Origin of the sequence: Streptosporangium sp. NPDC050284 (assembly GCF_044459525.1) — a bacterium.
GTDB lineage: Bacteria > Actinomycetota > Actinomycetes > Streptosporangiales > Streptosporangiaceae > Streptosporangium.
Genome location: NZ_JBITIZ010000003.1, coordinates 173,015 through 403,700 on the forward strand (window position 1 = coordinate 173,015; position 230,686 = coordinate 403,700).

201 protein-coding genes and 1 tRNA gene (1 of these 202 only partly in view) are annotated in these 230,686 nt (G+C 69.3%); 60 read left to right on the forward strand and 142 right to left on the reverse strand.

Annotated features, from left to right (window positions below):
• Positions 1-249, reverse strand: the beginning of a protein-coding gene (locus ACIBH4_RS08405; RefSeq protein WP_362502604.1) for a histidine phosphatase family protein. Its footprint begins 339 nt before the window's first position; the window shows 249 of its 588 coding nt (coding positions 1-249); its start codon is at positions 247-249; its stop codon lies beyond the left edge, outside the window.
• Positions 250-630: 381 nt separating this feature from the next.
• On the opposite strand from ACIBH4_RS08405, the gene ACIBH4_RS08410 reads away from it, so the two are divergent.
• Positions 631-1,827: a pentapeptide repeat-containing protein gene (locus ACIBH4_RS08410; RefSeq protein WP_362763091.1), complete on the forward strand. Its 1,197-nt coding sequence runs from the start codon at positions 631-633 to the stop codon at positions 1,825-1,827.
• Between the two features lie 195 nt (positions 1,828-2,022).
• On the opposite strand, the gene ACIBH4_RS08415 is transcribed toward ACIBH4_RS08410, so the two are convergent.
• Positions 2,023-2,424 (reverse strand): ATP-binding protein, encoded by a 402-nt coding sequence (locus tag ACIBH4_RS08415; protein WP_362763088.1) that lies wholly within the window; start codon positions 2,422-2,424, stop codon positions 2,023-2,025.
• Between the two features lie 211 nt (positions 2,425-2,635).
• Here ACIBH4_RS08415 and ACIBH4_RS08420 point away from each other — a divergent pair, with 211 nt between their 5' ends.
• On the forward strand, positions 2,636-3,499 hold the full coding sequence (locus ACIBH4_RS08420) for a helix-turn-helix transcriptional regulator (protein WP_362763085.1): 864 nt from the start codon (positions 2,636-2,638) through the stop codon (positions 3,497-3,499).
• A 17-nt stretch (positions 3,500-3,516) separates the two neighbouring features.
• Entirely contained in the window at positions 3,517-3,747 is a 231-nt protein-coding gene (locus ACIBH4_RS08425) for a DUF397 domain-containing protein (RefSeq protein WP_362502615.1), read from the forward strand.
• 52 nt (positions 3,748-3,799) lie between these two features.
• Here ACIBH4_RS08425 and ACIBH4_RS08430 read toward each other — a convergent pair whose 3' ends face one another.
• Complete coding sequence (locus ACIBH4_RS08430; RefSeq protein ID WP_350943476.1) at positions 3,800-5,194, reverse strand: NAD(P)H-quinone dehydrogenase; 1,395 nt, start codon at positions 5,192-5,194, stop codon at positions 3,800-3,802.
• 153 nt (positions 5,195-5,347) lie between these two features.
• On the opposite strand from ACIBH4_RS08430, the gene ACIBH4_RS08435 reads away from it, so the two are divergent.
• The 4 genes from ACIBH4_RS08435 to ACIBH4_RS08450 all read left to right on the forward strand — a co-directional run bounded on the left by ACIBH4_RS08435 (position 5,348) and on the right by ACIBH4_RS08450 (position 9,897).
• Positions 5,348-5,800 (forward strand): gamma-glutamylcyclotransferase, encoded by a 453-nt coding sequence (locus ACIBH4_RS08435; protein WP_350943474.1) that lies wholly within the window; start codon positions 5,348-5,350, stop codon positions 5,798-5,800.
• Positions 5,801-6,054: 254 nt separating this feature from the next.
• Entirely contained in the window at positions 6,055-7,263 is a 1,209-nt protein-coding gene (gene chrA, locus ACIBH4_RS08440) for a chromate efflux transporter (RefSeq protein ID WP_362763082.1), read from the forward strand.
• Between the two features lie 172 nt (positions 7,264-7,435).
• Positions 7,436-8,239: a purine-nucleoside phosphorylase gene (locus ACIBH4_RS08445; protein ID WP_362502622.1), complete on the forward strand. Its 804-nt coding sequence runs from the start codon at positions 7,436-7,438 to the stop codon at positions 8,237-8,239.
• Positions 8,240-8,253: 14 nt separating this feature from the next.
• A complete protein-coding gene (locus ACIBH4_RS08450) occupies positions 8,254-9,897 on the forward strand; it encodes a phospho-sugar mutase (RefSeq protein WP_362502625.1) in 1,644 nt (547 codons plus the stop codon).
• A 55-nt stretch (positions 9,898-9,952) separates the two neighbouring features.
• Here ACIBH4_RS08450 and ACIBH4_RS08455 read toward each other — a convergent pair whose 3' ends face one another.
• From ACIBH4_RS08455 to ACIBH4_RS08505, 11 genes are all read right to left on the reverse strand, one after another.
• A complete protein-coding gene (locus tag ACIBH4_RS08455) occupies positions 9,953-10,732 on the reverse strand; it encodes a hypothetical protein (protein ID WP_362763079.1) in 780 nt (259 codons plus the stop codon).
• Between the two features lie 34 nt (positions 10,733-10,766).
• Positions 10,767-11,846 (reverse strand): adenosine deaminase, encoded by a 1,080-nt coding sequence (locus ACIBH4_RS08460; RefSeq protein WP_362763076.1) that lies wholly within the window; start codon positions 11,844-11,846, stop codon positions 10,767-10,769.
• A 179-nt stretch (positions 11,847-12,025) separates the two neighbouring features.
• Positions 12,026-12,382 carry an AraC family ligand binding domain-containing protein gene (locus ACIBH4_RS08465; protein WP_362502633.1) on the reverse strand — a complete coding sequence of 119 codons (357 nt, stop codon included), beginning with the start codon at positions 12,380-12,382 and terminating at the stop codon, positions 12,026-12,028.
• Between the two features lie 56 nt (positions 12,383-12,438).
• The gene (locus ACIBH4_RS08470; RefSeq protein ID WP_362763073.1) at positions 12,439-13,059 is read right to left on the reverse strand and encodes a hypothetical protein; all 621 of its coding nucleotides are present in this window, start codon (positions 13,057-13,059) and stop codon (positions 12,439-12,441) included.
• Positions 13,060-13,224: 165 nt separating this feature from the next.
• Complete coding sequence (locus tag ACIBH4_RS08475) at positions 13,225-14,505, reverse strand: thymidine phosphorylase (RefSeq protein WP_362763070.1); 1,281 nt, start codon at positions 14,503-14,505, stop codon at positions 13,225-13,227.
• Between the two features lie 2 nt (positions 14,506-14,507).
• Entirely contained in the window at positions 14,508-14,975 is a 468-nt protein-coding gene (locus ACIBH4_RS08480) for a cytidine deaminase (RefSeq protein WP_362763068.1), read from the reverse strand.
• Between the two features lie 48 nt (positions 14,976-15,023).
• Positions 15,024-16,304, reverse strand: a complete 1,281-nt coding sequence (locus ACIBH4_RS08485) for an ABC transporter permease (RefSeq protein WP_362763065.1) — start codon at positions 16,302-16,304, stop codon at positions 15,024-15,026.
• The gene (locus ACIBH4_RS08490) at positions 16,301-17,449 is read right to left on the reverse strand and encodes an ABC transporter permease (RefSeq protein WP_362502648.1); all 1,149 of its coding nucleotides are present in this window, start codon (positions 17,447-17,449) and stop codon (positions 16,301-16,303) included. Before ACIBH4_RS08490 ends, ACIBH4_RS08485 begins: the two co-directional genes overlap by 4 nt.
• 118 nt (positions 17,450-17,567) lie before the next feature.
• Positions 17,568-19,088, reverse strand: a complete 1,521-nt coding sequence (locus ACIBH4_RS08495) for an ABC transporter ATP-binding protein (protein WP_362763232.1) — start codon at positions 19,086-19,088, stop codon at positions 17,568-17,570.
• Between the two features lie 122 nt (positions 19,089-19,210).
• Positions 19,211-20,290 (reverse strand): BMP family ABC transporter substrate-binding protein, encoded by a 1,080-nt coding sequence (locus ACIBH4_RS08500; RefSeq protein ID WP_362502651.1) that lies wholly within the window; start codon positions 20,288-20,290, stop codon positions 19,211-19,213.
• A gap of 300 nt (positions 20,291-20,590) precedes the next feature.
• A complete protein-coding gene (locus ACIBH4_RS08505; protein WP_362763062.1) occupies positions 20,591-21,832 on the reverse strand; it encodes a M20 family metallopeptidase in 1,242 nt (413 codons plus the stop codon).
• A gap of 536 nt (positions 21,833-22,368) precedes the next feature.
• Between ACIBH4_RS08505 and ACIBH4_RS08510 the strand changes: the two genes are divergently transcribed.
• The gene (locus ACIBH4_RS08510; protein WP_362502657.1) at positions 22,369-23,784 is read left to right on the forward strand and encodes a peptide ligase PGM1-related protein; all 1,416 of its coding nucleotides are present in this window, start codon (positions 22,369-22,371) and stop codon (positions 23,782-23,784) included.
• On the opposite strand, the gene ACIBH4_RS08515 is transcribed toward ACIBH4_RS08510, so the two are convergent.
• A complete protein-coding gene (locus tag ACIBH4_RS08515) occupies positions 23,743-23,961 on the reverse strand; it encodes an SCO4848 family membrane protein (protein WP_362502660.1) in 219 nt (72 codons plus the stop codon). The two genes, ACIBH4_RS08510 and ACIBH4_RS08515, sit on opposite strands and share 42 nt — an antisense overlap.
• A gap of 87 nt (positions 23,962-24,048) precedes the next feature.
• On the opposite strand from ACIBH4_RS08515, the gene ACIBH4_RS08520 reads away from it, so the two are divergent.
• Positions 24,049-25,242: a D-alanyl-D-alanine carboxypeptidase gene (locus tag ACIBH4_RS08520; protein WP_362763060.1), complete on the forward strand. Its 1,194-nt coding sequence runs from the start codon at positions 24,049-24,051 to the stop codon at positions 25,240-25,242.
• Positions 25,243-25,261: 19 nt separating this feature from the next.
• On the opposite strand, the gene ACIBH4_RS08525 is transcribed toward ACIBH4_RS08520, so the two are convergent.
• From ACIBH4_RS08525 to ACIBH4_RS08545, 5 genes are all read right to left on the reverse strand, one after another.
• Entirely contained in the window at positions 25,262-26,395 is a 1,134-nt protein-coding gene (locus ACIBH4_RS08525; RefSeq protein WP_362763058.1) for a hypothetical protein, read from the reverse strand.
• Positions 26,392-26,745: a PadR family transcriptional regulator gene (locus tag ACIBH4_RS08530; protein WP_362502669.1), complete on the reverse strand. Its 354-nt coding sequence runs from the start codon at positions 26,743-26,745 to the stop codon at positions 26,392-26,394. The genes ACIBH4_RS08525 and ACIBH4_RS08530 overlap by 4 nt, the downstream gene beginning before the upstream one ends.
• Before the next feature lie 64 nt (positions 26,746-26,809).
• On the reverse strand, positions 26,810-27,742 hold the full coding sequence (locus tag ACIBH4_RS08535; RefSeq protein WP_362763055.1) for a YihY/virulence factor BrkB family protein: 933 nt from the start codon (positions 27,740-27,742) through the stop codon (positions 26,810-26,812).
• Between the two features lie 183 nt (positions 27,743-27,925).
• Positions 27,926-28,930: a tryptophan--tRNA ligase gene (trpS, locus tag ACIBH4_RS08540; RefSeq protein WP_362502675.1), complete on the reverse strand. Its 1,005-nt coding sequence runs from the start codon at positions 28,928-28,930 to the stop codon at positions 27,926-27,928.
• Between the two features lie 45 nt (positions 28,931-28,975).
• Positions 28,976-30,289 (reverse strand): hemolysin family protein, encoded by a 1,314-nt coding sequence (locus ACIBH4_RS08545; RefSeq protein ID WP_362763052.1) that lies wholly within the window; start codon positions 30,287-30,289, stop codon positions 28,976-28,978.
• Between the two features lie 122 nt (positions 30,290-30,411).
• Here ACIBH4_RS08545 and galE point away from each other — a divergent pair, with 122 nt between their 5' ends.
• The gene (galE, locus tag ACIBH4_RS08550; RefSeq protein WP_362763049.1) at positions 30,412-31,371 is read left to right on the forward strand and encodes a UDP-glucose 4-epimerase GalE; all 960 of its coding nucleotides are present in this window, start codon (positions 30,412-30,414) and stop codon (positions 31,369-31,371) included.
• Between the two features lie 54 nt (positions 31,372-31,425).
• Here the strand turns inward: galE and ACIBH4_RS08555 are convergent, their stop codons facing one another.
• The 3 genes from ACIBH4_RS08555 to ACIBH4_RS08565 all read right to left on the reverse strand — a co-directional run bounded on the left by ACIBH4_RS08555 (position 31,426) and on the right by ACIBH4_RS08565 (position 36,167).
• A complete protein-coding gene (locus ACIBH4_RS08555; RefSeq protein WP_362763046.1) occupies positions 31,426-32,274 on the reverse strand; it encodes a hypothetical protein in 849 nt (282 codons plus the stop codon).
• Positions 32,275-32,528: 254 nt separating this feature from the next.
• Entirely contained in the window at positions 32,529-33,506 is a 978-nt protein-coding gene (locus ACIBH4_RS08560) for a malate dehydrogenase (RefSeq protein WP_362763043.1), read from the reverse strand.
• Positions 33,507-33,659: 153 nt separating this feature from the next.
• Entirely contained in the window at positions 33,660-36,167 is a 2,508-nt protein-coding gene (locus tag ACIBH4_RS08565; protein WP_362763040.1) for a protein kinase, read from the reverse strand.
• A 245-nt stretch (positions 36,168-36,412) separates the two neighbouring features.
• Here ACIBH4_RS08565 and ACIBH4_RS08570 point away from each other — a divergent pair, with 245 nt between their 5' ends.
• Positions 36,413-37,990: a hypothetical protein gene (locus tag ACIBH4_RS08570; RefSeq protein ID WP_362763037.1), complete on the forward strand. Its 1,578-nt coding sequence runs from the start codon at positions 36,413-36,415 to the stop codon at positions 37,988-37,990.
• A gap of 386 nt (positions 37,991-38,376) precedes the next feature.
• On the opposite strand, the gene ACIBH4_RS08575 is transcribed toward ACIBH4_RS08570, so the two are convergent.
• The 3 genes from ACIBH4_RS08575 to ACIBH4_RS08585 all read right to left on the reverse strand — a co-directional run bounded on the left by ACIBH4_RS08575 (position 38,377) and on the right by ACIBH4_RS08585 (position 41,264).
• Positions 38,377-39,591 (reverse strand): NADP-dependent isocitrate dehydrogenase, encoded by a 1,215-nt coding sequence (locus tag ACIBH4_RS08575; protein WP_362763034.1) that lies wholly within the window; start codon positions 39,589-39,591, stop codon positions 38,377-38,379.
• Positions 39,592-39,704: 113 nt separating this feature from the next.
• Positions 39,705-39,995, reverse strand: coding sequence for a DUF3017 domain-containing protein (locus tag ACIBH4_RS08580; RefSeq protein WP_362502703.1), 291 nt, complete (start codon positions 39,993-39,995; stop codon positions 39,705-39,707).
• Positions 39,996-40,142: 147 nt separating this feature from the next.
• Positions 40,143-41,264 carry a citrate/2-methylcitrate synthase gene (locus tag ACIBH4_RS08585; RefSeq protein WP_362502706.1) on the reverse strand — a complete coding sequence of 374 codons (1,122 nt, stop codon included), beginning with the start codon at positions 41,262-41,264 and terminating at the stop codon, positions 40,143-40,145.
• Between the two features lie 181 nt (positions 41,265-41,445).
• Here ACIBH4_RS08585 and ACIBH4_RS08590 point away from each other — a divergent pair, with 181 nt between their 5' ends.
• Positions 41,446-42,102 carry an FHA domain-containing protein gene (locus ACIBH4_RS08590; protein WP_350943436.1) on the forward strand — a complete coding sequence of 219 codons (657 nt, stop codon included), beginning with the start codon at positions 41,446-41,448 and terminating at the stop codon, positions 42,100-42,102.
• A 269-nt stretch (positions 42,103-42,371) separates the two neighbouring features.
• Here ACIBH4_RS08590 and ACIBH4_RS08595 read toward each other — a convergent pair whose 3' ends face one another.
• The 3 genes from ACIBH4_RS08595 to purN form a co-directional block, all read right to left on the reverse strand.
• On the reverse strand, positions 42,372-42,554 hold the full coding sequence (locus ACIBH4_RS08595) for a hypothetical protein (RefSeq protein ID WP_362502711.1): 183 nt from the start codon (positions 42,552-42,554) through the stop codon (positions 42,372-42,374).
• Between the two features lie 151 nt (positions 42,555-42,705).
• Positions 42,706-44,250 (reverse strand): bifunctional phosphoribosylaminoimidazolecarboxamide formyltransferase/IMP cyclohydrolase, encoded by a 1,545-nt coding sequence (gene purH / locus ACIBH4_RS08600; protein ID WP_362502713.1) that lies wholly within the window; start codon positions 44,248-44,250, stop codon positions 42,706-42,708.
• A 46-nt stretch (positions 44,251-44,296) separates the two neighbouring features.
• Entirely contained in the window at positions 44,297-44,917 is a 621-nt protein-coding gene (gene purN / locus ACIBH4_RS08605; protein WP_362763031.1) for a phosphoribosylglycinamide formyltransferase, read from the reverse strand.
• A 79-nt stretch (positions 44,918-44,996) separates the two neighbouring features.
• Here purN and ACIBH4_RS08610 point away from each other — a divergent pair, with 79 nt between their 5' ends.
• Positions 44,997-45,407 carry a hypothetical protein gene (locus ACIBH4_RS08610; RefSeq protein ID WP_362502719.1) on the forward strand — a complete coding sequence of 137 codons (411 nt, stop codon included), beginning with the start codon at positions 44,997-44,999 and terminating at the stop codon, positions 45,405-45,407.
• Between the two features lie 215 nt (positions 45,408-45,622).
• On the opposite strand, the gene ACIBH4_RS08615 is transcribed toward ACIBH4_RS08610, so the two are convergent.
• The 4 genes from ACIBH4_RS08615 to ACIBH4_RS08630 all read right to left on the reverse strand — a co-directional run bounded on the left by ACIBH4_RS08615 (position 45,623) and on the right by ACIBH4_RS08630 (position 50,200).
• On the reverse strand, positions 45,623-47,284 hold the full coding sequence (locus ACIBH4_RS08615) for a DUF6350 family protein (RefSeq protein ID WP_362502722.1): 1,662 nt from the start codon (positions 47,282-47,284) through the stop codon (positions 45,623-45,625).
• A 187-nt stretch (positions 47,285-47,471) separates the two neighbouring features.
• Complete coding sequence (gene sucD / locus ACIBH4_RS08620; RefSeq protein ID WP_350943426.1) at positions 47,472-48,347, reverse strand: succinate--CoA ligase subunit alpha; 876 nt, start codon at positions 48,345-48,347, stop codon at positions 47,472-47,474.
• Entirely contained in the window at positions 48,347-49,528 is a 1,182-nt protein-coding gene (sucC, locus tag ACIBH4_RS08625; protein ID WP_362502726.1) for an ADP-forming succinate--CoA ligase subunit beta, read from the reverse strand. The genes sucD and sucC overlap by 1 nt, the downstream gene beginning before the upstream one ends.
• Positions 49,529-49,792: 264 nt before the next feature.
• Positions 49,793-50,200, reverse strand: coding sequence for a cobalamin B12-binding domain-containing protein (locus tag ACIBH4_RS08630; protein ID WP_350943422.1), 408 nt, complete (start codon positions 50,198-50,200; stop codon positions 49,793-49,795).
• A 431-nt stretch (positions 50,201-50,631) separates the two neighbouring features.
• On the opposite strand from ACIBH4_RS08630, the gene ACIBH4_RS08635 reads away from it, so the two are divergent.
• Positions 50,632-51,513 carry a hypothetical protein gene (locus ACIBH4_RS08635; RefSeq protein WP_362763028.1) on the forward strand — a complete coding sequence of 294 codons (882 nt, stop codon included), beginning with the start codon at positions 50,632-50,634 and terminating at the stop codon, positions 51,511-51,513.
• A 295-nt stretch (positions 51,514-51,808) separates the two neighbouring features.
• Positions 51,809-52,717, forward strand: coding sequence for a hypothetical protein (locus ACIBH4_RS08640; RefSeq protein ID WP_362502735.1), 909 nt, complete (start codon positions 51,809-51,811; stop codon positions 52,715-52,717).
• 52 nt (positions 52,718-52,769) lie between these two features.
• Here the strand turns inward: ACIBH4_RS08640 and pcrA are convergent, their stop codons facing one another.
• A complete protein-coding gene (pcrA, locus tag ACIBH4_RS08645; protein WP_399171728.1) occupies positions 52,770-55,043 on the reverse strand; it encodes a DNA helicase PcrA in 2,274 nt (757 codons plus the stop codon).
• 119 nt (positions 55,044-55,162) lie between these two features.
• On the opposite strand from pcrA, the gene ACIBH4_RS08650 reads away from it, so the two are divergent.
• The gene (locus tag ACIBH4_RS08650; protein WP_362502738.1) at positions 55,163-55,882 is read left to right on the forward strand and encodes a PIG-L deacetylase family protein; all 720 of its coding nucleotides are present in this window, start codon (positions 55,163-55,165) and stop codon (positions 55,880-55,882) included.
• A 102-nt stretch (positions 55,883-55,984) separates the two neighbouring features.
• Here ACIBH4_RS08650 and ACIBH4_RS08655 read toward each other — a convergent pair whose 3' ends face one another.
• From ACIBH4_RS08655 to ACIBH4_RS08680, 6 genes are all read right to left on the reverse strand, one after another.
• A complete protein-coding gene (locus ACIBH4_RS08655; protein ID WP_362763025.1) occupies positions 55,985-56,971 on the reverse strand; it encodes a type II CAAX endopeptidase family protein in 987 nt (328 codons plus the stop codon).
• A 122-nt stretch (positions 56,972-57,093) separates the two neighbouring features.
• A complete protein-coding gene (locus ACIBH4_RS08660; protein WP_362502744.1) occupies positions 57,094-57,372 on the reverse strand; it encodes a WhiB family transcriptional regulator in 279 nt (92 codons plus the stop codon).
• A 283-nt stretch (positions 57,373-57,655) separates the two neighbouring features.
• Entirely contained in the window at positions 57,656-58,330 is a 675-nt protein-coding gene (locus ACIBH4_RS08665) for a neutral zinc metallopeptidase (protein WP_362502747.1), read from the reverse strand.
• Positions 58,331-58,385: 55 nt separating this feature from the next.
• On the reverse strand, positions 58,386-59,855 hold the full coding sequence (locus ACIBH4_RS08670; RefSeq protein WP_362763022.1) for a glutamate-cysteine ligase family protein: 1,470 nt from the start codon (positions 59,853-59,855) through the stop codon (positions 58,386-58,388).
• A gap of 51 nt (positions 59,856-59,906) precedes the next feature.
• Positions 59,907-60,545 (reverse strand): response regulator transcription factor, encoded by a 639-nt coding sequence (locus tag ACIBH4_RS08675; RefSeq protein WP_362502753.1) that lies wholly within the window; start codon positions 60,543-60,545, stop codon positions 59,907-59,909.
• Between the two features lie 67 nt (positions 60,546-60,612).
• Positions 60,613-61,827 carry a PspC domain-containing protein gene (locus ACIBH4_RS08680; protein WP_362502756.1) on the reverse strand — a complete coding sequence of 405 codons (1,215 nt, stop codon included), beginning with the start codon at positions 61,825-61,827 and terminating at the stop codon, positions 60,613-60,615.
• Between the two features lie 142 nt (positions 61,828-61,969).
• On the opposite strand from ACIBH4_RS08680, the gene ACIBH4_RS08685 reads away from it, so the two are divergent.
• From ACIBH4_RS08685 to ACIBH4_RS08710, 6 genes are all read left to right on the forward strand, one after another.
• Entirely contained in the window at positions 61,970-63,628 is a 1,659-nt protein-coding gene (locus ACIBH4_RS08685; RefSeq protein ID WP_362763019.1) for a PspC domain-containing protein, read from the forward strand.
• Entirely contained in the window at positions 63,618-63,824 is a 207-nt protein-coding gene (locus ACIBH4_RS08690; RefSeq protein ID WP_362502762.1) for a hypothetical protein, read from the forward strand. Before ACIBH4_RS08685 ends, ACIBH4_RS08690 begins: the two co-directional genes overlap by 11 nt.
• A gap of 157 nt (positions 63,825-63,981) precedes the next feature.
• Entirely contained in the window at positions 63,982-64,557 is a 576-nt protein-coding gene (locus tag ACIBH4_RS08695) for an ABATE domain-containing protein (RefSeq protein WP_362763016.1), read from the forward strand.
• Between the two features lie 328 nt (positions 64,558-64,885).
• Entirely contained in the window at positions 64,886-65,329 is a 444-nt protein-coding gene (locus ACIBH4_RS08700; RefSeq protein WP_362502767.1) for a VOC family protein, read from the forward strand.
• On the forward strand, positions 65,330-66,310 hold the full coding sequence (locus ACIBH4_RS08705) for a pyridoxamine 5'-phosphate oxidase family protein (RefSeq protein ID WP_362502770.1): 981 nt from the start codon (positions 65,330-65,332) through the stop codon (positions 66,308-66,310).
• Between the two features lie 179 nt (positions 66,311-66,489).
• Entirely contained in the window at positions 66,490-67,542 is a 1,053-nt protein-coding gene (locus tag ACIBH4_RS08710; RefSeq protein ID WP_362502773.1) for an SRPBCC domain-containing protein, read from the forward strand.
• Positions 67,543-67,570: 28 nt separating this feature from the next.
• Here the strand turns inward: ACIBH4_RS08710 and ACIBH4_RS08715 are convergent, their stop codons facing one another.
• The 4 genes from ACIBH4_RS08715 to ACIBH4_RS08730 all read right to left on the reverse strand — a co-directional run bounded on the left by ACIBH4_RS08715 (position 67,571) and on the right by ACIBH4_RS08730 (position 70,540).
• Positions 67,571-68,671, reverse strand: a complete 1,101-nt coding sequence (locus ACIBH4_RS08715) for a CU044_5270 family protein (RefSeq protein WP_362763013.1) — start codon at positions 68,669-68,671, stop codon at positions 67,571-67,573.
• Positions 68,668-69,207 (reverse strand): RNA polymerase sigma factor, encoded by a 540-nt coding sequence (locus ACIBH4_RS08720; RefSeq protein ID WP_362502779.1) that lies wholly within the window; start codon positions 69,205-69,207, stop codon positions 68,668-68,670. Before ACIBH4_RS08720 ends, ACIBH4_RS08715 begins: the two co-directional genes overlap by 4 nt.
• 236 nt (positions 69,208-69,443) lie before the next feature.
• Positions 69,444-69,650, reverse strand: coding sequence for a DUF397 domain-containing protein (locus ACIBH4_RS08725; protein ID WP_362502782.1), 207 nt, complete (start codon positions 69,648-69,650; stop codon positions 69,444-69,446).
• Between the two features lie 20 nt (positions 69,651-69,670).
• Complete coding sequence (locus ACIBH4_RS08730) at positions 69,671-70,540, reverse strand: helix-turn-helix transcriptional regulator (RefSeq protein WP_362502785.1); 870 nt, start codon at positions 70,538-70,540, stop codon at positions 69,671-69,673.
• 306 nt (positions 70,541-70,846) lie between these two features.
• On the opposite strand from ACIBH4_RS08730, the gene ACIBH4_RS08735 reads away from it, so the two are divergent.
• The 8 genes from ACIBH4_RS08735 (at position 70,847) to ACIBH4_RS08770 (ending at position 79,115) form a co-directional block, all read left to right on the forward strand.
• Entirely contained in the window at positions 70,847-71,461 is a 615-nt protein-coding gene (locus tag ACIBH4_RS08735) for an ATP-binding protein (RefSeq protein ID WP_362502788.1), read from the forward strand.
• 329 nt (positions 71,462-71,790) lie between these two features.
• Entirely contained in the window at positions 71,791-72,339 is a 549-nt protein-coding gene (locus tag ACIBH4_RS08740; protein WP_362502792.1) for a Panacea domain-containing protein, read from the forward strand.
• Positions 72,332-72,634, forward strand: a complete 303-nt coding sequence (locus ACIBH4_RS08745) for a hypothetical protein (RefSeq protein WP_362502795.1) — start codon at positions 72,332-72,334, stop codon at positions 72,632-72,634. Before ACIBH4_RS08740 ends, ACIBH4_RS08745 begins: the two co-directional genes overlap by 8 nt.
• A gap of 491 nt (positions 72,635-73,125) precedes the next feature.
• A complete protein-coding gene (locus ACIBH4_RS08750; protein WP_362763009.1) occupies positions 73,126-73,845 on the forward strand; it encodes a CPBP family intramembrane glutamic endopeptidase in 720 nt (239 codons plus the stop codon).
• Between the two features lie 14 nt (positions 73,846-73,859).
• The gene (locus tag ACIBH4_RS08755) at positions 73,860-74,225 is read left to right on the forward strand and encodes a PadR family transcriptional regulator (protein ID WP_362763006.1); all 366 of its coding nucleotides are present in this window, start codon (positions 73,860-73,862) and stop codon (positions 74,223-74,225) included.
• Positions 74,222-74,974 carry a hypothetical protein gene (locus ACIBH4_RS08760; RefSeq protein WP_362763003.1) on the forward strand — a complete coding sequence of 251 codons (753 nt, stop codon included), beginning with the start codon at positions 74,222-74,224 and terminating at the stop codon, positions 74,972-74,974. Before ACIBH4_RS08755 ends, ACIBH4_RS08760 begins: the two co-directional genes overlap by 4 nt.
• Positions 74,975-75,147: 173 nt before the next feature.
• Positions 75,148-77,943: a CDP-glycerol glycerophosphotransferase family protein gene (locus ACIBH4_RS08765; protein ID WP_362502807.1), complete on the forward strand. Its 2,796-nt coding sequence runs from the start codon at positions 75,148-75,150 to the stop codon at positions 77,941-77,943.
• Positions 77,940-79,115 (forward strand): glycosyltransferase, encoded by a 1,176-nt coding sequence (locus ACIBH4_RS08770; RefSeq protein WP_362763000.1) that lies wholly within the window; start codon positions 77,940-77,942, stop codon positions 79,113-79,115. The genes ACIBH4_RS08765 and ACIBH4_RS08770 overlap by 4 nt, the downstream gene beginning before the upstream one ends.
• 243 nt (positions 79,116-79,358) lie before the next feature.
• Here the strand turns inward: ACIBH4_RS08770 and ACIBH4_RS08775 are convergent, their stop codons facing one another.
• The 4 genes from ACIBH4_RS08775 to ACIBH4_RS08790 all read right to left on the reverse strand — a co-directional run bounded on the left by ACIBH4_RS08775 (position 79,359) and on the right by ACIBH4_RS08790 (position 86,061).
• Positions 79,359-80,402, reverse strand: a complete 1,044-nt coding sequence (locus ACIBH4_RS08775; protein ID WP_362762997.1) for a sulfotransferase — start codon at positions 80,400-80,402, stop codon at positions 79,359-79,361.
• Between the two features lies 1 nt (position 80,403).
• Entirely contained in the window at positions 80,404-81,414 is a 1,011-nt protein-coding gene (locus tag ACIBH4_RS08780; RefSeq protein ID WP_350943382.1) for a sulfotransferase, read from the reverse strand.
• Positions 81,415-81,439: 25 nt separating this feature from the next.
• Complete coding sequence (locus ACIBH4_RS08785) at positions 81,440-82,426, reverse strand: CDP-alcohol phosphatidyltransferase family protein (RefSeq protein WP_362502817.1); 987 nt, start codon at positions 82,424-82,426, stop codon at positions 81,440-81,442.
• A 164-nt stretch (positions 82,427-82,590) separates the two neighbouring features.
• Positions 82,591-86,061 (reverse strand): bifunctional glycosyltransferase family 2 protein/CDP-glycerol:glycerophosphate glycerophosphotransferase, encoded by a 3,471-nt coding sequence (locus tag ACIBH4_RS08790; protein WP_362762994.1) that lies wholly within the window; start codon positions 86,059-86,061, stop codon positions 82,591-82,593.
• Positions 86,062-86,551: 490 nt separating this feature from the next.
• Between ACIBH4_RS08790 and ACIBH4_RS08795 the strand changes: the two genes are divergently transcribed.
• From ACIBH4_RS08795 to ACIBH4_RS08805, 3 genes are all read left to right on the forward strand, one after another.
• Positions 86,552-88,165 carry an NAD(P)/FAD-dependent oxidoreductase gene (locus tag ACIBH4_RS08795; RefSeq protein ID WP_362762991.1) on the forward strand — a complete coding sequence of 538 codons (1,614 nt, stop codon included), beginning with the start codon at positions 86,552-86,554 and terminating at the stop codon, positions 88,163-88,165.
• Between the two features lie 122 nt (positions 88,166-88,287).
• Positions 88,288-91,170, forward strand: coding sequence for a bifunctional glycosyltransferase family 2 protein/CDP-glycerol:glycerophosphate glycerophosphotransferase (locus tag ACIBH4_RS08800; RefSeq protein WP_362762988.1), 2,883 nt, complete (start codon positions 88,288-88,290; stop codon positions 91,168-91,170).
• Positions 91,167-92,303 (forward strand): glycosyltransferase, encoded by a 1,137-nt coding sequence (locus ACIBH4_RS08805; RefSeq protein WP_362762985.1) that lies wholly within the window; start codon positions 91,167-91,169, stop codon positions 92,301-92,303. Before ACIBH4_RS08800 ends, ACIBH4_RS08805 begins: the two co-directional genes overlap by 4 nt.
• 182 nt (positions 92,304-92,485) lie before the next feature.
• On the opposite strand, the gene ACIBH4_RS08810 is transcribed toward ACIBH4_RS08805, so the two are convergent.
• Positions 92,486-94,072 carry a hypothetical protein gene (locus ACIBH4_RS08810; RefSeq protein WP_362502832.1) on the reverse strand — a complete coding sequence of 529 codons (1,587 nt, stop codon included), beginning with the start codon at positions 94,070-94,072 and terminating at the stop codon, positions 92,486-92,488.
• Positions 94,073-94,347: 275 nt separating this feature from the next.
• Between ACIBH4_RS08810 and ACIBH4_RS08815 the strand changes: the two genes are divergently transcribed.
• Positions 94,348-95,184: a polysaccharide deacetylase family protein gene (locus tag ACIBH4_RS08815; protein WP_362502835.1), complete on the forward strand. Its 837-nt coding sequence runs from the start codon at positions 94,348-94,350 to the stop codon at positions 95,182-95,184.
• Positions 95,185-95,195: 11 nt separating this feature from the next.
• Here the strand turns inward: ACIBH4_RS08815 and ACIBH4_RS08820 are convergent, their stop codons facing one another.
• The 4 genes from ACIBH4_RS08820 to ACIBH4_RS08835 form a co-directional block, all read right to left on the reverse strand.
• Entirely contained in the window at positions 95,196-96,401 is a 1,206-nt protein-coding gene (locus ACIBH4_RS08820) for an acyltransferase (protein ID WP_362502838.1), read from the reverse strand.
• A gap of 81 nt (positions 96,402-96,482) precedes the next feature.
• Positions 96,483-98,054: a glutamine-hydrolyzing GMP synthase gene (guaA, locus tag ACIBH4_RS08825; protein ID WP_399171871.1), complete on the reverse strand. Its 1,572-nt coding sequence runs from the start codon at positions 98,052-98,054 to the stop codon at positions 96,483-96,485.
• A 72-nt stretch (positions 98,055-98,126) separates the two neighbouring features.
• Positions 98,127-99,014, reverse strand: coding sequence for an SDR family NAD(P)-dependent oxidoreductase (locus ACIBH4_RS08830; protein WP_362502844.1), 888 nt, complete (start codon positions 99,012-99,014; stop codon positions 98,127-98,129).
• A 251-nt stretch (positions 99,015-99,265) separates the two neighbouring features.
• Positions 99,266-100,222, reverse strand: coding sequence for a hypothetical protein (locus ACIBH4_RS08835; RefSeq protein ID WP_362762980.1), 957 nt, complete (start codon positions 100,220-100,222; stop codon positions 99,266-99,268).
• A 779-nt stretch (positions 100,223-101,001) separates the two neighbouring features.
• On the opposite strand from ACIBH4_RS08835, the gene ACIBH4_RS08840 reads away from it, so the two are divergent.
• On the forward strand, positions 101,002-101,721 hold the full coding sequence (locus tag ACIBH4_RS08840) for a class I SAM-dependent methyltransferase (RefSeq protein WP_362502850.1): 720 nt from the start codon (positions 101,002-101,004) through the stop codon (positions 101,719-101,721).
• Positions 101,722-101,732: 11 nt separating this feature from the next.
• On the opposite strand, the gene ACIBH4_RS08845 is transcribed toward ACIBH4_RS08840, so the two are convergent.
• Complete coding sequence (locus ACIBH4_RS08845; protein ID WP_362502853.1) at positions 101,733-103,082, reverse strand: UDP-glucose/GDP-mannose dehydrogenase family protein; 1,350 nt, start codon at positions 103,080-103,082, stop codon at positions 101,733-101,735.
• Here ACIBH4_RS08845 and ACIBH4_RS08850 point away from each other — a divergent pair.
• Positions 103,081-104,400: a UDP-glucose/GDP-mannose dehydrogenase family protein gene (locus ACIBH4_RS08850; protein ID WP_362502856.1), complete on the forward strand. Its 1,320-nt coding sequence runs from the start codon at positions 103,081-103,083 to the stop codon at positions 104,398-104,400. The two genes, ACIBH4_RS08845 and ACIBH4_RS08850, sit on opposite strands and share 2 nt — an antisense overlap.
• Here the strand turns inward: ACIBH4_RS08850 and ACIBH4_RS08855 are convergent.
• Both ACIBH4_RS08855 and ACIBH4_RS08860 read right to left on the reverse strand, forming a co-directional pair.
• Positions 104,376-105,911, reverse strand: a complete 1,536-nt coding sequence (locus tag ACIBH4_RS08855) for a DUF885 family protein (RefSeq protein WP_362762977.1) — start codon at positions 105,909-105,911, stop codon at positions 104,376-104,378. The two genes, ACIBH4_RS08850 and ACIBH4_RS08855, sit on opposite strands and share 25 nt — an antisense overlap.
• Before the next feature lie 414 nt (positions 105,912-106,325).
• Positions 106,326-107,156 (reverse strand): NAD(P)H-binding protein, encoded by an 831-nt coding sequence (locus ACIBH4_RS08860; RefSeq protein ID WP_362502862.1) that lies wholly within the window; start codon positions 107,154-107,156, stop codon positions 106,326-106,328.
• Between the two features lie 84 nt (positions 107,157-107,240).
• On the opposite strand from ACIBH4_RS08860, the gene ACIBH4_RS08865 reads away from it, so the two are divergent.
• A complete protein-coding gene (locus ACIBH4_RS08865) occupies positions 107,241-107,648 on the forward strand; it encodes a helix-turn-helix domain-containing protein (RefSeq protein WP_362502865.1) in 408 nt (135 codons plus the stop codon).
• A gap of 181 nt (positions 107,649-107,829) precedes the next feature.
• Here the strand turns inward: ACIBH4_RS08865 and ACIBH4_RS08870 are convergent, their stop codons facing one another.
• Positions 107,830-109,227 (reverse strand): pyridoxal-dependent decarboxylase, encoded by a 1,398-nt coding sequence (locus tag ACIBH4_RS08870; RefSeq protein ID WP_362762974.1) that lies wholly within the window; start codon positions 109,225-109,227, stop codon positions 107,830-107,832.
• A 65-nt stretch (positions 109,228-109,292) separates the two neighbouring features.
• On the opposite strand from ACIBH4_RS08870, the gene ACIBH4_RS08875 reads away from it, so the two are divergent.
• Positions 109,293-109,760, forward strand: a complete 468-nt coding sequence (locus ACIBH4_RS08875) for an Lrp/AsnC family transcriptional regulator (protein WP_362502871.1) — start codon at positions 109,293-109,295, stop codon at positions 109,758-109,760.
• Positions 109,761-109,805: 45 nt separating this feature from the next.
• On the opposite strand, the gene ACIBH4_RS08880 is transcribed toward ACIBH4_RS08875, so the two are convergent.
• Together ACIBH4_RS08880 and ACIBH4_RS08885 are read right to left on the reverse strand one after the other, a co-directional pair.
• Complete coding sequence (locus ACIBH4_RS08880; protein ID WP_362762971.1) at positions 109,806-111,497, reverse strand: GMC family oxidoreductase; 1,692 nt, start codon at positions 111,495-111,497, stop codon at positions 109,806-109,808.
• Between the two features lie 53 nt (positions 111,498-111,550).
• Complete coding sequence (locus ACIBH4_RS08885; RefSeq protein ID WP_362762968.1) at positions 111,551-113,098, reverse strand: succinic semialdehyde dehydrogenase; 1,548 nt, start codon at positions 113,096-113,098, stop codon at positions 111,551-111,553.
• 122 nt (positions 113,099-113,220) lie between these two features.
• Here ACIBH4_RS08885 and ACIBH4_RS08890 point away from each other — a divergent pair, with 122 nt between their 5' ends.
• Positions 113,221-115,437 carry a beta-propeller domain-containing protein gene (locus ACIBH4_RS08890; protein WP_362762965.1) on the forward strand — a complete coding sequence of 739 codons (2,217 nt, stop codon included), beginning with the start codon at positions 113,221-113,223 and terminating at the stop codon, positions 115,435-115,437.
• A 204-nt stretch (positions 115,438-115,641) separates the two neighbouring features.
• Positions 115,642-118,551, forward strand: coding sequence for a M36 family metallopeptidase (locus ACIBH4_RS08895; RefSeq protein ID WP_362762962.1), 2,910 nt, complete (start codon positions 115,642-115,644; stop codon positions 118,549-118,551).
• A gap of 244 nt (positions 118,552-118,795) precedes the next feature.
• On the opposite strand, the gene ACIBH4_RS08900 is transcribed toward ACIBH4_RS08895, so the two are convergent.
• A complete protein-coding gene (locus tag ACIBH4_RS08900; RefSeq protein WP_362502883.1) occupies positions 118,796-120,526 on the reverse strand; it encodes a glycerol-3-phosphate dehydrogenase/oxidase in 1,731 nt (576 codons plus the stop codon).
• Positions 120,527-120,869: 343 nt separating this feature from the next.
• Between ACIBH4_RS08900 and nagA the strand changes: the two genes are divergently transcribed.
• Complete coding sequence (gene nagA / locus ACIBH4_RS08905) at positions 120,870-122,006, forward strand: N-acetylglucosamine-6-phosphate deacetylase (RefSeq protein ID WP_362762959.1); 1,137 nt, start codon at positions 120,870-120,872, stop codon at positions 122,004-122,006.
• Positions 122,007-122,054: 48 nt separating this feature from the next.
• On the opposite strand, the gene ACIBH4_RS08910 is transcribed toward nagA, so the two are convergent.
• The 3 genes from ACIBH4_RS08910 to guaB form a co-directional block, all read right to left on the reverse strand.
• Entirely contained in the window at positions 122,055-122,984 is a 930-nt protein-coding gene (locus ACIBH4_RS08910; protein ID WP_362762957.1) for a hypothetical protein, read from the reverse strand.
• 211 nt (positions 122,985-123,195) lie between these two features.
• Positions 123,196-124,311, reverse strand: coding sequence for a GuaB3 family IMP dehydrogenase-related protein (locus ACIBH4_RS08915; RefSeq protein WP_362502892.1), 1,116 nt, complete (start codon positions 124,309-124,311; stop codon positions 123,196-123,198).
• 234 nt (positions 124,312-124,545) lie between these two features.
• Positions 124,546-126,027 carry an IMP dehydrogenase gene (guaB, locus tag ACIBH4_RS08920; protein ID WP_362502895.1) on the reverse strand — a complete coding sequence of 494 codons (1,482 nt, stop codon included), beginning with the start codon at positions 126,025-126,027 and terminating at the stop codon, positions 124,546-124,548.
• 480 nt (positions 126,028-126,507) lie between these two features.
• Between guaB and ACIBH4_RS08925 the strand changes: the two genes are divergently transcribed.
• Complete coding sequence (locus ACIBH4_RS08925) at positions 126,508-127,518, forward strand: helix-turn-helix transcriptional regulator (protein WP_362502898.1); 1,011 nt, start codon at positions 126,508-126,510, stop codon at positions 127,516-127,518.
• Between the two features lie 202 nt (positions 127,519-127,720).
• A complete protein-coding gene (locus tag ACIBH4_RS08930; protein WP_362502901.1) occupies positions 127,721-128,098 on the forward strand; it encodes a DUF5319 family protein in 378 nt (125 codons plus the stop codon).
• Here ACIBH4_RS08930 and ACIBH4_RS08935 read toward each other — a convergent pair.
• From ACIBH4_RS08935 to groES, 4 genes are all read right to left on the reverse strand, one after another.
• Positions 128,059-128,262, reverse strand: coding sequence for a hypothetical protein (locus ACIBH4_RS08935; protein WP_362502904.1), 204 nt, complete (start codon positions 128,260-128,262; stop codon positions 128,059-128,061). The genes ACIBH4_RS08930 and ACIBH4_RS08935 overlap by 40 nt on opposite strands.
• 82 nt (positions 128,263-128,344) lie before the next feature.
• The gene (locus ACIBH4_RS08940; RefSeq protein ID WP_329090055.1) at positions 128,345-128,983 is read right to left on the reverse strand and encodes a sigma-70 family RNA polymerase sigma factor; all 639 of its coding nucleotides are present in this window, start codon (positions 128,981-128,983) and stop codon (positions 128,345-128,347) included.
• Between the two features lie 268 nt (positions 128,984-129,251).
• The gene (gene groL, locus ACIBH4_RS08945) at positions 129,252-130,871 is read right to left on the reverse strand and encodes a chaperonin GroEL (protein ID WP_350943337.1); all 1,620 of its coding nucleotides are present in this window, start codon (positions 130,869-130,871) and stop codon (positions 129,252-129,254) included.
• Positions 130,872-130,961: 90 nt separating this feature from the next.
• Positions 130,962-131,273, reverse strand: coding sequence for a co-chaperone GroES (gene groES / locus ACIBH4_RS08950; protein WP_030912806.1), 312 nt, complete (start codon positions 131,271-131,273; stop codon positions 130,962-130,964).
• 244 nt (positions 131,274-131,517) lie between these two features.
• Between groES and ACIBH4_RS08955 the strand changes: the two genes are divergently transcribed.
• Complete coding sequence (locus ACIBH4_RS08955) at positions 131,518-132,684, forward strand: class I SAM-dependent methyltransferase (protein ID WP_362502911.1); 1,167 nt, start codon at positions 131,518-131,520, stop codon at positions 132,682-132,684.
• A 214-nt stretch (positions 132,685-132,898) separates the two neighbouring features.
• A complete protein-coding gene (locus ACIBH4_RS08960) occupies positions 132,899-134,176 on the forward strand; it encodes a hypothetical protein (RefSeq protein WP_362762954.1) in 1,278 nt (425 codons plus the stop codon).
• 191 nt (positions 134,177-134,367) lie between these two features.
• Here ACIBH4_RS08960 and ACIBH4_RS08965 read toward each other — a convergent pair whose 3' ends face one another.
• Positions 134,368-134,970 carry a MarR family transcriptional regulator gene (locus tag ACIBH4_RS08965; protein WP_362762951.1) on the reverse strand — a complete coding sequence of 201 codons (603 nt, stop codon included), beginning with the start codon at positions 134,968-134,970 and terminating at the stop codon, positions 134,368-134,370.
• Between the two features lie 110 nt (positions 134,971-135,080).
• Between ACIBH4_RS08965 and ACIBH4_RS08970 the strand changes: the two genes are divergently transcribed.
• Positions 135,081-136,139: an alkene reductase gene (locus tag ACIBH4_RS08970; protein ID WP_362502919.1), complete on the forward strand. Its 1,059-nt coding sequence runs from the start codon at positions 135,081-135,083 to the stop codon at positions 136,137-136,139.
• Positions 136,140-136,444: 305 nt separating this feature from the next.
• On the opposite strand, the gene tsaD is transcribed toward ACIBH4_RS08970, so the two are convergent.
• From tsaD to ACIBH4_RS09020, 10 genes are all read right to left on the reverse strand, one after another.
• The gene (gene tsaD, locus ACIBH4_RS08975) at positions 136,445-137,476 is read right to left on the reverse strand and encodes a tRNA (adenosine(37)-N6)-threonylcarbamoyltransferase complex transferase subunit TsaD (RefSeq protein ID WP_362502922.1); all 1,032 of its coding nucleotides are present in this window, start codon (positions 137,474-137,476) and stop codon (positions 136,445-136,447) included.
• Entirely contained in the window at positions 137,469-137,900 is a 432-nt protein-coding gene (gene rimI, locus ACIBH4_RS08980; RefSeq protein ID WP_362503920.1) for a ribosomal protein S18-alanine N-acetyltransferase, read from the reverse strand. The genes tsaD and rimI overlap by 8 nt, the downstream gene beginning before the upstream one ends.
• Before the next feature lie 17 nt (positions 137,901-137,917).
• Complete coding sequence (gene tsaB, locus ACIBH4_RS08985; protein ID WP_362763227.1) at positions 137,918-138,601, reverse strand: tRNA (adenosine(37)-N6)-threonylcarbamoyltransferase complex dimerization subunit type 1 TsaB; 684 nt, start codon at positions 138,599-138,601, stop codon at positions 137,918-137,920.
• Between the two features lie 31 nt (positions 138,602-138,632).
• Positions 138,633-139,193: a class F sortase gene (locus ACIBH4_RS08990; protein ID WP_362502928.1), complete on the reverse strand. Its 561-nt coding sequence runs from the start codon at positions 139,191-139,193 to the stop codon at positions 138,633-138,635.
• 6 nt (positions 139,194-139,199) lie between these two features.
• A complete protein-coding gene (locus tag ACIBH4_RS08995; protein WP_362502931.1) occupies positions 139,200-139,868 on the reverse strand; it encodes a hypothetical protein in 669 nt (222 codons plus the stop codon).
• A gap of 169 nt (positions 139,869-140,037) precedes the next feature.
• Positions 140,038-140,490 (reverse strand): tRNA (adenosine(37)-N6)-threonylcarbamoyltransferase complex ATPase subunit type 1 TsaE, encoded by a 453-nt coding sequence (gene tsaE / locus ACIBH4_RS09000; RefSeq protein WP_362502934.1) that lies wholly within the window; start codon positions 140,488-140,490, stop codon positions 140,038-140,040.
• 122 nt (positions 140,491-140,612) lie between these two features.
• Positions 140,613-141,686, reverse strand: coding sequence for an alpha/beta hydrolase (locus ACIBH4_RS09005; RefSeq protein WP_362502937.1), 1,074 nt, complete (start codon positions 141,684-141,686; stop codon positions 140,613-140,615).
• 20 nt (positions 141,687-141,706) lie between these two features.
• The gene (gene alr / locus ACIBH4_RS09010; protein WP_362502940.1) at positions 141,707-142,834 is read right to left on the reverse strand and encodes an alanine racemase; all 1,128 of its coding nucleotides are present in this window, start codon (positions 142,832-142,834) and stop codon (positions 141,707-141,709) included.
• The gene (locus ACIBH4_RS09015) at positions 142,831-144,426 is read right to left on the reverse strand and encodes an NAD(P)H-hydrate dehydratase (protein WP_362502943.1); all 1,596 of its coding nucleotides are present in this window, start codon (positions 144,424-144,426) and stop codon (positions 142,831-142,833) included. Before ACIBH4_RS09015 ends, alr begins: the two co-directional genes overlap by 4 nt.
• Positions 144,427-144,436: 10 nt before the next feature.
• The gene (locus ACIBH4_RS09020) at positions 144,437-144,787 is read right to left on the reverse strand and encodes a holo-ACP synthase (protein ID WP_362502946.1); all 351 of its coding nucleotides are present in this window, start codon (positions 144,785-144,787) and stop codon (positions 144,437-144,439) included.
• Between the two features lie 181 nt (positions 144,788-144,968).
• On the opposite strand from ACIBH4_RS09020, the gene ACIBH4_RS09025 reads away from it, so the two are divergent.
• Complete coding sequence (locus ACIBH4_RS09025) at positions 144,969-145,658, forward strand: SDR family NAD(P)-dependent oxidoreductase (protein WP_362502949.1); 690 nt, start codon at positions 144,969-144,971, stop codon at positions 145,656-145,658.
• 56 nt (positions 145,659-145,714) lie between these two features.
• Here the strand turns inward: ACIBH4_RS09025 and ACIBH4_RS09030 are convergent, their stop codons facing one another.
• Positions 145,715-147,130, reverse strand: coding sequence for an alkaline phosphatase PhoX (locus ACIBH4_RS09030; RefSeq protein WP_362762948.1), 1,416 nt, complete (start codon positions 147,128-147,130; stop codon positions 145,715-145,717).
• Positions 147,131-147,306: 176 nt separating this feature from the next.
• A complete protein-coding gene (gene glmS / locus ACIBH4_RS09035) occupies positions 147,307-149,154 on the reverse strand; it encodes a glutamine--fructose-6-phosphate transaminase (isomerizing) (protein WP_362503923.1) in 1,848 nt (615 codons plus the stop codon).
• Between the two features lie 155 nt (positions 149,155-149,309).
• Between glmS and coaA the strand changes: the two genes are divergently transcribed.
• Positions 149,310-150,245: a type I pantothenate kinase gene (coaA, locus tag ACIBH4_RS09040; protein ID WP_362502954.1), complete on the forward strand. Its 936-nt coding sequence runs from the start codon at positions 149,310-149,312 to the stop codon at positions 150,243-150,245.
• A gap of 56 nt (positions 150,246-150,301) precedes the next feature.
• On the opposite strand, the gene ACIBH4_RS09045 is transcribed toward coaA, so the two are convergent.
• Entirely contained in the window at positions 150,302-151,081 is a 780-nt protein-coding gene (locus ACIBH4_RS09045; RefSeq protein ID WP_362762945.1) for a class I SAM-dependent methyltransferase, read from the reverse strand.
• Positions 151,082-151,261: 180 nt separating this feature from the next.
• Positions 151,262-152,440 carry a cytochrome P450 gene (locus ACIBH4_RS09050; RefSeq protein ID WP_362502960.1) on the reverse strand — a complete coding sequence of 393 codons (1,179 nt, stop codon included), beginning with the start codon at positions 152,438-152,440 and terminating at the stop codon, positions 151,262-151,264.
• A 551-nt stretch (positions 152,441-152,991) separates the two neighbouring features.
• Here ACIBH4_RS09050 and ACIBH4_RS09055 point away from each other — a divergent pair.
• From ACIBH4_RS09055 to ACIBH4_RS09085, 7 genes are all read left to right on the forward strand, one after another.
• A complete protein-coding gene (locus ACIBH4_RS09055; RefSeq protein WP_362502963.1) occupies positions 152,992-153,573 on the forward strand; it encodes a hypothetical protein in 582 nt (193 codons plus the stop codon).
• Between the two features lie 111 nt (positions 153,574-153,684).
• On the forward strand, positions 153,685-154,635 hold the full coding sequence (locus ACIBH4_RS09060; protein ID WP_362502966.1) for a DUF389 domain-containing protein: 951 nt from the start codon (positions 153,685-153,687) through the stop codon (positions 154,633-154,635).
• Between the two features lie 84 nt (positions 154,636-154,719).
• A complete protein-coding gene (locus ACIBH4_RS09065; RefSeq protein WP_362762943.1) occupies positions 154,720-155,625 on the forward strand; it encodes an ABC transporter ATP-binding protein in 906 nt (301 codons plus the stop codon).
• Positions 155,618-156,508: an ABC transporter permease gene (locus tag ACIBH4_RS09070; protein ID WP_362762940.1), complete on the forward strand. Its 891-nt coding sequence runs from the start codon at positions 155,618-155,620 to the stop codon at positions 156,506-156,508. Before ACIBH4_RS09065 ends, ACIBH4_RS09070 begins: the two co-directional genes overlap by 8 nt.
• The gene (locus tag ACIBH4_RS09075; RefSeq protein ID WP_362502975.1) at positions 156,505-157,419 is read left to right on the forward strand and encodes an ABC transporter ATP-binding protein; all 915 of its coding nucleotides are present in this window, start codon (positions 156,505-156,507) and stop codon (positions 157,417-157,419) included. Before ACIBH4_RS09070 ends, ACIBH4_RS09075 begins: the two co-directional genes overlap by 4 nt.
• A 2-nt stretch (positions 157,420-157,421) precedes the next feature.
• Positions 157,422-158,138: an ABC transporter permease subunit gene (locus tag ACIBH4_RS09080; protein ID WP_362502978.1), complete on the forward strand. Its 717-nt coding sequence runs from the start codon at positions 157,422-157,424 to the stop codon at positions 158,136-158,138.
• A gap of 46 nt (positions 158,139-158,184) precedes the next feature.
• Positions 158,185-159,798: an ATP-binding protein gene (locus ACIBH4_RS09085; RefSeq protein ID WP_362762938.1), complete on the forward strand. Its 1,614-nt coding sequence runs from the start codon at positions 158,185-158,187 to the stop codon at positions 159,796-159,798.
• A gap of 40 nt (positions 159,799-159,838) precedes the next feature.
• Here the strand turns inward: ACIBH4_RS09085 and ACIBH4_RS09090 are convergent, their stop codons facing one another.
• The 5 genes from ACIBH4_RS09090 to rplM all read right to left on the reverse strand — a co-directional run bounded on the left by ACIBH4_RS09090 (position 159,839) and on the right by rplM (position 175,167).
• On the reverse strand, positions 159,839-160,540 hold the full coding sequence (locus ACIBH4_RS09090; RefSeq protein ID WP_362762935.1) for a hypothetical protein: 702 nt from the start codon (positions 160,538-160,540) through the stop codon (positions 159,839-159,841).
• Positions 160,541-160,607: 67 nt separating this feature from the next.
• Positions 160,608-172,310 (reverse strand): fibronectin type III domain-containing protein, encoded by an 11,703-nt coding sequence (locus ACIBH4_RS09095; protein WP_362762932.1) that lies wholly within the window; start codon positions 172,308-172,310, stop codon positions 160,608-160,610.
• A gap of 462 nt (positions 172,311-172,772) precedes the next feature.
• Complete coding sequence (gene glmM / locus ACIBH4_RS09100) at positions 172,773-174,128, reverse strand: phosphoglucosamine mutase (protein ID WP_362502993.1); 1,356 nt, start codon at positions 174,126-174,128, stop codon at positions 172,773-172,775.
• A gap of 3 nt (positions 174,129-174,131) precedes the next feature.
• Positions 174,132-174,653, reverse strand: a complete 522-nt coding sequence (gene rpsI / locus ACIBH4_RS09105; RefSeq protein ID WP_350943295.1) for a 30S ribosomal protein S9 — start codon at positions 174,651-174,653, stop codon at positions 174,132-174,134.
• A gap of 70 nt (positions 174,654-174,723) precedes the next feature.
• The gene (gene rplM, locus ACIBH4_RS09110) at positions 174,724-175,167 is read right to left on the reverse strand and encodes a 50S ribosomal protein L13 (RefSeq protein WP_344746717.1); all 444 of its coding nucleotides are present in this window, start codon (positions 175,165-175,167) and stop codon (positions 174,724-174,726) included.
• Between the two features lie 558 nt (positions 175,168-175,725).
• Between rplM and ACIBH4_RS09115 the strand changes: the two genes are divergently transcribed.
• The 3 genes from ACIBH4_RS09115 (at position 175,726) to ACIBH4_RS09125 (ending at position 180,048) form a co-directional block, all read left to right on the forward strand.
• A complete protein-coding gene (locus tag ACIBH4_RS09115) occupies positions 175,726-176,472 on the forward strand; it encodes a CAP domain-containing protein (protein WP_362502998.1) in 747 nt (248 codons plus the stop codon).
• A gap of 35 nt (positions 176,473-176,507) precedes the next feature.
• The gene (locus ACIBH4_RS09120) at positions 176,508-177,446 is read left to right on the forward strand and encodes a hypothetical protein (RefSeq protein ID WP_362762930.1); all 939 of its coding nucleotides are present in this window, start codon (positions 176,508-176,510) and stop codon (positions 177,444-177,446) included.
• Between the two features lie 94 nt (positions 177,447-177,540).
• Entirely contained in the window at positions 177,541-180,048 is a 2,508-nt protein-coding gene (locus tag ACIBH4_RS09125) for a hypothetical protein (RefSeq protein WP_362762927.1), read from the forward strand.
• Here ACIBH4_RS09125 and truA read toward each other — a convergent pair.
• From truA to ACIBH4_RS09375, 50 genes are all read right to left on the reverse strand, one after another.
• Complete coding sequence (gene truA / locus ACIBH4_RS09130; protein ID WP_399171759.1) at positions 180,038-180,958, reverse strand: tRNA pseudouridine(38-40) synthase TruA; 921 nt, start codon at positions 180,956-180,958, stop codon at positions 180,038-180,040. The genes ACIBH4_RS09125 and truA overlap by 11 nt on opposite strands.
• A 300-nt stretch (positions 180,959-181,258) precedes the next feature.
• Complete coding sequence (rplQ, locus tag ACIBH4_RS09135) at positions 181,259-181,798, reverse strand: 50S ribosomal protein L17 (RefSeq protein ID WP_362762924.1); 540 nt, start codon at positions 181,796-181,798, stop codon at positions 181,259-181,261.
• Between the two features lie 152 nt (positions 181,799-181,950).
• The gene (locus tag ACIBH4_RS09140; protein WP_089210160.1) at positions 181,951-182,967 is read right to left on the reverse strand and encodes a DNA-directed RNA polymerase subunit alpha; all 1,017 of its coding nucleotides are present in this window, start codon (positions 182,965-182,967) and stop codon (positions 181,951-181,953) included.
• 100 nt (positions 182,968-183,067) lie between these two features.
• On the reverse strand, positions 183,068-183,694 hold the full coding sequence (rpsD, locus tag ACIBH4_RS09145; protein WP_350943285.1) for a 30S ribosomal protein S4: 627 nt from the start codon (positions 183,692-183,694) through the stop codon (positions 183,068-183,070).
• 20 nt (positions 183,695-183,714) lie between these two features.
• Positions 183,715-184,119, reverse strand: coding sequence for a 30S ribosomal protein S11 (gene rpsK / locus ACIBH4_RS09150; RefSeq protein ID WP_012887860.1), 405 nt, complete (start codon positions 184,117-184,119; stop codon positions 183,715-183,717).
• A gap of 45 nt (positions 184,120-184,164) precedes the next feature.
• Positions 184,165-184,545, reverse strand: a complete 381-nt coding sequence (gene rpsM / locus ACIBH4_RS09155; protein ID WP_306859572.1) for a 30S ribosomal protein S13 — start codon at positions 184,543-184,545, stop codon at positions 184,165-184,167.
• A 210-nt stretch (positions 184,546-184,755) separates the two neighbouring features.
• Positions 184,756-184,869 carry a 50S ribosomal protein L36 gene (rpmJ, locus tag ACIBH4_RS09160; RefSeq protein WP_003956441.1) on the reverse strand — a complete coding sequence of 38 codons (114 nt, stop codon included), beginning with the start codon at positions 184,867-184,869 and terminating at the stop codon, positions 184,756-184,758.
• 25 nt (positions 184,870-184,894) lie between these two features.
• Positions 184,895-185,116, reverse strand: coding sequence for a translation initiation factor IF-1 (gene infA / locus ACIBH4_RS09165; protein WP_012887858.1), 222 nt, complete (start codon positions 185,114-185,116; stop codon positions 184,895-184,897).
• Between the two features lie 596 nt (positions 185,117-185,712).
• Positions 185,713-186,192, reverse strand: coding sequence for a hypothetical protein (locus ACIBH4_RS09170; protein WP_362762922.1), 480 nt, complete (start codon positions 186,190-186,192; stop codon positions 185,713-185,715).
• Between the two features lie 111 nt (positions 186,193-186,303).
• Positions 186,304-186,750, reverse strand: a complete 447-nt coding sequence (locus tag ACIBH4_RS09175) for a DUF1707 domain-containing protein (protein WP_362503020.1) — start codon at positions 186,748-186,750, stop codon at positions 186,304-186,306.
• Positions 186,751-186,782: 32 nt separating this feature from the next.
• Positions 186,783-187,601, reverse strand: coding sequence for a type I methionyl aminopeptidase (map, locus tag ACIBH4_RS09180; RefSeq protein WP_362503023.1), 819 nt, complete (start codon positions 187,599-187,601; stop codon positions 186,783-186,785).
• Between the two features lie 142 nt (positions 187,602-187,743).
• A complete protein-coding gene (locus ACIBH4_RS09185) occupies positions 187,744-188,394 on the reverse strand; it encodes an adenylate kinase (protein WP_362503026.1) in 651 nt (216 codons plus the stop codon).
• Entirely contained in the window at positions 188,394-189,713 is a 1,320-nt protein-coding gene (gene secY, locus ACIBH4_RS09190; protein ID WP_350943279.1) for a preprotein translocase subunit SecY, read from the reverse strand. The genes ACIBH4_RS09185 and secY overlap by 1 nt, the downstream gene beginning before the upstream one ends.
• A gap of 179 nt (positions 189,714-189,892) precedes the next feature.
• A complete protein-coding gene (gene rplO, locus ACIBH4_RS09195) occupies positions 189,893-190,348 on the reverse strand; it encodes a 50S ribosomal protein L15 (protein WP_362503029.1) in 456 nt (151 codons plus the stop codon).
• Between the two features lie 2 nt (positions 190,349-190,350).
• Positions 190,351-190,533: a 50S ribosomal protein L30 gene (gene rpmD / locus ACIBH4_RS09200; RefSeq protein WP_012887849.1), complete on the reverse strand. Its 183-nt coding sequence runs from the start codon at positions 190,531-190,533 to the stop codon at positions 190,351-190,353.
• Between the two features lie 3 nt (positions 190,534-190,536).
• Complete coding sequence (rpsE, locus tag ACIBH4_RS09205; protein WP_329089955.1) at positions 190,537-191,169, reverse strand: 30S ribosomal protein S5; 633 nt, start codon at positions 191,167-191,169, stop codon at positions 190,537-190,539.
• A gap of 73 nt (positions 191,170-191,242) precedes the next feature.
• Complete coding sequence (gene rplR, locus ACIBH4_RS09210) at positions 191,243-191,626, reverse strand: 50S ribosomal protein L18 (RefSeq protein ID WP_344913778.1); 384 nt, start codon at positions 191,624-191,626, stop codon at positions 191,243-191,245.
• A 2-nt stretch (positions 191,627-191,628) separates the two neighbouring features.
• A complete protein-coding gene (rplF, locus tag ACIBH4_RS09215; protein WP_362503034.1) occupies positions 191,629-192,171 on the reverse strand; it encodes a 50S ribosomal protein L6 in 543 nt (180 codons plus the stop codon).
• 17 nt (positions 192,172-192,188) lie between these two features.
• Positions 192,189-192,587 (reverse strand): 30S ribosomal protein S8, encoded by a 399-nt coding sequence (rpsH, locus tag ACIBH4_RS09220; RefSeq protein ID WP_329089949.1) that lies wholly within the window; start codon positions 192,585-192,587, stop codon positions 192,189-192,191.
• A 146-nt stretch (positions 192,588-192,733) separates the two neighbouring features.
• Complete coding sequence (locus ACIBH4_RS09225; protein WP_012887844.1) at positions 192,734-192,919, reverse strand: type Z 30S ribosomal protein S14; 186 nt, start codon at positions 192,917-192,919, stop codon at positions 192,734-192,736.
• A 2-nt stretch (positions 192,920-192,921) separates the two neighbouring features.
• Complete coding sequence (rplE, locus tag ACIBH4_RS09230) at positions 192,922-193,500, reverse strand: 50S ribosomal protein L5 (RefSeq protein WP_350943275.1); 579 nt, start codon at positions 193,498-193,500, stop codon at positions 192,922-192,924.
• Entirely contained in the window at positions 193,500-193,820 is a 321-nt protein-coding gene (rplX, locus tag ACIBH4_RS09235; RefSeq protein ID WP_362503039.1) for a 50S ribosomal protein L24, read from the reverse strand. The genes rplE and rplX overlap by 1 nt, the downstream gene beginning before the upstream one ends.
• Positions 193,820-194,188: a 50S ribosomal protein L14 gene (gene rplN / locus ACIBH4_RS09240; RefSeq protein WP_012887841.1), complete on the reverse strand. Its 369-nt coding sequence runs from the start codon at positions 194,186-194,188 to the stop codon at positions 193,820-193,822. Before rplN ends, rplX begins: the two co-directional genes overlap by 1 nt.
• A gap of 184 nt (positions 194,189-194,372) precedes the next feature.
• Complete coding sequence (gene rpsQ / locus ACIBH4_RS09245) at positions 194,373-194,654, reverse strand: 30S ribosomal protein S17 (protein ID WP_326635528.1); 282 nt, start codon at positions 194,652-194,654, stop codon at positions 194,373-194,375.
• A complete protein-coding gene (gene rpmC / locus ACIBH4_RS09250; protein WP_362503044.1) occupies positions 194,647-194,886 on the reverse strand; it encodes a 50S ribosomal protein L29 in 240 nt (79 codons plus the stop codon). The genes rpsQ and rpmC overlap by 8 nt, the downstream gene beginning before the upstream one ends.
• Complete coding sequence (gene rplP / locus ACIBH4_RS09255) at positions 194,886-195,305, reverse strand: 50S ribosomal protein L16 (RefSeq protein WP_350943270.1); 420 nt, start codon at positions 195,303-195,305, stop codon at positions 194,886-194,888. The genes rpmC and rplP overlap by 1 nt, the downstream gene beginning before the upstream one ends.
• 2 nt (positions 195,306-195,307) lie before the next feature.
• Entirely contained in the window at positions 195,308-196,183 is an 876-nt protein-coding gene (gene rpsC, locus ACIBH4_RS09260) for a 30S ribosomal protein S3 (RefSeq protein WP_350943269.1), read from the reverse strand.
• Positions 196,183-196,536 carry a 50S ribosomal protein L22 gene (gene rplV / locus ACIBH4_RS09265; protein WP_030912916.1) on the reverse strand — a complete coding sequence of 118 codons (354 nt, stop codon included), beginning with the start codon at positions 196,534-196,536 and terminating at the stop codon, positions 196,183-196,185. The genes rpsC and rplV overlap by 1 nt, the downstream gene beginning before the upstream one ends.
• A 96-nt stretch (positions 196,537-196,632) precedes the next feature.
• Entirely contained in the window at positions 196,633-196,911 is a 279-nt protein-coding gene (gene rpsS / locus ACIBH4_RS09270; RefSeq protein ID WP_012887835.1) for a 30S ribosomal protein S19, read from the reverse strand.
• 11 nt (positions 196,912-196,922) lie between these two features.
• The gene (gene rplB, locus ACIBH4_RS09275) at positions 196,923-197,759 is read right to left on the reverse strand and encodes a 50S ribosomal protein L2 (RefSeq protein ID WP_350943268.1); all 837 of its coding nucleotides are present in this window, start codon (positions 197,757-197,759) and stop codon (positions 196,923-196,925) included.
• A 91-nt stretch (positions 197,760-197,850) separates the two neighbouring features.
• Positions 197,851-198,153, reverse strand: coding sequence for a 50S ribosomal protein L23 (gene rplW, locus ACIBH4_RS09280; protein WP_030912923.1), 303 nt, complete (start codon positions 198,151-198,153; stop codon positions 197,851-197,853).
• Complete coding sequence (rplD, locus tag ACIBH4_RS09285) at positions 198,153-198,800, reverse strand: 50S ribosomal protein L4 (RefSeq protein ID WP_362503051.1); 648 nt, start codon at positions 198,798-198,800, stop codon at positions 198,153-198,155. Before rplD ends, rplW begins: the two co-directional genes overlap by 1 nt.
• Positions 198,797-199,450 carry a 50S ribosomal protein L3 gene (gene rplC, locus ACIBH4_RS09290; protein WP_329089937.1) on the reverse strand — a complete coding sequence of 218 codons (654 nt, stop codon included), beginning with the start codon at positions 199,448-199,450 and terminating at the stop codon, positions 198,797-198,799. The genes rplD and rplC overlap by 4 nt, the downstream gene beginning before the upstream one ends.
• A gap of 14 nt (positions 199,451-199,464) precedes the next feature.
• Positions 199,465-199,773: a 30S ribosomal protein S10 gene (gene rpsJ / locus ACIBH4_RS09295; protein WP_030912931.1), complete on the reverse strand. Its 309-nt coding sequence runs from the start codon at positions 199,771-199,773 to the stop codon at positions 199,465-199,467.
• Positions 199,774-200,104: 331 nt separating this feature from the next.
• Positions 200,105-201,298, reverse strand: a complete 1,194-nt coding sequence (tuf, locus tag ACIBH4_RS09300) for an elongation factor Tu (RefSeq protein WP_362503054.1) — start codon at positions 201,296-201,298, stop codon at positions 200,105-200,107.
• Positions 201,299-201,532: 234 nt separating this feature from the next.
• On the reverse strand, positions 201,533-203,581 hold the full coding sequence (gene fusA / locus ACIBH4_RS09305) for an elongation factor G (protein WP_399171874.1): 2,049 nt from the start codon (positions 203,579-203,581) through the stop codon (positions 201,533-201,535).
• Between the two features lie 87 nt (positions 203,582-203,668).
• Positions 203,669-204,139, reverse strand: coding sequence for a 30S ribosomal protein S7 (gene rpsG / locus ACIBH4_RS09310; protein ID WP_350943262.1), 471 nt, complete (start codon positions 204,137-204,139; stop codon positions 203,669-203,671).
• Positions 204,140-204,141: 2 nt separating this feature from the next.
• On the reverse strand, positions 204,142-204,513 hold the full coding sequence (gene rpsL, locus ACIBH4_RS09315) for a 30S ribosomal protein S12 (RefSeq protein WP_012887826.1): 372 nt from the start codon (positions 204,511-204,513) through the stop codon (positions 204,142-204,144).
• Positions 204,514-205,094: 581 nt separating this feature from the next.
• Positions 205,095-208,982 carry a DNA-directed RNA polymerase subunit beta' gene (locus ACIBH4_RS09320; protein WP_362503061.1) on the reverse strand — a complete coding sequence of 1,296 codons (3,888 nt, stop codon included), beginning with the start codon at positions 208,980-208,982 and terminating at the stop codon, positions 205,095-205,097.
• Positions 208,983-209,009: 27 nt separating this feature from the next.
• Positions 209,010-212,477 carry a DNA-directed RNA polymerase subunit beta gene (rpoB, locus tag ACIBH4_RS09325; protein ID WP_362503064.1) on the reverse strand — a complete coding sequence of 1,156 codons (3,468 nt, stop codon included), beginning with the start codon at positions 212,475-212,477 and terminating at the stop codon, positions 209,010-209,012.
• A gap of 443 nt (positions 212,478-212,920) precedes the next feature.
• Positions 212,921-213,445, reverse strand: coding sequence for a hypothetical protein (locus ACIBH4_RS09330; RefSeq protein ID WP_362503067.1), 525 nt, complete (start codon positions 213,443-213,445; stop codon positions 212,921-212,923).
• Positions 213,442-213,900 carry a hypothetical protein gene (locus ACIBH4_RS09335; RefSeq protein WP_362503070.1) on the reverse strand — a complete coding sequence of 153 codons (459 nt, stop codon included), beginning with the start codon at positions 213,898-213,900 and terminating at the stop codon, positions 213,442-213,444. The genes ACIBH4_RS09330 and ACIBH4_RS09335 overlap by 4 nt, the downstream gene beginning before the upstream one ends.
• Before the next feature lie 427 nt (positions 213,901-214,327).
• Positions 214,328-214,714, reverse strand: coding sequence for a 50S ribosomal protein L7/L12 (gene rplL / locus ACIBH4_RS09340; protein ID WP_350943257.1), 387 nt, complete (start codon positions 214,712-214,714; stop codon positions 214,328-214,330).
• 84 nt (positions 214,715-214,798) lie between these two features.
• On the reverse strand, positions 214,799-215,323 hold the full coding sequence (gene rplJ, locus ACIBH4_RS09345) for a 50S ribosomal protein L10 (RefSeq protein ID WP_350943256.1): 525 nt from the start codon (positions 215,321-215,323) through the stop codon (positions 214,799-214,801).
• Positions 215,324-215,632: 309 nt separating this feature from the next.
• Positions 215,633-216,463 carry an LppX_LprAFG lipoprotein gene (locus tag ACIBH4_RS09350; protein WP_350943255.1) on the reverse strand — a complete coding sequence of 277 codons (831 nt, stop codon included), beginning with the start codon at positions 216,461-216,463 and terminating at the stop codon, positions 215,633-215,635.
• Positions 216,464-216,608: 145 nt separating this feature from the next.
• The gene (rplA, locus tag ACIBH4_RS09355; RefSeq protein WP_362503077.1) at positions 216,609-217,322 is read right to left on the reverse strand and encodes a 50S ribosomal protein L1; all 714 of its coding nucleotides are present in this window, start codon (positions 217,320-217,322) and stop codon (positions 216,609-216,611) included.
• A gap of 176 nt (positions 217,323-217,498) precedes the next feature.
• A complete protein-coding gene (gene rplK / locus ACIBH4_RS09360; RefSeq protein WP_326819881.1) occupies positions 217,499-217,930 on the reverse strand; it encodes a 50S ribosomal protein L11 in 432 nt (143 codons plus the stop codon).
• A 148-nt stretch (positions 217,931-218,078) separates the two neighbouring features.
• Positions 218,079-218,867: a transcription termination/antitermination protein NusG gene (nusG, locus tag ACIBH4_RS09365; protein WP_362503082.1), complete on the reverse strand. Its 789-nt coding sequence runs from the start codon at positions 218,865-218,867 to the stop codon at positions 218,079-218,081.
• A 72-nt stretch (positions 218,868-218,939) separates the two neighbouring features.
• Complete coding sequence (secE, locus tag ACIBH4_RS09370) at positions 218,940-219,188, reverse strand: preprotein translocase subunit SecE (protein WP_362503085.1); 249 nt, start codon at positions 219,186-219,188, stop codon at positions 218,940-218,942.
• Between the two features lie 75 nt (positions 219,189-219,263).
• Positions 219,264-219,336: transfer RNA gene (locus ACIBH4_RS09375), tRNA-Trp, on the reverse strand.
• A gap of 243 nt (positions 219,337-219,579) precedes the next feature.
• On the opposite strand from ACIBH4_RS09375, the gene ACIBH4_RS09380 reads away from it, so the two are divergent.
• Positions 219,580-220,785 carry a pyridoxal phosphate-dependent aminotransferase gene (locus ACIBH4_RS09380; protein ID WP_362503088.1) on the forward strand — a complete coding sequence of 402 codons (1,206 nt, stop codon included), beginning with the start codon at positions 219,580-219,582 and terminating at the stop codon, positions 220,783-220,785.
• A gap of 220 nt (positions 220,786-221,005) precedes the next feature.
• Here the strand turns inward: ACIBH4_RS09380 and ACIBH4_RS09385 are convergent, their stop codons facing one another.
• Positions 221,006-223,045 carry an NB-ARC domain-containing protein gene (locus ACIBH4_RS09385; RefSeq protein ID WP_362762915.1) on the reverse strand — a complete coding sequence of 680 codons (2,040 nt, stop codon included), beginning with the start codon at positions 223,043-223,045 and terminating at the stop codon, positions 221,006-221,008.
• Positions 223,042-225,159: an AAA family ATPase gene (locus tag ACIBH4_RS09390; protein WP_362503094.1), complete on the reverse strand. Its 2,118-nt coding sequence runs from the start codon at positions 225,157-225,159 to the stop codon at positions 223,042-223,044. The genes ACIBH4_RS09385 and ACIBH4_RS09390 overlap by 4 nt, the downstream gene beginning before the upstream one ends.
• Positions 225,160-225,687: 528 nt before the next feature.
• Here ACIBH4_RS09390 and ACIBH4_RS09395 point away from each other — a divergent pair.
• Positions 225,688-226,707: an adenosine deaminase gene (locus tag ACIBH4_RS09395; protein ID WP_362503097.1), complete on the forward strand. Its 1,020-nt coding sequence runs from the start codon at positions 225,688-225,690 to the stop codon at positions 226,705-226,707.
• Here ACIBH4_RS09395 and ACIBH4_RS09400 read toward each other — a convergent pair.
• From ACIBH4_RS09400 to ACIBH4_RS09410, 3 genes are all read right to left on the reverse strand, one after another.
• Positions 226,696-227,604, reverse strand: a complete 909-nt coding sequence (locus tag ACIBH4_RS09400) for a hypothetical protein (protein ID WP_362503100.1) — start codon at positions 227,602-227,604, stop codon at positions 226,696-226,698. The genes ACIBH4_RS09395 and ACIBH4_RS09400 overlap by 12 nt on opposite strands.
• Entirely contained in the window at positions 227,591-228,169 is a 579-nt protein-coding gene (locus ACIBH4_RS09405; protein ID WP_362503103.1) for a sigma-70 family RNA polymerase sigma factor, read from the reverse strand. The genes ACIBH4_RS09400 and ACIBH4_RS09405 overlap by 14 nt, the downstream gene beginning before the upstream one ends.
• Before the next feature lie 199 nt (positions 228,170-228,368).
• Positions 228,369-230,456, reverse strand: a complete 2,088-nt coding sequence (locus tag ACIBH4_RS09410) for an NB-ARC domain-containing protein (RefSeq protein ID WP_362503106.1) — start codon at positions 230,454-230,456, stop codon at positions 228,369-228,371.
• Between the last annotated feature and the right edge of the window lie 230 nt (positions 230,457-230,686).

Consider the following 230,686-nt stretch of genomic DNA (forward strand, 5'->3'; position numbering starts at 1 on the left):
CTCGTCCGGCACGTACGGCACGTGGTCGATCAGCTCGGCCGCTTCGCGCACGGCGACGCCCGGCAGCTGCTCGCCGACGATCTGGGCGGAGCGCACCGCCCGGGGAAGGGGCGAATGCCACACGACGTCGACGGGCAGGGCGGCCAGGCGCTTCCCGACCAGCTCGGACTGCCGCTGCCCGACGTCGGTCAACGTGCCGAACGCGTCCGCCGCGCCGTGCCGCATCACGTACAGGTGCCGAGTCGCCATCGTCAGCTCCCAGGTCTCGGGGTGTGGTGACCGGATCCTCGTACGGCTCCAACACGCCGCACGGCGAGAGCCGACGCTCGTCCTCGCAGCCCGGTGCGGACCTGCTCGGAGAGGTCCGAGCACACCGCATCTCGAATCAGCCGGACCATCGCGGCCCCCTTTCCCAGACAACGGAAATCAGGATACTGGTAAAATCCAAATGTCTTCAACATTTGAAAAACGGGAGGCGAAGGGCCCCGGAAGCGCGGGCCCCGCCGTCACGCGACGGAAGTGGATCCACCGGGGGTTGTCCACGAACCCCGGTGCGAAAGGTGCAAGTGGGTGTCTAGCGTGATGCAATGGTCCGCTGACACGATCGGGGCTGCTTTGAAGGAGGCTCCCGTGCGTCGTCCCATCCCCCTGGCTCTCATCGTCGCGATCTTCGCGCTCTCGGGGACAGTCATCTCTCCCGCCCAGGCCGCGGCCGGGCCGTGCAAGCCCGGTCAGGGCGTCAACCTGCGCGGCAAGGACTTCACCAGGGGCGCCCAGCTTCCCGCCACCCTGCGCTGCGCCGACCTCACCGGGGCGAAACTGAACGGCGTGGAGCTCATCCAGAAGGACCTCACCGGAGCGATCCTGCGCGGCGCCTCACTCAGGCAGGCCAACCTCACCCAGGCCACGCTGAAGTACGCCGACCTGCGGGGCGCCAACCTCACCGAGGCCGACCTGGGGCAGATGCACGCCGACCACGCCGACCTGCGCAAGGCGATCCTGGTCGACGCCGAGGCCGGGCAGGCGGAGTTCCCGCACGCGGACCTGACCGGGGCGAAGCTGACCAGGGCCGAGCTGACCCAGGTCAACTTCACCAACGCCAAGCTGGTCGACGCCGACCTGGAGGAGAGCACCCCCGGCCAGCTCAAGGCCCGCAAGGCCGATTTCACCAGGGCCAGGCTCCGCGAGGCCAAGATGAGCCAGGCGAACCTGCGCAACGCGACGTTCAAGGACGCCGACGTGAGTGAGGTCGAGTTCACCCAGGCCGAGCTTGACGGCGCCGACTTCACCGGCGCGCTGGTCGAGGCCGCGTCCTTCATCCAGGCCGACGACGTCGACCTCACCGGCGCCAAGGGCACCCCCACGGGCATCAGCGTCGCGGTGCCGACCTCGCTGCCCGACCTCGACATCTTCGGGGCCAGGGAGACGAACGCCCCGCAGGACGAACCCGCCCAGGGCGACGGCCCGTCCGTGGGACTCGTCATGGTCGTGCTCAGCGCGGTGGGCCTGGCGCTGACCGTGGTGGCCTGGGGTGTCAGCGCCCAGCGGCGGAGCCGGCGCAACGCCCGGTTCGCCCTGATGCGGAACGGCGCGGAGGAGGACATCACCCGGCTGGGCGAGGAGATCGACCAGCTCGACTACGAGTTCCAGGTGAGCGGACGCGGCGGCATGACCGCCGACCGCGACTGGCGCCTCGCCCTCGACGCCTACGAGGCGGCCAAGCAGGCCCTTCTCGTCGCCCGCCGCGAGGAGGAACTGCACTTCGTGGCCCGCGCCGTCCAGGACGGCAGAGCCGCCCTCGCCCGCCTCCGCCCCCGCGTCCACTGACACCGTTCGACGGGACAGTGGCAATCAGGCAGGTGTGCGTAAGGTGCTCGAACCGATGCTCTGCGAAGGGGACGAGGAAGCGGTGGACGACGCTCTGCGAGGCGCCACCAGCCACCTCGGCCCTCGTTCGTCTCGGGGTCGGCGGTGCGGAAGCACCCCGGTAGGCGGAAGCGACAGGGGCCTCTCCCCCGCCCCTCAGCGCCCGTCTTGAACAGCCCACCTGAGTTCCGCCCACACAGTGCGGCCTTCCTCGTCGCCCTCGGCGCCCATGTACGTGCTTAACGCGGCGACGATGGCCAGCCCTCGCCCGCTTTCGAGCACCTCTCCCCGAACGTGAGGAGGAAGGGGCGGCGTCGTAGGCCCGCCGGTGTCGGTTACGGCGATCCGGACGGAACCATCCATCAGCCGGATCTCGACCGTGAACACGTCGCCGCGGGACTTGGTGTGGACTACCGCGTTCGAAGCCAGCTCGGCAAGGCAGGCGATCGCGTCATCCAGGACGGGGCATCCGGTCAGGAGTGCTCCAACGAGTCGGCGGACATCATGGAGCTGGCTCGGATCGCCGGAGAAAGACCTACGCCACGTTACGCCGATCATGATGTGGCCCCCTCGCTACGAGGAGCGCGGCTAACGCACGCCAACGTTCTCATGTCGTTCACAACCTCTCGAACACAGAGAGTAATGGGTTGAACACGATGAACCATGGCATGCGCCTTGCAAATCTGCACAGCGGAATCGTGAACTCCTCCCATATGCGTGACAGAGGTGTAACCTTCGACCACTGTCCGTACATGAAAGGGGAGCGTCCGTGAACGCCAAGCGCGGAGTGACTCTGCGGTCCCAGTGGCTGGGCAAGCAGCTCCGTGAACTACGGGAGGCAGCCAACCTCACCCTCAAAGAAACCGGCGATTTCCTGCAACGCGACGGTTCCACGGTCAGCCGCTTCGAAGCCGGCCTGTACCCTGCCCGGACACCGGATGTCATCGCGCTGCTCGATCTGTACGGCGTCGCAGGGGAGCAGCGGCGAGACGGGCTCATCCGGTTGAGCCGCGACGTCTGGCAGAGCGGCTGGTGGGACAACTACTCCGAGGACCTGTCCCTGAACATCGTCGACTACGCCTGGCTGGAGTCACGTGCTCACAGGATCAGGTCGTTCGACGCGTTCGTCATCCCGGGACTGCTCCAGACCAGGGAATACATGGACGCCATGATCCGAGCCGAGGAACCCACCGCAGATCCAGAACAGGTTGACCGTTGGATCAGGTTCCGGCAGACCCGCCAGCAGGTCTTGGAGACGGACAACGCGCCAAACCTCATCGCGGTTCTCGACGAGGCCACACTGCGCCGCAGGGTAGGCGGATTCGAAATCATGCATGATCAGCTCGATCGACTCATCGCCTCCGCGAACCAGACGAACCTCGAGCTCCGAGTGTTGCCCCTGAGCGCAGGCGCCCACGCCAGCCCCGACGGCGCCTTTCGAATCTTCGAACTCCCCGGCCCCTACCCCGCGGTCGCCTATGTCCCGAGCCCTGCTGGTGCGATATACGTAGAAACCGAAGCCGCCGACAGGCTTGCGTCTAAGTTCGACCGCATTTGCCATGATTCGCTCGACCCCAAGAAGTCCATCGAGTTGATCACAGCGATCGCGGAAAAGTTCCATCAGCCCACATGAATGGAGCCGCACCGCTCATGTCCGCTCCCGAGCACACTCCGATTTCCTGGCATATCAGCAGCTTCAGTGCCGACGGCGGCGGCAACTGCGTCGAGGCGGGGGCGGTGAACGACGGCACTGGACGTATCGCCGTACGGCACAGCAAAGATCCCGATGGACCGATGATCCACTACACCCGCGCGGAATGGGACGCCTTCATCTCCGGTGTCCGTGCCGGAGAGTTCGACTTCGGTCCGAGGTCTGCCTGAAAGTCGAGCGGACCTTGTTGACCGGGTCCCGGTCCCCTCTCCAGCCGGACGGTCAGATGCCGCTGGGGGTCATGGGCTGCATGAGGCGGCGGGCGGCCTCGGTGACGGAGCCGGACAGGGAGGGGTAGACCGCGAAGGTGTGGGCGATCTGGTCGACGGTCAGCCTCTGCTGCACGGCGACCGAGACACCCAGGATCAGCTCAGACGCGCGGGGGGCGACCACGACGCCGCCGAGGATGATGCCGGTGTTGGGACGGCAGAAGAGCTTCACGAAGCCGTCGTTGAAACCCTGCATCTTGGCGCGGGCGTTGGTGGCGAGGGGCAGCTTGACGATGTTGGCCTCGATCTCACCGTTCTCGATCGCCCGCTCGGCGATGCCCACGGCGGCGATCTCGGGGTCGGTGAAGATGGCGGAGGCCACGGTCGCGAGACGGAGCGGGTGCACGGCCTCGCCAAGGGCGTGCCAGACGGCGATTCGGCCCTGCATGGCGGCGACCGAGGCGAGCATCAGGACACCGGTGCAGTCTCCGGCCGCGTAGACGCCGGGCGCGGAGGTGCGGGAGACCTTGTCGACCTGGATGAAGCCGCCCCGGTCAAGGGTGACCCCGGCCTCCTCAAGGCCGATCCCCGCGGTGTTGGGGACCATGCCGACCGTCATCAGGCAGTGGCTGCCCTCGGCGGTCCGGCCGTCCTCCAGGGTGACGACCACGCCGTCCGGAGTGCGCTTGACGGACTCGGCGCGGGAGCGGCCCATGACGTTCATGCCACGGCGCCGGTATACCTCTTCGAGGACCTCGGCGGCGTCGGCGTCCTCGTTGGGCATCATGCGGTCGCGGGAGGAGACGAGCGTGACCTCCGAGCCCAGCGAGCGGTAGGCGCCCGCGAACTCCGCGCCGGTGACGCCGGAGCCGACCACGATGAGGTGCTCGGGCAGCTCCTCCAGGTCGTACAGCTGGCGCCAGGTGAGGATGCGCTCGCCGTCGGGCTCGGCGCCGGTGAGGATGCGCGGGGTCGCGCCGGTCGCCACGATGACGACGTCCGCGCGGATCGTCCGGTCTCCGGCCCTGACCACCTGCGGGTCGACGAGCCGCCCGGGGGCCTTGATCACCTCGACGCCCTCCGCCGCCAGCCGGGCGGCGATGTCCGCGGACTGGGCGCGGGCGAGCTCCTTGACGCGCCTGTTCACCAGCGGCATGTCGGCGATGACACCGCCGACGTCGCCGTCGGGGCCACCGGTGTAGTGGACTCCCAGCATGCTGGCGTCGAGGAGCGCCTGCTTGCGCACCGAGGTGGCGATCAGCGTCTTGGACGGTACGCAGTCGGTGAGGACGCAGGCCCCGCCGGGGCCGTCCTGTTCGACCACGGTGACCTGCGCTCCCAGCTGGGCGGCGACCAGCGCCGCCTCGTATCCGCCGGGACCGCCACCGATGATCACTATCCTCGTCACATGGCCCATTCTCCCGCATGACGGGACCGGGCATCGCTGGACACCCCTCCCAAACCACGGAACCACCACAAAACCATCGAGATTCCACCAGTCATCGGCGTGGCCTCGAAGCCTGGTGAGCGTCTCGCGGATCTTGGATTAGTGTTTGTCTCCGTGCCTGTCTACGCCGCTTACGGCAGCAACATGGACCCGAAGCAGATGGCCCAGCGGGCCCCTCACTCCCCGATCAGGGGGACGGGCTGGCTCCAGGGCTGGCGTCTGACCTTCGGCGGGAACGATCTCGGCTGGGAGGGCGCGCTCGCCTCCATCGTCGAGGACCCTGACGACCAGGTCTTCGTCGTCCTCTACGACGTGCCCGAGTGGGACGAGAGCTCCCTCGACCAGTGGGAGGGCGCGGCGCGCGGCCTCTATCACAAGGTCAAGCTCCGGGTGCAGACCATGGAGGGTGAGGTCGTGGCGTGGTTCTACGTGCTCGACGGATACGAGGGCGGGCTGCCCTCGGCCCGCTACCTCGGCATCCTGGCCGAGGCCGCCGAGCGTGCGGGTGCCCCCGACGACTACGTCAGGGAGCTGCGCGGGCGTCCCTGCACCTCGCTGGGAAGCTGACCTCCCTGTAGAGACCCCGGGTTCTCTGCGAGCCTGAGGCTCTCCCGAGAGCACTCCCGGCGCCGCATACGGCGGATTCTCCCGAGGGAACTCCCCCGGGAGCCTGAGGGCGCTCGTCACCTCCCGCACGCGGACACGCGGATCGCCGTCACGCGGAAGGCCGGCGCGAGCGGACCGCACGCGGACACGCACGGGAGGTGGAGTTAACCTGGAGGCCACCCCGCCTTCACCCGGAAAAATGTCATGATTCCCTGGTGAATGACGTACCTCCCGAAGATGGCGAACCCGGGCGCGGATCATCTCTGCGCGAGGTGACCTGGCTGTTCCTGCGGCTGGGCGTCATCGCCTTCGGAGGACCCGCGGCGCACATCGCGATGATGCACGACGAGGTGGTGCGGCGGCGCGGCTGGTTGACCGAGCAGCGTTTCCTCGATCTGGTCGGCGCGACCAACCTCATCCCCGGCCCCAACTCCACGGAACTGGCCATCCACATCGGCCACGACCGCGCCGGGTGGCGCGGCCTGGTGTCCGCCGGGGTCTGTTTCATCCTGCCCGCCGCGCTCATGGTCGGCACGCTCGCGGCCCTGTACGTCCACTACGGCCACACCCCGGCGGTGAGCGGGATCCTGTACGGCATCAGGCCCGTCGTCATCGCGATCATCATCTGGGCCCTGCTCTCCCTGGTCCGTACCGCCCTGGGGACCGTGTATCTGTGGATCCTGGCCGTGGGTGTCCTGACGGCCTACCTGCTCGGTGTGAACGAGCTGCTCCTGCTCGCCGCCGGGGCCCTGTTGACCGTGGCGGTGCGGACGGCCTCCGCCCGGCGCTCCCGCCCGCGCGGGCCGGGAGCGGAACCGCCGCAGGACGGCTCGCGGAGCGCGCGGGCGCTGCTGGCCGCCCCCCTGGTCCTCACCGGTGGCCAGGACCCCGACCAGTTGCTCCGGCTCTTCCTCACCATGCTCAAGATCGGGGCCGTCCTGTACGGGAGCGGCTACGTCCTGCTCGCCTTCCTGGAGGGCGACTTCGTCCATCGGCTCGGCTGGCTCACCGGCACCCAGCTCACCGACGCCGTCTCGATCGGCCAGTTCACCCCCGGTCCGGTGTTCACCACGGCCACCTTCGTCGGCTACCTGGTCGCCGGGGTTCCGGGCGCGATCGTCGCCACGGTCGCGATCTTCCTGCCGAGCTTCCTGCTGGTCGGGCTGCTCACGAAGATCACCGACCGGATCAGGTCGAGGGCCTGGTCGAGCGCGCTGCTCGACGGGGTGAACGCCGCCGCGTTGGCGCTGATGGCCGGAGTCGCGTTCCAGCTCGGCCGTATCTCCCTGGTCGATCCGCTCACCTGGGCGCTCACGGCCGGAACGCTGCTCGTACTGTGGAGGACGAGGCTGAACTCGGCGTGGCTGATCGCGGCCGGAGCCGCGGTCGGCCTGGTCTCGGTGGCCGTCACGGGGCTCGGCTGAACGTCCCGGACACGTCGCGTCCTTCGCTGAGCGTCCCGGACGCGTCATCCCCTCCGCCGGGCGGGGACGGGCCCGAGCGGGAAACGGACCTGAGCAGGGGAGGGACCGCGCACTCCCCCTGAGCAGCGGACACAACGCTGTGTGAAGGCGAACGACCGGTACGCTCACTGACGTGACCAATGACCCGTATGCACTCGCCACCGACGCCGCGAACACGCTGAGAAGCGCCGTCGGCGTGGACTCCTTCGATGTCGCGCTGGTGATGGGCTCCGGCTGGGTCCCGGCCGCCGACGTGATCGGCGAGACGGTCGCCGAGATCCCGGTGACCGATCTGCCCGGCTTCGCGCCGCCCGCCGTGGAGGGCCACGCGGGCCGGATCCGCGCCGTACGAACCGAGTCGGGAAAGAACGCACTGATCTTCCTGGGCCGCACCCACCTCTACGAGGGCCGCGGCGTGGACCCGGTCGTGCACGGCGTACGGACCGCGATCAAGGCCGGGGTGGGCACGGTCGTGCTGACCAACGCCGCCGGAGGCCTGCGCCCCGAGACCCAGGAGGTCGGCGAGGCGGTGCTGATCAGTGACCACATCAACCTGACCGGCGCCAGCCCGATCACCGGCGCCACCTTCGTCGACCTCACCGACGTCTACACCCCACGCCTGCGCGAGCTGGCCCGCGAGGCCGACCCGTCGCTGACCGAGGGCGTCTACGTGGCCTTCCGCGGCCCGACGTACGAGACTCCGGCCGAGGTGCGCATGTGCCGCATCCTCGGCGGCGACATGGTGGGCATGTCCACCGTGCTTGAGGCGATCGCGGCCCGCGAGGGCGGCGCCGAGGTGCTGGGCATCTCCCTGGTCACGAACCCGGGCGCCGGACTGGTGGGCGAGCCGCTCAACCACGAGGAGGTGCTGCAGGTCGGTCGCGCCACCGCCACGCGCATGGGCGGCCTGCTGGCCGGCATCGTCGGCAAGCTGTAGCCGGAGAGGTGACGATGAGCAGCGATCTCGCGGGGCTCGCCCGTTCCTGGCTCGCCCAGGACCCCGACCCCGACACGCGCGCGGAGCTGAAGGAACTGCTGGAGAGCGGTGACGGCGACGCGCTGCGCGAGCGGTTCGGCTCCCGGCTGGAGTTCGGCACCGCCGGGCTCCGGGGCGAGCTGGGCGCCGGTCCCAACCGGATGAACCGGGTGACGGTCATGCGCGCCGCGGCCGGGCTCGCCCGCGTACTCGGTCCCGGCAAACACGTCGTGATCGGCTACGACGCCCGGCACAAGTCGGACGCCTTCGCCCACGACACCGCGGCCGTACTCACCGGGGCCGGGCTGCGCGCCTCGGTTCTCCCCCGGCCGCTGCCCACCCCCGTGCTCGCCTTCGCCGTCCGCCACCTCGGCGCCGACGCGGGCGTGACCGTCACCGCCAGCCACAATCCGCCCCGCGACAACGGCTACAAGGTCTACTGGGGCGACGGCTCCCAGATCGTGCCGCCGGTCGACGCCGAGATCTCCGCCGCCATCGACGCCACGGGGCCCGTCTCCGAACTGCCCCTCGGCTCCCCCGGCGACCCGGCGTGGAACGAGCTGGACGACGGCGTCGTGGACGCCTATCTGGAGGCGGTGACCGCACTCCCGATCGGCGACGCCCGCGAGCTGCGGGTGGCGTACACCCCGCTGCACGGCGTGGGCGGCGACACCCTGGCCAGGGCCTTCGCCGCCGCGGGGTTCGACGCGCCCGCGACCGTCGAGGCGCAGGCCGCGCCCGATCCCGACTTCCCCACCGTCGCCTTCCCCAACCCGGAGGAGCCGGGCGCGATGGACCTCGCCCTGGAGCTCGCCGAACGCGTGGGCGCGGATCTGGTGCTGGCCAACGATCCCGACGCGGACCGCTGCGCGGTGGGCGTGCCGCTCCCCGGCGGCGGCTACCGGATGCTGACCGGTGACGAGGTGGGCGCCCTGCTGGGCGAACACGTGATCCGGCGGACCTCGGGTGACGGCCGCCTGGTGGCGACCACCATCGTGTCGTCGTCCCTGCTCGGCAAGATCGCCGCCGAGTACGGGGTGCGCTGCGCCGAGACCCTCACCGGCTTCAAGTGGATCATGAAGGCCGGTGAGGGCCTGCTGTTCGGGTACGAGGAGGCGCTGGGATACAGCGTCGGCTCCGGCCTCGGACTGCCCGTGCACGACAAGGACGGCATCGGCGCGGCGCTGACCGTGGCCGGGATCGCCGCGCAGGCGAAGCTGGAGGGTCGCGGCCTGCTCGGTCTCCTGGACGACCTGGCCCGCCGTCACGGTCTGCACGCCACCTCCCAGCTGTCCTTCCGGGTGGCCGACCTGTCGCTGATCACCGGGGCCATGTCCCGCCTGCGAGACGCGCCGCCCGCGCGGCTCGGCGGTCGCGAGGTCGAGACGGCCGACGACCTGAGCCTCGGCACGGGCGGGCTGCCGCCCACCGACGGTCTGCGCTACCACCTGGCGGGAGGAGCCCGGGTCGTCGTCCGTCCCTCGGGGACCGAGCCCAAGCTCAAGTGCTACCTGGAGGTCGTGGTCCCGGTGACCGGCGAGGTCTCCGAGGCCCGCGCGCTGGCCGTACGGGATCTCGACACGCTGAAGGCCGACCTCACCGAGGCCCTCGGCCTCTGACCGCGTCAGGACTCCCTGCCGCTGCCCCCCTCACGGCTCCCGGCCTCCGACCCCGTCAGGCGAGGAAGGCGGCGATCACCAGCAGGGCGGCGGCGGCCAGCGCGGCCAGTGCGCCCGGCGACCAGGTGATCGTGAGCCCGCCGGTTCCGGGCGCGGCACCCGCTTCGGACGCGGCACCGGCTTCAGGTATGACGCCCTCCTCAGACACGGCTCCGGCCTCGGACACGACGCCCGCTCCGGGCTCGGCTCCGGTTCCGCCGCTCCCCTCGGTCGCCGCCCCCGGCCCGGTCGCGTCGTCCTTCGTGGTCTCGGCGAGCGAGGCCGCGCGCCTGGCGGATTCCGCGCGTTCGGTGATCTGCTCGGCCACCCAGTCGGCGTGGGTCCTGCCCGCCAGCGCCTCGGCGGCGGCCTGCTCGGCCTTCGAGCGGACCGGCTCGGTCCTGAAGCGACCCCGGGCGGGCGCGGAGGCGGCCCTCCCCCTGCGCGCGGCCGCCGCCCGCTCGCGGGCGGAGGTCTGCGGCACCCAGCAGCGGATGCTCTCATCGCCGGAGGTGATCGTGATCGAGTGGGAGACCGTGACCTCGTCCACGCCCAGCCAGGGCACGAAGGCGTTTCTCAGCGGGTTGCGGACGTGGACGCCCTCCTCGGTGAGGAGGATCGCCGGGCGCAGGCAGCCGACGAAGACCAGCGCGGTCAGCACCGCCAGCACCGCCGCGGCGATCATCGACATCCGCCCGCTGTAACGGACGACCAGATCGACCGCGTTGACCGCGGCGAAGGCCATCCAGACCCAGCCGACGATCATCGCGAGGTTGGAGCGGAACACCTGCTTCATCGGAAAAAAGCTCACTTCACTCGGGCGAGCCCGTTCACACCTGCCACTTGAGGCGGGCGAACCCGGGCTTGATGACGCCGTTGATGAGCGACAGGCGCTCGTCGAACGGCAGGAACGCCGACTTCATGGCGTTGACGGTGAACCACTGCATGTCGTCCCAGCCGTAGCCGAACGCCTCCGACAGCTTGGCGAACTCCTCGGAGACGGACGTACCGCTCATCAGCCGGTTGTCGGTGTTGACCGTGACCCGGAAGTTCAGGCGGCGCAGCAGGCCGATCGGGTGCTCGGCGATTGAGGCCGCCGCACCGGTCTGCAGATTGGACGTCGGGCACATCTCCAGGGGGATGCGCTTGTCACGGACGTAGGCCGCCAGGCGGCCCAGCTTGGGCTCGGCGTCGCCGGAGACGGAGATGTCGTCGATGATCCGGACACCGTGACCGAGCCGGTCGGCGCCGCACCACTGGATCGCCTGCCAGATCGACGGCAGGCCGAACGCCTCGCCCGCGTGGATGGTGAAGTGGGCGTTCTCCCTCTGGAGGTATTCGAAGGCGTCGAGGTGACGGGTGGGGGGGTAGCCCGCCTCCGCTCCGGCGATGTCGAACCCCGCCACCCCGGCGTCGCGGTAGCGGACCGCGAGTTCGGCGATCTCCATGGACCTGGCCTGGTGGCGCATCGCGGTGAGCAGCGTGCCCACCCGGATGCCACGGCCCGCCGAACCGGTCTCGAAGCCCTCCTGCACGGCCTCGATGACCTCTTCGAGGCTCAGGCCCGCGGAGGTGTGCTGCTCGGGCGCGTAACGCACCTCGGCGTAGACGACGCCGTCGTTCGCCAGGTCCTCGGCGCATTCGGCGGCGACCCTCACCAGCGCCTCGCGCGTCTGCATGACGCCGACCGTGTGGTCGAAGGTCTCCAGGTAGCGCTCCAGCGAGCCGGAGTCGGCGGCCTCCCTGAACCAGGCGCGCAGGCTCTCCGTCTCGGTCGCGGGCAACCTGTCGTAGCCCGACTCGCGGGCCAGATCGATGATGGTCTCCGGCCGCAGGCCACCGTCGAGGTGATCGTGGAGCAACACCTTCGGAGCCAGGCGGATCTGCTCGAAAGTGGGTAGCTGACTCATTCGGCAACCTTACCGTCAGGGGCCTGACCGGTCGGCCTGCGCGAAGACGCCGTCACGGCCCGGCCTGGGAATGTTCATACGGGTGTCCCGCGCGAGGGACCACGAGGGGACGCGGCGCCGATCCCGGTACGGAGACACCGGGATCGACGCGCGACGAACCGTCACCGGGTGCCGCCCCTTCACTCACCCTCGCGGTTGACGGTCTCCGGGGAGAAGGCCGGCAGGCAGACGGCGACGTACTCGGCGCCGTCGGGACCTGCGCTGTAGCGGATCCGCTCCCCCGGCTCGCACAGGAACGCCTGCCCCACGCCGACCTCGGTCGTGCCCTCGTCGTGCTCCACGACGACGACGCCCTTGAGCACCAGCGTGTATTCGGCGAACTCCGGCGTCTGGGCGGGTTCGTCCCACCCGGCCGGGGCCTTCATGTACGCGATCGAGATTCGAGGGTCGCCGCTGTTGGCCAGACCGACGTATTCGTCGATCGTCTTGCCACCGGGGACGGGAATCCGTGTCGCGCTGTCGATTTTGCGTACCATCAGGCCAGTCTGTCACCCGGTCTCGGGGCCCGGCGCCACCCGGTTCCCCGACGCTCTCAGTGCGAGATGTCGACGACCAGCCGGTTCGGGCTCTTCTGCTCCAGAACCCGGAACGGCGCCTTGCGGTCGAGGACGACGCCCACGCTCACCACGCCCTCGAAATCGCCGACCTTGACCACGTTCTGGACGTTGCCCAACTGGGCCTGGAAGATCGGGCCGCCCTTCCAGGTGGACTGGCCCGCCTCGGTGTGCGCGACGGCCGGGGTGATCGTCAGTTGCAGGTAGGCACCGCCCTTGACGTCGACCTTGTCTCCCGAGCCGTCCTGGACGAGTTCGGAGACCCACCGTGCCCGGTAGCCCGGCAGCTCGCCCTTGAGGTCGATCACCACCCGGTCGAACCCCTGGTGCTCGGCGAACCGGGCCCCGGTGACGATCGGCTGGGTGGAGACGGCGCGGTCGACCTCGATCTCCTTGGTGCTCGTCGGAGGAAGGAGGGCCGCCGTGGCGGCGGAGGGCGTGGGGGACGTGGTCGACGTGGAGGACGGATCCGCCGGAGCCGTGGTCGCCGTGGTCGGCGTGTCCGCCGGGGAGGGGGTCGCGGTCTGCGTGGCCGAGCCGCAGCCGGCCGCGAACAGGAGCACGGGGACGAGCGCGAGAGGAACGAGGGTGCGGTTCATGATGAGCCTCCTGCCCCGTTAGATGCTCAGATCCCCGGAGAGGTTCACCCTCCGGCCGACCACATGCGCCCTGGCCGGATCGTGACACCTTGTCGAGGGGGGAGTCAAGCACCCCGACGTCCCCCTGACGGCGGAGGCGCTCCGGACGCGAGGACGCACCGGGCGTCAGGCGGTGACGCGGTCGATCACCAGCGGCAGCAGGTCGGGGTCGGCGGTCTCGCCGACGGTGTAGGCGCCTTCGAGGGCGGCGAGCGCCCGCTCGAAGCGCGAGGTCTCGTCGGCGTGCAGCGTCATCAGCGGCTGCCCCTCGCGGACCGGGTCCCCGGGCTTGGCGTGCAGCACGATGCCCGCGCCGAACGACACCGGGTCCTCCTTGCGCTCCCTGCCCGCGCCGAGCCGCCAGGCCGCCAGGCCCACGCCGTACGCGTCGAGCCGGGACAGCACGCCCGAGGAGGGAACGGTGATCTCCATGGTCTCGGCGGCCCTGGGCAGCGGGGCGTCGGGGTCGCCGCCCTGGGCGGTGATCATCCGGCGCCAGACGTCCATCGCCGAACCGTCCGCGAGGGCGCGCTCGGGGTCCTTGCCGCCGGAGATGCCCGCCGCCTGGAGCATCTCCCGCGCCAGCCGTACGGTCAGCTCGACCACGTCGGCGGGCCCGCCTCCGGCGAGCACCTCCACCGACTCGACGACCTCCAGGGCGTTGCCCACCGCCCGGCCCAGCGGCCGGTCCATCGCGGTCAGCAGCGCGACCGTCTCGACCCCGGCGTCAGTGCCGAGCTCGACCATGGTCGTGGCCAGCTCGCGGGCCTGCTCCACGTTCTTCATGAAGGCCCCTGAGCCGACCTTCACGTCCAGTACGAGCGCGCCGGTGCCCTCCGCGATCTTCTTCGACATGATCGAGGAGGCGATCAGCGGGATCGCCTCGACGGTGCCCGTGACGTCGCGGAGGGCGTAGAGCTTCTTGTCTGCGGGGGCGAGACCGTCGCCCGCCGCGCAGATGACCGCTCCGGCCTTGCCGAGTACGTCGAGCATCCCATCGTTGGACAGCGACGCCCGCCAGCCGGGGATCGACTCCAGTTTGTCCAGGGTGCCGCCGGTGTGACCGAGTCCCCTGCCGGACAGCTGGGGCACGTATCCCCCGCACGCGGCGACGAGCGGCGCCAGCGGCAGCGTGATCTTGTCACCGACGCCGCCGGTGGAGTGCTTGTCGGTGGTGGGTCCCGGCAGCGACGACCAGTCCATCCTCGCCCCGGAGCGGATCATGGCCTGGGTCCACTCGGCGATCTCCCGCCGGTTCATGCCGTTGAGCAGGATCGCCATCGCGAGCGCGGACATCTGCTCGTCGGCGACGACGCCCTTGGTGTAGGCGTCGATCACCCAGTCGATCTGCTCGGCCGACAGCTCCCTGCCGTCCCGCTTGGTGACGATGACGTCGATGGCGTCCATGCTCAGGCTCCCCGGCTCAGGTCGTGGGGCCCGAAGGCGTAGGGCAGGATCTCCGCCATCGGCTTCGGGCCGTCAATGGTCTCCAGCAGCAGTTCGGGGCCGCCGAACTCGTACAGGAGCTGGCGGCACCTGCCGCACGGCATGAGCAGCTCCTCGTGCCCGTCGACGCAGGTGAACGCGACGAGACGGCCGCCGCCCGTGGCCTGGAGCGCGGACACCAGCCCGCACTCGGCGCACAGCCCGATGCCGTAGGAGGCGTTCTCGACGTTGCAGCCGGACACGATCCGCCCGTCGTCCACCAGCGCGGCGGCGCCGACGGGGAACTTGGAGTAGGGGGCGTAGGCGTGCCCCATCGCCCGTACGGCCTCGGCCTTCAGCGCCGCCCAGTCGATGCCCTGCCCGCTGCCCGGTTCGGTACTCGGTTCGGTGCCCTGCTCGCCGGTCGGGCCGGTGCTCGGTTCGCTGCTCATCTCGGTGCCCATTGAATCAGATCCGCTCGTGAGGTGCGCGTGTCACGGTCACTTACCCTGTCCCCTGCGGTACGCCAGCCCGATCGCGGCGGGCGCGCGGAGCCGCTGCGCCGCCAGCGAGAGCACCAGCAGCGTGGTGATGTGCGGGGTGACGGAGGTGAACTCCGAGGGAACGGTGTCGGTCAGCGCGAACACGACGAACACGGCGACCGCCGCGACCCCGGTGATCAGCGCGGCCCGCGTCCGGTTCTGCCGTACGAGCTGGTAGACGGCGACCCCGACGAGCAGGATCGTCACCACGAGCAGCAGCGCGTGCACCGACTCGCCGCCCCTGCGCAGCTGGAGCGCGTCGGTGTAGCCGAACAGCACGGCGCCGCCGGCGAGCCCTCCCGGCCGCCAGTTACCGAAGATCATGGCGGCGAGGCCGATGAAGCCGCGCCCGCCGGTCTGCCCCTCGCGGTAGGCGCTCGCGGCCACCTGCGACAGGAACGCGCCGCCCAGGCCCGCCAGGGCGCCGGAGACGAGCACCGCGATGTACTTGTAGGTGTAGACGTTCACGCCCAGCGACTCGGCGGCCACCGGGCTCTCCCCGCAGGAGCGCAGGCGCAGGCCGAACGCGGTGCGCCAGAGCAGGTAGTACGAGAGCGGAACGAGCAGGATCGCCAGGATCGTGAGCAGCGAGACGTTCGTGGTCAGGCCGCGCAGGATGCCCGCCACGTCCGACAGCAGGAACCACTGTTTGGCCTCCAGCGCCCGCAGCGGGTCCCCGATCCCCGGCACGCTCACCACGCCCGGCTTGGGGACGGGAGGCGACTGGGAGTCGCCGCCGCCCGGCATCTCGGCGAAGGTGACCTTGGACAGGAACTGGGTGACGCCCAGGCCCAGGATGTTGATCGCGACACCGGAGATGATGTGGTCGACGCCGAACGTCACGGTGGCGATCGCGTGCAGCAGGCCGCCCAGGGCCCCGCCGATCGCGCCCGCGACGACCCCCGCCCACGGGTTGCCGAACTGGAGCGCGCCCCAGGCGCCGCACCAGGTGCCCATGATCATCATGCCTTCGAGGCCGATGTTGACCACTCCGGCCCGCTCGGCCCACAGGCCGCCCAGACCGGCCAGGCCGATGGGGATGGCGAGCGCGACGGAGGCGTTGATCGCGCCTGCGGAGGTGAGGTCGACGGCGCCGGTGACGGCCCGCGCGAACGAGAGCAGCAGGACGAGCGCGCCCAGGGCGAGCAGCAGGACCCGCCAGGTGACCCTGAAGCGGCGAGCGGGGGCCTTCGGCTCCAGGAAGGGAGCCTCCGGCGTGGTGAGGGCGCCCTGGCTCATGCCGGTGTTCCTTCCCTGGTCGGGGTGGTGTCCGCCAGCTGGCGGCTCACCCGGCGCTGCTCGGCGGAGATCTGGTAGCGGTGGACCAGCTCGTAGGCGATGATCACCGAGAGCACGATCGTGCCCTGCATGATGGTGACGATGTCCGGGGAGATCTTCTGGATCTGCAGGATGCTCGCCGAGGTGTCGAGGAAGGCCCACAGCAGGGCGCCGAACGCGATGCCGACCGGGTGGTTGCGGCCGAGCAGCGCGATCGCGATGCCGGTGAAGCCGAGCCCGGTCGGGAAGTCCAGGCTGTAGCTGTAGGAGGCCCCGAGCAGCTGCGGCATGCCGACCAGGCCCGCCATCGCGCCGGACAGGATCATCGAGATGAGGATCATCCGCTTGACGTTCACGCCGCTCGCCACCGCCGCCGACTCCGAGCGGCCGGTGGCGCGCAGGTCGAAGCCGAAGCGGGTCCGGTTGATCACCACGTGGTAGAGGACGCCCATCACGACCGCGAGGAGGATCAGTCCGAACACCTTCGTCTGGGTGCCGGGGATGATCTCCATTCCGGGCACCTGGCCAGAGGGGCCGATCGGGCTGGTCCCGATGTTGTTGCTGCCCGCGACCTCGACCGCGAGGCGCTCCTTGTTGAGCAGCCAGGAGCCGAGCGCGGTGGCGATCGCGTTCAGCATGATCGTGGAGATGACCTCGCTCACCCCGCGCCGCACCTTGAGCAGCCCGGCGATCGCGGCCCATCCGGCGCCGACCAGCATGGCGACGAAGATGATCAGCGCGACGTGCAGCGGGGCGGGCAGGACGACCGCGCCGCCGACGGCCGCGGCGGTGAGCGCCGCCAGACGGTACTGGCCGTCGACGCCGATGTTGAAGAGGTTCATCCTGAACCCGATCGCCACCGCGAGCGCGGACAGGTAGTAGGTCGTCGCATAGTTCAGGGTCAGCACGATCGAGCGCGGCCGGATGCCGTACTCGCCCATGATGACCAGCGTGTCGAGCGGCGGGGCACCGGTGATCGAGAGGATGACCATGGTGATCGCCGCGGCGAACGCGATGGCGACGAGCGGAGCGGCGAGCGAGAGCAACCCCGCCGGGGAGACTCTGCCGAGCAACCGGTCGGCGAAGGTGGACTTTTCCCGGCTCATCCGCGCGTCCCGTGGTGCGTGTGCGCCGTCTGGGTGTTCATGCCGCGCATCCTGGGGGGCGTGTGCGTCTGGGGGTTCATGCCGCGCGTTTCCGGGGGCGTGTGCGCTACGTGGGTGTTCATGCCGCCTCTCCAGCACCCGTCATGGCCGAACCGAGCCGCTCGGGTGTCACATCCTTGGGATCCACCTCGGCGACGATCCGGCCGCGCAGGATCACCTTCAGGGTGTCCGACAGGCCGATGAGCTCGTCGAGGTCGGCCGAGATCAGCAGGACCGCGAGGCCCGCGGCGCGCGCCGCGCGCAGGTGGTCCCAGATCGCGGCCTGCGCGCCCACGTCGACGCCGCGCGTCGGGTGGGAGGCGATCAGGAAGACGGGCTCCCCGCTCATCTCCCGGCCGACGATCAGTTTCTGCTGGTTGCCGCCGGACAGGGCCGAGGCGTCCACGTCGATGCCCGGGGTGCGGACGTCGTACGCCTCGACGATGCGCCGGGTGTCCTCGCGCGCTCCCGCGCGGTCGATCCAGGGGCCCTTCACGTTGGGTCGCCGCGTCTGGTGTCCGAGGATCCGGTTCTCCCAGAGCGGGGCCTCGAGCAGCAGGCCGTGCCGGTGGCGGTCCTCGGGGATGTAGCCGATGCCGGCCTCGCGGCGGCGCAGCGTCGCCCAGCCCGAGATGTCGTGCTCGCCGAGGCGGATCTCGCCGTCGGCCGGGCGCATGCCCATGATCGCCTCGACCAGCTCGGCCTGGCCGTTGCCCTCGACCCCGGCGATGCCGAGCACCTCGCCCCTGCGGATCTCGAAGCCGACGTCGTCCACGACGCGGCGGCCGTCGGACAGGACGGTGAGGTCGCGCACCGACAGCGCCACCACGTCGGTGACGGTGGACTCGCGGGTCTCCGGGCTGGGCAGCTCGCTGCCGACCATCAGCTCGGCGAGCTGCCTCGCGGTCACGTCCTTGGGGTCCACGCTGGCCACGGTCGTGCCGCGCCGGATGACGGTGATGGCGTCGGCGACCGAGAGCACCTCGTCCAGCTTGTGGGAGATGAAGATGATCGTCAGCCCCTCGCGGACCAGCTCGCGCAGGTTGGCGAAGAGCTCCTTCACCTCCTGCGGCACGAGCACGGCGGTCGGCTCGTCCAGGATGAGGATCCGGGCGCCCCGGTAGAGGACCTTCAGGATCTCCACCCGCTGGCGGGCCCCGACGCCCAGGTCCTCGACGGTGACGTCGGGGTCGACGCCGAGGCCGTACGAGTCGGAGATCTCCTTGATCCTTCTTCGCGCGGTGCCGAAGTCGAGGGCGATCCCGCCCTTTCTGGGCTCGCTGCCGAGGACCACGTTCTCCAGGACGGTGAGGTTGTCGGCCAGCATGAAGTGCTGGTGGACCATGCCGATGCCCACGGCGATCGCCTCGCCCGGGGAGCGGAAGCTCACGTCCTCGCCGTTGACGCGGATCTTCCCCTCGTCCGGGCGCTGCATGCCGTACAGGATCTTCATGAGGGTGGACTTGCCCGCGCCGTTCTCGCCGACGACGGCGTGCACGTGGCCCTGTCGCACGGAAAGGGAGATGTCGCGGTTGGCGACGACGCCGGGGAATCGTTTGGTGATGCCCGAGAGTTCGACGGCCGGTGCCGAGGTGCTGATGACGGCCTCCTCCGTACGGATGCCCCGATACGGAACGTGGTGGTAAGGGTGGAACAAATTTCGATCAATGTAGGACAAAGGGCCCGGGGGAAATGTCCGCCGGGCCCCTCATTAGTACCAGGTCAGGAGGTCTTGTCCGGAACGGTGATCTCGCCGGAGATGATCTTCTGCTTGTACTCGTCGAGCTGAGCCTTGATGTCGTCGACCTGGCCACCGGTGGTGGAGTAGTCGACGCCGTCGGCCTTGAGGTCGTAGATCGTGCTGCCGGCCTTCACCTGGTTGGTGGTGAAGCTCTTCAGGAAGTCGAAGACGGCGACGTCGACCTTCTTCACCATGGAGGTCATGATGACGCTCTGCAGGTCGGCGGCGGCGGTCTTCGCCTGGTCGGAGTCGACGCCGATGGCGAGACCCTTGGCGGCCTTCGCCGCCTCGAACACGCCGCCACCGGAGCCGCCCGCGGCCTGGTAGACCACGTCGGCGCCCGCGTCGAACATGCCCTCGGCCGCGGTCTTGCCCTTGGCCGGGTCACTGAAGCCGGTGAAGTCCGGCGGCTGGGTGAGGTACTTGACCTCGATCTTCACGTCCGACTTGACGGCCTTGGCGCCCGCGGCGAACCCGGCCTCGAACTTGTTGATCAGCGGCACCTGCACGCCGCCGACGAAGCCCACGTGGTTCTTCTTGCTCTTCAGCGCCGCCGCGGCACCGACCAGGAAGGAGCCCTCGTGCTCGGCGAACAGCAGGTTCGAGATGTTGGGAGCCTCGGCCGCCGCGTCGTCGACGATCGCGAACTTGACGTCGGGGAACTCGGTCGCGACCTTCTTCACCGGGTTGGAGTACGCGAACCCCACCGCGATGATCGGGTTGAAGCCGCCGTCGGCGAGCAGGCGGAGCCGCTCCTCCTTGGCCGCCTCGGTCTCGCCGTTACCGGCCTCCAGCTCGCTGACCTCGGCCAGGTTCAGCTCGGCCTTGGCCTTGTCGATGCCCGCCGCCGCGGAGTCGTTGAACGACTGGTCGCCACGCCCGCCGATGTCGTACGCGAGACCGACCTTCGGTCCCGCCGCGGCCGACGCCTCACTGCTGGCGGCCCCGCTCGGCTGCGCCGACGTAGCCGGTTCCTCGCTTCCACCACACGCGGCAGCTCCCATGAGCATGCTGCCCGCCAGTGCGGTCGCGGCCAGCTTGCCGAATCGGTTCTGAAGCAAGATGGACTCCCTTCGCGTTTCAGTGCACGCGCGAAGAGACGCACGGCAACCCTGCACGGAAGATAGTTGGTCCATCAGGGTTGACCAAACCAACGCATGAGTCCGCAACAGGTCCGTTATCCAGCTCAGGCCACCTTGTGACCCAAAAACCGGACAGGGTTACCTGTCGGTAGCTCCGAACGTCCGCCACGGCCCGGTATCGGCCCGTCCGCCCGGGAGCCGATGATCTTCTTCGGGGACCATCGGCTGGTTCCTCAGGATATGTCCGGACTTTTCGTCTGACTAGATGTCAGGAACGCGCTACTTGTCGGCGTTCACGGCCATGAGCGTGTCGCCCGCGACGGGGCGCTGCCCCTCCCACAGGGCGGTGAGCGCGGTCGCCGCGAGGAAACGTACCCCGGTGCCGATCGCGCTCTCGTCCACGTCGAAGGTGCCCTGGTGGATGTCCGCCAGGTGCGCCGACCCCGGCTTGCGGGTGCCGAGCCTGGCGAACGCGCCGGGGATGGACTCCAGATACCAGCCGAAGTCCTCGCCGCCCAGACTCTGCTCCGTCGGCACGGGGGCACCCTCGCCGAGCACGCCTTCGGCGGCCTCGGCGAGCATATGCACGCTCACCTTGTCGTTGACCACCGGCGGCACGCCGCGCACGTACTCCATCTCGGCCTCGACGCCGTACGCGCCGGCGACCGACTCGAGCAGCGACTTGATCATGTCGGGAGCCGCGTGCCAGGCCGCCTCGTCCAGGCAGCGCACGGTGCCCTCGGCGACGCCGTCGTCCGGGATGGCGTTGGCCACCGAGCCCGCCTCGACCCGGCCCCAGACCAGGCTGAGCGAGGAACGGGGGTCGATCCGGCGCGAGAGCGCGGCGGGGAGCTCGGTGAGGATCTTGGCGAGCGCGAAGACGAGGTCCGCGGTGAGGTGCGGCCTGGCGGTGTGCCCGCCGGGACCGCTCACCCGGATCGTGACCCTGTCGCAGGCCGAGGTGATCGGACCGGCCTTGAGGCCGACCTTGCCGACGTCCAGCCGGGGGTCGCAGTGCAGGCCGAAGATGCGGTCCACGCCGCTGATGCCGCCCGAGGCCATCACCTCCAGCGCGCCGCCGGGAAGCTCCTCGGCGGGCTGGAAGATCAGCCGGACCCTGCCGGGCAGCAGACCGGCCTCGGCCTGCTGGGCGAGGAAGAGCGAGGTGCCGAGCAGGATCGTGGTGTGCACGTCGTGCCCGCAGGCGTGACACACGCCGGGGACCGTCGAGCTGTACGGGACGTCCTTCTCGTCGGGCACGGGCAGCGCGTCGAGGTCGGCCCGCAGCGCCACGGTCGGGCCGTCGCCGCTGCCGACGTCACAGAGCAGGCCGGTGCCGCGCGGCAGCACCGAGGGGACCAGCCCGGCGGCGGTCAGGCGCTCGGCGACGCGCTGCGTCGTGCGGTATTCGGCGAACGCGAGCTCGGGATGCATGTGCAGGTCCCGGCGGAAAGCGATGAGCTCCTGCTCGCGACCGGCGAGGAACGTGTCGAGTTCTCCTCGCAAATTACGCCCCCGCATTGCTCACCGTCCCATCCGCGCCGGCGGGCTCTGGATCCTCGACGCACCGTGCAACTGCCCAGGATCTCGAAACCCATGAGGCAGTCTCGAAAAAAGCGATCGCCGCACCGCCGGACCGGAGTGGGGTCTCACGGGCCGCGTCAGCACGGGCTGGTCGGTCACCGACGCGGGAACGGCAGGCCGGTGCCCCGGGGAAGCCGTCGCGTTGGCGATGACAACGACTTTATCCCTCCTCCCGAGCAGCTCGCCGACATCCAGGCCAAATGTTTTGGCACCCCATGCCCCACTCGTACACCTTCCGACCCGGGATGACCAGGAAAGATGGCCCAAATTGACTATGAGACGATGGTCGTACCGGGGGAGGGCGGGTCCGAGGGGACGTCACCACCGGGCCATTCCCAAACATCGCCGACCTGGCAATTTACGTGACCTCAGGTGCCGGTCATCGAACCCGGCGGAGTGATGTAAACGGGAGGAATGCGTGTTTCACTCCTCACATGATCGCTAACATCCCATTCGGGGAGAGGCAGTCGCGTTTGAGCATATTCGAACCGGACGAGGGCACCCTGGTGGTCCTCCCCTCGTTGTCGCTTCCCCAGGATGAGCTGCGCAGGATCACCGGAGCCCTCTCCTACGAGGAGCGGCTGCTGTTTCTCCTCCTCACCCTGAGGAAGCCGAAGGTCGAGGTCGTCTACCTGACCTCGACGGCGGTGGACAGCGCGGTCGTGGACTACTACCTGGGCTTCCTCGACGATCCCGACGAGGCCCGCACGCGCCTGCGAATGATCAGTTTGGATGATCCTGACACGCATCCGCTCACCGAGGCGCTGCTGCGCCGCCCGGACGTGATCGCGCGCATCCGTGCCGCCCTCGGCGACCCCCCACAGGGCGACGCCCCCTGGCACGCGAACAGGAACGACAGACCCGCCTGGATGGTGCCGTTCGTGGTGAGCGAGTACGAGGAGCGCCTCGCGGGGATCCTCTCCCTGCCGATCTACGGCCCCGCCACCTCCCTCGCCCACCTGGGTTCCAAGAGCGGCGGGCGTGTGGTCGGCGACGAGGCCGGGGTGCCGCTGGTCAGAGGCTTCGGCGACCTGCGCTCGCTGACCGAGGTGGAACGCGCCGCCCACGCGATGAAGCCCGCGGGCAGGCTCATGGTCAAGCTCAACAACAGCTACTCGGGGCTCGGCAACGCCATCGTGACCAAGGACGACCGGCCGCTCGCCTCCTGCCCCACGAGCTTCTCCGCCTCCGACGAGAACTGGACGACGTTCGCCGAGAAGGTCGCCGAGCGGGGAGCGGTGATCGAGGAGTTCATCGAGGACCGGCCCCTGCGCTCCCCCAGCGCGCTGGCCCGGATCACCCCCGGTGGCTCGTACGACGTGGTCGCCACCCACGAGCAGGTCCTCGGCGGTCCCAACTGCGACGTCTACCAGGGCTGCAGCTTCCCCGCCCGCCAGGAGTACCGGGCCGAGCTGGGCGAGTACGCCGAGCGGATCGCCAGGATCCTCGCGGGCCGCGGGGTGGTGGGGCTGTTCGGCATCGACTTCTTCGCCGTCAAGACCGACGGCGGCTACCGGACACTGATGTGCGAGATCAACCTGCGCATCGGCGGCACCACCCACCCGTTCGGCGCCGCCCTCCTGACCACCGGCGCGTCGTACGATCCGGAAAGCCACACGCTCGTGCACGCGGGCCGGCCGAAGCACTACGTGGCGACGGACAACTGCGCCTCGCCCTCCCTTCGTGGCCGTCTGCCCGGCGAGGTGGTCAAGCTGATCCACGACGAGGGCCTCGGCTTCGACCGCGAGCGCCGCACCGGGAACGTGCTGCACATGCTGGGCGGGGTCACGAAGTACGGCAAGCTCGGGTTCACCAGCATCGGCGACTCCGCCGAGGAGGCCGCCGAGCTACACGGAAGGACGCTCGTCACGCTTCGCCAGAGCGCGTAGGCCGATCGCACCGAGCACGATCGCCAGCACGATGTTGACGGCGATCAGGATTCCGTGGACCACGTAGAAGGCCGTCGGATGACCATCCGTGAGGTTGAAGCCAAGGGTGATCCATTCGAAGATCATGAAAGCGGCAAGGCCGATCAGGAAAGCGGCTGTCTTTCGCGTTATTCGCATGGTGTCAGTATTCCGCCGAGTGGCTCCTCGCTGGTCAGGGCACCTGTAACTCCATGCGAACCGGTACGAAGCTACCCTGAGCTCATCATGGGGATCAAACATGTCGCACCCGTCGGGGTGCTGCTCGCGGCGACCGCCCTCCTCGGCGCGCCCGCACAGGCCCGGGTCGCGGACGCGCCCGCGGCGGCCGGTTCGCCGGACCTGCGCACGGGTGCCGTTCCAGTGGCCGCGCGCCACGAGAAGGAGCCGGTCGGCGGCTCCCGGCTCGGGGGGCGAGGTCTCATCCTCCCCGGGGGTGTGAAGGCCCCTCCCAAGACGGCCGCGAAGTCGTACGTGATCGCCGACGCCGAGACCGGTGAGGTGCTGGCCGCCAAGGACGCCCACGGGCGCTACCTTCCCGCGAGCACGCTGAAGGCGCTCACCGCCCTCACCCTCATCCCCAAGCTGGACAAGAAGCTGAAGATCACGCCGAGCAGGCGTGCGGTGAACGAGGAGGGCAGCGCGGTCGGCCTGGTCCCCAAGCCTCTCTACACCGTCGAGGACCTGTTCAAGGCACTGATGCTGGTCTCGGGCAACGACTGCGCGATGGCCCTGGCCGAGGCCAACGGCGGCCTCGCCACGACCCTGGCGGACATGAACGCCGAGGCCAGGCGTCTGCAGGCGTTCGACACGGTGGCCAAGACCCCGAGCGGGCTGGACAAGCCCGGCCAGAGCAGTTCGGCCTATGACCTGGCGCTGATCGCCCGCGCCGGCCTGGCCAACGCCGATTTTCGGCGATATATCAGCACAAAGACTGACAAGTTCCCGGCGCCCAAGGGCTACTACGAGATCGGCAACCACAACAAGCTGCTCTGGCGCTACAAGGGCATGATCGGCGTCAAGAACGGCTGGACCTCCAAGGCCCTGGGCAGCTTCGTCGGCGCGGCGAAGCGCGACGGCCACACCGTCATCGTGTCGATCATGCGGCATGACGGCTACTTCTGGGAGGAGGTCGCCGACCTGCTCGACTGGGGGTTCGCCAATCGCGGCAAGGTCGTCCCGGTCGGCCAACTGGTCGACCCGGTCCCCGAGCCCGCCCCGCTGCCCACCGGGCCCGCCGTCTCGGCGCCCCCCGCCGCCCCCGCACTCCCCGCTCCGGTCTCCGCGCAGGACCCGGCCGCGGCCACGAGACCGGCCGACGAGGGCGTCCCCGTCGTCTACTACGCCCTCGGCGTCGTCCTGCTCGGCGGCCTGACCTGGCTGATGTACGGCCTGCGCGGACGCTCCCGCCGGGCGCGCTGACCAGAGCCCTCCTCGCCCTTCACCCCTCGACCGGCCCCCGGCCGCTCCTGGCCGGTGCGGCCGGAAGGATCCTGATCCCCAGGACGACACCCCCGACGACGAGGGCGAGGAGCAGCACCGCCTGGCCGACCATGCCGAGGGTGATGGTCCGGCTTATCCCGTCGGCGAAGCCGAAGTGGTGGCTCAGCCCGATCAGGCGAGCACACAGCGTCGGCAGCGCCAGGATCGCGAGAGCCAGCGGCCACGACGGGGTGCGCCGCGCGGGTGCGTACGCGTGCACGCAGGCGTACGCGACGCCGGCCCCCAGGACGAACGCGCTCCTGAGGCCGGGCTCGTCCAGCCACGGCCATATCCAGGCGACGCTCGCGGCGGGAGACGCGATCGCCTCGTACAGCGCGGCGACGGCGACACCGGCGGCGAGAGGAGGGAGCAGAAGCCACGGCGACCGCCGCGCGGGGCGCGAGTCCCGCTGGAAACCGGTCCACAGGGCCGACACGGTGACCAGGGGGGCCAGAAGACCGGCGAGCGCGAGCCCGGGGAAGCCGTCCAGGGACATCTGGACCAGGACCGGCAGTCCCACCGCGAGCGCGACGAGCGCCAGCGCCCTGGCGGCGCGCGGATGTCCGAGGAGGAGCGCCGCGAACGGGGCGAACCACAGGGGGCCGGCGAGGCCCTCCAGGATGTTCGCGAGCCGCTCAGGCGACCCCGCCGGACCCGCCGCCTGGGCGAGCAGGGGGTCGACCGCGCCGATCACCCCGTACGCGCGCAGCGCGATCGCGGCGGTCAGGGCGCCGAGGAACGCCTGGAGGCCCAGTCCCAGCAGGGCCGTCAGGCGGACCGTCTCGCCCCACGCGAGGAATCTGGGCTCCGCGCCCCCCGCTCCGCCGAGGCGGACCCGGACCGCGAGCACGGCGATACTGGCGATCTCCGACCAGCGCGGCCGGGGCCCGTCGGCGTCGGAGACGCCGGGCGAGCCCTCCAGGAAGACGGAGACCATCTCCTCCTCGCGCTCGGCGCGGTAGGAGGCGGGCAGCAGGCGCAGCCAGTGGCGGTAACGCCTTTCCAGCAGGTTCGTCGGCGCACCGTCGTCACCGCTCTCCCTCACGTGGGCGTCCTCGCCCTCTTTCGCGTGGGCGTCCTCGCTCTCCCTCACGCGGGGCCTCCCGCGACGGAGGGGCGGCCCTGCCGGGCGCGGAGACGGTCGACGGCGGTCCTCGCGTTCTCCGCGAGCCGGACGGCCTCGGCCTCCAGCGTCCGTGAGCCGGAGTCGGTGAGCCGGTAGTAACGGCGCAGCCGTCCCTGCTGGACCTCCTCGCGGTCGAGAGCCACCAGCCCGTCGCCCGCGAGCCGGTCGAGCACACCGTAAAGCGTGCCGACCTTGAGCCGGACCCGCCCGCCGGACAGTTCCTCGACCTCCCGCACGATGCCGTAGCCGTGACACGGCTCGCCGACCAGCGCGGTGAGGATGAGAAACGCCGGCTCCGTCATCACTCTCGGAGTCATGCCCGACAACATATATCGGGGAACAAGATATAGCGAGCGGCGGAGCTCACCGGATTGCGGAAGATCAGGCGCGGAGGGCGGTCGTCGGGACCGGGGTGGGATCGGGCGGGGGGCCGAGGGACGCGGTGGCGGTCCAGGCGGCGGCGTACATGATCACCCGGGCCGAGAGGTTGAGCCAGACCAGCAGGCCGACGACCACGGCGAACACCCCGTAGACGGGATTGTTCAGGGTGCCGGAAAGGATCAGCACGGCGAGTTGCTTGAGCAGGGCGAAACCGACCGCGCCGAGCAGCGCACCGCGCAGCAGCACCCGCAACGGCTGCCTGGAGCGGCCAAGCCAGCGCAGGATGACCAGAAAGACGACGACGTCGGTGAGCACGCTCACCGTGAGCCCGGCCAGCCAGATCGTGGCGGTCGCCACCGGCGAACCCGCCAGACCGAGCCACCCGGCCACGACCCCGCTCGCCTGGGTGGCGAACCCCCCGACCAGCACCGACAACACCAGCGTGGTACCGATGAGCAGGAGCGCGGCCAGATCCCTCAACTTGGCCAGGACGAAGTTGAGCGGCGCCTCGGTCGTCATGAAGATCTCACGCAGCGCGCCGCGCAGGGCGTCGATCGCGCCGAGTCCCGCGTAGAGGAGCCCGAGCAGGCCGATGATCCCGGCACTGGTCCGGGACGCGGCGATCTGCTGGATCGGCAGCTTGTCGGCGAGGCCCGGCAGATACTGGTTGATCGCCGTCTGCAGGGTCACGATGGCGTCGGGCCTGACGGAGAGGAAATAGCCGAAGACCGCGAAGGCGAGCGCGATGATCGGGAAGAACGACAGGAAGGCGAAGTAGCTGATCGCTCCCGCGAGCCGGTCACCGGACTGGATCTGGTAGCGCTGGAAGGTCCTGGCCAGATGATCCAGCCAGCGCCACCTGATCCGGGCCGCACCAAACGCCCTCCCGAACCGCTCACGGGCAGATTGGATACGTTCCAGCACGCTTGTCACGTGCGCCCCCCTACCCAATCACCGCCGTCCCGATCGTGAACAGCGGCGAAAAAACAGCCGTGCGTACACGGGAGATCACGGAGCGGGCGGGAGGCCGCCCGAACCCGTGCGACGGAAGGTCGTCAGGGCCGTGTGGAGTCGTCGCGGTCCGGCTGGGAACACCTCCCGGACCGCAACGGAAGATCATGAAGTGGGCAGGAAGCCCACCCGGTCACGCACCTTGGCCATGGTCTCGGCGGCCACCGCGCGGGCCCTGGTCGCCCCGACGGCGAGCATCCGGTCGAGCTCCGCCTCGTTGGCGAGCAGCTTCTCGGTGCGCTCGCGGATCGGGGTGAAGGTGTCGATCACCACCTCGGCCACGTCCTTCTTGAACGTGCCGTACCCCTGCCCGGCGTAGCGCGCCTCCAGCTCGGGGATCGGGACGCCGCTCAGCGCGGACTGGATGCGCAGCAGGTTGGTGACGCCGGGCTTGTTCTCGTCGTCGGCGAGGACCTCGGAGCCGGTGTCGGTGACCGCACGCATGATCTTCTTACGGAGCGGCCCCGGCTGCTCCAGCAGGTCCAGGATCCCGGTGGGCGAGGAGGAGGACTTCGACATCTTCGCCGTGGGCTCCTGGAGGTCGGTGATCTTCTCGACCCCCTTGACGATGTGCGGGTCCGGCAGCGTGAAGGTCTCGCCGAAGCGGTGGTTGAAGCGCTGCGCGAGGTCGCGGGTGAGCTCCAGGTGCTGCTTCTGGTCGGCGCCGACCGGCACCTGGTTCGCCTGGTAGAGCAGGATGTCGGCCGCCTGCAGGATCGGGTAGGTGAACAGCCCGACACTGGCCGAGCTCTCACCGGCCTTCGCCGCCTTGTCCTTGAACTGGGTCATCCGCCCGGCCTCGCCCATCCCGGTGAGGCAGATCAGCACCCAGGCCAGCTCGGTGTGCTCACGGACGTGGCTCTGCACGAAGACCGTGGAGCGCTCGGGGTCGAGCCCTGCGGCGAAGAGCTGGGCCGCGGCGACCCTGGAGCGCCTGCGCAGCACCTCCGGCTGGTAGTCCACGGTGATCGCGTGCAGGTCGACGACGCAGTAGAACGCGTCGTACCCCTCCTGCATGGCGACGTACTGCCTGATGGCACCGAGGTAGTTTCCCAGGTGGAAGGAGTCTGCGGTGGGCTGGATTCCCGACAGGACACGAGGACTGGCCATAGCAGCCAATTCTGTCAGCTGTCGGGAGTGCTTGGTTCGCGAGGTTCAGCTCTCGGAGGCGGGTGGCGCCTCCTGGCGCGGCGCTCTCCGCTTGATCCTGACCCGGGAGACCCTGCGGCCGTCCATGTCGGTGACCGTGAGGTCGAACCCCGGGATCTCCACCCGATCCCCCAGCGCGGGAAGGTGTCCGAGCGCTCCCATGACGAACCCGCCGAGGGTCTCGTACGGGCCGTCGGGCAGGCGGATCCCGGTCTCGGCCGCCACCTCGTCGAGGTTGGCCAGACCGTCGAGCTCGACCTCTCCCGCGGGCAGCGCGACGTGCTCGTCCGCCACGTCGTGCTCGTCGCGGATGTCGCCGATCAGCTCCTCGACGAGGTCCTCCAGGGTGACGATGCCCGCCGTTCCGCCGTACTCGTCGACCACGATCGCCAGGTGGTGCCCCTCCTTGCGCATCTCCGACAGCGTCGCCATCAGCCGCTTGCTGGTGGGGACCAGCTTGACCGGGCGGATCGGCACCAGCTCGCCGATCGGCTCGATGGACCCGGTCAGCACCGGATCGAGCAGGTCGCGGATGTGGACGAAGCCCACGATGTCATCGTAGGAGTCGCGATAGACGGGAAAGCGGGAGTGCGGCATGGCCGCGGCCAGGACCGCCGCCTCGGCCAGCCGAGTGTCGACGGACATGAACTCCACCTCGGTGCGCGGCAGCATCACCTCGCGCAGCTGCCGCTTGCCCGCCGCGAAGACCTCCCCGATCAGGTGACGCTCGTCGGCGGTGAGTTCGTGGTGCCCCACCACCATGTCGCGCAACTCCTCGGTGGAGATCTCCTCGCGGTCGGCACGGGGGTCGCCGCCGAGCAGCTTGACGACCCCGTCGGTGGACTTGGACAGCGTCCAGATGATCGGCCGCGACAGCAGGGCCATCCGGTCGAGGAACGGCGCGACCAGCAGGGAGATCCCCTCGGCGCGCTGCCGGGCGATCCGCTTGGGGACCAGCTCGCCGAGGACGAGCGAGGCGTACGAGATCGCCAGCGTCACCAGCACCAGGGAGAGCGGGGCCGCCACGGCCTCGGGCACCCCCCAGCCGGTCACCACCGGGATGAGGTCCTGGGCGAGGGTGTCGGCGCCGAAGGCGGCCGAGAGCATGGTCGCCACGGTGACGCCGATCTGCACGGCGGACAGGAAGCGGTTGGGGTCGCGAGCGAGCTTCGCCGCCCTCGCCCCCCTGCGACCGTGGGCGTCGAGCCGCCTGACCTGGCTCTCCCTGAGGGAGACCATGGCCATCTCCGCCGCGGCGAAGAATCCCCCGATCAGTACGAAGAGCATGACCAAGGCGATGTTCGCCAGGACGCTGTTCACGAGGTCGTCTCCGTCATGGCGGTCGCCCGTTCCGGCGGTGGTCGATATTTGATGTGCCAGCATATGCTGGCAATAGACTTACAAAAGTAAACAAGTACAAACATCATCAAACAGGAGGCTCCGTGAAGCTGCTCGTCACCGGAGGCGCCGGATACATCGGCGGCGTCGTGGCGGCGCGACTCGTCGAGGCGGGCCACGAGGTCACCGTGCTGGACGACCTCTCCACCGGCCACGCCGACGCGGTGCCACCGGGCGCCCGTTTCGTCGAAGGGTCGATCACCGAGGCCGCCGGTCTGCTGACCGGCATGGACGGCGTGCTCCACTTCGCGGCGAAGTCCCTCGTCGGCGAGTCGGTGGAACGGCCGGACCTCTACTGGGCGCACAACCTCGGCGGCACCCTCGCCCTGCTCGACGCCATGCGGAGCGCGGGAGTGGGACGGATCGTCTTCTCCTCCACCGCCGCGACGTACGGCGAGCCGGAGCGCTCCCCGATCGAGGAGACCGACCCGACCCGGCCGACCAACCCCTACGGCGCGTCCAAGCTCGCGGTCGACACCGCGCTGAGCGCGTTCGCCGGACTGTACGGCCTGGCCGCGGTGAGCCTGCGCTACTTCAACGTGGGCGGCGCCTACACCGCCGCGGACGGCAGCGTCTACCGCGAACGTCACACCGTGGAGACCCACCTGATCCCTAACGTCCTCGCCGTCGCACTCGGCGGTCGCGAGTCGGTCAGCGTGTTCGGCACGGATTACCCCACTCCCGACGGCACATGCGTGCGCGACTACATCCACGTGGCCGACCTCGCGGGGGCCCACCTGCTGGCACTGGACGCCTGCTCGGCGGGCGAGCACAAGATCTACAACCTGGGCAGCGGGACGGGCTTCTCCGTGCGGGAAGTGCTGTCGGTCTGCCGCGAGGTCACCGGCCACGAGATCCCCGCGGTCGTGCGCGAGCGCCGCGCCGGTGACCCGGCCGTGCTGGTCGCCTCGTCCGACAAGATCCAGCGCGAACTCGGCTGGAAGCCCGAGCACCCGTCGATCCGCGACGTCGTCGCCGACGCCTGGGCCGCCCTGCGCGACTGACAGCGCGCCGTCGTCTGCCGCCGTCCGTGGAGACGCGGGGCCGGACGGCCACGCCTACCTCAGGCTGAAACGGGCCGTGTTGTTGGCCGGGCGGCGGTCACCCAGCCGGAAGGAGTAGACGGTCGCCTCGGCCCGGGGCACGTGCGCGCGGGCCACGAAGGCGAGCGTGAAGCTCACCCGCCTGCCCGCGCCGACCGTACGAAGCCTGCACCCGACATAGGCGGGGTGGGGGTCGCAGCGCGCCCCCCTCGCCGACATGAGGCGCGCCCCGCCGGTGTCGAAGAGGACCCCGGCGTCGTGGACGCGCCGCGGTCCCCGGTTGCGCACCACCGCGGCCACGGTCACCAGGCGGCCCGTACGCGTCGTACGCGCCACCCGCGACAACCGGACCGCCAGATCCGTACCCTCGTCCACCTCGGTCAGCGTCTCGGAGACGTTGTCCGTCTCGTCGTCGTCCACGACCTCGGAGGAGATCGTCGCGCTCGCCCTGAGCGGCCCCCTCGCGCCGGACCTCACCAGCCCCGTGATCGTCACCCCACCGGCCTGACCCGCCATGACATCCTTCACCGAGGGGCAGACCACCTCCCCTGCCACCGCGCCGGGACGGCACTCGGCGACGTTCACGCCGATCACCGCCACCTCTTCCGGAAGCCGGACGGTGAGCAGCGGAAGCACCGCGTCCCCCGGCCCGTCGTTGCGCACCTCGGCCCGGTAGGTGATCGGCTGCCCCGGCTGCGCGCGCTTCGGGGAGGCCGTGAGCCGCACCGACAGGTCGGCGGCCCCCCAGGTGTCGTCCCCTGGCGAGGCGAACGCTCCCCGAGGTGTCGCGACGAGCGCGAGACAGATCACCCCGGCGACGACCCTCACCGCGGCGTACTCCCTGAACACCGATCCCCCGGCCACAAGTGATCATTGAACGCCGGGTCACGCCCCTCCGCGACGATCGACACGCCGCTTTCTCCCCTCCCCGTCCACGCCGCGAAGGTGCGGGGGAACCTCCCGACGCCACCCGCGCGGAGAAAGGGCCGGGAACGCGAACGGGGCCCCGGCGTGCCGGGGCCCCGTTCGCGGGGCGGCTCAGGTCGAAGACCGCGTGACGGGCTCGGATCGGAGAACGTACGGTGCTCGGATCGAAGGCCGCGTGGCCGCGTGGCCGCTCAGACCAGGCCGAGCTCGCGCACCGCGGAACGCTCCTCCTCCAGCTCGCGCACCGTGGCGTCGATGCGCTCGCGCGAGAAGGCGTCGATCTCCAGCCCCTGGACGATCTCCCACTTTCCGTCGCGCGAGGTGACGGGGAAGGACGAGATGAGCCCCTCGGGAACGCCGTACGAGCCGTCGGAGGGAATCGCCGCCGAGGTCCAGGCGGTGCCGTTGACCCAGTCGAAGACGTGGTCGATCGCCGCGTTGGCGGCGGAGGCGGCAGAGGACGCGCCCCGGGCCTCGATGATCGCGGCGCCGCGCTTGGCGACGGTGGGGATGAAGGTGTCACGCAGCCAGGTCTCGTCGACCAGCTCAGCGGCGATCTTGCCGCCGACCTCGGTGTGGAAGAGGTCGGGGTACTGAGTGGCGGAGTGGTTGCCCCAGACGGTCATCTTCCTGATCTCGGAGACCGGGACCTGGAGCTTGGCGGCGAGCTGGGAGATCGCACGGTTGTGGTCGAGACGCATCATCGCGCTGAAGCGCTCGGCCGGGACGTCCGGGGCGTGCTGCTGGGCGATGAGCGCGTTGGTGTTGGCCGGGTTGCCGACCACCAGCACGCGGATGTCGTCCGCCGCGTTGTCGTTGATCGCCTTGCCCTGCGGGCCGAAGATGCCGCCGTTGGCCTGGAGGAGGTCACCGCGCTCCATGCCCTTGCTGCGGGGACGGGCCCCGACCAGCAGCGCGATGTTGGCGCCGCTGAACGCCACGTTCGGGTCGTCGGTGACCTCGATGCCGCTCAGCAGCGGGAACGCGCAGTCGTCGAGCTCCATCGCGGTGCCCTCCGCGGCCTTCACGGCCTGCGGGATCTCCAGGAGGCTCAGCGTGACCGGGACGTCCGCGCCCAGCAACTGGCCCGAGGCGATGCGGAAAAGCAGCGCGTAGCCGATCTGACCGGCGGCGCCGGTGACGGTGACCTTTACGGGAGTCTGGGCCATGACCTTCCCCCACTCGAAGGATGAATTGTGACGCTCGGATGCTACCCGTCCACCGTGGACGACCGTCCGGCGAGTGCCCTGATCGGCCCTCCGGGCGGCTGTGAGAAGGCGAGCGCCCCGCCGACGTGGGTGAACACGTCCACTCCGAGAGGGCTAGGAGCAGGGGGCCATGGTGGGGAGGTTGTTCTCCCGTTCCGGGAACTCGACCCTGGAGAAGTGCTTGTCGAGCAGCTTACGGACCGTGCCGCTCCGGTAGAGGTCGGCGATCGCCCCCCTGACGGCCTCGCAGGTGCGCACGTCGCCCCTCTTGAGCGCCACCGCGTAGCGCTCGTCGGTGAGCTTCAGGCCGAGCAGCTTGTAGAGGATGCTCTCCCGGTTGCCGAAACCGGCCAGCAGCAGGTCGTCGCCGGGGATCGCGTCGACCTCGCCGGCGGCCAGCTTGTTGACGCAGTCGGAGTAGGTCTCCGCGGGAACCAGCGTGAGCCGCTCCACCGCGCCCTGCAGGACCGCCACGGCCGCGCTGAAGGCCGGCTGGCACATCCGGCTGCCCTCCAGGCCCTTCACGGTCACGATCGGCGAGCCGTCCTTGACGAGGGCGTCGACGTGGGCGAGGTAGTACGGCCCCGCGAAGGTGACGTCGTCGGTGTCGTTGATCGAGTACGTGGCCAGGACGAGGTCGACGTCACCGTTCGCCAGCAGTTTCGGCCGGTCGGGACGGGCGGTGGCCCGGAAGGTGACGCCGCTCTCCGGCACCCCCAGCGCCTTGGCGATCTCAAGGGCGAGGTCGACCTCGAAGCCGCTCCACCTGCCCTGGTTCTTCAGCGCGATGCCGGGCAGGGAGTCGCGCAGGCCGATGACGAGTTTGCCGGTCTTGGCGGCCTTGTCCGCCACGGAGGTGAACGCCGTCGGGACCGGTTCCTTCGGCCCACCCTTGTCGACGGGCCTCGGCCACCACTGGAAGGCGGCGACCGCCCCGGCGGCGAGCAGCAGCACCGCCACCGCGGCGGCGATCCAGCGCCTTCCGCGCGGGCGGCGCGGCGTCTTCTGCGTCTTCGGTGTCCCGTCGGGGGTCGTGGCCACCTGCCAGCTGGGCGGTGGCACCTCCCCGGCGTACCCCACGTACCCGGGAGGCGAGGACTGGTCCCGGTGGTCGGGAGACGGCGGGTGGTCCCGGTGGTCGGGAGAGGTCGGATGGTCGTGACGGCCCGAGGAGCCGTGCTCCTGCGGGCGGTGGTCCGGGAGGCGCCGCTCCGGGGGATACGACTCGGGAGCGCGGTGGCCGGGGAAGGACGGATACTCCGGGGGATACGACTCGGGAGCGCGGTGGTCCGGGAACTCCGAGGGCGTGGGGACGTGTGAGTGCCCGCCGCGGTCGGTGGGTGCGCGGCGCTCGCCCTGGCCGGGCCCGGTCCGGCTCCCCTGCCCCGGGTGAGTCCCTCCGCTCTGATCGCCGTGGCCGGGGTGGGTGCGCCGGTCGTGGGCGGGATGCCGGACCTGGAACCCCGTGGACGGGAGAGGCGGGTCACTCGGGAGGCCGCCCGTTCTGGGGTTCGGAGTCCGCATGGGACTGGTGGCGTCGTCGTCACGGCCCTGACCTGCGTCGCGGGCGTGCCCCCGCTCACGGCCCCGGTCACCGGAACGGCCCCGGTCACCGGAACGGCCCGGGTCACCGGAAAGGCCCGGGTCGGAGGAACGGCCCTGGTCACCCGAACGGCCCGGGTCGGGGGGACGGCCCTGGTCGTCGCTCTGGTCACGGTCCTGGGTACGAGACCGAGGTTCGTCGCGGGAGGACTTGGGGACGGCGACCTGGGCGCCCTGGGTGAGGATCGCGGGCGAGGCGTTCGCCGTATCGGGATGGCCGAGCAGCCGGAGCAGGAGCTGGTCGGCCGAGGGGCGCCTGGCGGGTGACTTGGCCAGCGCCGAACCGACCACGCCGCGCAGCGGCTCCGGCAGCATGCCGAGGTCGACCTCGTGGTTGAGGATGCGGTTGAGCACCACGGCGATCGATCCGCCCGCGAAGATGGTCTCGCCGGTCGCGGCGAACGCGATGGTCGCCCCCCAGGCGAAGACGTCGGTGTGCGGCCCGACGTCGGCGCCGGAGATCTGCTCGGGCGCCATGTAGGCGGGGGTGCCGATGGCCCGGCTGGTGATCGTGCCGGTGGAGTCGATGATGCGGGCGATCCCGAAGTCGACGACCCTCGGGCCGTCGGCGGCGATGAGCACGTTGTCGGGCTTGAAGTCGCGGTGCACGATCGCGGCGTGGTGGATCGCGGTGAGCGCGGTGGCCGTGCCGATCGCCAGCCGCTGCAGCGGGGAGCCCCTGAGGGGGCCGTCGGTCTCCACGACCTCGCGCAGCGACCTGCCCTCGATGTACTCGCTCGCGATGTAGGGGGTGTCGCCTTCGAGGTCGGCGTCCATCACGCCCGCCGTGCAGAACGAGGCGACCCGCTGGGCCGCCCTCGCCTCCCTGGCGAACCGGGATCTGGCGATGGCGTCGCCGGAGAACTTCACGTGCAGCAACTTGATCGCCGCCCGCTCCCCCGCGGCGTTGATCCCGAGGTAGACGACGCCCTGCCCGCCCTCGCCGACCCGCCCGACAACGCGGAACGGCCCGAGCTGGCGCGGCTCTCCCGCTTCCAGTGGCGCGATATCCGGCATCATCGTCCCCACGATCTCGTAATCTTCGACGTGGCAAACTTTACGGCGCCATGACCCGCCCTCTCCCGCTGTTATCCCGACGTGACCTCACATTCCTTCCGAGAACGACCAGCCTTCCGGCCGTGTCACGCCGAGAGACAACGGGATCCCCACCCACCCAATTTCCGACATTAACCCCAATCTGGCGCTCCAGCCGCTTAGATCGCTACCGTTGTACGTCCCTCAGGCAAGCCGGAGCAAAAACTTCCATGCGCCGATACATCGGTTATCGCGAGTTCGTACAGCGCGATCAGCGTTCCCTCGTCGGCACCGCCCTTCTCCTCACCGGCAGCCACGAGCAGGCCATCCGCCTCACCCTGCGCTCCTTCCACACCGTCGCCCTCTCCTGGCCGCCGCCGCTGTGGGAGAACCCCACCACGCACGCCCAGATCGCGCTCTACCGCCGCTTCCTCCAGCGGCCGAGCGCAGCGGGGCCGACGGCGCTGGTACGGATCCCGCCCCGGCAGCGGCTTCTCGTGGTCGCCTGCCTGCACGACGGCAGGTCCCGCGCGGAGATGGCCTCCCTTCTCGGGCTGCCGGAGAAGACCGTGGAGGCGGAGATCGCCGAGGCGGTCGACACCCTCACCAAGGGCAGTGAGAGCCGTCTGATCACCAGGATGGCCAACGCCGCGGGTGAGGCCTCCGTCCCCGACCTCTCCGCCCGGTCCATGCGCACGCTCAGGCGGCGTCGCGCCAGGGGGATCCTGCTCACCGTGGCCGCCGCGCTCGTCCCGATCGGACTGGTCGCCGCCTTCATCGTGCTCCAGCAGGGCGAGGTGTGGAACTCGGCGCTGGGCGAGCGCAACCAGGCCCGCGCGGCACAGGCGCGAGAGCCCGTACGGGCGGTCTCCAGCCCCGAGCCCGACGGCCGGGAGCAGGCCGGCGGAGAACCTGGCGGCACCCCGGCGCCGTGGCAGGCCCCGCGGACCTCCTCGGTGATCCGCTACGCGGTCCCCGTACCGTGTCCCGACGGGAACGCCGCGCCCCCGGCGCGGGCCGGAGACGTCACCTGCGCGGGCTGGACGCTGACACTGACTCCCGGCGGCCCCGAGAGCCCCGCTCCGGGCCCCGATGCCTGCGAGGGCCGGAAACCCTGCGAGTCGACGCTGAGCGTCCCCGATGCCGCCCAGCGCCTCGCACACGGGGACGAGGGGGAGCGCCCCCGGCTCGTCCCCGCCATCAGCCGCGACGGGCGCCGCATCGCCTACCTCAGCGCGGCGGAGCGCCGCTACGTCGCCCATGACCTCGGCAGCGGCGTGAAGCGCCATCTGTCGCCGGTCCTCGTCCCCGCCGACACCGAGAACGGCACCACGGTGAGCGTCTCCCCCAGCGGCCGCCACTTCACCGTCACCCTCGGCGAGCGACGTCTGCGCACCGACTTCGCGACCGGCGCCCTGACATCCCTGCCCGCGGAACAGATGTCTCCTGCGGAGAAGATCTCCCCCTGGCTCCGGGAGCGGTACGGGACCTGGTCGGACTCCCCCAGCGGGAGATACTCCGCCGCGATCGTCGCGGGAAAGGGTGAGGAACCTCACAGGCTTCATATCGTCGACGCCACATCACGAAATGTCTTCAAACGGCTCCCGCTCCCCGAGGTGAAGCGGCCCGCCGAGGCCGAGGTCGTGAGCTGGCCGAACAACCGCGAGGTGGTCGTGAGGATGAGCGCGAAGGCCGGAGGCGACCTCCTCGGCTTCTTCCGCGTGGACGCCGTCAACGGACGGGCGCACCGCGTGCCCGGCCTCCCGGCCGACGCCTCGCTCGTGCTGGGGGCCGCGACGGCGTCGTGACCGGCCCCCGGGCCGCATGGGTCCCGTACGAGAGGGCACCGGGCGGCCTTCGGGAGGCCCGCCCGCAGCCCGGGAAGGCGGGAACGTCCGGTCTTCAAGTCTTCCGGCATGGGGAGGCCGGAAAGCCCGTCTCCGGGTTGGGAAGACGGAGAGCCCGCCTTCGGCCTGGGAAGCCGGAAAGAGTCCGTCCTCGGCGCGGAGAGACCGGAAAAGCCCCTCTCCGACGTGAAAAACGGGAAAAGGGCCGCCGTGGGGCGGCCCTTTTCTACAGATCCTGTGAGTTCTACAGGTCCTGCGGGTTCTGCTCCTGTGGGTTCAACAGGTCCTGCGGGCTGCGGTGCCGGCCGGGTGAGGGCCGGTGCCGCCGGAGACCGGTCGGGTGCCGGTCAGCCCACCTTCTTCTTCAGGTTCTCGTCCAGGGCCGCCAGGAAGTCCTGGGTGGTCAGCCACTTGGCGTCGCCGCCGACCAGCAGGGCGAGGTCCTTGGTCATCTGGCCGCCCTCGACGGTCTCGACACAGACCTGCTCGAGCTTCTCCGCGAAGTCGATCAGCGCGGGGTTGTTGTCGAGCTTGCCGCGGTGCTGCAGGCCCCGGGTCCACGCGAAGATCGAGGCGATCGGGTTCGTGGAGGTGGGGTTGCCCTTCTGGTGCTCGCGGTAGTGGCGGGTCACCGTGCCGTGGGCGGCCTCGGCCTCGACGGTGCGGCCGTCGGGGGTGAGCAGGACCGAGGTCATCAGGCCGAGCGAGCCGAAGCCCTGCGCGACGGTGTCGGACTGGACGTCGCCGTCGTAGTTCTTGGCGGCCCAGACGTATCCGCCCTCCCACTTGAGCGCCGCGGCGACCATGTCGTCGATGAGGCGGTGCTCGTAGGTGATCCCGGCGGCGTCGAAGTCTGCCTTGAACTCGGTCTCGAAGACCTCGGCGAAGATGTCCTTGAAACGGCCGTCGTAGACCTTCATGATCGTGTTCTTCGTGGAGAGGTAGACCGGATAACCGCGCGACAGGCCGTACCGCATGGAGGAGCGGGCGAAGTCGCGGATCGATTCGTCCAGGTTGTACATCGCCATCGCGACGCCGGGGCCGGGGAAGTCGTAGACGTCGAGCTCGACCGGCTCCGAGCCGTCCTTGGGGGTGTAAGTCAGGGTGAGGCTGCCCTCGCCGGGGATCTTCAGGTCGGTGGCGCGGTACTGGTCGCCGAACGCGTGACGACCGATGATGATCGGCTTGGTCCAGCCGGGGACGAGCCTCGGCACGTTGGACATGATGATCGGCTCGCGGAAGATGACGCCGCCGAGGATGTTGCGGATGGTCCCGTTCGGGGACTTCCACATCTTCTTGAGGCCGAACTCCTCCACCCGAGCCTCGTCAGGGGTGATCGTGGCGCACTTGACGCCGACGCCGTACTGCTTGATCGCGTTCGCGGCGTCGATCGTCACCTGGTCGTCGGTGGCGTCGCGGTGCTCGATCCCGAGGTCGTAGTACTTCAGGTCGACGTCGAGGTAGGGAAGGATCAGCTGGTCCTTGATGAACTGCCAGATGATCCGGGTCATCTCGTCGCCGTCAAGCTCGACGACGGGGCCCTCTACCTTGATCTTGGGCATGCGTGTGGTTCCCCTTCTGAACTAATTTGGCCAGACAGTCCTTTTTGAGGCTCACTGGCCGTTGAGGCTATCGGACCGGGCCTGTCGCCTGGCGACGCACCCGTTCCTCCGACCTATCGCATCGGCATGAGCGCCGGATATTCGAGGATCAGCCCGCCCACCATGAGCGCGATTCCGAGACCCGCGAGGGTGAGGACGTCGGTCGTCTTCCTGCGCACGGCGAGCCGTCCGCCTCCGGTGAGCCTGGCCAGCGCCCCCAGCGTCATGACGGCACCGAGGGCGAAGCCACCCCACTCGGGCATATCGAGCAGCACCGCGAAGACCATGGCGGCGACCGCGCCGACCGCCACCAGCGGGTACGCGCCCCAGCGCTCCTCGTTCGCGTTCACCGCTCGCGCGTTCACCGGCCCATCACTCGCTCTCGCCTCCGACTCATCGATTCCGACCTGTTCGATCCCGGTTCTTCTGATTCGGGGTCACATGATCCCGGTTCGCATGATCCCATTTCCTCTGATCCCAGGTCATACGATCCTTGATCACCTGATCCCGGCTCATCGCTCGGTGATCGGCTTCCACTTCTGGTCACGCTCGCCGATGTACTCACTGTCCGGACGAATCAGCCGGTTGTCGGCGTGCTGCTCGATGACGTGCGCGGTCCATCCTGACATGCGGCTCACCGAGAAGACGGGAGTGAACAGGTCCGTCGGGATGCCGAGATAGTGGTAGACGGTCGCCGCGTAGAAGTCGACGTTCGGGTAGAGGCCCTTCGTCTCGAAGACGACCTCCTCCATCTCCTTGGACATCCGGTAGTACGTGTCGTCGCCGGACGCCTCGCCGAGCTCCCGCGACATCCTGCGCAGGTGCGTGGCCCGCGGGTCCTCGGTCTTGTAGACGCGGTGCCCGAAGCCCATGATCTTCTCTCCCGCGGAGAGCCTGTCCCGTACGGCCTGGGCGACGGAACCCGCGTCGAGCGACTCCAGGGTGCGCATTACCTGCTCGTTGGCACCGCCGTGCAGGGGGCCCTTGAGGGTGCCGATCGCCGCCACCACGGCCGAGTGCATGTCGGACAGGGTCGCGGCGCAGACGCGGGCGGCGAACGTGGAGGCGTTCATCGTGTGGTCGGCGTGCAGGACCAGGCAGGCGTCGAAGATCTCGACCTCGCGTTCACCGGGGGTACGGCCGGTGATCTGGAGGAGGAAGTTCGCGGCCACGCTCAGCTCGGGGTCCGCGTCGGGAACCGTGGTGCCCGTCCTGGCCGCGTGGTAGCGGGCGACGAGGATCGGCTGCTGCGCGGTCAGCCTGGCGGCCTTGCGCAGGTTCGCCTCGGGGTCGTTGGTGTCCTTGTCGGGATCGTCGCCTCCGGCCAGTGAGACCAGCGTGCGCAGCGCCTCCATGGGGGCCTGCTTCTCCGCGATCTCCGGGATGTTGGCCTCGACGAGCGCGCCGAGCGTGCGCCCTCGAACCAGCTCCTCACCGTACGCCGACAGTTGCTCCTGGGTGGGGAGGGTGCCGTACTGGAGTAGGTGGGCGGTCTCTTCGAAGGTGGTACGGCCCGCCAGATCGTGGATGTCGTAGCCACGATAGAAGAGGCGACCGGCCTGACCGTCGATGTCACTGAGCGCTGTGGATGCGGCTACGACATCGGCGAGACCTTTGGTGGGTTTGTCCGCCATAAGTGTTTCCTCCGCTTATCTGTGCCCGAAGTCTACCTGTGAGCAGCGGAAACTCTCCCGGGAGGTACAGGCCAATTTCACGCGGGATTCTCCTTCTGGCAAAGGCGATTCCCCATCACCTCGTCTGGGTAAGCCGGAGCTGTAGGAATAGTTACGGCGGGCTACCTGGGGAGGAACTGCCGTGGAGGGGCCGTTCATACGCATCGAGGACACAGGCGAGGTGGTCCCGTTGCGCCCCGAGATCACGACGATCGGACGTGGCCGGGGAGTGGACATCCGGCTCACCGATCCGAGTGTTTCCCGGCTGCACGCGGAATTCGTCCGGCGCGGACCCTACCTGTACGTCGTTGACCTGGGCCTGTCCCGCAACGGCACTCGGGTCAACGGTCGGCCGATCGCCCGGAGGGTGCTTGACGACGGTGACGTGGTGTCCTTCGGTGCGGCACGAGGCAGGATCGGCGGAGTGCCACGCGAGGACTTCGCCCCGGAGATCGAGCTCCGCCGCGCCGCGGCGCCGGAGCTGACCAGGCGGGAGGTTGATGTCCTGACGTCACTGTGCCGTCCGGCGCTGTCGGACGAGGCGTTCGTCGCACCGGCCACGGCCAGGGAGATAGCCGACGATCTGGTGGTGACGGAGGCGGCTGTCAAACAGCACCTCCTGCGCCTCTACCAGAAGTTCCGGATCCCGGAGGGCACCAACCGGCGCACCAGGCTGGCGAACGAGGTCGTCGCCCTGGGGCTGGTCAGGCCCACCCCCGTGGTGCCACCGCAGCGCGCGGCCGGTGCTCCCGAGCCTCAGACCGCGTCGTCCACCACCGCGAACCGCAGGGCCTCGTGAGCGAGGCCCGATGACCGCGGTTCTGGTGAGCAAGGTCTCATAGACGAGTGCGCCGAATGGTTCGGGCGGGTCCGGCGAGCGTCGGGCAGGTCCGGTGAGCAAGGTCTCGCGAACGAGCGAGCCGAATGGTTCGGGCGGGTCCGGATGATCCGGTCCTGCCCGAGACATTCGGTGCCGCCCGTACCGTCAGGCGCCGCCATGGCTGTCAGGCGTCGCCGGGGCCTGCTCCGCGTCCCTGAGGGAGGAGCGTCCGAGATCGCGGGATCGGATCAGCCGCGCTCCGCCTCCCTCGCCTCCCTGCGCTCGATGATCCTGCGGGTGAAGGGGATCCACTCCATCGCCCGCCCGCTGAGGTAGGCGGCGCCGAGCGCGAGGATGATCATCATCCAGGGGCTGATCCAGACACCATGCATGATCACAAAGGCGTACAGGGCGTGGTCGAGCAATGGCATGAGGAGGCTCCACGACTGTGACGAAAGGGATGCTTCAGACTAACCGCAGGTCAGAGCTTTTTCATCCAGGTGGTCCTGTCTAATCCGCCACTTTCTTATCCCCTGTGCGCAGCCGCCACAGTCGTCGCGACGGCCGCGCAGCGGGAGCGGGTCAGTGGAAGAAGTGGCGGGTACCGGTGAAGTAGAGGGTCACCCCGGCCGCCTCGGCCGCCGCGACGACCTCCTCGTCCCTGATCGAACCGCCCGGTTCCACGACCGCCCTCACACCCGCGTCGATGAGGATCTGCAGACCGTCGGGGAAGGGAAAGAACGCGTCGGAGGCCGCGGCGGCCCCTGAAGCGCGCCCGCCCGCCCGGGAGACCGCGAGCCGTGCCGAGTCGACCCGGTTGACCTGACCCATGCCGACACCCACGGACGCGCCGTCCGAGGCGAGCAGGATCGCGTTGGACTTCACCGAGCGGCACGCCCTCCAGGCGAAGGCGAGGTCGGCGAGCACCTCCGCGGAGGCGGCGGGTCCGGCCTTCAGCTCCCAGTTGGACGGATCGTCGCCAGGGGCGTCGACCCGGTCGGCGGTCTGCACCAGCAGGCCGCCGTCGATCCGGCGGAACTCCGCCGGGTTGGACGGCCCCGCGGGGCAGGACAGCAACCGGATGTTCTTCTTGGCGGTGAGCACCTCCAGCGCCTCCCCGGTGAAGGAGGGCGCCACCACGACCTCGGTGAACACCTCGGCGATCTGCCGGGCCAGCTCCCCGGTCACCTCCGCGTTGACCGCGATCACCCCGCCGTACGCCGAGACGGGGTCGCAGGCGTGGGCCTTGCGGTGCGCCTCGGCGACGTCCGCGCCGACCGCGATGCCGCACGGGTTCTGGTGCTTGATGATCGCCACGGCGGGCGCGCCGAAGTCCCACGCGGCCCGCCACGCGGCGTCGGCGTCGAGGTAGTTGTTGTAGGACATCTCCTTGCCGTGCAGCTGCTCGGCGTTGGCCAGGCCGTCCTTCTGCCCCGAGTACAGGGCGGCGCCCTGGTGCGGGTTCTCGCCGTAGCGCAGCGACGACCGCAGCTCCCAGGCCGCACCCATGTAGCGCGGCCACGCGCCCTCCTCGGCGGCGTAGACGCTCGCGAACCAGGAGGCCACCGCGGTGTCGTAGGCGGCGGTGTGGGCGTACGCGGCGGCGGCCAGGCGGCGGCGCTCGGCCAGGGTGAAGCCGCCGTCGGCGATCGCGGCGAGCACGTCGCCGTAGGAGGCGGGGTCTACGACCACCGCGGCGGTGCCGTGGTTCTTGGCCCCGGCCCGGATCATCGCGGGGCCGCCGATGTCGATCTGCTCCACGCACTCGGCGTCGGAGGCGCCGGAGGCCACGGTCTCCTGGAACGGGTAGAGGTTCACCACCACCAGCTCGAACGGCTCGATCTCCAGCTCTTCGAGCTGCTTGGTGTGGGACGGGTTTCCGCTGTCGGCGAGCAGCCCGGCGTGCACGCGCGGGTGCAGCGTCTTGACCCGGCCGTCGAGGCACTCGGGGAAGCCGGTCAGCGACTCGACAGGAGTGACGGGGACGCCGAAGGAGGCGATCTTCGCGGCGGTGCCCCCGGTGGAGACGATCTCCACACCCGCGGCGTCGAGCCCACGGGCCAGCTCCTCCAGCCCGCTCTTGTCATACACCGCGATCAACGCGCGCCGGATGGCGATGCGGGTCACTTCGTGCTCCTCGTGGTTGGTTCCGGGTTTCCCCCGGGCACCCGGCTCATCCGCCGGGTCGTCCGAATCGAACAATCCTGCCGGTGACGGTCCAGCCCTCGCGGGCCATCCGGCCGACGGTGTCGACGAGCAGGTGACGCTCGACGGTCTTGATGCGCTCGTGCAGGGTCGGCTCGTCGTCGCCGTCCAGCACGGGCACGGCCTCCTGGGCGATGATCGGCCCGGTGTCGACGCCCGCGTCGGCGAGCATCACGGTGCAGCCGGTGACGCGCACGCCGTACGAGAGCGCGTCACGGACACCGTGCGCGCCGGGGAAGGAGGGCAGCAGGGCGGGATGGGTGTTGAGGACCGGGAAGGCCTCCAGCGTCGGCGCGCCGAGGATCTTCATGAACCCCGCGCAGACCACGAGGTCCGGCCGGTACTCGGCGATCCGGGCGGCGAGCCTGCCGTCCCACTCCTCGCGGGTGGGATGATCGGCCAGCCTCTCCACGAAGGTCGGCACCCCCGCGCGCTCCGCGCGGGCCAACCCTTCGATACCGCCGCGATCGGCGCCCACGGCCACGATCCGAGCACCGTAGGTCTCGTCTGCCACAGCGTCCAGCAGGGCCTGTAGGTTGGTTCCAGAACCGGACACGAGAACCACAAGCCGAACGGCCTGGGATGACACCGACGCACTCCATTCGGACGGGGACTCACGCCGCTGCAAGGGTATCGGCCTGTCCGTACGAACGATGCAAGGAGGTCAGGTGACACCACCGGTCGAGGTCCGGCCCACTGAGAGCGCCGGTCGCAGGGCGCTGTGGCTCGCGGTCGCCGCGGCGGTGATGACGCTGCTACTCCCCCTCGCGGGAATCGTCATGGCGATCTTCGCCCTCGCCACCTCGATCCGCGCGATCAGGACGCTCCGTGCCATCCCCAAGCCGGCGGGCACCGCCGTGGTGGGCGTCGTGCTGTCGGCCACGGCGCTGCTGATCTCGATCGCGGTGACGTCGCTGCAGTTCTACTTCGGTGACGAGCTGGCCGCCTACACCGAGTGCGGCAGGGGCGCGGGCACCGTGACGGCGCAGAACGAGTGCGTGGAGCAGCTCGAACGGGCGATGGAGAAGAAGCTGCCCTTCCTGGAGCCCGGCCAGGTGCGCTTCCCCTTCCCGCCCTGATCGGCTCTCGTCGCCCGGCCCTGACCGGCACGGGGCTTCACCCGGCGCGGCTCTGACCGGCTTGGATTCATCGGCCCCTGTCCGGCACGAGGCTTCCCCCGGAGCCTCCCCGACCGGCACGGCTCCCGCCGCCCGGCCCTGACCCGCACAGAGCTTCACCCGGCGCGGCCCTGACCGGTCTGGATCCATCGCCGGGCCCAGGCCGGCACGGAGCCTCAGTCGCGGTCCCAGGCGTAGGGGTCGACGTAGATGACGTGGCCGCCCTTGTCGTCGCTCTCGTCGACGATGTCGCGCCGGGGCGGGCGCGGCGGGTCGGGGCGGCGGGCCTTCTGGGAGCTCTCCGCGGCGGCCGAGGCGTGCTCGTCCTCCCAGTCGTCCCTGATGACCGGGATCGGCTGGGTGTCGCACTCCGTGGCGTCCAGCCAGTAGCCGGGGAGCTTCTGAAGCTCCTCCGGCTCGGCGAAGCCGACCTTTCCCGCCGCCGAGGCCGCCGCCTTGGCGATCTTGACACCCGCCTTGCGCACCGGTGCGGTGGCGGTGCCGACCTTGGCCGCCGCCTTGGTGACGGCCGTGTTGTGCCCGCGGAAGATCAGCCACCAGTTGGCCAGCCCCGCGGCGATACCGGCCGCGACGCCCACCTCCAGGGTCACCGAGACCATCACCTCCCAGCCCGAGGGCCCCAGCGCGGACAGCCGCGCGCCGCCGAGCGAGCCGCCGGAGAGCGCGGCGAGCAGACCCGCCACCGTCCCGGTCGCGAGTCCGCAGGCGAACCCCCACAGCGGTGCCCCCTCGTACGAGGGGGAGGGCGAGATCCGGACGACCAGGACGCCCGCCACGGCCCCGGCCAGGAAAGGCACCGCGATCACGATCATCACCCAGGCCGGCGTCGGGCCCGCCTCGGGCAGCGCGCCAAGGATCGGCAGGCTCGGGACCGTGCCCAGCTGCACGCCCGTCGGCGCGACCAGCGTGCCGGTGCCGACCGCGAACCCCGGACCCGCGATGTAGGCGAGGCCCCAGATGACGGCGTTGAGCAGGTAGAGCCCCTGCACCAGCAGGAGCAGCACACCGCCGACGAACCCCGGCGCCAGGATCCCGGAAAGCTCCTGCACCTGCCCGAAGTTGACCACGACGGCCCCGACCACCATGACGGCACCCGCCAAGAGCATGATCGCCAGCGCGGCGGACGTCCCGGCCACGACCGAGCGCAGCCGCTCGGGCAGCAGGCGCAGCATCGAACGCCAGGGGCCGATCGTCCTGGCGACGGCCACGGAGCCCGCGAGGAAGGCCAGCACCAGATGGCTGGCCAGCACGTCGCCGAGGAAGGGCTGGGTGATCTCGTTCCTGGTGACCAGCGCGATCAGCCCTGCCAGCAGCGCGTACGGCGCCGCCAGCGAGATGCCCGCCTGCGCAATCAGGACCAGCTGCGCCCTGCGGCGGGCGTTGGACACCTCCTTCGGGGTGTTCTTGGGCAGCCTGGCGGGCAGCCGGAGCCGCAGATCCGCGTCGCGGGCCATCCACATCCCGGCGCGGTACAGCAGGAAGGCGGGCAGGAGCGTCAGCCCGAGCGGTAGCAGGCCCACCGAGCCGCCGGGTATCGCGAAGCCCGCGTGGTGCGCGGCGAGCCAGAGCTGCGACGCGGTGCGGAACACCGCGGGCAGTCCCGCGCCGAGCGCACCGCGGGGAGCGGCGATCCAGCCGACCAGGGTGAGCGTGGTGAGCACCGCCAGTCCCACGCCGAGGGTCCACGCGGCGGCGAGCATCCCGGAGACGGGAAGCGGCCGGCGGGCGTCATCGTCGTCACCCGTGAGGCCGGGCAGGGGGATACGGCTGAGGACGTTACGGGGAGCCGTCCGTAGCTGATCGAAAAGGGCCGTCACAGTAGTCGATGCTCTCAGGATCTTCGGTGCGGAAGGGACTCCCTCGCCCGCGTGTCGCGCACCGCGTCACGGGATCCCCCTGTGGTATCCGGGTGACGCCGGCACGGGAACCGCATGGCGAAGGGCGCCCGGCGGGATGCCGGACGCCCTTTGAAAGTGGGCGGGGCCGTGGCCCCGGAGCCGTGCGCTAGAGCGACTTGACGACCTCGCGCATCAGGCGGGCGGTCTCGCTCGGGGTCCTGCCGACGCGGACGCCGACCTTCTCCAGCGCGTCCTTCTTGGCCTGGGCGGTGCCGGCCGAGCCGGACACGATCGCGCCCGCGTGCCCCATGGTCTTGCCCTCGGGGGCGGTGAAGCCCGCCACGTAGGCGACGACCGGCTTGGTGACGTGCTGCTCGATGTAGGCGGCCGCGCGCTCCTCGGCGTCGCCGCCGATTTCGCCGATCATCACGATCGCCTCGGTGCCCGGGTCGTCCTGGAACGCCTGCAGGGCGTCGATGTGCGTAGTGCCGATGACCGGGTCACCGCCGATGCCGACCGCGGTGGAGAACCCGATGTCGCGCAGCTCGTACATGAGCTGGTACGTCAGCGTGCCCGACTTCGAGACCAGGCCGATGCGGCCCGCGCTGGTGATGTCGGCCGGGATGATCCCCGCGTTCGAGGCGCCGGGCGAGGCGATGCCGGGGCAGTTGGGCCCGATGATCCGGGTCTTGCCGCCCTTGGCGACCGCGTACGCCCAGAACTCGGTGGTGTCGTGGATCGGGACACCCTCGGTGATGACCACGCAGAGCGGGATCTCGGCGTCGATCGCCTCCTTGACGGCGTCCTTGGTGAACGCCGGGGGCACGAAGACGACCGACACGTCGGCACCGGTCTCCTTGATCGCCTCCGCGACGGTGCCGAAGACCGGCAGGCCCTCGTGGACGGTGCCGGCCTTGCGGGCGTTGACGCCGCCGACGACGCGGGCGCCCGAGGCGAGCATCCGGCGGGTGTGCTTGGTGCCCTCACCGCCGGTCATACCCTGGACGATGATCTTGCTGTTCTCGTTCAGCCAGATGGCCATTACGCACCTACCGCGGCGAGTTCGGCGGCGCGCTTGGCCGCATCGTCCATGGTGTCCACCAGTTCGACGCCGGGGAGCTTCGCGTCGGAGAGAATCTGACGCCCGAGTTCGGCGTTGTTGCCGTCCAGACGGACGACGAGCGGGCGGCTCACGCTCTCGCCCCGGGTCTCCAGCAACTGGAAGGCCGAGACGATGCCGTTGGCGACCGCGTCACAGGCGGTGATGCCGCCGAAGACGTTGACGAAGATCGACTTCACCGCGGGGTCGGAGATGATGATCTCCAGACCGGCCGCCATCACCTCGGCCGAGGCACCGCCGCCGATGTCGAGGAAGTTGGCGGGCTTGGGCGCGCCGGGGAACGCCTCGCCGGCGTAGGCGACGACGTCCAGGGTCGACATGACCAGGCCGGCGCCGTTGCCGATGATGCCGACGGAGCCGTCGAGCTTGACGTAGTTGAGGTCCTTGGCCTTGGCCGCGGCCTCCAGCGGGTCCTCGGCGGCCTTGTCCTCGAAGGCCTCGTGGTCCGTCTGGCGGAAGGCCGCGTTGTCGTCGAGGGTGACCTTGCCGTCGAGGGCCTTCACCTGGCCGTCGGCGGACAGGATCATCGGGTTGACCTCGACGAGAGAGGCGTCCTCGTCGACGAAGGCGCACCAGAGCTTCTCGATGAGCTCGGCGGAGCCGTCGAGCGCGGCCTCCGGCAGCCCTCCGGCCTGGGCGATCTCACGTGCCTTGGCCCGGTCGACGCCGTCCAGGGGGGAGATCGGGATCTTCGCGACCTTCTCCGGGGTGCTGTGCGCGACCTCTTCGATGTCCATGCCGCCCGCGGCGGAGCAGATGGCGAGGAACGTACGGTTGGCGCGGTCGAGCAGGAAGGAGAAGTAATACTCCTCCGCGATCGCGCTCGCCTCCTCGATCAGGACCTTGTGGACCGTGTGGCCCTTGATGTCCATACCGAGGATGTCGGTGGCCTTCCGCTCGGCGTCGGCGGCGTCGTCGGCGACCTTCACGCCACCGGCCTTGCCTCGACCACCGGTCTTGACCTGGGCCTTGACGACGACACGGCCGGTCAGCTGCTCGGCTGCCGCCCGTGCCTCCTCCACGGTGTGCGCGACCACGCCGCGCGGCACCGGGATGCCGTACTCCGCGAAGAGCTCCTTCGCCTGATGTTCGAACAGGTCCACGAGGGTCCGTCCTTGCTTGTCCGGCTGGTGTACAGATGAGAGCGGGCCGACTCCATGATCCAAGGGGAGCCCGACGGTTTTGCGCCAATGAAGCCTAGCCCGCCTGATGACATGACCAGGTAACCGGGTTCCAGATCGTACGCCTCGAACGCTGTGAGCGCCGAACCGACAGGCCTTGCCGCCACCCTCGTGAGATCGTTCACCGGAGCGGCGAGCGACCCGTCGGAGGTCCGTCAGAGCGGCGAGAGACCGGCCCGAAGGGGATCAGACGGGCGAGGGGATCGCGCTGCGCACCCAGTCGACGATCTCCTGGGTGGTGGCGCCCGGGGTGAAGACGCGTGCGACGCCCATCTCCTGGAGCGCGGGCATGTCGTCTTCGGGGATGATCCCGCCGCCGAACACGACGATGTCGCTCGCGTCGTTCTCCTTCAGCAGCTCCAGCACCTTCGCGAAGAGCGTCATGTGCGCGCCGGACAGGATGGACAGCCCGATCGCCGCGGCGTCCTCCTGGATCGCGGTGCGCACGATCTGCTCGGGCGTCTGGTGCAGGCCGGTGTAGACGACCTCCATCCCGGCGTCCCGCAGCGCCCGCGCCACGATCTTCACACCCCTGTCGTGGCCGTCCAGCCCCGGCTTGGCGATGACGACGCGGATCCTTGACACGGCATCCATCCAGACCTCCTTGTCTGCGCTCCCCTCGCGACGTGGGAACTGTCGGAAGCGTAACCGGCCACGTCTCACCGGGGTCGGCGGGCCACCGCGAACCACATTACAGCGGCTCCGATTTCATCGCTTTTCTCGTACGGCGCCACGGCCGCCTCTCCGAACGATCGCGCCCCGGTTAAACCGGCAGGAATGCGCGAGACGGCCTGGGTCTCGCGAAAAACTCACGGAAAAAAGGAAACTGACCGTCCGTGATCGACCGCAAACGGATCCGTGTTCCCATAGGGCTCCCAAAGATCGAGATGGCGCCTCTGCACCGAATATGCACGTTTAATTCAAGGCAATCCTCCAAATGCGCTACCATTTCGTGATCTTGTCCCGCAAGAATGTGTTGTCCCCTCCCCCAGCGGGGCGGAGGGATCAATCAGGAGGATTTTCCTTTGAAGCGATACATCGCCGGTCTGGCGTGCGCCGCGACGGCCATGCTGGGCGTTCCGGCGCTGGCATCGACCGCGCACGCGCAGGCCGCCGACCCGATCAGCGCGCTGAAGAAGCAGTTCAAGAGCGGCCTTGGCGTCACCTACGTCGACACCACGAAGGTGCGGGCCTCATATGGCAGCGCGGTCACGGCTCAGCGGAAGGGGGTGTTCCAGTTCGGCGCCTCTGGAATCAACGCGTCCGACCAGACCACCAAACTGCGCTTCAAGGCGAGCGACATCGCGGCGATTTCCGAGAACGCGAGTGAGGAGGACGCCAAAGTGCTGGCCGGGCTGACCTCGCCCGAGCGGGTGATCCGTGTCAAGAACACCTCTTACATCTCCGGCGGCATCTTCGGTCAATTCCTGCCCGGTGACAAACCGTGGCTGAAAATTCCCGGCGGCGCTCTGGGAAACACCGGCCGGTTGAGCCAGCTCGTCAACCCGGCCGAGCCCGCGACGCTCAAGGCCCTGCTCGCACGCGCCACGGTCAAGCGTCCGACCGCCTACTCGGGAAAGATCACTTTCGGTGAGCTCTACAAGGTCTCACCGTGGTTCCGGGCGGGCGTCTTCATTCCCCCGACGGCCAAGCAGTCGAAGACCGTGGTGGAGTGGAAGCTGGTTCTCGGCTCCGACCTGCTCGCGAGGAAACTGACCACCAGCTATTCCGCGGGCGCCCTGGGCGCCCAGGGCGGGATGACGCTCTCGGTCGAGACCCGATACACCGGCTGGGGCTCCAAGGTCACGGTCAAGGCGCCGCCCGCCGACCAGATCGCCCTGCCCGGCGACCTGGATGAGGGTGTGGAGGCCGACGGCCCCATCCAGCTGCTGAGTGGCGGCAGCTGATCGTCTTTCTTCGGTCACCGCGTTGGTCACACCACGCTGATCACTTCGTGCCGATCACCCTTCGCCGGTCGCCACACGACGACCGCACCGCGTTGACCGTCCCGCGCTGACCACTCCCCGAACCACACGAGCCGCGCCCGGTGGGCCTCACCCGCCGGGCGCGGCTCGCGGCGTTCTTCATGTGCGCGGGACTCGCCGCCTTCGGCGATTCTTGATCCGATATTTCGGGATATAGGTAAGAATCTTCTTCCGCCCTCCGCGACGACGCGAGGACACATACGGGAGGACCCCCTCGATGAGGCGAATGATCGCCGCCCTGACCGGCGCCACCGTGGCAGCTCTGATCGCTCCCACGCTGGTGGCCGTCGCCCCGGCGAGCGCGAAGACCACCCCGGCCGCGACGGCCTCGGCGGCCGACCCGGTCTCGGCATTGAAGCGCCACTTCAGGACCCACAGGGGCGTGAAGCTCACCGAGAACACGAAAGTCGTCGGTGAGGGCAAGAAGCACCGGGCGATCTTCACCCGGCGGAGCGGTGTGCTGGAGTTCGGCAGGACCGGCCTGGTCGCCTCGGACCTCACCACCACGTTCAACCTGCCCTCTGAGGAGGGCGAGTTCAAGGGCCTGTTCACCCCGTCGCGGACGATCTCGCTGAAGGGCGTCTCCTACACCTCGGGCGGCATCTTCGCCGAGTCCATGCCCGAGGGCAAGAAGTGGCTGCGCACTCGCGGCGACACGGCCTACCTGGTCAGCGCCGTCCAGCAGATCATCAGCACCGTCGAGCCCGCCACGCTGCGGGCGACCCTGGCCCGCACCACCGCCAAGCGTCCCGGCGGGACGTGGGACGGGACCCGGACCACGGTCCACTCGGGCACGATCACGCTGGCCGAGCTCTTCAAGGTCTCTCCCGCGGTGCGCGCGATGCTGGTCAAGAAGCCCACCGGCAGGTCCGCGACGCTCCCGGTGACCTGGAAGATCTACGTCGGCTCCGACCAGCTGGTCCGCCGGGTCGTGTCGTCGTACACGGAGTCGACCCGGGGCCTCAACAGCACCGAGCTGTCCTACGTCAACGACACCCGCTACACCGGCTGGGGCACCAAGGTCACGATCAAGGCGCCGCCCGCCGGCCAGGTGGTCGAGTTCGACGAGCTCATCGGTGACACCTCCCCGCCGGAGGACCCCATCGGAGAGATCTTCAAGGGCTGAACCGCACGCCGCCCGAGGTGATGGGAGACCCTGAGACCGAGCCGGCCGCGCGTCAGAGCTTCTCCAGCGGCGCGTACGCCAGCAGCAGGGTCTTCTCTCCCCCGCCACCGAAGTCGATCTTGACCTTGGTCTTCTCCGCGACGCCGTCCACCGACACCACCGTGCCCAGACCGAACTGGTCGTGGGTGATCCGGTCACCGGGGGTGAGGTTGGGGATCTGCCTGCCGCCGGGCTTCCTCGCCGGGGCGGGACGGGAGTCGCGGCGGGTGGCGGCGCTCCAGGCGCTCTTCTCCGGGTCGCTGCGCCAGTCGACCAGCTCGGACGGGATCTCGGCGACGAACCGGGACGCCGGGTTGAACGCGGGTGAGCCCCAGGAACTGCGGACGGCCGCCCTGGAGATGTAGAGGCGCTGCTCGGCCCTGGTGATGCCGACATAGGCCAGGCGGCGCTCCTCCTCCAGCTCCTTGGGCTCGCCGAGAGAGCGCATGTGCGGGAAGACCCCGTCTTCCATGCCGGTGAGGAACACCACGGGAAACTCCAGCCCCTTGGCGGTGTGCAGCGTCATCAACGTCACCACGCCCTGGCCGCCGTCGGCCGCCGGGATCTGGTCGGCGTCGGCGACCAGGGAGACCTGCTCCAGGAACTCGACCAGCGTGCCCTCGGGATTGGCCTCCTCGAACTCGGAGGCGACCGAGATCATCTCGTCCAGGTTCTCCAGGCGGCTCTCGTCCTGCGGGTCGTTGGAGGCGGTGAGCTCCAGGCGGTAACCGGTGCTCACCAGCACCTCCTGGGCCAGCTCCGAGGGCGTCATGTCGTCGGCCTTCACCATGAGCTCGTCCATCAGCGCGACGAACTCGCCGATGGCCTTGAGCGAGCGGGTGGCCATGCCCGGCGCCTCGTCCGCCCGGCGCAACCCTTCCCAGTAGGGGATCCGCTCCCTGGTCGCGAACGCCTCGACCATCGCCTCGGCCCGCTCGCCGATGCCGCGCTTGGGCACGTTGAGGATGCGGCGCAGCGAGACCACGTCGTTCGGGTTGGACAGGAAGCGCAGGTAGGCGAGCAGGTCACGGACCTCCTTGCGCTCGTAGAAGCGCACCCCGCCCACCACCTTGTAGGGCAGGCCGGTCCGGATGAAGATCTCCTCGAACACCCGGGATGCGGCGTTGGTCCGGTAGAACACGGCGACCTGGCCGGGAACGACGTCCTCGTGGTCGGTGAGCCTGTCGACCTCCTGGGCGACGAACATGGCCTCGTCGTGCTCGTTGTCGGCGACATAGCCGGTGATCTTCGCCCCGGCGCCCTGGTCGGACCAGAGGTTCTTGGGCTTGCGGCTCGCGTTGCGCGAGATCACCGCGTTGGCGGCGGACAGGATCGTCTGGGTGGAGCGGTAGTTCTGCTCCAGCAGGATCGTCCTCGCCTCCGGGTAGTCGCGCTCGAACTCCAGGATGTTGCGGATCGTCGCGCCGCGGAAGGCGTAGATCGACTGGTCGGCGTCACCCACCACGCACAGCTCGGCCGGGGCGACCCTGCCCTCGCTGCCCTCGCTGCCCTCCCTGACCACGTCACCGTCGGCGGTGCGCAGCCCGGGACGGCCCGCGATCTCGCGGATCAGGGTGTATTGGGCGTGGTTGGTGTCCTGGTACTCGTCGACCATGATGTGGCGCCAGCGGAGCCGGTAGTGCTCGGCCACGTCCGGGAAGATCTGGAACAGCGTCACCGTCAGCATGATGAGGTCGTCGAAGTCCATCGCTCCGGCCTCGGTGAGCTTCTGCTGGTAGTTGCGGTACGCCTCGGCGAGCTTGCGCTCCAGATGGGTGGACGCCTGGGCCCCCGCCGTCTCGTAGTCGATCAGCTCGTTCTTGAAGTTGCTCACCTGGGCGGAGAACGACCTCGGCGGGTAACGCTTGGGGTCGAGGTCCATCTCACGGCAGACCATCGCCATCAGTCGCTGGGAGTCGGCCTGGTCGTAGATGGAGAAGCTCGAAGGGAAGCCGAGGCGCTTGGCCTCGCGGCGCAGGATCCGCACGCACGCGCTGTGGAAGGTCATCACCCACATCGCCGCCGAGCGCGGGCCGATGAGCCGGTCGACCCGGTCCTTCATCTCCCTCGCGGCCTTGTTGGTGAAGGTGATCGCCAGGATCTCCTGCGGCTGCACGCCCCGCTCGCCCAGCAGGTAGGCGATGCGGTGGGTGAGCACCCGGGTCTTGCCGGAACCCGCACCCGCGACGATGAGCAGAGGGCTGCCGTGGTGCACGACGGCCTCGCGCTGCTGGGGATTGAGCCCGTCGAGCAACGGATGGGTCAGGGAAGAGGCTGGGATCGACACGTCCCCTAGGTTAGAACGACCGACCGACAACCGGGTCCAGCCGTCGTCAAGGAATGCGGGTGGACCCGCCCACGGTTGTGATGACCGAGCGGTACGCGGAAAACGAAAGGGTCCCTCCCATGCTTTCGGAAAACGAGATCAACCGCGTGCTCGCGGTCACCGCGCATCCCGACGACGTGGACTTCGCCGCCGCGGGAACCATGGCGCTGTTCACCGAGCGAGGCGTCGAGGTGACGTACTGCGTGGTCACCGACGGTGACGCCGGCGGCTTCGACCGCGAGCTGGACAACACCGGGATGGCCGAGCTGCGCCGGACCGAGCAGTCCAACGCCGCCAAGGCCGTCGGAGTGACCGACGTGCGCTACCTCGGCCACCACGACGGGACCGTGGTGCAGAGCCTGGAGCTGCGGTGCGAGATCACCCGGGTCATCCGCCAGGTCAGACCCGACCTGGTGATCACCCACAGCCCCGAGCGCAACCACCGGTTCATCGCCCCCAGCCACCCCGACCACCGGGCGGTCGGCGGCTGTGCCCTCGACGCCGTCTATCCCGACGCGCGCAACCCGTACACCTTCCCCTCGCTGCTGCTCGACGAGGGACTTGAGGCGTGGACCGTCCGCGAGGTCTGGCTCAACGGCGGCCCGACGCCCGACCACTACGTGGACGTCACCGACACCTTCGACCGCAAGCTCGCCGCCCTGCGCGCCCACGCCAGTCAGATCGACCACCTGGACGACTTCGAGGACTTCCTGCGGGGCCGCTTCTCGCAGATCGCCACCGAGGCGGGCTTCGGCGAGGGTCGCTACGTCGAGGCCTTCCAGCGGGTCATCACCGTCTGATCTCCCCGCGCGCAGGCCGGGAGAGCACGGCCGGGAGCCGAGACCGGGAGAGCACGGCCTGTGGAGGGCCGGGAGAGCACGGCCGGACCCGCCGGCGCGGGGTCACCTCGGCAGCGGTCCGCGGCCCGAGGCCGGCTCCTCCGGCGGGGCGAGGCGGGCGAACAGGTAGCCCAGGGAGTTGGTCGCGAGGTGGAACAGCGCGGGAGCGGCGAGACCGCCCCTCCTGCGCAGCTCGGTGAAGAGCACCCCGGCGAGGCCCGTCGTGACCACCGACCCGGCCACGACGCGCGCCACGTGCCACGCGGGCGCCCCCTCCGGGCCTCGTGGCACGCCCGGCGCGTCCGCTCCGGCGGCCACAGCCGGTACGCCGGAGCCCTCCTCGCCTTCCGTTCCTCGCGCGCGAGAGGCGAGGACGGCCGGTACGCCGGGGCCTTCGCTTCCCGTCCCCGCCGTACGAGAGCCGTGGGAGGCCGCGACGTCGGGGACACCGGGAACGTCAGGGACGCCGGGGGCGGCGAGGGCATCGAGGGCCTCCCCCGTGGCCAGGCTGCTCAGGGCGGGGTTGGCGGCCATCATGTCGACGGCGGGCAGGATGTGCCAGAGACCGAAGAGAACCGAGGAGACGGCGGTCGCCGTACCGTGACCGTGGGAGCGGGCGACGAGGGCGTGCGTCACCCCGCGAAAACCGACCTCCTCCAGCAGGACCGTGCCGAACGGCACCTGGATCAGGGCCTCCTCCAGCGCGCGGGCGCGCGACAGGGACAGGGCGCGCTCGTCGCGGAAGAACCTGCGGGTGGCCGGGACGGCGATGCCGACGGCGTAGGCCCCGGCCACGGCGGAGGCGAGCGCGCCACCGATCCGCAGGCCCCGCGAACGCCGGTGGAACCCCAGCTCGGCCCAGGAGAGCCCGGAACGACGGGCCATGACGACCAGCGCGCCGGTGGCCACGGCCGAGGTCAGCGGTGCCAGCCTCGGCGCCAGGCGGTTGTTGAGCACGTTCGCCGCCACCAGCACCGCCAGCGTGCCCGCCAGAGCGCCGGGCACCGCCTCGGATCCGGCACAGGCGGCTCGCCCCGGCTCGCGTTCCATGCCCACGACTCCCTCGGACGTCGTCTCGCGCCCCGCCTGCCGGGCCGCGCCGGGGATCGCGACCTCGGGCCCGCCCCGCGCTTTGATGATCCCCGCCGATCCGGCACGAATCCGGTTCGAGGCTACGCGACGGGGGCGCGGCCCGCGGCGGCCTGGCGCCAGCCGTCGGGGAAGCGCAGGCTGCGGCGTTCCTTCACCGTCAGGCCACCCCAGATCCCCTCCGGCTCGGCCGCACGGAGCGCGTAGGCCCGGCACTCCTTCAGCACCGGACACCGCTCGCAGACCGCCTTCGCCCGCGCCTCGTGCTCGGCCGACTGCGTCAGCGGGAAGAACAGCTCGGGATCGCTCGTACCGCAGGCACCTCGCGCGGCCCAGCCGATCTCTCGCACCGTCATCCGCATGACATCACCCCCTGGTCGCTCCCCGCCCTCAGAGTAGGTGGACCGGGACGGCCCGGCATCAACCTCCCGGCGGATTCATGCGTACTCATCGCGGCGTACTTTCCTCGCGGCGTGGTCAGGCGGGTGTTCCACTCCGGTGGCTCCTCCGGCTCCCGCTCCGGTGGCTCCTCCGGCTCCCGCGCGGCGACTCCGGCCGTCCAGGCGTGAAACCGCGCGAGGCGACCGTGGACGTGGTCCCCGGCTCCGGTCCCCTCGGCTCCCGCGCGACGGCTCCCGGCGCGTCTCAGCAGGCGCTCGTCCCCTGGTTGTAGCCCTTGACGAACAGCTCCTGGCGCTGCCCCGCCGTGCCGTGGGCGTCCGGACGCAGCCAGTCGTCGGTGGGATCGCCGGCCGCGGCGAGGTTGAGCAGGAGTTCGTCCTCGTCGCCCGGCTCGGTCTGCAGCGCGCCGCCCTTGACCAGCGCTCCCAGGGTTCCTCCGGCGTAGCAGTCGGCCTGGAGTTCCTGCTCGATGCTCAACCGGAAGGCGGTGTTCAGCTGTGCCTGCACCGCGTGGCCGAACTCGTGCGGGATGATCACGTAGACCGAGCCGTCGCCCATCCGCTCGTAGAGATCGTTCATCCAGTTCTCGTCGTAGGCGATGAAGTGCCCCACCGGGCAGTAGAAGGCGTTGTTCGGCACCGAGGGCTGCCCGCCGCAGTCGGGCCCGTTCTCTCCCTGGTAGGCGGTGAACGAGGCGACCGGGCGGTAGGTCAGCCCCGCCGCGGAGAAGGTCTGCTTCCAGTAGGCCTCGGTGAGCTCCCTGGCCAGCTCGACGTCCGACTCGAACGTCTCCCCGCGCGCGCTGGGCGTGGCCCGCTCACCGGCGGGACCGGCCCCCGGTTCCGTGCCCTCCCCGACGCTCCCGCAGGCGGTGACGGCCGCGAGCACGAGCACCAGGAGAAAAGAGAACGTTTTCATGAATCCATCGTGACGGAGTGTCGCTCCCCGCGCGCGGAATCGCCACGACCGGGGTTCAGGGGGGCGGCCAGGCGTGGACGGGCTCGTTGGTGTGCATGTTCTCGATGTACCGCAACGTCATCCGGCGCAGTGCCTCGTGCCTTTCGAGGTCGCCGAACGCGTTCACCGCGTCGATCTGCCAGCTCGCCCCGGTCGTGCCCGTCAGGCAGCGCTGCTCGACGATCCCCAGCAGCCGGTCCCTGGACTCGGGAGCCACGCCCCACAGGTCGAGTCCTTCGTGGGCGAGCGGCAGCAGGCGGCGCAGGATCAGCTCGGACGCGGCCACCTCGCCGAGCCCCGGCCAGAAAAGCCTGGCGTCCAGGCCGTGCCGCGCCGCGGCGTGCAGGTTGTCCTCGGCCGCGGCGAACGACATGCGCGTCCACACCGGGCGCTCGGCGTACGGGAGGACGCGCATGAGCCCGTAGTAGAAGGCGGCGTTGGCGGCGACGTCCGCCACCGAGGGCCCGGCCGGCAGCACCCGGTTCTCCACCCGCAGGTGCGGGGTGCCGTCCACGACCGCGTAGATCGGCCGGTTCCACCGATAGACGGTGCCGTTGTGCAGGGTCAGCTCGCCGAGCTGGGGGGTGATCCCGCGTGCCAGTTCCTCGCGCGGGTCCTCCTCGTCGCACAGGGGCAGCAGCGCGGGAAAGTAGCGGGCGTTCTCCTCGAAGAGATCGAAGACCGAGGTGATCCATCGCTCGCCGAACCACACCCGGGGCCGTACGCCCTGGGTCTTCAGCTCAACCGGGCGGGTGTCGGTGGCCTGCTCGAACAGCGGGATCCTGGTCTCCTGCCAGAGTCTGCGGCCGAACAGGAACGGCGAGTTGGCCGCCAGCGCCACCTGGGGGCCCGCGATGGCCTGGGCGGCGTTCCAGTTGGCGGCGAACGCCTCGGGGCTGACCTGGAGGTGGAGTTGCAGGCTCGTGCAGGCGGCCTCGGGGGTGATGCTGTCGGCGTAGGTCTCCAGGGACTCGTCGCCCTCGATCGACAGGTGCAGGTCCTCGCCCCTCGCCGCGAAGATCTGCTCGTTGAGGAGTTTGTAGCGGGGGTTGGCCGACAGGGTGCCCTCGTGTACGTCGCTCTCCCGCAGCGTGGGCAGGATGCCGACCATCACCATGTGCCCGCCGACGGTGCGGGCCCGTTCCTCCGCGTGGTTGAGACGGTCCCTGATCACCTTCTCCAGCCGGGCCGCGCCGTCTCCCTCCAGCGATTCCGGCAGGACGTTGATCTCCACGTTGAACTGGCCCAGCTCGGTCCCCCAGTCGGGCTCGGCGATCGCCTCCAGCACCTCGATGTTCTTCATCGTGGCCTCGCCGCGCTCGTCCACGAGGTTGAGTTCGATCTCCAGCCCGGCCCGGGGTCTGTCGAACTCGAACCTGGACTCGCGCAGCATCTGCGCGAAGACGTCAAGGCATCGGCGAACCTTGTCCCGGTAGCGCCGCCGGTCCTCGCGGCTGAACACCATCGCGGGTACATCGCGTCCCATACTTCGCAGAGTCGCACATAAGTAACTGCTCGTACAGAAGGCGGTGAAGGTTCAGACCAGGCGGCGCGCCGTGGCCCAGCGGGACAGCTCGTGGCGGTTGGAGAGCTGCAGCTTGCGCAGCACGGACGAGACGTGGGTCTCCACGGTCTTCACCGAGATGAACAGCTCCTTGGCGATCTCCTTGTACGCGTACCCCCGGGCGATCAGCCGCAGGACCTCGCGCTCGCGCTGGGTGAGCGAGTCGAGTTCGGGGTCGATCGGCGGGGCCTCGCTGGAGGCGAACGCGTCCAGCACGAACCCCGCCAGCCTCGGCGAGAAGACCGCGTCGCCCTCGGCCACCCTGCGGATGGCGTCGGTGAGCTCCCGCCCGCTGATGTTCTTGGTCACGTATCCCCGCGCGCCGCCCCGGATCACGCCGATCACGTCCTCGGCCGCGTCGGAGACCGACAGGGCGAGGAAGCGCACCGTGGAACCGGAGCCGAGGACCCGGCGCAGCACCTCCTGGCCTCCGCCACCGGGCATGTGCACGTCGAGAAGGACCACGTCGGGCCCGAGCGCGGCGATCGCCTTGACCGCGGACTCCACGTCCTCGGCCTCCCCGATCACCTCGATGGACTCGCCGAGCTCGGCCCGCACCCCGGAACGGAACAGGCGGTGGTCGTCGACGATCAGGACCTTCACCACGCTCATCGGACTTCCCCTCGCGGTCCCGAGGGCCGCCTTCCGGCCGGCCGCACGACTTCGGCTTGCTCGATACTCACGTCTTCTCCAGCTTCATGGTCAGCATCACTTCCGTGCCCTCGCCGGGCTCGGTCCGCACCCGGGCGCTGCCCCCGTGGCGTTCCATCCTGCCGATGATCGACTGGCGGATACCCATACGATCCTCGGGCACCTCGCTCATGTCGAACCCGGCCCCCCGGTCCCTGACGAAGACGGTGACCTCGTCCGGCTCCGTCTCGGCGTACACGGAGACGACCTCGGCACCGGAGTATTTCGCGGCGTTGACCATGGCCTGCCTCGCGGCCTGCATCATCGCGGACAGTTCGGGGGTGAGCGGGCCGTCGCCGACACAGACGACCTCGATCGGCACCCCGTGCGCGTCCTCCTCCTCGGCCGCGACCCGCCGCACGGCCGCGGCCACCGACGCGTCGGCGTCCTGCTGGGGCTGGTAGAGCCAGTTGCGCAGCTCCCGCTCCTGGGAGCGGGCGAGCCGCATCACCTCGCGCGGGTCCTGGGCGTTGCGCTGGATGAGCGTCAGCGTGTGCAGTACCGAGTCGTGCACGTGGGCGGCCACCTCGGCGCGTTCCTCCTGCCGGATGCGCTCGCGACGCTCGCGCTGAAGCTCCTTCCACAGGGCGGCGAGCCAGGGCGCCGCGATCAGCGCGACGCCGCCCACGACCACCATGGTGAACACGATGCCGGGACGGGCCTCGCCCAGCTCGTCGTTGGCCACCAGGAAACCGATCGCGCCGACCACAACGAGCACGAGCCCGAGGAACGTGCGGACCCGGTTCTGGCGGACCTGCCCGACGGTGTGGTTCATCCAGCGCTGCCGCCGGTCGGGGTCGGCCTGCTGCCACAGGATCAGCGAACCGATGCCGCCCACGGCGAGCGGCCAGGCCCCGATCCCGGTCTCCGAGGCGCCGGTGAGCCAGCCCAGGGCCGTCAGCGCCAGCCCGATCGCGCCGTACGCGGCGAGCTGGCTCCAGTCCCTCGAAGGCTCCCTGCCCTCGTGCGGCTCGCGCGGGGTGAACATCCACAGCGCGGCGTACGCCAGGGTGCCGAACCCGCCCAGGACGGTGAGCAGCACGAAGGTCAGCCGCAGCACGACCGGGTCGAGCCGGAGCTGGGCGGCGGCGCCCTGAGCCACCCCTGCGATCAGCCGTCCTTCCACCGGCCGCACAAGGCGGGGGAAAGGGGCTTCTTCGGGTGTCACGGGCGCCGAATCGCGAACTGTCTGTCGGTCAGCCATATCGTCAGCATCGTCACACGAACCAGCCTGCCACTGCATCAGGCGTTCCCCTGAAGCGACCCTGAGAGAGACATCCCCCCTCCGGGACGACTCAGGGGTCTCCCGGATGCGTCACAGACCGGGAAAGGCCACGATTAACGATATGAACGACACCGGGCGGGCCCATGGTCCGGCGAGCTCGCCGTCCGCCTCCTCCCTCTCAGGAAAGCGCTCCGAGGAGCGTTTCGAGGAGCACGGCCTGAAGCGCAGCAACGAGGGACGGATGCTCACGGGCGTCTGTGCAGGGCTGGGGAGATACGCCCAGATCGATCCCGTGGTGCTTCGGGTCGGCTTCGCGGTCCTGGTGCTCGGCTCCGGTATCGGCATCATGCTCTACCTCGCGGCGTTCCTGCTGATGCGCGAGACCGACGGCGGCCCCGGCTACCTTGAGCAGTGGACCCGGCGCGACTTCGACAGCGAGACGGTCCTGACCCTGCTCACCGGCCTGTTCGCCCTCGGACTGATCGTCAACGTCTCCTCGGACGGCATCGGCACCGGCACGGTCGTGGTCGGCACGGTGTTCGCCATCGCCCTGCTCGCCGCCCACTCCCGCGGGGTCGACCTGCTGGCCGTGGCCAGGTCGCTGCCCGATCGGCTGCGCAGGCGCCGCACCCCGCACCCGCCCGGCCAGTGGCCGGGCCCGTCCACCCCCGCAGGACCGCCCGGAGTCGGTGAACGGGACCCGGCCGCCCACGCCGCCACGCCCTGGGCCACCGGCCCCACCGCGTACGCCGGATCTCCGATGGCAGGCCCTACCGACAGCACCGCGGGAAACACCGCTCACGCCGACACCACCGTGGGAGACGCCACTCACGCCGCGGCGCGGCCGGGTGGCGAGACGGTCACGGAGCCGTACGCGCCCGAGACCGGACCGGGCTCCACGACGTCCCATCCGCTCTCCACCCCGGAAAGCCCCACCGGACGTGCGCCGGGCATGCCCCCCGGTCCCGCCATGCCACCGCAGGAGGCGCCCGGCGAGACCCCGCAGGACCCGTACCACGCCCATACGAGGCCGTCCTTCGACTCCTCCGGCGCGCCCTTCTCGCCGTACGGCCCCTACCAGCCTCTGGATCCCCGGAGGCGGCAGCCCTACTCCCCCTACGACCCGGCCGCGTACGGCGGGCCTGTGGTGGCACCACCCGGCCCGCGACGGCCCAGATCGGTCGTCGAGAGCATCACCATCTGTCTGGCCATGATCGTTGGAGGGGTCATCGTGGCGATCCAGTCCGCCTCGGGATCGGTCAACATGACGGTCGTCGGCGGCGCGGTACTCGTCGTCATCGGCGCCGGCCTGCTGGTCGCCACCTGGTTCGGCCGGGGAGCGGGACTGGTCGCGACCGGGACGGTCCTGTCGATCGCCCTGGTCGCGGGGCCCACGCTGGGCGGTATGCCGAAGAAGTTCGGCGACTTCGACTGGCGGCCCGCCACCCTGTCCGAGGTGGCCCGCGACTACTCGGTGGGCGTGGGATCGGGCAGACTCGACCTGAGCGACCTGGTCCTGCCCCAGGGCTCACGGACCATCGTGGACGTCTCGATCTCGGTCGGCGAGATAAGCGTGATCCTGCCCGCGACGGCCAGAGTCGAGGTGAACAGCTCCACCAGGTTCGGTGACATCAAGATCGACCATGCGGTGGAGGGAGGGGCCGACATCGAGCACAACAAGATCCTGGAGCCCGAGGTGCCTCCCAAGGGCGACGTGGCGACCATCGTGCTGAACGTGAAGGCCGGCATCGGGGACGTGGAGGTGCGCCGTGCGGCCTGACATCGACAGGGCCAAGCAGCGTCGCGTACACCGCACCGACTGGATGGCCCTGCTCAGCGGCGTGGTCTTCATCGCGGCCGGGATCGTCTTCATCAGCGAGCCGTCCGTCTCGCCACTGGTCATGCTCACGATCCTGGTGAGCGGCCTGGGCTTCGCGGGCCTGGTCACCATCCTGGTCAAGTCCGTCCGGCGCTAGAAGGCCGGCGTTTCACCCGGCGGCGGGCGCTCCAGAGCCGCCGCAGCAGGCGTACCCACCCTGACCGGCGCGCGGGGCCGCGGCCGACCTGGCCGAAGATCCGAACCCCGAACAGGACCTAACGGTGAAAGGCCAGATCAGGCATTAGAGTCGGAGCATGTCCGCCCTGGAGTTCGTCAGCACCGTCCGCGCGACACGGGCCGGCCTCACGGACGCGCTCGCCGATGTGGAGGGCATGACCGCGTGGGGCCGGGCGCACGCCGCCGAGCTGGGGATCGACTCGGACTTCGTCGCCTCGGAGCAGCTGCGGATCGAGGTGGTGGAGCTGCGGCAGGCCGTACGGGCGCTCTTCGCCAGGGCGGTGAAACCGGGCGCCGCGAGCGGCGCGGACGCGCACCGGCTTCCCGGTTTCGCCGAGTCGCTCGACCTGGTCAACACCGCGGCTCTCGCCGTGCCGCTCGCCGCACGGCTGGAGTGGCCCACCGAGGGCGTTCCCCGGGCACGCAGCGTCCACGGCGACGGGGTCACGGAGTCGGAGCGGATCCGGGCGGCCCTCGCGACGTCGGCGATCGAGCTGCTCGCCGGGCCTCAGCGGGAGCGGCTCCGCACCTGCCCCGCGCCGCGCTGCGTGCTCTACTTTCTCAAGGACCACGCCAGGCAGGAGTGGTGCTCGGTCGGCTGCGGCAACCGTGCCCGCGCGGCCCGCCACTACCACCAGCACCGCGACGGCTGACCTCTCCACGGATTCCCTCACGAGTGACACGTGAGCCGTCATCACGACTGCTCCTCTCTCCCCGTGCACGGGTGCGAGGTGGCGCGGCCGGCACCGGAACCTCGGCCACGGAACGACGTGGGCCCACATCGTGTCCGTGCCCGGGGCGGGCCGCACCCGCGACGCCCACGCCGGCCCCACACCCGCCGACGCGATCTCACATCGAGGTCCCCCTTGTTGTGACTTACGCCACAAATTTATAATGGGAAAAACGGCAGCTATGCATTAGATTCGTCCTGCAGCCAAACTAACGGACTGATCCGTTAGAAAACCTGACGGGAGAGATCAGATGACCTTCCAGACCGGCCATGTCGGCCTCAACGTCTCCGACCTCGACAGGTCCAGGGACTTCTACCTGAAGATCTTCGGCTTCGAGGTCCTCGCCGAGTCCGGTGAGGCCGACCGCAGGTACGCCTTCCTCGGTCTCGACGGCACGCTGATGCTCACCCTCTGGCAGCAGAGCGAGGGCCGCTTCGCCACCGGCCTGCCCGGCCTGCACCACCTGTCCTTCCAGGTTCCGGACATCGAGGCGGTCCGCCGGGCCGAGGACGCGATCAGGGAGGCCGGCGCCACGCTCCACCACGACGGCGTGGTGGCGCACGGCGAGGGCGCGTCCTCGGGCGGCGTGTTCTTCGAGGACCCCGACGGGATCCGGCTGGAGATCTACACGCCCACGGGCGTCGAAGGCTCTCCCGTACCGGTGGCCGCCGCTCCTACCTGCGGCTTCTTCTAAATGCCCGTGGAACACGCCGGGGAGCTCGCGGTCCAGCGAAGGGCCGGGGTCCGCGCGGTGGCGCTGGGCTCGGCCAGGACCCGGCCGGAGATCCCGACGGTGGCGGCCGAGTTCCTGGGGCGACAGCGGATGCTGCTGATCGGGGCGACGGGACGGGACGGGCTCCTGTGGGCGTCCGTCCTGACCGGGCCCGAGGGGTTCGCGGAGGCGGTGGACGAGCGGACGGTCGTGATCGACGCGGTGCCCGGCGAGCACGACCCGCTGACCGGGCTGGACGGGGGCCAGATCGGGATGCTCGCGATCGAGCCGCGGAGCAGACGCAGGATGCGGATCAACGGCACGGTCTCGCGGGAGGGCGATCGGCTGATCGTCCGTACCGAGCAGACGTACGCCAACTGTCCCAAGTACATCCAGGCGCGAGAGATCGTCACGGAGCCGGCGGGACCCACCTCCCAACCTCCCGGCTCCACCGATCCCCACGGAGACTCCCCGGAAACTCCCGGCTCACCCGATCTCCATGAAGGGGCCTCCGCTTCTCCCGACGCCGCCCCCTCCGGTTTCTCCTCCGCGACGGCGTTCGGCGACGACGACCGGGCCTGGATCGAGGGCGCCGACACGTTCTTCGTCGCCACCACCGCCCCCGGCCTCGGCACCGACCTGTCACATCGGGGCGGCAACCCCGGGTTCGTCCGGGTGGTGGACGACCGGCGGCTGGTCTGGCCGGAGTACGTCGGCAACTCCATGTACATGACGTTGGGGAACCTGGAGTTGAACGATGACTGCGGCCTGCTCTTTCTCGACTGGGAGGGCGGCGACGCCCTGCACCTGACCGGGCGTGCCCACATCGACTGGGATGCGGGGGGCGTCCCGGGCGCGGAGCGACTGGTCAGGTTCGAGGTGGACCGGGTCGTTCGCGTGCGGGAAGCCAGCCCGCTCCGCTGGAGGTTCACCGAGTACTCCCGCCACAACCCGCCGGTCTGACCGCGCGGCTGGACGCATCGCCCTCGCCAACGAGGGCAGTAGGAAGGAGAGGAGACGAATCTGGAGCGTGGACACGGGCCGCCGTGAGTGCCAAAAGGGATTCCAGGGCGGCATACTGGCGATACGCCCCCGTGTAGTCGTAATGTCGCGACAGCGGCCGACCGGCAAGGAGCGGAGCGATGGCGATGCGGTTCGAGCACGAGTTCACGGTTCCCCTGCCTGTCGAGCAGGCGTGGCCGGTGCTGCTCGACGTCGAGCGGATCGCGCCCTGCCTGCCGGGTGCCGCCGTGGACAGGGCCGAGGGCGACTCCTACACCGGCCGGATGAAGATGAAGATCGGGCCGATCACGGTGACGTACCAGGGCGACGTCGCCTTCGAGAAGGTGGACGAGGACACCCACACCATGACCATCAGGGCCTCCGGCAAGGAGGCCAAAGGCCCGGGCACGGCCGGCGCCACGGTCGTCGCGCGCCTGCACCCCCAGGGTCGCGACACCCGGGTCACCGTCGACACCTCCTTCGACGTGACCGGCCGCCCGGCCCAGGCGGGCCGGGGCGTGCTGACCGAGGTGGGCGGGAAGCTGATCGACAAGTTCGAGGCCAACCTCTCCCGCCTGCTGGGCGAGGGTCCCGGTGTGGAAACGGCCTCGGAGACGCCCTCGGGGACGGCCGGCGTGGGCGGTTGGAGCGCGCCCCGGAAGCCGGGGCCGGTCGACGACGTCCCAGCGATCTCGGAGACCTGGGGCCCCGGCCCCGCACGCCCTGCCGACTCGGAAAACCCAACCGGCTCGGACGAGTTCACCGGCCCCGCAGGCTCGACGGCCCCCGACGCCGAGAGCCCCGGCACCACCGGCTCGGCGTTCCCCGGCCCCGCGGGCTCCACGGGCCACGGCGCGGAAGGCCCCGGCGGCCCGGAAGCGAGCGCGGCGGCGTCCGGACTGGGCGGTCCCGGCGGCCCGGAAGGGCTGAACGCCCCCGGCGGCCCGGCCACCCCGGGGCGTCACCTCAGCGCGGTGCCCACACCGCCCGGCCTCTCCGTCAACGAGGAGGCCGAGTCCCGCCAGAGCCACCCGGCGGGCACCTCGCGCACCTCGCTCAGCCCGGAGGAGGAGGCCCTGAACCTCCTGGAGGTGGCGGGCATGCCCCTGCTCAAACGCATCGGCCCCCTGGTCGCCGCCCTGGCGGCCCTCATCCTGCTCACCTGGCTGATCCGCCGCGCCCTACGGCACTGACCAGCTGTCAGAGCGCCTCCCGCGATCGTCAGCGAACGCACTTCTCGACGTCGTCCGACGTGCAGCCTTCGGGTACGTGAGGCGACGTGTCGGTCCAACCGGACTTTCCAACGGTAATTGTTGTGATCACAGTGCCGGATGACATGCCGTCCCTGGCCGTCACCAATACTTTGCGGAGGCCGAGCGGGTCGCCGGTGGAGGGGTCGATCAAAATTCGGCTCTCTGTACCCTCGAACGAGGATTTGCGTGCCAGTGCGATCGCCACACGCCCGTAGGGTCCCTGGGCCGTGTCGATGATCCGGGCACCGGGGAGAGCCGCCAGCATCCGGTAGACGGCCGCGCCCGTACCCGGCGAGATGGGCGCGTCCCACAGGAGGGAGGAGCCCAGTGACCAGAGCCAGTCGTCCACTGTCTCATCAGGCCCTTTCGGCTTCGCCTTGCTGTACGCGGGCCAGTACATGAGAAGCCTGGCTCTGAGATCTTCCGGCTTCTCCGGCAGTTCCATGACCTCCTTCACGTCCATGGGCACGTTGAAGACCCGCAGGGGACGTGCCGGCCGATTCGAGGAATCCGGCATGACAAGGGTCCGGTCGATCGGTGGAAGGTTGACGTCACAGTCGCGGTGCGACGCGCAAAGCTCCGGCGAACCGGCCCGCTCCCACGCGGCACGATCCTTCGCCGTGGACGGCACCGTACCGAGCCTGGTCCATTCGCGCACCGTGGGCAGAGTAGGGCTGTACCAGAGCGTCTGCCGGCCCCAGTCGTCGACGACGTAGCCGTTGACCCGCACCCGCAGGAACAACTGGGTGGTCGCCCGCCAGTACAGGCTCTCGACAGACTTCGGTCTCGCCGCCGCCCGGTCGGCCACCGCCTCCAGCACCTCTCCCGGCCCTCCCGCCTGAGGTGCGGCGTCCGGCCCCAGGCGGGGCACGGTTACCACGAACGCGACCACCGTTGCCGTGGCAACGGCCGCGACCGCCCATCCGAAACGGCTACGGGGCCGTCCTGCGAACCGTTGTTGTGAGAGCCTCGCGTCGTTCAGCGCTCTGGCCCTGGTCTCGGCGACTCTCGCCGGATCGGCGAGCGGGACGTCGGGCATCACATCGTCAATGAACCGGAACTCGTTCAACAGACCTCCACTCCCAGCGCGTCGCGCAGTTTGGTCCTCGCCCGGCTGAGCCGGGAGGCCACCGTGCCGTAGGCGACCCCGAGCGCCTCGGCGATCTCCTCGTAGGTCAGCCCTCCGTACGCGATCAGCAGCACCACGTCGCGCTCGCCCTTGGACAGCCGTGCCAACGCCCCTGACAACCGACCGACCGTGACCCCCGCCGTCACCCGCTCGGCAACCCGTTGATCGTGGCCGTCGTCGTCGGGAGGCGGTCCGGTCCTGGCCAGCGCCCGATAGCGGCGGATCTCGGCCCGGCGGTGACGGCCGATCAGGTTGGTGGCGATGCCGTACAGCCAGAGCCGGACTTCGCCCCTGGCGGCATCGAACCGGTCGCGCCGACGGAAGGCGATCAGGAACGTCTCGGCGGCCAGATCCTCGGCGACATCGAGGCCGAGCCGCCGCCCGATGTAGCGGCGAATCTCCTCGTAGTGGGCGTCGAAGACGGCGGCGAACCGCTCCCGGTCGACCAGCGAGGCCGGATCAGAAACAGCGATCATGCAAGGGGCTCCCTTGCCAGAAGGACAAGACACCCCTTCTTGCCCGACGGGCACCCCACCCTTCCCTCATTTCTCGCCGCCCCTTTCAGCGGAAGCAGCCGGAACCTCTGGGTAGTCGATACGGCCCCAGTGGACGTTCAGGCCAGTGCATCAGACAACGATGGGGTGAGAGTGGTGAAGGAGGTTGCCGGAGCCGAAGGTCCTGGTCTTCGATCGAACAGGCCCGTACCTCTTGGTTAAGAGTCGAACTCGTGACTCTTGACGCGATCGATGAAGGCCGTCCACACGGCGGGGGTGAACACCGCTGTTCCGGCATCGGGATGGTTGGAGTTACGGACGGCCACAGCACCACCGCTCAGGAAGGCGACCTCCACACAGTTGTGGTCGCTACCGCTGAGACTGCTCTTGCGCCAGTTGACATTGGACAGATCTGATCGGGACACGCCGCTGCCATCTCCTGTCGTCATAGCTGCTTGGCTATGTCCTCAATCATCCCCCGGGAAGCCGCTGCGGACTTCGCCGAAGCACGTAAATGGTTGAAAATAGTCCTATAGCGGCGGACTTCTTCCGCTTGTTCCAAATACAACCCGCTGGTCTGACTCTCCAGGAGCACGACGTCCAAGTCCGCGATCTCCGGGAACTCCAGGATGGTGAACGGGCCATTGATACCGGCATGGGCACCCACGGTGTAGGGCAGGACCTGCAAAGTGACATGGTTGCTTTCGCCAACCTGGAGCAGATGCCGCAACTGAGAGCGCATCACCTCTCGTCCGCCGATATGACGGTGCAGTAATGCCTCATCCACGATCGCCCAGAGGGTGAGGGGATGTTCACGACGGAGAACTTCCTGACGGGCCATACGCACCGCCAGGAGCTGATCGACGTCGCGAGCGACGCCACCGCTGTCGGGGACCGCCGCGATGACCGCCCTGGCGTAGTCCTGGGTTTGCAGCAGCCCGGGGACCAGGCCGGTCTCGAAGGTGCAGATCTCGGCGGCGTCCGCTTCCAGACTGATGAAGTCGAGGTAGGAGGGCGACAGCACATCGCCATAGCGCTGCCACCAGCCGCGTTTACGGGCATCCCGTGACAGGAGAAGCAACGCCTCTCTGGCCCGCTCCTCATTGACTCCATAGAAGTCAAGGATGGCCCGCAGATCACGGGGTGGGATGCGTACGCGACCATTCTCGATCTTGCTAAGCGAGGACAGACTGCGTTCCAGCTGAGCGCCGGCCTCCTCCAACGTTAGATTCGCCGCTTCCCGCAAGCGGCGCAAAGCCGCACCCAGGCGGCGTAGTCGCACCGTCGGCGTCGGCGGTAGAGGCTCACCGGCCACGACAACCCTCCGTCAATCTCACGCGACACAGTGTGCCGCATCCACCCCCCTCCATCAGGTTGGTTTTTACGAGAAAATTTTCTCGGAAACGACTTGCCTGCTCTGAGGCGGGAGGCCATCGTAAGGGAATGCCACCCTGCGAGTCCGCTTGACCTCAGAGAGTTACAAGCGAGGGGTTGGCTTCGAGAATTCGTACAACTAGTACGTAATCTGGAGCAAAAATGATCAAAGGCCAGAACAGGCGCTCGGTTCCACAAAAGCATTGTCCGTCGCACCCTTCCGGGTGTCGCGCGAAGGAGTACGGCAATGCGTTGGCGTAGGGCCTTCCCGGGTGCTCAGGAGCAGATCGGTGAAGCCCGACACTTCGTTAAGACGCTGCTGGCGTCCAGCCCTCTACTGGACGACCTGATCCTGATCACCTCGGAACTGACGTCGAACGCGATCTGCCATACGGCCAGCGGACGTGGTGGAGCCTTCGTCGTCGAGGTGACGCAGCTTCCCCTCGGCAAAGACAGGTTCAGAGCGAGAATCTCGGTCCTAGACGGCGGCGCTCTCACCAACCCCGTAGTGCGCTGCCGGGACGAGAACGCCTCCGGCGGCCGCGGGCTGGCACTGGTGGCCGCACTGGCGGTTCGGCAGGGCGTCGACGGCGACCAAACGGGCAGGGTGGTCTGGGCCGAACTGGACTGGCGCACCCCCGCCTCTCAACAGTTCATGGACGGCTCTCCCCTGGTTCCCCAGACATCCGTTGCCGCCACCCAGGCCGAGATGAACGCTCGTTACACCGACTGGCTGATCTGGTTCGGACCATGGAGCGGATTCTGGTACGGGGTGCCGAAGGACGCCGCCGCCCCCGCACTGATGCTCGTCGCCGTCTCGGCCCAGGCCTTGGCCGACGATATCGACACCGCTTTCGGCTGACCTTCGCAGCCTGTTGACACGACATCGTCGGGGAGCGGCGGCCGAGTGACTGGTCGGCTGGAGAACCATCCCCTGAGGTCGCATTGATCCACCAGAGGACCAGTTCGCGGGTAGGCCAGTGAGTCCGGAAGCCAGGCCCAGCGATTGAAGTCCTCGAACCCGTCGAGGATCCGGGCTTATGGGGTACTGCGATGTTTACGGGCGACGGGGGTTGACCGGACCTCGGGCGGGGAACTGTCACACCCATCAGCCATGATGGAACACATGTTCGGGATCGAAGAATGACCAAAAACCCTCACCCCACCGGGCATGAACCATATCCTGACCCCATGCCCCTCTCGGCCCACGCCATCGCCGCCGCCTTCCGTCAGCGGCAACCCGGCATGGGCGTCAAAAAGCTCCACAAGCTGCTCTATTACGCGCAAGGGCACCACCTCGCTGCCTTCGGCCAGCCTCTGTTCCGAGAGTCGATCTCCGCATGGGACATGGGGCCAGTCGTCGGACAGGTCTGGGGAGACGAGAAGTACGGCGCCCTCATCGAAGAGCCTCCCGAGCTGACGGAAGCCGAGTTGAACACCATCGGCTACGTCCTCAGCAGGTACGGCGGCTTAACCGCGACGGACCTGGAAAATCTCACCCATTCCGAAGCCCCCTGGCAGCGTGCCGACCGCGGTCGGCCCCCAGGAGGAAAAGCCCGAATAGAGCTGGAGTGGTTGCAAGAGTTCTTCGCCAACCAGGTTGACGACGACGAAGACGAGCCGCAGCCTGATCACGCCGAGTTCGCCCGCATGCTGGATGGCATCGAACAGCGGCGAGCCGAACCGGCCGCCCCGGACAGCCCGGAGGACATCCGCGCGTGGCTGGCGGCCCGTGCCTGACTCCGCCCCCTACAAACTGGTCAATTTGCGTAATGCTCTGGATATCTGGGAGCTGAACGAGCCCGCGTCCGCAGCTCGCAAGGAGGTCCTCAGAGCGGTCGTGGACTGGGCGTTGGATCGCCACACGGATCCATATCAGGGGGCTGCTCGGGTGGAGGGTTTTCCCAACCTGTGGCGCAGCCGCATACCAGATACGTGGCATGAGGAGCAGATGGTGTTCTGCCAGTTCTGGATCGAAGAGACCACGCGCACGGTCCGGTTCGACATGTTCTCCACGCTGAGCCTGCCAGGCTGACCGGCCGCCAAGAAAAGCGCCTACCCCGGTCCCCTGATGGATCTGGGCGGACATCTTCAGGACAAACACGCTAGACCTGTCTATCGCGCATGGTCGAAAAGAGCGAACTCGTTGACGCCCGGCGCCTGAAGATCTCCACATACTTCTCAAGTAGCGCGCGGTTGATCGGGACCGTCCCGGGCGCCCCGTGGACATCAACGCCTATGCCACTTCGCCCTCCTCCTCGTCCTGTCGCGTACATCAGCGCGTATACCGCTTCGCGCTTTCCCTGGCCGGTCGCGAGCGGGTCGCGACTCGCGGAGGCGAGAAAGATCCCCCGAAGGCGCATCCACCCCGCTCGCCGAGGTGCGGCGGGTTCCCTGCGAATCGGTCGATGACCTCACCGTCCGGCTCCGCTTCCAGCCCTTGCGGACTCCTCACCGCAATCTAGGTTGTATTCCTAACTAGGTTGCTCTACGGTTTAAGTAGCAGAGCACTTAAGGAGATCCCCCTTGTCATCCCCTCTGACGCTTGTCCTGACGGTCGTCCTCGTCGGCTACCTCGCCGTCGCCACCCCCCTGCTCGGCAAGCACTCCTACGACAGGCTGGCCCGCACCCGCGACCAGGACCCCACGGCCTACCGCCGGATGTTCACGCTCTGGAGCGCCGAGCTGTGGGCACTGGCCGCCGTGGCGCTGCTCATCGTCGCCGTGGAGCCGAACCTCGACGCCGCGGACATCGGCCTGGTGCTCACGGAGCCACTGGACGAGACCCTCGGCACGATCGCCAGCGTCCTGGTCGGCGCCGCGGTCGCCCTGCTCGTCCTCAGGTGGCTGGCCGCCCGGAGCAGGCCCGTCCCCGACCAGCGGTCCTTCAACCACCTGCTGCCGCGCACCCCGGTCGAGCGCTGGTACGCCGCGGGCCTGTCGGTGACCGCCGGCGTCACCGAGGAGATCATCTATCGGGGTCTGCTCATCGCGATCGGCACGGGCGCGCTCGGCCTGAGCAAGGAGGTCGCGGCCTGCTGCGCGTTGGCGGTGTTCGTCGCCGGTCACCTCTACCAGGGCTGGCGCGGCATGCTCGCGGTCGCCCTGGTCGGCTTCGGCCTGACCTGGGTCTACCTGAGGACCGGCAGCCTCCTCATGCCGATCCTGCTGCACGTGCTGATCGACCTTCGCGGCCTGGTGTTCACCCCGCAGCCGCGACGTGAGGTAGTCGGGCACACAGGCTAGGTAGGATCGCTACCATGACGAGCGACCGACGCGCGAGCTGGCTCAAGGGTGTGCTCGACCTGCTGGTTCTCGCCAGCCTGACGGCCGGCGAGAACTACGGCTACGAGATCGCCAAAGACCTCGCCGAATCCGGCCTTGGTCAGATCAAGGGTGGCACGCTCTACCCGGTGCTCAACCGGCTGGAGGAGGCGGGACTGGTCACCGCCGAGTTCCGGGTGACCGAGCGCGGGCCCGGCCGCCGCTACTACCGGCTCACCGACCGGGGCAGGCAGACGCTCGCCGAGCAGAGCGGGCTCTGGCTGAACTTCGACGAGTCGGTACGCGCCGTACTGGCCAAGGGCCACACCGAGACGAGCGTCCCGGAAGGAAGGCTTCGATGAACGGCCCTGTCGACAAGACCACCGGTGACTACTTCGACGAGCTCGCCGCGGTTCTGGCCGAGGCGGGGATGCCCGACGACCGGATCCGGGCCATGGTGGAGGACCTCGCCGGCTATCTCGCCGAGAGCAGTAGCGGCGACCCCGAGGAGGAGTTCGGCCCGGTGGCCGACCTGGCCCGTGAGCTGGCCGTCCCCCCGCCTCCGCCCGCCGCGGACGCCCGTAGCTGGAGCTGGACCGCCGACGTGTTCCACGACGTCAGGCTGCTCAACGAGTACGGGGCCCAGGGCTGGGAGGTCGACAGGGTCGATGCGAAGGGTTTGTTCGTCAGCATCCGAGACCCCGAGCACCCTCAGCAATGGGAGTACCGAAGAGAGCTGGTCTCGCCCGGCCGGCGCCAAGGTGTGCTCGACCTGCTCGCCCCCGACGGCTGGGAGCCGTGCGGCAGGTGGGTGTGCTTCGAATACTTCAAACGGCCCAAAGCCGCCAGCCTGGGACCCGCCGCGGAGCTGGCCTCGCCGCCGCGAACGCCGGGACGCAGCGTCTTCTTCAGTCCGTGGTTCTACGCTTTGATCGTCGGCCTGCTGGTGCTCATGGCGGTGACCCTGGTGCCGGTGTTCCGGGCCGCCGAGACGAAGCTCGACGGCAGCCTCGACACCATCCTGGGTCTGCTCACCGGCATGACGGTGAGTGTGCTCGCCGTGATGGCCGTACTGTGGCTGGCCGCCCGACGGCGCGACAGGAATCGCTGAGCGCCGGCGAGCCACCCGGCGCGAGGCCCGCTCCAGGCTCCACGTCTTCGTTCGCCGACCCGAGCAGGAGACCGGAACGGTTCGGAACTGCCCGTTCCACACAACGCCAAAAACAGTGTCATCAGTGGACAAGTAGGACAACCGCCTACTTTTTCCCGGGAATATCTCGGGTCGTGATCAATATCCCGGAATGCAGCGTTGTGGTCATCACCTACAACGATGCCCCACGGCTGGCCAGGGCCGTGCGGTCCGTACTCCGGCAGTCCCTGCGCGACATCGAGGTGATCATCGCGGACGACGCGAGCACCGACGACACCGAGAGGGTGGCCCGGCAGTTGCAGCGCAAGGACCCGAGGGTCCGCTACCTGCGCGGGGAGGTCAACAGCGGGGGGTGCGGGGTCCCGCGCAACAGGGGCGTGGCGGCGGCGCGGGCGCCGTACGTGATGTTCCTGGACAGCGACGACGAGCTGACGAGGCACGCCTGCAAGAGCATGCTGCTGGAGATCGAGAGGACCGGCGCGGACTTCGTCACCGGACAGATCACCCGGCTGTACGAGCGGAGCGGGAAGACCGCGCGCTACTACCCCGCGCTGTTCACCAGGCGCAGGACGGTCGAGGGGATCGACCAGGAGCCGGAGATGTTCCTCGACTCCTTCAGCACCAACAAGCTGTACCGGGCCGAGCTGCTGCGGCAGGTGCCGTTCCGCGAGGACATGCACTACGAGGACCATGTCTTCAGCACCGCCCTGTACTGCACGGCGCGGCGGTTCGCCGTGGTCCCCTGGGTGGTCTACATCTGGCACCGGGCCTCGGCGGAGAGCGAGGCCCGGTTGTCGATCTCGCTGTGCCTGACGGAGATGGCGAACGTCCGCTCCAGGATCAGGGCGGCCCGCCTCAGCGACGACATCCTGCGGGACAACGACCTCGGCCACCTGGTACACGAGCGGCAGCGCCGCTTCATCCGCCAGGACCTGCGGGTCTATCTCAACCCGCTGCCCTCGCGCGACCCGGCGTGGATCGAGGAGTTCGTCTCGGTGGTCCGCCCCTACCTGGCGGAGCTCGACCCGGTGGTGTTCGAGACGATCGACCCGCTGATGCGGGTCTGCTGCAGCTTCATCCTCGACGGCAGGCCCGACGAGCTGCTGGTGGCCGCCCGGTCGCTGAACGGCCCGAAGGCCCCGCCGCGCGTCGCCGTACGGGAAGGGGGGCGCACCTACTGGGGCGCGGTCCCCGACGAGAGGCGGGAGATCACCTCGCTCCGGATGGCCGAGCTTCCCTACAGCGCCTCCCGGCTGCGCCACGAGGCGGTCGTCACCGGCAAGGGCTCGCTGATCAGGCTCGCGATCACGACGTACGACCCGTTCGGCGTGCTCGCCGCCACGCCCGGCTGGACCGCGTACCTGCGGTTCAGGAACGATCGGCTGCGGCTGGAACCGCGCGAGCAGCCGGACGGCGGTTATCTGAGCGAGGCGACGATCGACCTCACCACGATCCACCACGGCCGCCTGGGCTTCGAGGGCCGCTACGACCCGGTGATCGAGATCCTCAACCCCGACGGGCGGGTCACCGCCGACCGGTTGCTCGTCGACCCGTCCACCGCGCCGTTCGCCACGACCGTCCTGTGCCACGAGGTCGTCGTCAAGGCGGAGGGGAACGCCGCGTTCCTGCGGGTGCTCTGGCGCCGCCAGGGGCTGCTGCGGCAGCTGCCCAGGCTCAAGCGGGCCGCCACCCGCCTGCTGAGGAAGGTGAGCGGGCCGGAGGTGAAGCTCCGCGTCTACAAAAGCCTGATCTCCGTGCTGCCCGCGCGCAGGGACCTCGCCCTGTTCGAGGCCGATGTCGGCACCGGATACACGGGGAACCCGCGCTACATCTACGAGGAGCTCAGGCGACGCGGCGCGCCGATGAGGATGGTGTGGTCGGCCGCCACGGCGCGGGGGCACTTTCCCTCCGGCGTCAGGCTGGTACGGCGGATGAGCTGGCGCCACATCTGGACCATGGCGAGGGCGGGCTACTGGGTCGACAGCCACGGCATGCCGCTCGCCTATCCGAAACCGCCGGGCACCCGCTACCTGCAGACCTGGCACGGTCAGGGCATCAAGTCGGTCGGCTTCGACGCGCCCGACCTGCGCGCCGACTTCGACGGGCCGAGGGCGACCTGGCGGGCCGCGGTGGATCGCTGGGACGCGCTGGTCTCGCCCAGCGCCGAGTTCGAGCGGGTCTTCGTGCCCTCCAACGGCTACCGGGGGCGGTTGCTGCGGCACGGTTCTCCTCGCTGTGACGTGCTCGTGCACGGCGACCGGGAGGCGGCAGGGCGGGCGAGGAGGCGACTGGAGATCCCGCACTGGTCCAGGGTGCTGCTGTACGCCCCCACCTACCGCGACCGGGCCAAGGGGTCCGGGCAGTCGGTCAGGGCCGACCTGGACGCGATGGCCGAGGCTCTCTCCGGCGACTGGACGGTGATCCTGCGGACCCACCCGGTCGAGCGGTTCGAGGTGCCCGAGCACCTGCGTCACTTCGTCCGGCACGCGGGCTCCTATCCGGAGGTGAACGACCTGATCCTGCTCTCGGACGCGCTGCTCACCGACTACTCGTCGCTGATGTGCGACTACGCGGTCACCGGGCGGCCGATGCTGTTCTTGATCGACGACTGGGACGAGTACCGCAGGGTGGAACGCGGCGTCTATCACGACCTGCCCGCGATCGCCCCCGGTCCCTGCCTCACCACGACCGAGGAGCTGATCGAGGTGCTGCGCGATCTCGACGGGACGACGGCGGCGTTCGCCTCCAGGTACATCGCGTTCCGCAGGACGTGGTGCGCCGACGAGAAGGGGCATGCCTCGGCGAAGGTGGTGGACGCCTTCTTCGAACCTCGGCACGCCCAGGCCCATCTCCCCTCCGACGTGCGGGAACGCCCCCCGGCCGTGCCACGGCACCTGGCCCGTCTGCCGCTGCTCGGACGGTCGCGGTGAACGGCGGGCGCAGGGGGGCGGTGGTGTTCGCGTGCCTGGACGCCGACACCCTGGGCGGCGTCCAGCGCGTCACCCATACCGTGGCGCAGGGCCTGGCGGAACGGGGCCGCGAGGTGCACGTGATCGGGCTGCACCGGTCGGAGAAGCCGTTCCGCTATGTGGAACTGCCTCGCTACACCAGTCACGTGATCCACCGGGCTCCGGTGGGAAGGCTCTCGCGGCTCGGCAGGCGTCGCGAGCGGCAGGCGCTCGACAGGCTGCTGCGGGAGGTGGGGCCGGGGTTCGCGGTGCTCTCCTCGCCCAGCGTGGTCACCCGGATCGGAGAACTGCTGCCCGAACGACTGCTGCCGATCGGGCAGTACCACGGGTCCTACGAGCACGCGCGGGGATCGTGGCACCTCGGCTCGGTCCGCGGCCACTACGGCGCCCTGGAGAAGGCGGTGTTCCTCAGCGAGGAGGACGCGTGGCTGTTCTCCGAGCACGCGTTGCTGCCCAACACCTGGTCCATCCCGAACCCGCTGCCCGTCTGGCCTTCGCGGACCGCGAGCCTCACCGCCCGCCGGGTGCTCGGGGTCGGCAGGCTGGAGGGCGTGAAACGGTTCGACCGGCTGATCTCGGCCTTCGCGCGGGCGTGCGGCCGTCCAAGACACGGGGGCATAGAGGGCACAGAGGGCGACGGCGATCACCCGAATCTCGTGAGGGCCCGTCGCGAGGTGAGTGAGGGCTGGGAGCTGCACCTGATCGGCGAGGGGGCCGAGCTGGAACGGCTCCTGTCGCACGCCGCGGAGTGCGAGGTGAGCGACCGGGTGGTGTTCCGTGGCGCGGTGCCCGCGGCCCGGATGGCGGATGAGTACATGGACGGGTCGCTGCTCGCGCTGTCCAGCGAGCACGAGGGGCTGCCGCTGGTGGTCGGCGAGGCTGCCTCCTACGGGGTTCCCTCGGTGGCGTTCGACGTGTCGAGCGGGCTCAGGTCACTCGTACTGGACGGGCAGACCGGGGTGCTGGTGCCCCCGGCCGACGTGGCCGGGCTCGCCGCCGCGCTGGCCGGGCTGATCGCCTCGGCCGCGGAGCGGCGGCGGCTGGGAGCCGCCGCCCGCGCGCACGTCGAGGCGTTCCGCCCCGACCACGTCCTGGACCGCTGGGAGGCCCTGTTCGACCAGATCACCCGCTGACCGTCCCCCGGACCGGCGGGAAGCCCTGTCCGGATCACACCCTGACCGCGTACCACCGGCGGGAAGCCCTGCCCGGATCACACCCTGACCGCGTACCACCGGCGGAAAGTCCTGTCCGGATCACACCCTGACCGCGTACCACCGGCGGGAAGCCCTGTCCGGATCACACCCTGACCGCGTACCACCGGCGGAAAGTCCTGTTCGGCCGGATGCCGGCCGCGTGCCGGACCGGCGAGAAGCCCCTCACCTGCCGGCCGCGACGGGCTCGGTGCGCGGCATCGGCACCCCCGCCAGCACGATCTGGGCGGAGGTGAGCCGTGCCCCCAGCGGGTTCGGCTCGCGGAGCCGGATCAACCGGTCGAACGTCACCCTTTTCACCCGGGTCAGCTTCCGCCTGGCCGCCGTCCGCTCGTAGGACATCAACCGCGAGGTCTCGGCCTTCGGCGCCCCGGTGAGCTCGTACCCGTACGTCTGCAGCCGGTCCCCGAGCACGCTCTCGCACAGCGAGATCTCGCCGGGGTCGAGCCGGTCACGCCACGAACCGGCCCGCGCGGTGGTCACCTCGCCGAAGGTGCGCGCGTGCCAGGTCTTGCGGGCGGGTACGGCGATGCCGGCCACCGAGCCCGGATCGCACATGGCGGGGTCGAACTCCTCACCGAGGAACTCGCACAACCTGCGCAGGTGAGCCTCCGGCTCCGCGGTCAGGTCCTCGTAGCGCAGCTCGTGGTAGCTGCCGCCCGGCAGTTTCGGCGCGCCGTGCCTGGCGAAGTCGATCGCCTCGGCCCAGGCGGAGACCGCGCTGTAGACGGTCCCGTTGTACCAGGGCATCTCCTTCAGCGACGCCACGCAGTCGCGGCCGTCCCTGATCAGGTGCACGAACTGGGCGTCGGGAAACAGCCGCAGCAGCACGTCGGTGTACTGGAAGTACGAGGGTCGCTTGTCACCCCAGCGCGGCTTGCCGTGCCTGGCCGCGTAGGCGCGCAGCACGATGCCCAGCGCGGAGCCGAGCGTCGGCGGCCCGCCGACGATCTGCTCGAGCACCTCGTCGCGGTCCAGTTCCAGCTCGTGGAAGCGCGACTGGCGCCGGTCGACCACCCATTCGCCCAGCTCGCGCCGGTGCGCGGCGTCGTTGAGGTCGCCGAACTGGAGCCGCCGCTGGTAGGCGGAGACCATGAACCGGGTCTCCGGCGGGATGGCGACGCGCGGGTGGGCGTGCAGCATCAGCTGCAGCATCGTGGTCCCCGAGCGGGGACAGCCCAGGATGAAGATCGGGCGATCGGGCTTCATCTCAGACCTTCGCAAGCTCGCCGAGTTGCCGGCTGGTGAGCCTCGCGGCCACCGGGCTCGGCTCGCGGAACCGGTTGACGCGGTCGCGCATCTCCTTGCGCCTGCGTGCCCAGCGCCGCTTGGACGCCGCCTTCTCACACGCCTCGACGTGGGTCTTGCTCGCCTTGGGGGCGCCGCTCAGCTCGTAGCCGTTCGCGGTGAGCCGGTCGCCGAGCACCGTCTCGCACACCGAGATCTCCCAGGGCTCCAGCCTGGCCTTCCACGACCCCGCCCTCGCCGTCGTGACGTCGCCGTGGGTGTGGCTGTGCCAGACCTTGTGCTGCGGGATCGCCACCCTGGCGACGTGGTACGGCTCGGTCATCGCCGGGTCGTAGTCCTCGCCGAGGAAGTCGCAGAGCTTGCTCAGCTCGGTCTCCGGGTAGGCCGTCAGGTCCTCGTAGCGCAGCTCGTAGTAGCTGTCGGCGGGGAGCCTTTTGGCGTGGCGGCGGCCGTAGTCGATCGCCTCGCTCCAGTTGACCGCCGCGTGGAAGACGTCCTTGGTGTACCAGGGCATCTCCTTCAGCGACGCCACGCAGTCGCGGCCGTCCCTGATCAGGTGCACGAACTGGGCGTCGGGGAACAGCCGCAGCAGGAGGTCCACGTGGTGGTAGTAGCTGGGCCGCTTGTCACCCCAGCGGCTCTTGCCGTACTGCTCGGCGTAGGAGCGGAAGGTGATTCCCATCGCCGACCCCAGCGTGGGCGGACCGGCGACGATGTCGTCGATCAGCCTGTCCCCGTCGAGCTTGAGCTCCTTGAACTTGGTGTCCTTGTCGCTCACGATCCACCGGCCGACCCTGCGCCGGTTGCGTTCCTCGCGCAGGTCCCCGAAGGAGAACCTGCGGTAGTAGCCGGGCACCACGAACCGTGTCTCCGGAGGCACCGCGATGCGCGGGTGCGAGTGCAGCATGAGCTGCAACATCGTGGTGCCGGAACGCGGACAACCGATCACGAAGATCGGGCGGTCGGACTGCATGACAACGAACCCCCGTAAAGCTTGGTCAAACAGATATGCGTGGCGCCTTTCCGACGAGCGGTACGACGGGCACCACCCGGGCGAAGAGCCACATTCGGTAGATCAGAACGACCTCGTTCAGCAGAAGCAGGACCCCCGCCGCGACCGCGAGGGGTACCAGGGCGACCGTCCCGACCAGCGGGGCGACCACGAACACGGCGGCGTGGAACTCGATACCGCTGATCAGGTGGGTCCGCACCCGGTGGCGGGCCAGGAGGCGGGTGAACCTGCGGGGCAGCCTCGGGCGCCTGCCTTTCCTGGGCCCCCGCCGTACGGCCCCGTCCTCTCCCCGGTTCTCGCCGCGAACCTCTTCACGGTCTTCTTCCCGGTCCTCGAATCCGGCGACTCGCAGCGGCTCGCGGGGCGTGATGACCTCGACGGGCCTGAGGCGTCCCGCGTGGACGGTGTGCCCGGCGGCCACCGGCGCCTCCCCCGCCCTGGGGGATCCCACGGTCACCACGGACTCGACGGGTACCGGCCGTCCGAGCCGGTTCTCCCTGACCACCTCGCGCACGCGCTTCATCTGCGGCGCGTTCACATAGCGGAACAGGTCGAGGACGGCCACCCCGGCACCCAGCAGGATGTAGGAGACGTCCCCCGTCACCACGTACTGCCCGGACGCCAGCCCCGCGGCGCAGCAGAGCACCCTGATCCGGTCGCCCACGTAGTCGAGCCAGAGCCCGAACGCCGTCCCCGTCCCCTTGAGCCGGGCGATCTTCCCGTCCATGCAGTCGACCATGAAGCTCACGTAGAACAGCAGTGCCCCCGCGGCGAGCCGTCCTGACGCGAAACAGATCGCCGAGCACATTCCGAGGATCAGGGAGAAACGGGTGAGCCCGTTGGGGGTGATGGACGTGTGGTTGGCGACGAGCAGGGTGAGCCTGCACGCCACCGGGTCGACCAGGAAAACGGTCCACCAGGAGTCTTTTCGTTTCCGGGTCGCGAGAACGTCGTCCAACGAATAGGCCCTCATGCGTTCCAGCATGGCCACGCGGTGTCTCCTGTCATCTACGCTCTGTAACTACTGGAAGATCTCCATGCCACTTCTTGACCGACCCGCGCCATGGGGCTCCGGCGCTTGAAGGACACGAAAGGCCGAGGAGGGCTTCCCCGGCCTTTCGTGAGGACGAAGGGCGGCTACCGGAAGATCCGGTCCACGGCCCTGGCCGCCGCGCCGCCGTCCTCCAGCGGACAGAACCTGGCGGTGAAGGCGTCGTACGACTTCCGGTACTCACCGGGCACCTCGTCGGCGTCCCGCACGGCCGCCACGACCTCCTCGGTCGTCCGCAGCAGCGGCCCGGGGGCCTCGGCCTCGAAGTCGAGGTAGAAGCCGCGCACCTCGTCGCGGTAGCGCTCCAGGTCGTAGGTGAAGAAGAACATCGGCTTGCCGGTCACCGCGAAGTCGAACATCGCCGACGAGTAGTCCGTGATCAGCAGGTCCGCGACCAGGTAAAGCTCCTGGATGTCCGGATATATCGAGACATCGAAGAGGAAGTCCGTGCCGACCCTGGGCAGCCTGTCCGTGACGTTCGGGTGCTTGCGGATCATGAGCACATGGTCCTCGCCGAGCTTCTCCGCCATGTGCCGAAGGTCGAGGCGCAGGTCGAGCCGGTAGCGTCCCCTGCTGTAGAGCTTGTCGTCGCGCCACGTCGGGGCGTACAGGATGACCTTTTTGTCCTCGGGCAGGCCGAGACGCTCCCGGATCTCCCCGATCCGCTCGGCTCCGGCGCGACGCAGCAGGTCGTCACGAGGGGAGCCGATCTCCAGGATCTCCCCCTCGAACCGCAGGGCACCGTCCAGGATCGAGGTGCACCAGGGACTCGGCGAGATGAGGTGGCTCCACCGGGCGACGGCCCTGGCGAGCCGCTCGTGCTGGTCGGGCCTGGCGAACGGCACCTTCTCGACGTCGAACCCGACGCGCTTCAACGGCGTGCCCCGCCAGGTCTGCAGCACCGTCTGCCCCCCTCTGCGCTCGAACCAGGAGGGCAGGTGGCTGTTGGTCACGATGTACCTGCAGCGGGCGAGGGCCTCGAAGAACTCCCGCCCGTACCGGCGGATCGGCGTCACCCCCTCGGGCAGTTCCACCTGCCCGTCCCGCACGACCCACATGAACTCCAGGTCGGAACCCCGCCGCACGAGCTCCTCGTAGATCGCCTTCGGGCTGTCGGAGAACTGCCTGCCCCCGTAGCTGTCGAAGAGGACGGCGGGCCGCAGCGGTTCCTGGCACCTCGCGGGGTAGAAGTCCTCGCGCAGCAACCGCTGCTGCTTCGGCCTGCCCGAGGCGCGCAGGTCGTCGCTCACGGTGAAGACGGCCTCGTCCATCAGGTCGGTGTCGAAGACGAACGTACGGGTCGCGGAGATGTGCTCCAGCGGCGCGGACAGCCGGAACTCCATGCGCATGTCACCGGTGCCGGTGCCGGTACGGATCGCGAAGCCGTGCGTGCCCGCCGGCAGCGGCAGCCACCCACCGAGCGTCTCGCTCCCCTCGGGCGTCACCGTGGCGCTGCCGTCGACGAGTGGGAAGAGCCGCTCGGTGAGCCGGTTGCGCGAGGTGACGACCAGCCAGGCCGGGCCGTCGATCGGGCGCATCGGGGCCCCGGTCACCCTGAGGTGGCCCAGGTCGGTCCACTCCACCCGTTCCACGTAGAACGTCGGCCGCTGCTCGCGTAGCACGAGCCCACCGGCCTGCGACCGGTTCAGCACCACGTCGCGCCCGCGGAGCCGGTAGAGGCCACGCTCCACGTCGCGGGCGACGAGCAGCGGCCGGGCCTTTCCGCCGTCGGGGACGACCTCGAAGTGCCACTCGGCTCCGGGGTTGAGCGCGCTCATCTCCAGGCCGGCCGGGTCGAGCCCCGGCCAGCGCTCGGACAGCACCTCGTCGAGGCCGACCACCGCCTCGAAGGCGCCGTCCGACACGGTCATCGGATAGCGCCGGTCACGGCCCCCCTGCGGCCGGATCAGCCGCAGCGCCGGCGCGGCGCCGAGGTCGTCGTCGCACCGGCCGCCGATCCTCAGCTTGCCCTCGGCCACCCGGTGGCCGGTGACCCGGCCACCCGGCCGCTCCACCCGGAGCCTGAACTCCTCGGCGGGCGTCCACTCCGTCCACGCCACGGTCCCCGGCTCGCGCTCGGTGAACTCCAGCCGCCGCGCGGCCGGGCTCGGCTGCCCCAGCCTTCCCCTGCGCAGGAGCCCCCGGGACAGCACGCACAGGTCGATCCGCCAGGACGAGCCGGCGGGGAGCCTGGCCGGGTCGACGGTGAGCCGGAACCCGCACCAGTCCTTGCGCCTGCGCGGGCCGGTGTCGACCAGCGACAGGCCCCGCCTGATCGTGACGGGGAGCCGGATCCTGCGCCTGCGACTTTCGGTGCCCGCTGTGCCCTCTGTGCCCTCGGTGCCCCCGGTGCCCTCTGGGACGAGCCAGGCGAGGAGGTGCTGCTGCATCCGCCTGCGGGGACGCAGGTAGCGCAGCGAGATACGGCCCTCGACGACCAGCTTGTCGTCCTTCCATTCCAGGCTGTCCACCCGCTGGCGCAGGTCCAGCTCCTCGCGCATCCGCGTGGCGGACCGCTCGACCTGCACGGGAACGTTGAGGTGGTAGCCGCGCAGGCCACTCCCGACGACGCGGGCGGTCGGCTTCACCGTCCTGTCCCACTCCAGCAGCTGGAGCAGGTCGCTCATCCTGCGTTCCTTGACGAGGATCCACTTCACCCTGCGCTGCGCGGGCAGGAGCGGGAGAACCTTCGGCCCCGCCCTGTCGAGGTAGGCGCACGCCAGGTCGAGGAAGCGGCTGCGGAACTCCTCCCCCGCCTGGTCGAGCACCTGCAGGAAGTTCGGCAGGTCGCTGTCGAGGACCATCCGGTCCCACGCCCTCAGGTGCTGGGTCCGCCCCGTGTCGACGAGGAAGTTCCGCACGGAGTCGACGGCGGCGAACCGGTCCTCGATCCCCTTGAGGTGCCCCCGGTTCTGCGTGATCGAGACGCTCTCCCCCTCCCGCTCCCGCCACAGGTAGACCGGGGTGGACAGCACGTCCACCGCTCCGGCGAGGAAGTGGGCGGGCAGTGCGACGGCGATGTCCTCCCACAGGACCCCCTCGGGAAAGCTCAGTTCCCGCTCGTCCCAGAAGGAGCGCCGCCAGAGTTTGTTCGTGACCAGCCGGTCCTTGAGCAGGATCTCGTCGGCGGTCACGTGGGTCCGTCTGGCGGAGTTGGCGAAGATCGCCTTGTGCATCGCCGACTGGCGTACCCCCTGCCCGCTGAAGCGCAGGACGTTGCCCGTGACGAGGTCGGATCCGCTCTCCGTCAGAGAGCACACCATCGTCTCGACGGCCGTCAACGGGAGCATGTCGTCGCTGTCCAAAAAGGCGAGGAAATCGCCGGTGGCGTGCCTTATGCCGGTGTTGCGCGCGGTACCAAGGCCCCCGTTCTCCTGTCGGATCAGCCGGAACCGGGCGTCACGCTGGGCGAAGGTCTCGGCGATCTCCGCACTGGAGTCGGGAGAGCCGTCGTCCACCATGACGACCTCGATGTCACTCCAGGTCTGCGCGACCAACGACTCCAGACACGCCTCAAGGTACGGCTCCACGTTGTATATGGGCACGATGATGCTCACTGGGGCCACGATCGGTCCTCCGGTAGTCGAAAGCTCACAGTCCGGTCCATCGGCGTGAACGCCGGACATGGCACGCGGGCGAAGATCCACTCAGCGTGGAAGATGTCACGGGCGCGCGGCGGGAAGCCCAGTGGTCGCCGGAAAGCGGCGGAAGGAGCCCGTGTGCCCGTCGACACAACCTGGCGGCCATGAACGCGACGTAGACGTCACGTCAGCAGCATGGCTCCGCGCCAGGCCGGGCGAGCCCAAAATATGACCGCGATGGAGTGAGCTGACCGAGACTTGACCATCTCCGGCACATCTCCCGCGGCCGGCCGATCCATCCTCGGGCCCGTGACGCGGCAACGCCTCCCCCAAGCCCAGGTCAAGGCTGGGAATGCACACGTCCTAGTAAGACGTGATGACCCTTCGGTCCCCCCTGGCCGTCCGACACGATCGGGTGACCGAGACGGGTGAGATCGCGGCAAACGGCATTCGCGGGGGGAAACGCATGGACTCAACAGTGGTCGTGGGAGCGGGGCCCGCCGGGCTCACCGCGGCCTACGAACTGGCCCGGCGAGGACACCCGTGCCAGGTCTTCGAAGCCGACCGCGTGGTCGGCGGCATCAGCCGGACGGAGGAACGCGACGGCTGGCGCTTCGACATCGGCGGGCACCGCTTCTTCACGAAGGTGCCTCGGGTGGAGGACTTCTGGAACGAGATCCTCAGCGAGGAGGACTTCCTGCTCCGCCCGAGAATGAGCCGCATCCACTACGGAGGCCGTTTCTACGACTACCCGCTCAGGGCGTCCAACGCCCTGCTCAACCTCGGTGTCCTGGAATCCCTGCGGTGTGTCGGCTCGTACGCCTGGGCCAGGATCAGGCCGCCCGCCGACCAGTCCACCTTCGAGGGCTGGGTCGCGGCCAGGTTCGGCCGGCGGCTCTACGGGATCTTCTTCAAGACCTACACCGAGAAGGTGTGGGGCGTTCCCGCCGCGAGTATCCAGGCCGACTGGGCCGCGCAGCGGATCAGGGACCTCTCCCTGGGGAAGGCCATCGCCGCCGCGCTGAGGCCGGGGAGGAACCGCAAGGAGATCACGAGTCTCATCGAGGAGTTCCGCTACCCCAAACTGGGACCGGGCATGATGTGGGAGGCCTGCGCCGACCGGGTCCGCGAACAGGGTTCCACCATCCACCTCGGCGCCCGGGTCGAACGGATCCGCCGCCACCACGGCCGCCTCGCCGTCACCGTCCGCCACGACGACGGCGAGAGCGAGGGGGCCGGTGTCCTTCGTTCGAGTGGCGGCGTCCACGACGACGGCGTTCGCCCGTACGGCGGTGCCCTACGCCACGACGGCGCCTTTCTGAACGACGGTGCCCGCCAGGACGGTGTCGGGGGCGCCACCCGCGAGGTGCACTGTGACAACCTCATCTCCTCGATGCCGCTCAACGCCCTGATCCGCGCGTTCGGGCCGGACGTGCCCGATGTCGTCGCGGAGGCCGCCGCGGGGCTGAGGTACCGCGACTTCCTCACCGTCGCGCTGGTCGTCCCCGAGCGGTTCTCCTTCCCCGACAACTGGATCTACATCCACTCCCCCGAGGTCCGGCTCGGCCGGGTGCAGAACTACGGTTCCTGGTCGCCGTACCTGGTGCAGGCAGGACGGACCTGTCTCGGCCTGGAGTACTTCGTCGACGAGGGCGACGACCTGTGGCGCACTCCGGACGAGGACCTCATCGCGTTCGGCACCCGGGAGCTGGAGCAGCTGGGCCTGGTGACCCCCGGCTCGGTCCGGCAGGGCTACGTGGTGCGGATGCCGAAGGCCTACCCCGTCTACGACGCCGGTTACGGCGGCAACGTCGAGGTGCTCAGGAAGTATCTCGACGTGGAGTGGCCGGAGATCCACCCGGTCGGCCGCAACGGCATGCACCGGTACAACAACCAGGACCACTCCATGCTCACCGCGATGCTGACCGTGGAGAACGTCGTCGAGGGAGCCGGGCACGACGTCTGGCAGGTCAACGTCGACGCGGAGTACCACGAGGAGCACGCGGACCGGCCGAGGGCCGCGAGGGGCACCGGCCGTGACGCCCCCGTCCTCCTCGCCGACACGTCCGCCTCGGGCTGAGTGCCCACATCCAACACCAGCGATCCCATGACGCCTTGCCCTGCCTCCGCCGCCTCCGCTCCGTCGAGCGCGGACCACCGCGGGTCGAGGCTCTCCTCCCAGCCGCCTTGGAGTTGCGCGCCATGACAGCACAGCCGTACACGGTCCCGGACGTCAGCGTGATCGTCATCACCTACAACGACGCGGCCCGGTTACCCCGGGCCGTACGCTCCGTTCTCGGCCAGACGCTCAAGAACCTCGAAGTGATCATCGTGGACGACTGTTCCGGTGACGAGACCCCCGCGGTGGCCAAGATGCTCACCGAGGAGGACGGCCGGGTCCGCTACCTGCGGCTGCCCGCCAACAGCGGTGGCTGCGGCGCGCCGCGCAACGCGGGCATGGACGCCTCCCGCTCGCCCTTCCTGATGTTCCTCGACAGCGACGACGAGCTGCCCAGACACGCCTGCAAGAGCCTCCTGCTCGAAGCGGAGGCGACCGGCGCCGACTTCGTCATGGGCACCGTGGAGCGCGTCGACGAGGCGACCGGCGCCGTCACCCTCTGGTACCCCCAGCTGTTCGCGGAGCGACGGGTCGTGGACGGCATCCGCGCCGAACCCGAACTCCTCTTCAACTGCCTCGCCACCAACAAGCTGTACCGGCGGACCTTCCTCGACGTCACCGGCATCCGTTTTCCCGAGGACATCCACCACGAGGACATCGTCTGGTCGACGGAGCTGTTCTGCCGCAGCAAACTGTTCGCCGTCGTGCCGTGGCCCGTCTACCGCTGGCTGCTCGCCGCCACCCCCGCCACCAGGTCGATCTCGTCGCGGCGGCACGAGCTGGAGAACGTGCGCCAGCGCGTCGCCGCCGCCGTCCTGAGCGACCGCGCCCTCGCGAACACCCACTCCCTCGACCTCAAGGAGGACAAGGACTTCCGCTTCCTCTCCCACGACCTGCGCCTGTACCTGGGCGACCTGCCCCAGCGTGACCCGGCGTGGATCTCCGACTTCGCCGACATCGTCATCCCGTACGTGGACACGCTCGAACCCGCCGCGATCGAGCGACTGACCAGGGCGGAGCGGGTGTGCCTCCAGCTCGTCCGCGAGCGGCGCGGAGCCGAGGCGGCGCTCGCCGCCGTCGAGCTGGGGGGCAGGCACTCCATTCCGCCCCGGGCGGTCACGACGGACGGCGATCGGGTGTTCTGGGGGACGCTGCCCCCTGGGGACGAGCAGGCCAGGAGCGAACTGGACGTCACCGAGCTGCGCCTGGCCGAGCAGCCACTGTCCGGAGCACTGCTGCGGCACGAGCTCATCGACCTGCAGGCGTCGAGGGACCAGATCCGGTTGCGCCTGCGAACCTACGACCCCGGCCGAGTGCTCGACGGCCGCACGCTGACCGCGTGGCTCCGCGTCGGCGGCAGGAAGAGGACGATCACCTCGATCCCCGTCCAGATGGCCCCCGTCGTGATCGAGTCACTGGAGGAACGGGAGAAGAAGACCCTGAGAGGGCTCGAAGGGCAGTGGGAGCCGGAGGAGCCGGAGAGGACGAGAATCCCGCGGATGACGGGAGGTCCTCCCGAGGGGACGGGAATCCTGGAGGGGACGGTGACGATCTCCCTGCCCGACCTGGAGTGGCCGGACAACGCCGTCAGGCCGCAGGCGGTCATGATCTCGCTCCAGGAGGGCGAGCGCGGGAACCTCAGGCCCCTCCTCGCGGTCCCGGGGTTCTCGTTCACCTCCGTGGGCACGGTGGGCTCCGGCCGCCTCGTCCTCGAGGCGTCCGCCGACCTCCCGTTCCGCCTCATGGCGCGCAGGCCAGGACACGCGGCCAAGCGGCGTTTCCCGAGCGTGCCGGAACTCTGGCGGGGCCTGCTGGCCGACCTCGCCACCCCCCGCAACCTGGGCCGCTTCTACCGGCTGGTCAGCATGACGGTGCCGGTGAACCGGAACCTGGTGCTGTTCGAGTCGGCCGAGGGCACCGGCTACACCGGCAACCCGCGCTACGTCCACGAGGAACTGCAGCGGCGCGCCACCGGCCTGCGGGCGGTCTGGTCCCACGCGGACGTTCCCGAACGTTTCCCCGAGGACGTCGGTCTCGTCCGGCGCGACACCTTCCGCTACGCCTGGACCCTGGCGCGCGCCGGGCACTGGGTGGACAGCCACAACCTGCCCTACTGCTACCGCAAGCGCGGGGGCACCCGCTACCTGCAGACCTGGCACGGTCAGGTGCTCAAGAAGATGGGCCTGGACGAGCCCAGGCACCGGACACAGCCGGCCCTCGCCAGAAAGTACGCCGAGGCGGTGGCACGCTGGGACGCGCTGCTCACCCCGGGCCCCGACTTCCTGCGCGACTTCGCCGAGGCGAGCGGGTTCAGGGGCGAGCTGCTCCACGCCGGATACCCGCGCACCGACGTGCTGGTGCGGCACATGGAACCGGCGCAACGCGAGCGGGCGCGGCAGGTGAGGGAGTTCTTCGAGATCCCCGCGGGAAAGCGGGTGATCCTCTACGCGCCCACCTATCGCGACAACAGGCGCTTCAGCGGCGACTCGATCCGGCTCGACCTGCCCGCCCTCGCCGGCGCGCTGCCCCCGGACTGGGTGATCCTGGTGCGCGCCCACCAGTACGACCGCTTCACGGTGCCCGACCCGCTCGGCTGGCTCGTCCGGGACGCTTCGGCGTTCCCCGAGGTCAACGACCTGATGCTCGCCTCGGACGTCCTGGTGACGGACTACTCCTCGATCATGTTCGACTACGCCTGTCTCGGCAGGCCGATCCTCTACTACGTCGACGACTACGAGCGCTACGCCTCCGCCCAGCGAGGGGTCTGCTTCGACCTGGCCGAGGTCGCCCCGGGGCCGCTGCTGCGCGAACCGGGCGAGCTGGCCGAGGCGCTGGAGCGGCTCACCGAGATCACCGAGAGGTACCGGCGGCGCTACGCGGAGTTCCGCGACCGCTGGTGCGGCCTCGACGACGGGCAGGCGAGCGGCAGGGTCGTGGACGCGTTCTTCCCGGAGGTCATGCGTTGAGATCGCGAGACGTCTTCTTCCTCAGCACCGACGGCGACTCGATGGGCGGGTCCCAGCGGGTCATCCACACCCTGGCCCAGGGCCTCGGCTCGCGGGGGCACAGGGTGACCCTGATCAGCATCAATCCCTCCCGGCAGCCGCAGACCTACGTCGCCGACCCCGTCTACCGGCACGCCACGCTGTACGACACGCCCGCCCCCGAGCCCGCCGCCCGCTCACTGCCGTGGCGCAGGGGCAGGCAGAGAAGGAGCCCGGAGGAGGTCGCCGCCGCGAGGCGGAAGCTGCTGCGGCTGACGGACCGGATCGACGGCGGGCGCGGCGGATACCTGGTCATCGCCTCGCCCTGGGCCGCCCACTGGATCGCCGACCTGCCCATGCCGCACATCGCCAAGATCGGCCAGTACCACCAGTCGTACACCGAGGCGGTGGACTCACCGAACCTCAAGCTCATCAAGAAGCACTACGCCCACCTCGACAAGGCGCTGTTCCTGTGCGACGACTACGCCGCGTCCTTCACCGCGCACCGGCTCGCCAACTGCGGCACCATGCTGAACCCGGTCAGCGTCTTCCCCGAGGAGGCGGCCCCGCTGCGCAACCCGCGGATCGTCTCGGCCGGACGGCTGGTCAGGGTGAAGCGGATCGACCTGCTGATCGACGCCTTCGCCGCCGCGGCCCCGGCCGTCGCCGAGCCGTGGGAGCTGCACATCATCGGTGACGGGCCGCTTCGGGCGGCCCTGGAGGCGCAGGCCGCCCAGACCGGGCTCGGCGACCGGATCGTCTTTCGCGGACAGGTCGAGAACGTCGAAGCCGAGTACCTGGACGCCTCCATCGTCACCCTGAGCAGCGACTTCGAGGGATGGGGGCTGGTCCTCGCCGAGGGCGCGGCCTGCGGGCTGCCCGCCGTGGCCTGCGACGCCTCGGCGGGGGTGAGGACCCTGGTCGAGGACGGGGACAACGGCATACTGGCCGAGCCCGGAGACACCGGGAGCTTCGCCGCCGCCCTGGAGCGCCTCATGTCCGATGCCGGGCTGCGCCGCAGGATGGGGGCGAGGGGCAGGGAGCGGATGAGGAGGTACCGGCTGCCTCGCGTCCTGGAACGCTGGGAGGCGCTCTTCGACGAGCTCGACCGCTGACGGTTGGGCCCGCACCCGGCGGGTCCGACCGCTGACGGCTGCCCGCACCCTGCGGATCGGAACGGGCGTGGTGCCCAGGAGACGCGAAGGGAACCTCCGGCACGTCACACCCGGCGCCGGACCCGATCCCGGCGGCCCACGGGGACCTTCGGCTCTCCTGCGGAACGGCTCGGGGGGCACCGCTATCGACGGGAGAGCAGGATCCCCGCCTCCCGCAGGAGCAGCGGAACGAACAGGACGCCGACGAGGATCGGCGACACCATGAACCGGAAGTCCGGCGCGGTGTTGGTGAGGATCACCCCGACCTGCTGCCCCGCGACCACGGCCGCCCCCGCGAGTGCCGCCCGGCTGCCCGTCCGCCACCAGGCGAGCGCGGCCGTGGCGTAGGTGAGGTAGCACCAGAAGGGCGCCCGCCAGAGCAGCCATTCGAACTGCCTCACCGTGCTCGCGTCCAGCGCGAACAGCCCGGCGGCGAGCAGCCCTTCGGAGATCGGCCGCCGCCGCATCGCCGAGGCCGCCGGAGTGCCCTCCCAGCCGTCGGGGAGCCGGGGATCCCTTGGGGAGAAGCGGTAGAGCTCACCGCCGGGCTCGCCCGAGGTCGGGCCGAGCTGCCAGGCGAGCGCGGCGCGGCAGATCCTGGTGCTCAGGATCGTGCCCGGCGCGCGGACCAGCAGCCCTCGCCACAGCTCCAGGATCTCGGACATCCGCTGTTCGGCCCGCGCGTGGCCGAACCCGGGATCGAAGAAGACCCGCGCCATGGTCTGGCAGGTCGCCCCCCGCCGCCAGACGTCGAGCGGAGCGACCTCCGCCAGGAGTTCCCGCTGCTCGCGGTCGAAGAGGTGGGGCCTCTCCCCGTACGCCACGGCGAGGTCGCCGAACACCGTCTGGTAGGCGAACGAGCGGGACGGCGACGCGATGCCCATCGCCGGGTAGCCGACGCCCAGCAGGAGCAGGGGCGCCGCCACCGCTCCGGCCGCGAGCGCCGCGACCCGTCGGCGGGCCCCCGGGCGGCCGGACAGGAGCGCGACGAGCGGGACGGCGGCGAACAACGCCACGAGGAAGCCGTTGTTGCGGAAGAGCCCCAGGCCGAGCAGTTCGGCCCCGAGAGCGGCGAAGCGCGGGTCCCACACCCACCGGCCGCCCCCGCGACCGGCCACCCCCCGCCCGCCGGCCCCGGCCGCATCCCGCACCCGGCCCTGCTCCCGTGTGACGAGCCCGGCCACGTCCCGCACCCGGCCCTCACCTCGCACGACAGTTCCAGACCGCAGCCCCGGCCGGGTCATGAGCCGTACCGCGGTGCCTGCGGCCAGTACGGCGCACACGGTGAACGGCACGTCCTTCCACATCGACACCGTGAAGGCGCCGAGCGGCGGTGACAGCGCCGCGCACCCCACCGCCACGAGCAGCGGGCGTCCCCGTACCCCCAGCGACCGGATCGCGCCCGCGAGGTGGGCCAGGGCGGCGGCCATCGCCGCCGTCTGCAGGAGGGTGACGGCGGACAGGTCGCCGGTCACCTTCAGGGAGAGCCCGAGCAGGGCGTCGTAGGCGACCGACTGCCCGGCCACCCAGGGGCCCGTCGTGACGTGCGCGACGTAGGTGACGGAGTCGGGACTCATCAACCCGGGGTGGAAGCCGAGCCACCAGCCGAGCAGCGCTAGCTGGGCGGTGGCGTAACAGGCGAGCGTGAACCGCCGGTCGCGGGCCGGTGCCCCATCGGCCGCCCCGCGCCCCTTATCGACCGGTTTCAAGCTCGCCGTACTGATCGTCATTTTTTCCCAGCGCGTTCCTCCAGGGGACCGATGCCCATCATCGAGTACGCCCGAGGCGCGCCCTGGGCGCCCACAGCCCGCTATACGCACCCATGACCTGGGGAAACGTCAAGTTTGCGTTGGGCGAAGACAGTGCGCCCCGGCCGCGGGAGAGCACGCCTTTCACAGGACATCGTGACGCTTCAGCCTCAGGAGGCATCAGGCACCTCGATAGGATGCCCATTCGACCGACGTCGATTTGACCCGGAGCTCCCCTCATGAAGTCTCCTGTCCGAATGTTGCTGGCCACATCCTGTGCGCTGGCCATGATTTCCGTCCCGACCACCGCGTGGAGCGCGGAGAAGCCCGAACCGACGGCCACGACGGCGAGCAAGGCCAAGCCCGCCCCCAAGGCCAAGCCCGCGCCGAAGCCGAAGCCCGTGGACTGCGCGAAGGTGAAGTGCATCGCGCTCACCTTCGACGACGGCCCCGGCAAGTACGCCGACAAGTTGCTCGACACCTTCAAGAAGCACAAGTCCAAGGCGACGTTCTTCCTTGAGGGCCAGTACGTGAAGTCCCGCCCCGCGTTCGCCAAGCGGATGGTCACCGAAGGCCATGACATCGGTAACCACAGCTACACCCACCCGCACCTGCGGGAGATCTCGGAAGACAAGATCCGCGAGGAACTCACCAAGACCCAGGACATCGTCAAGAAGGTCACCGGCAAGTACCCGACGACGATTCGCCCGCCCTACGGCGAGTTCGACGAGCGGGTATCGGCGATCGCCACCCAGATGAACATGCCGATCATCCTGTGGAACGGCGGCTCACGAGACTGGGCGACCAAGAACGAGAAGGCCATCTACGACGAGGTGCTCAAGAACGCCAAGCGTGACGGGGTCATCCTCATGCACGACTGGGTGGAGCAGACCGTCAAGGTGATGCCGAAGCTGCTGACCGCGCTCCAGAAGCAGGGCTACCACGTGGTGGCCGTCTCCTCGCTGCGCGGCGCCAAGGCCACCCAGCCCGGGGAGGTCTACCCCGTCGGCTCCGAGAAGGACAAGGAGCTGCCCTCCGAGTCGCCCACCGGCGACCCCGAGGACTACGGCCAGTCCCCCGACGACGGTCTCTGAGCCTTAAACCCTCACCGTGTGGGGGCGACCTCGCTGGAGGACGGCCTCCGGGCCAGCCGCCTGCCCAGCCGCTGCATGGGAAGCTCCACGTAGCGGTAGGTGAGCAGGCTCAGGCCGAGCACCACCAGCACGAACGCCACCGACAGTGAGAGCTGCACCACCTGCCCCGCGTTCCGCACGTCACCGACGACGACGTGCGCGATCCGCAGCAGCGGGTGGTGCAGCAGGTAGACCGAGTAGCTGACCAGGCCCAGCCAGACGAGGAACCTGGGCAGCCGGCGCTCGCGCAGGGCCATCGCACCCGCGAACGACGCCCCGGCCAGCGCGATGGTCGTGAACCACGGCCCCGGCTGCACCCACCACCAGCCCGCCTGCTCCGCCCAGACCGGCGCCAGCGCCACGAGCACGGTCGCCGCCGCCACGGGCCAGAGCCCGCCCGAGCCCTGCTCCCAGCGGCGGATCGCGGTCCCCGCGAACATCACCGACAGGATCGCGGCCCCGAACCACGGCACGAAACTCGAAAAGATCAGAAGCACCAGCGCCGTCGCGCCGAGAACGTACGCGGCGGTCCTCCTGAACCGGCCGCCGATCAGGCCCACCAGGCCCACGAAGAACAGCACGCCGGACACGTACGCGGGCCAGGGGCCCCGTAGCAGCGGTGCCGTCAGCACCAGCCCCACCGCGACCGCGGCGACACCGAAGCCCACCGCGAAGGTCCCGCTCGCGCGGTGCAGCCCGCCGACGAACAGCGCGGTGACGACCAGGTAGAAGACCATCTCGTAGGAGAGCGTCCACATGGTGTCTGCGAGGCCGCCCCTGCCCACCACGTCCAGCAGCATCGTGGCGTGCGCGGCCACCGACGACAGATCCCTGGGCACCTGCTCGCGGACGGGCATCCAGAACGCCATCACCAGGACGAGCGCCGAGACCAGCAGGTAGATCGGGTACAGCCGGAACACGCGGCTGATCCAGAACACCCTGACATCGCCGTGCCTCTCCAGCGAGACCGGGATGATGTAGCCGCTGACCAGGAAGAACACCAGGACGCCGTACATCCCGAGGTTGAACCAGTACGGTCTCAGGGCGGGCATGAACCAGGGCAGCATGTGCTCCAGCAACACGGCGACCGCACCGATGCCACGCAACGCGTCGAGCCACGCCAGGCGGGCGACGGCGGTCTTGGGGGAGTCTGCGCCGATGGGGGTGGTGGAAGACACCCACCCCAACTTACCCGCCGTCCTCCCGCCAAACGGCGCCAACCGCCGAGGAGATCCCTCCCCTGTCGCCCGCCGAGGCGGCTACTCCCACTCGATGGTGCCCGGGGGCTTGCTGGTCACGTCGAGCACCACCCTGTTGACCTCGCGAACCTCGTTCGTGATGCGGGTGGAGACGCGGGCGAGCACGTCGTACGGGACACGCGACCAGTCGGCGGTCATCGCGTCCTCGCTGGAGACCGGGCGCAGCACGACCGGGTGACCGTAGGTGCGGCCGTCGCCCTGGACACCCACCGAGCGGACGTCGGCGAGCAGGACGACCGGGCACTGCCAGATGTCCCGGTCGAGACCGGCGCGCGAGAGCTCCTCGCGGGCGATGGCGTCCGCCTCGCGGAGGATCTCCAGGCGCTCGCGGTTCACCGCGCCGATGATGCGGATGCCCAGCCCGGGGCCGGGGAACGGCTGGCGCCAGACCATCTCGGCGGGCAGGCCCAGCTGCTCCCCCGCCCGGCGCACCTCGTCCTTGAACAGTGCTCGCAGCGGCTCCACCAGCGAGAACCGGAGATCGTCGGGGAGGCCGCCGACATTGTGGTGGGACTTGATGTTGGCGGTGCCGGTGCCGCCGCCGGACTCGACCACGTCGGGGTACAGGGTGCCCTGGACGAGGAAGTCGACGGGACCGTCGGCGAGGATGGCGCGCTGCTCGTCCTCGAAGACCCTGATGAACTCGCGACCGATGATCTTGCGCTTCTCCTCGGGGTCGGTGACCCCGTCGAGCGCCTTCAGGAAGCGCTCCTGGGCGTCGGCCACGCGCAGCTTGACGCCGGTGGCGGCCACGAAGTCGCGCTCGACCTGCTCGGCCTCGCCCTTGCGCAGCAGCCCGTGATCGACGAAGACGCAGGTCAGCCGGTCACCGATCGCCCGCTGGACCATGGCTGCGGCCACCGCGGAGTCCACGCCGCCGGACAGGCCGCAGATGGCGCGGCCCTCGGGGCCGATCTGGGCGCGGATCGCCTCGACCGCGTCCTCGACGATGTTGACCATCGTCCAGGAGGGGCGGCAGCCCGCCGCGTCGAGGAAGTGCTTCAACACGGTCTGGCCGTGCTCGGAGTGGAGAACCTCGGGGTGGAACTGGACGCCGTACAGGCCGAGCTCGGGGTGCTCGAAGGCGGCGACGGGCGTCTGGGCCGTCGCGGCGGTGACCGTGAACCCCTCGGGGGCGGCGGAGACGCTGTCACCGTGGGACATCCAGACCGACTGCGCGGCGGGCAGCCCCGCGAAGAGCACGCCCTCCTCCTCGACGTCGAGGTGGGTCCCGCCGTACTCGGCGGTGCCGGTCCTGGCGACCTTTCCACCCAGCTCCTGGGCCATGATCTGGAAGCCGTAGCAGATGCCGAAGGTCGGCACGCCGGTCTCGAACAGGCCCGCGGGGGCCGCGGGAGCACCCTCGGCGTACACCGAGGAGGGGCCCCCGGACAGGATGATCGCCTTGGGCTTCTTGGCCATCATCTCCTCGACCGGCATCGTCGAGGGGACGATCTCGGAGTAGACGTGGCATTCACGCACCCTTCGCGCGATCAGCTGCGCGTACTGCGCGCCGAAGTCGACGACCAGGACCGTGTCGAACTCAGACACCAAGACCCCCAAAAGGAACAGAGCGGTGTCCCCAGTCTATCGGCGCCCGTCAGCCCGCCCGCTCGCAGCCGAAAAGATCTCCCGCGGCCCCGTCTACCCGCGATCGGGAAGCACTCCCCCACCCGCACGGTCCCCCCTGCCGGAGAACGAGGGCAGCGCCCCGGCGATCAACGCCTCTGTCTGCTCGCGCAGGATCTCCGCGTAACCCGGGTGGGTGAGGACCAGGAAACGCTCCTCGCGGATGGCGTCCACCGCCGCCCGGGCCACCTCGGCCGGGTCGATGCCCTCCTCCACGAGGCCGTCGATGATCGCGGCGGAGACCTCCTCGTCCTCGTCCTCGGCGCGACCGGCGGCCACGAGGTTCTCCGGCCGGTGGCGGCCGGAGCGGTTCAGGCCGGTACGCACCCCGCCGGGGCACAGCGCGGTCACCCGGAGCCTGGAGCCGGCCGCCGCGAGATCCTGGGCGAGGGACTGCGAGGCGGCGAGCGCGGCGTACTTCGAGACCGAATAGGGGCCGAAGTACGGGATGGCGAACAGGCCCGCAGCGGAGACGGTGTTGAGGATGTGCCCCTCGGTGTCCTGGTCGATCATGCGGGGCACGAAGGCCCGGACGCCGTTGAGTATGCCCCACAGGTTCACCCCGAGCGGCCAGGCGAAGTCCTCCGGCTCCCTCGTCCACATCCGGCCGCCCTGGAAGACCCCCGCGTTGTTGCACAGCACGTGGACCGCGCCCAGCTCACCGAACGTACGGTCGGCGAGGTGCTCCACGGCCACCTGATCGGAGACGTCGGCGATCTCGGTGAGGACCTTGCCCCCGTCGGCGCTCGCCTCCACCAGCGAGGCGGTGTCCGCGAGATCTCCCGGCTCGACGTCGGCGAGCATGAGGGACATCCCCTCCGCGGCCAGGCCCAGCGCGAGCGCCCTCCCGATCCCGCCACCCGCCCCCGTGACGACCGCGACCTTGCCCGACAACTCCCGCATGGCACTTCCTCCCAGCCCGATGGTTCACGGATCGTCGTACCTCCAGGCCGGTGGTTCACACCTGACGCTCCTCCGGTTCGTGCCGTACCTGGCGACCGATGGTGTCCAAAGCCAACGTGAAGAGCCCACCACCAACCGGCGACGAGATGTCCTTCATCACCGGCATCTACCTGGTCTTCGACGGCGGCACCACCGCCGTCGACCGCTGAACCTGCCCCGGACCTGATCGCCGTACTGTCATTGATCTTGAGTCATCTCTGTTCTTCGAGCTCCGCCACTCCCTGACGAAACCGCGCCACAACCACGGCATTGGGATAAAAGCGCTCCAGCGTGGCACCGAGGTCATGGCTTCGGGTGACGATCGCCGCGGCATAACGCGGCGCGGAGATCGCGGACAGACCATGAACGACCGCCTGCTCGGGGTCGCCCAGCCGGGCACAGGCGACCCCGAGGTCCAAGGCGGTGATCGCTCGTCTCGTCGGAGACACCTGTGGAGCCTGCTCGTACACCTCCATCGCCTGCTCGGCGAAGTCACGGGCCTGCCCATCGTGACCGAGCCACAAACTGGAGGTCGCGGCGATCGACCAGGCCCGTACGGCATCGGCGCTGAACAGTCCGTTCGCATGAGGCGAATGCCGCTCTGCCTGGTCGCGGAGCGCCTCCAGCGCTTCAGATGCCGGGACTGCGTGACCGAGCCGTGCGTGGGTCCGAGCGAGTTGTCCGGTCAGGCGCGTCTGAGCAGCGCTTCCCGCTGGAGCCTGGCCCACTCCCCGTTGGGCGGCGCGAAGCGCTTCATACGGCCGGTCGTCATAGAGCCAGGTCGTCGCCTCCACGTCCCACGCCCACGCCGCCGTCTCATCGTGATCGGCCTCGTCCGCGTGATGACGGGCATCGGCCGCGTACGCGAGCGCTGCCCGTACATCCCCTCGATCATGGGCCGTCCACGCGAGGATCAGCGACAGCCAGGCCGCGGCGATGTACAGCTCGCGGCGCTGCTTGAGCGTCATACGCAGCTGAAGCAACTCCGCGACGTGGCGGCGATCCGTGAGCGCGGCCTGCCACAGCTCGGCCGCGTCGTACCGAGAGTAATCAGTGCCGTAGTCACCGATGACCCGATAGAGATGCTCCAGGCTGCTCGGTCCGAGATCGGTCTGTTCACTGCGACGGGTCAACTCCCGAGCTTCGCTCTCGGCACTCGTGATCAGCAAGCCAGGCACAACGAAAGCTGCCGCCCCCAGACGCAGTGCGTCACGACGATTCGTACGATCACCTCCTGACGGGTGTGGTGTGTAGTCAGTGCCGAATCCAAGCTGGACCGGCCCCGTCTCGAAAAGCCTGCCAAGCCGGTCCTGGTAGTCATCGTCCGGACGATTCCCGTTCTCCCAACGGCGCCAAGCCCGCTCGTCCACTCCGCGCAGGGGCAGCTCAGCGGCTTGAGCGACCGTGATGAGTCGAGCAACCGCCTCAGAGACGGTCCAGCCTCGGGCAAGCCGAGCACTTTTCAGGCGACTGTGACCACAACAAACATGGATCTCCTGCGCAAGGTCATGAAGGACCTGCGGCGAAAGCCCGTCACCGTATGCGGCCAGCGCACGGGCGCGGATCGCGCTAGTACATCGCATGTCGTGAGATGTCGGCACTGATCTCTCCGCGAAAGACGCAGAAACAGGTGGCAGGACAGTCACGCCTCACCCTCCCCCGATTAACCACATCCGGCAAGAGGGCACACCACGCCCTCACTCCGGACCGTATGCGTCCAACTACAGGGCGTCAATTGCCACTGGCAGTGGTGGGCGGTTACAGCCGACAGTTCATACCCCGCCTCATTTCAAGAAGAGGCGGCCCCACTGAACGCCGCTTTGGCCGGATGAACACCTCGGAGGTAGACGTGGCCACACCATCAACTCGTGCTCACTACTCCAACCCTGGAGCGATCTTCACAACCACCGCTGACGCCTACGTCCGTTATCGACCGGAGCACCCCGGCGTGCTCATCGACTACATCGCCGAAACCGCCCATGCCGCCGCCAACGACGCCCCCGTCCTCGACCTGGGGAGCGGGCCCGGCGTGATCGCCGTGCGCCTTGCCGAACTGGGCATTCCAGTGATCGCAGTTGAACCCAACGAAGAAATGCTGGCAGCCGGCCGCCAACGGACCGCCGACCGCGGTATCGAAAACATCGATTGGCGACAGGGGGATTCGTCCACAGTGTCGGACCTTCCACTCATCCGAGGCACGGTGATCGGCGACGCCTTTCACTACATGCCCCGAGATCAGGTCCTGGCAGACCTGCACGGGATCACCGTGTCCGGCGGGTTCGTCGCCATAGTCGTCAGCCACGCGCTCGGCACACCGAAGGCGTGGTGGGAACCGATCCTGGACCGCATCCGCGACCGATTCCTCGGCACCCACCGCGCCGCAGGACCAGATGCCCCTTTCCAATACCTCACCGAAGACCACGAGACGGTACTGCGCCGGTCAGATTTCCCTCGCGTACGAGCCCTGCGCACCGATTACCGCCTGGACCTCACCACTGAGGAATTGATCGGTTTGCAGTACACCTATGCCTTCTCCTCAAGGGCGGTGCTCGGCGAGCTCCAAGAGGAGTACGAACAGGCACTACGGAATGCGCTAACCGCCGTGGAACCATCTGGAGGATTCGCGGCGACCCTGCAGACCGCCGTGATCATCGGCGAGCGTCCGTGAAAGGCCTGGCATCAGCTCCGACCAAGCCGGTGCAGTGTCCATTCGGCATCCTGCCACCGGGATATGTCGAGGACGCTTCGAGCGTCAATCATGACCTGCCGATCCACGACCTTGGCAACGCTTTCCGGATCGAGGTCACGAAACTCCGGCCACGCGGTCATGGTGACCAGGACGTCAGCTCCCGTAGCGGCTGCCAGGGCATCTTCGGCGTAGTCAAGTTCTGGGTGAACAAGGCGAGCATTTTCCACAGCCATCGGATCGTAGATCGTGACCACCGCTCCGAGCGAGTGGAGACGTGCCGCAACATCCAAAGCGGGGGAATCTCTCACATCGTCGGTACCGAACTTGAACGCCGCCCCCCACACGCCGACACGTCGGCCGACCATGTCACCGCCGCAGGCTTTCCTTGTCATCTCAACCACGCGCTCGCGACGACCGGTATTGATCCGATCCACCGAGTTCAGCAACTCCGCAGCGCTTTCCACGCCGAGTTCGCGGGCTCGGGCGGCGAACGCACGGGTGTCCTTGGGCAGGCAACCACCGCCATAGCCGACCCCTGCGTCCAGAAACGCCCTACCGATGCGCGGGTCCAAGCCGATGGCATCGGCGAGCTGGTTGACATCGGCGCCGGATGCCTCACAGATGTCAGCCATCGCGTTGATAAAGGAGATCTTCGTCGACAGGAAGGCGTTCGCTGCGCCTTTCACCAGCTCACAGGTGGCTGGGTCGGTAACGACAAGCGGCACCCCGGCATCGGTGATCGGTTTGTACGCCTCCCGGATCTTCTCCTCAGCCTTTGCAGAGGTCACGCCGATAACGATGCGGTCCGGTCGCAGCGTGTCCTGCACAGCATGACCTTCCCGCAAAAATTCGGGGTTCCAGGCAACGGCCACGTCTTCCCCTGCTGGAGCAAGTCCTCGTATCAGTTCCTGGGTCGCCGCCGTCGTGCCGACGGACACCGTGGACTTACCCACGATGACGCAGGCCTGGCGCAGGTGCGGTGCGAGCGAGCGCACGGCCGCGAAAACCTGCGACAGATCGTAATCGTCGCGATCGGCCATGCCGGGAGTCGCGACTCCGAGGAAGTGCATCTCACCGAACTCACCTGCCTCGGCGAAGTCGGTGGTGAACCGTAGCCGTCCGGAGGCGATGTGGCGGGTGAGCATCACATCCAAATCCGGCTCATAGAACCAGGCCCTGCCTGAACTCAGCGTTTCGATTTTGGCCGCGTCAATGTCGACGCCGACCACTTCATGGCCGATCTCAGCCATCGAGGCCGCGTGGGTCACACCCAGATGGCCACACCCGATCACGGTCATTCGCACGTGTTCATCGTCCCTTTCTTTAAGGAAGTGCAGCATGAAGATCAACATCATCGGCTGTGGACGTCTCGGCGCCCCATACGCGGCCGGGCTGGCCCGCATGGGTCACCATGTTCTCGGTCTGGACACCGACCCGAAGACCGTGCGCCTACTCAGTGCAGGCCGTACGCCCTTCGACGAACCAGGTCTGGCCGAGGCTATAGCCTCGCACGGCAGCCCAGGAAACCTTCGCTTCACCGACTCCTACGACACCGCCACGGCGTTCACGGACCTACACATCTTGTGCGTCGGTACGCCACAGCAAATCGGAGCACTCGCCGCCGACCTGGGCGATCTTGAGAGGGCCGTGATCGAGCTGTCGTCACGACTGCGCCGTGACGCAGTGATCGTGGTGAAGTCCTCGGTGCCCGTTGGCACCACGAAGCACCTGGCCGAACTCGCGCGCTCCGTGGCCCCGGCATATGTGCGGGTGACGGTCGTCTGCTCTCCGGACTTCCTTCGGGAGTCCACCTCCCTGGCCGATGTGGCTCGCCCCTCACGAATTGTGCTCGGCCTCGCCGCCGGCGACGAACATGCCGAACAGTTGCTACGGCAAGCTTGGAAAGCTCAACTCGATGCCGGTGCACTGATGGTCGTGACCGATCTGACAACAGCGGAAATGTGCAAGACCGCGGCGAATGCCTTCCTCGCCACGAAGATCTCCTTCATCAACGCCATCGCCTCACTGTGCGAAGCGACGGGAACCGATGCTTCCTCCCTTGCCCACACGTTGGCGCTGGACCCCCGCATCGGCGACGCATACCTCGACCCCGGCGTCGGCTACGGTGGCAGTTGCCTGCCCAAGGACGTGCGAAGCCTCATCGCCCAAGGACACGAACATGGTGTCGGCGCGGATCTGGAACTGCTGATTCAGGTCGACAGAGTCAACCAGCGCCGACAGCACCGTGCCGTGGACTTGGCCCGACATGCCTGTGGCGGTGACCTGAACAATCGCCGCGTCGGAGTATGGGGGCTGTCTTTCAAACCCGGTGTCGACGACCTGCGCGACTCACCGGCACTGGCCGTGGCCCTGGCGATCCACCATGAAGGCGGCATCGTCACCGCCTACGACCCCGCAGCGATGGCTTTCGCCCGGGACCTGCACCCGCAACTGCACTACGCACCCACCTCCGCTGAGGCCGTAGAGGACTCGGAGGTGCTTCTACACCTGACGGCCTGGCCGGAGTTCATTGATGCCGACCCCACCAAACTGGTGGAATCGGCCGCCGTTCCGATCGTCGTTGATGGTCGAGCGGCCCTCGACCCTGACCTGTGGGGTGACGCCGGATGGAGCTATCGGGCGTTAGGGCGGGCTTGAAGGGCGTGGTCGAGGAGGCCGAGGGGCGGGGAGCCGAGGTCGAGCATCGCGGTGTGGAAGCGGTTGAGGCCGAAGCCAGGGCCCCACTGGGCCCTGGCGCGGTCGCGGAGGTCGAGGATCTCCAGCTTGCCCCAGGTGTAGCGGCCGTAGGTGGGGTCGAAGGTGGCCCGCGCCGCCTCCGACAGGGCCGCGGGACCGGCGAGGTGAGTGTCGGCGGCGAAGCGGCGGGCCCCCTCCTCGACGGTCATCGCACCGGAGTGCACGCCGATCGCGCAGGCCAGCCGGGTCACCCTGATGAGCGCCTCCAGCCACACCCCGATCTCGAAGCGCGGGTCGCCGGGAGCGAAGTCCTCCTCGACGCAGAGCTCCTCCGCGTAGTGCGCCCAGCCCTCCGCGAAGGAGAGCGACATCAGCGTCCGCCGCACGTCGGAACGGGCGTGGCGCAGGGCGCGACCGTGGGAGAAGTGGCCGGGGGCGACCTCGTGCACGTTGATCGCGGGAAGCGTGGTGTCGCTGAAGACCTCCAGCCACTCCTCGATGTCGCGCTCGGGCCACGAGGGGTCGGGCGGGGTGACGTGATACCACGAGGGACCGTCAGGCTCGCCCGGCGCCGCCCAGCTCATCATCGCCATGCCCCACCGGCGTGACTCGGGCGCGATGCCGACCAGGCACTCCCCGTCGTGATAGGGCACCAGGTCCTTCTCCCTGGTGAAGGCGATCGCCCTCTCGGTGCCGATCCTGGCCGCCTCGATCACACCGTCGGGGTCGGGGTGTTGCCTGACGAGCTCGCGCGCGACCTCAAGCGGCGACCGTCCCGCGAATCCCAGCGCGGCGCACGACTCCGCCAACCGGGCCATCAGGCGGTCGCGCTCGGCGTCGGCGCGCTCGGCGAGCCGTCTCAGGTCGACCGGAAGGCCCTCACCGCCGCCCATGAGCCTGGCGAGCCCCTCGGCACCGAGGGAGGCGTCCGGGTCGCCGTCGTGCGCGGCCTTCTCGACGTGCTGCACCAACCTGGCATGCGCCCTGAACGCCGCCTCACGCACACTCTCCTCGGCGTCCCCCGGCACCCCGGAGGCCAGACCGCGCACCACTCCGAGCAGGGCGGTCGCGACGGGGGCGCTGAGCAGGTCGAGCGAGGCGATCGCGCCGTCCACCGCCTCCGGCCAGCGGGCCAGGTGCGCGAGCTTGGCGGCGTTCCGCTCGGCCTCGGGGGCGTACTCGCGGTCGTAGGTGGCCAGGTCGAGGTTGCCCAGATGCTCCAGAGGGTTGCGGCGGTGCAGTTCCAGCTCGCCGAACTGCACCCGCACGGCCTCCTCGAAGATCTGCAGATGCGCCGCGTCGTACGGATCGGCGGGCAGCGGCCCCCTGCCCAGCGCGGCCAGCCCGGTGCGCACCCCCTCGGGCGAGAGGTCCTGGATGAGTCCGTCGTACTCGTGCCGCCCGGCCATTTCCCTGACGCCGGAGACGGTCAGGTCGCACACCGCGCGCAGGCGGCCGTCGAGTTCGCTCATGAACGCGACGCTATCTCAGCGAACCCTCCCGAACCCGAGAGTAAGCACTATCCGGACGCCTCTCCCAGCGCTTCAGCGCCTTGGGCAGACAGGCGACATCGATCCTGCCGAGCCCGTCCACGTCCAACGACTTGACCGCGCATTCCCCCGCCTCCAGCAGCGGCTCCCGGAAAAGGACCGCGAGCGTCTCCGCCACGCGATGGCCTGACGCCGCCCAGTGATCGTCGCCCCGCCACCCACCTTCGCGTGCCGCGTCAGACACAGTGCTTCCAGGTGACGCCGAAGGTGGGAAGGCATTGGGCGAGTTCACGGCATACGACCAGCCTGATGCGGCCGCCGTGCCCGTCTACCGCTCACCCCTCGGACTCAGGGTGGTGTGTCCAGCTGGTCGGACGAGTCCGGGAGTGGGCACTATCAGGACGACTTTCCGGCGATGATCTCCAGGGCGGAGCGGGGTGCCGTACCGAGCAGGCTTCGCAGGTCGCTGTCCGTGCCGTCCATGAAACCGTTCGCGATCGAGGAGTAGGTGCCCACCAGCATCGGGACCTGGAAGGACGCCAGGCCAAGGCCGGTGAACGCCTCGCGGGCCTCGGCGAGGGTGCTCGGCTCGTACGAGACGGTGCTTCCGGTGGCCTCGGTGAGGGTGGCGGCCAGCTCCGCGCCGCCGACCGCCTCCTCCCCGACCAGCTCGTGGGTCCGGCCCGCGTGCGCGGAGGCGTCGGTCGCGACCAGGGCGGCCACGTCCGCCAGGTCCTCGCGGGCCACCGCGGCGAGTCGTCCGGAGCCCAGCGGCGCGGTGATCCTGCCGTCCACGACGGGTGCGAGCGTCGCCAGCAACTCGGCGTAGAGCCCGTTGCGCAGGATCGTCCAGTTCGCGGCACCCTCACGGAGCCTGCGTTCGGTCCAGCGGTGGGCGAGCGCGTAGGCCAGGTGGTCACCGGCGGCACTGAGACTGGTGTAGACGATGTGCGAGACCCCGGCCTTCTCCGCCGCCTCGATCGCCGCGCCGTGCCTGGCGATCACCACGTCGTCCTCACCGTAGCCCGCGGAGATCAGCAGCAGCGTGTCCACTCCGGCGAAACCCTCCTCCAGCGAGGCTGGATCCTCGAAGTCGATCAGGCGGCTCGGTGCCCCCGCGGGGACCGCCTCGGGGGCGCGGCTGCCGATCACCACGTCGTCCCGCCCCGCCAGCCGCGCGGCGACGAGCCGCCCCAGTGCGCCCGTCGCCCCTGTCATGAGAATCATGGAATCTCCCCCGTGTGAGTGGTTCTCTTCGGTAACTGGGTCCATCATCGATAACCAGGACGCGTGGCATAAGGAGGCACTTCGATGTCAGTGGGGCACACCGCGGTAACCACGGAGCCGGTCGTCTCCTGCGGAGACGAGGACTGCGGCATCCGTGAGGTCCTCGACCGGATCGGCGACAAGTGGTCGGTGCTGGTGATCGTGGAGCTGGCCCAGGGGGTGCGCAGGTTCCGCGAACTCCAGCGGGCCATCCCCGGCATCTCGCAGCGGATGCTCACCCTGACCGTACGCCGCCTGGAGCGCGACGGCCTGATCTCCAGGACCGTCCACGCCGTCGTCCCGCCACAGGTCGACTACGAGCTGACCCCGACCGGGCACAGCCTCACCCACCTGGTGCGGGCCCTCGCCGACTGGTCGGCCGAGCACCGCGACGGCATCGCCGAGTCGCGCCGCCGCTGGGACGCCGCCCACCCCGACTCCGGCATCCGCTGAGACCCGCCGGACCCGCCTCGGACTCCCCGGAGAGCGGCCTCACGCACCGGTCACAACCGATCCGAGGAGTCGGCCACAGCGAGCCCCGGCTCTCCAGAGACGGGTTCACCCCGCCAACGGCCCGTTGGACCATGTGCACGTGTCAACGTGTGAGGCCCTGCCCGGCTCTCCGCGCGGGAGTTCACCAGGGACCGGCCGTCGCCTCCTCCGATTCGGCAATCCGGTCGAGCAGCGCGTCAAACGTCTTGTCGTCCGTGGCGGGGGCCATCACGGTGACCCTCAGATGACGGACCCCGCCGACCTCCGCCGAAGTGAGGTGGAAGGCGCCGTCGTCCATCAGGCGCTCACGAATGTCCGCCTGGTCGCCGATGCCGTACCTGAAGCAGACGATGTTGCTCTCCGGCTCGTACGGGCACTCGAAGCCCGGCCGCTCGCGGGCCAGTTCCCAGAAGCGGTGCGCGGCGGCGTATTGACGCGCGACGTACTCGCCCAGGCCGCGCTCGCCCCGCCAGGCCAGGTTGAGGAAGACCTTCAGGCCCAGCTCGGCCTTGCTGCACTCCACGGTCCTGCCGATGAGGTCGAAGCCCTGCTCCCCGTAGAACAGGTAGCTGGCCCGCTGCCGAAAGGCCGCGTCCAGGTCGCTCTCTCGCCGGGTCAGCACCGCCGCGGCCAGGCTGGAGGTACGCAGCATCTTGTGCGCGTCCCAGATCAGCGAGTCGGCCAGCTCGATCCCGTCGAGCAGGTGGCGATATGCGTCGGAGAGCAGTGCGGAGGCGCCGTGGGCGCCGTCCACGTGGAACCAGACGCCGTTGGCGGCACAGAACTCTCCGATCCCGCGCAGGTCGTCGTAGAGGCCGGTCCCGGTCGCGCAGGCGTTCGCCACCAGGGCCATCGGCCGCCGCCCCGCCCTGCGTACCCGCTCCAGGGCGTCGGGCAGGCGGGCGACGTCGATCCTGCCGAGCTCGTCCACGTCCAGCGGCGCCACGGCCCGTTCCCCCAGGCCGAGGATCGCGGCGGCGCGGGTGAGCGAGTAGTGCGACGACGCCGGAGCGAGCAGCGCGAGGTCGCCGGGGACGCCCTCGGTCCACGCCTCCGGGACCACCGAGGCCCGCGCGGCCAGCAGCGCCGTGAGGTTGGCCAGCGATCCCCCGTGGGTCAGCACCCCGCCGCCCGCCTCGCCGAAACCGACCTTGCCGAGCATCCAGCGAAGCACCTCCAACTCGACCGTCGCCGCCGAAGCGCCCATCTCGTAGATCGCCATCGGGTTGTTGCTCACGCCGTGGACGAGGTCGGCGAGGGCCGCCGGGAAGTCGGGAGCGGCGACCTGGTGCCCGAGGTAGGCGGGATGGTGCAGCCGCGTGCCCTCGGCGAGGTAGGTGCGCAGGAACCCCGCGTGGTCGTCGACGGTCATCCCGCCCTCGCGGATCCACCGGGTGAGCCCGAGCCGCTCGGCCAGCTCACCGGGGGGTCTGCGGCCGACCACGGGTGGCACGCCCCGCTGGCTCTCGTCGACGTAGGCGGCCAGCTCGTCGACGGTCACGGTCGCCGCGTTCACGAATTTTTCAACATTCCAGGTCACACGGGGATACTGGTGGAATTCACAATGACTCGCCACGCAAGCCAAATTCAACGGAGGTCAATCCAGTGAACGTCGAACTGGATTCGGTGGACCGGCGAATCCTGGCAGAGCTGCAGAAGGATGCGCGACTCCCGAACAAGGATCTGGCCGAACGCGTGGGCGTCGCCCCCTCCACGGCGCTGGAGCGGGTGCGCTCCCTGCGGAGGCGCGGGGTGATCGGCGCCTTCCGTGCCGAGGTCGATCCGGCGACGCTCGGCCGCCCCCTGCAGGCGCTGCTCGCCCTGCGGGTCCGGCCGCACACCAGCCAGCTCGTCGACCCGCTGCGGGCCTTCGTCCTGGGCCTGCCGGAAACCGTCGCCCTGTTCCATGTGGCCGGCCCCCAGGACTTCCTGGTCCACGTGGCGGTCGCCGACGCCGACCGCCTGCACCGCCTGCTCCTGGAGAAGTTCCTGATCCGGCCCGAGATCGTGCACGTCGAGACGACCCTCATCTACCGGACCGAGACCCAGCCCATCCAGCGACCCGCCGACTGATGCGTGTCCGGCTCCCGTGCTCAGGGCGGGACCCCGCGCCTCCCGTCAGGTGATGTCGACGATGGGAAGGCGGAGGGCGCCGGGGGCGGCGGCGGGGACGGCGGGGTTCGCCGGGGCGACGGGCGTGAGGCGGGCGTACGGGGAGCCCTGGGCGGGGCGGGTGTCGGGCTCTCCCCGGTTGGGCCACAGCGCCATCGCGCGCTCGGCCTGTGCGGTGATGGTGAGGGAGGGGTTGACGCCAGGGTTGGCGGAGACCGCGGAGCCGTCGACGACGTGCAGGCCCGCGTAGCCGTGGACGCGGTGGTAGGGGTCGATCACCCCGGTGTCGGGTCCGGCGCCGATGGCGCAGCCGCCCAGGAAGTGGGCGGTGGCCGGGATGTCGAACAGGTCGAGCCAGGAGCCCGCGGGCACGCCGCCGACCTCCTCGGCCGCGTGCCGGACGAACTCGTGACCGGCCGGCAGCCAGGTGGGGTTGGGGTCGCCGTGGCCCCGCTCCGAGCGCAGCCCGCGGCCGAACACCCCCCTGCGCGAGGACAGGGTGATCGAGTTGTCCTTGGCCTGCATGACCAGCGCGATGATGCCGCGCTCCGACCACCGGCGGTGGTTGAGCATCCTCGCGGCCCGACGCGGCGCGCGCAGGGCCTCGCCGAGGAACTTGAGCCAGCGCGGGGCGCCGCCTCCGTCGACGAGCAGGGTGCGGAGCATGCCCATCGCGTTGGAACCGTCGCCGTAGCGGACCGGCTCGATGTGCGTGTGGGCGTCGGGATGGATCGAGGAGGTGATCGCCACCCCCCGGTTGAGCTTCTCCCCCGTGACCGAGAGGCGCTCGAACCCGAGCAGCGCCTCGGAGTTGGTCCTGGTGAGGGCGCCCAGGCGGTCGGAGAGGCCGGGCAGCGCGCCCGAGGACTTGAGCCGGTGCAGCAGGCTCTGGGTGCCGTACGTCCCCGCGGCGAAGATCACGTGCTCGGCGGTGAGGACGCGGCGGCGCCAGGGCGCTCCCGTCCTGCGCACCTCGACCCGGTAGCCGCCCTCGATCGGGGCGACCGAGGTGACCGTGGTCTCGGCGAAGACCCTCGCCCCGGCCCGCTCCGCGAGGTGGAGGTAGTTCTTGACCAGCGTGTTCTTGGCGCCGTGGCGGCAGCCCGTCATGCACTCGCCGCACTCGGTGCACCCCCTGCGGCGCGGCCCCGCACCGCCGAAGTAGGGGTCGTCCACCTCGACGCCGGGGGTCCCGAAGAAGACTCCGACCGGCGCCAGGTGGAAGGTGTCGCCCACACCCATCCGTTCGGCGACCGCGCGCACCACCTCGTCGGCCGGGGTGACGGTCGGGTTGAGCGTCACGCCCAGCATGCGCGAGGCCTGGTCGTAGTACGGGGCGAGCTCGGCCTTCCAGTCGGTGATGGACGACCACTGGGCGTCCTGGAAGAACGCGTCCGGCGGCTCGTAGAGGGTGTTGGCGTAGACCAGGGAGCCTCCGCCGACCCCGGCGCCCGCCAGGACCATGACGCCGGTGCCCTTCTGGCCCCGCAGCACGTGGATGCGCTGGATGCCCTTCAGGCCCAGCGCCGGAGCCCACAGGAAGTCGCGGATCCGCCAGGAGGTCCTGGGGAGCGTGGTCTCGTCGAAGCGCCGGCCCGCCTCAAGCACGGCGACCCGGTAGCCCTTCTCCGTCAGGCGCAGCGCCGAGACGCTCCCGCCGAACCCCGATCCGATCACCAGCACGTCGTGGTCGAACACGGCGGCTCCCTTCGAACGACGACCTCCGTCGGCCCCGACCGGCCCCGTGACGCTCACTTCAGGCGGAGCGTCTTCATCAGCTTGAAGGCGGTCGCGAGGGTGTCGGCGTACTTCTCGTACGCCATGCCGAGGACCGGTTCGAAGCCCAGCCAGGGCGCCTGGCTGGAGACGGTCTGTCCCTCGGTGTATCTCAGCAGCCCCTCGGTTCCGTGACGGCGGCCGAGGCCCGAGGACTTCATGCCGCCCATGGGCGCGTCGTAGGAGGCGTAGGCCGAGGCGTACCCCTCGTTGATGTTGACCGTGCCCGCCCTGATCCGGGAGGCGAGCGCCCGCCCGCGCGGCACGTCGCGGGTCCAGACGGAGGCGTTGAGCCCGTACGCGGTGTCGTTGGCCCGCTCGACCGCCTCGTCGTCGTCACCGAAGCGGTAGATCGCGACGACGGGGCCGAAGGTCTCGGCGCGGCACATCTCCATGCTCTCGTCGACGCCGGACAGGACGGTGGGCTCGTAGAACAGCGGGCCGAGGTCGGGGCGGGCCTTGCCTCCCGCGAGGAGCGTGGCGCCCTTGGCGACGGCGTCGTCCACGTGGGCGCCGACCGACTCCAGCTGCCTCGCGGAGGAGAGCGAGCCCATCTGCACGTTCCAGTCGAGTCCCGCGCCGAGCCGCATGTTGCCGACCTGCCGGACGAACCGCTCCACGAACGCGTCGTACGCGGAGTCGTGGACGTAGAGCCGCTCGACCGAGAGGCACAGCTGCCCGGCGTTGGTGAAGCAGGCGCGCAGCGCGCCCTGGGTGGCCGCGTCCAGGTCGGCGTCGTCGAGCACGAGCATCGGGTTCTTGCCGCCGAGTTCCAGCGAGCAGCCGATCAGCCGCTTCGCCGCCTCCTCGGCGATCTTCCTGCCGGCCCGGGTCGAGCCGGTGAACGCCAGGTAGTCGGCGTCGTCGAGCAGTGCCTCGCCCACCTCCGCGGGGTCGCCGAGGACGACCTGCCAGATGTCGCGGGGCATGCCGAGGGAGACGAGCAGGTCGATCGTCCACAGCGTGGACAGCGCGGTCTGGGTGTCGGGCTTGTGGACCACGGCGTTGCCCGCGAGCAGCGCGGGGACGGCGTCGGTGACGCCGAGCGAGAGCGGGTAGTTCCACGGCGAGACCAGGGCCACCGTTCCCCGGGGCCGGTGCGTCTCGACCGTCCTGGTGGCGACGGGCAGGATCCCCGCCCGTCTCTTCGGCTCCAGCAGGCCGGGGGCCCGCCGCGCGTAGTACAGGGTGCAGCCCGCGACGTCGAGGACCTCCTCGAAGGCGTGCCTGCGGGCCTTGCCGGTCTCCCACTGGACCACGTCGAGGATCTCCTCGCGCCGGTCGAGGATGGCGTCGTGCAGGCGCAGGAACGGCTCGGCACGCTCCCGCGCGGACCTGGCCGCCCACTCCCGCTGCGCCTGTCGCGCCGAGGCGTGGGCGGCGTGGACGTCGTCGGCGGTGGAGACGGGCATCTCGGCGAGGACCTCGCCGGTGAACGGCGCCGTGATCTCCCGCGTCCTGCCGCCGGAGGTCACGTGCCGTAGGACGCGCTCGATCATGCGGGGGTCGAGGACCCGTGTCATCTCTGCCCGTGTCATTTCAGGGGGAACGGCCATGTTCGCAGCGTAATCGTGGGAGGCGTGCCGTGACTACCGGCGAGTAGCACGGTGTTGAACCGCGTGCTCTCCCGATCCGTCGTAGGGGCATGAGGACATCGATTCGTACGGCCGGCGCGGTCACCCTCGCCGCGGCCCTGCTCGCCACGGCGTGCAGCTCGACGGAGCCGAAGACCGCCGCGGGTCGTACGGCACCGGTCGAGCTGGGGAACGTCAAGCTGGTCTCCTACAGCGGCTGCGACGACATGCTGACCGGCCTGCGCGCGGCGACGGCCAAGAACGTCGGCCCCTGGGGCATCGGCGGCCCCGCCATCATGTTCGCGGAGGCGCGGTCGCTCGCCTCGGACGCCTCCGCCAAGAGCGCGGCCGGCGCGCCCGAGCACTCCACCACGAACACGCACGAGGCCGGGGTCGACGAGCCCGACCTGGTGAAGACCGACGGCGAGCGGGTCGTCGTCGTGAACCGCGGCGTGCTGCGGGTGGTGGACGCCGCGACCAGGAAGGTCACCGGCACGCTCAGACTCGTCGACGCCGAGCAGGCGTGGGTCCCGGCCGACCTGCTGGTCAGCGGCGACCGGGCGCTGGTGCTGTTCTCCGGCGGCGGGATCATCCCGTACGGCGCGACGGCCAAGCGCCCGGCGAGCCCAGGACCGCGCTACGTCCTCGTCGACCTGTCGGAGAAGCCGAAGGTCATCGGCTCGCTCACCCCCGACGGGGCCCATGTGGACGCGAGGATGGTCGGCTCGACCGTGCGCGTCGTGGTCCGCAGCCAGCCTCGGATCGAGTTCCCCGACCTCGGCCCCGACCTGTCGGAGAACGAGCGCACCCGGCGCAACACGGAGATCGTCGCGAAGGCGCCGATCGAGGCGTGGCTGCCGAAGTACGAGCTGACGACCGCCGACGGTGTGACCTCGGACCGTACGGTCGACTGCGGCCAGGTCAGCCACCCCGCGGAGTACACGGGGACGTCGATGCTGACCGTGCACAGCCTCGACCTGTCGCGGGCGCTCGCCGAGACGTCCCCGATCAGCGTCGCGGCCGACGGCGACACCGTCTACGGGACGGGCTCCAGCCTGTACGTGGCGAGCAATCCGCGCTGGTGGTGGCCACGACCGGTCGACCTGCCGATCGTCGACGACGCTCCCGCGACCTCCGCACCGTCCGAGCCGTCCGACTCCGCGACCGTCACCGCCGCCCCGGAGACGTCGACCACCGCGCCGACCCTGACCCCGAACTCGTCGCCTGCCCCCGCCGTCACCCCGGCGTCCGTCTCGAACGCCGAGCCGGCCCCGAGCCTGCTCCCCGAGCCGCCCGCCTCACCGGTCCCCGACCCCTCGGTGACCGGCACGGTCCCACCGAGTGACCCCGCCGCACCGACCGTCGCCTCGCCCACCCCGGTGCCCGCGACGACCACGACGACCACGACGGCGGAGCCGACCCCGCGGCAGCCTCCCGAGGAGACCGAGGTCCACCGGTTCGACATCACCGCGGCCGGGGCACCCCGCTACGTCGCCTCGGGCAAGGTCTCCGGCAGGCTGCTCAACCAGTACTCCCTGTCGGAGCACGAGGGACACCTGCGGGTCGCCACCACCTCGACGAGCGGGCAGGACAGTTCAAGCGCCGTCTACGTGCTCGACGCCGGCACCCTGGCCAAGACCGGCGAGGTCGGCGGGCTCGGGCGGGGCGAGCGGATCTACTCGGTCCGCTTCATCGGCCCGGTGGGCTACGTGGTGACGTTCAAGCAGGTGGATCCGCTCTACACGCTCGACCTGCGCGATCCCGCGGCACCGAGGAAGACGGGCGAACTGAAGATCACCGGCTACTCGGCGTACCTGCACCCGGCGGGTGACGGGCGGCTGATCGGCGTGGGCCAGGAGGCGAGCGAGCAGGGCCGTACGCTCGGTACCCAGGTCTCCCTGTTCGACGTGAGCGACCCGGCCAACCCGCGCCGCCTGTCGCAGATGTTCCAGAAGGACTCGGGCTCCGAAGCCGAGTGGGACCCGCACGCCTTCCTGTACTGGGCCAGGACGGGCATGGCGGTCCTCCCGCTGAGCTCGTGGGGAGGCCCCGAGCCGACCAACGGGACCGCACTGGTCCTCAGGATCGACGACTCCGCGGTCACCAGGACCGGCACGATCAGCCACCCCAGGCCCAAGCCGGTGGAGAACACCCGCTTCGCCGCGTATGATCCCGGCATCCGCCGCTCGGTCGTGATCGGCGAGAGCCTGTGGACGGTCTCCGACATGGGCCTCAAGGTCAGCGACATGAAGGACCTCGCCGACCAGGCCTGGATCCCCTTCTCCTGAGCCCGGCTCCCGAAGCCTCGGAATCGCGCCCCCGGCCCACCGCCGGGGGCGCGTCCTTTTATCTGCCTTACAAGTCCCTATAACACCGATATACACACCTTTACAAGATCTTGTCAGGACACTTGAATCGGTGTTACCTCTTGCCCACCACACGTGATCCGCGTGTGCCATGGCCGACAACGGCCAGCTTTCGCAGGAGGATCGGTGTCGACCAAACCCTGGTCACGCGTTACCGTCATCGCCGCCGCCACAGCGGCGCTCTTCATTCCCCTGCCGGGGATCGCCCAGAGCGAACCCGGTGGGCCTCCCAAGGCCCACGACTTCCAGTCGGAACACAGTGCCAAGCCCGACCTGGACAACCGGCGCGGCAGCGTCGCACCCCCGGCCTCGCTCTCCAGATCCGCGACCGCGAGCACCGCGACGATCCGGTGGAACGCCCTCGGCACCCCGGCCGTCATCACCGACTCCGCCCCCCTCGCCGAGGGCCTGGACGCCGACCCAGAGCGGGCGGCGCGGGCCTACCTCAAGGCGAACGAGAACCTCTTCGGGCTCTCCGGCGAGGCCGTGGACGCACTGGAGAAGATCGCCGCCAACCCCATCGGCGGCGGGTACGCCGTACTGCTGCGGCAGAGGTTCGGCGACCTGCCCGCGGGTGTGGACGGGCAGGTCGTGATCGGGGTGAAGGGCGGCAAGGTCCTCCACGTCACCTCGACGCTCTCGCGTTCCTCCGAGGCGCCTCCCGCCGCCAGGCTCACCGAGCAGCAGGCGCTGGAGATCGCGGCCAGGGACGGCGGGATCGACCTGGCCACGGCCACCGTGAAGAAGGTCACCGCCACGGCGGTGCCCGCGCCCGACGGTACGCACAACGCGTTCCAGGTCGTCCTGATCGGCGGCGGCGAGGGCGAGCCCGCCGCGTACACGACGCACGTGGACGCGGTCAGCGGCGAGATCCTCACCCGCGAGAACCTGGTGGACCACCACAGCGCGCCGGACGACCCCAGGTGGAAGGCGTTCCCCGCCAATCCCCCCGCCGACTACTCCTCCACCGACACCCGCGCGACGTGGTGCGCCAAGGCGGGCCCCGGCTGCGACGTGATCGGTGCCGACCCGGCCACCGGCAAGGCGTGGGACGTCGACCACGCCACGAACACCCCGACGAACACGAGCGTCGGCAACGCCGCCAAGACCGTGGAGAACCGGGCCAGCGGCGACGCGTTCTCCGTGGGCACCCGCGGCAACGTGGCCACCCCGAGCCGCGACTACGTATACCCGTGGACCAACAGGTGGTACACCGCCAAGTGCGACCCGGCCGTCCTGGACCAGCCGGGCGAGGCCGACCTCGAAGCCGCGATGTCCAACCTGCACGTCATGCACAACCGCATGCACGACTGGTCCTACCGGCTCGGCTTCACCGAGACCGCCTGGAACATGCAGAACGACAACGGCGAGCGCGGCGGCCTCGGCGGCGACCCCGAGCAGGGCAACGCCCAGGCGGGCGCCCGGGTGCTCAGCGTGCGCGACAACGCCAACCAGATCACCGGCCCCGACGGTGTCGCCCCCATCACCAACATGTACATGTGGCAGCCGATCGCGGGCTCGTTCTACTCGCCCTGCGTGGACGGCGACTACGACATGTCGGTGATCGGGCACGAGTACACCCACGCGATCTCCGGCCGCATGATCGCCGGCCCGAACGCCGGGTGGAGCGGCGCCCAGGCCGGGGCGATGAACGAGAGCACCTCCGACCTGTTCGCGATGGAGTACCTCTCCGAGTACGGTTACCGTCCCGCGGGCGACACCCCCTACGTCACCGGCGGCTACGTCACCGGCGACAAGAAGGCGGGCATCCGCAACTACGACATGTCCAAGTCCCCGCTGAACTACAGCGACATCGCGTACGACATCGTCGGCCAGCAGGTGCACGCCGACGGTGAGATCTGGTCGGCGACCCAGTACGGCGTGCGCAAGGCCTTCGTCCAGAAGTACGGCCAGGGCACCCCCGCCAAGCAGAAGGCGTGCGCCGAGGGCAAGACCCCGCTCGGGGAGTGCCCGGGCAACCGTCGCTGGGCGCAGGTCTCCTTCGACGCGCTGCTGCTGATGGCCTCCGGCGCGGTCAGCTACGTCGATCACCGCGACGCGATGCTCGCGGCCGACGCGATCCGTTTCGGCGGCGCGAACCAGGCCATCATGTGGCGCGCGTTCGCCGAGCACGGCCTCGGCCAGGGCGCGGCGAGCGCGGGGAGCAACGACCCCGACCCGACGCCGAGCTTCGTCGACCCGGTCGGCAAGAACGGCAGGATCCAGCTCAAGCCGCTGCTTGAGGCGAAGGACGCGGCGCTCCGGCTGTACGTCGGCGACTACGAGGGCCGCGTCGTGCCGGTGGCCGACACCGACCCGGCGACCGAACTCGGCGACACCGTCGAGATGACCCCGGGGATCTACGACTTCGTGGTCGTGGGCAACGGGTTCGGGCACACCCGGGTGAAGTTCGCGGTGCTGCCCGGCGTGAAGCTGCCGCTGCCGCTCGCGCTGCCGAAGAACCTCGCCTCGGCGGCGCTGGGTGCGACCGCGACCGGTGACGGCGTCAACCAGGCCAAGCTGATCGACGAGACGGAGGCGACGAACTGGGCCTCGCTCACCGCTCCGGTCAAGGGCAGGTCCGTCACCGTGGACCTGGCCGGCACCAAGCCGGAGAAGATCCGCCGCGTGCAGGTCAGCGCCATGCTCAGGCCGCCCGCTCCGAGCGACCCGGCCGACCCCGGCAGCCAGAACCGCTTCAGCGCCCTGCGCGCCTTCGAGGTCCTGGCCTGCGACGCCACCAAGAAGGACTGCTCGTCACCCGCGTCCTTCTCGGTCGTCTACACCAGCCCGTCCAACGCCTTCGAGACGCGCAGGCCGCGTCCTCGCGGCGCCGACCTGCTCATCGAGTCCTTCAAGATCCCCACGACCACCGCGACCCACCTCACCCTGCGGGCCGTCTCCACCCAGTGCACCGGCAACCCCGTCTACGCCGGTGAACAGGACGCCGACCCCAACTCCGCCACCGACTGCGCCACGGCGAGCCCCGCCAGGGACCACCTGCGCGCGGCCGAGTTCCAGGCCTTCACCCGCTAGTCCCTCTCCCGGAGTCCCCGGGGCCCGAGCTTCTCGGGCACCGGGGACCTCCCGGTTCCCGGGTGCCGGTTCCGCGACCTCCCGGCTCGGGCGATGCCGGTTCCGGGATTCCCCGGTTCGAGGTCCTTCGTCGCGGGGTCGGTTCCTGGACCTCCCGGCCCGGAGTTCTCCGTCACGGAGGCCGGTTCCTGGACCTCCCGGTTCGAGGACCTCCGTCGCGGGGGCGGTTCCCGGTTTCCCGAGGCTAGACGGGGTCCGTCTCGGGAACGGCGACCGGCACGATCTCCGGGGCGCCGAGGCGGATGGCGTCGGCCTCATGGTCGGTGTCCTGCTCCTGGGACAGGCGTTCCGACTCGACGCGCTTGGTGTAGTACTCCACCTCGCGCTTGATCTGCTCGGCGTCCCAGCCCAGTGGCCCGGCGAGCAACTGGGCCGTCTCCTGGACCACGCCCACTCCTCGGTGGAAGGTCTCGATCGAGATGTGCGTACGCCGGGTCAGCACGTCGTTCACGTGCCGGGCACCCTCGTGGGTCGCCGCGTAGACCACCTCCGCCCGCAGGTAGTCGTCGGCCCCCGTGAGCGGCTTGCCCAGCGACGGGTCCTGCTCGACCAGCGCCAGAACCTCGTCGATCATCGACCCGTACCGCTGGAGCAGGTGCTCGATCCTGGCCACGTGCAGCCCGGAGGACTGGGCGAGCCGCTGCCGGGAGTTCCACAGCGCCTGGTAGCCCTCGGCCCCGGCCAGCGGGACGCGATCGGTGCAGGAGGGCGGGACCCGCTGGTCCAGGCCGTGCGCCACGGCGTCGACCGCATCCTTCGCCATAACACGATATGTCGTGTATTTTCCGCCAGCCACCATCACCAGCCCCGGCACGGGGTGGGCCACCACGTGCTCGCGGGAGAGCTGGGACGTCTCCTCCGACTCCCCCGACAGCAGCGGGCGCAGCCCCGCGTAGACACCCTCGACGTCCTCGCGGGTGAGCGGGACCGAGAGCATCTCGTTCACGTGGTCGAGGACGTAGTCGATGTCGGAGCGCGACGCCGCCGGGTGGGCCCGGTCCAGCTCCCACCGGGTGTCGGTGGTGCCGATGATCCAGTGCCGGCCCCAGGGAATGACGAACAGCACCGACTTCTCGGTGCGCAGGATGATCCCGGTGAGGGAGTGGATCCGGTCGCGCGGCACCACCAGGTGGATGCCCTTGGAGGCCCTCACGTGGATCTGCCCGCGCCCGCCGACCATCTCCTGGATGTCGTCGGTCCACACTCCGGTGGCGTTCACCACCTGGCGGGCCCGCACCTCGAAGTCCCTGCCGCCCTCCAGGTCACGCCCCCGTACCCCGGTGACCCGCTCCCCCTCGCGCAGGAAACCCACCACCTGCGCCCGCGAGGCGACGTTCGCCCCGTACATCGCCGCCGTCCGCAGCGTGGTCATCACATGGCGGGCGTCGTCGACCTGGGCGTCCCAGTACTGCACCGCGCCGGAGAACGCCGTCTTGCGCAGCGCGGGCGCGAGCCGCAACGCCCTCGTGCGCGACAGGTGCCTGTGGCCCGGTACGCCCCTCGCGAGCCCGGTGGAGAAGCCCATCGTGTCGTACAGCACCAGACCCGCGCCGACATAGGGCCGCTCCCAGCCGTAATGCGTCAGCGGGAACAAGAACGGCACCGGCCTGACCAGGTGAGGGGCGATCCGCTGCAACAGCAGGGCCCGTTCCTGGAGCGCCTCCCTCACCAACTCGAAATTGAGCTGTTCCAGATAGCGCAGACCCCCGTGGATCAGCTTGGACGACCTGGAGGAGGTGCCGGAGGCGAAGTCGCGCGCCTCCAGCAGCCCGACGGACAACCCCCGGGTCACCGCGTCCAGGGCGACCCCCGCTCCGACGACCCCGCCTCCGATCACCACCACGTCGAGTTCTTCAGCGCCCATCTGCGCCAGTGCGGCGGACCGCTCGGCAGGACCAAGTCGTCCGGTGCCCATTCGCGCCGTCATTGTGCGACCCCCTGGGGTGCGTCTTGTCGCCTTACGTGAGGTATCTACCCATCTACCCTAGGCATTACTACTGACCGGTAGGGAAGGCGAGCAGCATTCAGCCCGTACCCCATGAACATCGAGAAACCAAGTTCTCGGCAATATTTCACCAACCTCTCACCGGAAAGCCGACGCGCCCAATGTGCCGGCGGTCACGTGGGAGACGGCACGCCGGCCATCCGAAGTCGAGCGCGAGCACGAAGTCGCTTCGAAGAGAGAAGATCCCTGTCCCTGTTGTCCCGACGGTCGCGCCGGGAGCCGGTTCTCCCGGGGACCCGCAAGGATGGGCAGCATGAGCATCACACTCGCCGACGCCCGCGTCGTGACCCCCGAAGGTGTCCACGAAGGCTGGCTCACCATCGAAGACGGCCGCATCACCCACGTGGGCCAGGGCTCGGCCCCCGGCGCCGGGCTCGGTCTCGGCGGCCGGTACGTCGTGCCCGGTTTCGTCGACATCCACAACCACGGCGGGGCGGGCGGCTCCTTCCCCACCGGGGACCCTGACCAGGCGAGCCTCGCCGTCGACCTGCACGCCCGTCACGGCACCACCACGCTCATGGCCAGCCTGGTCACCGCCTCCACGGACGATCTGGCCAGGGCCGCCGCCTCCCTCGCCGACCTGTGCGAGGACGGCCTGCTCGCCGGTATCCACTTCGAGGGCCCCTACATCTCCACCGCCCGCTGCGGTGCGCACAACCCGGCCCTGCTGCGCGACCCCTCACCGGGGGAGCTCGCCGGGTTGCTCAAGGCCGGACGCGGCCACGTGCGGATGATCACCATCGCCGCCGAACTGCCCGGCGCGCTGGAGACCGTACGGGAGGCGGTGGCCAACGGGGTGATCGCGGCCCTCGGCCACAGCGACGCCACCTACGAGCAGACGATCTCGGGCATCGAGGCGGGCGGCAGCGTCGCGACCCACCTCTACAACGCGATGCCGCCGCTGCACCACCGCGATCCCGGGCCGATCGCCGCGCTGCTCCAGGACGAGCGCGTCACGGTGGAGCTGATCAACGACGGCGTGCACCTGCACCCGGCCATGACGCGCCTCGCCTTCGAGGTCGCGGGGCCCGGCAGGACCGCGCTGATCACCGATGCCATGGCGGCGGCGGGCATGGGCGACGGCGTCTACGAGCTCGGCCCGATGACGGTGAACGTGGTGAACGGTGAGGCCAGGCTCGCCGAGAGCGGCACCATCGCGGGCAGCACCCTCACCATGGACGTCGCGTTCCGCCGCGCCGTGCGCGAGGTTGGCCTGTCGCCGGCCGAGGCGTCCGAGATCGCCTCCCTCACCCCCGCGAGGGTTCTGGGACTCGCCGACCATCTGGGATCCATCTCGGTCGGCAAGCGGGCCGACCTGGTGGTGCTCACCGACGACCTGGAGGTCTCCGGCGTCATGCGCGGGGGCACCTGGATCACCGAGCCCCGCTGACCCACCGGATCACCGTCCGCGGGCAGGCGTCCGGCACCCGCGACCCGATCAGGACCAGTCCCAGCGAATGCCGAGCAGGCCGGGTTCCAGCGACCCGGCCACCAGGTGCACGGCGTTGTGGGCGTTGAGGGAGAGCTCACCGAGATCACGCTCCACGGCGCCGGCGCCGTGCCGGGCGAACCGCCGGACCCGCACCGGGAGGGCTTGCCGCGCGAAACCCACCCGGAGCACGTAATGCCCTGCCGGATGCCGGAAGCCCCGCTCGTACTCGACGGTCTCCACCCCGCTCGGGTCGGCCAGCTCGTAGCGGATGACCTGTGTCTCGCCGGTCCGCAACACCTGGTCGAACAGCAGTTCCGCCACGACCAGGGCGCTCGGCCCGTCACGGCGTACCCGGCCGACCCGGCAGTCCTCCAGCGCCCGTACGCGCACACGCTCCACGTCGCATCCCAGGTCGCCCCGGTAGACCATGATGTAGCGGTCGGCCTCCTCCTGTGCCCGCACCACCTGGAGCGTCTCGCGCCGCACGATGCTGCGGTCGGCGCCGATCCACAGCGTCTCGTACATTCCGGCGATGTGCAGGCGCCGGTCGTCGGCCACCCCGTCCAGGTCGTGGATCATCGCCGACAGCGTGCGGGAGGATTCCATGATCGCGGAGTAGGACAGAGCTCCCACCGGCAGCTTCCCCGCGTCCCGCCCGCGCGGCCGGGGCGGGCCGAGAAGGGCCATGAGAGAACGCGGCGGCAGGACGAGGATCTCCTCCAGGGCGCGCACCGCGCGCAGCGACTCGGGACGCTCGGGACGGCGCAGACCCTGCTGCCAGTAACTCAGGCTCGTCATCCCGACCCGGAGACCGCGTTCCACGAGATGCCGGCGGAGCCCGCTCAGGGGCATCCCCCGAGCCTCCACCGCGGCGCGCAGAGCGACGTGGAAAGGCCCCTCCTTGAGGGCGACCCGGAGTTCTTGATCATTTGGCACGTATGGATGCTCACAGACTTCTGTCCGCACGTCACTTCGGTCACCACCGGCGCGGGGGCGGCGGACACCCGGCCCACCGGACCGGGTGTCGGCGCACGAGACCTCGACCGGCCCGCGGTGCGGCCACGAGAGCCATCCGACCTGCGGTGCCGCCACGAGGATCGACCTCACGGGAGCCGGCGTGCGGTCCGGCCCCGCCCTCGCGAGAAGGTCAGCCCTGCGGAGCGACGACGACCTCGACCCGCTGGAACTCCTTGAGGTCGGAGTATCCGGCGGTGGCCATCGTGCGCCTGAGCGCGCCCATCAGGTTCATCGAGCCGTCGGCGACCGAGGAGGGGCCGTGCAGGATCTGCTCCAGCGTGCCGACCGTGCCGAACTCGACCCGCTTGCCCCTGGGCAGCTCGGGGTGCTGCGCCTCGGACCCCCAGTGGAAGCCCCGGCCGGGAGCCTCGACGGCCCTCGCCAGCGGCGAGCCGACCATGACCGCGTCCGCGCCCACGGCGATCGCCTTGGCGATGTCGCCGGAGGTGCCCATGCCGCCGTCTGCGATGACGTGGACGTAACGGCCACCGGACTCGTCCATGTAGTCGCGGCGGGCGGCGGCGACGTCGGAGATCGCGGTGGCCATCGGCACCACCACGCCCAGCACCGTGCGGGTGGTGTGCGAGGCGCCGCCGCCGAAGCCGACGAGCACCCCGGCCGCGCCGGTCCGCATCAGGTGCAGCGCCGCGGTGTAGGTGGCGCACCCTCCGACGACGACGGGCACGTCGAGTTCGTAGATGAACTGCTTGAGGTTGAGCGGCTCGGCCCTGCCGGAGACGTGCTCGGCCGAGACCGTGGTGCCGCGGATCACGAAGATGTCCACGCCCGCGTCGATGACGGCCTTGTGGTACTGGACCGTGCGCTGCGGGGACAGCCGGACGGCCGTCGCCACCCCGGCGGCGCGGATCTCCTCGATGCGGCGGCCGATCAGCTCCTCCTTGATCGGCGCGTCGTAGATCTCCTGCAGCCGCTTCGTGGCGGGCGCACCCTTGAGCTCTGCCACCTCTTCCAGCAGGGGCATCGGGTCGTCGTACCTGGTCCACAGCCCTTCGAGGTCGAGCACGGCGAGACCGCCGAGCCTGCCGACCTCGATGGCGGTCTTCGGTGAGACCACGCTGTCCATCGGGCTCACCACGACGGGCAGCTCGAAGCGGTAGGCGTCGATCTGCCAGGCGATCGAGACCTCCTCCGGGTCGCGGGTGCGACGGGAGGGAACGATGCCGATCTCGTCGAGCGCGTAGGCACGACGGCCGTTCTTGCCGCGGCCGATCTCTACCTGAGTCATATGCCTATCTTTCCCGTTTCGTGCGCGCACAGCGCACGCCGTGTTCCATGCGTGCGCCCCGCACGCCGTGTTCCATGCGTGCGCCCCGCACGCCGTGTTCCATGCGTGCGCCCCGCACGCCGTGTTCCATGCGTGCGCCCCGCACGCCGGTTCCCTGCGGTACGGCCGTACGCGCGGCGTCTCGTGCGTGCGGGGCGCACGCCACGTTCTCCCGCGTGAGCGGCGCGCGCCGCCCTAGCGACCGTGGTAGTTGGGAGCCTCGACCGTCATCTGGATGTCGTGCGGGTGGCTCTCCTTGAGGCCCGCCGCCGTGATCGGCATCAGCTCGCACCGCTCGTGCATCTCGGCGACCGTACGGCACCCGGAGTACCACATGCCCTGGCGCAGGCCCCCGATGAGCTGGTGGGCCACCGCGGCGACCGGGCCGCGATAGGGGACCTGCCCCTCGATGCCCTCGGGGATGAACTTGTCCTCGTGGCCGACGTCGCCCTGGGCGTAGCGGTCCTTGCTGAAGGAGGCGCCGCCGCGCTCGCGGTTGCGGACCGCGCCGAGCGACCCCATCCCCCGGTACGACTTGAACTGCTTGCCGTTGATGAAGATCAGCTCACCCGGGGACTCCTCACAGCCCGCCAGGAGGGAGCCGAGCATGACCGTGTCGGCCCCGGCCGCGATGGCCTTGACGATGTCGCCCGAGTACTGCAGGCCGCCGTCGCCGATCACCGGGACCCCGGCGGGGCCCGCGGCCAGCGAGGCCTCGTGGATCGCCGTCACCTGTGGGGCGCCGACACCGGCGACCACTCGGGTGGTGCAGATGGAGCCCGGCCCGACGCCGACCTTGACCGCGTCGACCCCGGCGTCGACGAGCATCTGGGCGCCCGCGCGGGTGGCGATGTTGCCACCGATCACGTCGACCCGGCTGTTGGACTTGATCTTGGCGATCATGTCGGCGAGGCCCTTGGAGTGACCGTGCGCCACGTCCACCACGATCACGTCGACCCCGGCCTCGATCAGCGCCATCGCCCGCTTCTCGGCGTCGCCCCCGACGCCGACGGCCGCCCCCACGACGAGCCGGCCGTCGGCGTCCTTGGTGGCGAGGGGATACTGCTCGCTCTTGGTGAAGTCCTTGACGGTGATGAGCCCGCGCAGCCGCCCTCCGGCGTCGACCAGCGGGAGCTTCTCGATCTTGTTCTGCCTGAGCAGGTCGAACGCGTCGTCGGTGGAGACCCCGACCGGCGCGGTGACCAGCGGCATCGGGGTCATGACCTCGCGCACCGGACGGTTCTCGTCGGTCTCGAAGCGCATGTCACGGTTGGTGACGATGCCGACGAGCACACCGCTCTCGTCGGTCACCGGGACGCCGGAGATCCGGTACGTCGCGCACAGGCGTTCGACGTCGGCCAGCGTCTCGTCCGGGGAGCAGGTGACCGGGTTGGTGACCATCCCGGCCTCCGAGCGCTTGACGAGGTCGGCCTGCTGGGCCTGGTCCTCGATCGACAGGTTGCGGTGCAGGACGCCGATGCCGCCCTGGCGTGCCATCGCCACCGCCATGCGGGCCTCGGTCACCGTGTCCATCGCCGCCGAGACCAGTGGGATCCGCAGGGTGATGCCCCGAGACAGCCGCGTGGTGGTATCGGCCTGCCCCGGCTGCAGGTCCGAATACGCGGGAACGAGGAGCACGTCGTCGAACGTGAACCCCGGCTCGGTGAACTTGGCCATCTGCAATCCTCCTGCCGCGGCGCTCTCATGACGGGGAAAGGCGCCGACCCCCGGGTCACAGTTTAGAGTCTGGCGCCAAACCCGGTGGACCCGGGGGAAAAAGGCGAGACAGGTGAACCGCGGAGAGAAGAGGGGGCCGGGGGGCCCGGGGGAAAGACGGGCCCCCCGGGCAAAACGGGGAGGAAAGGGAAAGCGAGGGACCGAGCGGTCGGTGATCCGCTCGGTCCCTCGGATCACCGGCGTCGGCGCGGGGACGCCTTGACACCACCGGCCCCCCTCCATATCCGGATGGTGATGTGATCCGCGCCTTTGTCGACGCTGCGTCAAGGGTGAGTCACGATGCGTTCGTCTCGCAATGTCCAAACGTGCAATTGCACGAAGCTGCACACGAGGGCATGCGAGTAGAAGCAACGCCCGGACAGGGATGATTCGCCGGGTTATCCTCGCCAGACCTCGTGTACCTGCAGGAGTCCCTCACCGATGCGCACAGACACCCCCGCACTGCCCGATCCGCTGGAAACCCTGGGGCTCACCCCGGCCCAGACGACCCTCTACAACGCGGTCCTGCGCCTGCACCGCGCCACCTGCGCCGAACTCGCCCAGGCCACCAACGGCTCGCCCGAGCCGATCGGCCGTGAGCTGGCCACCCTGGTACGGCTGGGAGTCGTCGACGAGCAGGGGGGTGAGTACCTCGCCCGCCACCCGGCCGCGGCCCTCGGCCACCTGGTCGCGGAGAGGCTGGACCGGCTCGCCGCCGAGAGCCGCAGGATCGACACCGTGCTCGGCTCGATCCGCGGCTTCATCCACCAGTACGACGCCGGGCGCGACTACCAGACCGGCCAGTTCTCCGTGGACCTGGTCGGAGGGGCGGACGAGCTCTACGAGAGCGTGATCGGCATGGCGGTCCAGGCTCCGCCGCTGAAGCTGATGTCGGGCATCCCCGACAGGCGGACGATGAGCGACTTCGCACACCGCTACGCCGACCAGTGGATCGCGGCCCAGCGCGACGGCCTGCTCTCCTGCCGGGTCACCATCCCGGTCCACACCCTGGAGATCCCCGGCCTGCGCGACAAGCTGGACCAGTTCGAGCAGGCGGGAGCCGAGGTGCGCACCCTCGACACGGTGCCGAGCTGGTTTCTCATCGCGGGGGACGACGCCGCGGGCATGCCCGCCCAGTGGGGTGGCACGCTGCCCGAGAACGCCTACAACTTCCACCTGGTGAGGGCTCCCGTCGTGGTGGCCGCGCTGCGCTCGCTCTTCGAGGAGCTGTGGGCCCGTGCCGCCCGCCTGCCCTGGACCCACCGCGACGACGGGGTGGTCCGGGTGCTGCGACTGGCCGGCCAGGGCGTCACCGACGAGATGATCGCCCGGCAGCTGGGCGTCTCGGTCCGCACGGTGCGTGCCAGGTTCGCCGACGCCATGGCCGAACTGGGGGCGCAGTCGCGGTTCCAGGCGGGGGTGGAGGCCTCCCGGCGCGGCTGGCTCACCTAGGCTCACCCGAGCTCACCTGGGCTCACCTGGGCCTTCCGGCACGGCTGCCGCACTCGGGCTCCCCCGGGGTCCCCCCTGCCGCCTGGACCTTCGCCCCTACCGCCGGGGCCTTCGGCGTCTCCAAGTTGCCCGCACTGTCCTGAAGCGTCCTACTCATACAGTTCGGAACCCGTCTGTCACATCCAGGCCATAAGGTGGGATCGTGCTCGACGATGTCCCTCGCGACCCATTCGCGGATGACCCCGACGACCCGGCGGCGGCGCTGGGCGATGTCGACGATCCCGAGCCCCTGACGACGGACGAGCGCGACGAGGCCATGACCGACCTCGCCGACGTGGAGGTCTTCCGTTCGCTGCTGGAGCCTCAGGGCGTGCTCGGCCTGGTGCTCGATTGTCCCGAATGCGGAGAGCAGCACTACTTCGACTGGGAGCTGCTGCGCGGCAACCTGCGCCAGATGATCGAGAACGGCCAGCCCCAGGTGCACGAGCCCGCCTACCAGCCCAACCCCACCGACTACGTGAGCTGGGAATACGCCCGTGGCTACGTGGACGGCGTGATCGACACCGAAGAACACCGCTGATCCACGTCGTCGATCAGGGCCGCCAGCAGCGCGACCGCGACGTCCGAGGTGGAGACGGACGTCCTGCCCGAGAGCGCTTCCACGAGCTCGTCGGTCTCGGCTACCGCCGGGTCCTCGTCCGGCCCGTATCTACGAACCGGACGGCGCGGGTGAACCGTTGTCATGATCGTTCTCGCTCCGGGTCGTCGCGATCCCCGTCCCGCGGCTCGGGCTTCCGCTCGCGCCCCCTCTTCGACGGCTCCGCGGTCAAGCTATCGACTCCAGCTCCGCCATCGCTCGCAACCGGGCGAGCGCCCTGTGCTGGGCCACACGAACCGCACCTGGTGACATGCCGAGTACATTACCGGTCTCCTCGGCGGAAAGACCCGACACCACTCGAAGCATGAGCAGCTCGCGTTGGTTGTCGGGCAGCCTGGACAGCAGACGGCGGGCGTGTTCGGCCTCGATGTAACGCACCACCGTCTCCTCGGGCCCCGGCCCCTCGTCGGGCCCGTCCGGAAGGTCCTGGGTGGGCACGGCGGATCGCACGGAGCTGCGCAGCGCGTCGGCCACCTTGTGAGACGCGATACCGAAGACGAAGGACGCGAACGGGCGTCCCATGTCACGGTATCGGGGCAGCGCGGACAGCACCGCTATGCATACTTCCTGGGCCACGTCGTCCGCGATGTGATACTGGCCGGAAACCCGGCCCAGACGACCACGGCAATATCGGACGACCATCGGCCGCAGTTGCGCGATCAGAGATTCGATCGCGGTGCGATCCCCCTGAACGGCGAGGCTTGTCAGATCCTTGAGATCATCCCTGTGGGCGACCCCATCAGACCTCGTCGCAAGCCTCACCCCATTTTTGGCGTCGGCGACGCATCCCTCGGTCACGTTAGGCATGATGCCCGCCCTGATAGTGACTATCGTCATCGCAAACGGCTACGGATTGGTCACATTGAGGCGGAGTAACGGGGCGTAATCAAACGGTGACGGCAACGACTACAGAATGTGCAAATATTTCATTCGATTGCCAAATATGTCGTCTATTCGCTAGAACCGCGTTTGGTCTTCCGCCCGACATGACGCTTGAGATCGTTTTCGGTTTACCGCGAAACGCGAACGGCTCGCGCCTCCTTCGAGACGCGAGCCGTGCGGAACCGCTGAGGAATCAGTGACCGTGACCGTGGCCGTGCCCCTGGCCGGCGGCCGGAGCCTCCTCCTCGGGCTTGTCCACCACGAGGGCCTCGGTCGTCAGCAGCATGCCGGCGATGGAGGCGGCGTTCTGGACGGCCGAGCGGGTGACCTTGACCGGGTCGATGACGCCCTGGGCGATCAGGTCGCCGTACTCGCCGGTGGCGGCGTTGAAGCCCTGGCCGACGGACAGCTCGGTGACCTTCGCCGTCACGACGTAGCCCTCAAGGCCGGCGTTCTCCGCGATCCAGCGGGCCGGCTCGACGAGAGCCTTGCGGACGATGGAGACACCGGTCGCCTCGTCACCGGTCAGGCCCAGGTCGTCGAGGACCTTGGAGACGTGGATGAGCGCGGAGCCACCGCCGGAGACGATGCCCTCCTCGATCGCCGCACGCGTCGCCGAGATGGCGTCCTCCAGGCGGTGCTTCTTCTCCTTCAGCTCCACCTCGGTGGCCGCGCCGACCTTGAGCACGCAGACGCCGCCGGAGAGCTTGGCGAGGCGCTCCTGGAGCTTCTCGCGGTCCCAGTCGGAGTCGGACTGCTCGATGGCGAGCTTGATCTCCTTGACGCGGTCGGCGATCGCCGCGGCCTCACCGGCACCGTCGACGACGGTGGTGGAGTCCTTGGTGATGACGACGCGCCGGGCGGTGCCCAGCACCTCCAGGCCGACGTGCTCCAGCTTGAGGCCGATCTCCTCGCTGACGACCTGACCACCGGTGAGGATGGCGATGTCCTGCAGCATGGCCTTGCGGCGGTCGCCGAAGCCCGGCGCCTTGACGGCGACGGAGGTGAAGGTGCCACGGATCTTGTTCGTGACGAGAACCGCGAGGGCCTCGCCCTCGACGTCCTCGGCGATGACCAGCAGGGCCTTCTTCGTCTGCGCGATCTTCTCGAGCAGCGGCAGGAAGTCCGCGACAGAGGCGATCTTGCCCTGGGTGATCAGGATGTAGGGGTCCTCCAGGATCGCCTCCATGCGCTCCTGGTCGGTCACCATGTAGGGCGACAGGTAACCCTTGTCGAACTGGAGACCCTCGGTGAACTCGAGCTCCAGGCCCATGCTGTTGGACTCTTCAACGGTGATGACACCGTCCTTGCCCACCTTGTCGAACGCCTCGGCGATCAGCTCACCGATCTTGGCGTCCTGCGCGGAGATCGTCGCCACATTCGCGATCTCCTTCTTGTCCTCGACCGGGCGGGCCGACTCGATCAGCCGGTCGCTCACGGTCCTGGCCGCGATGTCGATGCCGCGCTTGAGGGAGAGCGGCTGCGCTCCGGCGGCCACGTTGCGCAGACCCTCGCGGACCATGGCCTGGGCCAGGACCGTCGCGGTGGTGGTGCCGTCACCGGCGACGTCGTTGGTCTTGGTCGCCACTTCCTTGGCCAGCTGGGCGCCCAGGTTCTCGTACGGCGTCTCCAGCTCGACCTCGCGGGCGATGGTGACACCGTCGTTGGTGATGGTGGGCGCACCGAACTTCTTGTCGATGACGACGTTGCGGCCGCGCGGGCCCAGCGTCACCTTGACCGCGTCCGCGAGAGCGTTCACGCCGCGCTCGAGAGCTCGGCGCGCGTCCTCCTCGAACGACAGGGTCTTCGGCATGACAATCCTCTCTATAAGTACGTCGGCGCATCAAAGCCCCGGGCGCTCATGCGACCCGGGGCTCGATACGTCATCTTTGTGAAGCGAGAACTACTTCTCGATGATGGCGAGCACGTCACGGGCGGAGAGCACGAGATACTCCTCGCCGTTGTACTTCACCTCGGTGCCGCCGTACTTGCTGTAGAGGACCACGTCGCCCTCCTTGACGTCGAGCGGAATCCGCTTCTCGCCCTCGTCGTCCCAGTTGCCGGGACCCACCGCGAGGACCTTGCCCTCCTGCGGCTTCTCCTTGGCGGTGTCCGGGATGACCAGACCGGAAGCGGTGGTCTGCTCGGCCTCAAGCGGCTGGACCACAATGCGGTCGCCGAGCGGCTTAACGGGAACCTTGGTGGCGGTCGTCACGTCGGACCTCCCCTTCAGATATGAATGATCTAGAAGAGGCGACCAGCGGTCTGCCGTCGCGGGTGTCAGACCTGCCTCGTCGCATGTATTTGGCACTCTCACCGGGAGAGTGCCAATACGGAACAGTATGCAAGGTGGCCTTGACAGTCAACACGAAGCACCCCTTCTCCGCTTCACGCGAACGTCAAACCAGGTGGAAGCCCTTCGGCGAAGCCCTACGGTCAAGGCGGTAGCGTCGGCTGATGTGAATCTCGACGCATTCCGGGAACTCCTCACCCAGCGCGGCCAGGAGGCCCTGGGCGCCGCGGCCGAGACCGCCGCCGACGACCCGATGACGGCGGTGACGAGGTTAAGGAAGATCTACGACGCGGACCTGACCTCCGCGGCGCTCACCCAGGCGACGCTCAGGCTGCGCGCGCGGGAGAAGTTCGGCGCCGACGCCGATCTCATGTACTTCACCCGGACCGGCCTGGAGCAGGCCACCCGCCGCGAGGTCGCCGACCACAGGGCGCGGCGCCTCCCCGCCGGCTCGCGGGTCGCCGACGTCTGCTGCGGCATCGGCGGCGACCTCCTCGCCCTGGCCAGGGCCGGGTGCTCCGTCGAGGCCGTCGACGCCGACCCGCTCACCGCCGCGATCGCCCAGGCCAACGCCGATGCCCTGGGCTTCGGCGACCGGGTCTCGGTCCGCGCCGCCGACGCCTCCACCCTGGACCCGGCCGCCTTCGACGTCCTGTTCGCCGACCCCGCGCGCCGCGGCGCGCGGGGTCGGACCTTCGACCCGATGGGGTACTCACCGCCCTGGCCCGCCGTGCTGGAGATGGTGGCCGGAGCCGAGGCGGCCTGCCTGAAGGTCGCCCCCGGGATCCCGTACGAGTTCGTCCCCGAGGGCGCGGAGGCCGAGTGGGTCTCGTACAGGGGCGACGTCAAGGAGGCCGTGATCTGGTGCGGTGCGCTGGCGGGCGAGACGGCGCGCAGGGCCACGATCCTGCCGTCGGGGGCCACGATGACACCCGACCCCGCCCTCGGTGATCCCGCCACCGGCCCCGCCGGGCGCTACATCTACGAGCCCGACGGCGCGGCGATCCGCGCCCACCTGGTCGCGGAGATCGCCGCGTCGGTCGGCGGGCATCTGCTCGACCCGCAGATCGCCTACATCACCGGTGACACCGCGACGCCGACGCCGTGGGCGTCGCGGTACGAGGTCCACGAGACGCTGCCGTTCTCGCTCAAGCGGCTGCGGGCGGCTCTCCGCGAGCGCGGCGCCGGCAATGTGACGATCAAGAAGCGTGGCTCCGCGGTGGACGTCGACCGCCTCAGGAAAGACCTCCGACTTTCCGGCGGGGAATCCGCGGTGGTCATTCTCACCCGAATCGGTGACCGGCCGTTCGCCTTCCTGTGCACCCCCGACTGACCGACGGATCATCACCATCTGACCAGCCAAAATAGTCAATTCTTCCAGCCAACCGGCAATTCCTTTCTTTTATTCTCGCTGCCAGAAAACCCTGATCCAGGGGCTAAGGTTGCCGGGCGGGAGTTCTCTCTCGCCTGCGTTTCCCTCTCGTTCATCAGCAAATCCCATCAAATCCAACCGCGCGGCTGAGCGTCGGCGAGCGAAGGAGCTCTCGGTGGATCACTCCGACCACACCCTGCTCCAGGCAGGCGGCCAGACCGCCATCTCCGACCGGATGCGCGAGCTTCTCGCCCGCGCGGCACAGGACCACGTCTACGAGCAGCGCACCCAGGGGGCCGTGCTCGACGAGATCCGGCGGCGCCTGGAGGGCATGGAGTGGGTGCTGCGCGAGGTCAGGGAGCGCGAGATCGGCGGGCTGAACGGCACGCTGGAGTCCGTCCACGGCCGGCTGGACGACATCGCCGCCCGCCCGCCCTCCTGGGCCGAGGGCCTGGCCCAGCACGTCGAGGCGATACGCGACCACGTCGACGCCGTCGGCGAGCGGGTCGACTCCCTCGGCCGCCGCGTCGACACCGTCCGCGACCGGGTCAGCCCCCTGGGCGAGCTGCCGAGCCTGTGGACCGACCTCGGTTCCGTGGGCGAGGGCATGGACGAGGCGATCACCCGCCTGCGGGCGATCTCCGACGGCACCCAGGGCCTCGACGAGCAGGTGGGGCAACTGGCCGAGCACCTGGGCAGGCTCCAGGCCGACATGGGCATCGCGGCGCACCGGTTCAGCCGCCTCGACAGGGCCGTGGCCGACCTCTCCCAGCGCACCGGGCGCGTCGAGGCGGGGATGCTCGACCTGGTGGCGAGCGTCCAGCAGGCCGTCGGCACGGCCACCGACCGGATGCTCGCCGCCGTCGAGCAGGTGAACGGCAAGGTCGACCTGGTGAGCGGAAGGGTCGAGCAGGTGGGCGCCAGGGTCGACCTGGTCGCGCCGAGGATCGACGAGCGCGCCGCCGCCGTCGAGAGCCGCATCGACAGGCTGGACGGTCATCGCATGACGGCCGGTGGCCGCTTCGACACCCTCGACGAGCGCCTCGACGACATCGAAGGGCGCCTCACCTGCCGGATGGACGTCATCGACTCCCGGCTGTCCACGCTGGACGGGCGTGCGGAGAAGTCCGCAGAGCGCCTGGAGAGCCTGGACGAGCGCCTGGAGGACCTGCCGGCCGTGCTCGGCGTCGGCGCGCTCATCGGCGTTCAGACCGCCGAGCAGCGCGAGCGCTTCGACTCCCTGGACGAGCGCGTCATCAGGGCGGAGGCGGCGCTCTCTCCTCTCGCCGAGACGCTCCGCGCCCTGCCCGACCGCGACGAGCTCTCCGAGGCCCTGAGCGAGACCGTGGAGCCCGCGCACGCCGACCTCACCCGCCGCCTGGGCACCCTGGAGGAGACCATGCTCGCCCTGGCCGAGGCGTTGCTCCGCCCCACCAGGGGCGACAAGGACTGATCTCGGTTCTCCGCCGAGGGCCGCTCCGGGCCCTCACCGGCCCCGCTCAGCCCTCACCGGTCCCACTCGACCTTCGCGAAAAATCCCGCCCGGCCCTCGCCGGAAATCCCACCCGGCCCTCGCCGCCCAAACCGTAGGGAGACCCGAGCCTCGCGGGGAGAGGGCGAACCTCGCGGAAAGTACGGACGCCGTCAGCCGGAGCGCGTGGCATCGGCCGCCGGGCGCCTCCCCTCGCCTTCGACGACCTTCGCCTCGCGGCACAGGTTGTTCCTGACCACCGAGAGCAGGGACGACAGCTCGTCGATCTGCTCGGCCGTCAGCCCGTTGGTCATCCGCCGGTGCACCTCGGCGAGGACCCGGTCCACCTCCGGGCGGAGCGCGTGTCCCTTGGGCGTGATGTCGACGATGCTGATCCGCCGGTTGGCGGGGTCGGGCCTGCGACTGACGAAACCGCTGCGCTCCAGGCGCTGCAGGGTCTTGGTCATGGTGGACACGTCGATGCCGACGATTCTCGCCAGGGCGTTCTGCGACTGTGGGCCGTTGTCCCACAGCGCGCCCATCACACGCTCCTGGCCCGGGTAGAGGTCGATCTCCCCGAGGAGGTCGGCGAGCAGCACGCGGTGGCCGCGAGTGGCGTAGGCCATCAGGCAGTTGAGGTCGTTGTCGTAGTCGCCGCAGTCACCGGCGGACGAGGAGCACGCCTCGACCTCGTCACCTCCTCCGGAGAGGGCCTCGGGTGCCGTGCCTCGCTCTTCGGTCACGTCGCGCTCTTCGTCGATCGACAACTCCGCCATGGTCGGGTCCTTCCGCTCCCCCCGAGACTACCCGCTTGCATGTTGGCCGACCAAGTTGTAGAACTACTTATTGGCTAGCCAAGTTGGCCAACCAACAAAAGGAGTTCACCATGCCGTTCTCACCGTTCACGCTCGCCGGCCTCCAGCTGCCCAACCGCCTGGTGATGGCGCCCATGACACGCTCCCGGGCCTACGTCGACGGAATCCCCTCGTCGCTCACCGCCCTCTACTACGCCCAGCGAGCCTCGGCGGGCCTGATCATCACAGAGGGGGTCCAACCCAGCCAGGCCGGCAAGGGCTATATGGACACCCCGGGGTTGCACACCGACGAACAGGTGGCCGGGTGGCGTGAGGTCACCGACGCCGTCCACGCGGCGGGCGGCAGGATCTTCGCCCAGATCATGCACGCCGGCCGGATCGGCCACCCCGACAACACCGGCGCGCTCCCCCTCGGGCCGTCCGCCGTACGACCGGCGGGGCAGATCTTCACGCCCACCGGCCTGCAGGACTACCAAACCCCGCTCGAACTGACAACCGCCCAGGTCGAGTCCACCGTCCAGGACTTCGCCGACGCCGCCGCGCGCGCCGTGGAGGCGGGCTTCGACGGGGTCGAGTTGCACGGCGCCAACGGCTACCTCATCCAGCAGTTCCTGTCGCAGAACGCCAACCTGCGCGACGACCACTTCGGCGGCTCGCAGGAGAACAGGATCCGCTTCGCCGTGGAGACCGCGCGGGCGGTCGTGGACCGGATCGGCGCCTCCAAGGTCGGCATCCGCCTCTCGCCGGGCAACGGCGCGGGAGACCTGGTCGAAGACGACATGCACGAGGTCTACCCGGCGCTCGTCTCCGAGCTCGCCGCGCTCGACCTCGCCTATCTCCACCTGGTGGCGAGTTCCTCCGAGGAGCTCAACCAGGAGATCCAGACGCTGTGGCCGAACACCCTCATCGTCAACGACCCCTCGATCGGCGACCCGGCCGACAGGGCCACGCGGTGGCTGGAGCGCGGCGCCGACCTGGTCTCGCTGGGCCAGTCGTTCCTGGCCAACCCCGACCTGCCGCTCCGCCTCCGCCTCGGCGCCGAGCTCAACCAGGCCGACTTCGGCTCGGCCTTCGGCGGCGACCACCGCGGTTACACCGACTACCCGGTGCTCACCCTGCACTCCGTCTAGAGGCACCCGTGGTGAAGAACCTCCGGGAGGCAGGAGCCCTCGAAGGAGAAACCCTCAGGGCGAGCTCCGGGAGGAAGAACCCGCAAAAAGGAAGAGCCCGTGCGGCCGCCGCCCAGCGGGGGCGCGACGGCCGACGGGCGCACACGGACACCCCGGCGGGGATCCGACGCACGCACGAACACCCCCAGCGGACACCCCAGCGGGGGCGCGACGGCCGACGGGCGCGCGCGGACACCCCGGCGGGGATCCGACGGGCGCGCGGACGCCCTCAGCCGGACGTCATCCCCGTACGAGGGCGGGGCCCGTCAGACGTGGACGGTGGTGACGGGCATCGAGGAGTCGGCCGGGATGTCCAGCCGCGACGGCGTGATGCCGGCCGCGACCAGGTCCGAGCCCAGGGCCGCCACCATGGCTCCGTTGTCCGTGCACAACCCGGGGCTGGGGACCCGCAACCGGACACCGGCCGCGTCACAACGCTCCTGGGCCATCGCCCTCAGCCGGGAGTTGGCCGCCACCCCGCCGCCGATCAGCAGGTCGTGAACGTCGTACTTGGCGCACGCCTGCAGCGCCTTGCGGGTCAGCACGTCGACGACGGCCTCCTGGAACGACGCCGCCACGTCGGGCACGTGAACCGGCTCACCCGCCTTCTCCCTCGCCTCCACCCACCGGGCCACGGCGGTCTTCAGGCCGGAGAAGGAGAAGTCGAGCGTCCCGTCGTCGTACTTGCCGCGAGGGAACGCGATCGCCGCGCCGGAACCGTCACGGGCCACCCTGTCGATGTGCGGCCCGCCGGGGAACGGCAGCCCGAGCACCCTCGCCACCTTGTCGAACGCCTCGCCCGCGGCGTCGTCCACCGTGGAACCCAGCGAGATGACGTCCCTGGCGACGTCGGGCACCAGCAGCAGTGACGAATGCCCGCCGGAGACCAGCATCGCGATGCAGGGCTTGGGCAGGGCTCCGTGCTCCAGCTGGTCCACCGCGACGTGGGCGGCGAGGTGGTTGACGCCGTACAGCGGCACGCCCAGGCCCAGCGAGTACGCCTTGGCCGCGGCGACGCCGACGAGCAGCGCGCCGGACAGGCCGGGCCCGGCGGTGACCGCGATCGCGTCGACGTCGGCGAACCGCAGGCCCGCCCGCTCCAGTGCCCGCTCCACGGTCGGGGTCATCGCCTCCAGGTGCGCCCTGGAGGCGACCTCGGGCACCACCCCGCCGAAGCGGGCGTGCTGCTCGACACTGGAGGCGATGGCGTTGGCCAGCATCGTGTGCCCTCTGACGAGGCCGATTCCCGTCTCGTCGCAGGAGGTCTCGATGCCCAGGACCACCGGTTCGTCACGCATGGAGATCCTTCCTCATCATGATCGCGTCAGTGCCGTCCTCGTAGTAGCGGCGGCGCAGGCCGATCCGCTCGAACCCGAACCTGTCGTAGACGGCCTGCGCGCCCAGGTTGTCGGCGCGCACCTCCAGGAAGACCGACACGGCGCCCCTGCGTGCGGCCTCGGCCAGAAGCTCGGTCAGCATCGCGCCGCCGACGCCGGTCCCGCGCCACTCGGCCAGGACGGCGATGGTCTGCACGTCGGCCTGGTCTCCCGCCGCGGCGAGGCCCGCGTAGCCGACGATCACGCCGTCGACCAGGGCCACCACGTAGTGCCTCGTCCTCGGCTGGTCGTCGAGCTCCCCCCGGAGCATGCCCTCGCTCCAGGCGTCGGCGGGAAAGGTCTTCCGCTCGACCTCCATCACCGCGGGCAGGTCGTCCGCGATCATCTGGCGCAGGACGGCCGTCACGTGGAGACCTTCTTGGGCGCCGAGGGCACCTTGGCGTCGGGCCGGCGCAGGTAGATCGGCCGGGGCGGGCCGAGCACGGGGTGGGTGCCGCTCTCTGCGGCCTCGCGGACGCCCGGCTCGCCGAGTCGCCCGGCGGCGAGCGCCGCCATCGCGCCCGCGCCGGGATACTCCGGCACGTCCAGGATCCGGGAGGCGCCGACGATCTCGGCGTACATCCGCGCGCCCGCGCCGACCAGCGGGAGCTCTCCCGGCAGATCCTGGGGCCGGTCCACCGCGGGGCCCGACAGCCGGGTGCGCGGGTCCCGGTAGTGGCCCCAGAACACCTCCTTGCGCCGGGCGTCGGTGGCCACCAGGAACGGCTCGTCCGGTCCGCTGCCGTACGCGAGCGCGTCGAGGGTGCACACGCCGTACGCCGGGACGCCCAGCGACGTCGCGAGGGCCTGGGCGGTCACCAGGCCGACCCGCAGGCCGGTGTAGGGGCCGGGTCCCGAGCCCGCGACGATGGCGGTGACGTCGCGGAGCGAGGCCCCGGCCTCGCTCAGGGCCGTCTCGATCGTGGGGACGAGCAGCTCGCCGTGACGGCGCGCGTCGATCGTCGTCGACTCGGCGAGGACCCTCTCACCGTCGTGCAGAGCTGCGGTGACGGCGGGGGTCGCGGTGTCAAAGGCCAGGACCAGCACGAACACTTAGCCTAGCCCGTCCCGCGAGGGCTCAGGTCTTGACCAGGGTGGCGTAGACGATGAGGTTGTCGCGATACTCGTGGCTGTCCCAGTCGAAGGTCCCGCCGCAGGTGATCAGTCGCAGGCCGTCCTCAAGATAGACCTTGTCGGCGGGGAACCGGTTCTTGCTGATCTGCTCGACCGCGTCCACCCGGTACTGGGCGACCTTGCCGTCGCTGCGTACGACCTTGATGACCTGCCCCTCCCGCATCTCCTTGAGCTTGTAGAAGACCGCGGGCGCGGTCTTGGTGTCCACGTGCCCGAGGATCACCGCGGACCCCTGGTCGCCGGGGACCGCGCTGTCCTTCACCCAGCCCGCGACGTTCGGCTTCTCGTACGGCGGCAGGTCGACCCGGCCGTCCGTCACACCGAGCTTCATCAGCGGCGCCTTGATCCCCAGTGAGGGGATGTCGATGCGGCTGGGCGAGACCGACGCGCGGGCGGGCGCCTTCTCCTTCTCGACCTCGCCACCCCTGTTGCCGAACGCGACCATGACGACGCCGGTGATGACCCCGGCCAGGACGATCCTGGACCAGCGGGTTGAATCGGCCATCGGGGACTACGAACGGCGGCGACGCACGACCGCGATGCCGATGCCGCCGGCCAGGGCGAGAGCGAGCAGGACGCCGGTCGTACCGATCGGGGCGCCCGAGTCGTTGGGGCCTCCGGCGGCGGTGCCGCCGCCACCCGTCCCCGGCGCCTCGGTGCTGATGATCGTCCTGGTCGGCTTGGAGGTGGGGTCGGAGGTGGGGGTGGAGCTCGGCTCGGTGTCGGCCACGATCCTGAGGTTGGCCTTGCCGGTGTCGTTGGTCCCCTCGCACCTCGCGTTGACCTCGTGAATCCCGGGGGCGGTGCCCTCGGCGACGGTGGCCTGGCCACGGACCCACGGACGCGGCGTCGGGGTCGCGGTCGAGGCGGGGTCGGGCGTGGGCGTGGCGAGGATCGGGTCGAGGGTCACCGGGGTGCGGAAGATCTTGGAGGACGCGGTACCGCGATGCTCGGGACCGCCCTGCGGGATCGGGCAGTTGGCCAGGATCCATACCTTCTGCCCGGCCTTGGCGCGGGCCGGCTGGAGCTGGACCTCGATGTCCTGCCGACTGATGCCGGAATCAGGTGGGGCCGGGGTGGGTGTGCCCGACGGGTCTGCCGATTCGGCGCCCGCAGAGCACCCGACCAGTCCGAAAAGGAGGATGGCTCCCACAACCGCGACACGCTTGACGCTTGGCACCGTCGAACTCCATTTCGCCCTCCGGCCGACGACCCTCGCCCGGCACGATTTCCCACCTGTTCCCCATTAAACATGGGCAAACCCGCAAGAGTCGATCATCACGCCTGACGATCTAGACCAATGGTGCGTAGTCCGAGCGTGCCAGGATTTCTCTGTCTTTGTAGGCAGATCAGATGACGCCGTTCCAGCGCGGCCCGATTCCCCTGAGGGTGACGGTCCGCTCCTCCCCCGGCTCGCCGGACGCGCCCCTGCCGATGAGGATCTCCAGCCGGTCGTCGGCGAGCCCCTCCACCAGGCCCTCGCCCCACTCCACGACCGTCACCGACTCCTCGATCGAGGCGTCCAGGTCCAGGTCGTCGACCTCCAGATCCCCCCCGAGGCGGTAGGCGTCGACGTGGACCAGGGCCGGTCCGCTGGAGAGCGAGGGGTGCACCCGGGCGATGACGAAGGTCGGCGAGGTGATCGGGCCGCGCACCTTGAGCCCCTCGGCGATCCCCTGCACCAGGGTCGTCTTGCCCGCGCCGAGCGGGCCCGAGAGCACCGCGAGGTCCCCCGGGCGCAACAGCGCCGCCAACTCCTCGCCCAGCTCCCGCATCTCCTCGGCGGTCGCCACGATTCTCACCGCTTCGTCACTCCTGTTCCATACCTTCCTGGGCCTCACGCGGTCTTCCAGGACTCCGCGCCGTCTCACGGCCCGGGCGCCCCGTCCGGGGGCTCACCGTGCGCCGTACGTGCGCCTCCGGCTCACCGGTCCCCGTCATCGGTGTCGCCCGTGTCCACCCGCTTGAGCAGATCGTGCAGAGCGTCGTTGACCACGGTAGGCCGCTCCAGCTGGACCAGGTGCGAACTTTCCGGAACCTCGGTGAACCGGGCGCTCGGCAGCGCCGCCGCCATCGCCCTGCTGTGCTCGACGGGCGTGAGCCAGTCCTTGTCGCCGACCATGATGCAGGTCGGGACCCCGTCCAGCACGCGCAGCGCGCTCAGCTTGTCGTGCGACATCAGCGCCGGGTAGAACTCGGCGATCACCTCGAACGGGGTGGAGCGGATCATCGACTCGACGAAGTCGACGACCGTGGGGCTGACGTTCTTGGAATCGCCGAAACCCAGGTAACGCAGGGCGAGGAAGGCCACGTCGTTGCCGACCTGGCGGCTCTTGTCGACCAGCGAGCCGCCGCGCCTCAGGATCGACACCGTGCCCGGCGTGACCTTGTGCACCGCCTTCGACAGCAGCGCGGGCAGGCCCAGGGAGATCTCGCCGAGTTTGCCGGTGGAGGTGGAGATCAGCGCCACACCCCTGATCCTGTCGCCGAACAGCTCCGGGTGCCGGTCGGCGAGCGCCATGATCGTCATACCGCCCATGGAGTGGCCGACGAGCACGCACGGGCCGGGCACCAGCGCCTCGATCACCTCGGCCAGGTCGTCGCCGAGCCGGTCGATCGAGCAGTCCTTCATCGGGATGCGCGGCGAGCGACCGTGGGAGCGCTGGTCCCACAGGACCAGACGGTGCTCGCCGCCCAGGTCGCGCCGCTGATAGTGCCAGGAGTCGAGGTTGAGCGTGTAGCCGTGGCAGAACACCACGGTCAGCGGAGCCTCCTCCTTCCCGTCGACCTCGACGTGCAGGGGAACGCCGTCGGAGGTGGTGACCGTGGTGGGATGGCCGCGCAGCTCTCCGAGCGGCTCGCTCGCCTCCAGGTCGGGGCGGAGCCTGATGCGTCCGACGGCGTACCGCTTGGCGAGGGCCCCGGCGGCCACTCCGGCCGACGCGACGCCGACGACCGCGCCCGCGATGCCGACCTTGCGCCGTCTGGTACTACTCATGCGCCCCCCTAAGCTTCCTTTCATCGGTAAACGCGCGGGACCCGCGAACCGATCCTGGTCACGATCTCATGCGTGATCGTGTCGAGGGAATCCGCCCACTCCTGAGCGGTGGGTTCGCCACGAGAACCGTCGCCGAACAGGATCACCTCGTCACCCTCCGTCAACGGGTCGTCCCCTACGTCGATCATGAACTGGTCCATGCAGACCCTGCCCGCGATCCGCCGCCTGCGGCCACCGGCCAGCACCTCCGCCACGTTGGTGGCGTGCCGTAGGACCCCGTCCGCATACCCGAGGGGGACGAGGCCAAGCGTCGTTTCCCGATCCGTGACGTACAGGTGCCCGTAGGAGACGCCCGACCTGGCAGGCACCCGTTTGACCAGCGCGATCCGCGCGACGAGCGTCATCGCCGGACGCAGCCCGAAACCTCCGAGCCGGGGCACGGGGCTCAGGCCGAAGGTCGCGATGCCCGGACGGACCAGGTCGTAGCGTGCCTGCGGCAGCGTCAGGATCGCCGCCGAGTTGGCGATGTGCCTGATGACGTGGGAGCCTCCGGCCCCGGCCTTCTCCGCGATGTGCAGCGCCTCGTCGAAGGCCGCCAGCTGGGCCGCGATGGACGGGTCTCCCGGTATGTCGGCGCAGGCGAAGTGGGACCAGAGCCCGACGATCTCGATCACGCCCTCGGCCTGATGCCGCAACGCCCGCTGGACCAGGGCTGCCCATTCCGCCGCCGTCGCGCCGCCGCGTGACATGCCGGTGTCGACCTTCAGGTGCACCCTCGCCGTCCCACCGGCCTCCGCGGCGGCGTCGGCGATCGCGTCGATCATCGAGACGGAGCTCGCCGACAGCTCGATGTCGTGCCCGACGGCCTGCTCAAGCGGCTCTCCCGGCGGGATGATCCACGCCAGGATCGGCGCGGTGATCCCGGCGGCCCTCAGTTCCAGGGCCTCGCGGATGTAGGCGGTGCCCAGCCGGCCCGCGCCGGCCTCCAGACAGGCGCGGGCCACGGGAACCAGCCCGTGCCCGTAGGCGTCGGCCTTGACCGCGACCATCATCTCGGCGCCGGGAGCGTGGCTCGCGAGCTGCCTCACGTTCTCACGAATCGCCGAGAGATCCACCCGTGCCTCGGCGGGAGTCATCGGGAAACTCATGACCCCAGTTTGGCAGGTGAGAGGCGATGCCGAGGCCCGCCGAGCAGGGAGCGCGCCACCTCCGGCAGGGCCTCGGCGACGTCCCAGGCGGTGAGAGGGCCGCCTCGACCGGCGATTCCGTGCAGGTGCGCGGCGCAGGAGGCCGCGTCGTACCCGCTCAGTCCCGCGGCCAGCAGCGCGCCCGCCAGACCCGCCAGCACGTCGCCGGTGCCGCCGGTCGCGAGCCAGGGGCTGCCGGTGAGGTTGATCCCGACCGGCCGGTCCTCCTCGGCGACCAGCGTGGTCGAGCCCTTGAGCAGCACGGTCACGCCCAGTTCCGCCGCCGCCCGCCGTACGCTCTCCAGGCGCCGCGCCTCGATCCGCTCCCTCGGCACGCCGATCAGGCGGGAGAGCTCGCCCGCGTGCGGGGTGATCAGGACCGGCGCGTCCCTGCGGAGCAGCGCCCTGTCCTGGGCCACCAGGGTGAGCGCGTCGGCGTCGACGAGCACGGGGACCTCGCTCGACAGCACGGAACGGGCGACGGCACGGGCCTCGTCGCCGGTGCCGAGGCCGGGGCCGAGCACCCACGCCTGCACGCGGCCCACCCTCTCGACCCCCTCTCCGGGGGCGAGCGTGGTGATCACGGCCTCCGGCCAGCGGGCCCGCACCTGGGCCACCGGTTCCGCGCCCCCCGCGTAGCGGACCATCCCCACCCCGGCCCGCAGCGCCCCGCCCACGGCCAGCACCGCGGCGCCGGTGTAGAGCTCGCTGCCCGCCGCGATCCCGACGACGCCCCGGCGGTACTTGTCGGAGGAGGCGTCGGGCCTGGGCAGCATCGCGGCAACGTCGGTGTCCGTCGGCGCGACCGCCTCGGGGGCGGGCAGGTAGGGGCCGAGGCCGATGTCCACGAGTTCCGTCCGGCCCGCGTGCCGGGAGCCGGGATCGACGAGCAACCCGATCTTCCACGCCCCGAACGTGACGGTGGCGTCCGCGACGACCGCAGGCCCCTCCACCCGGCCGCTGCTCGCGTCCACGCCGCTGGGCACGTCCACTGCGACGACCTCGCCGGGCGCGTCGTTCGCGAGCCGGGCGAGGGTCGCGTACGGCTCCCTGAGCGCCCCTGCCCCGCCGATCCCGAGCATGCCGTCCACGATCAGGTCCGCCGCGTCGAACAGGCCGCGAACGCGCGCACCCGCGGGATCCGCCGTGGCCACCGCGAGACCGGGCCCGTTTCCCGCGCCGTGGCCGGGACCGGGGCCGGAACCGGAACCGGGATCGTGGTTGTGGCCGGGATCGGGGTTCAGGCGGGTCACGCGACCGCCCGCGCGGCGCAGGGCCTCCAGGCCCGCCGCGTGGACGCGCGTACCGGCGAGGAGCGCGTCGACCCTCGCCCCCCTGGCCGCGAGACGGGCCCCGGCGTGGAGGGCGTCACCGCCGTTGTCGCCACCGCCGACGAGCAGCACAACGCGGGAGCCGTATACGCCGCCGAGCATCCTGGCGCAGATCACCGCGAGCCCGGTGGCCGCCCTCTCCATCAGGGCGCCCTCGGGCAGCGTCGCCATCAGTGCCGCCTCGGCCGCCCTGATCTGGTCGGAGGTGTACGCGGTCCGCATTCCACCGAATCTATCCCTCGGCGATCACGTAGGCGATCGCGACGCCCCCGTCGTGGGTGAGGGAGACGTGCCACCGGGCCACGCCCAGGGCCTCGGCGACGTCGGCCACCCGGCCGGTCACCCGCAGCTCGGGCCGCCCGTGCTCCCCGCTGAGCACCTCGGCGTCCAGGTGACGCAGTCCGGGAGGTGCACCCAGGGCCTTCGCGACGGCCTCCTTCGCCGCGAACCTGGCTGCCAAGGACTCCGTGGCCAGCCCGCTCTCCCCCTCGGTGAACAGGCGTCCCCGCAGCGCGGGCGTCCGCACCAGCGTCGCCTCGAACCTCGCCACGTCCACGACGTCGACACCGATACCAACGATCACCCTCCCAGGCTAGAAGAGAGGACCGGTGCCGTGACACCGCCCTGTCCCGATCGGACCCGGTCCCCGATGGAGCACGAATCGCCATACCCCGGGCTTCACCAGTGATCCGCAGGTCACTTCCAAGAAGCCCTGCCCAGACTGTGCGACCTCAACGGAGACTCCACCACAGGGGGAACAACCCATGAAGATCGCACTGGTCACCGGCGCGGGACGGGGCATCGGCCGGGAGATCGCCCGGCAACTCGCCGAGCGCGGGATGACCGTGTTCGCCGGGGTCCGCGACGAGAGCCAGGCGCCCGAGGGCACCCGTCCGCTGCCGCTCGACGTCACCGACGAGGCCGCGGCCCTGAACGCCGCCAAGACCATCGGTGAGGAGTTCGGGAAGCTCGATGTCCTGGTCAACAACGCCGCACTCTGCGGTGACTACGGCGTGGCCCCGGTGGACGTGACGGCCGGGCACATGCGGACCACCTACGAGGTCGGCGTGTTCGGGGTCGTCACGGTGACCCACGCGATGATCCCGCTGCTACGGGCCTCCGGTGAGGCCAGGATCGTGAACATGACGACCCGGCTGGGCTCGCTGACCCTCACCTCGGCCAGGGACGGCATCAACCCCGACTGGGCGATGCTGGCCTACAACTCCGCCAAGAGCGCGCTCAACGCGATCACCGTGCTCTACGCCAACGAGCTGGACGGATCCGGGATCCTGGTCAACGGCGTCGACCCCGGCCATTGCGCCACCGACCTGACCGGTCACACCGGAGCCCGCACGGCGGCCCAGGGCGCGGCGGTGGCCGTGCGGATGGCGACCCTCGACGGCGACGGCCCGACCGGCACGTTCAGCTCGGAGGACGGCCCTCTCCCCTGGTGACCGAGCCCTCCTGATTGCCGGGTTTCTCCGCCTCAGAACCCTCCACGACCTGGAGGTCAGAAGCCGCCGCGCTGCCAGGGGCCCCAGATGGCGAAGCTCGTCCCCTTGGCGGACTGAACGTTGACGTAGAGGGTGTGACCGCCGGGGCCGAAGGTCGAGCCGGCGAACTCGGCGCCGGAGTCGCCGCGGACGGGGGCGAGGCGGGAGAAGTCGAAGATCTCGCCCTGACGGGTGAGGCCGCGCAGGTAGTTGCCGCCCGCGCCGTCCTCGCAGAGGACCAGGGTGCCCCTGGGGCTGGCGGTGACGTTGTCCGGCAGGTCGAGGGTGACCGCGCCCGGCGACTCGTAGACGAGTTTGAGTCGCCCGCTCCACGTCTCGTACGCCCACACCTGGCCGCGCCCCTTGCCGAAGCCGCCCGGCGGGGTGTCGCCGGGCGCGGTCGCGCCGCCCTGGGTGGAGACGAAGTAGATCGTGCCGTGGTGGTTGATCGCCCCCTCCAGCCGGGAGAAGAGCGCCGCGCCCTTCGCCCTGCCCTGGTTGCCGACGGCCTGGAGGGCGAGGCTGTTGGCGGGGGTGCCGATGAAGGTGGGATCGGGGTCGTCGATGTCCACCCAGGTGGTCGCGTACGAGGCTCCCCTGGGCTGGCCGAGGGAGAGGTTCTTGCCGGGGGCGCCCCGCACGGCCAGCATCTGGAGCCGGCCGCCGTCGAGGATGCGGCGGGCCGTCAGCGGGTTCTTCGGGGGCAGGTAACGGTAGAAGCCGGAGGCGAAACCGAAGTTGTCCTCGGTGAGGTAGAGCGCGCCGGTGAACCCGTCGAACGCGACCGACTCGTGGGCGAACCGCCCGGCGTTCCTGATCGGCCCTCCGGCCTCGCCGTCGAGCGGGACCTCGAAGATGTAGCCGTGTTTGCGCGTGAGCCTGCCGTTGTCCTGGCCGGTGAAGTCGTCGCCCACGTCCGGCCCGTTCACGGTCTCCTCGCAACTCACCCAGGCGCCCCAGGGCATCGGGCCGCCCGAGCAGTTCATCTGGGTGCCGGTCAGGCTGGGGGCGGAGGTGAGCACCTTGCCGTAGCGGGTGACCCTGAGCGTCGAGGTGCCGCCGCCGGCCGCCGGATCGTAGGCCTTGGCCGGGTTTCCGAACGCGCCGACCGGGCCGTTGACCTCGTGGTTGCGGATGAGGATCGCGCTGCCGCCCGGCCCGCGGAACGCGGCCATGCCGTCGTGCCTGGAGGGGACGGCGGACCCGTCGCTGTACTTGTCACCGGCCGAGCTGAAGGACCGGTAGTGGAAGCCGTCGGGCAGGTGGAGGCGCACCACGCCGTCCCGCTCGTCCTTGACCGGCTTCAGCGGGCCGTACCCGGCCCCCGGGAGAATCTCCCCGTTCGCCCCCGCCCGCGCGACCCCCGCGAACGGCCCGGCCACCCCCAGCGCGGCCAGCGCGCCACCTCGGGCGAGGAAACGACGACGGTCCATCTTGCGGCTCCCTTGGATCCGGTGGATTCACGCCACGTTGATGCGCCTCAGTAAACCGTTATATGGCACATATCGACACTTAATGGGACAAGAAGAAGGGCAGACCCTATACCCACTTACGGCTGTGGGTAATCCATAGACTTATCCACAGGCTGTGGACAACGCACGGGGAGGGCTTACTCCACCGTGACCGACTTGGCGAGGTTGCGGGGCTGGTCGACGTCGTGCCCCTTGGCCGTGGCCAGCTCGCAGGCGAAGACCTGGAGTGGCACCGCGGCGACCAGCGGCTGGAGCAGGGTCGGCACGACCGGGATGTGGATCAGCGTGTCGGCGTAGCGCCCGACCGCGACATCCCCCTCCTCGGCGACGACGAGGGTCCTCGCCCCCCTCGCCCGGATCTCCTGGATGTTGGACACGATCTTGTCATGGATCACCCGCTGGCCGGACGGCGAGGGGACGACCACCACGACGGGGAGCCCTTTGTCGATCAGCGCGATCGGCCCGTGCTTCAGCTCACCCGCCGCGAAGCCCTCCGCGTGCATGTACGCCAGTTCCTTGAGCTTCAACGCCCCCTCCAGCGCGACGGGAAAGCCTACGTGCCGCCCCAGGAAGAGCACGCACCGCTCGTCGGCGAGCGACCTGGCCAGCGCGCGGACCGGCTCGACGGTCGAGAGGACCTCGCTCACCTTCGACGGCGCCTCCGCCAGCCGGTCGACGATCTGGGTGATCTCGTCGCCGTACTTCGTCCCCCTGACCTGGGCGAGATAGAGCGCCACCAGATAGCACGCCACCAGCTGGGTGAGGAACGCCTTGGTGGAGGCCACCGCGACCTCCGGGCCCGCGTGCGTGTAGAGGACGGCGTCGGACTCGCGGGAGATCGTGGAACCGTTCACGTTGCAGACCGCCAGCACCCGCGACCGCTGCCCGCGCGCGTGCCGTACCGCCATGAGGGTGTCCATGGTCTCGCCCGACTGGCTGATCACGATCACCAGCGTGTCCCGGGTGAGGATCGGGTCGCGGTAGCGGAACTCGCTCGCCACCTCGACCTCGCAGGGCAGCCGAGCCCAGTGCTCGATGGCGTACTTCGCGATGAGCCCGGCGTGGTAGGAGGTCCCGCAGGCGACCAGAATGATCTTGTTGATGTCACGTAGCTCCTGGTCGGACAGTCGCATCTCGTCCAGCACCAGCCGGCCGTCCTCGCCGACCCTGCCGAGCAGCGTGTCGGCGATGGCCCGGGGCTGCTCGGCGATCTCCTTGAGCATGAAGTGGTCGTGGCCGTCCTTCTCGGCGGCCGAGGCGTCCCAGTCGACGTGGTAGTCACACGTCACGGCCGGGAGGCCCTGGAAGTCGGCGACCGTGATCTTCGAGGGGCGCAGCTCGACCACCTGGTCCTGGCCCAGCTCCACCGCCTCGCGCGTGTACGCGATGAACGCCGCCACGTCCGAGCCGAGGAAGTTCTCCCCGTCGCCCCTGCCGATGACCAGCGGCGAGTTGCGCCGCGCCCCCACCACCACGTCGGGCTCGTCGGCCGAGACCGCGAGCAGGGTGAACGCCCCCTCCAGCCGCAGGCAGACCCGGCGCATCGCCTCCATGAGCCCTCCGGCGGCGAACCGCTCCAGCAGGTGCGCCACCACCTCGGTGTCGGTCTCGGAGACGATCCGGTGCCCCGCGTTCTCCAGTTCGGCCCTGAGCGCGGCGAAGTTCTCGATGATCCCGTTGTGGATGACCGCGATCCGCCCTTCGCAGTCGGTGTGCGGATGGGCGTTGCGGTCGGTGGGGGCCCCGTGGGTGGCCCATCGGGTGTGCCCGATCCCCGTCGTCGCCGCGGCCGGCGGTGTGGGACGTGAGATCAGCGCCGAGCGCAGGTTGGCCAGTTTCCCCGCCCGCTTCTCCACGACCAGGCCGTCCGCTCCGACCAGAGCGATCCCCGCCGAGTCGTATCCCCGGTACTCCAGCCGGCCCAGCCCCTCGACCGCGACCTCGATCGCCTGGCGCTGTCCCGTATATCCCACTATTCCGCACATTGTCATACCCCCTCCCTGAGAGATCGTCCGGCGCGTCTATGGAGAACCCCCTGGACAGGCCAAGAATCCCGTCCGGTGCCCCACCGGGATCCGATTCCCGACGGACCAACACCCGCCAAGAACCCGCTCCCGACGGATCAGTAGGCTCTCTGAACATGGCCAACGGTTTGGACACCGCGACACCGTACGTGCAGCTCAGCCGGGCTCAGTGGAGCGAACTCCGCAAGAACACGCCCCTCACGCTCACCGAGGACGAGCTGGAGGAACTGCGCGGCGTCGACGACCCGATCGACCTGGCCGAGGTCACCGACATCTACCTGCCGCTCACCCGGCTGCTCAACCTCCACTTCACCGGGGCCAGGCAGCGCAGCGCGGCGCTCAACACCTTCCTCGGCGGCGGGCGCAGGGCGGCCCCGTACGTCCTGGGCATCGCGGGGAGCGTCGCGGTCGGCAAGTCGACCACGGCCCGGCTGCTGCACACCCTGCTGGCCCGCTGGCCCGAGCACCCCCGGGTGGACCTGATCACCACCGACAGCTTCCTCTTCCCCAACGAGGTCCTCACCGCGAGGGACATCATGCACAGGAAGGGCTTTCCCGAGAGCTACGACCGGCGGGCCCTGGTCAGGTTCGTCGCCGACGTCAAGGCGGGCCTTCCGGAGGTGACGGCCCCGGTCTACAGCCACCTGGAGTACGACATCGTGCCCGGCGCGACCCAGACCGTGCGCCGCCCCGACATCCTCATCGTCGAGGGCCTCAACGTCCTGCAGCCCGCCCCGCCCACCGCCCTCGCGATCAACGACTACTTCGACTTCTCCATCTATGTGGACGCCAAGGTCGAGCACATCCGCGACTGGTACGTGGACCGCTTCCACAAGCTCCGCCGTACGGCCTTCGAGGACCCGAAGTCCTACTTCAAACATCTCGCGGACCTGTCGGAGGAGGAGGCGACCGACTTCGCCAGAAATATCTGGCGCGACATCAACGAGCGCAACCTCGTCGAGAACATCGCCCCCACCAGAGGCCGGGCCGACCTCGTCCTCCACAAGGACGCCAACCACTCCATCCAGCGCGTTCGCCTCCGCCGCATCTGATCGGAAACGACGGCCGCGCGGCTCGGACGAGGCACCGGTTCGATGTCCGGGGAGACTCAGTCGGCCCGGCGGGCGACGTACAGGATCCGGTCATGGCCGTCCTCGTCGGCCGGCTCCCGCGCCGACGTCCCCACCAGCCCGCGGGTGGCCACGACGCGCAGCCCGGCCCGCTCGGCCACCCGGCGCACCGTCCGGTCGGAGCGGTGCCGCTGCACGTGCCGCATCGACACCCGCTCCCAGCCCGCGCCGGCCCGCTCGAACAGGTCGAACTGGGTGACCACGACCGCGTCGGCCTCGATCCGCGGTGACGCCGCGAACCACGCCACGTACCGGTCCCCGCGGTCGGCGACCGTCGGGACGCCGAACGTACGCCGGTAGTAGCCGATGGTGCTCAGGTCGAAGATCAGCACCCCGTCCCCCGCGAGCTGGTCGCGCGCCGACGCCAGCGCCCGCCGCAGCTCGTCCGTGCCGGTCAGGTACGCCATCGGCAGGTCCACGCAGGCGACCACGTCGAAGCCGGTCAGCCCCGGCGGGGGCTCCTGCAGCCGTCCCACCAGGAACCGGATGTCCTCGGCTCCGGGTCTGCTCCCGGCCATCGCCACCATCGCCGGGGACAGGTCGTAGCCGGTCACCTCGAACCCCCGCTCGCGGAAGGCCACGCTGCTGCGGCCGGTCCCGCACCCGGCGTCCAGCAGCCGCCGCCCGCCCGTACCGTACAGGTCCGCCATCTCCACGTAGCGGTCCACCAGGGTGGCGGTGTCCATCCGCGCGTTCAGCTCGTCGTACCGTGCCGCGACGCTCTCGTACGCCGCCAGCGTCTCGTCCACATCCGTCATGAGCGCCTCCCTGAGCGCGGACGTCCCGTCGGGGGCCGCGCCGGGCCGTCGGGGGCCGGGCGCGGCCGGGGGAGAGAGTCTTACCAGATGAACCATGCCTGCCGGTTGACCCGGCGGCCGGTAACACGGCGCAGCAACTTCCTCATGGAGTTCACCTCCTTTCCTGGTGGTCGCTGGCGGTCAGGGCCTGATGGGGGTCCGGCGCAGCTGGAACGGGGGCGGGGTGATGATGCCCGCGACGTGGGGGCGCCCGTGGCCGCCGCGCACCTCCAGGCGGGCGCCGTCGCTCACGGCGGTGAGCAGGCCGGTGGCCAGGGTCTGCGCGACAGCGGCCCCTGCGCAGGTGAACGGGCCGCCGCCGAAGGGCAGGTAGGCCCCGCGGGGGCCGGGGCCGTCCCACCGGCCGGGCCGGAACCGGGTGGCCTGCGGCCAGTGCCGCTCGTCGCGGTGCAGCAGGTAGACGCAGACCGACACGCTCTCCCCCGGCTCCAGCCGCACGCCGCCGATCCGGTGGGCTCGGTGTACCGGGCGGCCCAGCAGCCATGCCACCGGCCACAGCCGCAGCGACTCCCGTACGGCCGCCTCCGCGGGCACGTCCGCCAGGTCGACGCCGTGGGTGGCGGCCGCCAGCAGCGCCCAGCCGACCACGTGGCCCACCGGCGCCACCGAGGTCCGGAACAGCAGGAGGTACACCTGGGCGACCTGCGCGGCGGGCGTGTCAGGCGGGGTGGATCCGAGCACGGCGTCCAGCAGGTCGCCGGGGCGACCGGGACCCAGACCGGCCCGACCGGCCCGGCGGGCGCGTACCTCGCCGGCGACCGCCCGCACCACGCGCGCCCACAGCGCCGTCCGCGCCGCGCGTGCCAGCCGGCCGCCGGGACGGATCAGGACGTCGCGCTCCACCACTCGCGTCATCAGCTCCCGCAGCGCCGGCGGGCTGTCCGGGCGCAGCAGCGCCTCGGCCAGGAACCGGTGCGCGGCGGTGCGCCCGGCCGACGGCCACTCGCTGACCTCCCCCAGCCCCGCCACGACGGCGGGCAGCCGCTCGCGGTGGGCGGCCAGGTGGGCGCGCACCGTCGCCCGCGCCGCGCGCCCGATGGCGACCTGCGTCTCCCGCGGCCCCAGCCGTCCGCCGCGGACATGGAAGAAGTCGGACACCTCGTCGTAGTGGCCTTCCTCGTTGTGCAGCACCCGCAGGGCCTCGACCGGGTCGGCCACGCACAGTGACCCGTCGTCGGGCAGTCGGAACACCGGGCCGTGCTCGCGGGCCGCCCACTCGACGAACCCCAGCGGGTCGCGGCGGTACCGGCGCGCCGCGCCACCGGAAGCGGTCCGATCCGATTCGCCGGCCGTCGCCATCCCACCCCCATGCCGTCCGTGACCTCGGGTGCACGCGCGGGTGGTGCCGTCCACGCGCCCCGCCGGGACAGGCGCCGCCCGTCACCTTCGCCGGGCGGGCGACCGGGCCTTGGGGCCCGCCGGTAGGCGGCGACGACGAAAAGGGCGACACCACACCAGGAACAGCGGAAGCCTATACCTGCGAGTCATTCTCAATGGTCATTGAGTGAACGATGGGAAATATCAGTGTTTTATTGACAGAATTGGTTGAATAAACGTCGCGGAGGTATCCTCCGAATAGGTCGTCCGTTCCCGCTCAGGCACGGCGAGAACGCACGTCCACCCCTTCCCTGAAACCGGAAGACGAGATGCGATCAGTAACCGCCCGAATACAGATTCGCACGTCAGAGCCATGATCATGACACAGCGGACCTTCGGCGTGACACCCCGTTACCTTTCCGGCCCTCATTTCGGCCACTCACCCATCGAAGGCAAAAAACTTCCCCGCCTGCGGTTATGCATGCCGTAACAGCACCAAGCCCCGGCCAGAAGAGTAGATTAGTATCTAATATGTGAGTATCTCATCTCATGGTCCGCTGAAGCTGAGCGTCGGCGCGAGCACCGGCATGAAGATCGGTGCCATACTTCTCACCGTCCCCTTCGTCGGCTTCCCACTGTTCGCGATCTCGAATATCGAGCGGGCCGTCGGATTCTCCCTCGACGACCCCTCTCTGATCCTGATGCTGCCCTTCGCCGTGGTCATGGTGGTTTTCCTCATCGTCCTCCTCGGCATCCTCCGCTTTCGTGCGGAGATGGAAGGAGGCGTCGTGGAGGTCCACGGCGCGTTCACGACGCGCAGGGTGGATCTCGCGCGGGCCCGCGTCTGGCTGGACTCCTTCCCCGAGTGCTCAAGGGCCCGTGACCTGACCGGCCACCGGCTCCCCTACCTGTACCTGTACGCCCAGGAGCAGGGCGGCCGCAAAATCCTGCTGCGGCTGCGCGCGGCGCACGCCCTCCTGCCGCCGTACCAACTGAAGGCCCTCGCGGACGCCATCGAGTCGGACCACCGGACCGGCCAGGACGCCGAGCGGGCCTCCCGCACTGCCGACCTGCTCCGGCGCCTGAGCGCCGACCCCGCCCTCAAGGTTCCCTGACGGGCTCCGCGCCCACACCGGCCCGGGCAGTCGGAAACCTGGAAAGAGGCGGACAACGACCGTACGGCTTCTGGCTTCAGCGTGCCGGGATCCAGGTCCTAGGGTTGGCCCGTGCTGCATCTACGTGTGATCACTCCCGCGGAGCTGACGGACAAGGTGCTGAAGGTGCTCGACGAGTGCGTCGGCGTCCTCAACATCGTCCTGTTCCCCGGTGTCGCGCGCTCCCCCGCCGGGGACCTCGTCCAGTTCGACATCGCCCGTGAGGCCGCCAACCAGGTGATCGAGCGGCTCCAGGAGCTCGGCCTCCACACGAAGGGTTCGATCGCGGCCGAGCAGATCGACCTGTCGATCTCACAGGCGGCCGAGCGCGCCCAGGAGGAGGCACCCGGCGACAGCGACGACGCCGTGGTCTGGGCGGAGTTCGCCCAGCGGGTCGACGAGGACACCCGGCTCACCTGGGCCTTCCTCGCGTTCCTCACGATCGCCACGCTGCTCGCGGCGATCGGCGTGATCGTCAACTCACCGATCCTCATCATCGGCGCGATGGTGCTGGGACCCGAGTTCGGCGCGATCGCGGCCATCTGCTTCGGCCTGCTCCGTACCGACGGGAACCTCATCGGCCGCGCGGCCAGGACCCTCGTCCTGGGCTTCGCCGTCGCCATCACGATCACCTTCGTCTGTGCGCTGGCCGCGCGAGGGCTCGGCTGGATCGGCGTGGGCACCCTCGCGACCGGGCACGAGGAGATCGAGTTCATCGTGAAGCCCGACAGGTGGTCGTTCATCGTCGCGCTGCTCGCGGGGGCCGCCGGGGTGCTCTCGGTCACCGCGGGCAAGTCCTCGGCCCTGGTCGGCGTCTTCATCTCGGTCACCACGGTCCCCGCCGCCGGATACTTCGCGGTCGCCGCCGCGCTCGCCCGCTGGGGCGACATGGCCGCCTCCGCCGTCCAGCTCGGGGTGAACGTCGCGGGTATGGTCATCTCCGGTGTGGTGACGCTGCTCGTCCAGAGGGCCTACTGGTCCCGGTTCGGCATGCGGCTGCCGGCGCGCCCGGGTGGGAGATAACAGCTGAGAATTGGCCTTTCGGACGAGGGGAGACTCCTTCGCATGACGGAGGTGCGCACCTGCGGCGACGGATAGTGTCCGAGCATGACTATCCTCGCCACCGAGGGACTAACCAGACGTTTCCCCCGGGTGACGGCGCTCGACCAGCTCACCGTCACCGTCGGCTCCGGTGTGACCGGCCTGGTCGGCGCCAACGGCGCGGGCAAGTCCACGCTGATCAAGATCCTCCTCGGCCTCCTCGAACCCAGCGCGGGCGGTGCCCAGGTGCTGGGCATGGACGTGACGACCAAGGGCGCGGAGATCCGCCGGATCGTGGGCTACATGCCCGAGCACGACTGCCTGCCACCCGACCTGTCCGCCACCGAGTTCACCGTGCACATGGCCCAGATGTCCGGCCTGCCGCGCACCGCGGCCCGCGAGCGCGCCGCCGACGTCCTGCGCCACGTCGGGCTGTACGAGGAGCGCTACCGGGCGATGGGCGGCTACTCCACCGGCATGAAGCAGCGCGTCAAGCTCGCCCAGGCCCTGGTGCACGACCCGCGCCTGGTCCTGCTCGACGAGCCCACCAACGGCCTCGACCCCCGGGGCCGCGACGAGATGCTCGCGCTCATCCGCAGGATCGGCTCGGAGTTCGGCATCAGCGTGCTCGTCACCTCCCACCTGCTGGGCGAACTGGAGCGGGTCTGCGACCACGTCATCGTGATCGACGGCGGCAAGCTGCTGCGCTCCTCCTCCATCGGGGACTTCACCCAGATCACCCAGACGGTGACCGTCGAGGTCGAGGAGGGCCAGGACGCGCTGGCGGCCCGCCTCACCGAACTGGGCGAGACCGTCACCCCGCACGGCAGGATGCTGCTCGTCCACGTCCGCGCGCCGGAGACCTTCGACGCGCTCCGCGACGCCGTCTGCGACCTCGACCTCTGCCTCGTACGCGTGGAGCAGGGCCGCCAGCGCATCGAGGACGTCTTCAGGGAGCCCGTCAATGTCTGAGTCCGTCTCCGAACCCACGGGTGTCATCCACGACATCGGATACCGCCACTACGAGGGGGCTCGGCTCGGCCGCGGCCAGGCCGCCGTCGCGCTCACCGTGCACAGCCTGCGCGGGATCTTCGGGCTCGGGCGCACCGCCCGCTCGAAGATCATCCCATTCGTGCTCCTGGGCGTGATGCTCCTGCCCGCGGTCGTCTCCATCGCGGCCATGGCGCTGATCAAGCAGGAGGGGATGCGCTACAGCGAGTACGCCATCGTCATGCAGGCCGTGCTCGCGATCTTCCTCGCCTCGCAGTCGCCGTACACCGTCGCGCCCGACCTGCGCTTCCGGGTGCTGCCGCTCTATCTGTCGCGCCCGGTGACGATCTGGGACTACGTCGGCGCGAAGCTCGCGGCGATGACGACCGCGATGTTCCTGCTGCTCGCGGTGCCGCTCACCGTGCTCTACATCGGCGAGGTGGTCATCGACCTGCCCGGCGACACGCACACCTTCGAATACCTCACCGCCATGGTCGGCGCGCTCGGCTACGCGCTGCTGCTCGCCTGCCTCGGCGTGGCCATCGCCTCGTTCACCCCCAGGCGCGGCCTGGGCGTGGCCTCCGTCATCGCCTTCTACCTGCTCGCCTCCGCCGTGTCGACCGTGCTGTTCGCGACGCTGGAGTCGATGGGCAACGACGGCGCCGCCGCGTGGGCCTGGCTGATCAACCCCTTCTTCCTGGTGGACGCCGCCATCCACGTCGGAATCTTCGGGGCGGAGCCCAGCGCGGGCGTCATCTACCCCGAGAGCGGTGGAACCCTGGTCGCGGGAGCGATCATGATCGCACTCATCGCCCTGTCCCTCACGGCCCTGATCGCGCGCTACCGTAAGGCGGCCTCCCGATGAAGATCGAACTGGCCCAGGTGTCCCGGTGGTACGGCAACGTGGTCGCCGTCAACGACATCACCATGACCGTCGGCCCCGGCGTCACCGGACTGCTCGGCCCGAACGGCGCGGGCAAGTCCACGCTGCTCCACATGATGGCCGGTTTCCTGCCCCCCTCGGGCGGCACCGTCACCCTCGACGGCGACCGCATCTGGCGCAACCACCAGATCTACCGCTCCATCGGCCTGGTCCCCGAGCGCGAGGCCGTCTACGGCTTCCTCACCGGCTGGCAGTTCGTGCTGTCCAGCGCCAGGCTGCACCGTCTGCCCAATCCGGACGACGCGGCGCGCAAGGCCCTCGCCCTGGTGGAGATGGAGAGCGCCAAGGACCGCAGGATCGAGACGTACTCCAAGGGCATGCGCCAGCGCGTCAAGGTGGCCGCGGCGCTCGTCCACGACCCGCAGGTCCTGCTGCTCGACGAGCCGTTCAACGGCATGGACCCGCGCCAGCGCCTGCACCTGATGGACCTGGTCCGCTCCATGGGCACCGCGGGCAAGACCATCCTGTTCAGCTCGCACATCCTGGAGGAGGTGGAGCGGGTCGCCCAGCACATCGAGGTCCTCGTCGCCGGACGCCACGCCGCCTCAGGGGACTTCCGCGAGATCCGCCGCCGGATGACCGACCGCCCCCACCTGTTCAAGGTCCGCTCCAGCGACGACCGCCGCCTCGCGTCCGCACTGATCGCCGACGCCTCCTCGGGCTCCGTCTCGCTGACCGAGACGGGCCTGGAGGTGCACGCCGTCGACTTCCGGCGCTTCACCTGGCTGCTGCCCAGGGTCGCCAGGGACGCGAACGTCCGGATCATGCAGGTCTCCCCCGCCGACGAAGACCTGGAGAGCGTCTTCTCCTACCTGATCAACAGGAGCAGCTGACCATGAACGGTGTCATCGCCGGAATCTCCTACCGGGCGCTCCTCGGCCGCCGCCGGATCTGGCTGCTGATCATGCTGCCCGTCGTGCTGATCTCCATGGCCGCGCTGATGAGGTTCATCGGCGCCGCCGACGAGCGGACCGCCGTCGCGCTCATGCAGACCTTCGCCATCGGCACCATGCTGCCGCTGCTCGGCCTCATCGCGGGAACCGGGGTGATCGCTCCCGAGATCGACGACGGCACGATCATCCACCTGCTGTCCAAGCCGATCTCCCGCTCGGTGATCGCCCAGACCAAGTTCGTGGTCGCCGCCTCGATGCTCGCGCTGTTCGCCGCCGTACCGACCTTCGTCGCGGCCTACATCCTCGTCAACCTCGAATCCGGCATCGCGTACGGCTTCGCGCTCGGCTCTCTCGTCGGCGGGATCGCGTACGCGGCGGTGTTCATGCTGCTGGGCGTGCTGACCAGGCACGCGGTCACGATCGGCATCGTCTACGCGCTCGTCTGGGAGGGCGTGGTCGGCAACTTCGTCCCCGGCGCCCGCAGGTTCTCCATCCAGCAGTGGGCCCAGACGATCGCCGACCAGATCTCCTCCTCCGCGTTCTTCTCCACCGAGATCACCCTCGGCTTCGCCGTACCGGCCCTGATCGTCGTCACCATCGGCGCGGTCGTCTGGGCGGGCATCCGCCTGCGGAGCTTCTCCCTCACCGGCGACGAGTGACCGCGTGCGCGCCCTCTGTCGTGGAGGGCGCGTGTACGGTTTCCCTATGAAGTCCCGCCTGGTGGCACTACGCCTCACCGAGTTCAAGACCTTCCGTGACGCGTTACTTCCTCTTGGCGAGACGACCACGCTCATCGGCCGCAACAGCAGCGGGAAGTCCAATGCCCTGGACGGGCTTGAAGTCCTCTCCCGGCTGGCCTCGGGAGCGGATCTCGTCGACGCGCTGGACAGCAGGCGAGGCGACGAGGGCCCCCTTCGCGGGGGCATAGAAGGGTGCCCTCCCCATGGGGCGGACCGATTTCAGCTGGGGTGCAGCATCCTGGCTCCTGACCGGCTCGGCAAAGGGTATTTCTACGTCAACCTTGATGTTGGAATCCAACTCCATCCGGAACCGGAGATCATCGGTGAGACTCTCACCGGCTTCTCAGGTAAAAACCGTTCGACGCGGAACCCATTGGGCCGAGTAGAGCACGACCTCCTCAGAACAACGGACCCGAATCCGGGAACCGGCAGCATCGAGGCCACCTGGTACAACGGCCGCCGGGGGCGAGACCCCAAGGCGCCGTTCCGCTCCACCCGACTCCTCACGAGCCAGCTTCCCTTCCGGCTCGCGGGCGAGACGGAGGCCGAGCAGCGTGTCATCACCGCTGCTGAGGACATACTGGAGACGCTTCGCGGGGTCTTCCATCTTGATCCCGTTCCCCACCTCATGCGGCAGTACGTTCCCAGTCGTGACATCCGGCTGCGCCGAACCGCGGAGAATCTCCCTGCGGTGATCAACCATATGAGGGAATACGACCCCCAGCGTTTCCGACAGCTTGTCACCCGTGTGCAAAGCCTCGTCGAGTACGAGATAACCGGGATTGAGATCATTCGTTCGCAGCTCAATGACGTGATGCTGGCCCTCAGGGAGGAGGAGGCCATCACACCGGCCAGAGAGATGAGCGACGGCCTGCTGAGATTCGCGGCCATCGCCACCAGCCTGCTCCGACAGGGGCAAGACCTTGACCTCGACGGACGCGGGGCGGCGGACGACAACAGGTCTCCCACCCTGGTCATCGAGGAGTTGGAGAACGGCCTACATCCCTCCCAGGCCACTCAGATCCTCGATCTCGTCAGGCAGGCCACCGAAGACCAAGCGTCCCAGGTGATCTTCACGACCCACAGCCCCGCCCTGCTCTCGGCACTGCGGGCGGAAGAGCACCAACATGTCGTCGTCTGCTCTCGTGACCCTGCCACGGGACTCTCCCACCTCAGAAAACTCCCGGAGATGGAGGGATATCCCGGCCTGATGGCCCAGGGCGACCTCGGTACGGTCGTCACCTCCGGCCTGCTGGAGCATGCCCCCGTCCCGGATCGCGACTTCACCGAGTTCGGCCGGCTCCGCAGGCAGCATGCCGACAAGCTGAGCGATCTTCTCAAACTCGTCATCAGCGGCCGGGCACCATGGGTGCTACACACCGTCGAGTGGGGAGAGGACTTCCTGCGATCGCTTCTCGCGGGAGCGGGAACCGGGACACCATTCTCCGATCATGTAATGTCCAAACTCGGACTGGGAGACCTCTGCATCCTGACCGAGCGGGAGCTCTACCGCACGAGGGTCGTCAATGTGGAGGTCGGCATCTGGAGCCTGGACGCGCGGCTTCGGTCACACTCCTGAGCAACGGAGCACGGCCCCCCGTACTCCGTTGCTCTGATCGTTACGAGGACGGCTCCCGCAGGTGGCGGCCGCGCCTGGAGCGGCGGAGGAGCAGTAGCCCGGCCAGTACCAGGACCGACAGCGCGGCAGCAGCGCCCATGCCCACGTACCCCAGGCGACTCGACACGGGGTGAGCCGCCACGTGTGCGGCCTCGGCCGCCGCCGCGCCGGCCGGCAACCGGTCGGAGTGGGTGGCGCAGACGATCGGCTTGTCGCTTCCCTCGGTGCTCGCACAGGCGATGCTGGCCAGGCGCAGGAGGTCCTCCGGCGTGGCCCCCACCTCCGCGACGGTGTGGAAGGTGGCCTCCTTGCCGGGCGGCACGTCGACGCTCCAGCGGACCTGCCCCTTCGAGGCCGAGCCCCGGCCGTCCGCCGAGACGAACCTGAGGCCGGTCGGCAGGGTCTGGGTGAGGTCGAGCTCACGTACCCGGGCCGCGCCGGTGTTACGGACCTTGACGGTATAGGTGAGCCGGTCCCCCTCCTCGGCGGTGGTCCGGCCGTTGTCGATGCTGATGCTCAGGCTGGGTACGCCTCCGGCCGCCGCCTTCCCGCCCCTGCTCTCGGGACCCTCGGGGTGCGGTTTGAGTACGGACGCGGCCGATGACGGTGCGGCGAGGGCGACGACCATGGCCACGCCGAGCCCGCAGATAGCCGCAGCGCGCCGTGGGCCGCTGGCAGGACGGGTCATCACGATCGATGCCATGGCTTTCTCCTTCACGTTGCTCGTGTACAAGGTGAGTGGTGTGCGATGCCTCGGTGACGGCACGGTGTCATTGGGCCGTCGCGACGTAGGTGAGCGTCCCCGAATAGCTACCGATCGGCACGAAGGGGATGTCCCCCTCGAAATCATTGCCGATGGCGTCTCCGTTGGGAGCGGACGGACCCGGCTGGCTGTGGACGAGTACCGGGTTGGTGGTCGAAAGGGGCTGGAAGGCCGACGACGTACCGCTCTCGCGCACGCGCAGGTTCCCGATCGGGATGGTGGCGTCGTTGCCCGGCTGGTCGGAGGTGAGCTCGGTGGACGCCGCCTGAACGGTGACGGTGTAGCCGTCGAAGCTGTTCGTGATGACCGTCATGGTCACGGCCTCGTTGCGGCGAACCGTCGAATCCGGTTTGCCGGCCAGGGTGAAGTCGCTGGTCAGGTCGACGAGAGTGATGCTGGTGGGGGTCACGGTGGTCTGGACGGAACAGCCGGGGTCTGTGCCTCCGACGGGGCAGGTGCTGCCGACCGTCGCCGAGGTGACCCGGTTGTCGAGGATCGCGTTGCCGGTGCCCTCGTGGGTGACGAGCACGCTGAAGGTGACGACCGCGCTCGCCGCCACCGGCAGGCCGCCGGTCCAGCCGAGGACGCCGTCGGTGTAGGTGACGGTGCCGACGGTGGCCGTCGCATCGTTGTTGTAGGTGGCGTCGTCGAGAACCCCGGCCAGCGTGTCGGTGAACGCGGCTTCGGAGTACGGAGCCTCACCGGTGTTCGTGGCCGTGATCGTGTACTGGACCGTGGCGTTCGCCACCGCGGCACCGCTGCTGTCCGCGGTCTTGACGATGGTGAGGCCGGGAGTCAGGACGGCGACGGTCGTGGTGCAGCGTGGGTCGTCTCCCCCCTCGGGGCAGGTCGACCCGGCCGTGACGGAGCTGACGGTGCCGGTCAGGGTCTTGTCGCCCGGCGGAGGATAGATGGTGGTGACCGAGTAGGTGACCGTCGCGGTGTCGCCGATGTCGAGGGCGCCTCCCCAGCTGAGGGTGCCGTCGGCGTAGGTGACGGTGCCGACGGTCGCGGTCGCGTCGCCCGCGTAGGTGGCGTCGTCGAGCACCCCGGCCAGCGGCTCGGTGAACGCGGCGCCGGAGTAGTCGGTCTCGCCGGTGTTGACCAGAGTCACCGTGTAGTTGACGACGTCCCCGGCGACGACGGTGGCGGTGTCGGCGGTCTGTGTGATCGTGAGCTGCGGTACCAGGACGCGCACGAGCGTCGTGCACGCCGGGGCGCTGCCACCCACCGGGCAGGTGCTGCCCTGCGTGGTGGAGCTCACGCCGCTGGTCAGGCTCTTGTCGCCAGGGTCGGGATCCTTCACCGTGATGGAGTAGGTGATCGTGGTGCTCGCGCCCATCGCGAGAGCACCGGTCCAGGTCAGGTTCGGCGCGGTGTAGTCGAAGACGCCGGTGGAGGCGCTCGCGTCCCCGTTGTAGACCGAGTCGGGGAACACCCCGTTGAGCGCGGCGACCACGGAGGCGGCGGCGTAGTCCGTCTGCCCGGTGTTGGTGAGCGTGATCGTGTAGCCGACCGTGCTCCCGGGGGTCGTGGTCGCCGTGTCGGCGGTCATCGCGATGCTCAGCGCGGGGATCAGGATGGTGACGGTCGCGCCGCAGGCCGGGGCGGCGCCGCCCACCGGGCAGGTGCTGCCCGGCGCGGACGAGGAGACGACGCTGGTCATGCTCGTGTCACCGGTGTTGGGGTCGTTCGCCTTCACCGTGTAGGTGACGGTCGAGGTCGTCCCGACCGGCAGATCGCCGGTCCAGGTCAGGGTCTGCCCGGTGAGGCCGACCGTGCCGACGGTGGCGACCGCGTCGTCGTCGTAGGTCGCTTCGTCCAGCACCTCGGCGAGGGAGTTGGCGACGCTCGTGCCGACGTACGGGGTCTGACCGGTGTTGGCGATCGTGACGGTGAACCGGGTGACGCCGCCGGGAATCGTGGTCGCCCGGTCGGCGACGATGGATATGGCCAGTCCGGGGATGAGGACGGCCACCGACGAGGCGCAGTCCGGGGCGGTGCCACCCACCGGGCAGGTGCTGCCCGGTGCGGACGAGGTGACGGCGTTGGCGAGCAGCAGGTCACCGGTGTCCGGGTCTCCGACGGTGACCGAGTAGCCGATGGTCACCGTCATCCCGACCGCCAGGTCGCCGGTCCAGGTCAGGGTCTGCCCGGCGAAGCCCACCGTGCCGGTCGTGGCACTCGCGTCGTTGTTGTAGGCGGCGTCGTCCAGCACCTCCGCCAGCGGATCGGTGACGGTCACGCCGGTGTAGTCCGTCTGCCCGATGTTGGTGGCGGTGATCGTGTAGCCGACCGTGCTCCCAGGGGTCGTGGTCACCGTGTTGGCCGTCTTGACGAGGGTCAGCGCCGGTACGAGCACGATGACGAGGGTCGTGCAGGCCGGGTTGGATCCGGTGGACGGGCATGTGCTGCCCAGCGTGTCGGAGAAGGCACGGTTGACCATCAGCTTGTCACCGGGATCGGGGTTCAGCACGGTGACCGAGTAGGTGATCGTCGCGGTCGCGCCGACCGCGAGGTCACCGGTCCAGGTCAGGTTGGGGCTGGTGAAGGTGACGGCGCCACTCGTGGCGCTCGCGTCCGCGTTGTAGACGGAGTCGGGGAGCACCTTGGTGAGGTCGTCGGTCGCCGTCGCCCCGGTGTACGGCGTCTGGCCGGTGTTGGCGACCGTCATCGTGTAGGTGACGGTCCCACCGGGGGTGACCGTCGTCCGGTCCGCGCTCTTGGAGACGGTCAGGACGGGAGTCAGCACGTTGACCGTCGAGGTGCAGGCCGAGTCGGCGCTCCCTACCGGGCAGTTGGTGCCAGGGGTCGCCGAGGTGATCACCGCGGTGAGGATCTTGTTCCCGGGATCCGGGTTCAGCACCGTCACCGAGAAGGTCCCGACAGCACTGGCACCGACCGCCAGGGGGAACGTCCAGGTTCCCTCGTCGCCGCCGGGGAAGCTGAAGCCGCCCGCCGAGACCGCCCCGTCGCCGTTGTAGGTCGCGTCGTCCAGCACCCCGGCCAGCAGGTCGTTCAGCACGACGCTGCTGTAAGGCGTCTGCCCGGTGTTCGTGACCGTGATCGTGTAGCTGACCACCTGGGTCGGGATCGCCGTGGTGACGTTCGCCACGTTCGTGATCGCGATCCTGGAGACCGGCACCTCGCTGAAGCACCGCGAATCGGTGCCTCCGGTCGGGCAGGTGCTGCCCGAGGTGGCAGAGGTGACGGCATTGGCCAGTATCTGGTCACCGGTGCCCGGGGTGTCGACCGTGACGCTGTAGGTGAGGGTGACCCCCTGCCCGGGGGCGAGGGCTCCTGTCCAGGTCAGGTTGGGACTGGTGAAGGCGACGGCTCCCCTCGTGGCGCTCGCGTCGGCGTTGTAGGTCGCGTCGTCCAGCACCCCGGCCAGCGCGTCGGTGAACGTCGCCGAGGCGAAGGGGACCTGCCCGGTGTTGGTGGCGGTGACCGTGTAGGTGACCGTCCCCCCGGGGGTGGTCGAGGTGACGCCGGGCGTCTTCACGATCGTCAGGATCGGTGTGAGGACGACGACCCCCACGTTGCAGGCCGGGCTTCCGCTGCCGGGCGGGCAGGTGCTGCCCATCTCGGTGGAGGCGACGTTGTTGCTCAGAAGCTTGTCACCGATGGGAGGGCTGTTGGCGGTGACGGAGTAGGTGACGGTCGCGGTCGTGCCGACCGCCAGATCACCGGTCCAGGTCAACACCCCGCCCGTGAGGCCGACCGTGCCGGTCGTCGCCGCCGCGTCGTCGTTGTACGTCGCCGCGTCCAGCACCCCGGTCAGCGTGTCGGTGACGACGGCACCGGTGTACGCGCTGTTCCCGCTGTTGGCGATCGTGATCGTGTAGGCCACCGAGCCGCCCGGTACCACCGCGCTCCGGTCCGCGACCTTGGTGATCGTCAGCCCGGGGGTGAGCACGGTGACCGAGTTGGTACAGCCGGGTGCGGTCGTCACGGGGCAGCTGCTGCCCTGCGCCGAGGAGACCGAGGTGAGGGTGATCAGCTTGTTGCCGGTGTCAGGATTGTTGATCGTGATACTGCCGGTCACCGTGACGCTGCCGCCCACCGGAATGCTCCCGGTCCAGGTCAGCCCGTCGAGCCCCAGGGTCAGCGACCCGGAGGTAGCGCTCTGGTCCCCGTTGGGCACGCTGTCGTCGACGCCCTCTATCCCGTTGAACAGGACACTGATCCCGTTGTACGGCGTCTGCCCGGCATTGGTCATCACCGACGTGTAGTGCACCACCTCGCCCGGCAGATAGGTCGCCGCGTTGGACGTGGTCACGATGGTCAGCTTGGCCACGGTCACCGTGGCCGTGCAGCGCGGGTCGGTGCTCCCCGAGGCGCAGTTGCCGCCCGGTGAGGTCGAGACCAGTGTGTTGACGAGGGTCCCGTCGGACGAGGCCCGCACCGTCACCGAGTAGACGACGGTGGTCGACCCGCCGGCCGGGACGGTGCCGGTCCACGTCAGGTTGGGCGCGGTGTAGCCGACGGTGCCCGCGCCTGCCACGGCGTCGTTGTTGTAGGTCCCGTCGTCCAGGACGTCGGTCAGGTCGTCGGTGAACGTCGCGCCGACGTAGGGGGTCAGCCCGCTGTTGCTGATCGTGACGGTGTAGGTGACCGTCTCGCCCTGCGCGGCCGAGAGGGTGTTCGCGGCCTTGTCGAAGGTCAGCGTGGTGATCGCGGTGACCGCGACGGTGGTGCCACAGCGGGGGTCGGTCCCGCCGGACGGGCAGTTGTTCCCTGAGGTGGTGGAGGTGATCGTGTTCACGAGGCTCGCGTCACCGGTATCCGGGTTGTCGACGGTGACCGTATAGGTGATCGTCGCGCTCGCACCGGGCGCGAGATCCCCGGTCCAGGTCACGGCCTGGTCCGCGAACCCCACGGTGCCGCTCGTCGCGCTCGCGTCGGTGTTGTAGGCCGCGTCGTCCAGCACACCCGCCAGTGAGTCGGTGAACGTCGCCCCCGTGTAGGGGAGCTGCCCGGTGTTGGTGGCAACGACCGTGTAGGTGACCGTGCTTCCCGGAACCGCCGTCGTCGGAGTGGCGGTCTGGACGATGGTCAGCGCCGGGATGAGCACGATCACGTTGCTGGTGCACTGCGCGTTACCGCTCGCCGGGGCGCAGTTGCTGCCGGTGGTGGGCGAGGAGATCGTGCCGGCCAGGTTCCTGTCACCGGGGTCGGGGTTTCGCACGGTGACCGAGTAGGTGACCGTCGCACTCGCCCCGGCCGCCAGGTCACCGGTCCAGCTCAGGGTGGATCCGGCGACGGCGGCGGTGCCGCTCGTCGCGCTCGCGTCGCCGTTGTAGACCGCGTCGTCCAGTATTCCTGCCAGCGACTCGGTGAACGTCGCACCGGTGTAGGCCGTCTGCCCGGAGTTGGTGACGGTGACCGTGTAGCCGACGGCGCCCCCCTGGACCGTGGCGCTGGTGTCGGCGACATTGGTGATCGTCAGGCCGGGGACGAGCACGTCCATCAAAGAGGTGCAGCGGGGATCGGAGCCGCCGGACGGGCAGTTGTTGCCGGGAGCGGCCGAGACCAGAGTGCCAGTTATGATCTTGTTGCCCGTGTCGGGATTCTTCACGGTCAGGGTGCCGGTGACCGTGACGACGCCCCCGACGGGGATGTTGCCGGTCCAGGTGATCGCGGTGGAGCTGAGAATCAGCGTTCCCGAACTCGCGGTCTGGTCGCCGTTGGGAGTGGCGTCGTCGACGACGTCCGCGGTGAGACTGGCGATGCTGATCCCCGTGTAGGGGACATTCCCGGTGTTGGTGAACGTGGCGTTGAGGCGGATCGTCGAACCGGGGGTCGTGCTGCTCCCGACGAAACTCTGAGAGATGACCAGCCGCGCCACCGGTACCGAGACGGCGCATCGGGTGTCGGCGCTCCCCGTCGGGCAGTTGCTACCCGGCGCGGCGGAGACGGTGGTGTTCACGAGCAGGGCGTCCCCCGTGTCGGGGCTGTTCACGGTGACCGAGTAGGTGATCGTGGCGGTTACACCGACCGCCAGATCCCCTGTCCAGGTCAGGGTGGGGCTGGTGTACGACACGCTGCCGCTCGACGCCGTCGCGTCGGCGTTGTAGACCGCGTCGTCCAGCACCCCGCCCAGCGCGTCGGTGACGGTGGCCCCCGTGTAGGGCGTCTGCCCGGAGTTGGTGACGGTGACCGTGTAGCCGACGGTGGCCCCGGGGGTCGTCGTCGCGGCGTTCGCGGTCTTGACCACGGTCAGCGCCGGAACCAGGACAGCCACCGTCGAGGTGCACGCCGTGTTGGTGCCTCCCGCCGGGCAGGTGCTGCCCGGAGTGGACGACACCGCGACATTGGTCATCTGCCGGTCGCCGAGGTCGGGGTTGTCGACAGTGACCGAGTAGGTGATCGTGGCACTCCCCCCGGTCGCCAGATCACCTGTCCAGGTCAGGTTGGATCCGGCGAAGGCGACCGTTCCGGTCGTCGCGGCCGCGTCATCGTTGTAGACAGAGTCGTTGAGCACCTGGGCCAGCTGGTTGGTGACCTGGGCGCCGCTGTAGGGGGTCTGTCCGGTGTTGGTCACCGTCGTCGTGTAGGTGACCGTGCCCCCCGGCGCGACCGTCTGGGTGTCGGCGGTGTTCGTGATCGTCAGCGCCGGGACCAGGACGGTGACCAGGGTGAAGCAGCTGGGCGCTGTCGCCCCGATACTCGGGCAGGTGCTGCCGGGCGCGGCGGAGGTGAAGGAGGTTTGGAGGACCTTGTCGCCGGTGTCGGGGTCGTTCACGGTGACCGAACCGGTGATGGTGGCCGTCGCGCCGACCGCGATGTCCCCCGTCCACAGGAGTGAGCCGTCCGGGAGCACGTCGAGGCTGCCCGAACTGGCGATCAGGTTGCCGTTGTAGGTCACGTCGCCGAACAGGCCCTCGACGCCCAGCGTGGCGCTGATGCCCACGTAGGGGGTCTGCCCGGTGTTGGCCAGCGTGAACGTGTACGACACGACGCCGCCCGGGACCGTGGTGCTCGACGGGGTCGTGCTGGCCAACGTCAGCTGCGGGACGAGAACCGTCACGCTGCCGGCGCACCGGGCGTCGCCGCCGCCCGTGGGGCAGTTGTTACCGACGGTGGTCGAGGTGAGGGTATTGGTCAGCGTCTTGTTCCCGGTGTCGGGGTCGTTGACGGTGACCGAGTAGGTGATCGTGGCGCTCGCCTCGACCGCGAGGTTGCCGGTCCAGGTCAGCGTGGAGCCCGCGAAGCCGACCGAGCCGCTGGTCGCGGCGGCGTCCGCGTTATAGGTCGCGTCGTCCAGCACCCCGCCCAGCGCGTCGGCGAACGTCGCACCGGTGTAGGCGGTCTGCCCCGAGTTGGTGACCAGCACCGTGTAGTTCACGACCGAGCCGGGGGTCGTGGTCGCCGTGTCAGCCGCCTTGGCGATCGTCAGGCCGGGGATCAGGACCGTGATGACGCTGAAGCACCCGGGGCCCTGGTTGCCCACCTGGCAGTTGCTGCCCGGCGCGGTGGAGACGGCGGAGGTCCTCAGGACCCTGTCGCCGGTGTCGGGGTCGTTCACGGTGACCGAGCCGGTGACGGTGACGGTGGCGCCGACTGCCAGGTCGCCGGTCCAGGTGGCGGTGCCGTCCGGGTTGGTGACGACGGTTCCCGTCGTCGCTGAGATGTCGCCGTTGGGCGTCGCGTCGTCCAGGAGGTCCACCAGTGAGACGGTGATACTCGTCCCGGCATAAGGGGTCTGGCCCGTGTTGGAAGCGGTGAACGTGTAGTGCACGACCGAGCCGGGTGTGGTGCTGGCCACGTCCGCGCTGCTGCTGATCGTCAGTCCCGGGATCAGGACCGTAACGGTGGCGACGCACTGCGGGGCGGGGTTTCCCGGTGGGCAGGTGCTGCCCGGGGTGGCCGAGGAGATCGTGTTGGAGGCGGTCCGGTCCCCGGTGTCGGGGTTACGCACCGTGGCCGAGTAGGTGACGCTCGCGCTCGCGCCGGGCGCGAGGTTTCCGGTCCAGACCAGGTTGGGGGCGGTGTAGGACAGGGTGCCGGTCGTCGCGGTCGCGTCGGCGTTGTAGACGGCGTCGTCGAGCATCCCGGCCATCGCGTCGGTGAACGTCGCGCCGGTGTACGGGGTCCGGCCGTTGTTCGTCACCGTGACCGTGTAGCCGATGCTCCCCCCGGGAGTCGCCGTCGAGACGTTGGCGACCTTGACGATGGACAGCCCGGACACGGTCACGGTGACCGAGCATCGGGTGTCGACGCCGCCCGCCGGGCAGGTGCTGCCGACCGTCGACGAGGTCACCGCGTTGGCCATCACCTTGTTGCCGGTGTCGGGGTTTTTCACCGTGACCGAGTAACCGATGGTCACGGTCGCACCGGCCGCCACGTTGCCCGTCCAGGTCAGGGTCTGGCCCGCCACGGAGACCGAGCCGCCGCTCGCGGTCGCGTCACCGTTGTAGGTCGCGTCGTCGAGGACATCCGCCAGCGGGTCGTTCAGCGTCGCGCCGGTGAAGGCGGTGGTGCCGGTGTTGTTCACAGTGATCGTGTAGTTGAGCGTGGCGCCCGGGACCGCCGAGGAGGCGCTGGCCGTCTTCACGATGACCAGGGGTCCGGCCACGATCACCAGCGTCGCGGATCTGGTGTCGGCCAGGCCGTTCGCGTCGACCACCCGGAAGGTGACCGTGGAGCTGCCCGTAGCTGTCGGGGTGCCCGACAGCACGCCGGTGGAGGCGTTCAGCGTCAGCCCCGGCGGCAGGCTGCCCGCGCTCACCGACCACGTGTAGGGCGTGACCCCTCCGCTGACGGTGAGCGGGACGCTGTAGGCGACCCCGACCTGTCCGGGTGGCGGAGCGGCGAACGTGAACGTCGGCAGCGCCGCGATCGTCACGCTCACCGTCCTGGTGCTGCTCTGGTTGAGGGCGTCGACCACCTTGACGGAGAAGGAGAACACGCCTCCCAGCGTCGGGGTGCCCGACAGCACGCCGGTGGAGGTGTTCAGCGTCAGGCCCGGCGGCAGGCTGCCCGCCGTGATCGACCACACGTACGGCGCGGTGCCTCCGGTGACGGTCAGCGGGATGCTGTAGGGGATGCTCACCTCGCCGTTGGGCGGCGCCGGGAACGTCAGGACGGGCGCCGCCGCGATGATTAGGGTGACCGCCCGGGTGGTGCTCACGTTGCTCGCGTCCGTCACCATCGCGGTGAAGGAGTAGGTGCCCCCGAGAGTGGGGGTGCCCGACAGCACGCCGGTGGAGGCGTTCAAGGTCAGGCCCGGCGGCAGGGTGCCCGCGCTCACCGACCACACGTACGGCGTGGTGCCGCCGGTAACGGTCAGCGGGACGCTGTAGGCGACGTTCACCTCTCCGGCCGGTGGTGCGGCGAAGGTGAAGGCGGGCGCGACGTTGGGGACGACGGCCGAGGAGGGCAGGGACGGCGTACCGGGACCCGCCGCGTTCACGGCGGTGACGGTGAACGTGTACGAGGTCCCCGGCGTCAGGCCGGTGACGCTCTGGGTGGTCGCGGTGCCGGGGAAGGTCCGGGTGGGCTGCGCGACACCGGCGACGTAGGGCGTGACGACGTAGCTGGAGATGGTGCTGCCGTTGGCCGCCGGCGCGGTCCAGGTGAGGTTCGCCGAGGAGGTGCCCGCGGTGGCCGCGGTGATGGTGGGCCGGCCGGGGACGTCGTAGGGGACGACCGCGTTCGACGCCGGACTGGCCGGGCCGGTGCCGACGGCGTTCACCGCGGTGACGGTGAAGGTGTAGGTCGCCCCGGCGGTGAGCCCGGTCAGCGTCCTGGTGGTCGCCGACGCGTCGAAGGACACCGGGGTCTGGGCCACACCGTTGCGGGTCGGGGTCACGACGTAGCCGGTGATGGCTCTGCCGTTACTGGCCGGCGCCGTCCAGCTCACCGTCGCGCTGGTCGTCCCGGCCGTCGCGGTGGGCGCGGTGGGTGCCGCGGGGGCGGAGGTGTAGGTGTAGGCGGCGGACGCGGCGAGCCCCTGGGTGACGACGGTGACGTTCACCGCGGCGGCCGAGGACCTGGCGGGCATGGAGGGGATGGTCAGGGTGCCGTTGCCGTTGTTGACGAAGCAGCCGGTGGTGACCCCCGAAGGACACGGCAGCAGGACCACCGGAGTGCCCGCCTGCTGCTGGGCGGTGGTGCCGATCTCGATCGCGGTGGCGTTGGAGATGTTCGTCCCGCTCACGGTCACCGCTCCGCCACCGGCGATGGTGCCCGCGTTCGAGCTGAGGGTTATGCCGCCGGGCGTCGCCGGCAGCGTGCCGGCGGTCGCCGTCGCCAGGTAGGCGGGGTTGCCGTCGTTCGACGACGCGGTGACCACGGTCCCGCTCTGGATCTGCGCCGACGTGACGCCGGTCCCGGTGACGATGCCCACCACGGTGAGCGGCGGTAACGTCGCCCCGGCCGCGAACGGGGTGGCGAAGTTCGTACAGGTGATGGAGCGCGACGACGGCGCCGAGCAGACCCACCCCGTGCCGTACGCCCCCACGGGCACCGTCCCGGCGGGCAGGGTCTGGGTGATGGTGATCGCGCCGGTCTCCTGCAGGTTCGAGGTGACGCCCGCGACGACGCTGTAGGTCACCGGGTCGCCCGGCTGCGACGTCGTGGCGCTGTAGCTGGTCTGGGCGACGGTCAGCTGGGGAACGGGGCTGATCGTGTACACCGTGGCGTTGTCGATCTCGTGAAAGTCGGTCACGCTTCCGGTGGAACCCACCCAGCCGAACGCGAGCTGCTGGGGGACGTTGTTGGCGTTCAGCCACCCTGTCGGGTAGAGGCCCGCGGGGACCGCGGGGAGTGTGCCCGTCAGCGTCCTGGTCGCGCCCCCCACCAGGGTGACCAGCACCTTGTAGCTGTTGGCCGGGATGGACATGCCGGCGGCGGTGGTCAGGACGACGGAGGTGGGGTTGATGCCCACCTGGACGGGGACGGCCGTGCGGGTGTTCGCCCGCAGGGGAAGGGCCGGGGAGGACGTCGAGGTGGCCGTGCTGTTGATCGCGCAGTATCCGACGGTGTTGTTGCCCGGCCCGCGGATGACCACCTGTCCGGCGATCTTGGTGCTGCTGATGTAGGGCGGGTTCGAGCAGCCGGTGCCCTGATAGGTGGTGGTGCTGTAATTGCCGAAGACGTCGAACCCGATGCCCATGTAGCCGTACGCCAGGCCGGGGAGTGCGTTGGTGCCGGAGTAGCCCAGGCCCCCGCCCAACTGACCGAGGTTGGCCGGTGACTGGGGGTTGGTCGGGCTGACCGCCGCCAGCACGAAGGCTATGCCGTCGGCGCTGCCCCCACCGTACTGGTAGGTGTTGAACGTCACGTCGAGCCCCTGCGAGGTGGGCCCGCTGACGGCGCCGAAGACGCCACCCGCCTTGTTCGTCGTCGCGTTCGTCAGGCGCAGCTTGCCGGCCCCCGGGCTGTCCGGGCTGTCGGTGCAGCTGAGCAGGGGCCCGGTAGTGGTGTTGCCCGAGGCGCTCAGGCAGGCCGAGTTCGTCGTGGCCGAGCCGGCCGGCATCGCCGGCAGCACCACGGCGCCGAGGCCGTCGGCCGTGTTGCCGTGGAAGGGCTCGTTGAACACGAGGGTGCCCGCCGCCAGAGCGTCCGCCGGGGCCGACACGACCGACGCGCCGGTCATGCTCAGAACGAGGAGCCCGGCGAGAGCCCGCCCGGCCCGTGACAGCCGGCCTGTGGCCGGGCGGACATGACGCGGCGTGGCGCGCGTACGTCTGGCGTCAGTCATCGCCGTCACCGCGCGCGAACGAGCCCGTCTCACTCACCTGGCAGCGGATAACCCCGGAGGCATCGTCGAAGGTCGGCATGTCACCCTCCGATTGATCATGATTCAGGCGACGCGGCGCCGTCCGGACACTTCTGGGAGCGAGGTACCCGATGACCTCACACGCGGCATCTGCCCAGCGAGCGATGTCTTCGGGAGAAAACCTTCCCTCAACCACTGAAAGTGTCTGATCAACAACACAGAGTGTCAATCAACGCGAAGTGTGGCGCGTTGCCGGACATTAATGTCGAATATCAACAAAAGGTGCAAGTTTAATAAAGAGGGCCAAAAAGGGTGCGTAAGGTGTTCGGATACCGGCGCTCATCCGGGACCTCCCGGGAAGGCCGGGCACACGGCGAAGGACACACGGCGGCAGGCACCCAAAAAGCACGGCCCGCACCGGAGCGCGGGCCGTGCTTCGATCGTTCAGACGCAGGCCGTACGGACGACCTCGGCCAGCCTGCCGGCCAGCTGCTCGGCCTGTTCCGCCGAGGCGGCCTCGACCATGACCCGGATCATCGGCTCGGTGCCACTCGGCCGGATCAGCACCCGGCCGGTCTCGCCCAGCTCCGACTCCGCGGCGCCGACCGCGGCGGCCAGCTCCGGAGCCGAGGCCTTGGACCGGTCGACGTCCTTCACGTTGACCAGGACCTGCGGCAGGCGGGTCATCACCGAGGCCAGCTCGGCGAGCGACTTCTTCTCCCGCGCCATCACCGCGAGCAGGTGCAGCGAGGTGAGCAGGCCGTCCCCGGTGGTGGCGTGGTCGAGCATCAGGACGTGGCCTGACTGCTCGCCGCCGAGGTTGTAGCCGCCCGCCCGCATGGCCTCCAGGACGTAGCGGTCGCCCACGGCGGTCTCCACGACGTCGATCCCCGCGCTCTTGAGCGCGAGCTTGAAGCCCAGGTTGGACATGACCGTGGCCACCACGGTGTCACCGACCAGCTTGCCCTCGGCGTGCATCGCCATGGCCAGCACCGCCATGATCTGATCACCGTCGACGACCTCGCCGGTATGCGAGACGGCGAGGCAGCGGTCCGCGTCGCCGTCGTAGGCGATGCCCACGTCCGCGTTGCGGGAGACCACGATCTGCTGGAGCCGATCCAGGTGGGTGGAGCCGACCCCCGCGTTGATGTTGAGACCGTCGGGGCGCGCCCCGATCGTCTCCACGGTGGCCCCGGCCCGCAGCAACGCCTCGGGAGCCACCATGTGGGCGGCGCCGTGGGCGCAGTCGAGGACCACGTTCAGGCCGTCGAGACGACCCTCCACGGTGGACAGCACATGGGACACGTAGCGGTCGGCCTCGCCGTACGCCTCGCGTACGCGGCCGACCGAGGCACCGACAGGACGCTCCCACTTCTCGCCGAGCCGCTGCTCGATCTCGTTCTCCACCGTGTCGGGCAGCTTGTAGCCGCCCCGGGTGAGGAACTTGATCCCGTTGTCGGGCGCGGGATTGTGGGAGGCGGAGATCATCACGCCCATGTCGGCTCTGAGAGCCGTCGTCAGATAAGCGACCGCCGGGGTGGGCAGCACGCCGAGCCGGAGAACGTCCACGCCAGACGACGCGAGGCCGGCGACCACCGCGGCCTCCAGGAATTCTCCTGAAGCCCGGGGGTCCCGGCCCACGACGGCGACGGGACGGCCTCGCCGCCCGACGCTGGCGTTGAACGCCCCGGCATCGCCGAGGACATGAGCCGCGGCCACGGACAGGTCCATGGCGAGCTCGGCCGTGAGGTCGCGTCCGGCGACCCCACGTACCCCGTCGGTGCCAAAGAGGCGCCCCAACGCTTAACGCTTGCTGTACTGCGGAGCCTTGCGGGCCTTCTTGAGACCGTACTTCTTGCGCTCGGTGGCGCGGGCGTCACGGGTCAGGAAGCCGGCCTTCTTCAGCGGCGGGCGGTTGACCTCGACGTCCAGGGCGGTGAGCGCGCGGGAGAGACCCATGCGCAGGGCACCGGCCTGGCCGGTGACGCCACCGCCGTTGATGCGGGCGATGACGTCGAACTGGTCCTCGGCGCCGAGCACCACGAAGGGCTCGTTCACGATCTGCTGGTGGACCTTGTTCGGGAAGTAGTTCTCAAGCGTACGGCCGTTGATCGTCCACTTGCCGGTGCCCGGAACGATGCGCACGCGGGCCACGGACTCCTTGCGACGGCCGGTGCCGTACGAGTTGCCGGTGGTGATGGGCTTGCGGACGGCGGCGTCGCCGCTGGCAGTGGACTCGGAGGTGTACTCGGAGGGGAACTCCTCCGCGGAGTACGCTTCCTGAGCGCCCTCGACGGGCGTCTCGACACCGGTGGGCTCAGCCACGGTTCTCCTCTTAACTTTCCTACTCGGCGTCGGCCGTCGGCCAACGCTGCTGGCGACAAGCAGCTAGTGACTACTGGGCGATCTGGGTGAGCTCGAAAGACACCGGCTGCTGCGCCTGGTGCGGGTGCTCGGAACCGGCGTAGACCTTGAGCTTCTTGATCATCTTCCGGCCGAGGGCGTTCTTGGGAAGCATGCCCTTCACGGCCTTCTCGACGGCGCGGTCGGGACGCTTGTCCATGAGCTCGCCGTAGGTCATGGAGCGCAGACCGCCCGGGTAGCCCGAGTGGCGGTAGGCCTTCTTCTGCTCAAGCTTGTTACCGGTCAGCGCGACCTTGTCGGCGTTGATGACGATGACGAAGTCACCGGTGTCGACGTGGTTGGCGAAGGTCGGCTTGTGCTTACCGCGAAGCAGGATCGCGACGTGGCTGGCCAGCCGGCCAAGCACGATGTCGGTGGCGTCGATGATGTGCCACTGACGCTCGACTTCGGCAGGCTTGGGTGTGTACGTGCGCACGGTCGTATGCCTTCTTTGGTCGCGTCTTCGGCGCTGTCGGAAAGGACAGCAACATGGTCGGTAGGTGCGGGCACACGACAGCCCGGACCTTCCGTCTCCAGATAAAGAGGAGATGACGCCGGACGCGCCGCGTATCGGTCTGTGAGAGGAGACCAATTCGCACACAACGAACTAGCAGGATACCGGCGCGGAGGAGCGCATGCAAAACGGCATGACTCTCCGGCGGTTCCCCTGGCAGTGTACCCGCCACCGGACGGTGCCGGGAAACCGTCACACGCCGGGCGCCGAGATGATTTATCCCGACATACAGCGTTATATGCCGAATATCCGAGGCCGCTACGAGCGGGACGTAGACCCGGACGGCCACGGAAAGAGGGCGGTCACCGCGTCGGAAACCCTTCAGGAGCGGGCCTGGAACCGGGTGGCGCGGCGTTCTCCGAGAGAGGCGCCGAACGACGAGTCGGGGACGATCACGCCGGAACCTTCACAGAACGGTTCCAACATGTTCTCAGCATTCCCTTCTTCCTCACCGCAAACATCTCTATCTTTGATAGCGGTATGTGGCAGCTTCCTCACCCCGGGCATACCCAGCGAGCGCGCCTGCGCCGCATGGGGGTGTTCGTGTGCCTGCTCGCGGTTCTGCTCGTCGGTTTCATCATCGGCCGGGGCAGCCGCGACGAGAAGGCCGCCGACCAGATCTACCTGAACGACACCGGACCCGTACGCCCCACACCCAGCGGCGCACTCGCCGGCCAGGTCGAGCGAGCCCCGCTCTCCCGGGTCGCCCGCTCCACCCCCGCCCCCGAGGACCGGCGCCCGCGCCCCACCCCGAGCCCCGGCACGTCACTCGGCGATTCCGGCGGCTCCGGCGAGGACGGCCCCTCCCGTCTCCTCCTCAACGGCGACGGCGGCGCCACCTCCGCCCTCGGCGCGATGGAGCGCGAGGTCGTCCGGCTCATCAACATCGAGCGCAGGCGGGCCGGGTGCGTACCGCTGCGGATCGACAGGAGGCTCACCGTGTCGGCGAGGAGGCACTCGGCCGGGATGGCGGCAGCGGGCAGCCTCTCCCACAACTCCGCCGACGGCACCTCCCCCTGGGAACGGATGGAGGCGACCGGCTACCGCGACGGCGGCGCGGAGAACATCGGACGCGGCTACACCTCCCCCGACGACGCGGTGCGCAGTTGGATGGGGACGAGCGGCCATCGGCGCAACATCCTCAACTGCGAGCTCAGGGCCACCGGGGTCGGAGCCGTGCGAGGGTCCGACGGCCCCTGGTGGACCCAGGACTTCGGATACTCCTGAGCCAAGCGGCCCCGACGGCGGGCTACGCTCGGCGCATGGGTTTTCCCGTGGAGCCGCCGCGCCGCCAGCCTTACAACCGGCCTGACGCGTCGCCGCCCGCACAGGGCCAGCACTGGTTCGACGCCTCGCCGAACAACCGCCCCCCCGCCCCTCCTTCCCCGGCCCCACAGGCCCCCCGACCGCAGGGACGGCCCACCGAGGCGCCCAATGAGCGGCCTCGCAAGGAGATGTGGAGCCCGTACGACGAGGGGCCCCGCTCACGCCGCCCGATCTACATCGCGGCCGGGGCGTTCGCGGCGCTGGTCGCCGCGGGCATCGGCCTCGCCGTGCTGGCCAACTCCGACCCCGACCCGGTGCCCGGCGCGACGGAGCCCACCGCCGCGGCCCCCCTCATCCCGCCCGCGAACACCGCGAAGGGCAAGTTCGGCTTCGCCTCCTCCCGCGCCAGCGACCCGCACCCTCTCACCCTGAACGAGGTGTTCAAGAACAAGAAGATACGGATCGGCGGGCAGACCTACCTGATGACCACGCGCAGGACCGACAAGAAGTGCGACAAGGCTGTGGTCGGGGAGAAGCTCCAGAAGGCCCTCACCTCGGCGCGGTGCAACCAGCTCCTGCGCGCCAGCTTCCGCGACGCCTCGGGGAAGATCATCGGCACCGTGGGAGTCGCCAACCTCAAGACGTCGGCGGGAGCGTCCAAGGTCGTCTCGGCGAGCACCGGCAAGGAGCGGGAGGAATACATCAAACCGCTGCCAGGTAAGGATAAGGTCACCAAACTTCTCGGCACCGGCGAGGCATTCGTCGGCGAATGGCGCCACGGGCACTACGTGGTAATGGTCTGGTTCCAGTACAAAGACGGCCATATGCCAAAGAAAACCGAGGTCAAGAAGCTGAACCAGGCGGCCTTCGGCGCGGCGGACGCGACCGTCACTCCCGCCCTGGAGTCACGGACACTGACCGGAAAACGTCCCTGACCATGGGGTCATATCCCCACTTCGAGGTATGAGTCCGACAGACGATACGGCCATACTCGCATGACGATCTCCGGCTGTCGCTAGGCTGCGTCGTATGCGTGGGCAGGAATCCGGGTCCGAGCACCAACGTGAAGCCGAGGGTTCGGCGACACCGGCGACGCCGCCGCCGAGTTTCGGCCAGCCCTCGCCCCACGTGCTGCGGACCGATCTCACAGACGACGAGCAACCCCCCGGCCCTTCCGCGTGGCCGGAGACGGCCCCGGGTGCGGCTCAGCCGTGGACGGTCCCCGGCGACGGCGCCCCCTACGACTGGTACGCCCAGCCGGAGGACGATCCGCCCGCCCCCTGGTCCGGCCCCTCGCACCCCGCGCCCCAGCCGGGACCGCTCTCCTACCCGGAACCTTCCGGCCCCCCGCGGCCCGAGTTCTCCTCCGACTCCGCGGGCCCCACCAGGCCCGAGTTCCCAGCCGGCCCCCCGCGGGACCCCCGGCCGGATCTCCCTGGCCCGCCGCCCGGCTTCCCCTCCGGCCCGCCGCCCGGGTTCCTCCGGGATCCCTCGCAGGACCCCCGGCCGAAGTTCTCCCGCGACCCCTCGGGCCCGCAGCCCGGGTTCCTCCCGGGGCACCCACAGGCATCGGAATCTCTTCCCCGCGATCCCTCCGGACCGCCGGGATCGCCCTCCGGCCCCTCGCAGGCCCCCCGGCCCGAGTTCTCCCACGATCCTTCGGGTCCGCGCCCCGAGTTCCCCGCCGGTTCCTCGGGTCCCCGGCCGGAGTTCCCCCCCGGCTCCTCGGGCCCAACCTGGTCCGAGTTCTCCCGGCCGGAACCGGCCCCTCCGGCGTGGATCAACTCCCCCACCCCGCCGGAACCCTCACCTCCCGCCTGGCCCACCCCGGAGAACCCGAACGTCTCACCGCGGCCCGGTGGGACGCACGAGGGCGAGCGCCACGAGCACGGGGGGTCCTCGCCACGGGGCGACCAGCCGCTGTCCACCCCGCCCATCGTGCCGGGGGCACCGCCCTGGCAGCCGCCGCCCGCCTTCACGGCAGCGGCCGCGGGCATGCAGGTCTGGCCCTCCTCAGGTCAAGAGGCCCCCTGGCCCGCCGCGACCGGCGAGCCGGTGTGGACCGACCCCGAGGAGAGCACCGCTCGCCCGGGAGAGCCCGGTGACATCGCCGTCTGGCCGCCGGACGCCACTCCCCCACAGGAGTCGGACGAGAGCGACGACACCACGGCGGACGTCCGCGCCGCCGTGGCCGGCGTGCCTGGACACCCCGAGGAGGGAGACCTCCTCGCCTCCGGCCCTCTCCCCCCGGCTCGGCAGAATCCTCAGCAGAGTCCGCCCCACCAGGAGCCTGCCCAGCAGGCCCTCGCGCAGCCCTCTCCCGGACAGGCCTCCCACCAGGCCTCCGCGCCCGCACCGGCCGCCGGTCCACGAGACGAGAACCCTCCCGCCCCGTCCGGTTCTGTTTCGTCAGGTCTCACCCTGTCCGGTCCCGCTCCGTCCGGTCCCGCTCCGGGGGCTCCGTCCCCCATGGCCGCGCCCACCTCCGCGTCCATGACCCAGCCCTTCACACGCCAGGAACCGGAGCCGATCTCACAGGTGCCCGCGCCTCCCTTCGGACAGGACACCCGCGACCGGACACCGTCCGAGGCCGCGCAGCTCTTCCCCCTGTCGGACCACACCCCACCGGGCGGCATCCCCGTCGTGACCGGCATCGCCCCCTCGTTCCCCGTTCTCCCGCCCCCGCCGGTGACCTCCTCACCGGCGGGCGAGACCGCGACGCTCCCCGAGGGCGGACCGGCGACGATGCGTGGGGCGTTCACCCCTCTCTCGGAGTTCACCCCCGAACCACCGCCCTCTCCCCCCGAGCCGACCCGCAGCAGGGCCAGTACGACCCTGCTCGCCGCCGTCGTCGCGGTCGTGGTGGTCGGCATCGGCACCGGGGCCTTCTTCGCCTACCAGTCGTTCAGCGCCAAGCAGTCGGCGAACGCGACGGATCCGATTCCCAGGTCGGGGACCCTCGACCCCACCGACGACCTGGACATCACCGGCGAGCCGGAACCGATCAACACCACGATGCTCAACTCCGAGAAGACCGACCCCGGCACGATGACCGTGGCCGACGCCTTCGGCCAGAAGGTGTCCGTGGCAGGGACGACGTTCAAGCGGGTCAAGACCGACGTCACCGAGCAGTGCCAGAAGGCCGCGTCCGGCAGGTTCGCCGGCACCCTGCGCAACCAGGACTGCCGCCGCGTGCTACGGGCGACGTACGTGGACAGCAAACGGAAGTACGCCGTGACCACGGGTATCGCCGTGCTTCCCACCCGCGAGTCCGCGGTGGCGGCCGACAAGGCCAAGGATCTGGACAGCAACCTCTGGTTCCGCGGCCTTCCCTCCGCCGCCGGCACGGGAGGCGAGCGGGTGCACATCGCGGGCGGCTACGCGGCAGGGATGGTGTGGGGCCGCTACATCGTGTTCAGCTACGCCACCTTCAGCGACGGCCACACGCCGACCGCCAAGGAGAAGTCCCTGGGCAAGGTGAGCGGCGCCTTCCGCGACCAGACCGCGAAGGTCGTGGAGCGCCGCGTCACGAACTGATCGTCCGCACCCGGCGGGTCTCCGCGGCCCGCCGGGCGAGCTCGCCCGCGGCGGGGTAGCGTACCTCCTCCAGGCAGAGCCCGTGCGCGGGTGCGACGTGCACCCCCGAGTCCCGTACGGCCCGCGACAGCACCTCCCCCGGCCAGTCGACCGGGAGCCGGCCCTCACCGACGGGCAGCAGCGATCCGACGAGTGCCCGGACCATGGAGTGGCAGAACGCGTCGGCCATCACCGTCGCCACGACGAGGCCGTCCTCACGAACCCAGTCGAGCCGCTTGAGCTCCCGGATCGTGGTCGCCCCCTCGCGTCTCCTGCAGAACGCGGCGAAGTCGTGCTCGCCCAGGAGAGCGGCGGCGGCCGCGTTCAACCTGTCCACGTCGAGGGGCCTGTTGTACCAGACGACCTCGCGGCGGCGGAGCGGGTCGACACCTCCCGGGGCGTCGGAGACCCGGTAGGCGTAGCGCCTCGACAGCGCCGAGAACCGCGCGTCGAAGCCCTCAGGAGCCACCGTGACGTGATGAACACGGACATCGGAGGGCAGGACTCCGGCGAGTCTCCTGCGCATGGCAGAGAGCCTCTCGCCGAGCTCCCCCTCGGATCCCGGCTCGAGGCCCCCGCCCGCGGCTACCCCTCGGCGCCCACGGCCGTCCAGCGCGCCGAGCACGCCGGGATCCAGGTCGACATGGGCCACCTGACCGCGGGCGTGCACGCCGGCGTCGGTCCGCCCGGCCACGGTCAGCGCCGGAGGCTCGGGAAGCCGCAGGATCCTGCCGAGCGCCCCCTCGATCTCCCCCTGGACCGTACGCCGCCCGGGCTGCTTGGCCCAGCCGGAGAAGTCGGTGCCCTCGTAGGCGAGATCCAGCCTCAGCCGTACCACGATGGTTCCCCATGAGACTTGGCGAGCCGCCATCCGGCGGGCTCGGGAGTGTTGACGTGCTCTTCGGCGTGAACGACTTCGTTACCCGATCGCCGCGGGTCGCCGGTTATCCGGCATCGGACCATCAGGTCGCGGGAATCGAAGCCGAAACGGGGGCGGAGTCGTGAATGCCGAGCGTTCCGCCCCCGCCCTCGCCACCGCCGCGACGGACGGGAAAGACCCGGCGCTCACCGGCGCCGCGCCCCTTCGCGGCGCCGGCGCTCGCGACAGACGGAAAAGGGCCCGGCGCTCCCTGTGGAGGGAGTGCCGGGCCCTTTCACGGGGCCTGAGAGATCAGGCGTTGTCCTTCTTGGCCTCGGTCTCCTCGGCGGGAGCCTCGGTCGTCTCCTCGGAGGCCTTCGTCTCCTCGGTGGTCTCCGCCTTGGTCTCCTCGACCTCGGCCTCCTTGGCCTCTTCCGCCTTGGGCTCGGCGGCCTTGGCGGCGGCCGGGGTCCGGCTGGTCGTGACCTTGTTCAGCGGCTCGGACACCAGCTCGATCACGGCCATGGGGGCGGCGTCACCCTTGCGGAGGCCGATCTTGGTGATCCGGGTGTAGCCACCGGGACGCTCGGCGAAGGTCGGGGCGATCTCGGTGAAGAGGTGGTGGACGACACCCTTGTCCCTGACGATCGTCAGCACCTGGCGACGGTTGTGCATGTCGCCCTTCTTCGCCTTGGTGATCAGCTTCTCCGCCACCGGACGCAGACGCTTCGCCTTGGCCTCGGTGGTCTTGATCCGGCCGTGCTGGAACAGCTGGGTGGCGAGGTTCGCCAGGATCAGCCGCTCGTGGGCCGGGCTGCCGCCGAGACGGGCACCCTTGGTGGGCCTAGGCATAACGTTCTCCTTGGGAGTAAACCCGCCCCGGCCGTACGAGGTACCGGGGTCGGGCCGAGGGCCGCAAGGCCCTCGTCATCGTGAAACGCGGCGACACCCGGGGTGACGCGGGGCCACCCGGTGTCGAGGAACGCCGTGAGGCGCCCCTGAACTCAGTACTGCTCGGTCTCGACGTAGGCGCTGTCGTCGTCGTCGTAGCCGCCGCCGGCCACCGCGCTCGGGTCGAACCCGGGCGGGGAGTCCTTGAGCGCCAGCGTCATCTCGTGCAGCTTCTGCTTGACCTCTTCGATGGACTTGGCGCCGAAATTCCTTATATCGAGAAGGTCCTGCTCGCTGCGGGCCACGAGCTCACCCACGGTGTGGATGCCCTCGCGCTTGAGGCAGTTGTAGGAGCGAACCGTGAGGTTCAGCTCCTCGATCGGCAGCGCGAGGTCGGCGGCGAGGGCCGCGTCCGTCGGCGACGGGCCGATGTCGATGCCCTCGGCCTCGACGTTCAGCTCGCGGGCGAGACCGAACAGCTCGACGAGGGTCTTACCGGCGGAGGCCACCGCGTCGCGGGGCTTCATGCACGGCTTGGTCTCGACGTCCAGGATCAGACGGTCGAAGTCGGTGCGCTGCTCGACTCGGGTCGCCTCGACCTTGTAGGTGACCTTGAGCACCGGGGAGTAGATGGAGTCGATCGGGATGCGACCGATCTCCTGGCCCGGCTGCTTGTTCTGCGCGGCGGAGACGTAGCCGCGACCGCGCTCGACGGTCAGCTCCATCTCCAGCTTCGCCTTGCCGTTCAGGGTGGCGATGCGCAGCTCGGGGTTGTGCACCTCGACACCGGCCGGGGGCGCGATGTCGGCGGCGGTGACGTCACCGGGGCCCTGCTTGCGCAGGTACATCACCACGGGCTCGTCGTGCTCGGAGGAGACGACCAGGTCCTTGAGGTTCAGGATGATGTCGGTGACATCCTCCTTGACGCCCGGCACGGTGGTGAACTCGTGCAGCACGCCCTCGATGCGGATGCTGGTCACGGCCGCGCCCGGGATGGACGACAGCAGCGTGCGACGCAGCGAGTTGCCGATGGTGTAACCGAAACCCGGCTCCAGCGGCTCGATGATGAACTTGGACCGGGTCTCCTCAAGGGATTCCTCAAGGAGGGAGGGACGCTGAGCGATCAGCATGTGAAATCTCCCTTGCATGGCGGCGCCCGCTATTTGACGCCGCTCGAACAACAGCATAGGTGCCGTGCGGCGATTCGCCGCACGGCACCGGCAGGAGCCGCTACTTGGAGTAGAGCTCGACGATCAACTGCTCCTGGACCTGGGTGTCGATCTGCTGACGGACCGGGAGCTGGTGGACCAGGACGCGCAGCGCGTCCGGGATGACGCCGAGCCACGCCGGGTACGTCTTGTCACCGGCGGTGGCGCGGGCCACCTCGTAGGGCAGGAGGTTGCGCGACTTCTCGCGGACCTCGACGATGTCGTGCTCGCGCACCCGGTACGACGGGATGTCGACCTTCTTGCCGTTCACCAGGATGTGTCCGTGACGGACCTGCTGGCGGGCGGCGTCGCGCGACTCCGCGAAACCGGCGCGGTAGACCACGTTGTCGAGACGGCTCTCCAGGATCTGGAGGAGGTTCTCGCCGGTCTTGCCGGTCTTGCGGTTGGCTTCCTCGTAGTAGTTGTGGAACTGCTTCTCGAGGACGCCGTAAATGCGGCGGGTCTTCTGCTTCTCACGAAGCTGGAGCTGGTACTCAGACTCCTTGGGACGGCCGCGGCCGTGCTCACCCGGCGGGTAAGGACGGATCTCGATGGGGCACTTCGCGGACTCGCACTTCTTGCCCTTGAGGAAGAGCTTGGTCTTCTCCCTGCGGCAGAGCTTGCAGTCCGCACCCGTGTAACGAGCCATTTTCTATCTTCTCCTGGGCGTCAGACGCGGCGGCGCTTGGGCGGACGGCAGCCGTTGTGCGGCACGGGGGTGACGTCCTGGATGGACCCGACCTCGAGCCCGGTCGCCTGAAGCGAGCGGATCGCGGTCTCACGGCCGGAGCCGGGGCCCTTGACGAAGACGTCGACCTTGCGCATGCCGTGCTCCATGGCGCGGCGGGCGGCGTTCTCCGCGGCCATCTGCGCCGCGAACGGGGTGGACTTACGGGAGCCCTTGAACCCGACGTGGCCGGCACTGGCCCAGGAGATCACGTTCCCACTCGGGTCGGTGATCGAAACGATCGTGTTGTTGAACGTGCTCTTGATGTGGGCGTGCCCGTGAGCGACGTTCTTCTTTTCCTTGCGGCGCACCTTCTTGGGTGCACCCTGGCGGCTCTTAGGAGGCATTCTTTGCCTTCACTCCTGAGGTCTTCGGTCCTGCGGCTACGCGGACTACTTCTTACCGGGCTTCTTCTTGCCGGCCACGGTCTTCTTCTTGCCCTTACGGGTGCGCGCGTTGGTCTGCGTACGCTGACCGTGCACGGGAAGGCCACGGCGGTGCCGAATGCCCTGGTAGCACTGAATCTCGATCTTGCGACGGATGTCGGCCTGAACTTCGCGACGGAGGTCACCCTCGATCTTGAAGTTGGCCTCGATGTAGTCGCGCAGCGGCACCAGCTCTTCGTCGGTCAGCTGGTGAACCCGCAGGTCGCCGTTGACGCCGGTGGCCTTGAGGGTTTCGAGCGCACGAGTGCGGCCGATTCCGAAAATGTAGGTGAGAGCGATCTCCAGCCGCTTGTCGCGGGGGAGGTCTACACCAACCAGGCGAGCCATGGTCGGGCATTCTCCTTCGTTATGGCGGAGGTCCTGCGCCTCACTTCCCCTCCCCATGCCCGGGGTGAGGGCCCCGGCCTCCGACCGGGGGTCTCCTGCGGGGTACGGCGTGAGCCGCCTGCGCAGGTGTGAGACGCGATTACGTGAAAACCCCACATGAATCGAGCCCGCCTCTTGGAGCGGACTCTCACGGGGCCTTGTTTGGAGCGACTATCCCTGACGCTGCTTGTGGCGCAGGTTGTCGCAGATCACCATGACGCGACCGTGCCGGCGAATCACCTTGCACTTGTCACAGATCTTCTTGACGCTCGGCTTGACCTTCATAGTCCTATTCGTCCCTCAGACGCGCTTACTTGTATCGGTAGACGATCCGCCCACGACTGAGGTCGTAGGGGCTCAGTTCGACGACAACCCTGTCGTCAGGAAGGATTCGGATGTAGTGCATCCGCATCCGCCCGCTGATGTGGGCCAGGACCTTATGGCCGTTATCGAGCTGCACCCGGAACATCGCGTTCGGGAGCGACTCAACCACAGTGCCCTCGATCTCGATGGCGCCGTCTTTCTTGGCCATGTCCCTCGCGTTTCACTGATCGGTCGTCTGAGGCTTCGGAACACTAAGCAGCCGCGACCCAGCGCTTCGATGAGAGCGGCGGTTGCGACACCGCCGATGCGCAATGGTCATAGTGAACCGAAAAAGGAGTGTACGGCACCGAGCGAGGAAATGCGAAACACACGGCCGGTGCCTTGACACAACTGCTACGAAGGATACCGCAGATCCTGAGCGGGCTGGACGGCACGACTCGACACGCGAACACTCGCGCCCTCATTGTGGCACGTCCGACCAGGTCAGGCCAGCATCCCGGCGGCCGGACCGAGCCGAGCGGCCCAACATCCCGGCGGCCCAGCCGTGTAGACCCGGTCGGCATCCCGGTGGCCGGACCGTGCGGGCGACACGGGAAGGCCCCCGGCGACGCCGCGCCGGGGGCCCGTTCGGCCAACCTTGTCGATCAACGTTCCTCGACCGGTCTTCCTTGATCGAGGCTTCTCGGTCGACGCTCCTCGGTCACGTCCCGCTGAAAGGCCCCCCGCCCTCACCGGGCGCCCCCGAGGACCGCCTCCGCGGAAGGCCCCCGAGGACCGCTTCCGCGAAAGGCGCCGCAAGACGCCTCAGAAGGCGTCACCCCAGCGGCCGCAGTCGTCGAACTTGTTGCCGCCCTCGCAGACCCTGATCTTGAAATCGTCGAAGCCGCTGCTCTTCTTGAACCCGCCGAACTTGGTGAAACCGGAGCGGCCGAAGGTGCTGAACACCTTGGTGTGCGAGCCGAACCTGTCGTGCCACTTGAACCACACGTAGCTGCGCTCACGGTCACGGTCACGGTCGAACAGGTCGCCGTAGAACCAGTAGCGGCCGCCGCTGCTGGTCCAGTAGCCCTTGAAGTAGGAGCGCCTGCCGAAGCTCTCGCCACCGCCGAAACCCGAGTAGTACGGACCGAAGAAGTGCTTGCTCGACGCCTGGGTCTCCTGGGCCGCGACGGCGGACCCCGCGGAGGCCTGCGTGGCGGCCGTCGCAGACGGGGCGGCGACCACACCCGCGGCCAGCGAACCTGCCAGCGCCGCTCCGGCCAGGGCTGTACGGATCTTGCTCATTGGATCTTCCTCCTGCGAACCGGGGTCCTGTCGTTCGGACACCGCTCACGTTAGGAAGATTCAACGCCACCTTCTGTGGAGGAATGCACACTCAACGCCCAGAGTGCACTATTACCGCTTCCTGTCCTGCCCCAGGCCACCGGCGATCGTCGCCACCAGCAACACCACACCCCACGGGCCCATCACCCACAGGGGCCACGGGTAGGGGAAGTCTCCGGTCGTCCCGATGATGAGCCAGATCACCCAGTTGATACCGCTCGCCGTCGCCCAGACGGCCCAGGCCTCCGCCATGCCCTTGCCCTGCTTGTCCTTCCCCTCGGTCGCCTTGGTGCGCTCAGGGGCGCGTGAGGGGACCTCGGGGAGCCGACGCAGATCGACGTCGGGAAGGTCGGAGGTGAGGACGGCGAGTTCGCCGTACGTCTTGCTCGTGTAGAGCTGCTCAAGACGCTCGTCGAACTCCTCCGTGGTCAGGCGGCCCTGCGCGTAGTGCTCCCTCAGGACCGATGCGACCTTGTCACGATCTCCGTCGGAGGCTCGCATCTCCGGACCAGCCGCCATCTCCACCCCATCCGCTCGCCGACGGGCCAAAACTAGCCCGCATTTCCCAACAGGTCGGCAAGCCGCTCTTTCCCCCCGTCAAGGGCGGTCAATACCCAAGGACCATTATGTGTCACGGCGACGCTGTGTTCGAAGTGCGCGGAGACCTTCCCGTCGATCGTGACCACGGTCCAGTCGTCGGCCAGCACCTTGGTCCGGTCCGTCCCGAGGTTCACCATCGGCTCGACGGCGAAGCACATGCCGGGCTCGAACTTCGGGCCCCGGCCCGGCTTGCCGTGGTTGGCCACCCACGGGTCCATGTGCATCTCGGTGCCGATGCCGTGACCGCCGTACTCCTGCGGGATGCCGTAGCGCCCCTGGGAGCGGATGTACTTCTCCACCTCGTGCCCGATGTCGGACAGGTGACGGCCCACGGTGAGCGCGGCGATCCCCCGCCACATGGCCTCCTCGGTGACCCTCATCAGCTCGGTCAGCTTGGGATCGACCTCGCCGACCGGGACCGTGATGGCCGAGTCGCCGTGCCAGCCGTCCAGGATGGCTCCGCAGTCGATCGAGATGATGTCGCCCTCCTGCAGCGGACGGCGGTCACTCGGGATGCCGTGGACGACCTCGTGGTTGACCGAGGCGCAGATCGTCGCGGGAAATCCCTGGTAGCCCTTGAAGGAGGGGATCGCCCCCTCGTCCCTGATCGCCTTCTCCGCGATCGCGTCGAGGTCCAGGGGTGTCATACCCGGTCGGACGCTCTCCCTGAGCAACTGCAGGGTACGGCCGACCACGAGGCCTGCCGCCCGCATCTTGTCCACCTGCTCGGGCGTCTTCATCTGGATTCCGTGCTTGTTCTTCTTGAACACCTGCGCACCCCCTGGGGCGGTTCAACGGGCGGTCCGGGACCCCAATTCCCCCGATTCTGCCCTAAATGACAGCACACCACCCATGGGAAACCCATGGGTGGTGTGCACCGTGTCGTCGTCTGGCCGGCCAGCGAAGGGGTCGCTAGCCGATGAAGGGCCTCAGGGCCTCCATCGCACGCTGGGTGATCTCTTCCACCGGCCCCGTGGCGTCGACCCCGACCAGGATGCCCTCGTCGGCGTAGAAGGAGACCAGGGGCGCCGTCTGCTCCTGGTAGACCTCCAGGCGGTGCCTGACGGTCTCCTCCTTGTCGTCGTCCCGCTGGTACAGCCGGCCTTCACAGGCGTCGCAGATGTCGTCCTTCTTGTCATCGAAGTCGACGTGCCAGATGCGGCCGCACTGGCTGCAGGTCCGGCGGCCCGCGAGCCTGCGGACGACCTCCTCGTCGTCGACCACGAGCTCCAGGACGATGTCCAGACCGGCCTGGAACTCGGCGAGGATCTTCTTCAGGATCTCGGCCTGGGGCACGTTCCTGGGGAAGCCGTCGAGCAGGAAACCGTCCTGCGCGTCGTTCTCGGCGAGGCGGTCGCGGACCATCGCGATGGTGACCTCGTCGGGCACGAGGTCACCGCGGTCCATGTATTCCTTGGCAAGCTTGCCGAGCTCCGTGCCGCCCGAGACGTTGGCGCGGAAAATGTCACCTGTCGAAATCTTCGGGATCGACAGGTTCGATGCGACGAACTGGGCCTGTGTCCCCTTACCCGCTCCGGGGGGCCCGACCAGGACGAGGCGCACTACTTCAGGAAGCCTTCATAATTACGCTGCTGCAACTGGCTCTCGATCTGCTTCACGGTGTCGAGGCCGACACCAACCATGATCAGAATGCTCGTTCCTCCGAACGGGAAGTTCTGACTCGCACCGACGAGCGCCAGCGCGACGATCGGCACCATGGAGATCAGGCCCAGATACAGCGCGCCTGGAGCGGTGAGTCGCGTGAGCACGTAGTTCAAGTACTCAGCCGTCGGGCGACCCGGGCGGATGCCCGGGATGAACCCACCGTACTTCTTCATGTTGTCGGCGACTTCAACGGGGTTGAAGGTAATCGACACGTAGAAGTACGTGAAGAAGACGATAAGCAGGAAGAAGGTGATCATGTACGTCGGGGTGGTCCCGCCACCGCCGAACTCCTGCGAGATCCACTGGATGATCGGGTGCGGCTCTTCCTGGGTGTTCGAGAAGAGCGTGGTGATCAGCTGCGGAAGGTAGAGCAGCGAGGAGGCGAAGATGACCGGGATGATGCCGGCCTGGTTGACCTTGAGCGGGATGTAGGTCGACGTCCCGCCGTACATTCTGCGGCCGACCATGCGCTTGGCGTACTGCACCGGGATCCGGCGCTGTGCCTGCTCCACCATCACGACCAAGGCGATCATCGCGATACCGACCACGATGACCACGCCGAAGACGAAGCCACCCTTCTGGCGGGCGATGTTCAGCAGCTCGGACGGGAAGACCGCGATGACCTGCGTGAAGATCAGGATGGACATGCCGTTGCCGATACCGCGATCGGTGATGAGCTCGCCCAGCCACATGACGACGGCGGTGCCGGCGGTCATGGTCAGCACCATCGTGACGATGGCGAAGACGTTGTCCTTGTCGAGGAGGATCTCCTCACGGCACTGCGGGAACAGCTGGCCGCTGCGGGCGAGTGCCACGAAGGCGGTCGACTGCAGGACCGCCAGGCCGACCGTGAGGTAGCGGGTGTACTGCGTGATCTTGGTCTGCCCGGACTGTCCCTCCTTCTTGAGGGCTTCCAGTCGCGGAATGACCACGACGAGCAGCTGAAGAATGATGCTCGCGGTGATGTACGGCATGATGCCGAGGGCGAAGACTGAAAGTTTCAGAAGGGCGCCGCCGCTGAACAGCTGCACCATTCCGTAGATGTTGCCCGCGTCCCCCGCTTGCGCCTGGGTGAGACAACGGCTGATGTTCTCGGTATGCACACCCGGAGTCGGCAGGACCGACCCAAGTCGGAACAGCGCAATGATGCCCAAAGTGAAGAGCAGCTTCTTACGCAGGTCCGGCGTACGGAACGCTCGGGTAAATGCGGTCAGCACGGTCCCTCCTGCGCGCCTGAAAGGCGAGGTCGGTCAGCGATGGTGCGGGGGTGTTCCATCTTTGCCATATCCAGTCAATGAGCCCAAGGAAATGAGTCGAGGCCCACTGTCCAGCGAACTCTAACGCACTACGGGCGCGGGAGCCCATTACGAGCCCCCGCGCCGCGTGATGATAACGCCTACAGCTCGGAGACGGAGCCCCCGGCCGCGGCGATCTTGTCCTTGGCGCTGGCCGAGAAGGCATGCGCCTCCACGTTCAACGCCACGGAGATGTCACCGGTTCCCAGAACCTTGACGAGTTGGTTCTTGCGAACCGCGCCCTTCGCGACGAGCGTGTCGACGGTGACGTCGCCACCCTCGGGGAACAGCTCGCCGAGCTTGTCAAGGTTGACGACCTGGTAGGTCGTCTTGAACAGGGCGTTGGAGAAACCCTTGAACTTGGGCAGGCGCCGCTGCAGCGGAACCTGGCCACCCTCGAAACCGAGGGGGACCTTGTTCCTGGCCCTCGTGCCCTTGGTGCCACGACCCGCGGTCTTGCCCTTGGACGCCTCGCCGCGGCCCTTGCGGACCTTCGACTTGTTGGCGCCGGGAGCCGGACGCAGGTGGTGGATGCGGAGCGGAGTGTTCTCTGCCATGTCTAGTCGACCTCTTCCACGGTGACGAGGTGCGTCACCACGGTGACCATGCCGCGGATCTCCGGGCGGTCCTCCTTGACGACGACATCGCCGATTCGCTTCAGACCGAGCGAGCGCAGCGAGTCACGCTGGTTCTGCTTGCCACCGATCTTGGAACGGACCTGGGTAATCTTCAGGCGTGCCATGGACTAGCTCACCGCCTTCGCGGCCGCGGCCTCCGCGAGGCCCTCGGCGCGAGCCTTGAGCATCCTCTTGGGGGCGACGTCCTCGATCGGGAGGCCACGGCGGGCCGCGATCTCCTCGGGGCGGCTGAGGCCCTTCAGGGCCGCCACGGTGGCATGCACGATGTTGATCGGGTTGTCCGAGCCGAGCGACTTGGACAGCACGTCGTGAATGCCGGCGCACTCCAGCACGGCGCGCACCGGGCCACCGGCGATGACGCCGGTACCGGGCGAGGCCGGACGCAGGAAGACGACGCCCGCGGCCTCCTCACCCTGCACGATGTGCGGGATGGTGCCCTGGATACGGGGCACCTTGAAGAAGTGCTTCTTGGCCTCTTCGACACCCTTGGCGATCGCCGCGGGCACCTCCTTGGCCTTGCCGTAGCCGACACCGACCATGCCGTTACCGTCACCGACGATGACGAGGGCGGTGAAGCTGAAGCGACGACCACCCTTCACGACCTTGGCCACTCGGTTGATCTTCACAACGCGCTCGATGTACGAGACGCCCTTGTCAGCGTTTCCACCGCGGCGATCGTCACGACGACCGTCACGCCGCTCGCCACCGGCGGCGCCACCGCGACGCGGAGCTCCGGCCATTAGTGGTTCCTCTTCTCATTCGTAAGACGGGCCATCGGGTGCGATCCTGGATTGCGATCCTGGGACGGAGTCATCAGAACTCCAGTCCGCCTTCGCGAGCGCTGTCTGCCAGCGCCGCGATGCGGCCCGCGTAGCGGTTGCCACCCCGGTCGAACACAACCGCGGTGATCCCGGCTGCCTTGGCCCGCTGAGCGAGAAGCTCGCCGACCTGCTTGGCCTTGTCGGTCTTGGCGCCTTCCGCCGAGCGCAGGGAGGCGTCCATGGTGGACGCGCTCACCAGCGTGTGGCCCTGGGTGTCGTCGACGATCTGCACGAAGAGGTGCTTCGTGGACCGGTTGACGACCAGGCGCGGACGCGTGGCCGTACCGGCCACCTTCTTGCGGACTCGGCCGTGGCGGCGGGCCCGCGAGACGGCGCGGGCGGCCGTGTGCTTGCCGAACGCAGTCTTGCCAGCCATGCCTACTTACCAGCCTTTCCGACCTTGCGGCGGATAACTTCACCCTGGTAGCGCACGCCCTTGCCCTTGTACGGGTCAGGCTTGCGCAACTTGCGGATGTTCGCGGCGATCTCGCCGACCTTCTGCTTGTCGATGCCGTCCACGTGGAACAGCGTCGGCTTCTCGACGCGGAAGGTGACACCCTCGGGGGCGTCGACGATCACCGGGTGGCTGAAGCCGAGAGCGAACTCAAGCTGAGTCGGGCTCTTGGCCTGCACGCGGTAACCGACGCCCACGATCTCCAGGGTCTTCGAGTAACCCTGGGTGACACCGGTCACCATGTTGGCGACCAGGGTGCGAGACAGGCCGTGCAGCGCACGAACCCTGTTCTCGTCGTTGGGACGGGTGACGGACAGGTTGCCGTCGTCACCCTTGGCGATCGCGATGGGTTCCGCGACCGTGTGTGAAAGCGTGCCCTTGGGGCCCTTGACCGTGACGTCCCGGCCGTCGATGGCGACGTCCACTCCGTTCGGTACGGGGATGGGCAGCCGTCCGATTCTTGACATGCTGTTCGTTCTCCCCTCTACCAAACGAAGGCGAGGACTTCCCCGCCCACTCCACGCTTGCCGGCCTGCTTGTCCGTCATGAGGCCGCCGGACGTCGAGATGATCGCGACGCCCAGTCCACCCAGGACTCGGGGCAGGTTGTCCTTCTTTGCATAGACCCGCAGGCCGGGCTTGGAGACCCGGCGCAGACCCGCGAGGGAGCGCTCACGGGTCGGCCCGAACTTCAGCTCCACCACGAGGTTCTTTCCGACCTTGGCGTCTTCGACGCTCCAGGACTGGATGTAACCCTCCTGCTGGAGGATCTCGGCGATGTGCGCCTTGATCTTCGAGTACGGCATCGCCACGCTGTCGTGGTACGCCGAGTTCGCGTTTCGCAGACGCGTCAGCATGTCTGCGATCGGGTCGGTCATCGTCATGGCCGGTGGCCTTCCTCACCGCGGTTTCCACAGGGGACCTTCGGTGCGGTCATGGGCGCCTGTAGGCGGCGCCCGGTGAATACGACTTCTCTGTGCGGCAGGTGCCTCGCGCGGGCCCGTGATCGCTCACGGGGCCGCGCGGAGGGCTACCAGCTCGACTTGGTGATGCCGGGCAGCTCGCCCCGGTGCGCCATCTCGCGGAAGCAGATGCGGCACAGGCCGAACTTCCTGTAGACGGCGCGGGGACGACCACAGCGCGAGCACCGAGTGTACGCCCGGACCTCGAACTTGGCCTTGCGAGCAGCCTTGACCTTGAGCGACGTCTTCGCCATGATCAGGCCTCCTTGAAGGGGAAGCCGAGCTGCTTCAGCAGTGCCCGGCCCTGGTCGTCGGTCTTAGCGGTGGTCACGACGGTGATGTCCATACCACGCTGGCGGTCGACCTTGTCCTGGTCGATCTCGTGGAACATGACCTGCTCGGTGAGACCGAAGGTGTAGTTGCCGTTGCCGTCGAACTGCTTGGGCGACAGACCGCGGAAGTCACGGATACGGGGCAGCGCCAGCGAGAGCAGCCGGTCGAGAAACTCCCACATGCGGTCACCGCGCAGCGTGACGTGCGCGCCGATCGGCATGCCCTCGCGCAGCTTGAACTGGGCGATGGACTTGCGGGCGCGGACGACCGCCGGCTTCTGGCCGGTGATCACGGTGAGGTCGCGGACGGCGCCTTCGATGAGCTTCGAGTCGCGCGCGGCCTCGCCGACACCCATGTTCACCTTGATCTTGGTGATGGTGGGCACCAGCATGATGTTCTCGAACTCGAACTGCTCGTTCAGCTTCGCGATGATCTCTTCGCGGTAGCGCTGCTTGAGGCGCGGAAGGGCCCGCTGTTCGGTCTCAGTGGTGTTCGCGGTCATCAGTTGTCCTCACCCGTCTCCTCGGAAGCGGCCTTGGCCGACTCCTTCTTGGCGGGCTTGTCGTCCTTGGCAGGCTTCTCATCCTTGAGCTTCTTGACGTTGCTCACGTGGATGGGAGCCTCCATGGTCTGCACGCCACCGGCCTTGGCACCGCGCGGACCCTGGTTGGTCTCCTTGCTGTGCTTCTTGACCATGTTGACGCCCTCGACCACCACACGCTCGTCACGCGGGTGGGCGGCGATCACACGGCCCTTGGCACCCTTGTCCTTGCCGGCGATGACCAGGACGAGGTCACCCTTCTTCACATGAAGCTTCGGCATTACAACACCTCCGGCGCGAGCGAGATGATCCGCATGAACTTCTTGTCACGCAGCTCACGTCCGACGGGACCGAAGATGCGGGTGCCTCGGGGGTCGCCACTGTCCTTGATGATGACGGCGGCGTTCTCGTCGAAGCGGATGTAGGAGCCGTCGGGCCGGCGGCGCTCCTTGACAGTGCGGACGATGACGGCCTTGACCACATCGCCCTTCTTCACGGTGCCGCCCGGGATGGCGTCCTTGACCGTGGCGACGATGATGTCACCGATTCCCGCGTAACGTCGGCCCGAGCCACCGAGAACACGGATGCAAAGGACTTCCTTCGCACCGGTGTTGTCGGCGACCTTGAGCCGCGACTCCTGCTGGATCACTTGAACTCCTGTTTGTCTCGCCGGTTCTCACCCGTGGTTTCGGATGAGCCTTGCGGAACCTGCTGGTCTTTTTCCCACGGCGACAGCCCTCACGGACCGCCACCGCAGGCGGGGCGAAGATCGCTTCGCCCCCTTGGACGCCATCATGGGGGGTGACGGTGTCACCCCCCACGAGGCGCGTTACCTACTTGGCCTTCTCGAGGATCTCGATGACCCGCCAGCGCTTGCTGGCGGACAGCGGCCGGGTCTCCATCAGGAGGACGCGGTCACCGACACCGCAGGTGTTGGCCTCGTCGTGCGCCTTGTACTTGGTCGTCCTGCGGATGACCTTGCCGTACAGGGGGTGCTTGACGCGGTCCTCGACAGCGACCACGACAGTCTTGTCCATCTTGTCGCTGACGACCAGACCCTCACGGGTCTTGCGGTAGTTCCGCGTCTCGGTCGTGGTTTCCGTGGCCTCAGCCATCGATCGACTCCTTCTCTACCGTGGTGACGATTCCGAGCTCCCGCTCGCGCATCACGGTGTAGATACGGGCGATCTCGCGGCGGACGGCACGCAACCGCCCGTGGCTCTCCAACTGGCCGGTCGCTGCCTGGAAGCGGAGGTTGAACAGCTCCTCCTTGGCTTCCTTCAGCTTCGTGACCAGGGTGTCCTGGTCTTCCACCCGCAGCTCACCGGCGGTCAGGCCCTTAGCCATCACGCCTCACCCACTTCACGCTTGACGAACCGGCACTTCATCGGCAGCTTGTGCATCGCACGACGCAGGGCTTCGCGAGCCACCGGCTCGGCGACACCCGAAAGCTCGAACATGATGCGACCGGGCTTGACGTTGGCGACCCACCACTCCGGCGAACCCTTACCGGAACCCATGCGGGTCTCGGCGGGCTTCTTGGTGAGGGGGCGGTCCGGATAGATGTTGATCCAGACCTTTCCGCCACGCTTGATGTGACGGGTCATCGCGATACGAGCCGACTCGATCTGACGGTTGGTCACGTAGGAGTGCTCAATCGCCTGAATGCCGAACTCGCCGAACACGACCCTGGTGCCACCCTTGGCGGCGCCGTGACGGTCGGGCCGGTGCTGCTTGCGGTGCTTGACCCTGCGCGGGATCAGCATGGTCAGCTCCCTTCAGCACCCGGCTGCGCAGCCGGGCCGGTCTCGGGGGCAGCCTGCGAGGCCGCCTCGGTCCTGGGGGCGGCGGAGCCACCCGAAGCGCGGTCGCCACGGCCGGCACCGGCGCCACGACGGGCGCCACCGGCGCCACGACGGGGACGGTCGCCGCCACCGGCACCGGGGCCACGACGGTCGTCGCGGTCACGGCGCTGGCCCGCGCGAGCACCGGCGGCGGCCGCCTCGCGCTCGGCGCGGCTGGTCGGAGCCTCACCCTTGTAGATCCACACCTTCACGCCGATACGACCGAAGGTGGTGCGAGCCTCGTACAGGCCGTAGTCGATGTCCGCGCGGAGGGTGTGCAGGGGCACGCGGCCCTCGCGGTAGAACTCCGAACGGGACATCTCGGCGCCGCCGAGACGGCCGGAGCACTGCACCCGGATGCCCTTGGCGCCGCTCTTCATCGCCGACTGCATCGCCTTGCGCATGGCACGACGGAACGAGACACGGCTGGACAGCTGCTCGGCCACACCCTGGGCGACGAGCTGAGCGTCGATCTCAGGGTTCTTGACCTCGAGGATGTTCAGCTGGACCTGCTTCTTGGTCAGCTTCTCGAGGTCACCGCGAATCCGGTCCGCCTCGGCGCCGCGGCGGCCGATGACGATGCCCGGACGGGCGGTGTGAATGTCGACCTGTACCCGGTCGGTGGTCCGCTCGATCTCCACCTTGGAGATGCCGGCCCGCTCCATGCCCTTCTTGAGCATGCGGCGGATCGCCACATCCTCGGCAACGTACGACTTGTAGAGCTTGTCGGCATACCACCGGCTCTTGAAGTCGGTCGTGATGCCGAGGCGGAACCCGTGCGGGTTAACCTTCTGACCCACTAGCGGGTCCTCCCCTTCGGCTCGCGGGACTCCACGATCACGGTGATGTGGCTGGTCCGCTTGTTGATCCGATAGGCACGACCCTGAGCACGGGGACGAAACCGCTTCAGCGTCGGGCCCTCGTCGACCCAGGCACGGCTCACGAAGAGCGTGTCACGGTCGAGCTTGAAATTGTGCTCCGCGTTGGCAATGGCGCTCGAAAGCACCTTGTACACGGTCTCGCTCGCCGACTGGGGAGCGAACTGCAGCACGGCCTGCGCCTCCGAAGCGGGCAGCCCGCGAATGAGGTCCACCACACGGCGGGCCTTCATGGGCGTGTGGCGCGCGAACCGCGCCTGAGCCCTGGCTTCCATCGCTTACTCCTCTTACCCTTCGTTTTGGTCGAGTCCGTCTCACCCGTGACGATCGCTTCCGATCGTTCTCGGACCGACGTCCTCTTCCTGAGGCGCTTATCGCCGGCTGCGGCGGTCTTCCTTGACGTGGCTGCGGAAGGTTCGCGTCGGAGCGAACTCACCCAGCTTGTGGCCGATCATCGACTCGGTGACGAACACCGGGACGTGCTTGCGGCCGTCGTGAACGGCGATCGTGTGACCGAGCATGTCGGGCACGATCATGGAGCGCCGCGACCACGTCTTGATGACGTTTTTGGTGCCCTTCTCGTTCTGGACATCCACCTTCTTCTGAAGGTGATCGTCCACGAAGGGACCCTTCTTAAGGCTACGTGGCATTTTGGCTGCTCCTACCGCTTCTTCCGCTTGGTACGACGGCGGATGATCAGCCGGTCGCTGGCCTTGTTCGCCGCACGGGTACGTCCCTCGGGCTTGCCCTTGGGGTTGACGGGGTGACGACCGCCGGAGGTCTTACCCTCACCACCACCGTGCGGGTGGTCGACCGGGTTCATCGCGACACCGCGGACGGTGGGGCGCTTGCCCTTCCACCGCATGCGTCCGGCCTTACCCCAGTTGATGTTGGCCTGCTCGGCGTTGCCGACCTGGCCGATCGAGGCCCGGCAGCGAACATCGACCTGGCGCATCTCACCGGAGGGCATACGCAGCGTGGCGTACTGGCCCTCCTTGGCGAGGAGCTGGATCTGCGCGCCGGCGGACCGGCCCAGCTTGGCGCCACCGCCCGGACGGAGCTCCACCGCGTGGATGAAGGTACCGGTCGGGATGTTGCGCAGCGGGAGGCAGTTGCCCGGCTTGATGTCGGCCGTGGGGCCGTTCTCGATGTGGTCGCCCTGCTTGAGGCCGGTCGGGCAGAGGATGTAGCGCTTCTCCCCGTCGGCGTAGTGCAGCAGCGCGATGCGGGACGTGCGGTTCGGGTCGTACTCGATGTGAGCGACCTTGGCCGGGATCCCGTCCTTGTCGTGACGCCGGAAATCGATGATCCGGTAGGCGCGCTTGTGGCCACCACCCTGGTGACGGGTGGTGACTCGGCCGTGGACGTTACGGCCACCCTTGCTGTGCAGGGGTGCAAGCAGCGACTTCTCGGGCGTGCTGCGCGTGATCTCGGCAAAGTCCGAGACGCTGGCGCCGCGGCGACCCGGGGTCGTCGGCTTGAGTTTACGGATGCCCATCTTTTTCGTTCATCCTTCGTCGGTTAATCCGGTCGAATGCCCCTCACCAGACGGCGAGGGGCTTTCTCCCTGTACTTACTGAGCGAGCGCGTCAGCCGATCTGGCCGAAGATGTCAATCCGGTCGCCCTCGACCAGGCTGACGATGGCTCGCTTGGTGGCCGGGCGCTGGCCGTAGCCGAACCTGGTCCGCTTGCGCTTGCCCTGGCGGTTGATGGTGTTGACGCTGGCGACCTTGACACCGAAGATCTTCTCAACGGCGATCTTGACCTGCGTCTTGTTGGCCGTCTTCCGCACCAGGAACGTGTACTTGTTGTGCTCGTCGATCAGGCCGTAGCTCTTCTCGGAGACAACCGGCTTGATGATGATGTCGCGCGGGTCGGCGATCTTCTCCATCAGGCGTCTTCCTTCCCGCTCTTGCTCAGACGCGCCACGGTCTGGTCGTACGCGTCCTGAGTGAAGACGACGTCGTCGTAGCAGAGCACGTCGTAGGTGTTGAGCTGCCCGGCGTCCAGAAGGTGGACCTCGGGAGCGTTGCGCAGGCTCAGCCAGCTGAGCTCGTCACCCTCGTCGACGACGACCAGGACGCTGCGGGCCTTGGTGAGCCTGCGAAGCGACTCAAGAGCCGCCTTGGTCTTCGGGGTCTCCCCCTCGACCAGACCGCTGACCACGTGAACGCGGCCGCCGGTCGCCCGGTCGGACAGGGCCCCGCGCAGGGCGGCGGCCTTCATCTTCTTGGGAGTCTTCTGCGAGTAGTCCCGCGGAACCGGGCCGTGGACGGTGCCACCACCGGTGAACTGCGGGGCGCGGGTCGAACCCTGGCGGGCGCGGCCGGTGCCCTTCTGGCGGTACGGCTTCTTGCCGCCGCCTCGGACCTCACCGCGGGTCTTCGCCTTGTGGGTGCCCTGCCGGCGAGCGGCGAGCTGGGCCACGACGACCTGGTGGATCAGCGGGATGTTGACCTTCGTACCGAAGATGTCCTCCGGCAGGTCGACGGTGCCGGCCTTCTCACCGCGTACGTCGAGGACGTCAATGGTGCTCACTTGGCAGCCCCCTTCTTGGCGGCGGTGCGGACCAGGACCAGGCTGCCGTTGGCGCCGGGGATCGCACCCTTGATCAGGATGAGGCCCTTCTCGGCGTCCACGGCGTGAACCTTGAGGCTCTGGACGGTCGTGCGGACGTTGCCCATCCGGCCCGCCATGCGCACGCCCTTGAAGACGCGGCCGGGGGTGGCGCAGCCACCGATGGAACCGGGCGAGCGGTGCTTGCGCTGCGTACCGTGCGAGGCGCCCAGACCCTTGAAGCCGTGGCGCTTCATGACACCCGCGAAACCCTTGCCCTTGCTCTTGCCCGTCACGTCGACGAACTGGCCGGCCTCGAAGGTGTCGGCGAGGAGCTCCTGGCCCAGGGTGTAGTCGCTCGCGTCGTCGGTGCGGATCTCCGCGAAGTAACGGCGCGGGGTGATGTCGTGCTTGCGCAGGTAGTCGCCGAGCGGCTTGTTGACCTTCCGCGGGTCGACCTGGCCGAAGCCCAGCTGAACGGCGGTGTAGCCGTCCTTCTCGGCGGTGCGGACGCGGGTCACGACGCACGGGCCAGCCTCGACGACGGTCACCGGGACCATCCGGTTGTCCGCGTCGAAGACCTGGGTCATGCCGAGCTTCTTGCCCAGGACGCCCTTGATCTTGTTAGCCATGTCAGTGCGTTCCCTCAGAGCTTGATCGAGATGTCAACGCCGGCGGGAAGGTCGAGTCGCATGAGCGAGTCGACCGTCTTCGGCGTCGGGTCGATGATGTCAATCAGCCGCTTGTGCGTGCGCATCTCAAAGTGCTCGCGGCTGTCCTTGTACTTGTGCGGCGAGCGGATGACGCAGTACACGTTCTTCTCGGTCGGCAGCGGCACCGGGCCCGCGACCTTGGCGCCAGTCCTTGTCACCGTCTCGACGATCTTCTTGGCCGAGACGTCGATGACCTCGTGGTCATAGGCCTTGAGCCGAATGCGGATCTTCTGTCCCGCCATAATGGCCTCGGTGTCCTTCACTGTCGTCTGAAAAAGTTACGTGCGGCCTGTTGCCGCTGTGTCATGGCCGGCCCGTCTGGACGGTCCCGCCACGTCGTGCCGGAGCACGTCTCGCCCTGGGGCGGCGTCTCCGCACATGCCCCACGTAGCAGACGCTGTGAGTCCGCGCTTTCTTCCGTGATCTGGCAGTGAGTTCGGTCATCCTTCGGCCGAACCAACTGCGAGATCACGGTTCGTGGGGTCCTGCCGGGGTTCGCGCCCTGCGACGCGGTCCCCTCGTGGTGAGGCGGTCGGCCCTGTCTCGAGGGCCGACCGCCACTCCGCGATCGTACTACTTGATGATCTTGGTCACTCGACCCGCACCGACGGTGCGGCCACCCTCACGGATGGCGAACTTGAGACCGTCCTCCATCGCGATGGGCTGGATCAGCGCGACGCTCATCTCCGTGTTGTCGCCGGGCATGACCATCTCGGTGCCCTCGGGGAGGTTCACCACGCCGGTCACGTCGGTCGTACGGAAGTAGAACTGCGGGCGGTAGTTGTTGAAGAACGGGGTGTGGCGGCCGCCCTCGTCCTTGCTCAGGATGTAGACCTGGGCCTCGAACTCGGTGTGCGGGGTGGTCGTGCCCGGCTTGATGATGCACTGGCCGCGCTCGACGTCCTCGCGCTTGATGCCGCGCAGGAGCAGACCGACGTTGTCGCCCGCCTGGCCCTCGTCGAGGAGCTTGCGGAACATCTCGACACCGGTGACCGTGGTGGTGGTCTTGGTCTCCTTGATGCCGATGATGTCGACGGTCTCGTTGACCTTGACGATACCGCGCTCGATACGGCCGGTGACGACCGTACCGCGACCGGTGATCGAGAAGACGTCCTCGATCGGCATGAGGAACGGCTTCTCGGTCTCACGAGTCGGCTCGGGGACGTTCTCGTCCACGGCGGTCATGAGCTCGATGATCGAGTCGCCCCACTTGGTGTCGCCCTCAAGCGCCTTCAGCGCCGAGACGCGGACGACCGGCAGGTCGTCGCCGGGGAACTCCTGAGCCGAGAGAAGCTCGCGGACCTCGAGCTCGACGAGCTCCAGGATCTCCTCGTCGTCCACCATGTCGGACTTGTTGAGGGCGACGACGATGTAGGGGACGCCGACCTGGCGGGCCAGGAGGACGTGCTCCTTCGTCTGCGGCATCGGACCGTCGGTGGCGGCGACCACGAGGATCGCGCCGTCCATCTGAGCCGCACCGGTGATCATGTTCTTCACGTAGTCGGCGTGACCGGGGCAGTCCACGTGGGCATAGTGGCGCTTCTCGGTCTGGTACTCGACGTGCGCGATGGAGATCGTGATACCACGAGCCTTCTCCTCGGGCGCCTTGTCGATCTTGTCGAACGGGGTCGCCTCGTTGAGGTTCGGGAAACGCTCGTGGAGCACCTTGGTGATCGCCGCGGTCAGAGTGGTCTTGCCGTGGTCGATGTGCCCAATGGTGCCGATGTTTACGTGCGGCTTGGTCCGCTCGAACTTGGCCTTGGCCACTGCTCTCTCCTTAGAGATTCTGACGTGACTTGCGTCTTCATATTCGGGATTGGGGAGGCCGGTCCCTCTCGGAACCGGCCGGCGAGAAAGCTCTCGCCCCGCACCCCTCCGGTGGCGGGGTGACGATCTCCTCGCCACCCGCACCCGGAACAGCGCTGGGGCCTGCTCGCCCCGCACCCCTCCGGTGGCGGGGTGACGATCTCCTCGTTACCCGCACCCGGAATGGTGCTGGACTTACTCGCCCCGCACCTTCGCGACGATCTCCTTGGCGATGTGCGCGGGCACTTCGGCGTAGGAGTCGAATTGCATGCTGTAGCTCGCGCGTCCCTGCGTCTTGCTACGGAGGTCTCCCACGTAGCCGAACATCTCAGAGAGCGGCACGAGCGCCTTGATGATCCGGGCGCCGGAGCGCTCGTCCATCGCCTGGATCTGCCCGCGGCGACCGTTGAGGTCACCGATGACATCACCCATGTAGTCCTCGGGCGTGGTGACCTCAACGGCCATCATCGGCTCCAGGATTACGGCGTCCGCCTTGCGCGCGGCCTCCTTGAAGGCCATCGAGCCAGCGATCTTGAAGGCCATTTCGGACGAGTCCACCTCGTGGTAGGCACCGTCCTGCAGGGTGACCTTGACCCCGACCATGGGGTATCCGGCGAGAACACCGAACTCGGCCGCCTCCTGGGCGCCCGCGTCGACCGAGGGGATGTACTCCCTCGGGATGCGGCCACCGGAGACCTTGTTCGAGAACTCGTAACCGTCGTTGCCCTCGCCCAGCGGCTCAATGTCGATGATGACCTTGGCGAACTGGCCGGAACCACCGGTCTGCTTCTTGTGGACGTAGTCGACCTTCTCCACCTTGCGGCGGATGGTCTCCCGGTAGGCCACCTGAGGCCGGCCGATGTTGGCCTCGACCTTGAACTCGCGGCGCATCCGGTCGACGAGGATCTCCAGGTGGAGTTCGCCCATGCCCCAGATGACCGTCTGCCCGGTCTCGTCGTCACGACGGACCTGGAAGGACGGGTCCTCCTCGGCCAGACGCTGGATCGCGGTGCCCAGCTTCTCCTGGTCACCCTTGGTCTTGGGCTCGATGGCGACGCTGATGACCGGCGCCGGGAAGTTCATCGACTCCAGGACCACGGGGTGAGCCGGGTCCGACAGGGTGTCACCGGTGGTGGTGTCCTTCAGACCCATCACGGCGACGATCTGACCGGCCACGGCCGACGCGCGCTCTTCGCGCTTGTTGGCGTGCATCTGGTAGATCTTGCCGATCCGCTCCTTGCGGCCCTTCACCGAGTTGATCACGGCGGTGCCGGTCTCGAGCGTGCCCGAGTAGATGCGGATGTAGGTGAGACGGCCCAGGTGCTGGTCGCTCATGATCTTGAAGGCGAGCGCGGAGAACGGCTCGCTCACGTCGGCGTGACGCTCGATGACCTCGTCTTCCTTGCCGACCGCGTGACCCTTGAAGGCCGGGATGTCGATCGGGGCGGGAAGGTAGGCGACGATCGCGTCGAGCAGGGGCTGAATGCCCTTGTTCTTGAACGCGGTGCCGGTCAGGACCGGGTTGATGGCGCTGGCCAGCGTCGCGCGGCGAATGGCCGCGACCAGCTGCTCCTCGGTGGGCTCGACGCCCTCCAAGAAGAGCTCCATGAGCTCGTCGTCGTTCTCGGCGACCGTCTCGACCAGCTTGTCACGCCACTCGCGGGCAGCCTCGGAGTACTCCTCCGGGATGTCCACGGTCTCGTACATCTCGCCCTTGGCCGTCTCGGTGCCCCAGTACAGGCCCTTCATCCTGACCAGGTCGATGACGCCCTTGAAGTCGGCCTCGACGCCCCAGGGAAGCTGAAGCACCGCGGGGGTCGCGTTCAAGCGGCTGATCATCATGTCGACGCAGCGGTGGAACTCCGCGCCGACCCGGTCCAGCTTGTTGACGAAGCAGATCCGGGGCACTTCGTAGCGGTCGGCCTGACGCCAGACCGTCTCGGACTGCGGCTCGACACCGGCGACGCCGTCGAACACGGCGACGGCACCGTCGAGGACGCGGAGCGAGCGCTCCACCTCGATCGTGAAGTCCACGTGGCCCGGCGTGTCGATGATGTTGATCGTGTGGCCGAGCCATTCGCAGGTCGTGGCAGCGGAGGTGATGGTGATACCACGCTCCTGCTCCTGCTCCATCCAGTCCATCGTGGCTGCGCCCTCGTGGACCTCACCGATCTTGTAGTTGATACCGGTGTAGAACAGGATGCGTTCGGTCGTCGTGGTCTTGCCCGCGTCGATGTGGGCCATGATCCCGATGTTACGGACCTTGGCCAGGTCAAGAGCGGTCGTGGTGGCCACTTCTCTCGCGTCCTCGTCGTCTCGTCGAACCCGCTGTTACCAGCGGTAGTGGGCGAAGGCCTTGTTGGACTCGGCCATCTTGTGGGTGTCCTCGCGCTTCTTGACGCTTGCGCCGAGGCCGTTGCTTGCGTCGAGCAGTTCGTTCATGAGGCGCTCGGTCATGGTCTTCTCGCGGCGGGCGCGGGAGTACTGCACCAGCCAGCGCAGGGCCAGGGTGGTGCTGCGCGTCGCGCGCACCTCGACCGGGACCTGGTAGGTCGCGCCACCGACACGGCGGCTGCGGACCTCAAGGGTGGGCTTGACGTTGTCCAGCGCGCGCTTCAGGGTGACGACCGGGTCGTTGCCGGTCTTCTCCTTGGCGCCTTCGAGGGCGCCGTACACGATGGACTGGGCGATGGATCGCTTGCCGTCCAGGAGCACCTTGTTGATGAGCGCGGTGACCAGGGGCGAGTTGTGAACCGGGTCAGCCATGAGCTGACGACGGCCAGGAGAACCCTTGCGAGGCATTCTTACTTCTCCTTCTTCGCGCCGTAACGGCTACGGGCCTGCTTGCGGTTACGGACACCCTGGGTGTCGAGCGAGCCGCGGATGATCTTGTAGCGAACACCCGGCAGGTCCTTCACACGACCACCACGGACGAGCACGATGGAGTGCTCCTGGAGGTTGTGGCCGACACCGGGGATGTAGGCCGTGACCTCGATGCCGTTGGTGAGCCGGACACGCGCGACCTTGCGGAGGGCGGAGTTCGGCTTCTTCGGGGTCGTGGTGTAAACGCGCATGCAGGTGCCGCGTCGCTGAGGGCTGGCCTTGAGCGCCGGAGTCTTGGTCTTTGTGACCTTGTCCTGGCGGCCCTTGCGGACCAGCTGCTGAATCGTGGGCACCGCGTCTCCGTTCGTGCTAGCCGGTAATTCGAATGTGGTGCATTTTGCAGGTGCTGCCGGTGTCATGACCTGCGGTTCTTTCATCCCCTCCGACCCACGCGGTCGGGCGTGTCGCGTAAGTTTCGCGCCACATCCCGGTTAAGGCCGGTCCGGTGGAGGAGGCCACACGGCGCCTCTGCCGCCCCCTCATCGGGAACCTGGCGACGCGCACGCATGAAGACCCATGAAGACATGGGCACGAAGGGAAAGACTACCCAGCCCAACGCAACACGTCAAAACGGCTGCACTCACCAGGCGTCGGCGTTCGTGTCATGACTCCCGCGATCGGTTTCCGACCGACCGCTTCCGGGTCCGTGTCGAGTTTACCCGGCGCGGAGCACTTCTCCGGCCGTTCTCCGCATTAACGTGTGGCTTTCACCGCAACATTCCGGTCAAGAAAGGTCCACATCCCCAACTATCGGGTCGGCGGGCAGGAAAGGCGACGGTACCGGAGGGAAAGCGACGGCGCCCGGCCCCCTTTCGGGGACCGGGCGCCGTCTGCGACCACTCTGCCGTCAGCGACCGCTCAGCGGTCGTGCCGTTCAGCGGTTGTACTGACCGAAGTCGTACTCCTCCAGCGGCACGGCCTCGCCGGAGCCCGAACCGAAGGTGTAGTCGGCCGCGGAGCCGTCGTAGCCTCCGACGGTGTACATGGCGGCCTTCGCCTCCTCGGTGGGCTCGACCCGGATGTTGCGGTACTGGGGCATGCCCGTACCGGCCGGGATGAGCTTTCCGATGATGACGTTCTCCTTGAGACCGAGCAGCGAGTCCGACTTGGCGTGGATCGCCGCGTCGGTGAGCACTCGGGTCGTCTCCTGGAAGGACGCCGCGGACAGCCAGGACTCGGTGGCGAGCGAGGCCTTGGTGATGCCCATCAGCACCGGACGTCCGGAGGCCGGCGTGCCGCCCTCCGCCACGCACTCGCGGTTGATCCGCTCGAAGCGCGGCCGCTCGACGAGCTCACCGGGCAGCATGTCGGCGTCGCCGGACTCCAGCACGTTCACGCGCTTGAGCATCTGCCGCACGATGATCTCGATGTGCTTGTCGTGGATCGACACACCCTGCGAGCGGTAGACCTGCTGGACCTCCGCCACAAGGTGCAACTGCACGGCCCGGGGGCCGAGGATGCGCAGCACCTCGTTGGGGTTGACCGCACCCGCGATCAGCTGCTGGCCGACCGTGACGCGCTGCCCGTCGGAGACGAGCATGCGCGACCGCATCGACACGGGGTACGCGACCTCCTCGGAACCATCGTCCGGGACGATCACGATCTTCCGGGTCTTGTCGGTCTCGTCGATGCGGACCCGGCCCTCGGCCTCGCTGATCGGGGCGACACCCTTGGGGACGCGCGCCTCGAAGAGCTCCTGCACACGGGGCAGACCGTGGGTGATGTCGGCGCCCGCCACACCACCGGTGTGGAAGGTCCGCATCGTCAGCTGGGTGCCGGGCTCGCCGATCGACTGGGCGGCGATGATGCCGACCGCCTCGCCGACGTCCACGAGCTTGCCGGTCGCGAGCGAACGGCCGTAGCAGGTGGCACAGACACCGATCTTGGCCTCGCAGACGAGGGCGCTGCGGGTCCTGACGGTCTCCACCCCGGCCTCGACCAGCGCGGTGACGTGGATGTCGTTGATGTCGACACCCATCGGCGCGATGATCTTGCCGTCCACCTCCACGTCCTCGGCGAGGATGCGGCCGTGCACGTTGCTCTCGGCGTTCTCCGCCTTGACCAGGTTGCCCTGGGCGTCGCGGTCGGCCACGTGCAGCGGGACGCCACGGTCGGTGCCGCAGTCGATCTCGCGGACGATGACGTCCTGCGCGACGTCCACCAGACGACGGGTCAGGTAACCCGAGTCGGCGGTCCGCAGCGCGGTGTCCGCCAGACCCTTCCGCTGACCGTGGGTGGAGATGAAGTACTCCAGCACCGACAGACCCTCGCGGAACGAGGCCTTGATCGGACGCGGGATCGTCTCGCCCTTGGTGTTGGACACCAGGCCACGGATGCCGGAGATCTGCCGGACCTGCATCAGGTTTCCTCGGGCGCCCGACTGGACCATCATCCAGACCGGGTTGGTCTTCGGGAACGCCTTCTGCATGTCGTCGGTCACGTCACTGGTCGCGTGCGTCCAGATCTCGATGAGCTCCTGACGACGCTCCTCGTCCGTGATCAGACCGCGCTCGTACTCACGCTGGACCTTGTCGGCCCTGCGCTCGTACGTCTCCATGATCTCGGCCTTGTTCGGCGGCGCGATGACGTCCTCGATGGAGATCGTCACACCGGCCCTGGTCGCCCAGTAGAAACCGGCGTCCTTGAGGGCGTCGAGCGCCGCGGCGACCTCGACCTTGGGGTACTTCTCGGCGAGCTCGTTCACGATGACCGAGAGCTGCTTCTTGCCGACCTGCGAGTTCACGTACGGGTAGTTCGCCGGCAGGGTCTGGTTGAACAGGCAACGGCCCAGGGTGGTCTCCAGGCGGTAGCTGTCACCCGCCTCCCAGCCCTCGGGAGCGGACCAGCCGCGGGGCGGCGGGACGTCTCCCTTCATCCGGATCTGGATCAGCGACTGGATGTCCAGCTCGCGGCGGTCGAAGGCCATGAGCGCCTCCGACACCGAGCCGAAGACCCGGCCCCTGCCGACACCGTTCTCGTCCTCGTCCTTGAGCGTGGTCAGCGAGTAAAGACCGATGATCATGTCCTGGGTGGGCATGGTCACGGGCTTGCCGTCGGCCGGCTTGAGGATGTTGTTCGTCGACAGCATCAGGATGCGGGCCTCGGCCTGCGCCTCGGCCGACAGCGGCAGGTGCACGGCCATCTGGTCACCGTCGAAGTCCGCGTTGAACGCGGTGCAGACGAGCGGGTGGATCTGGATGGCCTTGCCCTCGACCAGCTGCGGCTCGAAGGCCTGGATGCCCAGGCGGTGCAGGGTCGGCGCACGGTTGAGCAGCACGGGGTGCTCGGTGATGACCTCTTCGAGGACGTCCCACACGACCGGCCGGGCACGCTCGACCATCCGCTTGGCCGACTTGATGTTCTGCGCGTGGTTCAGGTCGACCAGACGCTTCATCACGAACGGCTTGAAGAGCTCCAGGGCCATCTGCTTGGGCAGACCGCACTGGTGCAGCTTCAGCTGCGGGCCGACGACGATGACCGAACGGCCGGAGTAGTCGACTCGCTTGCCCAGCAGGTTCTGGCGGAACCGGCCCTGCTTGCCCTTCAGCATGTCGCTGAGGGACTTCAGGGGGCGGTTGCCGGGACCGGTGACCGGGCGGCCACGGCGGCCGTTGTCGAACAGCGCGTCGACGGCCTCCTGGAGCATCCGCTTCTCGTTGTTCACGATGATCTCGGGGGCGCCGAGGTCGAGAAGTCGCTTGAGGCGGTTGTTCCGGTTGATCACCCGGCGGTACAGGTCGTTCAGGTCCGAGGTCGCGAACCGGCCACCGTCGAGCTGCACCATCGGGCGCAGGTCCGGCGGGATGACCGGGATGCAGTCGAGGACCATCCCGTTGGGCGAGTTGCGGGTGTTCAGGAACGCCGACACGACCTTGAGACGCTTGAGCGCGCGGGCCTTCTTCTGGCCCTTGCCGCTGCGGATCGTCTCGCGCAGGTTCTCGGCCTCAAGAGCGAGGTCGAAGTTGGTCAGGCGCTCCTGGATCGCCTGGGCGCCCATGCCGCCGCGGAAGTAGCGGCCGAAACGGTCGCGCATCTCGCGGTAGAGCAGCTCGTCGCCCTCAAGGTCCTGGACCTTGAGGTTCTTGAAGCGGCTCCAGACCTCGTCCAGCCGGTCCAGCTCGCGCTGGGCCCGGTCGCGCAGCTGCCGCATCTCACGCTCGGCGCCCTCCCGGACCTTGCGGCGCTGGTCGCCCTTGGCGCCCGCGGCCTCAAGCTCGGCCAGGTCGCTCTCCAGCTTGCGCTGGCGAGCCTCGATGTCGGCGTCACGACGCTGCTCGATGTGCTGCCGCTCGACGGAGATCTTCGCCTCCAGCGACGGCAGGTCACGCTCGCGCATTTCCTTGTCGACGTGCGTGATCATGTAGGCCGCGAAGTAGATGACCTTCTCAAGGTCCTTCGGGGCCAGGTCGAGCAGGTATCCCAGACGGGAGGGGACACCCTTGAAGTACCAGATGTGCGTGACGGGCGCGGCCAGCTCGATGTGGCCCATCCGCTCACGACGCACCTTGGCGCGGGTCACCTCGACGCCACAGCGCTCACAGATGATGCCCTTGAAGCGGACGCGCTTGTACTTACCGCAGTAGCACTCCCAGTCGCGAGTCGGACCGAAGATCTTCTCGCAGAAGAGTCCGTCCTTCTCGGGCTTGAGCGTCCGGTAGTTGATGGTCTCCGGCTTCTTCACCTCACCGTGCGACCACTGGCGGATGTCGTCGGCGGTCGCGAGGCCGATCCGAAGCTCGTCGAAGAAGTTGACGTCGAGCACTATGTAATCCCCTCCTCAGCTTCTAGATCAGACCTCTTCGACACTGCTCGGCTCACGCCGGGACAGGTCGATGCCGAGCTCTTCCGCGGCGCGGAAGACGTCCTCGTCGGTGTCGCGCATCTCGATGGACATGCCGTCGCTGGAGAGCACCTCGACGTTCAGGCACAGCGACTGCATTTCCTTGATGAGCACCTTGAACGACTCCGGGATGCCCGGCTCGGGAATGTTCTCGCCCTTGACGATCGCCTCGTAGACCTTCACGCGGCCGAGGACGTCGTCGGACTTGATGGTGAGCAGCTCCTGCAGGGCGTAGGCGGCGCCGTACGCCTCCAGCGCCCAGACCTCCATCTCACCGAAGCGCTGGCCACCGAACTGGGCCTTACCGCCGAGCGGCTGCTGGGTGATCATGGAGTACGGGCCGGTCGAACGAGCGTGGATCTTGTCGTCGACCAGGTGGAGCAGCTTCAGGATGTAGATGTAACCGACCGAGATCGGGTGCGGGAACGGCTCCCCGGAACGGCCGTCGAACAGCTGGGCCTTTCCGTTCGCGCCGACCATGCGCCCGCCGTCCCTGTTGACCAGGGTGTTGTCGAGCAGACCGATGATCTCTTCCTCGTTGGCACCGTCGAACACCGGCGTGGCCATGTTGGTGTGCGGCTCGACCTCGGCGAAGCCCTTGTCGCGCAGCCGCTCGGCCCAGGCCTCCTGGATGCCGCTGATGTCCCACCCTCTGGCCGCGATCCACCCGAGGTGGGTCTCCAGGACCTGGCCGACGTTCATTCGGCCGGGCACGCCCAGGGGGTTGAGGATGATGTCGACGGCCGTGCCGTCCTCAAGGAACGGCATGTCCTCGACCGGGAGGATCTTGGAGATGACGCCCTTGTTGCCGTGACGGCCGGCCAGCTTGTCACCGTCGGTGATCTTACGCTTCTGGGCCACGTAGACGCGGACCAGCTCGTTGACGCCGGGGGGGAGCTCGTCGCCCTCCTCGCGGCTGAACACGCGCACCCCGATGACCTTGCCCTGCTCGCCGTGCGGCACCTTCAGTGAGGTGTCACGGACCTCGCGGGCCTTCTCACCGAAGATCGCGCGCAGCAGGCGCTCCTCGGGGGTCAGCTCGGTCTCGCCCTTGGGCGTGACCTTTCCGACGAGGATGTCGCCGGGGACGACCTCGGCGCCGATGCGGATGATGCCGCGCTCGTCGAGGTCGGCCAGGACCTCCTCGGAGACGTTCGGGATGTCCCGGGTGATCTCCTCGGGGCCCAGCTTGGTGTCACGGGCGTCGACCTCGTGCTCCTCGATGTGGATCGAGGACAGGACGTCGTCCTGCACCAGACGCTGGGAGAGGATGATCGCGTCCTCGTAGTTGTGGCCCTCCCACGGCATGAACGCCACGAGGAGGTTCTTGCCCAGGGCCATCTCGCCCTCGTCGGTGCAGGGACCGTCGGCGACGACCTGGTTCACCTCGATCCGGTCGCCTTCGGCGACGATCGGCTTCTGGTTGAAGCAGGTGCCCTGGTTGGAGCGCTTGAACTTGGCGACCCGGTAGGTCGTACGGGTGCCGTCGTCGTTCATCACCGTGACGTAGTCGGCGGAGACCTCCTCGACCACGCCCGCCTTGTCGGCGGTGATGACGTCGCCGGCGTCGGTCGCGGCACGGTATTCCATGCCGGTGCCGACCAGCGGCGCCTCGCTCTTGAGCAGCGGCACCGACTGGCGCTGCATGTTGGAGCCCATGAGCGCACGGTTGGCGTCGTCGTGCTCCAGGAACGGGATCATCGCGGTCGCCACGGACACCATCTGGCGTGCCGAGACGTCCATGTAGTCGACCTCGGTGGCGCGCAGGGATTCGAACTCCCCGCCCTTCCTGCGGACGAGCACGCGCGACTCGAGGAACGTTCCGTCGGAACCGATGGGCGTGTTCGCCTGGGCGATGACGTGCCGGTCCTCCTCGTCCGCGGTCAGGTAGTCGACCTGGTCGGTGACCCGGCCGTCGACGACCTTGCGGTAGGGGGTCTCGACGAACCCGAAGGAGTTGACCCGGCCGAAGGAGGCCAGCGAGCCGATCAGACCGATGTTCGGTCCTTCCGGCGTCTCGATCGGGCACATGCGACCGTAGTGCGACGGGTGAACGTCACGGACCTCGAAACCGGCCCGCTCACGGGACAGACCACCGGGGCCCAGCGCGGACAGACGACGCTTGTGCGTCAGTCCGGCGAGGGGGTTGGTCTGGTCCATGAACTGGGACAGCTGGGAGGTGCCGAAGAACTCCTTGATCGACGCCACGACCGGGCGAATGTTGATCAGGGTCTGCGGCGTGATCGCCTCGACGTCCTGGGTCGTCATCCGCTCGCGGACGACGCGCTCCATGCGGGCCAGGCCCAGGCGGACCTGGTTCTGGATGAGCTCGCCCACCGTACGGAGACGGCGGTTGCCGAAGTGGTCGATGTCGTCGGTCTCGACGACGATCGAACCGTTCGCGCCGGGCATCTCCGTCTCGCCGGCGTGGAGCCGGACGATGTATTCGATGGTGGCGACGATGTCGTCTTCGGCGAGCGTGCCCTGGGTGATCTCGCTGTCGACCCCGAGCTTCTTGTTGATCTTGTATCGGCCGACCTTGGCGAGGTCGTAGCGCTTGGAGTTGAAGTACAGGTTCTCCAGCAGCGTCTGCGCCGACTCCTTGGTCGGGGGCTCGCCCGGGCGCAGCTTGCGGTAGATGTCGAGCAGAGCGTCGTCCTGGCCGGCCGTGTGGTCCTTCTCCAGGGTCGCGCGCATCGACTCGTACTGACCGAAACGCTCAAGGATCTGGTCGCTGGTCCAGCCGAGCGCCTTGAGCAGCACGGTGACGGCCTGCTTGCGCTTGCGGTCGATGCGGACACCGACGCTGTCGCGCTTGTCGATCTCGAACTCAAGCCAGGCGCCCCGCGACGGGATCACCTTGCATCCATAGAGGTCCTTGTCCGAGGTCTTGTCGACACTGCGGTCGAAGTAGACGCCCGGGGACCGGACCAGCTGGGAGACGACGACACGCTCGGTGCCGTTGATGATGAATGTACCCTTACCGGTCATGAGCGGGAAGTCGCCCATGAACACGGTCTGGCTCTTGATCTCACCAGTGGTGTTATTGATGAACTCCGCCGTGACGAACATCGGGGCGGAGTAGGTCATGTCCTTGTCTTTGCACTCATCGACTGAGTACTTGGGCGGCTCGAACCGGTGATCGCGGAACGACAGGGACATGGTCCCGGAGAAGTCCTCGATAGGACTGATCTCCTCAAAGATCTCTTCGAGGCCCGACTGGGCCGGAACGTCCTTGCGCCCGGCCTGGCGAGCCGCCTCGACCCGCCCCTTCCACTTCTCGTTGCCGAGCAACCAGTCGAAGGACTCGGTCTGAAGAGCGAGAAGGTCAGGAACTTCTAGCGGCTCCTGAATTCGTGCGAAAGACACACGACGGGGACCGGCGGGTACGGCGGAGGCGTTGCGCGAGGCTGCCAACAGATGTCCTTCCGAGGGCTCGCGGCGGACTGACTACACGCACGCCAGACGACCATGCATCAGAGCACCAAAAGAAGCGGGTCGTCAAAGGGCAGCGCAAAGGGGCAGTGTAGCCGAACGGCATACACCTGTCCACTTCAGTCTCACTGCAAGCTCCACGTTGGTCGCAGCATCGCCCGTCAGAGCCGAAACGTCAAGCCCGGGAGCCGACATTTCGGCCGGGAAACAGCCGAGACCCTGGGAGTTTTCCCACCGGGTGACCTGCGTACACCACCACAGCGGAGACAATGCCCGACCTGGTGTGGCTGACGCTGAGTCACGCGGCGGATCGAACACCAGCCGAGGGATCGACCGACGATCGACGCTGCCATGGCCGGTGTACCCAACAGCCAACCCAACCCAAACCGAGGCTTTGCTAACAATTAAATAAAGCGACGCGCCGATCAAGGGGGCGGAGGGTCTCCGAGCAGGGTGGAGAGCTCCGAGACCAGCCACCGGGAATCCTTTTTGATCATGATGAATCTGGCCCGGTTCTGGCTGACGACGCGGCGGGGCTCCTTCTCCCCCTCGGGAGTCTTGACCGTGCTCATGCTCATGAAGAGCAGCACCTCGACCCGGCCGGAACCTCCCGACTCCACCGACTCGACCCCGGCCCCGGTCACCGTGGCCTGCTGCACCGTCTTCTGTCTCCTGGCCTGTGGAGCGATGCTCCTGGCCAGCTGCCGGTAGTGCAGGCTGAGCGCCCCGACGGTGTATTCGCTCGCTCTTGCGAAATCCTGTTCGATCGTACGATAGTCATACGACAGCATGTCGGGGGCGACAGAACGGGCCGCGGCGAGCGCCTCCCGGCCCGCCGTCTCGTCCGCGCGCAGCCGGCTCAGGTCGGTGAACATGATCCAGACGGCCGCCGCGAGCGCGAGCGCGACGGCGACCATGAGCCCGATCGCCAGCCGGGAGGCACGTCTCACAGCACCAGCTCCGCCTTGGACACGAGCCACGATCCCCCGACCTTGGTCACTTCCATGTTCCACCGGTAGAACCGCTCCTGCGGGGCGTCCTTGCTCCCGTCCCGCCGGATCACCGCGTCGCCCACCACCATCACCTGGGCCGTGCTCCCCTTCAACGAGACCAGCCCCGAGGCCCGCAGCGCACCCGTCTGGAGGATCTTGTCCTTCACCGTGCTCCTCTTGAGCTCCGCGGCGGTCCTGGCGTACTCGGCCCTGGCCACGCCCGTGGAGGTGTCGAGGATGCGCCCGATGTCCTCGTCGACGCTCCTGTAGCCGACGGAGAGCAGATGCACGGCGTGGGCCCCCGCCGCCCTCAGCGCGGCCTGCCGGTCGTCAGCGGCCGTCTGGGCGTCGCGCAGGGCGGCACCGATCCAGAACGCGGCGGCGAGCAACGCCACGATCAAAACCCCCAGCATCGGCCCCACGATCCTGAGAGGGCGACGGTAGCGGCGTGAGCGACGGGAACGAGTGGCGTGCACTGCCATGCGTTCTCTCCCATCGCACGGTCTGCGGAACGCGGGCCGGCGAGCGCGACCGCTTCACCGCGCCGGACGGTACGCTCCCCGATCGCCGGATCATAACCCGCCGCGCAGATCCGCATAACGGCCTTCGCCCACATGCCCCGGGCCATTTCGCCCGCCCCTGCACCCCGTCCCCGGAACGACGAGGCGTCCGGCCCGGTGCGGGTGGTCCTCCCCCGCCGCCGACGCGCATCTCGGCCGACCGCTTCCCGCCCCTCTCACCCGGATGCGAACTCACCCGCGTACGGGTCGCAGGAGGGCGGAAACACGAAAAGAGCGGGCCACCGGCACCAGGTGGACCCGCTCTTTTCGATGAAACGAACTACTTGACGGTCACCGAAGCGCCGGCGCCCTCAAGGGCGGCCTTGGCCTTCTCGGCCTGCTCCTTGTTGACCTTGCCGTCGAAGACGGACTTGGGAGCGCCGTCAACGAGGTCCTTGGCCTCCTTGAGGCCCAGGCTCGTCAGGGCGCGGATCTCCTTGATGACCTGGATCTTCTTGTCGCCGGCGGCCTCGAGGACGACCTCGAACTCGTCCTGCTCCTCGACCTCTTCGACAGCGGCCGCACCGGGGGCGGCGGCGGCGACGGCGACGGGGGCAGCGGCCTTGACGTCGAAGGTCTCCTCGAAGAGCTTCACGAAGTCGGACAGCTCAAGAAGAGTCATCTCCTTGAAAGCGTCGAGCAGCTCGTCGGTGCTGAGCTTCGCCATGATGGTTCCTCCATACGGATCTGAACTACTAAAGAAAGTCGGGACCGCGGTTTGCGTTAATCCCCTGTGACCGCCTGCGCGGACCTACTCGCCGGCGCCTTCGCGCTTGGCGCGCAGGGCCTCGGCCAGCTGAGCCATGTTGGTGGGCAGCGCATTGAAGACGGCGGCCGCGTGGCCCTGCTTCGCCTTCAGGGCACCGGCCAGCTTCGCGAGGAGAACCTCACGCGACTCAAGGTCGGCAAGCTTGCTGATCTCGTCCGGCGTCATCGACCTGCCGTCGACGACACCGCCCTTGATGACCAGGAGGGGATTGGCCTTGGCGAAGTCACGCAGACTCTTGGCAGCCTCGACCACGTCGCCGTTGACGAACGCGATCGCCGACGGACCCGCGAGCAGGTCGTTGAGCTGGTTGAACCCGGCCTCAGTGGCCGCGATCTTGGTCAGCGTGTTCTTCACCACGGCGAACTTCGCATTCTCACCGAGAGAAACGCGCAGCTGCTTGAGCTGGGCGACGGTGAGACCGCGGTATTCGGTCAGAACGGCAGCATTGGAGCCGTCGAAGCTGCTCTTCAGCTCAGCGACAGCCGTTGCCTTTTCTGCCTTCGCCATGGGCCTCCTTCCAGATGTGCCGCCGGGGCAAGGGCCCAGAAAAGCGAACAAGCCCCGGCGCAGGCGCACGGGGCTCACATAAGGAGGTTAGTCCAGATGAAAACTCACATCACAACCTACGCGGGCCGTCCACTGACGTGGATCCTTAAGCCATCAGGTCATGCGACCTGACGACGACCGGCGGTCTTCGGCGTTGACAGCTTACGCGCTGACGCCACGAATGCCAACTCGGCGCCACCTCAGCGCGGTAAGCCGGAAAAAACTCGCGCCCCCGGCCGATCGGCCGGGGGCGCGGATTTCCGGGAAACGTCAGTTTCCGCCGCGGTGCTCGGGCAGGTCACCCACCTGGTCGGCGGGCGGGGCCGTGATCTCCACGGGCTCGTTGAACCCCTTGAAGAGCGCCGTCAGGTTGAACGACGCGTCCTTCTCGGAGCCGCTGAGCGTGACCTTACGGGGCAGGCTCTGGGCGTCGGCCCAGAGGTCGAACTTCACGTCCTTGGCCTGCGAGAGCTGCTCCTGAAGCTTCTCACGCTTGGCCGGGTCGATCAGCTGGGCGGCCTCGGCGACCGGGAATGTGCCGCTGTAGTGGGTCGTGTCGACCCCACCGACCGTCTCGGTGCCGACCGCCTTGACGTCCTTGGACGCGGTCAGCAGCTTCACGGTGCCCGCCAGGTCGAACTGCTGCGCCTGGTCCATGAACTTCCTGATCTCGGACTGCCCCTTGGCGTCGAGCTCGCTGAGCGACACCTTGGTCCACGGCTTGCTGGTGCCGGCGACCCTGTTGATGAGCTCGGACTTCACGTAGACCGTGTCACCCGACAGGATGGCCCGCGCCCCGCCCGGCACGTTCTGTCCGCCAAAGGTGATCGTGTCGAGCCTGATGTCCGTCGCCAGCTGGGGCTTGCTCTGGTAGAGCATGCTGCCCTGGACCTTGCCCGCCCCCTTCTCGCCACCGGTGGCGTCGAGAACCACGTCCGCGGAGTAGGAGGTGACCTCCTCGGCCTTCTGAGCACTCTGCTGCACCGCGTCCGCCGCGGCGAGTTTGACGTTTCCGAGGGAGCCGGTGCCCTGCGCACCGCATCCCGCGACCGCGATGAGCGCGGCCGCTCCCAGTGCGACTGTGGGAGCCAATCGGCGCATTTTCGTCTCCACCCTTTCGTTCCCCCGGTGATCCATGACAACGACACTACGCGTCGGCAAAGCCGGGCGCGTCGTCCGGGAGAACGAAGAAAGGCCTCAACCGAATGGCCATTCGGTTGAGGCCTTCCTCAGAAGACGTCTGCTATCAGGCGTCGAGCTCGGCGGTCAGCGCCCGCGTCTGGCTGGGGTCGACCTGGATGCCAGGGCCCATCGACGTGGAGAAGACGACCTTCTTGACGTAGCGTCCCTTCGCCGCGGACGGCTTGAGACGCAGCACCTCTTCGAGGGCGGCGGCGTAGTTCTCGATGAGCTGGCGCTCGCCGAAGGACACCTTGCCGATGATGAAGTGCAGGTTCGCGTGCCGGTCGACACGGAACTCGATCTTGCCGCCCTTGATGTCGGTGACGGCCTTGCCGACGGCCGGGGTCACGGTGCCGGTCTTGGGGTTCGGCATCAGGCCACGGGGGCCGAGCACGCGGCCCAGACGACCGACCTTGCCCATGAGGTCCGGGGTGGCGACGACGGCGTCGAAGTCGAGGCGGCCCTTGGCGACCTCGTCGATCAGCTCGTCGGCACCGACGATGTCGGCGCCCGCGGCGCGGGCCTCCTCGGCACGGTCACCGGTCGCGAAGACCAGGACCCGGGCGGTCTTGCCGGTGCCGTGCGGGAGGTTGACGGTGCCGCGGACCATCTGGTCGGCCTTGCGAGGGTCGACGCCCAGCCGCAGGGCCACCTCGACGGTGGCGTCGAACTTGGCGACGTTGGTGTCCTTGGCCAGCTTGGCCGCCTGCGCCGGGGTGTACAGGGTCTCGCGGTCGACCTGCGCCGCCGCGGCGCGGAATCCCTTGCTGCGCTTCATGTGATCACTCCTGTGGATCCGAGTGTTCGTGGTGCGGGCCAGCGCCTGACCCCTCCACTTACTACGAAATTTTCCTGCCGGACGTCGCTCGTGCTCCGCCCGTTGTCCGGCCCCTCGACGGTCGCGCGGATCATGCTCCCGCGCTCGTGCCCGCAGGGCCCGGTCAGCCGTTTCGGCTAGTCGGCGATCGTGATGCCCATCGACCGGGCGGTGCCGGCGATGATCTTCTCGGCCGCCGCGATGTCGTTGGCGTTGAGGTCCTGCATCTTGGTCTCGGCGATCTGGCGCAGCTGCTCCTTGGTGAGCTTGCCCACCTTGTCCTTCTGCGGGACGGCCGAACCCTTGGCGACACCGGCGGCCTTCTTGATCAGCTCAGGCGCCGGGGGCGTCTTCGTGATGAAGGTGAAGGTGCGGTCCTCGTAGATGGTGATCTCAACGGGGATGATGTTGCCGCGCTGGGCCTCGGTGGCAGCGTTGTACTGCTTCACGAAGTCCATGATGTTGACGCCGTGCGGACCGAGGGCGGTACCGACCGGCGGCGCGGGCGTGGCCTGGCCAGCGGGGAGCTGGACCTTGACCAGGGCGGCGAGTTTCTTCTTAGGAGGCATGCTTCTCTCCGGGTCCTTGCTTCTCTGAACGATGTCCCTGCTGGCCCCGCGCAGGCGGGACCCACTCCGGCGGCTGGATTTCGACCGGAGTGAAGAAGGAACCATCCCCGCGACCGCGGGGCAGACTGGTGAAGTCTACGCGACCGGTTTAGATTTTCGAGACCTGGTTGAACGAGAGCTCGACCGGAGTCTCACGGCCGAAGATCGACACGAGCACCTTGAGCTTCTGCGACTCGGCGCTGATCTCGCTCACCGTGGCGGGCAGCGTGGCGAACGGGCCGTCCATGACGGTGACGGACTCGCCGATCTCGAAGTCGACCGTCGCGGCGGAGGCCTTCGCGGTGGACTTCTTCACCTCTTCCGAGGGCTCCGGCGCGAGCAGCTTGGCGACCTCTTCGAGGCTCAGCGGGCTCGGCTTGTTGGAGAGGCCCACGAAACCGGTCACACCGGGGGTGTTACGCACCGCGGACCAGGACTCGTCGGTGAGCTCCATCCGGACCAGGACGTATCCGGGCAGCACCCGCTCCTTGACCAGCTGGCGCTTGCCGCTCTTGATCTCGGTCACGTGGTGGGTGGGCACCTCGACCTGGAAGATGTAGTCCTCCATGTTGAGGGACTGCGTGCGGGTCTCGATGTTCGACTTCACGCGGTTCTCGTAACCGGCGTAGGAGTGGATGACGTACCACTCGCCGAACAGGCTCCGCAGGTGCCGCTTGAACTCCTCGACCGGGTCGACGTCGGGAAGGACGTCACCGTCCTCGTCGACGACGCCGGCCGGGGCCTGCTCGGCCTCGCCCTCGGCGTCGGTGTCGGTCTCGGCGTCGACATCCTGCCCGTCGGACTCGTCAAGCGAATCCTCGGTGACGTCGACGGCCTTCTCCAGCTCGTCCTCGCGCTCTTCGCGGGACTCGCCGGCCGACTGTGCAGACTCGGACACGGTGCTCTTTCTCTTTTCGTCGATGGCTTGTGGAGTCGTCGGCGAGGCTGTCCGCCCGCCGGAGACCGCGACTCAGGCTCCGCCGAAGATTCTCAGCACGCCCTCGGTGAACAGCGCGTCCAAAGCCGACACGATCCCGACCATGATCAGAACGAAGATCAGGACGATGATGGTGTACGAAATAAGGTCTTTGCGCGTAGGCCAGATGACCTTACGCAGCTCGGCGACTACCTGCCGGTAGAAAAGGGCGGGAGAAGTGCGCTTGGTCTTCTTCTCACCGCTCGGCTTGTCTGCGGTTTCGCCGCGCGTGTCGATCGCCACAGTCCTCACCTGAATCCATCGAGTCCAACGCACATAAGCGGCGCGCTGGACGCCTGATGCGCGGACCGCTCCTAGCAGGGCACGAGGGACTCGAACCCCCAACCGCCGGTTTTGGAGACCGGTGCGCTACCAATTGCGCTAGTGCCCTAAGACATGAACCACCATACATCGGTTGGACCGAAGTTTGTCCGTGGCTCACGGTCTTGACCGCCGGTTCACGCATACGGCGGAAAGACCATGCCGGAGTCTACGGGTGAATGGCCACCACGTCGAACCGGCGGACGATCGTCCAGCTCAGAGGCTGCCGCCGGTGCTCAGGCGGCTCTCGGGGTGACGTCCGCATGGTGGATACGCGGCGGAAACATCGGCACAGGTCTGTAACCATGGAGGTATGACCCGTCCTCGCATCTCAGCGCGCATCTCCGCGATCTCCGAGTCCGCCACGCTCGCCGTGGACGCCAAGGCCAAGGCAATGAAGGCGGCGGGCCGCCCGGTCATCGGCTTCGGCGCCGGTGAGCCGGACTTCGCGACCCCCGGCTACATCGTCGAGGCGGCCGTCGAGGCGTGCAGGAACCCCAGGTTCCACAAGTACACCCCGGCCGGTGGCCTTCCCGAGCTGAAGCAGGCCGTCGCCGACAAGACGCTCCGCGACTCCGGCTACCGGGTGGACGCGGCCCAGGTCCTGATCACCAACGGCGGCAAGCAGGCCGTCTACGAGGCGTTCGCCACCCTGCTCGACCCCGGTGACGAGGTCGTGGTCGTGGCCCCGTACTGGACGACCTACCCCGAGGCGATCAAGCTCGCCGGCGGCGTCCAGGTCGACGTGGTGACCGACGAGACCACCGGATACCTGGCGAGCGTGGAGCAGCTGGAGGCGGCGCGCACCGACCGCACCAAGGTCCTGCTCTTCGTCTCCCCGTCCAACCCGACCGGCGCGGTGTACACCCCCGAGCAGGTCGCGGAGATCGGCCGCTGGGCCGTCGAGCACGATCTGTGGGTCGTCACGGACGAGATCTACGAGCACCTCACGTACGGCGACGCGACGTTCGCGAGCATCGCCACCGTGGTCCCGGAACTGGGCGACAAGGTGGTGGTCCTGAACGGCGTCGCCAAGACCTACGCGATGACCGGCTGGCGCGTGGGCTGGCTGATCGGTCCCAAGGACGTCGTCAAGGCCGCCGCCAACCTGCAGTCGCACGCCACCTCCAACGTCTCCAACGTCGCCCAGGCCGCCGCGCTGGCCGCCGTCACCGGCGACCTGTCGGCGGTGGCGGAGATGCGCGCCGCCTTCGACCGGCGCCGCCGGACCATGGTCAGGATGCTCAACGAGATCCCGGGCGTGGTCTGCCCCGAGCCGCTGGGCGCGTTCTACGCCTATCCCTCGGTCAAGGCGCTCCTGGGCAAGGAGTTCGGCGGCAGGCGCCCGGCGACCTCCGCCGAGCTGGCCGAGATCATCCTGGAGGAGGCCGAGGTGGCGGTCGTCCCCGGTGAGGCCTTCGGCACCCCGGGATACTTCCGCCTGTCCTACGCGCTCGGTGACGACGACCTCGTCGAGGGTGTGAGCCGCCTCGCCAAGTTCCTCGGCCAGGCCGGCTGAACGCGGCGGCCTGACCGCCTGGCCGCTGAGCACGTAAGGTCCCCGGCAGGGCCCGCCGATAAGAACGGCCTCCCTGCCGGGCTCGCCGGGCGCGAGGTTCCCCGGCAGGCCCGCCGGGCGCGACCGCTTCCCCGCCGAGCGCGAGGTTTCCCGCAGGGGCCGCCGATCAGGACGGCTCCCCCGCTGGTCGAACACGGCCTCCGTACGCGCCGGGCGGGGCTCAGTCCCGCAGGGCGTAGGCCACGGCGGCCTCGAAGTGGGCGGCCGAGCCCTCGTCGAAGACCCGCGCGTAGGCGGTCTCGCCGATCAGGCACGTGGCCCGGGCCCCTGCGGCCTCGCGGAGCGCGGCCATGGTGTGGGCCTCGGTGCCGGGGGGGCCGAAGGTGGTCCAGATACGTCGCGCGGCCCCCAGGAGCCAGGCCGCGCGTCCGCCGTCGCCCTCGGTGGCGGCGATCCTGGCGAGCTGGTCGATGGCGAGAGCACTGCCGACCGTGTCCCGCAGCCGTCGTTTGACCTCCAGGGAGGCCCTGGCCGCCGCTGAGGCCTCCGCGAGGTCACCCCGGCCGAAAAGGGCGAGGGAGAGGACGTAGTCGTCCATGGCGCGCTGTGACAGCTCCCCTCGCGCCTCGTGGCCCGGCCGCGCCTCGCGCAGGGTCCTCACCGCCTCGTCGAAGTCGCCGCGGAACGTGGCGGCCAGGGCGAGGAAGGAGGGCAGGAAGAACGTTCCCGGCGAGGTGGGGTCCAGCCCGTCGGCCACACGCAGCGCGTACGCCCGCGCGTCCTCTCGATCCAGGTCGCCGGTGAACAGGCGGGTTTGCGCGAGGGCGAGAAGGGCGTGTGCCTCGGCGTCGCCGTCACCGTAGCGCCGGGCGCTCTCGACGGCCTCCTCCGCCCGGTCGCGCGCCAGGGACATGTTGCCCTGGATGAGCGCGAGATGAGCGACGACCCAGAGCGGCCTGGACCTCGCCCTGTCGGGGGCGGGGACGGCGGCCAGGGCGCGGTCGAGATAGCGGCGGCCCTCCCTGACGAACCCCAGACGGCACCAGAGCACCCACAGGGCTCCCGCCAGCTCCAGAGCGCCGCGGTGGTCGCCCGCGCCGAGACAGCGGTCGAGGGCCGCGCGGATGTTGGGCAGTTCCCTGTGCGCCCAGCAGGTCCATTCGAGCTGGCGCGGGCCGTACCATTCGGCGCCCATGCGCCGGGCGGTGGACAGGTAGTGATCGCGATGCCTGCGGATCATCAGGGCGCCTTCGCCCAGCTCGTCGAGCCAGTCCCGCCCGTAGTCCCTGATGGTGTCAAGCAGGCGGTAGCGGTCACCCACGCGGGCGACGACGGATTTGGCCGCGAGCGCGGCGAGCGCGCCGGGGACGTCGGGCAGGCGCTCGTCCTCGCACACGCCGCGCGCCGCCTCGGAGTCGAACGCCGCGGGGAAGACCGACAGGCGGGCCCAGAGCAGACGTTCGGCGGGGGTGCACAGCTCGTGGCTCCAGCCGGCGGCGGTGCGGAGCGTGTGGTGGCGGATGGGGAGCCCTTCGCCGTCGGTCAGCGGCTTGAAGTGGACGTCGAGCTGGTCGGCGAGCTGGGTCGCCGAGAGGCCGCGCATCTGGCTCGCGGCCAGCTCGATGGCGAGGGGCATGCCGTCGAGCCTGCGGCAGAGCCTGGCGACGGCCATCATGGCCCGCTCGTCCGTACGGAATCCGGGGGCCACGGCCCTGGCGCGGTCGAGGAAGAGGCTCGGCGCGTCGTGGTCCGCGAGGTCGGCGGTCTCGGGCGGGGGGACGGGGAAGGGTTCGACGAGCATGACGACCTCCAGCGGCAGGCCGAGCTCCTGGCGGCTGGTCACGATGATCTGAACGTCGGGCGCGCCGGTCAGGAGGGCCACGACCAGGGCGGCACAGGAGTCGACCAGGTGCTCGCAGGTGTCGAGGACGATGAGGAGCCGCCGGTCGGTGAGATGCTCGACGAGGGAGTCCAGGGCGGGACGTTCGGCCGGGGTGTGCAGGCCGAAGAGTCCGGCGACGCCGTGGATGAGCAGGTCGCCGTCGGTCTCGGCGGAGAGCTCGGCCACCCAGACGCCGTCGGGGTAGTCGTCACGGACGTTTCTCGCGGCCCGCAGGGCCAGACGCGTCTTGCCGACGCCCCCGGGGCCGCGCAGGGTGAGCAGGCGCGTCCGGGTGAGGAGTTTCGCGATCTCGTCGAGCTCGGTGGTGCGGCCGACGAAACTGTTCATCTCGGCCGGCAGGTTGCCGCAGCGCGTCAAGAAAGCTCCCTCTGGAGTGCGTGTTCCACGGCGTCACGCAGGCTGATCGAACTTCCCCGCGCCTCCAGTCGCTCGAACTCCGTCCTGCCCATGCGCCCCCGCAGCCTCAGCTCGGTCGCGCGCAGCTGCGTCGCGATCATGGGTGAACGGCTGGGCGGCACGTCGGCGCTCCTCCACGCGGCGCGGGAGGCTCCGAACATGGTGGCGGCGAAGGTGTCGTCGGCGCACGCCTCGGCGATCACGACGAACACCTCCAGTGCCTCCATCAAGGAGATGCTGTCGCCGAACAGGCGGGCCCCGCGCAGGGAGCCGCAGGCGGAATCGATCGCTGAGACGGTGTTGCCCAGGGAGTGCTCGGCCTGGGCAAGGAGGAGGTCCAGGCGGATGAGGGTCCAGTAGTCGCCGCAGGACTCGCAGAGGTCGCGTCCCTCGCGCAGGACGGAGACGGCCTGCTCATGGTGGTCGGCGAGCATCATCGCGGTGGCGACCACGGTGTAGGTGGGCAGGAAGCCGGGGAAGACGTTGCCGGTGGAGCGGTGGCGCACCCTGGCGTGCTTGATGAGCCTCAGGGCCTCGACCACATCGCCCTTGACCACGGCCAGGTGGGCCTGGAACTGGCTGACGTAGGCCGTGGCGTAGCCGTCGGCGTCCTCGGCGGCGCATTCGGTGAGGATGCGTTCTGCGCGTTCGAGGTCGCCTCGCTGGATCGAGACCCAGGCGTGCACCCAGAGTGCCTTGACCCGCTCGGGGCTGGGGGTGTGATCGAGGTCGAGGCCGCGCTGGAGGAGGTCGTCACCGGGTGCCTGCATGCCGCAGCACGCCCACAGGAACCACAGGTTGCCGACGAGGTCGAGGCCCTTACGGTATTCCGGTGGCCGGGAGTAGCAGTATTCGATGGCGCCACGCATGTTGCCGCATTCGAGGACCAGCCTGCGGTACCACTCAAGCTGGCGGCCCTGCCAGCTCATCTCGGCGCGGGCGGACAGGGCGAGGAAGTGGTCGCGGTGGCGGCGCTGGACCTCGTCGGTCTCGCCGAGCCGGTCGAGCCAGACCACCCCGAACTCGCGGACGGTGTTGAGCAGGCGGTAGCGGACCCCGCCCTCGCCCTCCTCGCGGACGAGGACCGATTTGTCGAGCAGGCCGAGCAGGCCGTCGAGGACGTCCTTGGCCGCGAGGGCGCCGCCGGCGCAGACCTCCTCGGCGGCCTCGATGTCGAAGGTGCCCGCGAAAACCGAGGCCCGCGCCCACAGCAGGCGCTCCTGCGGGGTGCAGAGTTCGTGGCTCCAGCCGAGGGCGACGCGCATGGAGCTGTGCCGCCGGGGAACGGCGGCCCGCGCGGGCGGGGCGGCGCCGAATCCGACGGCGTGGATCTCGCGTTCGGCCGTGGGGACCGTACGGCCTTCGAGGGACGCGGCGAGCTCGTCCGGGGAGGTGACGTGGCCGTCGAAGGCGGTGATCCCCGCGGTGGAGATCGGGCGGCCGTCGAGGGTGGCGGCGAGCCCGTCGAGGGTGCCGAGACCACCGGGGGTGCCCTCGGCCACGGCGAGCCGGATCGCGAGCGGCAGGTTGTCGAGGCGTTTGCAGAGCTCGGCCGGATCCGTGCCGCCGAACCTGTCACCGGCGAGGGCGGTGATCAGCTGGACGGCGTCGGCGTCCGGCAGGCCACCGACCGGGTAGAGGTGCTCGCCGGGCAGGCCGAGCCGCTGTCTGCTGGTGGTCAGGACGCGCAGTCCCTCGACCGAGCGCAACAGCAGGCCGACCAGGATGCCCGTCGTGCCGACGACGCGGTCACAGGTGTCGAGGACGAGCAGGGTCCGGCGCGTGAGGAACTCGTCCACCAGGGTCCGCAGCGCGGGGGTGTCCGGCCCGCGGCGGGCGCCGATCGCGTCCGCGAGCGTCTCGGTCAGGGAGTCGAGGTCGGCGGGCGCCTCCGACAGCTCCACGATGTGGACACCGCCGGGGAACGCGGGTTCGAGGGTGCGGGCGAGCCGCAGGGCGAGACAGGTCTTCCCGACCCCCGCGGGACCGGTCAACGTGACGTGCCGGACCCTTTCGAGCAGTGCGGATACGTCTGCGAGTTCTGTCTCCCTGCCGACGAAGACATCCGCTTCCATGGCAGCCCCAGCGTCCTGACAATGTGTGCCTCCACGGTCGCACGGCGACATGGTCCGCTGAAAGCCCGTTTCCTAAATTTCCTCGATATAACGGGGGATGGGATATGGGCGGGTGTGCCGTGCCCCCACAACGCCTGCCCGAAATAACACCTAAAACCCTATAAATAACCAATCGGGGAAACTCGCGGGAAATGTCGGGAAAGGCGAGCGGGGTTCCGGCCCTGTTCAGCGGGCCTACCCGCATGCGCGGTGCCCATGACGATCTCGACGGCGAGGCCCCCGCGCTCCGTCCACACGAGCGTGAGCGTACCCGGCCCGCCGCCCACGTCGAGCTCACCGCCCTCCCCCGGGCTTCCGCGAGGCCGTCCTCCGCCCTCCCCGAGACGTGAACGGACGAGGCGGCTCTCCCCGTTCACCGGTCCGGCCTCCGCGTCCTCCGCCCTCCCGGGACGTGAACGGACCGTTAGATTGCGCCAAAAACATCGGAGCCGTCGATCGGCGCCCCCGAAGGTACGGCACCATATTGAAATGCCACGTCCCCTCAGCGAACTGCCCAAGGCGCACCTGCACCTGCACTTCACCGGCTCCATGCGTCACTCGACCCTCGTCGAGCTCGCCCGCGAGCACGGGTTACACCTTCCCAACGCGCTTGAGGAGGACTGGCCGCCCCGGCTGCGCGCGACCGACGAGCGAGGCTGGTTCCGCTTCCAGCGGCTGTACGACATCGCGCGCTCGGTGCTGCAGCGGGAGAGCGACGTCTACCGGTTGCTGCGCGAGGCCGCCGAGGACGAGGCCGCCGACGGATCGGGCTGGCTGGAGATCCAGATCGACCCGTCGGGGTACGCGTCGAAGTTCGGCGGTCTCACCTCGGCGATGGAACTGATGCTCGACGCGACACGCAGGGCGGCGGACCACGCGGGGATAGGGATCGCCGTCGTGGTGGCCGCCAACCGTACCCGCCACCCTCTCGACGCCAAGACCCTCGCGCGCCTCGCCACGCACCACATGGACGAGGGCGTGGTCGGGTTCGGGCTCTCCAACGACGAGCGACGCGGCCGGGCCCGCGACTTCGACGGAGCCTTCCGGCTGGCCAAGCGCGCCGGGCTGCTCGCCGTGCCGCACGGCGGGGAGCTGCTGGGCGCGGCCAGCGTTGCCGAGTGCGTCGACGTGCTGGACGCCGACCGGGTCGGGCACGGGGTGCGGGCGGCCGAGTCGCCGAGGCTCATGGAGCGCCTCGCGGCCCGAGGGATCACGTGCGAGGTCTGCCCGACGTCCAACGTCGGCCTCGGGGTGGCCGAGCGCGCCGAGGACGTACCGCTACGGCGCCTGTTCGAGGCGGGGGTGCCGATCGCGCTGGGCGCCGACGACCCACTGCTGTTCGGTGCCAGGCTGCTGCCCCAGTACGAGCTCGCCAGGCAGATGTACGGCTTCTCCGACCCGGAGCTGGCCGAGCTGGCCCGCCAGTCGGTGAGGGCTTCGGCGGCCCCGGACGACGTGCGCAAGAAGCTCCTCCAGGGGATCGACGACTGGCTGGCGTCATCGGACTGAACGGGCGATCTCCTGTGCGCGGCCGAGCTCCCCGACGCCCTCCAGGCGCAGGCCGACCCGCCCTCGCTGCCAGATGAGAGTGGGTCCCGCCGAACGGGGACGGATCTCGGCCTCTCCTCCGCTCCTGGGCAGGTAGGTCAGGCCGTGGTGGGCCGGGATCCACTCCGCCTTCACCCCACCCACACCGGTCTCCTCCGGCCAGGGCGGGCCCAGTTCCTTTCTGAAGACGAGGTGGAGGCTACCGTCGTACTCGTCCAGCCTGAGGCCGGGCCAGAACAGCGACACCACCCGGCCTCCGTCGCTCACCCTCACCTCGGCGGGATCGCCGAGCGCGGCCGGGACGGAGATGGGGAACGCCACCTGTTCCCTCGCCTGTTCCATGGTGACCCGGCGCTCGCCGGGCAGCGGCTGGGGCACCCCGGACGGCAGCGGCCCGGGACCGCCGACCCTGAGTTCGACCCCCGCGAAGCGCAGGATCTCCGCGACCGCGGCCCTTCCCGCGGGTGTCGCCCCCAGGAGGAGGGCCGTGAGGATCGCGACGGCGGCGACCACCGCCCGCCGCCGTACCCGCCCGCCGTCTCGCAGCGCCTCCCACGCGCGCCGGAGCACGCGGGGACCTCCGGGAACGGCGGGCGCCTCGGGGGTTCGCGTCTCGGGAACGGGGTCTCTGGGAACAGGGCCTCCGGGAACGGCGGGCGCCTCGGGAGCAGGGCTTGCAGGAGCGGTGGGCGCCTCGGGAGTGGGCGTCCCGGAGTCCGGTGCCGGCGTGGCGGGGGCGAGCTGTGATCGGAGACGGGCTCGTACGGCCCGCGCGACGTCGTCCGGGGGCGGGGAGGGGACGTCGATGGACTCCCCGAGGGCGAGGAGCCGGGCTTCGAGGTCGTCAGGTGAGGTCACGGGCCACCTCCTCACGCAGACGGGCCAGGCCGCGGGAGGTCCGCGACTTGACGGTACCGATGGGAAGATCGAGCACCTGGGCGGTCTCGGCCTCCGACAGCTGTAGGAAGTACCGGCAGACCACGGTCTCGCGTTCCCGTTCGGGCAGCGTACGCACCGCGTCGAGGAGTCGCGCCCTCAGGTCGGTCGCGACCGCCGCCTCCTCGGGTCCCTCGCCCGGCAGGGAAACGACCTCGGTGAGCCGCACGGTCAGCCTGTCGCGGCGTCCACGGGAGCGGGTCAGGTTGTGCGTCTCGTTGGCCACGATCCGCAGCAGCCAGGGGCGGAAGTGCGCGTCCCTGCGAAAGGAGACGAGGTGACGGTACGCCTTGACGAACGCCTCCTGGACCACGTCCTCGGCCTCGTCGGCGGCCCCGAGCATGGCCGCGGTGCGGTGCGCGAGCACGCTGTAACGGGCGACCAGCACCTCGTAGGCGTCCAGGTCACCGGCGAGCGATCGGGTGATCGCCTCATCGTCGTCCGTCGGGGGCTCCTTCGCGAATGTTTGGGAGAGATTCCACCGCATACCAGCCCTTCGCGAAAGCCCCCGTCCCTTCGTGAAACCCCTCGCTCGGGGGCGAGACCGTGATCCCGTCCGCCGGAGGGCTCCCTTTGGATTCGGAGGATGCGCCGAGGGTGACCTTTTCGGGTTCGGAGGACATCCGGAGGGCGCGGTGTCCGAGAGAGGCGGAAGACGCCGGCGCGAGGATCTCTCGCAGGACCTTTCACAGGACTTCTCGGAGGACCTTTCTGTGGAGGGCATAGGCGACGGCCTCGTCCGGGTCGGCCTCGTAGCCCTCGGCGAAGACCGCGTCGTAGGTCTCGTCTCCGAGCAGCTGCCTGGCCGTCCGCTCGGCGACGGTCCTCGGCTCGGACATGCCCTCGGAGCCGAACCCCTGGAGCCCGAAGGTGGCCCCCAGCCGTACCCCCGCTCCCTGGAGCCTCGCCGTACGCCGGCCGTCGCCCTCGACCGCGGCGATCACCGCGAGCTGGTCGACCGCGAGCGCCACGCCCGTGGCGTCACGCAGGCGCCACTTGACGTCGAGCGACTGCCGGGCGGCCTCCGCGGCCTCGTCCACCCGTCCAAGACCCAGCTGCGCGATGGACAGGACGTAGTCGCCACAGGCGCGGGCCCAGCGCTCGCCGCGCGCGTCGCAGAGCCGCTGCGCCTCCTTGAGCACGGAGACGGCCCTGGCGAACTCTCCACGCCAGGTGACCGCCGTCGCCGCGGTCACCAGGGCGAAGGGCTCGCTCACGGTGGCGGCCTCCGCGCGGCGGAAGTACTCGCGTACGAGCTCGACGCGGGGCTCGACGTCCTCCAGGGCGCCGGCGCACAGGGAGCTGCTGGCCAGCCTGAGCTGGGCGTGCCCGGCCGCCGCGTAGTCGCCCCAGTCGAGGGCCGCCGACAGCGCCGCCTCCGCGCGGCGGCGGCCCACCTCCGGCTCGCCCTGGGCGATGGCCACGCAGCCGTCGGCCCACAGGAGCCTGGGCAGCCCGGGATCGGTGACGGGGGCCGCCTCGATCGCCCTCGCCATGTGGTGGCGGCCCTCGTTCAGCCGTCCCAGGCAGAACCAGAGGATCCAGAGCGTTCCCGCGAGTTCGACGGAGGTCGGGGAGGCGGGGTCGAGGGCGAGGCGGAGCTCGGTCATGGAGAAGGCGAGCCTCGCCGCCCACTCCTCCTGCCCGGGGCCGTACCAGTCGGCCTCGGCCCTGCGCGCCAGGTCGAGGTAGTGGTAGCGGTGCCGCCGCGTCAGCCGGGCCTCCTCGCCGAGCAGGGCGAGCCGTTCCCTGCCGTACTCCCTCACCGTGGAGGGCTGCCGGTAGCCTCCGGGCACGGGGACCAGGAGGAACCTCCGCTCCAGGCTCTCCAGCAGGTCCGGTACGCCGCCCAGCAGGTCGTCGCCGCACACCCACTCGGCGGCGGCCGTGTCGAAGCCTCCCGCGAAGACCGAGAGCCTCGCCCAGAGCAGGCGTTCCCGCGGGTCGCAAAGCTCGTGGCTCCAGCTGATCGCGGCGCGCACGATCCGGTGGCGGGGGGCCGGTGTCCTGCCGTGGGGGACTTCGAAGTGGTCCTCCAGGTGATCGGCGAGCCACTCCACCGGCAGGGATCCCAGCCATCCGGCGGCCAGCTCGACGGCGAGCGGCACGCCGTCCAGCCGCCGGCAGATCCTGGCCGCGGCCGCCACACCGGCCTCGGTCGTCTCCAGGCCGGGAACCACGCTTCTGGCCCGGTCGAGAAAGAGCCGCAACGCGTCGTCCGCCCCCGCGCCTTCCGAGACGGCGCCTTCCGCCCATCGGACGGACGCCCCGGGGACGGGTGCCTCGAAGGGCCCGACGGGGAGCAGCGCCTCCTGCGGCAACCCGAGTGGCCGACGGGAGGTGGTGACGACCCGTACGCCGGGCGCCCCCGCCAGGATCTCCCTGACGAGGGCGCGGCAGGCGGGCAGGAGATGCTCGCAGGCGTCGAGGATCAGCAGGAGTCTCCTGCCGGCGAGGAACTCGACGAGCGTCTCGGCCTGTGGCCGCGCGGACCGCTCGGGAAGGCCCAGGACCGCCGCGACCGTGTGGGCGAGCAGATCGCCGTCGCGCTCGCCGGAGAGCTCCACCAGCCAGGTGCCGTCCGGGTGGTGTTCCTGCCGCTCCCGCGCGGCCCTGACCGCGATTCGTGATTTGCCGATGCCGCCGACGCCGGTGACCGTGACCAGCGGAGTGTCGGCCAGGAGTTTCAGCAGCCGCCGTACCTCGCCTTCCCTGCCGATGAAGTCATTCGTCTCCGCGGGCAGGTTCCCGCGCCACCACTGGGTCTGTTCCATTGATTCGCGCTCCTTTCTCCACTCACCGGGAATCGCACCGTTTCCAAATCACGAACGGGTCGGCCGCCCATTTCCCAGGAGGGTTTCTTTGTTCTTCGGTGCAAATCTCACCGCCGGGTCGAGGTCGAACTTCCCCCGTTCGACGTGAAGCGCGGAAATGCTGGTGCTTTATGGCCGATTCGGCGGAGCCGGTAATCTAGGTGAGGCCGGGCCTGCCGTCCTCCGCCGAC

Coding starts and splice junctions, on each gene's coding strand:
- ACIBH4_RS08415 (WP_362763088.1), bottom strand. CDS start 2,424: ATGATCGGCGTAACGTGGCGTAGGTCTTTCTCCGGCGATCCGAGCCAG.
- ACIBH4_RS08425 (WP_362502615.1), top strand. CDS start 3,517: ATGTCCGCTCCCGAGCACACTCCGATTTCCTGGCATATCAGCAGCTTC.
- ACIBH4_RS08450 (WP_362502625.1), top strand. CDS start 8,254: ATGAGCAGCGATCTCGCGGGGCTCGCCCGTTCCTGGCTCGCCCAGGAC.
- ACIBH4_RS08455 (WP_362763079.1), bottom strand. CDS start 10,732: ATGAAGCAGGTGTTCCGCTCCAACCTCGCGATGATCGTCGGCTGGGTC.
- ACIBH4_RS08460 (WP_362763076.1), bottom strand. CDS start 11,846: ATGAGTCAGCTACCCACTTTCGAGCAGATCCGCCTGGCTCCGAAGGTG.
- ACIBH4_RS08465 (WP_362502633.1), bottom strand. CDS start 12,382: ATGGTACGCAAAATCGACAGCGCGACACGGATTCCCGTCCCCGGTGGC.
- ACIBH4_RS08470 (WP_362763073.1), bottom strand. CDS start 13,059: ATGAACCGCACCCTCGTTCCTCTCGCGCTCGTCCCCGTGCTCCTGTTC.
- ACIBH4_RS08475 (WP_362763070.1), bottom strand. CDS start 14,505: ATGGACGCCATCGACGTCATCGTCACCAAGCGGGACGGCAGGGAGCTG.
- ACIBH4_RS08480 (WP_362763068.1), bottom strand. CDS start 14,975: ATGAGCAGCGAACCGAGCACCGGCCCGACCGGCGAGCAGGGCACCGAA.
- ACIBH4_RS08485 (WP_362763065.1), bottom strand. CDS start 16,304: ATGAGCCAGGGCGCCCTCACCACGCCGGAGGCTCCCTTCCTGGAGCCG.
- ACIBH4_RS08490 (WP_362502648.1), bottom strand. CDS start 17,449: ATGAGCCGGGAAAAGTCCACCTTCGCCGACCGGTTGCTCGGCAGAGTC.
- ACIBH4_RS08505 (WP_362763062.1), bottom strand. CDS start 21,832: ATGCGGGGGCGTAATTTGCGAGGAGAACTCGACACGTTCCTCGCCGGT.
- ACIBH4_RS08515 (WP_362502660.1), bottom strand. CDS start 23,961: ATGCGAATAACGCGAAAGACAGCCGCTTTCCTGATCGGCCTTGCCGCT.
- ACIBH4_RS08520 (WP_362763060.1), top strand. CDS start 24,049: ATGGGGATCAAACATGTCGCACCCGTCGGGGTGCTGCTCGCGGCGACC.
- ACIBH4_RS08530 (WP_362502669.1), bottom strand. CDS start 26,745: ATGACTCCGAGAGTGATGACGGAGCCGGCGTTTCTCATCCTCACCGCG.
- trpS (WP_362502675.1), bottom strand. CDS start 28,930: ATGGCCAGTCCTCGTGTCCTGTCGGGAATCCAGCCCACCGCAGACTCC.
- ACIBH4_RS08560 (WP_362763043.1), bottom strand. CDS start 33,506: ATGGCCCAGACTCCCGTAAAGGTCACCGTCACCGGCGCCGCCGGTCAG.
- ACIBH4_RS08565 (WP_362763040.1), bottom strand. CDS start 36,167: ATGATGCCGGATATCGCGCCACTGGAAGCGGGAGAGCCGCGCCAGCTC.
- ACIBH4_RS08570 (WP_362763037.1), top strand. CDS start 36,413: ATGCGCCGATACATCGGTTATCGCGAGTTCGTACAGCGCGATCAGCGT.
- ACIBH4_RS08575 (WP_362763034.1), bottom strand. CDS start 39,591: ATGCCCAAGATCAAGGTAGAGGGCCCCGTCGTCGAGCTTGACGGCGAC.
- ACIBH4_RS08585 (WP_362502706.1), bottom strand. CDS start 41,264: ATGGCGGACAAACCCACCAAAGGTCTCGCCGATGTCGTAGCCGCATCC.
- ACIBH4_RS08595 (WP_362502711.1), bottom strand. CDS start 42,554: ATGCCATTGCTCGACCACGCCCTGTACGCCTTTGTGATCATGCATGGT.
- sucD (WP_350943426.1), bottom strand. CDS start 48,347: ATGGCCATCTGGCTGAACGAGAACAGCAAGATCATCGTCCAGGGTATG.
- ACIBH4_RS08630 (WP_350943422.1), bottom strand. CDS start 50,200: ATGGATGCCGTGTCAAGGATCCGCGTCGTCATCGCCAAGCCGGGGCTG.
- ACIBH4_RS08640 (WP_362502735.1), top strand. CDS start 51,809: ATGAGGCGAATGATCGCCGCCCTGACCGGCGCCACCGTGGCAGCTCTG.
- ACIBH4_RS08650 (WP_362502738.1), top strand. CDS start 55,163: ATGCTTTCGGAAAACGAGATCAACCGCGTGCTCGCGGTCACCGCGCAT.
- ACIBH4_RS08655 (WP_362763025.1), bottom strand. CDS start 56,971: ATGGAACGCGAGCCGGGGCGAGCCGCCTGTGCCGGATCCGAGGCGGTG.
- ACIBH4_RS08660 (WP_362502744.1), bottom strand. CDS start 57,372: ATGCGGATGACGGTGCGAGAGATCGGCTGGGCCGCGCGAGGTGCCTGC.
- ACIBH4_RS08665 (WP_362502747.1), bottom strand. CDS start 58,330: ATGAAAACGTTCTCTTTTCTCCTGGTGCTCGTGCTCGCGGCCGTCACC.
- ACIBH4_RS08670 (WP_362763022.1), bottom strand. CDS start 59,855: ATGGGACGCGATGTACCCGCGATGGTGTTCAGCCGCGAGGACCGGCGG.
- ACIBH4_RS08675 (WP_362502753.1), bottom strand. CDS start 60,545: ATGAGCGTGGTGAAGGTCCTGATCGTCGACGACCACCGCCTGTTCCGT.
- ACIBH4_RS08680 (WP_362502756.1), bottom strand. CDS start 61,827: ATGGCTGACCGACAGACAGTTCGCGATTCGGCGCCCGTGACACCCGAA.
- ACIBH4_RS08685 (WP_362763019.1), top strand. CDS start 61,970: ATGAACGACACCGGGCGGGCCCATGGTCCGGCGAGCTCGCCGTCCGCC.
- ACIBH4_RS08695 (WP_362763016.1), top strand. CDS start 63,982: ATGTCCGCCCTGGAGTTCGTCAGCACCGTCCGCGCGACACGGGCCGGC.
- ACIBH4_RS08700 (WP_362502767.1), top strand. CDS start 64,886: ATGACCTTCCAGACCGGCCATGTCGGCCTCAACGTCTCCGACCTCGAC.
- ACIBH4_RS08705 (WP_362502770.1), top strand. CDS start 65,330: ATGCCCGTGGAACACGCCGGGGAGCTCGCGGTCCAGCGAAGGGCCGGG.
- ACIBH4_RS08710 (WP_362502773.1), top strand. CDS start 66,490: ATGGCGATGCGGTTCGAGCACGAGTTCACGGTTCCCCTGCCTGTCGAG.
- ACIBH4_RS08720 (WP_362502779.1), bottom strand. CDS start 69,207: ATGATCGCTGTTTCTGATCCGGCCTCGCTGGTCGACCGGGAGCGGTTC.
- ACIBH4_RS08735 (WP_362502788.1), top strand. CDS start 70,847: ATGCGTTGGCGTAGGGCCTTCCCGGGTGCTCAGGAGCAGATCGGTGAA.
- ACIBH4_RS08740 (WP_362502792.1), top strand. CDS start 71,791: ATGCCCCTCTCGGCCCACGCCATCGCCGCCGCCTTCCGTCAGCGGCAA.
- ACIBH4_RS08755 (WP_362763006.1), top strand. CDS start 73,860: ATGACGAGCGACCGACGCGCGAGCTGGCTCAAGGGTGTGCTCGACCTG.
- ACIBH4_RS08760 (WP_362763003.1), top strand. CDS start 74,222: ATGAACGGCCCTGTCGACAAGACCACCGGTGACTACTTCGACGAGCTC.
- ACIBH4_RS08775 (WP_362762997.1), bottom strand. CDS start 80,402: ATGAAGCCCGATCGCCCGATCTTCATCCTGGGCTGTCCCCGCTCGGGG.
- ACIBH4_RS08780 (WP_350943382.1), bottom strand. CDS start 81,414: ATGCAGTCCGACCGCCCGATCTTCGTGATCGGTTGTCCGCGTTCCGGC.
- ACIBH4_RS08785 (WP_362502817.1), bottom strand. CDS start 82,426: ATGAGGGCCTATTCGTTGGACGACGTTCTCGCGACCCGGAAACGAAAA.
- ACIBH4_RS08795 (WP_362762991.1), top strand. CDS start 86,552: ATGGACTCAACAGTGGTCGTGGGAGCGGGGCCCGCCGGGCTCACCGCG.
- ACIBH4_RS08800 (WP_362762988.1), top strand. CDS start 88,288: ATGACAGCACAGCCGTACACGGTCCCGGACGTCAGCGTGATCGTCATC.
- ACIBH4_RS08810 (WP_362502832.1), bottom strand. CDS start 94,072: ATGACGATCAGTACGGCGAGCTTGAAACCGGTCGATAAGGGGCGCGGG.
- ACIBH4_RS08815 (WP_362502835.1), top strand. CDS start 94,348: ATGTTGCTGGCCACATCCTGTGCGCTGGCCATGATTTCCGTCCCGACC.
- ACIBH4_RS08830 (WP_362502844.1), bottom strand. CDS start 99,014: ATGCGGGAGTTGTCGGGCAAGGTCGCGGTCGTCACGGGGGCGGGTGGC.
- ACIBH4_RS08850 (WP_362502856.1), top strand. CDS start 103,081: ATGAAGATCAACATCATCGGCTGTGGACGTCTCGGCGCCCCATACGCG.
- ACIBH4_RS08845 (WP_362502853.1), bottom strand. CDS start 103,082: ATGCTGCACTTCCTTAAAGAAAGGGACGATGAACACGTGCGAATGACC.
- ACIBH4_RS08855 (WP_362762977.1), bottom strand. CDS start 105,911: ATGAGCGAACTCGACGGCCGCCTGCGCGCGGTGTGCGACCTGACCGTC.
- ACIBH4_RS08860 (WP_362502862.1), bottom strand. CDS start 107,156: ATGATTCTCATGACAGGGGCGACGGGCGCACTGGGGCGGCTCGTCGCC.
- ACIBH4_RS08865 (WP_362502865.1), top strand. CDS start 107,241: ATGTCAGTGGGGCACACCGCGGTAACCACGGAGCCGGTCGTCTCCTGC.
- ACIBH4_RS08885 (WP_362762968.1), bottom strand. CDS start 113,098: ATGACACGGGTCCTCGACCCCCGCATGATCGAGCGCGTCCTACGGCAC.
- ACIBH4_RS08890 (WP_362762965.1), top strand. CDS start 113,221: ATGAGGACATCGATTCGTACGGCCGGCGCGGTCACCCTCGCCGCGGCC.
- ACIBH4_RS08900 (WP_362502883.1), bottom strand. CDS start 120,526: ATGGGCACCGGACGACTTGGTCCTGCCGAGCGGTCCGCCGCACTGGCG.
- nagA (WP_362762959.1), top strand. CDS start 120,870: ATGAGCATCACACTCGCCGACGCCCGCGTCGTGACCCCCGAAGGTGTC.
- ACIBH4_RS08915 (WP_362502892.1), bottom strand. CDS start 124,311: ATGACTCAGGTAGAGATCGGCCGCGGCAAGAACGGCCGTCGTGCCTAC.
- guaB (WP_362502895.1), bottom strand. CDS start 126,027: ATGGCCAAGTTCACCGAGCCGGGGTTCACGTTCGACGACGTGCTCCTC.
- ACIBH4_RS08925 (WP_362502898.1), top strand. CDS start 126,508: ATGCGCACAGACACCCCCGCACTGCCCGATCCGCTGGAAACCCTGGGG.
- ACIBH4_RS08935 (WP_362502904.1), bottom strand. CDS start 128,262: ATGACAACGGTTCACCCGCGCCGTCCGGTTCGTAGATACGGGCCGGAC.
- ACIBH4_RS08940 (WP_329090055.1), bottom strand. CDS start 128,983: ATGCCTAACGTGACCGAGGGATGCGTCGCCGACGCCAAAAATGGGGTG.
- groL (WP_350943337.1), bottom strand. CDS start 130,871: ATGCCGAAGACCCTGTCGTTCGAGGAGGACGCGCGCCGAGCTCTCGAG.
- ACIBH4_RS08965 (WP_362762951.1), bottom strand. CDS start 134,970: ATGGCGGAGTTGTCGATCGACGAAGAGCGCGACGTGACCGAAGAGCGA.
- ACIBH4_RS08970 (WP_362502919.1), top strand. CDS start 135,081: ATGCCGTTCTCACCGTTCACGCTCGCCGGCCTCCAGCTGCCCAACCGC.
- tsaD (WP_362502922.1), bottom strand. CDS start 137,476: ATGCGTGACGAACCGGTGGTCCTGGGCATCGAGACCTCCTGCGACGAG.
- rimI (WP_362503920.1), bottom strand. CDS start 137,900: ATGATCGCGGACGACCTGCCCGCGGTGATGGAGGTCGAGCGGAAGACC.
- ACIBH4_RS08990 (WP_362502928.1), bottom strand. CDS start 139,193: ATGGCCGATTCAACCCGCTGGTCCAGGATCGTCCTGGCCGGGGTCATC.
- ACIBH4_RS09005 (WP_362502937.1), bottom strand. CDS start 141,686: ATGAGTAGTACCAGACGGCGCAAGGTCGGCATCGCGGGCGCGGTCGTC.
- alr (WP_362502940.1), bottom strand. CDS start 142,834: ATGAGTTTCCCGATGACTCCCGCCGAGGCACGGGTGGATCTCTCGGCG.
- ACIBH4_RS09015 (WP_362502943.1), bottom strand. CDS start 144,426: ATGCGGACCGCGTACACCTCCGACCAGATCAGGGCGGCCGAGGCGGCA.
- ACIBH4_RS09025 (WP_362502949.1), top strand. CDS start 144,969: ATGAAGATCGCACTGGTCACCGGCGCGGGACGGGGCATCGGCCGGGAG.
- ACIBH4_RS09030 (WP_362762948.1), bottom strand. CDS start 147,130: ATGGACCGTCGTCGTTTCCTCGCCCGAGGTGGCGCGCTGGCCGCGCTG.
- glmS (WP_362503923.1), bottom strand. CDS start 149,154: ATGTGCGGAATAGTGGGATATACGGGACAGCGCCAGGCGATCGAGGTC.
- coaA (WP_362502954.1), top strand. CDS start 149,310: ATGGCCAACGGTTTGGACACCGCGACACCGTACGTGCAGCTCAGCCGG.
- ACIBH4_RS09045 (WP_362762945.1), bottom strand. CDS start 151,081: ATGACGGATGTGGACGAGACGCTGGCGGCGTACGAGAGCGTCGCGGCA.
- ACIBH4_RS09050 (WP_362502960.1), bottom strand. CDS start 152,440: ATGGCGACGGCCGGCGAATCGGATCGGACCGCTTCCGGTGGCGCGGCG.
- ACIBH4_RS09065 (WP_362762943.1), top strand. CDS start 154,720: ATGACTATCCTCGCCACCGAGGGACTAACCAGACGTTTCCCCCGGGTG.
- ACIBH4_RS09070 (WP_362762940.1), top strand. CDS start 155,618: ATGTCTGAGTCCGTCTCCGAACCCACGGGTGTCATCCACGACATCGGA.
- ACIBH4_RS09075 (WP_362502975.1), top strand. CDS start 156,505: ATGAAGATCGAACTGGCCCAGGTGTCCCGGTGGTACGGCAACGTGGTC.
- ACIBH4_RS09080 (WP_362502978.1), top strand. CDS start 157,422: ATGAACGGTGTCATCGCCGGAATCTCCTACCGGGCGCTCCTCGGCCGC.
- ACIBH4_RS09085 (WP_362762938.1), top strand. CDS start 158,185: ATGAAGTCCCGCCTGGTGGCACTACGCCTCACCGAGTTCAAGACCTTC.
- ACIBH4_RS09090 (WP_362762935.1), bottom strand. CDS start 160,540: ATGGCATCGATCGTGATGACCCGTCCTGCCAGCGGCCCACGGCGCGCT.
- ACIBH4_RS09095 (WP_362762932.1), bottom strand. CDS start 172,310: ATGACTGACGCCAGACGTACGCGCGCCACGCCGCGTCATGTCCGCCCG.
- ACIBH4_RS09115 (WP_362502998.1), top strand. CDS start 175,726: ATGTGGCAGCTTCCTCACCCCGGGCATACCCAGCGAGCGCGCCTGCGC.
- ACIBH4_RS09120 (WP_362762930.1), top strand. CDS start 176,508: ATGGGTTTTCCCGTGGAGCCGCCGCGCCGCCAGCCTTACAACCGGCCT.
- ACIBH4_RS09125 (WP_362762927.1), top strand. CDS start 177,541: ATGCGTGGGCAGGAATCCGGGTCCGAGCACCAACGTGAAGCCGAGGGT.
- truA (WP_399171759.1), bottom strand. CDS start 180,958: ATGGCGGCTCGCCAAGTCTCATGGGGAACCATCGTGGTACGGCTGAGG.
- rplQ (WP_362762924.1), bottom strand. CDS start 181,798: ATGCCTAGGCCCACCAAGGGTGCCCGTCTCGGCGGCAGCCCGGCCCAC.
- ACIBH4_RS09140 (WP_089210160.1), bottom strand. CDS start 182,967: ATGCTGATCGCTCAGCGTCCCTCCCTCCTTGAGGAATCCCTTGAGGAG.
- rpsD (WP_350943285.1), bottom strand. CDS start 183,694: ATGGCTCGTTACACGGGTGCGGACTGCAAGCTCTGCCGCAGGGAGAAG.
- rpsK (WP_012887860.1), bottom strand. CDS start 184,119: ATGCCTCCTAAGAGCCGCCAGGGTGCACCCAAGAAGGTGCGCCGCAAG.
- rpsM (WP_306859572.1), bottom strand. CDS start 184,545: ATGGCTCGCCTGGTTGGTGTAGACCTCCCCCGCGACAAGCGGCTGGAG.
- rpmJ (WP_003956441.1), bottom strand. CDS start 184,869: ATGAAGGTCAAGCCGAGCGTCAAGAAGATCTGTGACAAGTGCAAGGTG.
- infA (WP_012887858.1), bottom strand. CDS start 185,116: ATGGCCAAGAAAGACGGCGCCATCGAGATCGAGGGCACTGTGGTTGAG.
- ACIBH4_RS09170 (WP_362762922.1), bottom strand. CDS start 186,192: ATGAGCAAGATCCGTACAGCCCTGGCCGGAGCGGCGCTGGCAGGTTCG.
- ACIBH4_RS09175 (WP_362503020.1), bottom strand. CDS start 186,750: ATGGCGGCTGGTCCGGAGATGCGAGCCTCCGACGGAGATCGTGACAAG.
- rplO (WP_362503029.1), bottom strand. CDS start 190,348: ATGGCAGAGAACACTCCGCTCCGCATCCACCACCTGCGTCCGGCTCCC.
- rpmD (WP_012887849.1), bottom strand. CDS start 190,533: ATGGCACGCCTGAAGATTACCCAGGTCCGTTCCAAGATCGGTGGCAAG.
- rpsE (WP_329089955.1), bottom strand. CDS start 191,169: ATGGCCGGAGCTCCGCGTCGCGGTGGCGCCGCCGGTGGCGAGCGGCGT.
- rplR (WP_344913778.1), bottom strand. CDS start 191,626: ATGGCTGGCAAGACTGCGTTCGGCAAGCACACGGCCGCCCGCGCCGTC.
- rplF (WP_362503034.1), bottom strand. CDS start 192,171: ATGTCAAGAATCGGACGGCTGCCCATCCCCGTACCGAACGGAGTGGAC.
- rpsH (WP_329089949.1), bottom strand. CDS start 192,587: ATGACGATGACCGACCCGATCGCAGACATGCTGACGCGTCTGCGAAAC.
- ACIBH4_RS09225 (WP_012887844.1), bottom strand. CDS start 192,919: ATGGCGAAGACGTCGCTCAAGGTCAAGGCTGCTCGCAAGGCCAAGTTC.
- rplE (WP_350943275.1), bottom strand. CDS start 193,500: ATGACCGCGAACACCACTGAGACCGAACAGCGGGCCCTTCCGCGCCTC.
- rplX (WP_362503039.1), bottom strand. CDS start 193,820: ATGCCGAAGCTTCATGTGAAGAAGGGTGACCTCGTCCTGGTCATCGCC.
- rpsQ (WP_326635528.1), bottom strand. CDS start 194,654: ATGGCTGAGGCCACGGAAACCACGACCGAGACGCGGAACTACCGCAAG.
- rpmC (WP_362503044.1), bottom strand. CDS start 194,886: ATGGCTAAGGGCCTGACCGCCGGTGAGCTGCGGGTGGAAGACCAGGAC.
- rplP (WP_350943270.1), bottom strand. CDS start 195,305: ATGCTGATCCCGCGCAGGGTCAAGCACCGCAAGCAGCACCGGCCCGAC.
- rplV (WP_030912916.1), bottom strand. CDS start 196,536: ATGGAAGCCAGGGCTCAGGCGCGGTTCGCGCGCCACACGCCCATGAAG.
- rpsS (WP_012887835.1), bottom strand. CDS start 196,911: ATGCCACGTAGCCTTAAGAAGGGTCCCTTCGTGGACGATCACCTTCAG.
- rplB (WP_350943268.1), bottom strand. CDS start 197,759: ATGGGCATCCGTAAACTCAAGCCGACGACCCCGGGTCGCCGCGGCGCC.
- rplW (WP_030912923.1), bottom strand. CDS start 198,153: ATGGAGAAGATCGCCGACCCGCGCGACATCATCATCAAGCCGGTTGTC.
- rplC (WP_329089937.1), bottom strand. CDS start 199,450: ATGGCTAACAAGATCAAGGGCGTCCTGGGCAAGAAGCTCGGCATGACC.
- rpsJ (WP_030912931.1), bottom strand. CDS start 199,773: ATGGCGGGACAGAAGATCCGCATTCGGCTCAAGGCCTATGACCACGAG.
- fusA (WP_399171874.1), bottom strand. CDS start 203,581: ATGGCCCACATCGACGCGGGCAAGACCACGACGACCGAACGCATCCTG.
- rpsG (WP_350943262.1), bottom strand. CDS start 204,139: ATGCCTCGCAAGGGTTCTCCTGGCCGTCGTCAGCTCATGGCTGACCCG.
- ACIBH4_RS09335 (WP_362503070.1), bottom strand. CDS start 213,900: ATGCTGGGGGTTTTGATCGTGGCGTTGCTCGCCGCCGCGTTCTGGATC.
- rplL (WP_350943257.1), bottom strand. CDS start 214,714: ATGGCGAAGCTCAGCACCGACGAGCTGCTCGACGCTTTCAAGGAGATG.
- rplJ (WP_350943256.1), bottom strand. CDS start 215,323: ATGGCGAAGGCAGAAAAGGCAACGGCTGTCGCTGAGCTGAAGAGCAGC.
- ACIBH4_RS09350 (WP_350943255.1), bottom strand. CDS start 216,463: ATGCGCCGATTGGCTCCCACAGTCGCACTGGGAGCGGCCGCGCTCATC.
- rplA (WP_362503077.1), bottom strand. CDS start 217,322: ATGAAGCGCAGCAAGGGATTCCGCGCCGCGGCGGCGCAGGTCGACCGC.
- rplK (WP_326819881.1), bottom strand. CDS start 217,930: ATGCCTCCTAAGAAGAAACTCGCCGCCCTGGTCAAGGTCCAGCTCCCC.
- ACIBH4_RS09380 (WP_362503088.1), top strand. CDS start 219,580: ATGACCCGTCCTCGCATCTCAGCGCGCATCTCCGCGATCTCCGAGTCC.
- ACIBH4_RS09390 (WP_362503094.1), bottom strand. CDS start 225,159: ATGGAAGCGGATGTCTTCGTCGGCAGGGAGACAGAACTCGCAGACGTA.
- ACIBH4_RS09395 (WP_362503097.1), top strand. CDS start 225,688: ATGCCACGTCCCCTCAGCGAACTGCCCAAGGCGCACCTGCACCTGCAC.
- ACIBH4_RS09405 (WP_362503103.1), bottom strand. CDS start 228,169: ATGCGGTGGAATCTCTCCCAAACATTCGCGAAGGAGCCCCCGACGGAC.
- ACIBH4_RS09410 (WP_362503106.1), bottom strand. CDS start 230,456: ATGGAACAGACCCAGTGGTGGCGCGGGAACCTGCCCGCGGAGACGAAT.